The organism is Rheinheimera riviphila (genome assembly GCF_004005945.1).
Lineage (GTDB): Bacteria > Pseudomonadota > Gammaproteobacteria > Enterobacterales > Alteromonadaceae > Pararheinheimera > Pararheinheimera riviphila.
This window is the reverse complement of the sequence record NZ_SACS01000011.1, coordinates 1-161,979: the sequence shown is the minus strand read 5'-3', so window position 1 is coordinate 161,979 and position 161,979 is coordinate 1. Positions and strand designations below refer to the sequence as shown.

146 protein-coding genes, 1 pseudogene and 1 riboswitch are annotated in these 161,979 nt (G+C 48.7%); of the genes and pseudogenes, 68 read left to right on the top strand and 79 right to left on the bottom strand.

Annotated features, from left to right (window positions below):
- Positions 1-291: 291 nt before the first annotated feature.
- The 5 genes from EOE67_RS11805 to EOE67_RS11785 form a co-directional block, all read right to left on the bottom strand.
- Positions 292-1,128 (bottom strand): THxN family PEP-CTERM protein, encoded by an 837-nt coding sequence (locus EOE67_RS11805; RefSeq protein ID WP_127699276.1) that lies wholly within the window; start codon positions 1,126-1,128, stop codon positions 292-294.
- A gap of 368 nt (positions 1,129-1,496) precedes the next feature.
- Positions 1,497-2,318: a THxN family PEP-CTERM protein gene (locus EOE67_RS11800; protein WP_127699275.1), complete on the bottom strand. Its 822-nt coding sequence runs from the start codon at positions 2,316-2,318 to the stop codon at positions 1,497-1,499.
- A gap of 151 nt (positions 2,319-2,469) precedes the next feature.
- A complete protein-coding gene (locus tag EOE67_RS11795) occupies positions 2,470-4,128 on the bottom strand; it encodes an FAD-binding oxidoreductase (protein WP_127699274.1) in 1,659 nt (552 codons plus the stop codon).
- A 52-nt stretch (positions 4,129-4,180) separates the two neighbouring features.
- A complete protein-coding gene (locus EOE67_RS11790; RefSeq protein ID WP_127699273.1) occupies positions 4,181-5,059 on the bottom strand; it encodes a PEP-CTERM/exosortase system-associated acyltransferase in 879 nt (292 codons plus the stop codon).
- A gap of 256 nt (positions 5,060-5,315) precedes the next feature.
- The gene (locus EOE67_RS11785; RefSeq protein ID WP_127699272.1) at positions 5,316-6,215 is read right to left on the bottom strand and encodes a patatin-like phospholipase family protein; all 900 of its coding nucleotides are present in this window, start codon (positions 6,213-6,215) and stop codon (positions 5,316-5,318) included.
- 142 nt (positions 6,216-6,357) lie between these two features.
- Here EOE67_RS11785 and EOE67_RS11780 point away from each other — a divergent pair, with 142 nt between their 5' ends.
- Genes EOE67_RS11780 through prsR form a run of 3 tightly spaced genes read left to right on the top strand, consistent with a single transcriptional unit; the run spans position 6,358 to position 10,563 of the window.
- Positions 6,358-7,101, top strand: coding sequence for a S1 family peptidase (locus EOE67_RS11780; RefSeq protein WP_127699271.1), 744 nt, complete (start codon positions 6,358-6,360; stop codon positions 7,099-7,101).
- Between the two features lie 14 nt (positions 7,102-7,115).
- Complete coding sequence (gene prsK, locus EOE67_RS11775; protein WP_127699270.1) at positions 7,116-9,143, top strand: XrtA/PEP-CTERM system histidine kinase PrsK; 2,028 nt, start codon at positions 7,116-7,118, stop codon at positions 9,141-9,143.
- 25 nt (positions 9,144-9,168) lie between these two features.
- Positions 9,169-10,563, top strand: a complete 1,395-nt coding sequence (prsR, locus tag EOE67_RS11770) for a PEP-CTERM-box response regulator transcription factor (RefSeq protein ID WP_127699269.1) — start codon at positions 9,169-9,171, stop codon at positions 10,561-10,563.
- Between the two features lie 203 nt (positions 10,564-10,766).
- On the opposite strand, the gene EOE67_RS11765 is transcribed toward prsR, so the two are convergent.
- From EOE67_RS11765 to tkt, 10 genes are all read right to left on the bottom strand, one after another.
- Entirely contained in the window at positions 10,767-11,810 is a 1,044-nt protein-coding gene (locus tag EOE67_RS11765; RefSeq protein WP_240652796.1) for a tetratricopeptide repeat protein, read from the bottom strand.
- A gap of 215 nt (positions 11,811-12,025) precedes the next feature.
- Positions 12,026-12,649: an energy transducer TonB gene (locus EOE67_RS11760; RefSeq protein WP_127699267.1), complete on the bottom strand. Its 624-nt coding sequence runs from the start codon at positions 12,647-12,649 to the stop codon at positions 12,026-12,028.
- A gap of 1 nt (position 12,650) precedes the next feature.
- The gene (locus tag EOE67_RS11755; protein ID WP_127699266.1) at positions 12,651-13,052 is read right to left on the bottom strand and encodes an ExbD/TolR family protein; all 402 of its coding nucleotides are present in this window, start codon (positions 13,050-13,052) and stop codon (positions 12,651-12,653) included.
- A 13-nt stretch (positions 13,053-13,065) separates the two neighbouring features.
- Complete coding sequence (locus EOE67_RS11750; protein ID WP_127699265.1) at positions 13,066-13,590, bottom strand: MotA/TolQ/ExbB proton channel family protein; 525 nt, start codon at positions 13,588-13,590, stop codon at positions 13,066-13,068.
- Positions 13,590-14,954 carry a MotA/TolQ/ExbB proton channel family protein gene (locus EOE67_RS11745; protein WP_127699264.1) on the bottom strand — a complete coding sequence of 455 codons (1,365 nt, stop codon included), beginning with the start codon at positions 14,952-14,954 and terminating at the stop codon, positions 13,590-13,592. Before EOE67_RS11745 ends, EOE67_RS11750 begins: the two co-directional genes overlap by 1 nt.
- 6 nt (positions 14,955-14,960) lie before the next feature.
- On the bottom strand, positions 14,961-15,734 hold the full coding sequence (locus EOE67_RS11740) for a DUF3450 domain-containing protein (protein WP_127699263.1): 774 nt from the start codon (positions 15,732-15,734) through the stop codon (positions 14,961-14,963).
- A 240-nt stretch (positions 15,735-15,974) separates the two neighbouring features.
- Positions 15,975-17,039, bottom strand: a complete 1,065-nt coding sequence (gene fba / locus EOE67_RS11735) for a class II fructose-bisphosphate aldolase (RefSeq protein ID WP_127699262.1) — start codon at positions 17,037-17,039, stop codon at positions 15,975-15,977.
- Positions 17,040-17,183: 144 nt separating this feature from the next.
- Entirely contained in the window at positions 17,184-18,365 is a 1,182-nt protein-coding gene (locus EOE67_RS11730; protein WP_127699261.1) for a phosphoglycerate kinase, read from the bottom strand.
- Positions 18,352-19,404 carry an erythrose-4-phosphate dehydrogenase gene (epd, locus tag EOE67_RS11725; protein WP_127699260.1) on the bottom strand — a complete coding sequence of 351 codons (1,053 nt, stop codon included), beginning with the start codon at positions 19,402-19,404 and terminating at the stop codon, positions 18,352-18,354. The genes EOE67_RS11730 and epd overlap by 14 nt, the downstream gene beginning before the upstream one ends.
- A gap of 89 nt (positions 19,405-19,493) precedes the next feature.
- Positions 19,494-21,491 (bottom strand): transketolase, encoded by a 1,998-nt coding sequence (gene tkt / locus EOE67_RS11720; RefSeq protein WP_127699259.1) that lies wholly within the window; start codon positions 21,489-21,491, stop codon positions 19,494-19,496.
- 515 nt (positions 21,492-22,006) lie between these two features.
- Here tkt and metK point away from each other — a divergent pair.
- Positions 22,007-23,158 carry a methionine adenosyltransferase gene (metK, locus tag EOE67_RS11715; RefSeq protein WP_127699258.1) on the top strand — a complete coding sequence of 384 codons (1,152 nt, stop codon included), beginning with the start codon at positions 22,007-22,009 and terminating at the stop codon, positions 23,156-23,158.
- A 162-nt stretch (positions 23,159-23,320) separates the two neighbouring features.
- Positions 23,321-24,901 carry an AbgT family transporter gene (locus tag EOE67_RS11710; protein ID WP_127699257.1) on the top strand — a complete coding sequence of 527 codons (1,581 nt, stop codon included), beginning with the start codon at positions 23,321-23,323 and terminating at the stop codon, positions 24,899-24,901.
- A 58-nt stretch (positions 24,902-24,959) separates the two neighbouring features.
- On the opposite strand, the gene EOE67_RS11705 is transcribed toward EOE67_RS11710, so the two are convergent.
- Together EOE67_RS11705 and EOE67_RS11700 are read right to left on the bottom strand one after the other, a co-directional pair.
- Positions 24,960-25,979 carry an ABC transporter permease gene (locus EOE67_RS11705; protein WP_127699256.1) on the bottom strand — a complete coding sequence of 340 codons (1,020 nt, stop codon included), beginning with the start codon at positions 25,977-25,979 and terminating at the stop codon, positions 24,960-24,962.
- Between the two features lie 12 nt (positions 25,980-25,991).
- Positions 25,992-26,873, bottom strand: a complete 882-nt coding sequence (locus tag EOE67_RS11700; protein WP_127699255.1) for an ABC transporter ATP-binding protein — start codon at positions 26,871-26,873, stop codon at positions 25,992-25,994.
- Between the two features lie 100 nt (positions 26,874-26,973).
- Here EOE67_RS11700 and rsmE point away from each other — a divergent pair, with 100 nt between their 5' ends.
- The 5 genes from rsmE to EOE67_RS11675 are packed head-to-tail and all read left to right on the top strand — an operon-like array spanning position 26,974 to position 29,952.
- A complete protein-coding gene (gene rsmE / locus EOE67_RS11695) occupies positions 26,974-27,702 on the top strand; it encodes a 16S rRNA (uracil(1498)-N(3))-methyltransferase (RefSeq protein ID WP_127699254.1) in 729 nt (242 codons plus the stop codon).
- A 20-nt stretch (positions 27,703-27,722) separates the two neighbouring features.
- Entirely contained in the window at positions 27,723-28,679 is a 957-nt protein-coding gene (gshB, locus tag EOE67_RS11690; protein WP_127699253.1) for a glutathione synthase, read from the top strand.
- Between the two features lie 13 nt (positions 28,680-28,692).
- A complete protein-coding gene (locus tag EOE67_RS11685) occupies positions 28,693-29,265 on the top strand; it encodes a YqgE/AlgH family protein (RefSeq protein WP_206099573.1) in 573 nt (190 codons plus the stop codon).
- Positions 29,265-29,690, top strand: coding sequence for a Holliday junction resolvase RuvX (gene ruvX, locus EOE67_RS11680; protein WP_068066011.1), 426 nt, complete (start codon positions 29,265-29,267; stop codon positions 29,688-29,690). Before EOE67_RS11685 ends, ruvX begins: the two co-directional genes overlap by 1 nt.
- Complete coding sequence (locus EOE67_RS11675; RefSeq protein WP_240652795.1) at positions 29,671-29,952, top strand: DUF1653 domain-containing protein; 282 nt, start codon at positions 29,671-29,673, stop codon at positions 29,950-29,952. Before ruvX ends, EOE67_RS11675 begins: the two co-directional genes overlap by 20 nt.
- An 83-nt stretch (positions 29,953-30,035) precedes the next feature.
- Here the strand turns inward: EOE67_RS11675 and EOE67_RS11670 are convergent, their stop codons facing one another.
- Positions 30,036-31,163 carry a PilT/PilU family type 4a pilus ATPase gene (locus EOE67_RS11670; RefSeq protein WP_127699252.1) on the bottom strand — a complete coding sequence of 376 codons (1,128 nt, stop codon included), beginning with the start codon at positions 31,161-31,163 and terminating at the stop codon, positions 30,036-30,038.
- A gap of 10 nt (positions 31,164-31,173) precedes the next feature.
- Positions 31,174-32,226: a type IV pilus twitching motility protein PilT gene (locus EOE67_RS11665; protein ID WP_068066017.1), complete on the bottom strand. Its 1,053-nt coding sequence runs from the start codon at positions 32,224-32,226 to the stop codon at positions 31,174-31,176.
- Positions 32,227-32,286: 60 nt separating this feature from the next.
- Between EOE67_RS11665 and EOE67_RS11660 the strand changes: the two genes are divergently transcribed.
- The 10 genes from EOE67_RS11660 (at position 32,287) to EOE67_RS11615 (ending at position 41,809) form a co-directional block, all read left to right on the top strand.
- On the top strand, positions 32,287-32,988 hold the full coding sequence (locus EOE67_RS11660) for a YggS family pyridoxal phosphate-dependent enzyme (RefSeq protein ID WP_127699251.1): 702 nt from the start codon (positions 32,287-32,289) through the stop codon (positions 32,986-32,988).
- On the top strand, positions 32,981-33,796 hold the full coding sequence (proC, locus tag EOE67_RS11655; protein WP_127699250.1) for a pyrroline-5-carboxylate reductase: 816 nt from the start codon (positions 32,981-32,983) through the stop codon (positions 33,794-33,796). Before EOE67_RS11660 ends, proC begins: the two co-directional genes overlap by 8 nt.
- A 56-nt stretch (positions 33,797-33,852) precedes the next feature.
- Entirely contained in the window at positions 33,853-34,398 is a 546-nt protein-coding gene (locus EOE67_RS11650; RefSeq protein WP_127699249.1) for a YggT family protein, read from the top strand.
- 20 nt (positions 34,399-34,418) lie between these two features.
- The gene (locus EOE67_RS11645; RefSeq protein ID WP_127699248.1) at positions 34,419-34,730 is read left to right on the top strand and encodes a DUF167 family protein; all 312 of its coding nucleotides are present in this window, start codon (positions 34,419-34,421) and stop codon (positions 34,728-34,730) included.
- The gene (locus tag EOE67_RS11640) at positions 34,727-35,218 is read left to right on the top strand and encodes a DUF4426 domain-containing protein (RefSeq protein WP_240652794.1); all 492 of its coding nucleotides are present in this window, start codon (positions 34,727-34,729) and stop codon (positions 35,216-35,218) included. Before EOE67_RS11645 ends, EOE67_RS11640 begins: the two co-directional genes overlap by 4 nt.
- 46 nt (positions 35,219-35,264) lie before the next feature.
- Positions 35,265-35,891, top strand: a complete 627-nt coding sequence (gene rdgB / locus EOE67_RS11635; RefSeq protein ID WP_127699247.1) for an RdgB/HAM1 family non-canonical purine NTP pyrophosphatase — start codon at positions 35,265-35,267, stop codon at positions 35,889-35,891.
- Positions 35,892-37,046, top strand: coding sequence for a radical SAM family heme chaperone HemW (gene hemW / locus EOE67_RS11630; RefSeq protein WP_164852305.1), 1,155 nt, complete (start codon positions 35,892-35,894; stop codon positions 37,044-37,046). It begins immediately after the preceding gene.
- A gap of 121 nt (positions 37,047-37,167) precedes the next feature.
- Entirely contained in the window at positions 37,168-39,018 is a 1,851-nt protein-coding gene (locus EOE67_RS11625) for a DUF885 domain-containing protein (RefSeq protein WP_127699246.1), read from the top strand.
- A gap of 494 nt (positions 39,019-39,512) precedes the next feature.
- On the top strand, positions 39,513-40,484 hold the full coding sequence (locus EOE67_RS11620) for a reverse transcriptase domain-containing protein (RefSeq protein ID WP_127699245.1): 972 nt from the start codon (positions 39,513-39,515) through the stop codon (positions 40,482-40,484).
- The gene (locus EOE67_RS11615; protein WP_127699244.1) at positions 40,481-41,809 is read left to right on the top strand and encodes an AAA family ATPase; all 1,329 of its coding nucleotides are present in this window, start codon (positions 40,481-40,483) and stop codon (positions 41,807-41,809) included. Before EOE67_RS11620 ends, EOE67_RS11615 begins: the two co-directional genes overlap by 4 nt.
- Before the next feature lie 16 nt (positions 41,810-41,825).
- Here EOE67_RS11615 and EOE67_RS21155 read toward each other — a convergent pair whose 3' ends face one another.
- Positions 41,826-42,104, bottom strand: coding sequence for a hypothetical protein (locus tag EOE67_RS21155; protein ID WP_240652793.1), 279 nt, complete (start codon positions 42,102-42,104; stop codon positions 41,826-41,828).
- Positions 42,105-42,202: 98 nt separating this feature from the next.
- On the opposite strand from EOE67_RS21155, the gene EOE67_RS11605 reads away from it, so the two are divergent.
- The 5 genes from EOE67_RS11605 to EOE67_RS11585 all read left to right on the top strand — a co-directional run bounded on the left by EOE67_RS11605 (position 42,203) and on the right by EOE67_RS11585 (position 47,485).
- On the top strand, positions 42,203-42,757 hold the full coding sequence (locus EOE67_RS11605; protein WP_127699243.1) for a hypothetical protein: 555 nt from the start codon (positions 42,203-42,205) through the stop codon (positions 42,755-42,757).
- 71 nt (positions 42,758-42,828) lie between these two features.
- Positions 42,829-43,794 (top strand): magnesium transporter CorA family protein, encoded by a 966-nt coding sequence (locus EOE67_RS11600; protein ID WP_127699242.1) that lies wholly within the window; start codon positions 42,829-42,831, stop codon positions 43,792-43,794.
- Between the two features lie 206 nt (positions 43,795-44,000).
- Positions 44,001-45,350 carry a magnesium transporter gene (gene mgtE, locus EOE67_RS11595; RefSeq protein ID WP_127699241.1) on the top strand — a complete coding sequence of 450 codons (1,350 nt, stop codon included), beginning with the start codon at positions 44,001-44,003 and terminating at the stop codon, positions 45,348-45,350.
- 126 nt (positions 45,351-45,476) lie between these two features.
- Entirely contained in the window at positions 45,477-46,382 is a 906-nt protein-coding gene (gene rimK / locus EOE67_RS11590; RefSeq protein ID WP_127699240.1) for a 30S ribosomal protein S6--L-glutamate ligase, read from the top strand.
- Positions 46,382-47,485: a succinylglutamate desuccinylase/aspartoacylase family protein gene (locus tag EOE67_RS11585; RefSeq protein WP_127699239.1), complete on the top strand. Its 1,104-nt coding sequence runs from the start codon at positions 46,382-46,384 to the stop codon at positions 47,483-47,485. The genes rimK and EOE67_RS11585 overlap by 1 nt, the downstream gene beginning before the upstream one ends.
- A gap of 32 nt (positions 47,486-47,517) precedes the next feature.
- On the opposite strand, the gene EOE67_RS11580 is transcribed toward EOE67_RS11585, so the two are convergent.
- The 5 genes from EOE67_RS11580 to EOE67_RS20525 all read right to left on the bottom strand — a co-directional run bounded on the left by EOE67_RS11580 (position 47,518) and on the right by EOE67_RS20525 (position 51,697).
- Entirely contained in the window at positions 47,518-48,276 is a 759-nt protein-coding gene (locus EOE67_RS11580) for a DUF2884 family protein (RefSeq protein WP_240652792.1), read from the bottom strand.
- Between the two features lie 140 nt (positions 48,277-48,416).
- Positions 48,417-50,078 carry a DUF342 domain-containing protein gene (locus EOE67_RS11575; protein ID WP_127699238.1) on the bottom strand — a complete coding sequence of 554 codons (1,662 nt, stop codon included), beginning with the start codon at positions 50,076-50,078 and terminating at the stop codon, positions 48,417-48,419.
- Positions 50,079-50,396: 318 nt separating this feature from the next.
- Entirely contained in the window at positions 50,397-50,732 is a 336-nt protein-coding gene (locus tag EOE67_RS11570) for a hypothetical protein (protein ID WP_127699237.1), read from the bottom strand.
- 106 nt (positions 50,733-50,838) lie between these two features.
- A complete protein-coding gene (locus EOE67_RS11565) occupies positions 50,839-51,528 on the bottom strand; it encodes a DUF2982 domain-containing protein (RefSeq protein WP_127699236.1) in 690 nt (229 codons plus the stop codon).
- A gap of 4 nt (positions 51,529-51,532) precedes the next feature.
- The gene (locus EOE67_RS20525) at positions 51,533-51,697 is read right to left on the bottom strand and encodes a hypothetical protein (RefSeq protein WP_164852304.1); all 165 of its coding nucleotides are present in this window, start codon (positions 51,695-51,697) and stop codon (positions 51,533-51,535) included.
- A 58-nt stretch (positions 51,698-51,755) separates the two neighbouring features.
- On the opposite strand from EOE67_RS20525, the gene EOE67_RS11560 reads away from it, so the two are divergent.
- The 8 genes from EOE67_RS11560 (at position 51,756) to EOE67_RS11525 (ending at position 61,284) form a co-directional block, all read left to right on the top strand.
- A complete protein-coding gene (locus tag EOE67_RS11560) occupies positions 51,756-52,811 on the top strand; it encodes an efflux RND transporter periplasmic adaptor subunit (RefSeq protein ID WP_127699235.1) in 1,056 nt (351 codons plus the stop codon).
- Positions 52,812-52,813: 2 nt separating this feature from the next.
- A complete protein-coding gene (locus EOE67_RS11555; RefSeq protein WP_127699234.1) occupies positions 52,814-55,921 on the top strand; it encodes an efflux RND transporter permease subunit in 3,108 nt (1,035 codons plus the stop codon).
- Positions 55,922-56,074: 153 nt separating this feature from the next.
- On the top strand, positions 56,075-57,106 hold the full coding sequence (locus EOE67_RS11550; protein ID WP_164852303.1) for a nitrate- and nitrite sensing domain-containing protein: 1,032 nt from the start codon (positions 56,075-56,077) through the stop codon (positions 57,104-57,106).
- A 94-nt stretch (positions 57,107-57,200) separates the two neighbouring features.
- Positions 57,201-58,025 (top strand): ABC transporter ATP-binding protein, encoded by an 825-nt coding sequence (locus EOE67_RS11545; protein ID WP_164852302.1) that lies wholly within the window; start codon positions 57,201-57,203, stop codon positions 58,023-58,025.
- 6 nt (positions 58,026-58,031) lie between these two features.
- A complete protein-coding gene (locus EOE67_RS11540) occupies positions 58,032-59,030 on the top strand; it encodes a FecCD family ABC transporter permease (protein WP_127699231.1) in 999 nt (332 codons plus the stop codon).
- A 23-nt stretch (positions 59,031-59,053) separates the two neighbouring features.
- Positions 59,054-59,692: a cob(I)yrinic acid a,c-diamide adenosyltransferase gene (gene cobO, locus EOE67_RS11535; protein ID WP_127699230.1), complete on the top strand. Its 639-nt coding sequence runs from the start codon at positions 59,054-59,056 to the stop codon at positions 59,690-59,692.
- A gap of 50 nt (positions 59,693-59,742) precedes the next feature.
- Positions 59,743-60,627 carry a cobalamin-binding protein gene (locus EOE67_RS11530; RefSeq protein WP_127699229.1) on the top strand — a complete coding sequence of 295 codons (885 nt, stop codon included), beginning with the start codon at positions 59,743-59,745 and terminating at the stop codon, positions 60,625-60,627.
- A 42-nt stretch (positions 60,628-60,669) separates the two neighbouring features.
- On the top strand, positions 60,670-61,284 hold the full coding sequence (locus EOE67_RS11525) for a DUF5610 domain-containing protein (protein WP_127699228.1): 615 nt from the start codon (positions 60,670-60,672) through the stop codon (positions 61,282-61,284).
- 65 nt (positions 61,285-61,349) lie between these two features.
- Here EOE67_RS11525 and EOE67_RS11520 read toward each other — a convergent pair whose 3' ends face one another.
- The 3 genes from EOE67_RS11520 to EOE67_RS11510 form a co-directional block, all read right to left on the bottom strand.
- Positions 61,350-61,727, bottom strand: a complete 378-nt coding sequence (locus EOE67_RS11520; RefSeq protein ID WP_127699227.1) for a PH domain-containing protein — start codon at positions 61,725-61,727, stop codon at positions 61,350-61,352.
- A gap of 117 nt (positions 61,728-61,844) precedes the next feature.
- Entirely contained in the window at positions 61,845-62,564 is a 720-nt protein-coding gene (locus EOE67_RS11515; RefSeq protein WP_127699226.1) for an SDR family NAD(P)-dependent oxidoreductase, read from the bottom strand.
- Positions 62,561-63,604, bottom strand: coding sequence for an NAD(P)/FAD-dependent oxidoreductase (locus EOE67_RS11510; RefSeq protein ID WP_127699225.1), 1,044 nt, complete (start codon positions 63,602-63,604; stop codon positions 62,561-62,563). The genes EOE67_RS11515 and EOE67_RS11510 overlap by 4 nt, the downstream gene beginning before the upstream one ends.
- Positions 63,605-63,785: 181 nt before the next feature.
- Between EOE67_RS11510 and msrA the strand changes: the two genes are divergently transcribed.
- Positions 63,786-64,319 carry a peptide-methionine (S)-S-oxide reductase MsrA gene (gene msrA, locus EOE67_RS11505; RefSeq protein WP_127699224.1) on the top strand — a complete coding sequence of 178 codons (534 nt, stop codon included), beginning with the start codon at positions 63,786-63,788 and terminating at the stop codon, positions 64,317-64,319.
- Between the two features lie 527 nt (positions 64,320-64,846).
- Here the strand turns inward: msrA and EOE67_RS11500 are convergent.
- Positions 64,847-66,667, bottom strand: a complete 1,821-nt coding sequence (locus tag EOE67_RS11500) for a TonB-dependent receptor domain-containing protein (protein ID WP_127699223.1) — start codon at positions 66,665-66,667, stop codon at positions 64,847-64,849.
- A 36-nt stretch (positions 66,668-66,703) separates the two neighbouring features.
- Positions 66,704-66,949: riboswitch (cobalamin riboswitch) on the bottom strand.
- A gap of 267 nt (positions 66,950-67,216) precedes the next feature.
- On the opposite strand from EOE67_RS11500, the gene EOE67_RS11495 reads away from it, so the two are divergent.
- The 3 genes from EOE67_RS11495 (at position 67,217) to EOE67_RS11485 (ending at position 69,308) form a co-directional block, all read left to right on the top strand.
- Positions 67,217-67,699, top strand: a complete 483-nt coding sequence (locus EOE67_RS11495; protein ID WP_127699222.1) for a YajQ family cyclic di-GMP-binding protein — start codon at positions 67,217-67,219, stop codon at positions 67,697-67,699.
- A 304-nt stretch (positions 67,700-68,003) separates the two neighbouring features.
- Positions 68,004-68,360, top strand: coding sequence for a VanZ family protein (locus tag EOE67_RS11490; protein ID WP_127699221.1), 357 nt, complete (start codon positions 68,004-68,006; stop codon positions 68,358-68,360).
- A gap of 15 nt (positions 68,361-68,375) precedes the next feature.
- Positions 68,376-69,308, top strand: coding sequence for a ketopantoate reductase family protein (locus tag EOE67_RS11485; protein ID WP_127699220.1), 933 nt, complete (start codon positions 68,376-68,378; stop codon positions 69,306-69,308).
- 31 nt (positions 69,309-69,339) lie between these two features.
- Here the strand turns inward: EOE67_RS11485 and thiI are convergent, their stop codons facing one another.
- The 3 genes from thiI to pomA all read right to left on the bottom strand — a co-directional run bounded on the left by thiI (position 69,340) and on the right by pomA (position 72,708).
- Positions 69,340-70,803, bottom strand: a complete 1,464-nt coding sequence (thiI, locus tag EOE67_RS11480; RefSeq protein ID WP_127699219.1) for a tRNA uracil 4-sulfurtransferase ThiI — start codon at positions 70,801-70,803, stop codon at positions 69,340-69,342.
- A 184-nt stretch (positions 70,804-70,987) separates the two neighbouring features.
- A complete protein-coding gene (locus tag EOE67_RS11475) occupies positions 70,988-71,929 on the bottom strand; it encodes a flagellar motor protein MotB (protein ID WP_127699218.1) in 942 nt (313 codons plus the stop codon).
- A gap of 8 nt (positions 71,930-71,937) precedes the next feature.
- Positions 71,938-72,708: a flagellar motor protein PomA gene (gene pomA, locus EOE67_RS11470; protein ID WP_127699217.1), complete on the bottom strand. Its 771-nt coding sequence runs from the start codon at positions 72,706-72,708 to the stop codon at positions 71,938-71,940.
- 190 nt (positions 72,709-72,898) lie between these two features.
- Between pomA and xseB the strand changes: the two genes are divergently transcribed.
- From xseB to dxs, 3 genes are read left to right on the top strand one after another with little or no spacing between them, the layout of a single operon-like run.
- A complete protein-coding gene (gene xseB, locus EOE67_RS11465; protein ID WP_127699216.1) occupies positions 72,899-73,144 on the top strand; it encodes an exodeoxyribonuclease VII small subunit in 246 nt (81 codons plus the stop codon).
- A complete protein-coding gene (gene ispA / locus EOE67_RS11460) occupies positions 73,098-74,033 on the top strand; it encodes a (2E,6E)-farnesyl diphosphate synthase (RefSeq protein ID WP_127699215.1) in 936 nt (311 codons plus the stop codon). Before xseB ends, ispA begins: the two co-directional genes overlap by 47 nt.
- Positions 74,034-74,047: 14 nt before the next feature.
- The gene (dxs, locus tag EOE67_RS11455) at positions 74,048-75,913 is read left to right on the top strand and encodes a 1-deoxy-D-xylulose-5-phosphate synthase (RefSeq protein ID WP_127699214.1); all 1,866 of its coding nucleotides are present in this window, start codon (positions 74,048-74,050) and stop codon (positions 75,911-75,913) included.
- 58 nt (positions 75,914-75,971) lie between these two features.
- Here the strand turns inward: dxs and EOE67_RS11450 are convergent, their stop codons facing one another.
- From EOE67_RS11450 to glyA, 10 genes are all read right to left on the bottom strand, one after another.
- Positions 75,972-79,016 carry a ligand-binding sensor domain-containing protein gene (locus EOE67_RS11450; protein ID WP_127699213.1) on the bottom strand — a complete coding sequence of 1,015 codons (3,045 nt, stop codon included), beginning with the start codon at positions 79,014-79,016 and terminating at the stop codon, positions 75,972-75,974.
- A 24-nt stretch (positions 79,017-79,040) separates the two neighbouring features.
- On the bottom strand, positions 79,041-79,517 hold the full coding sequence (locus EOE67_RS11445; protein ID WP_127699212.1) for a phosphatidylglycerophosphatase A family protein: 477 nt from the start codon (positions 79,515-79,517) through the stop codon (positions 79,041-79,043).
- Positions 79,517-80,476 (bottom strand): thiamine-phosphate kinase, encoded by a 960-nt coding sequence (thiL, locus tag EOE67_RS11440; RefSeq protein WP_127699211.1) that lies wholly within the window; start codon positions 80,474-80,476, stop codon positions 79,517-79,519. Before thiL ends, EOE67_RS11445 begins: the two co-directional genes overlap by 1 nt.
- A 28-nt stretch (positions 80,477-80,504) precedes the next feature.
- Complete coding sequence (gene nusB, locus EOE67_RS11435) at positions 80,505-80,918, bottom strand: transcription antitermination factor NusB (RefSeq protein WP_127699210.1); 414 nt, start codon at positions 80,916-80,918, stop codon at positions 80,505-80,507.
- 9 nt (positions 80,919-80,927) lie between these two features.
- Positions 80,928-81,392 carry a 6,7-dimethyl-8-ribityllumazine synthase gene (gene ribH / locus EOE67_RS11430; protein WP_127699209.1) on the bottom strand — a complete coding sequence of 155 codons (465 nt, stop codon included), beginning with the start codon at positions 81,390-81,392 and terminating at the stop codon, positions 80,928-80,930.
- A gap of 271 nt (positions 81,393-81,663) precedes the next feature.
- Complete coding sequence (gene ribBA, locus EOE67_RS11425; protein ID WP_127699208.1) at positions 81,664-82,773, bottom strand: bifunctional 3,4-dihydroxy-2-butanone-4-phosphate synthase/GTP cyclohydrolase II; 1,110 nt, start codon at positions 82,771-82,773, stop codon at positions 81,664-81,666.
- Positions 82,774-82,805: 32 nt separating this feature from the next.
- The gene (locus EOE67_RS11420; RefSeq protein ID WP_127699207.1) at positions 82,806-83,456 is read right to left on the bottom strand and encodes a riboflavin synthase; all 651 of its coding nucleotides are present in this window, start codon (positions 83,454-83,456) and stop codon (positions 82,806-82,808) included.
- Between the two features lie 3 nt (positions 83,457-83,459).
- Positions 83,460-84,581 (bottom strand): bifunctional diaminohydroxyphosphoribosylaminopyrimidine deaminase/5-amino-6-(5-phosphoribosylamino)uracil reductase RibD, encoded by a 1,122-nt coding sequence (ribD, locus tag EOE67_RS11415; protein WP_240652790.1) that lies wholly within the window; start codon positions 84,579-84,581, stop codon positions 83,460-83,462.
- On the bottom strand, positions 84,582-85,034 hold the full coding sequence (gene nrdR, locus EOE67_RS11410; protein ID WP_068066845.1) for a transcriptional regulator NrdR: 453 nt from the start codon (positions 85,032-85,034) through the stop codon (positions 84,582-84,584).
- A gap of 58 nt (positions 85,035-85,092) precedes the next feature.
- Positions 85,093-86,346, bottom strand: coding sequence for a serine hydroxymethyltransferase (gene glyA, locus EOE67_RS11405; protein WP_127699206.1), 1,254 nt, complete (start codon positions 86,344-86,346; stop codon positions 85,093-85,095).
- A gap of 279 nt (positions 86,347-86,625) precedes the next feature.
- Here glyA and dinB point away from each other — a divergent pair, with 279 nt between their 5' ends.
- On the top strand, positions 86,626-87,681 hold the full coding sequence (dinB, locus tag EOE67_RS11400) for a DNA polymerase IV (protein WP_127699205.1): 1,056 nt from the start codon (positions 86,626-86,628) through the stop codon (positions 87,679-87,681).
- A 410-nt stretch (positions 87,682-88,091) separates the two neighbouring features.
- Here the strand turns inward: dinB and EOE67_RS11395 are convergent, their stop codons facing one another.
- Together EOE67_RS11395 and EOE67_RS11390 are read right to left on the bottom strand one after the other, a co-directional pair.
- A complete protein-coding gene (locus EOE67_RS11395) occupies positions 88,092-88,304 on the bottom strand; it encodes a cold-shock protein (RefSeq protein ID WP_031565533.1) in 213 nt (70 codons plus the stop codon).
- 280 nt (positions 88,305-88,584) lie between these two features.
- The gene (locus tag EOE67_RS11390) at positions 88,585-89,913 is read right to left on the bottom strand and encodes a DEAD/DEAH box helicase (RefSeq protein ID WP_127699204.1); all 1,329 of its coding nucleotides are present in this window, start codon (positions 89,911-89,913) and stop codon (positions 88,585-88,587) included.
- Between the two features lie 167 nt (positions 89,914-90,080).
- On the opposite strand from EOE67_RS11390, the gene EOE67_RS11385 reads away from it, so the two are divergent.
- The 4 genes from EOE67_RS11385 (at position 90,081) to EOE67_RS11370 (ending at position 91,981) form a co-directional block, all read left to right on the top strand.
- Positions 90,081-90,614, top strand: coding sequence for a DUF2058 domain-containing protein (locus EOE67_RS11385; protein ID WP_127699203.1), 534 nt, complete (start codon positions 90,081-90,083; stop codon positions 90,612-90,614).
- A gap of 69 nt (positions 90,615-90,683) precedes the next feature.
- On the top strand, positions 90,684-90,965 hold the full coding sequence (locus tag EOE67_RS11380) for a hypothetical protein (protein ID WP_127699202.1): 282 nt from the start codon (positions 90,684-90,686) through the stop codon (positions 90,963-90,965).
- Positions 90,966-90,969: 4 nt separating this feature from the next.
- Complete coding sequence (locus EOE67_RS11375) at positions 90,970-91,545, top strand: GNAT family N-acetyltransferase (protein ID WP_127699201.1); 576 nt, start codon at positions 90,970-90,972, stop codon at positions 91,543-91,545.
- Positions 91,529-91,981 carry a YaiI/YqxD family protein gene (locus EOE67_RS11370; RefSeq protein ID WP_127699200.1) on the top strand — a complete coding sequence of 151 codons (453 nt, stop codon included), beginning with the start codon at positions 91,529-91,531 and terminating at the stop codon, positions 91,979-91,981. The genes EOE67_RS11375 and EOE67_RS11370 overlap by 17 nt, the downstream gene beginning before the upstream one ends.
- Positions 91,982-92,030: 49 nt before the next feature.
- Here EOE67_RS11370 and EOE67_RS11365 read toward each other — a convergent pair whose 3' ends face one another.
- Complete coding sequence (locus EOE67_RS11365; RefSeq protein WP_127699199.1) at positions 92,031-92,765, bottom strand: class I SAM-dependent methyltransferase; 735 nt, start codon at positions 92,763-92,765, stop codon at positions 92,031-92,033.
- A 122-nt stretch (positions 92,766-92,887) separates the two neighbouring features.
- Between EOE67_RS11365 and gloB the strand changes: the two genes are divergently transcribed.
- Positions 92,888-93,664 (top strand): hydroxyacylglutathione hydrolase, encoded by a 777-nt coding sequence (gene gloB / locus EOE67_RS11360; RefSeq protein ID WP_127699198.1) that lies wholly within the window; start codon positions 92,888-92,890, stop codon positions 93,662-93,664.
- 92 nt (positions 93,665-93,756) lie between these two features.
- On the top strand, positions 93,757-95,283 hold the full coding sequence (locus EOE67_RS11355) for a LysM peptidoglycan-binding domain-containing protein (protein WP_127699197.1): 1,527 nt from the start codon (positions 93,757-93,759) through the stop codon (positions 95,281-95,283).
- A 69-nt stretch (positions 95,284-95,352) separates the two neighbouring features.
- Here EOE67_RS11355 and EOE67_RS11350 read toward each other — a convergent pair whose 3' ends face one another.
- Genes EOE67_RS11350 through EOE67_RS11340 form a run of 3 tightly spaced genes read right to left on the bottom strand, consistent with a single transcriptional unit; the run spans position 95,353 to position 98,759 of the window.
- Positions 95,353-95,595 (bottom strand): hypothetical protein, encoded by a 243-nt coding sequence (locus EOE67_RS11350; RefSeq protein ID WP_127699196.1) that lies wholly within the window; start codon positions 95,593-95,595, stop codon positions 95,353-95,355.
- A complete protein-coding gene (locus tag EOE67_RS11345; RefSeq protein WP_164852301.1) occupies positions 95,588-96,766 on the bottom strand; it encodes an HDOD domain-containing protein in 1,179 nt (392 codons plus the stop codon). Before EOE67_RS11345 ends, EOE67_RS11350 begins: the two co-directional genes overlap by 8 nt.
- The gene (locus tag EOE67_RS11340; protein ID WP_164852300.1) at positions 96,759-98,759 is read right to left on the bottom strand and encodes a putative bifunctional diguanylate cyclase/phosphodiesterase; all 2,001 of its coding nucleotides are present in this window, start codon (positions 98,757-98,759) and stop codon (positions 96,759-96,761) included. The genes EOE67_RS11345 and EOE67_RS11340 overlap by 8 nt, the downstream gene beginning before the upstream one ends.
- Positions 98,760-99,065: 306 nt before the next feature.
- On the opposite strand from EOE67_RS11340, the gene EOE67_RS11335 reads away from it, so the two are divergent.
- Positions 99,066-99,905: a sensor histidine kinase gene (locus tag EOE67_RS11335; protein ID WP_127699193.1), complete on the top strand. Its 840-nt coding sequence runs from the start codon at positions 99,066-99,068 to the stop codon at positions 99,903-99,905.
- 6 nt (positions 99,906-99,911) lie between these two features.
- Here EOE67_RS11335 and maiA read toward each other — a convergent pair whose 3' ends face one another.
- The 13 genes from maiA to pspA form a co-directional block, all read right to left on the bottom strand.
- The gene (gene maiA / locus EOE67_RS11330; RefSeq protein ID WP_127699192.1) at positions 99,912-100,550 is read right to left on the bottom strand and encodes a maleylacetoacetate isomerase; all 639 of its coding nucleotides are present in this window, start codon (positions 100,548-100,550) and stop codon (positions 99,912-99,914) included.
- Between the two features lie 163 nt (positions 100,551-100,713).
- Positions 100,714-101,733, bottom strand: a complete 1,020-nt coding sequence (locus tag EOE67_RS11325; protein WP_127699191.1) for a fumarylacetoacetate hydrolase family protein — start codon at positions 101,731-101,733, stop codon at positions 100,714-100,716.
- Between the two features lie 60 nt (positions 101,734-101,793).
- Positions 101,794-102,939 (bottom strand): homogentisate 1,2-dioxygenase, encoded by a 1,146-nt coding sequence (locus EOE67_RS11320; RefSeq protein WP_127699190.1) that lies wholly within the window; start codon positions 102,937-102,939, stop codon positions 101,794-101,796.
- Entirely contained in the window at positions 102,932-104,005 is a 1,074-nt protein-coding gene (gene hppD, locus EOE67_RS11315; RefSeq protein WP_127699189.1) for a 4-hydroxyphenylpyruvate dioxygenase, read from the bottom strand. The genes EOE67_RS11320 and hppD overlap by 8 nt, the downstream gene beginning before the upstream one ends.
- Positions 104,006-104,223: 218 nt before the next feature.
- Positions 104,224-105,786, bottom strand: a complete 1,563-nt coding sequence (tyrR, locus tag EOE67_RS11310; protein WP_127699188.1) for a transcriptional regulator TyrR — start codon at positions 105,784-105,786, stop codon at positions 104,224-104,226.
- A 256-nt stretch (positions 105,787-106,042) separates the two neighbouring features.
- On the bottom strand, positions 106,043-106,384 hold the full coding sequence (locus EOE67_RS11305) for a 4a-hydroxytetrahydrobiopterin dehydratase (protein ID WP_127699187.1): 342 nt from the start codon (positions 106,382-106,384) through the stop codon (positions 106,043-106,045).
- A gap of 93 nt (positions 106,385-106,477) precedes the next feature.
- Positions 106,478-107,269 (bottom strand): phenylalanine 4-monooxygenase, encoded by a 792-nt coding sequence (gene phhA / locus EOE67_RS11300; RefSeq protein ID WP_127699186.1) that lies wholly within the window; start codon positions 107,267-107,269, stop codon positions 106,478-106,480.
- A 147-nt stretch (positions 107,270-107,416) separates the two neighbouring features.
- The gene (gene megL, locus EOE67_RS11295) at positions 107,417-108,670 is read right to left on the bottom strand and encodes a methionine gamma-lyase (protein WP_127699185.1); all 1,254 of its coding nucleotides are present in this window, start codon (positions 108,668-108,670) and stop codon (positions 107,417-107,419) included.
- Positions 108,671-108,800: 130 nt separating this feature from the next.
- On the bottom strand, positions 108,801-109,829 hold the full coding sequence (locus tag EOE67_RS11290; protein ID WP_127699184.1) for a TIGR01620 family protein: 1,029 nt from the start codon (positions 109,827-109,829) through the stop codon (positions 108,801-108,803).
- Positions 109,826-111,217 carry a YcjX family protein gene (locus tag EOE67_RS11285; RefSeq protein ID WP_127699183.1) on the bottom strand — a complete coding sequence of 464 codons (1,392 nt, stop codon included), beginning with the start codon at positions 111,215-111,217 and terminating at the stop codon, positions 109,826-109,828. Before EOE67_RS11285 ends, EOE67_RS11290 begins: the two co-directional genes overlap by 4 nt.
- Before the next feature lie 33 nt (positions 111,218-111,250).
- A complete protein-coding gene (gene pspC / locus EOE67_RS11280) occupies positions 111,251-111,661 on the bottom strand; it encodes an envelope stress response membrane protein PspC (protein WP_068066224.1) in 411 nt (136 codons plus the stop codon).
- Complete coding sequence (gene pspB / locus EOE67_RS11275; RefSeq protein ID WP_127699182.1) at positions 111,648-111,890, bottom strand: envelope stress response membrane protein PspB; 243 nt, start codon at positions 111,888-111,890, stop codon at positions 111,648-111,650. The genes pspC and pspB overlap by 14 nt, the downstream gene beginning before the upstream one ends.
- 24 nt (positions 111,891-111,914) lie before the next feature.
- Entirely contained in the window at positions 111,915-112,583 is a 669-nt protein-coding gene (pspA, locus tag EOE67_RS11270; protein ID WP_127699181.1) for a phage shock protein PspA, read from the bottom strand.
- Positions 112,584-112,767: 184 nt separating this feature from the next.
- Between pspA and pspF the strand changes: the two genes are divergently transcribed.
- Genes pspF through EOE67_RS11240 form a run of 6 tightly spaced genes read left to right on the top strand, consistent with a single transcriptional unit; the run spans position 112,768 to position 119,156 of the window.
- Complete coding sequence (pspF, locus tag EOE67_RS11265) at positions 112,768-113,883, top strand: phage shock protein operon transcriptional activator (RefSeq protein ID WP_127699180.1); 1,116 nt, start codon at positions 112,768-112,770, stop codon at positions 113,881-113,883.
- The gene (locus EOE67_RS11260; protein WP_127699179.1) at positions 113,880-115,490 is read left to right on the top strand and encodes an ABC transporter substrate-binding protein; all 1,611 of its coding nucleotides are present in this window, start codon (positions 113,880-113,882) and stop codon (positions 115,488-115,490) included. Before pspF ends, EOE67_RS11260 begins: the two co-directional genes overlap by 4 nt.
- A complete protein-coding gene (locus EOE67_RS11255; protein WP_240652789.1) occupies positions 115,487-116,506 on the top strand; it encodes an ABC transporter permease in 1,020 nt (339 codons plus the stop codon). Before EOE67_RS11260 ends, EOE67_RS11255 begins: the two co-directional genes overlap by 4 nt.
- A gap of 1 nt (position 116,507) precedes the next feature.
- Entirely contained in the window at positions 116,508-117,401 is an 894-nt protein-coding gene (locus tag EOE67_RS11250; protein WP_127699178.1) for an ABC transporter permease subunit, read from the top strand.
- Positions 117,401-118,396 carry a peptide ABC transporter ATP-binding protein gene (locus tag EOE67_RS11245; protein WP_127699177.1) on the top strand — a complete coding sequence of 332 codons (996 nt, stop codon included), beginning with the start codon at positions 117,401-117,403 and terminating at the stop codon, positions 118,394-118,396. Before EOE67_RS11250 ends, EOE67_RS11245 begins: the two co-directional genes overlap by 1 nt.
- Positions 118,389-119,156 (top strand): ATP-binding cassette domain-containing protein, encoded by a 768-nt coding sequence (locus tag EOE67_RS11240; RefSeq protein ID WP_127699176.1) that lies wholly within the window; start codon positions 118,389-118,391, stop codon positions 119,154-119,156. Before EOE67_RS11245 ends, EOE67_RS11240 begins: the two co-directional genes overlap by 8 nt.
- Positions 119,157-119,273: 117 nt before the next feature.
- Here EOE67_RS11240 and EOE67_RS11235 read toward each other — a convergent pair whose 3' ends face one another.
- The 7 genes and pseudogenes from EOE67_RS11235 to EOE67_RS11205 all read right to left on the bottom strand — a co-directional run bounded on the left by EOE67_RS11235 (position 119,274) and on the right by EOE67_RS11205 (position 128,800).
- A complete protein-coding gene (locus EOE67_RS11235) occupies positions 119,274-121,190 on the bottom strand; it encodes a SurA N-terminal domain-containing protein (protein WP_127699175.1) in 1,917 nt (638 codons plus the stop codon).
- A 205-nt stretch (positions 121,191-121,395) separates the two neighbouring features.
- Entirely contained in the window at positions 121,396-121,668 is a 273-nt protein-coding gene (gene hupB / locus EOE67_RS11230; RefSeq protein WP_031565609.1) for a nucleoid-associated protein HU-beta, read from the bottom strand.
- A gap of 282 nt (positions 121,669-121,950) precedes the next feature.
- A pseudogene (lon, locus tag EOE67_RS11225) lies at positions 121,951-124,276 on the bottom strand (endopeptidase La); the annotation flags it as partial.
- A gap of 261 nt (positions 124,277-124,537) precedes the next feature.
- Positions 124,538-125,818: an ATP-dependent protease ATP-binding subunit ClpX gene (gene clpX / locus EOE67_RS11220; RefSeq protein WP_068066250.1), complete on the bottom strand. Its 1,281-nt coding sequence runs from the start codon at positions 125,816-125,818 to the stop codon at positions 124,538-124,540.
- A 247-nt stretch (positions 125,819-126,065) separates the two neighbouring features.
- Positions 126,066-126,689 carry an ATP-dependent Clp endopeptidase proteolytic subunit ClpP gene (gene clpP / locus EOE67_RS11215; protein WP_206099572.1) on the bottom strand — a complete coding sequence of 208 codons (624 nt, stop codon included), beginning with the start codon at positions 126,687-126,689 and terminating at the stop codon, positions 126,066-126,068.
- Between the two features lie 94 nt (positions 126,690-126,783).
- Positions 126,784-128,094 carry a trigger factor gene (tig, locus tag EOE67_RS11210; RefSeq protein ID WP_127699173.1) on the bottom strand — a complete coding sequence of 437 codons (1,311 nt, stop codon included), beginning with the start codon at positions 128,092-128,094 and terminating at the stop codon, positions 126,784-126,786.
- Positions 128,095-128,296: 202 nt separating this feature from the next.
- Complete coding sequence (locus tag EOE67_RS11205) at positions 128,297-128,800, bottom strand: GNAT family N-acetyltransferase (protein WP_206099571.1); 504 nt, start codon at positions 128,798-128,800, stop codon at positions 128,297-128,299.
- A gap of 217 nt (positions 128,801-129,017) precedes the next feature.
- On the opposite strand from EOE67_RS11205, the gene pxpA reads away from it, so the two are divergent.
- From pxpA to pcp, 4 genes are read left to right on the top strand one after another with little or no spacing between them, the layout of a single operon-like run.
- A complete protein-coding gene (gene pxpA, locus EOE67_RS11200; RefSeq protein ID WP_164852299.1) occupies positions 129,018-129,782 on the top strand; it encodes a 5-oxoprolinase subunit PxpA in 765 nt (254 codons plus the stop codon).
- A complete protein-coding gene (locus EOE67_RS11195; protein WP_127699171.1) occupies positions 129,770-130,519 on the top strand; it encodes a DUF969 domain-containing protein in 750 nt (249 codons plus the stop codon). Before pxpA ends, EOE67_RS11195 begins: the two co-directional genes overlap by 13 nt.
- The gene (locus EOE67_RS11190) at positions 130,516-131,466 is read left to right on the top strand and encodes a DUF979 domain-containing protein (RefSeq protein ID WP_127699170.1); all 951 of its coding nucleotides are present in this window, start codon (positions 130,516-130,518) and stop codon (positions 131,464-131,466) included. Before EOE67_RS11195 ends, EOE67_RS11190 begins: the two co-directional genes overlap by 4 nt.
- Positions 131,467-131,520: 54 nt before the next feature.
- Positions 131,521-132,165, top strand: a complete 645-nt coding sequence (gene pcp, locus EOE67_RS11185) for a pyroglutamyl-peptidase I (protein ID WP_127699169.1) — start codon at positions 131,521-131,523, stop codon at positions 132,163-132,165.
- On the opposite strand, the gene EOE67_RS11180 is transcribed toward pcp, so the two are convergent.
- Together EOE67_RS11180 and EOE67_RS11175 are read right to left on the bottom strand one after the other, a co-directional pair.
- The gene (locus EOE67_RS11180) at positions 132,113-132,892 is read right to left on the bottom strand and encodes a polysaccharide deacetylase family protein (RefSeq protein ID WP_206099570.1); all 780 of its coding nucleotides are present in this window, start codon (positions 132,890-132,892) and stop codon (positions 132,113-132,115) included. The genes pcp and EOE67_RS11180 overlap by 53 nt on opposite strands.
- Positions 132,893-133,248: 356 nt before the next feature.
- Positions 133,249-134,544 (bottom strand): NAD(P)/FAD-dependent oxidoreductase, encoded by a 1,296-nt coding sequence (locus EOE67_RS11175; RefSeq protein WP_127699168.1) that lies wholly within the window; start codon positions 134,542-134,544, stop codon positions 133,249-133,251.
- A gap of 144 nt (positions 134,545-134,688) precedes the next feature.
- Here EOE67_RS11175 and EOE67_RS11170 point away from each other — a divergent pair, with 144 nt between their 5' ends.
- The 7 genes from EOE67_RS11170 (at position 134,689) to EOE67_RS11140 (ending at position 143,071) form a co-directional block, all read left to right on the top strand.
- Positions 134,689-135,600: a dihydrodipicolinate synthase family protein gene (locus tag EOE67_RS11170; protein WP_127699167.1), complete on the top strand. Its 912-nt coding sequence runs from the start codon at positions 134,689-134,691 to the stop codon at positions 135,598-135,600.
- A 105-nt stretch (positions 135,601-135,705) separates the two neighbouring features.
- A complete protein-coding gene (locus tag EOE67_RS11165) occupies positions 135,706-136,707 on the top strand; it encodes a 4-hydroxyproline epimerase (RefSeq protein ID WP_127699166.1) in 1,002 nt (333 codons plus the stop codon).
- Position 136,708: 1 nt separating this feature from the next.
- Positions 136,709-138,277 (top strand): aldehyde dehydrogenase (NADP(+)), encoded by a 1,569-nt coding sequence (locus tag EOE67_RS11160; protein ID WP_127699165.1) that lies wholly within the window; start codon positions 136,709-136,711, stop codon positions 138,275-138,277.
- Between the two features lie 125 nt (positions 138,278-138,402).
- Positions 138,403-139,062, top strand: coding sequence for a GntR family transcriptional regulator (locus tag EOE67_RS11155; protein WP_127699164.1), 660 nt, complete (start codon positions 138,403-138,405; stop codon positions 139,060-139,062).
- A gap of 502 nt (positions 139,063-139,564) precedes the next feature.
- Positions 139,565-141,049 (top strand): TrkH family potassium uptake protein, encoded by a 1,485-nt coding sequence (locus EOE67_RS11150; RefSeq protein WP_127699163.1) that lies wholly within the window; start codon positions 139,565-139,567, stop codon positions 141,047-141,049.
- A 1-nt stretch (position 141,050) separates the two neighbouring features.
- Positions 141,051-142,400 carry a sensor histidine kinase gene (locus EOE67_RS11145; protein WP_127699162.1) on the top strand — a complete coding sequence of 450 codons (1,350 nt, stop codon included), beginning with the start codon at positions 141,051-141,053 and terminating at the stop codon, positions 142,398-142,400.
- Complete coding sequence (locus tag EOE67_RS11140; RefSeq protein WP_127699161.1) at positions 142,397-143,071, top strand: response regulator; 675 nt, start codon at positions 142,397-142,399, stop codon at positions 143,069-143,071. Before EOE67_RS11145 ends, EOE67_RS11140 begins: the two co-directional genes overlap by 4 nt.
- A gap of 10 nt (positions 143,072-143,081) precedes the next feature.
- Here the strand turns inward: EOE67_RS11140 and EOE67_RS11135 are convergent, their stop codons facing one another.
- On the bottom strand, positions 143,082-144,626 hold the full coding sequence (locus tag EOE67_RS11135; RefSeq protein WP_127699160.1) for a cation:proton antiporter domain-containing protein: 1,545 nt from the start codon (positions 144,624-144,626) through the stop codon (positions 143,082-143,084).
- A gap of 51 nt (positions 144,627-144,677) precedes the next feature.
- Positions 144,678-144,932, bottom strand: a complete 255-nt coding sequence (locus EOE67_RS11130; RefSeq protein WP_127699159.1) for a DUF1289 domain-containing protein — start codon at positions 144,930-144,932, stop codon at positions 144,678-144,680.
- 240 nt (positions 144,933-145,172) lie between these two features.
- Here EOE67_RS11130 and EOE67_RS11125 point away from each other — a divergent pair, with 240 nt between their 5' ends.
- Positions 145,173-148,367 (top strand): amidohydrolase family protein, encoded by a 3,195-nt coding sequence (locus EOE67_RS11125; RefSeq protein WP_127699158.1) that lies wholly within the window; start codon positions 145,173-145,175, stop codon positions 148,365-148,367.
- Between the two features lie 271 nt (positions 148,368-148,638).
- Positions 148,639-149,610: a transposase gene (locus tag EOE67_RS11120; RefSeq protein WP_127699157.1), complete on the top strand. Its 972-nt coding sequence runs from the start codon at positions 148,639-148,641 to the stop codon at positions 149,608-149,610.
- Between the two features lie 378 nt (positions 149,611-149,988).
- Here the strand turns inward: EOE67_RS11120 and EOE67_RS11110 are convergent, their stop codons facing one another.
- The 3 genes from EOE67_RS11110 to EOE67_RS11100 all read right to left on the bottom strand — a co-directional run bounded on the left by EOE67_RS11110 (position 149,989) and on the right by EOE67_RS11100 (position 154,905).
- The gene (locus EOE67_RS11110; protein WP_127699156.1) at positions 149,989-150,180 is read right to left on the bottom strand and encodes a hypothetical protein; all 192 of its coding nucleotides are present in this window, start codon (positions 150,178-150,180) and stop codon (positions 149,989-149,991) included.
- 510 nt (positions 150,181-150,690) lie between these two features.
- Positions 150,691-151,794 carry a hypothetical protein gene (locus EOE67_RS11105; RefSeq protein WP_127699155.1) on the bottom strand — a complete coding sequence of 368 codons (1,104 nt, stop codon included), beginning with the start codon at positions 151,792-151,794 and terminating at the stop codon, positions 150,691-150,693.
- A gap of 3 nt (positions 151,795-151,797) precedes the next feature.
- Positions 151,798-154,905, bottom strand: a complete 3,108-nt coding sequence (locus EOE67_RS11100) for a LysM peptidoglycan-binding domain-containing protein (RefSeq protein WP_127699154.1) — start codon at positions 154,903-154,905, stop codon at positions 151,798-151,800.
- 383 nt (positions 154,906-155,288) lie between these two features.
- On the opposite strand from EOE67_RS11100, the gene EOE67_RS11095 reads away from it, so the two are divergent.
- The gene (locus EOE67_RS11095; RefSeq protein ID WP_127699153.1) at positions 155,289-156,320 is read left to right on the top strand and encodes an IS110 family RNA-guided transposase; all 1,032 of its coding nucleotides are present in this window, start codon (positions 155,289-155,291) and stop codon (positions 156,318-156,320) included.
- Between the two features lie 404 nt (positions 156,321-156,724).
- On the opposite strand, the gene EOE67_RS11090 is transcribed toward EOE67_RS11095, so the two are convergent.
- The 4 genes from EOE67_RS11090 to EOE67_RS11075 form a co-directional block, all read right to left on the bottom strand.
- Positions 156,725-157,093, bottom strand: a complete 369-nt coding sequence (locus EOE67_RS11090; RefSeq protein WP_127699152.1) for a hypothetical protein — start codon at positions 157,091-157,093, stop codon at positions 156,725-156,727.
- A complete protein-coding gene (locus EOE67_RS11085) occupies positions 157,094-157,945 on the bottom strand; it encodes a hypothetical protein (RefSeq protein ID WP_127699151.1) in 852 nt (283 codons plus the stop codon).
- Positions 157,946-158,030: 85 nt separating this feature from the next.
- Positions 158,031-158,849 carry a hypothetical protein gene (locus tag EOE67_RS11080; protein ID WP_127699150.1) on the bottom strand — a complete coding sequence of 273 codons (819 nt, stop codon included), beginning with the start codon at positions 158,847-158,849 and terminating at the stop codon, positions 158,031-158,033.
- Between the two features lie 41 nt (positions 158,850-158,890).
- On the bottom strand, positions 158,891-161,842 hold the full coding sequence (locus tag EOE67_RS11075) for a LysM peptidoglycan-binding domain-containing protein (protein WP_127699149.1): 2,952 nt from the start codon (positions 161,840-161,842) through the stop codon (positions 158,891-158,893).
- Between the last annotated feature and the right edge of the window lie 137 nt (positions 161,843-161,979).

Sequence of the window (161,979 nt, the reverse complement as noted above, 5' to 3'; positions counted from 1 at the left end):
ATTGCGAAGAAGTGGACAATGCCACTTAGGGACTGGAAACCGGCGATGAATCAGTTCATTATCATGTACGGTGACCGTGTATCGCTATGATAAACAGCCACTTACACAGAAAATTTTACATACTCGATTTTTTATACAACGGGTTCCCATACGCGACACTTTTGCCGATAGCACAGGAAAGAATGAATGCTGAATGATAACCGAATTGAGCACCAGAATAGAAAAAGCCAGACTTTGGATCTGGCTTTTTTGTATTGATTTTTAATTCAAATGTTTACAGTCAAATCAACATTATTTACGTGCTAAGCGGCGACGGCCATACATCACTAAACCCATCAGGCTTAAACCAAACACCGCCAAACCTGCTGGCTCCGGAACTTCTGGGATTAATTTTGCATCAATCAACAAACCAAATTGAGCTGAAGTAGCCGCTTTTTCTTTAGTCTGGAAACCCAGACAACCTGCAGCAGCATCAGCAGCGGCACAAGCGTCATCCGACAGTGCAGTCAGTGATAAGGTTGTTTCAACGATATTAGTGGTATAGGTGTAACCATCATAATCAAACGAATCTGACAGATTACCAATTGAGATTACAAAAATGTCATCACAAGCTGATGCACTGTCAAAACCACAATCATTGTCATTTGGTGTTTCGGTAAAGTTAATGGTGAAATTTAATACTTTTGGTGGGAAAAAATCATCTGCTTCAACCGGTAAAAATGGTTTCAGTTTCAAAGTGGTTTTTAACTGCGCGCCAACTAGCGTACTAAAAGATCCTTGAAGGGTGTTGTTCCAGTGCGTGATGATATTGGTCAAAGCAGGAATAATACTGCCTGTAACCAAATCAGTACCAGAAGAAAAGCTGTCAGTCAGAATTAACGCACTGCGAGCAGTACCAATACCAGCGGATTGGTTGGTATAAGCGGCAGTACCGCCCCAGCTGATTTCAGTTGCATCCTGAATTTGAGTACCTACACCTGCATCAAAAGATGCGCCGGTCCATTCTGAAAAAACTTCATACTCCCAGTCTGTTACTAAAGCAGCTTGCGCGATTTGCGGGAGTATTAATGCACAAGCAACAATTGTACTTTTTAATAGTGTTTTCATAACGTTCTCCATTAGATCCATAAGTTATTCAACCGCGACATAGGAGTACTGCGTTAATGTCTTACTTTAATAAAGCATAATATAGGCCAAACTTAATTTGCCTATATTTTCATCAACTTACTTAGAGAACTTAAAGGCTGGTGTAAACAAATTTGACGTTGCTGCGGAGGCCTGTTGCTGCGGAAATTGCAGACAAACACTAAAAAATGTATTTCAATCGATAGTCAAAGGCGATGATTTTTGCAACGAGGGACAGGATTAAGGCGCGACGAGACATGTCAAGTTAGGTCTCAATATCAGTATCGCAGATGGGCATTCATATTATAAATCAGAGTTTTAAAACAAAAATCCCCGGATTAATCCAGGGATTTTTTATACATCAGTAATGGTTAAACTGCTGCTTTTTTATTGCGACGCAGCGATAACATTACTAAAGACAAACCAAGGATGCCTACTGTTGCTGGTTCTGGAATCGTTTCCAGACGAGCTAAGAATTCGATTTGGTTGTTTGAAGATTCAGCAGTAACCAGAGTTACAGTACCATCAGGGTTGGTGATTGAAGTCACACCGCTTAATGGGTTCAGCTTGAAGCTGATTTGGTACATCTGACCTTCTAAATCTTTAAATTTGATTGACGGCAGTTGCAGGTTTACTGAGAACGTATCATCACAACCAACAGTTGATAACTGTGGAGTTGGGCATTTAGTTGGATCAGTGTTGTTTGGTGTTTCTTTGAACTGAATACCAACTTTAGCTGGAATTACGAACAGTGCTGGATTCACGATTGCGAACAGAGTAGCTAACTCTAAAGAAGCCAGAGAAGCGCTGCCTGCTGGGATAGTCTGGTTACGGTGAGTTACCAGGCCTGTCTGAACCCAGTCACCATTAGTAACTAAGGTGCCGCTTTTTGAAAGAATGTCTAAACCGCTTTTCGCTGAAGATGAACCCCAGTTTACAGTGCTGTATGCACCAGCGATTGCGCCAACTGCACTGCTGAAAGTCAAACCACAACCATTTGCTGCGTTGTTGATGCCTGCGGCACAATCCAGATTTGTTGCTGTTGAGTTGATACGAGTACCAGAGTTTAAGCCATCAGCTAACCAACCACTTTGGGTTTCGAAATCTACTGACATCAGAACTGCAGATGCTTGAGTGCTTACTAAAGTTGCTAACGTCAGCGCGCCAGCTGTAACAATTGATTTTAACTTCATTTTACTACCACCATTTAATTTAAACTGCGCCTGACTTTCGTACGGCTACGTTAGGACTAACAGAATAATGCACATGGCGTGCCAACTTTATTTTTCCATTAAAATCAACACGTTACACAAATTTACATGTTCCTATTTTTTGCTTCGTAAATTATTCTGACAGTTCTTGCATAGGATCTGCAATATAACGTCCCGGTGCCAGAATACCTGCAGGATCAAGACAACCTTTTAATCGTTGCAATAACTGACGGTAAGAGACATCGCCGGTGGTATTGAGGAGTTTCATCATATCGACGTCTACCCGATACGGGTAAAAACCGTGCTGGAACATCTGTTGATATAGCTCTAAGCGGCAGGCAAGAGCTTTGTCGTCCCAGCTTTGACCGTCAGGTGCAATTGCTTGTCGGTCAAACAGCAAACTAATCACCGCATCCAGACAACGCTCGTTCAGTAGGGTAAAAGTCACACCGGGCTCAAAACCATGACGCGTTAGTACATCACTGATAATATTCATCAGTTCACGCGCTGTTGCAGATGTTGCAGGCCCCACAAAGGCACACCAGATCAATCCGACCCCATCCCGATCCAAATCAACATCAGCGGACGCTTTTTGCTGCTTACGCCAATAAGCACTGCTTAAAAACTGACTGCTAGGTAACCCTTTCATCATATTATGAACAGGACGCAACACTTTGAGCATGCCGGGAATATCCATCCTCGTGATCAAAGCAATCAACTTCTGATAACGTTCGATAAAACACAAAAGCTCGTCGCTGATAAAATTGAGCCTGGCGGCCGGCACCTTCGATAAAGCCCGTCGTACTTGGCGTTTGGCATTCGCAACTTGCTCTTTCGTGCCGTACAAGGCGCCGGAAACATTCCAGTTACCGACCTGCCATTTTTGCTGCAATTCAGTTTTTAACACCGCAGGTAAAGGAAAACCCGTCTGCTTTAATTCTTGCGCCCGTTGCCACGGATATTGCTGCATGCCGCCCAACACTCTGAATTCATTAGCAATGTGTGGTAAGCTGGTAATGATTCCTTGCTGTTTTAATGGCGTGAGTGCTGCAACAATTGCTTCCAATGCGGCATCGGTTTTTGCCGACAAATAAAACGCGATAAATTTCTCTGGTTTTGGCATCAGCCACAAGGTCATACTTAACACGATGCCAAGGTTGGATTGCAGAAACAATTGATCCAGACCTGGCCCTAATCCCCACTTATACAAGCCAGCGGCCTTGGCGTTGTCAAAACGATGAAACCCGGTGTGAATAATGCTGCCGTCGGCGAGCATCACTTCAAGTCCAGCAATAAAGTTTGCATGTTCACCGTAAGGTGTATGCCCAAAACCACGCTCGACGGTGTTGCCGACAATACTGCAATCCGGATGAGACCCGGTGCAATCCATCCAGTCCATGCCGCCTTGTTGCTGCAGATATTCCGCCAGTTCTTGTTGGGTTACTCCGGCTTCGACCCGGACCACATGTTGTTGTGGCTGATAGTCACTGATTTGCTTCAAGCGGATTAAATCAATTAATACGGCCTGCCGGCAGCTCGGAACTCGTGAGCCATAACCCCAGTTTTTGCCGGAGCTTACCGGATACACGGCAATATTAAATTCCGTAGCGATCCGAAGGCAGGCTGCGAGTTGTGTTTTATCCGGCCGTAAAATGGCCAGCACTTGTGAAGTCGTCAGGAAAGTTGCGGTGGCTGCTAAGTGGGTTTGCTCAGTGTGCGTGATCACCTGATCAGCGCCAAGAAGTTGCTGCCATTGCGCAACGGCAGCGGCAAAAGTGTCTGAATGAAGCATGCGAAATCCTTGCAAATCAGCAGCAAACACCTTTGTTGCTTGCTGCAAATCGTTACCGGGTCAGAATTCCGGACTCTAAAGGTTGAAAACCAGCACCGGAAGGCGGTGTGCCGTTTGAGCCAGACTGCACCGTGTTGGCAAGTGATTTTTCAATTTCGAACAGTAACTTTTTAAAACCTGGCGACAGACCATCAAACAACATTGGTTTGTTAATATAAAAAGGTGCGCGACGCCCATGATAATCAATCACCGGTCCAATCTGATGAAACTTAATCCCGACAAACGCCAGACTTCTGGCAAGCCGCGGTTCCATCATCACAAACGCATGTTCTTTTTTGGCATGAAATGCGGTTGAAGCGGCGGAGAAATAGAGGCAAAGGGCGATATATGGAAAACAACGTAGCTCAGTGCCTGAATAGGTATCAACGTTAATAGCACCAGTTGCGGCGCCTTTAAACTTATCTTGTTCCCGGCGACGGAAATGTTCCAGCACAGCCAGCCTGGAGATTTCGCAGATTTTTTCCCGCGGAAACGCTTGTGGCGAAAACTCATGATCAGTAATTGAATGCAAACAGTATTTTTCAATCGGCAATTGCTCTTCATTACAGCTTGATGTAATCAGCCGAACTGTACCCGCCATGTTGCCGCTGGTCATGTGTTTGACATAGCAGTGGATTGAATGTGCGTCAAAATCGTCCAGTTCAAGCTGATTGGGCTTTTCATCTTCGAATTTGAGCTCCTCGCAATATACCTTGTGGCGTAAGCGGAAGACCTGTTCTTTTAATTCTTCGGTATTGGCGATATGCGGCTGTAAAAATTGCGAAAAATGTTTAGAAATATTGTTCGCATTATTACTGGCCAACATGCCAATGATTTTCCGGACCAATCCGCCGATCAGCGGTATTTTCTGCAATTTGTTTAAATGTTTCATACCCGACCTGATCAATTTAGAGGTGAAATGCTTTGCCTTGCAGTTCAACAGCAACCTACCGCAAAAGTACCATTCATTTTTCAGAACCTGAAAGGTCAACCGCCCCTGGTTATTACAACAAACTTTTGTTTTGATTAAATTTCCTTCTAAGTCCTTGCTACGGACTCAGCACATCAACTCTCTACGGACAAAACTATCTCAAAACTATCTCAAAACTATAGCAATATTCATTTCCAGTATAGAGACATGCACTAACTTAAAGCAATTCAAACTGTTTCTCACGTTGATGAACGACCAGATCGCGCTTTAACCAGTTTAATTTTTGCGGAATAACCGTCATCGCAGTGTCATATCCCTGGCGTAGCAAAATTAGTTTTTTCTCGATGGGTAACGCAAAATCAACCGATGAAACAGAGCCGGTATTAATAAGTACTGTATTGTGCCAGTACTGTGCATGGACATATTCTCGGGACATTGCCGTCATAAAAGTTTGAATAAGCATCAGAATATACGACACCAATGGGAAATAACGGTGTTTTATAATCGGCCGGTCTTCGTTATCACTTTTCAACCTAAAACATACCACCGGCACCGCCCGCCCCGACCAATCCTGATGTAACGCATCCTCCGCCAAAATGACACCATCAGCCATCACATGATTTTCAAAGGTTTTAAACGAAAACAGTAATGGGATTGACATCGAAAATCGCACCGCCTGCGACACTTTCATATCCGGCGTCCGCTCTTTGTTAAAAATAACCGGCCCGCCACCGTTGATATCAGTGGCTAACACATGTAAATCGACTTTCAGATCGCGAAACAACACGCCATCCAACTCTTTATCCATCCAGTTTTCAAAGGTATCGCCGCTGGACAACCCGCCGGTGCGGATCAGATTCAGCAAAGAAAACCCTTTAAATTGTTTAAAATCAGTATGTAAAGCTAATTTCTGCATTTCGTCGATCGACTTTCCGGCAGCCAGCATCGCCGCGACAATACTGCCGCCAGAGACACCAACCACATGCGAGTAAGATAATTCCAAATCCTCCAGCGCCATCAGGATGCCGACATAGCAAGGCAATCTGGTGCCGCCGCCGGAAAAAATTGGCACAATTTCCTGAATTTTCTGAGGTTTTTGCTCTGGCACAGCCGTCATAACCGCTCCGGGAATGCAACCTGGTTGCATTAGTAACTTTCAGTATGTACCAATTTGCTAAAGATGCTAATTCAGTTTCGCCCAAGCCACCGACTGGTTTACACTAAATCTCGGTTTACTTAGCACAAGGATGAAGTCAGTGATGAAACTGTTTTGGATTACTTGCCTCGGAATTTTCAGTGTTGCCGCCGCAGCCAATAATTTGCCGCAACTGATCCCCAAAATGAAGCCATCCGTTGTTGCCATCGCGTTGTACAATCCAACCGGCTCGCCCAGATTAAAGCTCATCGGCAGTGGTTTTGTGGTCGCGCCAGGCAATCAAATCGTCACCAATCACCATGTGGTATCAAAACTACCGGACGAAAGCAAAAACGAGCGTTATGTGGTGTTATCCGGCCACGGACAGGATCCGGTGGTCCACCCTATTCTTTCCAGAAAAAATGATCCAATGCACGACTTAGCCGTGTTAAAAATTGCCGCAACCCTACCGGCAATGAAGCTGGCCGATAAAGAATATACGCCGGAAGGAACAGCGCTGGCGTTTACCGGCTATCCGATCACCGGCGTGCTAGGCTTGTACCCCGCGACGCATCAGGCGACGTTAAGCGCGGTAACGCCGATTGCGATCCCACAAGACAATTCTAAGGCGTTGAATCCAAAAACACTGCGGCAATTGCAGCAACCCTTTATGGTCTATCAGCTGGACGGCACGGCCTATCCTGGTAATAGCGGCAGCGCTTTATATCGTCAGGAAGATGGTGTCGTGGTGGCGGTCATTAATATGGTGTTGGTCAAAGGCAGCCGTGAAGCAGTGCTCAGCGACCCGAGCGGAATTGCCTATGCCATTCCGGTGGTTCATCTACATCAACTGCTTGCTCAACCTTAAGGTTAGACTTATCCATGTTTGAAAACTTCCAGCCTGGCCATTTTGGTTTTGCACTTGCTGCTTTAGGGTATGCATTGTTCTGGACTTTACAGCTAACGGTAAAAACCCAAACGGCGCATAAACATTTATTGAGCACCTATACCATTCTCAGTGTGTTATGGGCCTTTGATAATTTTCGTGGTAACGAACTGCCATTTGTCGAACTCAACTCGTTCCTGATTGAAAGTACCCATAAAATGCTGCTGGCACTTTTTTTGCTGGCGGCGCTGAATCGTACCGACGTGACTATCCGCCAACTTTTTGCCACCACAAAAATTAAAATTGTCTGTCTGATATTTGCCAGCTGGCTGGTGTTTGGCGGCTGGATATACGCCGATCTCGGCGCACGGCTGATGGGGACTTTGCTGCTGACCGTGGTGATGTTGGCATTGATTGAAGCAATTTATCGGCAGTCTGGTAGTCAGAAATGGCAATTCAAGCCAATGATTATCGCGTTAGGGATCTGTCTATTATTAGATTTTTATCTGTTAGCTGAAGCGGCCCTGCTCGGCAAAGTCAATCAGCAAACCTGGCAGGCCCGTGGTTTTGTGCATGTGATGATGTTGCCGTTTTTGGTGGTTGCGGTAAAACGGATTAAATCCTGGGGCATCAACGTTTATGTCTCCCGCGATATCGTGTTGCAAAGCTCGTTGGTACTCGCCGCCGGCGTATATTTGTGTTTATTGGCGATTGTCGGTTATTACCTGAGCTACATCGGTGGTAACTGGACCACATTACTGCAAGTGGTGTTTGTGGTCGTCGGCACCGCATTATTTTGCACATTGGTCTTTTCTGACGCCATTCGCCGTAAATATAAAGTCTTCATCGAAAAGCATTTTTTCGCCAACACTTTCGATTATCGGGAAAAATGGGTCGAATTAACCCGCGAGCTGAAAAAAGTTGAAATTGCCAACCAGAATGCACCTGCGGTCTGCCTGACAGCCTGGTGCAAAGCCATAGGTTACAGTGATGGCGCTTTAGTGAAACTAACGATGACAGAGGCGCCAGAGGTACTGGCGACGACGCCAAACTATCAACTAAGTACTGTTGATTTACAAATCGCTGCCATATATCAGCAAAAATTCGGTAATAAAAATTGGTTGTTGGACTTCAGTGATTTGAACGACCACGATGTCAAAGCCATTCATCAAGAACTGAACGGTTTGACCGAAACTTTTGCCTTATTGGTGCCCTTCTATCAAAACAACCAATTGTGGGGTTGCTGCCTGTTAAAGCCCTTGGCGACCGAACATCTAAAACTGAACTGGGAGTTACGTGATTATCTGAATGCCGTATCAGAACAAATTTCCAGTTATCTGTTTATGAGCGAAGCCAGTAAAGAACTTTCGGAAAATGCCCAGTTCATGGCGTTTAGCCGCATGTCCGCCTTTGTCGTTCACGACTTAAAAAATGTCAAAGCACAAATTGATATGTTGCTAAAAAATGCCAAACGTCATCGGCATAACCCAGAATTTGTTGATGACGCTTTTGAAACTATCGAGGCAATGCAGAGCCGACTGCAAAATATGCTGTCGCAGCTGACACAAAAACAAACGGGTAGCGAGCATAAAAAAACGGTGGTGATGGCGCGGTTGTTACAGCAACTGATTACTGAACGTTGCGCCGAGCATGAGCCATTGCCGCAACTGCAGGTTATTCAGGACTGTGAGTTGTATATCGACCATGAACGGCTGTGTAATATCCTGTTCCATCTGATTGATAACGCCCAACAAGCGACAGCCGCCGACGGTTCAGTAACGGTGGAATTAGCGGTTCAGAATGAAACCATGATCCTGAAAATTATCGATACCGGCTGTGGTATGAGCGCCGAATTTATTAAAGAGCGTTTGTTTAAACCTTTTGACACCACCAAAGGTAATGCCGGTATGGGTATTGGTGCTTATGACGCACAAAATTTTATTCAACAAAATCAGGGGCAACTTTCGGTATTCAGTGAAGTGAATATTGGATCTACCTTTACTATTCAGCTTCCTTTACACTAATAGAAACTTTTACACGGAACGTGATATGAAAACTTTACTCGCAATTGACGACGATTTAGGGATCCAGAAACAGTTAAAATGGAGTTTAACGGATTACGAAGTCGTGTTCGCGGAAGACCGTAATTCAGCATTACAACAAGTGCGCCGCTACGAGCCTGCGGTTGTCACACTTGACCTTGGTTTACCACCAGATCCAACCAATGCCTCAGAAGGCATGGCCTGTCTGACTGAAATTCTGCAGCACAACCCGGACACCAAAGTGATTGTCATTACCGGCAGTACCGACACCGAGCATGCGCTGCAAGCTGTGGCGCTTGGCGCTTATGACTATTACCAGAAGCCAATTGATGTTGATGTGCTGAATGTGATTGTCGCCAGAGCCTTTAAACTCAGTGAACTGGAAGCAGAAAACCGGGTACTGAAATCGGCGAACTACAAAAGCCAGGACATTATCGGAAACAGCGAATCGATTTTAAAAGCCTGCCGCATGGTGGAGAAAATCGCGCCAACTGAAATTACCACTTTATTGCTCGGGGAAAGTGGTACCGGTAAAGAAGTGTTCGCCCGCTCTATTCACAAACAAAGCCCACGAGCCACCAAACCTTTTGTCGCGATCAACTGCGCATCTATTCCGGATAATTTACTGGAAAGTGAGTTATTTGGTTATGAAAAAGGCGCATTTACCGGCGCGCACAAAACCACCTTAGGAAAAATCGAAACCGCCAATGGCGGTACGCTAATGCTGGATGAAATTGGCGATATGCCATTGGCATTGCAGGCAAAAATGCTGCGGTTTTTACAAGAACGGGTGATTGAGCGGGTTGGCGGTCGCAGCGAAATTGAAGTGGACGTCCGGGTCGTCTGTGCCACCCACCGCAACCTGGCGGAGATGGTCGCTGAGCAATCATTCCGCGAAGATTTGTTTTATCGAGTCAGCGAAATCACCTTAAATATTCCACCACTGCGCAATCGCGGTCAGGATATTGTTGTCATCGCAAAATCGCTGCTTCAGAAATTCAATCAAGAATTTAATACGAATATTCAAGGGTTTACTGAAGATGCTATCAATGCCATGCTCGGGCATCGATGGCCAGGCAACATCCGTGAACTGCAAAACAAATTAAAATCTGCGGTCATTATGGCGGATAACAAATTTATCAGTGCCGAAGATTTGGGTTTAATCGTCGATCACAATGCCAGTTCACCGCTGCTTACTTTACGAAAAGTGCGGGAACAAGCCGAAACTCAGGCCATCAGGCATGCGTATAACCTATCAAACGGCAATCTGTCGAAAACAGCCGATGTGCTTGGTGTGACACGACCAACGCTGTATGCACTGATCGACAAGTATAAAATGCTCGATCTGCGGGCTCCGGATCCTGACAATCAAAATCAGGTTTCACCAGATCAACTCGCCTGATTAACTCCTGAATAAGCTGGTGTCTTGGTAACTCGCTCCAATGGCACTAGCGATTCAATATAAGCCTGTACTTTTTCATACCTGCGCCCAACCTCAATCGCGACACCTACTCTGAACAAGCATGGTGATTGTACAAAAGTTAATCTCTAATTGTTGTAGATATAAAAAAACCCGCCGAAGCGGGTTTTTTAACAACAGCTGACTTACAAAGAAATGCCTTTTTTCTCGGCGCGTTCTTTGATGTAACCAGCCCAGCTGCTTGCGGCTTTGGCTTGGCCATTGTCGCGTGCTAACTGGTTCTGACGATACGCATCTTTCAGTTTAGCCTGATAGAAATAAGCTTCCATCATTGCCAAATGAACACGACCCTTGTCTTTCACACCAACTTCCAGCGCTTTTTGCAGAGCTGGCACAGCGGCAGATTCTTTGCCCGCCATCAGCAATGCCGTGCCTTGACGACGATAGGCTTCCCCATCGTTTTCCAGCTTCGCTAATTCACCGAAGTAAACAGCTGCTTTGTCAAATTCACGCGCCGCGTTGTAAGAACTGGCAATGCTTGAAAGAGTACTTCTGTCCTTTTTCAGCAAACCAGACTTCATGTGTTTTTCAAGTACAGCTGCAGCGCGGAACGGAATGCTATTATTGTTGTACAAATTTGCCAACGTTTTAATTTCATTCTCGGTCTTTAAATAGCCTTGCTTGTAAGCAAGTTCTATCGCGGCCAAAGCTTTGTCGTATTGCTCATCCAGGCTATAAAATGAACCTAACTGAACCCACCATTGTTTATCTTCCGGGAAGATCACAACGACGGTTTCAAGTACTTCAATCGCCTTTTTGATTTGTTTGGCTTCATAATAAGCACCAAGCTTCATCAAATACGGTTCTTTCTTCGGCGTTTTCAGTCCGGCAATTGCCAGATCCGCCGGAGCAATAACTTTGCTGTACTGCTTCATTTCGTAGTAACAGTTCGCCATCCGCAAATATACATCAGGGTTGGTTTCACCAGTGAAATCCATCCATTTTGCATAATAATCAAGCGCTTGCTGAAACTTCTTGTCACCTAAACTTAAATCGGCAATATTTTTAAGCAAACCGGCTTGGTCAGTAAAACTCAAGACATCGAGTTTAACCGCATCAACCAGATACTTTTGTGCCTTCGCCGGGTCTTTCTCTATATAGAGCTTACCCAAAAAGCTGTATAAATAAGCTTTATCGAACGGCGCTGTAGGCTCGACGCCCGACAACACGGCAATAGCTTCGCTGATCTTGTCCTGGCCATATAATTCATAAGCCTTGACAATCGATTTACCGACTTTTTCACCAACGGCCTGTGATTTTTTCGCTTTGCGTTCGGCAATTTTAGCGGCGTCAGGCGCTGCATATGCAGTGCTGATTGGCAACGCCATTACACCAACGGCGGCGAAAACTACAAGAGCTGACGTGAAATTATTCAACTTCATAGTTAACCTCCGGCTGTATCAAGATTGAAGTCCAGCTGAACTTTTTGGCCTGTTTGCTTTAAAGCCTTGCCATTTTCAATCTTCGGTGAGTATTTCCAGCGTTTTAACGCACGGATCGCTTCACGGTCAAATACGCGTTTTGGATCAGCATTGATGACTTCAACTTCGTCTACACTACCGTCTTCCATAATAGAAAACCGCAACTGCACCCAGCCATTGATACCATCTCGCGCCGCCTGAACCGGATATTTTGGTTCAATCCGAACGATTGGCGTAGCATCACCATCGCGCATTAATGCGCTTGACGGATCACCGAGACCTGTCGAGGTTGCACCACCTAAATCAACAGTCGGCGCGTTAAAACCAATCACTGATGCATCATCATTGCTGGTCTCAGTCACAACCTGCTGCTTTGGCGGCTCTGGTGGTGGTGGTGGTGGTGGTGGTGGCACCCGAGTCCGCGTCTGAGCTTTAGACTCAGGCGGCGTCGAGTTAATTTCAATAACGATCGAATCCCTTTTCGTATTGGTGAAAGCATCATCAGTATCAACCAAAAATGCCATCATTACGTATAGGAAAAACGTTATTACCGCACCAACAATGAGTGAAAGTAATAACCTGATCATATTACTTGTTCTCCGCTGCAATCGAAATCTTCTCGATGCCCGCAAGTTTGATCTGGTCCATTACTGATACCACAACACCGTGTTTTGCTTCTTTATCAGCTTGCACGATAACCGTGTCTGTTGGCGATTCAGCTAACAATTTCTCAATTGTCGCGCCGACACGTTCAACATCTACTGCACGTTTGTCCAACCAAATTTCACCGTTTGCACGGATTGCAACGAAAATAGTTGCAGAAGGCTTAGATTGTGCTTTAGCCGCTTTTGGACGGTTAACGTCAATACCCGCTTCTTTCACGAACGAGGTTGTTACGATGAAGAAGATCAGCATGATGAATACAACGTCCAGCATTGGCGTTAAGTCAATTGCAGCTTCTTCGGCCTCACGTCTAGTTCTACGTGCCATAAATTACTCTCTATCAATGATGCGGCAAACTGTCAGACAATTCATGAATTGCTGATTTAACTTTGCCTTCCAATTTGGACGTTACAAACACACCAGATAAACATGCAACCATACCGGCCATCGTCGGGATTGTTGCCATTGAAATACCTGACGCCATCAACCTTGGGTTACCAGTACCTTGCAGCGCCATAATTTCAAACACTGCAATCATCCCGGTAACTGTACCTAACAAACCAACCATTGGGCACACAGCAACCAGCGTCTTGATAACATTTATCCGCTCATTCAATTTGGTAGATGCTTCTGACACCCACGCATCACGGATTTTATGCGCATACCAGGAGGTTGTATCAGTTCTGGCGTTCCAGTCTGCGATGATTTTATTTCGCATAACCGGAAACTCACGACTGACAAACCAGAAGCGCTCAATCAGCAAAGTCCACATTGCGAAGAGCACGAAGGCGACTATATAAAGTACATCGCCGCCGGTAGCGATAAAATCCCTGACAGATTCCCAAAGCTCTATCAGGCTATGCATTACGCTTTCTCCTTCTCCGCATGAGCAGCAATGATACCAGTGCTTTGCTCATCCAGGACGTGCAGAATTGAGTTTGATTTAGATTGTAACAACGCATGGATAAACAGCATTGGCAGAGCACATAACAGACCTTGTACAGTAGTTACAAGTGCCATTGCAATTTGGTCAGCCATGATTTTCGGGTCGCCGGTACCGTGCAGAGTAATCATCTGGAACGCACCGATCATACCAACTACTGTACCTAACAGACCCAGTAACGGACCTACTGCAGCAATCAGTTTCAGCATGCCGATACCTTTCTCTACAGAAGGAGTCTCACGCATAATCGCTTCATCCAGTTTCAGTTCCAGGTTTTCCACGTCAGCAGTTTTGTTGTCATGGTAAACTTTCAGGATCCGACCCAGAGCGTTTTTCTCAGAAGGGTTAGACAGGTTTTTCAGCTGTGAATTGATACCAGATTGCGCGCTGGTCAGAGACACGTAACGCACTGCGCCGATAATCAGACCGATAAACAATAAGATGGTGATTACATAACCAACTTCAGCACCTTGGTGGAACTGTTGTTCCAAAGACGCTTCCTGAGTTTTCAGACGCAGGATGTTACCGCTGGTAGGGTCGATGTAAACTGGCAGGATTTCACCAGCAGCACCGGCTTTAAAGTTAGTCGCATCAGCAACAACATGATCTTCTGGTTGACGAACCAGAGGTTGCATCTCTTTGGTATCAGCGTTATATACCAGATAACCGTAGTCGGTGATCAAGTTGAAAGCGCCAACACGGGTAACAGAAGCATTACCTGAAGTACCATCCAGGTTAACTACGTTACCTTCAAATTTTGAAACTTTGCCTGATTCAGTCATTTCAGTTTGCAGAGCAATCCACAGGTCTTCCAGTTCACCAATAGTTGGTAACTCTTTTGCTGTAGACAGCTTTTTCAGCAGGTCTTCACGACCTTTAAACTGAGCGCTGATCGTTGAAGTTGCGATAGCACCAATGGTTTCAGTTGCTGAACCACGAACGATACCGAACATTTCACCTAAAGTACCCTGAGCAGTTTGCAGCTCAGCTTCTTTGGCAGCTAATGCACCTTCGTTGTCGGCAAATTGTTTTGTCAACGATTTACCACGAGCTTCTTCCGCGTTAAAAGCAGCTTGTGCTTTGTTCAGCAGAGCTTGTTTGTCAGCACGGTCAGACAGGAACTCTTGTTCACGCGCCTGATCAATTTTACCTTCAGAAATCCGGTCTTTTTTGACCTGTTCCAGCAGTTGATCCAGTTTGGCGGTGTCGGCAGCAGCGCTTAAGCAAACGCCAGCAGACATTGTCATAGCAGCTGCAATCACTAAACCTTTAAACACTTTCTTCATTTATTCTTACTCCGCTGCTAACACTGGAAGTTTTAATAATTCTGGGGCAGCTTGTTTACCCGCAACACGAATGGCTAACTTGGTTGATTCCAGATATTCTGGTCCCAGTTCCTGCCATTGATTAGAAGACTTGTTCCACATCCAGGCGCGCTTGTCATCCAGTGTTTGTGCTAACAGAGCTACACGGCCAACGTATACGTAGTTTACAGAGATTTCGCCACCGTCAACGGCCAGCTTATCGGTGTAAGTAACCAGTGCGTTGCCTAAATCTTTTTCGATTTGGTAGGCTTCAAGCACCACACGATACATTTCAGAAGTGTTTACTGCAGAGTTGCCTAAAATAGCGCGCAGACGTTCAATACGCTCTAAACGCTTTTTCTGGTCGATTGGCATGTCAGCTTTGATGAAGGCTTCCAGTGTATCAACCATTTTATACATTAATGGTACGATACCCTGTTTAGTGCCTTCGATGGTGCCGATTTGCTTGTCTAATGAAGTAAGGCCAGCATTTTGGTCACTTACGAGAGCGGCAACATGGTCGTTGTACACTTTCAGGTTTTCAGTTTGTTCAACTAATGAACGGTACTCAGCCAATAATTCCTGAGACTGATCGTAGATATTGTTGATTTTTTCTTGCGACTGAATTGAAGCTCGGGTTGTTTGACCCGCAGCTTTTTGCAGTTCTGACAACGTAGTTGCTGAAGCAACTCCACTTACTAAGGTGAAAGCACCAACGAATGCTGATGCGATCAGGCTTTTACGAATGTTATTGTTAGACATAGTTCCCAACCAATAATTGCTGATTAACGTAACCTGTATAGTGTAAGCCAAACTTTGTAAAAAAGTATGACCTGGTTAGAGGGTAAACCGACCGCATCATTGCAGTAAATTTGCAGGTTGTCAATAAGCCAGAGACAGCCTGCAGCCTTGTATCTACCGCAATATTTGCTTGCAATTTAACCCTTTTGGCGACATTCAAAATTCAGTTTTGAAATTTTAATGTACCATTCATTTTTTTGCTTATTTAATGTTCGGCGTTAGTTTCCCCGACTCATAAAGCTTCACCATTTTTTCTAACGAAATGGCTTTTATTTTTGATCCCTGACCAGCAGCGCCAAACGCCTGGTAGCGATCTTTACAGATATCCATCATCGCAATGACGGATGCCTGTAAATACTTGCGTGGATCAAATTCAGCCGGATGCTGCGCCATAAAACGACGGATAGCACCGGTTGAAGCTAAGCGTAAATCGGTGTCGATATTGATTTTACGCACACCATGTTTGATCCCTTCCTGAATTTGTTCCACTGGTACGCCATAAGTTTCAGCAATAGCGCCACCGTACTCGTTAATAATTTGTAGCCAGTCTTGTGGTACCGAACTTGAACCGTGCATCACTAAATGGGTATCCGGGATCCGGGCGTGAATGGCTTTAATCCGGTCGATCGCCAGAATATCACCGGTTGGTGGACGACTGAACTTGTATGCGCCATGCGAAGTACCAACGGCAATCGCTAAAGCGTCAACTTGGGTCGCTTTCACAAACTGGGCAGCTTCTTCCGGGTCGGTCAGCATCTGGTCATGGCTCAGAATACCCTCAGCACCAATCCCATCTTCTTCACCGGCGGCGCCTGTTTCCAGGCTCCCCAAACAACCTAATTCGCCTTCAACTGATACACCACCAGCGTGCGCCATGTCGACAACCTGGCGGGTGACCTGAACATTGTAGTCGTAGTCCATGGGCGTCTTGCCGTCGGTACCGAGCGAGCCGTCCATCATCACTGACGAAAAGCCTAACTGGATGGCCTGCAAACAAATAGCTGGTGAGGTGCCATGATCCTGATGCATCACCACCGGAATATGTGGAAACTCTTCCACCGCCGCCAGAATTAAATGGCGTAAAAACGGTGCGCCGGCATATTTACGGGCACCGGCAGATGCTTGCACGATCACCGGGCTATCGGTGGCATCAGCTGCCAACATAATGGCGCGCATCTGTTCTAGGTTGTTGACGTTAAATGCCGGAACGGCATAACCAAATTCGGCTGCATGGTCCAGCATCTGACGTAACGAAATTAAAGCCATAAGTTTCTCTCTTTCCTGTAGGGTCTCAGATCTAAAAGTGCGGGCCGCGCCTTGCTGTTATTCAGTGTTATTCAGCAGTTTTGCCAGATGTTCTGGTCATATTGGTCGCTACACGCACCTACAATAAACAAATTCAAAAACTGTTCAGTTGCCTAGCGCACGTTGTTCCAGAATTTCTACGGCCGGTAAAGTTTTACCTTCCAGAAATTCCAGGAATGCACCACCGCCAGTTGAGATATAAGAAATCTGGTCAGCAACCCCATATTTGTCAATGGCTGCTAGCGTATCGCCGCCACCGGCAATAGAAAACGCGTTGCTCTGAGCAATTGCTTCGGCAATGGCTTTGGTACCGGCCGAGAATTGCTCAAATTCAAACACGCCAACCGGACCATTCCAGACAATGGTACCGGCATTTTTCAGAATACTAACCAATTCAGCGGTACTGGCTGGTCCAATATCAAAAACCATATCATCAGTGGAAATATCAGCGACTTGTTTTAATTCCGCCACTGTATCTTCGCTAAAGGCTTTCCCTGTGACAACGTCGGTTGGTACCGGAATGTTGCCACCATTGGCTTTCGCTGCTGCGATTAACCGCTGTGCTTCAGGAATTAAATCGACTTCACACAAGGATTTACCAACACCATGACCGGTTGCAGCAATGAAGGTATTGGCGATGCCACCACCGACAACAAGCTGATCAACAATTGACGACAACGATTCTAATACCGTCAGCTTGGTTGAAACTTTGGATCCGCCAACAATGGCCACCAACGGCCGTTTTGGATTTTTAAGCGCGGCAGCTAAAGCTTCTAATTCAGCCGCCAGTAACGGCCCGGCACAGGCAATTGGTGCGAATTTCGCAACACCGTGGGTGGTCGCCTGAGCGCGATGTGCCGTACCAAAAGCATCCATCACAAATACATCACAAAGTGCAGCTAACTGACGCGATAAAGCTTCGTCGTTTTTACCTTCACCTTTGTTAAAGCGGACGTTTTCAAACACCACGACTTCGCCCTGCGCCACATCAACACCGTTTAGGTATGCTTTCGCCAGACGGACCGGTGCTTTTAGCGCCGTAGTTAAGTAGTCAACCACCGGCTGCATTGAAAACTCTTCGGCATAAACGCCCTCTTCCGGCCGGCCTAAGTGTGAACACACCATCACCTTCGCGCCTTTGGCAAGCGCCAGTTCAATGGTCGGTAACGCGGCACGTAACCGGGCGTCTGAAGTGACTTTACCGTTTTTAATTGGCACGTTTAAATCTTCGCGGATAAGCACCCGTTTTCCGGCCAAATCCAAATCAGCCATTTTAATTACCGACATGACAAACTCCTTCTGAGAATAAAGATGGATCTGATTGCATCATGGCACGGGCGGTATCGATCATCCGATTGGCAAAACCCCACTCGTTGTCACACCAAACCAGACACTTTACCAGCCGTTTATGACTAACGCGTGTCTGCGAACCGTCCACGATGCAAGAATGTGGATCATGATTAAAATCGACCGACACTAAAGGCTCTTCAGTGTAATCGAGAATTTGTGGCAATAACTGTTGGCCGGCCTGTTTCAGCGCAGCATTAATGGCGGCAACAGTGACGTCCTGATGCAAAGTGACACTTAAATCCATCGCCGTCACATTTAAGGTGGGCACCCGCACGGCAATCGCTTCAAAGCGCCCGGCCAAATGCGGCATGATCCGCTCAATACCAAGTGCCAGTTTGGTATCCACCGGAATAATCGAATGACTGGCGGCGCGGGTACGGCGTAAATCCGGGTGATAAGCGTCTATCACTTGCTGATCGTTCATCGAGGCATGAATAGTGGTAATAGTGCCACTTTCGACGCCAAAGTTTTGGTCGAGCACACTCAGCACCGGAATAATACAGTTCGTGGTGCAGGAACCGGCTGAAACCACCCGCATGGTTGGCGTCAACTGTTGATGATTGATGCCGTAAATAACGGTGGCATCAATATCCTGCCCCGCCGGATGCGAGAACAACACTTTTTGTGCGCCGGCTTGCAGATGCAACATGGCATCAGCGCGGGTGCTATACACACCGGTGCACTCCATCACAATATCAACTTGCAGTTGTTGCCAGGGTAAAGTGGCAGCATCTTCCTGGTGAAATAAGGCAATAGGTTGTCCGGCGACCGTTAGCTGTTCGCCGTCTAATTCAACATCAAAACCAAAGCGGCCGTGGGAACTGTCGTATTTAAGCAGATGCGCCATACCCTGGGCGTCAGCCAGTTCATTAATCGCCACCACCTGGATCTGCTGTTGTAGCTGATTTTCAAAGATAGCCCGCAGAATATTGCGGCCGATCCGGCCAAAACCGTTAATAGCAACTCGAATGGTCATACGGGTTTAAAGTTATCCATTTGTCAGGAAATACGATTTAAATCTAACTAAGCAAAAGGGGCACTAAGCCCCTTTTCCTGATCCCGCTATTAGCCTAGCAATTCTTCGGCAGCTGCCAGTACCTTGGCGGTGGTAATGCCAAAGTACTCAAACAGCTGTTCAGCCGGAGCCGATTCACCAAAGCTGGTCATGCCGATAATTTTGCCAGTCAGGCCAACATATTTATACCAGCAATCGACAATACCGGCTTCTACCGCAACACGTTTGGTCACTGCTGCTGGTAATACTGCTTCGCGATAGGCGGCGTCTTGTGCTTCAAACACATCCGTTGATGGGATTGACACCACCCGAACGTTTTTACCTTTGGCTGTTAGTTGTGCTGCAGCCTGTACCGCCAACTCTACTTCTGAACCGGTGGCGATAAAAATCAATTCCGGTGTACCGGCACAATCAACCAGCACATAACCACCACGGCGGATGTTGGCGACTTGCTCGGCAGTACGAGGTTGTTGCACCAGGTTCTGACGGGTGAAGATTAAGGTAGTTGGACCGTCTGTGCGCTCAATCGCCGCTTGCCATGACACCGCTGATTCCACCTGGTCGCAAGGACGCCAGTTCATCAGATTTGGCGTTACCCGCAATGACGCAAGCTGTTCCACCGGTTGGTGCGTTGGGCCGTCTTCGCCCAGTCCGATGGAATCGTGGGTATAAACAAAAATCACCCGTTGCTTCATCAGCGCAGCCATCCGCACCGCGTTACGGGCATATTCCATAAACATCAGGAAAGTGGCGCCGTACGGGATAAAACCACCGTGCAGAGCGATACCATTCATAATGGCTGACATGCCGAATTCACGGACGCCGTAGTATAAATAGTTGCCAGCTGCGTCTTCATTGCTGACGCCTTTGCTGCCCGACCAAATGGTCAGGTTGGAGCCGGCCAAATCGGCAGAGCCGCCTAAAAATTCCGGTAATAATGGACCAAAAGCGTTTAAGGCATTTTGTGACGCTTTGCGACTGGCAATAGTAGCTGGAGTCGCTTGTAACTGCGCAATATAAGCATCAGATTTTTCGCGCCAGTCAGCCGGTAAGTCACCTGCCACACGGCGGGCTAATTCATTGGCCAATTCCGGGTAAGCTGCGGCATAAGCAGCAAACTGTTGTTGCCAGGCTTGTTGAGCCTTAGCGCCTTTGGATTTGCCATCCCACTCCTGATAAATATCCGCCGGAATTTCAAAAGGAGCAGATCCCCATTGTAAAAATTCGCGGGTAGCGGCGATTTCAGCGTCACCCAAAGGCGCGCCATGGCAGTCGTGACTGCCGGATTTGTTCGGAGAGCCATAACCGATAATGGTTTTACAGCAAATCAACGTTGGTTTGTCGGTGACAGAACGCGCTTCGTCAATCGCAGCCCGCACTGCTTCGGCGTCATGACCATCGACATTCGCGACCACGTGCCAGCCATAAGATTCAAAACGCATTGGCGTATTGTCGGTAAACCAGCCTTCAACATGACCGTCAATCGAAATGCCGTTGTCATCCCAGAAGGCGATAAGTTTGCCCAGGCCCAAGGTACCGGCCAATGAACAAGCTTCGTGAGAAATACCCTCCATCAGGCAACCATCACCTAAAAAGGTATAAGTGTGGTGATCAACAATGGCATGGCCAGGACGGTTGAACTGAGCTGCTAAAGCTTTTTCAGCAATCGCCATCCCCACTGCGTTGGTAATACCCTGACCTAAAGGGCCAGTGGTGGTTTCAACGCCCGGCGCATAACCATACTCAGGGTGGCCTGGTGTTCTGGAATGCAGTTGGCGGAATTGTTTTAAATCATCGATGGATAAGTCGTAACCCGTTAAATGCAACAGGGAGTACAGCAGCATCGAGCCATGGCCGTTGGAGAGAATAAACCGGTCGCGATTTGGCCAGGACGGGTCTTGTGGGTTGTGCTGCAGATAATCCCGCCACAGTACTTCGGCGATATCCGCCATGCCCATAGGTGCACCAGGGTGACCGGATTTGGCTTTTTGTACTGCATCCATGCTCAGGGCACGGACGGCGTTGGCGAGTTGTTTACGAGATGGCATTATCACTCCTGCTACTGTCAGATCTTTATCCAAAGATTTTGTTGTCCCGTCATCCTTGAAAATGCGGGGTTGTTGGCCGCCTTCACTCACCCCAGTCACATAGGACTACTATGCTCCTGGGGATTCGTTCAGTTGCCGCCTACCCGCATCTTCAATGATTTTGGGAAGAAAACGCGGTGCAGCTCTGACGGCTCATTGACGCGTCTGAATTTTTTTACATGGTGGCATTAGTTCGCGGGCATTTTCCCAGAGCGTTGGCACAATGGCAAATTATAATATTCAAAAGCGACTCACCTTTTTTTAGCAGTTGCCGTTTTTTCTGCTAAAAAAGACACCGTGCCGTTGTTGAATAAAGTCAAAGTTTTGATCCAATGTGCCGATAGCGCGTATAGTGACGGAATGAAAGACGTCCGGGCGGCAGAAAAAACTAGCCAAGGCAAAACGCTTTCAATAGAATACGCAGCCCAAAATTCCAGCGCCTGGCGCATCAACAACCAACTTGTGGAACTCGTTACATGGCCCAACACATTTTTACCTCTGAATCTGTTTCTGAAGGACATCCGGATAAAATCGCTGACCAAATCTCTGATGCGGTATTGGATGCCATTTTGGAACAAGATCCAAAAGCCCGTGTCGCCTGCGAAACTTTCGTCAAAACCGGTATGGTGCTGGTCGGCGGTGAAATCACCACGTCTGCCTGGGTCGACATTGAAGAATTAACCCGTGCCACCGTCCGTGAAATTGGTTATGTTCATTCTGATATGGGCTTTGATGCCAATTCCTGTGCAATTTTAAACGCCATCGGTAAACAATCTCCTGATATTAATCAAGGTGTTGATAAAAAAGATCCACGTGACCAAGGCGCCGGTGACCAAGGTTTAATGTTTGGTTACGCCAGCAATGAAACTGACGTATTAATGCCAGCCCCTATTACTTATTCGCACCGTCTGGTGCAACAACAAGCGAAAGTCCGCAAAGACGGCACCTTGCCGTGGTTACGCCCGGACGCGAAATCGCAGTTGTCCTTTATTTATGTTGATGGCAAGCCAGTCGGCATCGATGCCGTAGTGTTATCAACCCAGCACTGCGACACCATTTCAACGCCAGACCTGCGCGAAGCCGTGATGGAACACATCATCAAGCCCGTGCTGCCAGCCGAATGGTTAACCAGCAACACCAAGTTTTTTATTAACCCGACCGGTCGTTTTGTGATTGGTGGCCCAATGGGCGACTGTGGTCTGACTGGCCGTAAAATTATCGTCGATAGCTACGGCGGCATGGCACGTCACGGTGGTGGTGCTTTCTCTGGTAAAGATCCATCAAAAGTTGACCGTTCAGCCGCTTACGCTGCCCGGTATGTCGCGAAAAACATCGTCGCTGCTGGCCTGGCTGCGCGCTGCGAAATTCAGGTGTCTTACGCCATCGGTGTAGCCGAGCCTACTTCTATCAGCGTTGAAACTTTCGGCACCAGCAAACTGACTGAAGATCAATTAATTGCCTTAATCCGCCGTCATTTTGACCTGCGCCCATACGGCCTGATTGAAATGCTGGATCTGGAACGTCCAATCTACCGCGCGACTGCCGCTTACGGTCACTTCGGCCGCAACGAGTTCCCGTGGGAACAAACCAATAAAGCTGACATTCTGCGCGCTGACGCTGGTTTGTAAGTTTTTTCGCATTGAATGATGGAGAGCTGCGGCTCTCCTTTTTCTTGCCTGCTAATAAATACAATCTATTTACAATTGGTAGTTTTTTATTGCTATCCGCCGCAGATGTTTTTATAACTAGTTCCAATACCTCCAATGCAGCAACGCTAACAAGGAAAAAATATGACTGCAGCAACTCCAACTTCAGGCGTGCCTGTGAAACAAGGCTGGCTTAATCGCAGCCTGAACGCGATTGAACGGGTCGGGAATAAACTGCCTGATCCTGCGGTATTATTCGCACTCTTTATGGTCGCTGTCTGGGTGATTTCCTGGGCTTTGTCGGATATGGTTTTTACCGAAATTGACCCACGTTCCGGCCAGCCAATTCAAATTGTCAACTTACTTGACGGCAGTTCCTTTGCCGCATTTATGGCCAAGATGGTCAATACCTTTGTGACTTTCCCGCCACTAGGTGTGGTGCTGGTTGCCATGCTGGGCCTTGGTGTTGCCGAATACACTGGTTTTATCAATGCCGGTTTACGTTCAATTTTGTCGGTCACCCCAAAAGTTCTGCTGACGCCGGTGTTGATTGCCGTCGGTATTTTAAGCCATGTCGCGGTTGATGCCGGTTATGTGCTGGTGATCCCGCTGGGTGCCGTTATTTTCTATGCTGCTGGTCGTCATCCACTGGCCGGTATCGCGGCTGCATTTGCCGGTGTTTCGGGTGGTTTTTCCTGCTCATTGTTTATTCCAAGCAGTCTGGATCCAATGCTGGCCGGTTTAACCCAGGCTTCAGCGCGGTTATCTTCGCACCCTGCTGCCGCTGAAATGTTAATTAACCCGTTGAATAACTTCTATTTTACCTCTGCCTCGGCGTTTGTGATCATTCTGGTTGGCTGGTTTTTAACCGACAAAGTGATTGAGCCGCGCTTAAAACAAACCCAGGTTGATGGCGACCCGGCAACCTTGCCAACCATGGATGCACTGAAGCCTGAAGAGCGTCGTGGTTTACGTTTTGCCATGTTATCCATTTTAATCAGCGTTGCTGCGCTGGCGGCAACCGCTTATCCGGAAACCTCAGCCTGGCGCGGCACCGACGGCAGTCTGACCCACAGCACCGCCAATCTGATGCAGTCGATTGTTGGGCTGATTTTTATCCTGTTCCTGATCCCAGGTGTGGTGTATGGCTATGCCGCCGGTACCGTGAAAACGCATCGTGATGTGGTGCAAGGCATGAGTAAAGCGATGAGTGGCATGGGTTATTACATCGTGATGGCGTTTTTCTGCGCGCAGTTTATTTATGCCTTTGGCCAATCGAACTTAGGCGCTTTGTTTGCGATTAAAGGCGCCGGTGCCTTAAAAGAAATGGCATTGCCGATGGGCGTGACGCTGATTGGCATTATATTGCTCACTGCCACAGTGAATTTATTGGTCGGTTCCGCCTCCGCCAAATGGGCGTTGATTGGCGCAGTGATGGTGCCGATGCTGATGGAACTCGGTGTATCCCCGGATTTCACGCAGGCGGCTTATCGGGTTGGTGATTCATCGACCAATATCATCACCCCTTTGATGCCGTACTTTCCGCTGATTGTGGTGTTCTGCCAGAAGTATGTGAAATCAACTGGCATCGGCAGCCTGATTGCACTGATGTTGCCGTTTTCAGTGTCCTTTATTGTGGTCTGGACCTGTTTCCTTTTATTGTATTGGTCACTGGGTTTACCACTGGGGATTGGTTCGAGCTATACCTTCCCAGCCTTGCCATAACAGGGTTTGTCTGCTGAAGAAGGCGCCAAACGGCGCCTTCTTCATTTCAAATAAGAAGCTACCGCCCATCACCCTGCCAGCGGAACAACATCGCCGCCACTGACAAAAACACCACAATCATTCCTACCATCACCGACAGCGGATAAGTCAGCTGCGACAAAGTCGCACCATCGGTCATAATGGCTCTCGCGGCAGCCACCAAATGGGTCAATGGCAAAATATCGGCAAACCATTGCACCGCTTTGGGCGCGCCCTCTAAGCTAAACCAGACGCCGGATAAAATCATCATCGGCCAGCTCGCCATATTCAGCAATCCTCCGGTCAGCTCTTCTGAGCGCGAGCGGCTGGCGATGAGTAAACCGAGTGAAATCATCGCCATGGCGCCAAGAATGGTCACCAGCAATAAATCGACGTAACTGCCGAGCATCACAAAATCGAACAGTAAATCGCAGCCCAGATAAATACTGCCAGCGATAAACAGTACAATGCCAAGGCGGGATAACACCTGAGCACTGATAAATTCCAGCGCGGTTAAAGGCGTCGCTTGCAGCCGTTTTAGCACCGAGTTTTTCCGATAACGCACCAATACATAGCCAACGCCGAACAAACAGGAGAACATCATGTTCATGCCCAGAATGCCCGGCAGTGCCCAATCGACATAACGGATTTGCCGTCCTGTCACCGTGGCTTTTACCGCTGTAGGTTCTAATTGCAAAAACAGCTTTTCCGCCAGATAACCTTTGGCCGAACTGTCATTAAGCCAATATTGCTTCGCCTTCAAATCAACCAGCAAATCCAGTTGATGGTGTTGCAGCTTTTTTAGGGCAACATCGTTTTGGGCGTAAGGCACAAATTCCAGGTAGCGGGTTTGCAAAAACGGATGTGTTGTTACATCAATGGTTGCAGCCTCTTGCAGCACGCCGATTTTAAATTCAGCTTTATTGCCATTGCCAAACACCACCGCAAACCCGGCCACCAGCAACACCGGAAAGATAAAATTCCAGGCCAAGGAGGATTTGTCGCGCCAGAACTCTAAATTGCGCGCCTTAAACACTGCTAGAAAACGTTTTAAATTCATTCGATTATTTCCTTACGCCGACAGGCTGTGACCGGTCAGTTTTAAAAACAAATCATCCAGATTGGCCGATTTAATAAACAAACCTTCCAGCGAAAATTGTTGCGCCTGCAACAAGCGGATGGTTTGTTCGATATCACGGCTATTAATTTGCAAATAACCACCCGCCCGACTCCAGCTGGCATCATCAGGCAATTCTGGATCTTGCCCCTGATCCGGCAACCGCAATAACGCACCGCAAAAATGCTGCGCCAGCAACGCTTCCGGCGAATCGAGTGCAATAATGTTGCCCTTGTCCATAATCAGAATTTGATCACACAGCTGTTCGGCTTCATCCATATAATGCGTCGTCAGAATGACAGTGCGGCCTTGCGCTTTGACCTGTTCAATCAAGGCCCAAAAATTGCGCCGCGCATGCGGATCGAGGCCCGTAGTGGGTTCATCGAGGAAAATAATTTGTGGCTCATTCACCAACGCCAACGCCAGTAACAACCGCTGACGCTGGCCGCCGGATAATTTACGGTGGTCGCGGTCGAGGATTTCGGTGAGGTCGCAAAGTTGAATCAGCTCTGCCAAATCAGCTGGTTTTGGGTAAAAGGCCGCGAACAGTTTCAGTGTTTCATGCACGGTTAAATAATCCTGCAACGCGGTTTGCTGAAATTGCACCCCAAGTTGCTGAAAATCAGCACGACTGGCTGGCTTGCCGTGGTAAAAAATCTCGCCCGCATCCGGTTGCACCAACCCTTCCAGCATTTCAATAGTGGTGGTTTTACCGGCACCATTCGGCCCTAACAAACCAAAACAACTGCCCTGTTTGACACTAAAACTAATGCCGTTCACCGCGACTAACTCAGCATATTTTTTCGTCAGACCCCGCACATCCAGTACCGTACTCATCCAGACTCCTACCTTAACCCGCGAATTCAATGCGCTATGTTATACCTTTGTCCGGGAACGCCTGCTACCATAGCGCTTTTATTTTTCGGAAAACTTGTTGATGCGGATCCCGAGAATTTATCAACCTGGTGCTTTAGCGCCACAGCAATCCATTGCACTCGCTGACGAGCCTGCCAATCATGTGGGCCGGGTCCTGCGGATGCAGTCCGGCGATGCGTTAATCTTGTTTAATGGCGACGGTTTTGATTATCCGGCCCTCATCACCGAGACCGGTAAAAAATCCGTGCAGGTGCAAATTAACGCTAAACTTGAAAATCCGGTCGAATCACCGTTAAAAATTCATCTGGGACAAGGTATTTCCAGAGGCGATCGGATGGATTTTGCCATTCAAAAAGCCGTTGAGCTGGGTGTGACCGAAATCACGCCGCTATTTACCGAACGTTGTGGCGTGAAGCTCGACGCCGAGCGCTTACAAAAGCGCACCGAACAATGGCAAAAAATCGCCATCAGCGCTTGTGAACAAAGTGGCCGCAGCGTGGTGCCGACCGTGCATCCGGCACTTCAACTCGACAAATGGCTGGGCCAGCCGACCGAAGAATTAAAACTGACCTTGGATCCGTGGGCCAAAGACACCATTAAGACCTTAACGCCGGTAACCGCTGTACGGCTGGTGATTGGTCCTGAAGGTGGCTTCAGCGACCGTGAAGTACAACTTACCACCAGTGCCGGCTTTGTCGCAGTACAGCTTGGGCCACGGGTCCTTCGCACCGAAACCGCCGCGCTGACCGCGATCAGCGCCTTGCAATTACAGATGGGTGATTTGGCATAAGCCAGTCCGGGAGCAGAAATTTGATTAAGTTAGGCATTGTGATGGACCCGATTTCGTCCATTAATATCAAAAAAGATTCCAGTTTTGCCATGTTGCTGCAAGCGCAAAAACGTGGTTATCAGCTGCATTATATGGAAATGGCCGATCTGTATTTACTGGAAGGCCAGGCGCGCGCCAGTACTAAATTGCTGCAAGTCGAGCAAAATCCGGCCAAATGGTACGAGTTTAATGGCCAGCAAGATATCGCGCTGAGCGACCTTGACGTGATTTTGATGCGCAAAGATCCGCCGTTTGATACCGAATTTGTCTACGCGACTTACATTCTGGAGCGGGCGGAAGATGAAGGCACTTTAATCGTCAACAAACCACAAAGTTTGCGTGACGCCAACGAAAAACTTTATACCAGCTGGTTTAGTCAGCATACGCCAAAAACCTTGGTGACCCGCGACGCTGCCAGGCTGAAAGCTTTTTATCAGGCCGAGAAAGACGTTATTCTGAAGCCGTTGGATGGCATGGGCGGCGCCTCCATTTTCCGTTTAAAACCGGAAGACGCCAACGTCAGCGTGATTATTGAAACCCTGACCGAACACGGCAGCCGTTATGCGATGGCGCAAAAATTCATCCCGGAAATTAAAGACGGCGATAAACGGGTGCTGGTGATCAACGGCGAACCGGTGCCGTATTGCCTGGCGCGTATTCCGGCAAGCGGCGAAACCCGCGGTAATCTGGCGGCTGGTGGCCGGGGTGAAGCCCGTGCGTTAACTGAATCGGATTGGGCTATTGCCCGGGCTGTTGGGCCAGCGTTAAAAGCCAAAGGGTTGATTTTTGTCGGTCTGGATATCATTGGCGATAAGCTAACTGAAATTAACGTCACCAGCCCGACTTGTATCCGTGAAATTGAAGCGGCCTTTCCAATCAGCATTACCGGACTATTATTTGATCAAATTGAGCTGCTTCTTCAACAGCAGTCAAACTGAACTGGAGACATCGATGACAGATAGCACCATGGCCAGTTTGCAAAACCATTTACTGATCGCGATGCCTGCGCTGGAAGACCCATTGTTCGGGCGCAGCGTGACTTATATTTGCGAACACAATACCGATGGTGCCATGGGCATTGTCATTAACCACCCGCTGTCGATTAATGTCTCAGACTTATTACGGCAGCTGGAAATTGACCATAACGCAGACTGTGCTGCCGCTAAAGCGCGAGTTTGTGCCGGTGGTCCGGTGCAAAATGAACGTGGTTTTGTACTGCATACGCCCAAAGAAGGTTTTATCAGTAGCTTAAGACTGACCGATGATTTGATGGTCACCACCTCGAAAGACATTCTGGAACAGCTAACTTCTGCTAATGCACCGGAAAAATTCATTTTGGCGCTGGGTTATGCCGGCTGGAGCGCCGGGCAACTGGAGCAGGAAATTGCCGATAATTCGTGGTTGGTGATCCCGGCTGATAACCAGATTATTTTTGATTTAAGCCATGCTGAAAAATGGCAAGGCGCCACCAAACGCCTTGGTATTCAGTCGTGGCAATTAAGCCCTGATGCAGGACATGCCTGATGAGTGAAAAACCAAATATTCTGGCCTTTGACTATGGCCTGAAAAGTATCGGCGTGGCGGTTGGTCAACAGCTCACCGGCAGCGCCAGTACCTTAAAAGCACTCAAAGCAGTGGACGGCACGCCCGACTGGACCCAGATTGAAAAGCTAATCAGCGAATGGCAACCAGGTTTAGTGGTGGTTGGTTTGCCGCTGAATATGGACGGCACTGAGCAGCCATTTACCGCCCGCGTGCATAAATTCGTCAATCGGCTGCATGGTCGTTTTGGCCTCAAAGTCGTGACGCAGGACGAACGTTTAACCACAGTCGATGCCCGCGCTGATTTATTTGCCCAAGGTGGGTTTAAAAAACTCAGTAAAGACGCCGTCGATTGTTGGTCGGCCAAATTAATCCTGGAGAGCTGGTTTGACAATCATTCTGCCTGATAACGGTATCTCGGCTTTGCTTGATCACGGTGACGGCTCGGTGCCGCTGGGTTATTACCAGCATTACAAAGGCCCCTGCTACCAATTGCTAGCGATTGCCATGCATAGCGAAGATGAACTACCTTATGCGGTGTATCGGGCATTGTATGGTGATTACGGCTTGTGGGTGCGCCCGTTGTCGATGTTCACAGAAACCGTGACCATTCAGGGTGAAGAAGTCCCCAGATTTCAGTTTGTGGGCACTGAGCGGCCAGCGAGTTAACTTTTGCGAATTCCTTTCTTACTGCTAGATCGGGTTTTATTGTCTGAATGGGGTCCGCAAATGTTGCGAACCCCCCAGTCTAGTTAGTTCTTCTCTGGTTTTTCCAAACCATCAACCGTAACATTCGCCAGGAAACCTGCCCCTGAAGTTTCATTGTTACGCAGTTTAATCATCAGTCGTAAGTCGTTCGGTGAATCAGCGTGGTGCAGTGCATCGGCGTAGCTGATTTGGCTGCGCTGATATAAATCGTACAAGGCCTGATCGAAGGTCTGCATGCCAAGCTCGCGTGATTTACTCATCACCGCTTTCACTTCATCAATTTCGCCCCGTTTGATTAAATCTGCGACCAATGGCGAATTCAGCAGCACTTCAATCGCCGCGATGCGCCGTGAACCGTCCGGCGTGGGGATCAGTTGCTGCGCGACAATAGCCCGCAGGTTTAATGACAAATCAAACAGTAACTTGCCGTGTTTCTCTTTCGGCACTAAGTGCATGATCCGGTCAATTGCCTGGTTGGCATTGTTGGCGTGCAATGTCGCAATACACAAGTGGCCGGTTTCCGCGAATGACAACGCATATTCCATGGTGTCCTGGCTACGGATTTCACCGATTAGAATGACGTCCGGCGCCTGACGTAACGAGCTTTTTAGCGCGGACTCAAACGAATCGGTGTCGATACCCACTTCACGTTGGGTGATCAGGCTTTTTTGGTGATCGTGCACAAATTCAATTGGATCTTCGATGGTCAGAATATGGCCACGGGAGGTCTTATTGCGAAAGCCAATGAGCGCCGCCAACGAGGTTGATTTACCAGTGCCGGTACCACCCACAAAGAGCACCAGCCCGCGTTTGGACATGATGATTTCTTTTAAAATCGGCGGCAGACCTAAATCATCAGCATTCGGAATGGTAGTAACAATCCGCCGCACCACCATCCCGGCCTGATCCCGCTGAAAAAACGCCGACACCCGAAAGCGCCCCGCTTCATTGGCGACCGCAAAGTTACATTCTTTGACTTTCAAAAATTCATTTTTTTGCTTTTCATTCATCGCTGCCAATACAATCGCCAGCGAGTCTTCCGCTGTCAGCGGTGTATCGTCGATCGGCAGCAATTCCCCGTTGATCTTCGCTGCCACCGGCATGCCGGCGGTGACAAACATATCGGAAGCCTTGGCATCGACCATTTTTTGCAATAACTGGACTAATTCCACCTGAAAGCTCCTAAATCCGGCCCATAGCGCCAAAAGCATTTTTGTCTTGTGCTTTGGCGAGCGCGTCTTGTTTGGTGATCAAACCACGGTTGACCAGATTTAATAAACATTGATCCATGGTTTGCATGCCGTGCGCCGCACCGGTCTGAATGACCGAATACATCTGGGCAATTTTGTCTTCACGGATCAGATTTCGGATTGCCGGTAAGCCGACCATAATTTCGTGTGCCGCCACCCGGCCACCACCAACTTTTTTCAGCAGCGTTTGTGAAATAACTGCGCGTAGCGATTCGGATAACATCGAACGCACCATGGCTTTTTCTTCGCCAGGGAATACGTCGATGATCCGGTCAATGGTTTTTGGCGCTGACGTGGTGTGCAAAGTGCCGAACACCAAATGGCCGGTTTCAGCGGCGGTCATTGCCAGACGAATAGTTTCTAAATCGCGTAATTCACCGACCAGAATAATGTCCGGATCTTCCCGCAGCGCAGAGCGCAGGGCGTTACTAAAACTTAAGGTATCGCGATGCACTTCCCGCTGGTTCACCAGGCAAAGTTTGTTGTGATGCACAAATTCGATTGGATCTTCAATGGTCAGAATGTGCTCATGCCGGGTGGTATTGATGTAATCGACCATGGCCGCGAGCGTGGTCGATTTACCCGAACCGGTTGGCCCGGTCACGAGCACTAAACCACGTGGGTTTTCGGCGATGGTGCGAAATACATCTGGCGCCGCTAAATCATCCAGGCTCAGTACTTCACTAGGGATGGTACGGAAAACCGCTGCAGCACCGCGGTTTTGCACAAAGGCATTGACCCGGAACCGCGCCAGACCAGGCACTTCAAACGAAAAATCCGACTCCAGTCGTTCTTCGTATTCTTTACGCTGCTTATCCGTCATAATGTCGTACACCAAAGCGTGCACGTCTTTATGCGTCAATGGCGGAATATTTAAGCGACGCACATCGCCATCGACCCGGATCAGCGGCGGCACACCGGCCGATAAGTGTAAATCCGACGACTTATGCTGCACGCTAAAGGCTAATAATTCGGTAATATCCATGACAAAATGTACTCCTGTTTGCCAGAAACTAAAAAAATAATCACGAAAAGTCAGGTCCCAATGGATAACAACATAGCAGAACGACTGAATTCAGCCTACCGGCAGCTTGCAGAAATTAAGCAGAAAAACCCCAGCGTGCGTGCAGATGCGCAATTAATCGCCGTCAGTAAAACCAAACCCATCTCATTGATTACAGAAGCATATCTGGCCGGGCAACGTCAGTTTGGTGAAAACTATGTGCAAGAGCTGGTCGATAAAGCGAGCGAGTTAGCAGAACTAACTGATTTAGAATGGCATTTTATTGGCCCTATTCAATCGAATAAAACCCGTGATATCGCCAAATTTGCTGGCTGGGTGCACAGCATCGACCGGCTGAAAATCGCCGAGCGGTTATCGGCACAGCGCCCTGCAGGCATGAGCGCGCTGAAAGTGCTTATTCAGGTCAATATCAGTGACGAAGCCAGTAAAGCGGGTATTGCAGCCGCTGAGGTTCTGCCTTTCGCTGCAAAGGTCGCGGCACTGCCAAACCTCGAACTCGCTGGCTTAATGGCGATTCCTGCCCCAGCCGTCGATAACGACAACAGCCAGGCTTTTGCCGCGATGCAAGCCTTGTCCGTCCAACTTCAGCAACTATTTCCACAGGCCAGGGCGCTGTCGATGGGCATGTCAGATGACTGGCAACAAGCCCTGACTTTCGGTGCAACTATGATAAGATTAGGCACAGCCATTTTCGGCGCGCGGGAACCGCAACCTCATGAATGAAAACACAGTAGCTTTTATTGGCGCCGGTAATATGGCGCGTTGTCTGATAGCCGCCCTGGTGAAACAGGGTTATCCTGCTGAAAATATTATCGCCAGTAATCGCAATGCGGCAAAACTGGCCACCCTTGCCAAAGATTTTGGTATTCAAGTCACCGAAGATAACGTCCATGCGGCGCAAGTCGCTGATGTCATTGTGTTGGCGGTCAAGCCACAGCTGATGGCCGAAGTTTGTCAGGCGATGTTAGCTGGCGCGCCGGAAATCCACGAAAAATTATTTGTCACGGTCGCCGCAGGTTTACCAGTGAGCCGTTATCGCGAATGGCTCGGTGATATCCGAATTGTGCGCGCGATGCCGAATACGCCGGCACAGATAGGCCTTGGCGTCACCGGACTATATCCAAGTCAATGTTCCAATTACGAAAAATCTTTTGTTGATCAGTTATTCAGTGGCTGTGGCCGCAATGTCTGGCTGGACGACGAAGCGCAAATTAATCACATTATTGCCGTCAGCGGCAGTGCGCCGGCCTACTTCTTTTATTTTATGCAGGCGATGCAACAGCAGGCAGAAACCCTTGGCTTTAGCAGCGAAGACGCCAAAGCCATGGTGGCGCAAACTGCTCTCGGCGCAGCAACGTTGGCGGCGCAGTCTGATTTGTCCTTTGCCGATTTACGGGCAGAAGTGACCAGCAAAGGCGGCACCACTCACGAAGCGATTGAAACGTTTCGCGCGCGTGAGCTGGAGCAGACCGTCGCTGCAGCGATGCAAGCGGCGATTGCCAGAGCCGAGGCAATGGCCAGCACTTTATAGGTAGCAGTGAGTGTCACACTCACTGGTGTTTTCTTTTGATTCAGGATCCTGAAGTTATGAACGAAGCGTTGTTCTTTTTAATTGATACCGTGTTCACCCTGGTTTTAATGGTGGTGATGCTGCGATTATGGCTGCAGCTGGTGCGGGCTGATTTCTACAATCCGCTGAGCCAGTTTGTGGTCAAAGCCACCAACCCACTGATTATCCCGATGCGCCGGTTTATTCCGAGCATGGGTCCGGTTGATACGGCGTCGTTGGTTTTGGCGTTGTTAATTGCGGCAGCAAAAGTGGTGACCATTCAGCTGTTGCTGGCTGGACAAATGAATCTGGGTACCACCGCGCTTGGCGCTGTGGTCGTTTTAGTCAAAGAAGCATTTAGCCTGTTGTTTTGGGTGATTGTGATCCGCGCCATTATGAGCTGGTTCAGTCAGGGCAGAAACCCGATGGAGCACCTGCTGCATCAACTGACAGAGCCGTTGCTGCGGCCTATCCGTAAGATCATTCCACCGATGGGCGGACTGGATTTATCGGTACTGGTGTTATTGGTTGGCCTGCAGTTTTTACAAATTCTGGTGCAAAGCCTGGTTTCAAGGCTGTTTTGAGCCGTTGATGTGACTCTTTGATGAGCAGTGTAGCGAAGTATCTGGGCGCTGATTTGCTGTTAGCGCTGTACATTCAACCCAAAGCCAGTCGGGATCAGGTGATGGGTTTACACGGCGCTGAAATCAAACTGGCGATTACCGCGCCGCCCGTGGATGGCAAAGCCAATGCTCATGTCCGTAAATTATTAGCTAAACTGTTTCAGGTCAGTCAAAGCCAAGTCAGTTTACACAAAGGTGAATTAAGCCGGCATAAGCAGGTGCTGATTAAAGCCCCTTTTGTGATCCCGGCAGAATTCTCTGAATTTGTGCAGAAAAAGGAAAGTGAATCATGAAACCAAGCACTCTTTTACTCGATACCTGGATCGGACAATGGTTCGGGCAATTGCTCGGATCACAGATCCGGTTCACCCTGCTGTTAATGTCAGTTGGGTTGTTCAGTGCAGGCCAGGTCAGCGCCGAGCAGAAAAAGCAGTTAGGCCCCTGGGATGTCCATTATATTGCGATGCCATCGACGTTGATTGACCCCGTCATTGCCAAAGCCTATCAGCTGGAACGCACCAAATTTCAGGGTTTAGTCAATATTTCGGTGCTGAACAGCGGCGATCAGGCAGCGCAGCAAGTCAGTATCGAAGGCGTTGCCAAAAACCTTCTGGGCCAACAAAAAGAACTGGTATTCCGGGAAGTGGTCGAAGGCAAAGCGATTTATTACCTGGCGCAGCTGCCCTATCGCAATGAAGAACGTTTTACCTTCACGCTGCAAATCAAGCAAGGTGACGTCAGCCAGCAACTGCAATTTACCCATACCTTTTACGTCGATTAATCCTGTAGAGCCAGCGCGACTGGCTCCATTCTGTGAGCCTCTGTTGATGTCATCATTGATCCAAAATCAAAATAGCGCACAAAAAATTGTGCTTGCCACCGGCAATCCGGGAAAAGTTTCTGAACTGGCGGCCATGTTGGCACCCTGGGGCTGTGAGATTATTCCGCAAACCAGTCTTGGTGTCCCTGATGCCGACGAAACCGGCCTGACTTTTATTGAAAATGCGATTCTGAAAGCGCGTCATGCTGCAGCCATTACTGGTTTACCTGCCATTGCTGACGACTCGGGGCTGGCGGTAGACGCCTTGGGTGGCGCGCCGGGTATTTACTCCGCACGATTTGCCGGCCTGCAGGCGACTGATGCCGACAATGTAGCCCTACTGCTGGAGAAAATGGCGGATGTCCCGGCTGGTCAACGTCAGGCGCAATTTCATTGTGTGCTGGTGTATCTACGCCATGCCAACGACCCTACGCCGCTCATCAGCCACGGCATCTGGACCGGTGAAATAGCCTTCGAAGTCAAAGGCCAGCATGGTTTCGGTTATGATCCGATATTCTGGTTACCAGACTTGGGTGTGATGTCAGCGGAGCTGGAAAAAGCGCAAAAGGCGCTGATCAGTCATCGTGGTAAAGCGTTGTCGTTGTTACAACAACAATGGCAGCAGAAGGCTTAAATGATGCTCCAGCTGCCGCCGTTATCGTTATATATCCACATTCCCTGGTGCATCCAAAAATGTCCGTATTGCGATTTTAACTCGCATGCGGTGAAACAAGGTATTCCGGAGCAGGAATATATCGCCCATTTGCTGGCCGATTTAGACCTCGATCTTGAGTACGTGCAAGGCCGGACACTACACAGTATTTTTATCGGCGGCGGTACGCCAAGCGTGTTTAGCGCTGAAGGCATTGCCGCTATTTTAGACGGTGTACAAAGCAGAATAGCTTTTGCGGCTGATATCGAAATCACTATGGAAGCCAACCCTGGCACCGTTGAAGCCGAGCGTTTTGCCGGTTATGTCAAAGCCGGAGTTAGCCGTTTCTCCATTGGGGTGCAAAGTTTCCAAAACGATAAACTCACGCGGCTTGGTCGTATTCATCAAGGCGCTGAAGCCAGCAACGCCGCACAACTAGCGACGGCATTACTCACCAACAGCCCTTTAAAAAGTTTTAACCTCGATTTAATGCACGGCCTGCCGGAGCAAAGTATCGACGATGCGCTCAGCGATTTACAGCAAGCCATTGCGCTGCAACCGCCGCATTTATCCTGGTATCAACTGACCATTGAACCTAATACTGCTTTTGCTTCGAAGCCGCCGGTATTACCGGAAGATGATATTTTGTGGGACATTCAGGAACAAGGCCATGCCTTATTAACCGCCGCTGGTTATCAGCAATATGAAACTTCGGCTTATGCCAAAGTGGGTTTTCAGTGTCGACATAATCTGAATTACTGGCGCTTTGGTGATTATTTAGGCATTGGCTGTGGTGCACACGGCAAAATTACCCTGCCTGAGCACGGCCACATTGTCCGCACGGTGAAAGTGAAACATCCCAAAGGTTATATGGATTTGAGCAAGGCATATCTGGACAGCGCCACACCAGTGCCAAGCGACGAATTACCCTTCGAGTATTTTATGAATCGCTTCCGGCTGCTGGAGACTTGTAGCATTGCTGAATTTACCGCATATACCGGTTTACCTGCCGCAACAGTCGAGCCGATCCTTGTCAAAGCCATGCAATTAGGATTAGTTAACCAGCAAGATCAGCACTATCAAATCACGCCCCATGGCGTGCGATATCTGAATGATTTGCTGCAGATGTTTTTATAAGCTTGGCAGCACAAGCAGCAACATGATAAACAAGATCAGTGAGTTTTTCTGAATGTCACTCAACCGCGCAGCAACAAGCTAGATCAAAACAAAGCGCACCCACGCAATTACAGAGGTAACAATGAAATTAACCAAATCGACGCTGGCCCTGGCCGTCACTTTAGCCTTGCTCGGTGCCTGTTCACCGGCCGAAAAAGCCAGCACTGCCAGCACCGAAGCTGCAACACCAGCAGCGACTGCCATGGTTCAGAACGAAAACGAAAAAATCAGCGCTTTTTTTGAAAAAGCCTTTATGGATCAAGTTGAATTAAGCCCAACGTCGCTCACCTATTTAGGCATTAAAAAAGACTACGACAAATGGGAGCCAATGACCGACGAACAAGCGGCAAAAACGCTGGAGCTGACCAAACAACAATTAGAGCAACTGAAAAGCTTTAATGTCGAAGCCTTAGACGAGCAGTCCAAACTCAGTTACCAACTGTTTAAACAACAAGCCGAACAACAAATCGCTGATGACAAATGGCGGTTGTACAACTACCCGGTCAATCAGATGTATGGCACCCACTCGATGGTGGCGTCTTTACTAATTAACCAACACCAGATTGCCGACGAATCCGATGCCAAAGCTTATATCGCGCGGCTCAACGGCGTGCAGACGCTGTTTCAACAATTGATGACGCAGCTGGATAAACGGGCAGAACTTGGCATCATTCCACCAAAATTTGTGTTCCCCCATGTGATTGGTGCCAGTCAGAATTTGATTAAAGGTGCGCCGTTTACTGAAGGCGCTGACAGCACGTTGCTCGAAGATTTCCGCGGTAAAGTCAATAAGTTAACCATTGACGATGCCGCCAAACAAATGTTGATCAAAGAAGCCGAAGTGGCATTGGTGAGCAGCGTCAAGCCAGCTTATGAGCAGTTGATCAGCTACCTGACCACGCTGGAAACCAAAGCTGGTACCGAGGATGGCGTATGGCGCTTTAAAGATGGCGCTGAGTTCTACAACAACGCGTTAGCGCGTACCACCACGACCACCATGACCGCCGATCAAATTCACGATTTGGGTCTGTCTGAAGTAGCGCGTATCCATCAGGAAATGCAGGCCATCATGCAAAAGGTTGGTTTTAAAGGCGATTTACAAGCCTTTTTCAGCTTTATGCGCGACGACGCCCAGTTCTATTACCCGGACACTGCCGAAGGCAAAGCGGCTTATTTAACCGAAGCCACCCGCGTCATCGACGAGATGAAAGGCAAACTGGATTCGTTGTTTCTGGTCAAACCTAAAGCTGACATGATTGTGAAAGCAGTTGAACCCTTCCGTGAACAATCGGCTGGCAAAGCTTTCTACGAGCAACCATCAATGGACGGCAAACGCCCTGGCGTGTATTACGCCAACCTGTTCCGGATGAAAGGCATGCCAAAATACGAGCTGGAAGCGCTGGCGTTCCATGAAGGTATTCCGGGCCACCATATGCAAATCGCCATCGCCCAGGAACTGGAAAATGTGCCGAAGTTCCGTAAATTTGGTGGTTACACCGCTTATGTTGAAGGTTGGGGTTTGTACACTGAAATGCTGCCAAAAGAAATCGGCATGTATCAAGACCCCTACTCCGATTTTGGCCGCTTAGCGATGGAACTATGGCGCGCCTGCCGTTTGGTGGTCGACACCGGTATTCACGCGAAAAAGTGGACCCGTGAAGAAGCCATTACCTATTTAGCAACCAATACACCTAATGCTAAATCTGAAGTTGATAACGCGATTGAACGTTATATCGTGATGCCATCACAAGCAACGGCTTACAAAATCGGTATGATCAAAATTGTCGAACTGCGCGAAAAAGCCAAAACAGCGCTTGGCGACAAATTTGATATCCGCGCATTCCACGATGTCGTGCTGAAAAATGGCGCCGTGCCGTTGGACGTATTGGAAACGCTGGTTGATCAGTATATTGCGAGCAATAAAGCGGCTTAATACTGGTAATTGGTAAATGGTTTTGATGGAAACGCCGCTTTTATGCGGCGTTTTTTTTGGCCGATGCCAACCTGGCTAAGGTGCAGTCTGGCGGATTTATGACTGCGTGGTTAATTGCAATTAATTTACCGCAACAGTGCAACCGTTCCTTACCAGGTGTTGCCAATTAACTGAAATTCCCACTTCGTCTGATCGTGGCATTGTGCCAAAAGCTGACATTGTATCAATCTAAGCATATTGATCGACTGAAAGGTCAGCCACGTGAATCAACGGGCTTGATAAAGGACACGAAAGTGCCCATAATAATCTCATGCTTCTGACCTTGGAGCATCTCCGGTCAATCAGGAAGCCTCTATAGGCAGTATAAGTCTCGTAAATTACTAAGGCTCCCGTTAAGCAATTATCGGGGGCCTTAATAATTTACGGCACATGTAAAGGCTCTTCAGTCAACTCTTTCTGATTACGACATCAGATCAAGCATAGGTAAAAGATGAATGAAGGATAACAGTCTGGAGAGCGTTTTTAATGCCTACTTCAATAACAAAAAAAACTTCTCTGATTTCTATACTCTTAGAACTGAAGATGAAGCCAGTCTTATTCCCTTGAGTAAAAGTAAGCTTGAGCTTTACAAGTGTTCCGACAAGCTTAAAGTTATTCATACTTTTCTTTCCCTGTTTGTGTTCAACGAAATGCCTGTGAGAAAAGATATAGTTTTTTCTTACCGGAAAGACGTGAATATTACTGACGCCGTCCGGCCACACTGCAACAGTGAATTTATTTTTAAAACAGACATATCGAAATTTTTCAACTCAATCAGAGCTAAAGGCGTGTATCACTCGCTTTCTAAATACTGTGAACATATAAGAACGGTGGACTCTGGAGAGGTCAGAGAGAATATCGAGAGGATCGTTTATCTGTGCACCATCGATAACCATCTACCAGTGGGATTCTCATGCTCGCCCTCAATCAGTAACTTCTGTTTTTATGATTATGACAACATCATTGATGCCTACTGCAAAGAGAACGACTATATCTACAGTCGTTACGCGGATGATCTTATTATTTCGTCGCGGAATGAAATGAATAAAGACAAGATCACAGACGACCTTACAGCCATACTCTCATCAGACGCATTCCTGAAACTATCCATCAATCATAAAAAAACAAAACTGATTACGAAAAAGTTTGAAAGACAAATTCTGGGAATAAGTATACTGAATGACGGAAAAATGACAGTCAGTAAAGCAACCAAAACCGATATTGAAGTGAAGCTGCACCTGTTGAAAACTAACAGAGAAAAATTGGTGAATTATACCGGCATGGAAGAGATGGCGTCGATTCTGTCAATCGCAGGCGTTCTGAGCCAAATACACAATATCGACAGTGACTACCTTTTTCATCTACGTAAAAAATACGGGAACGCCATTATCAGTAAGCTGCTCAAAGGCAAGGAACTGTTGAAATGATCGTCAGTATAGATATCAGAGCTTTGCAACATCTGGCCGAAATTAGCGTCATCTTCGACTTTTCACGCGACCCACTTATTTGTATGACAAGCAAGAATGGCGTGGGCAAAACGTCAATCATTAAAGCACTTGCCCTACTGAAGGACACTGCCATCATTAGTAAAACGTCGTCGGCGTTTAGTATCAATGAAAATACGCAGATAGACGTTAAAATTAACGAAGACGTCTACATGTTCAGGTTCAAAGATGGTGATCTTGATACGAACAACGTTCTCCGGGACGAAGCGTTTCTAAACGTCGAACTGCCGATTCCTTATGGTAAACGTTTCTCTGATTTTCCTTCCTTGGGAAGCATCGATATGACGCTTAGGGAAAAGTACTTAAGAGGAGATTATGAAGACGCACACGAACTCATAGCTTTCCTCAATTCCGTTTACAAGGATGTTCACAAGTTTCAGAATCTGAAACTTGTGAACATTAAGGGCGTAAACTACTATTTTCTGCCGCTTGAGAATAACCGATATATACGTGAAGACTATTTCAGTTCAGGGGAGTTCTTTGTTATCAGTATTTTCAAGATGATAACCTCTTCAAGTCGGCTTATCATCATAGATGAAATAGACGTATCCCTTGATTCCTCAGCACAGGTTTCACTGATGAATGCGATCAGCAATATCTGCATAGAAAGGAACATCAAAATACTCTTTACCACGCACTCTCTCGCCATAATAAAAACCATCTATGAATACGGCACGCCAATCATCTATCTGAAAAGTGAAAACGGGGCGGTCAGCCATAATCTGGTCTCTTACAGCTTTATTCAATTGGAAATGTTTGGGTTCCAAGGGTATGACAAGTTTATATTAACCGAAGACGTGACACTTGAGAGCTATATCAACCTTAAGCTCTCAACTATGGCAACGAATAATCGAGTGAAGGTCATTTATATTGGTGGCTGTGGCAACGTGATTGATTTGATGAAGCGTAATGCAGCGACCGGTTTCATCTGCTCATCCAAAGACGCTATTGCCGTTCTGGACGGTGATGCACAAGCCAAATATGGTCGCCGTGCGGACGTCATTATCAGCCCTTACGATGATATTGAAGACGAAATATTCCGGAAGTACAAAGAAGAAAATGCTTTGTATAATCTCCCGGATGTCGCGCCAGAAAATGCCAAATCTAAAGCCTATTGGAAAAAGTTACAGGAAAATCGTAAAGCACATAATCTCACCCGTAAGGACATTTTTACTATTCTAGAACACGGTTTTGAAGCAAAAGTGTCGGCTTTTTATCAGGCGATCCATTCATTTATCAATCGTTAAGTGGGAATGCTGAGGGTCAGGTCTTGCTTTTTGCCTTTTCAATTCGGGCTCGCGGGTGGCAAAAAGCAAGACCTGACCCTGCATCTTCTGCATCTTTTCCACTGCATCTTTTCCGCTTGGCGACAAATTTGATATCCGTGCATTCCACGATGTCGTGCTGAAAAATGGCGCCGTGCCGTTGGACGTACTGGAAACGCTGGTTGATCAGTATATCGCGAGCAATAGAGCGGCTTAATACCGTCTGACCAATCTGAATAACAACGCCGCTCTCATCAGCGGCGTTTTTTATTGTCATTGCATTAGTTTGACGTTTCGCATTTTAAGCGACTAAATTCTACGGTATCTGATTCAGACATGTAGCGGCAGGCGGCAACGCGCCTAGGAAATTGGTTTATGGCAAATTATCCGTCCCATCGCTGGCGCCTGATACTACCTCTGCTGCTCAGCGCTTGCAGCGCAGTGCAGCCCACGACTGACACCTCCGGCATCTGCATTGGCAACGTGCTTCCCGCTCCTGCTGGACTGATAGCCGCTTCAGATCCGTTGTTGTTGCAAAACGCACTGGGCGCGCCCGGTACTGGCAAACTTTGTCTCGGACAAGTGTTGATTGTAACGGAACATATATTGGTGTATCGGGTATGGGATCAAACAAGACCTGAATCGCTTTATGGTTCATGGTGGAGTTTCAACAAGCCCGGCAACAATCTTGAGCAATACCGGATCGACAATGCCATTTGCCCAGAGTGGAGCGCGCTGGATGTGGTCAGCGTCTGCCAAGTCAAAATTGGCAGCAAGCTGGTCACAGGACCTGGACAAAGTGCGACATGCAGTGACAAGCTGACTTACCCGCCATCACCGGTAAACCAGATCTATCTGCCAAATAACCTGCAGCAGAACTTACTACAAGTCGAAAACTGCAGTGCTGGCGCACCCTGGCCAAAACATTAGCCAGTTGATGTTGCTTGCCAGCCTGTGAAACAATTGCGTATGCTCGGCAAAACAACGTATTGGAAAATATGATGATTGTGCTTCATCTGTACAACCCGGAAACCGAAACCTGGCAAAACGGCGATATCAAGCTGTTGTCATTACCCTTACATGGCGACCAGCGGCTGTGGCTGAATTTATCCAATGCCAGCGCGGACGAACAACAACAGTTACTGGCGAAATTTAATATTCATCCGGAAATTGCCGAAGACTTTCTACGCGAACGACACCCGCCAAAGCTGGAAAGCTCCAATGGTTTCACCCTGATGATCCTGCGCGCTTATGCCGGCAAAGATTTTAAGGATTATCCCGGTCACGCTCAGCTCAGTCTGTTATTTTCCAATCAGGTACTGCTGTACAAATGCCAGTTGCCGGAGCAGGATTATGCCTACGCCCTACCAACTTTTGATTTGCAGCAGCCAGCAATGCCGATTAAAGACTGGGTAAAACATTATATTCACGCCGTTTCTGCCAGCTATCTGGAAAAACTGATTAATTTTGAAGATGAACTGTCCGAATTTGAAGATGCCATGCTCAATCATGGTGACGACCAGAAAATGGCGCAAATTATGCGTTATCGGTCGGTGTTTCGAAAGTTGGACCGTAACCTGGCTTATCAAAAAGAAATGTTTGCCGATTTGTTGGATCTGGAAAGCGAACACCTGCTGAAAAGCCTGTTTCAACCGGTTGAACTGCGTGACTTTTACGAAAAATTCGAACGTCTGCTCAGCATGACGCAAATGTACTACGACCAGCTCGGCGATTTGGTGAGCGGTTATATGTCGACATCTTCGCACCAAATTAACGAACGGATGAAACTGCTGACCATGGTGTCGACCGTGTTTATTCCACTGACCTTTATTGTCGGTATGTACGGGATGAATTTTGACAATATGCCGGAGCTGCATCTGGAAACTGGTTATTACTGGACACTTGCCGGTATGGCCATTCTGGCGCTGGCGATGCTGCTGGGCTTTAAAATCAAACGTTGGTGGTGACAATCGGGCCGATGTCACCAGCTGACCTTTCACCAGTCGATCCAGCAAAACAGCGAAAAAAACTTGGAAATGTCTTTGAATTGACTATAAAACTGACGCACAGCTGCGGTATTATCGCCAACTTTTAAAATAACCAGTTTCACCAGCGGCAATCTGCCAAACTGGTGGCAATGACTTGTGGTTAGTACTGGTGTAAGGACGCAGCGATGGCTGAAACTCAACTACTTGATATCAAAGAAATTGTTCGCGACAGCTTCGATGAGCAGGAAGTTGAACAGCTTGGCGTTAAACTCAGCCAGCTGGAACCAGAAGAAATTGCTGTTGCGCTCGAAGCGATGCCGCTGGAGCAGCGGATCAGCACCTGGCAAAGCCTGCATCCCGATGAGCAAATTCATGCTCTGTCTTATATGCGCGACGATGCGCGTGAAAACATCTTTAAACAATTAGAAGCACCTGAACTGTCCGTGTTGGTCGAGCGGATGGACGTTGACGATCTGATTGAAATGCTTGATGAATTGCCGGCGGCGGTTTATCAGGAAGCCTGCTCTAAGCTCGACGCCACCGACAAAGAATGGCTAGCCACGGCACTGGCCTACACCGACGAGCAATGTGGTCGTTACGCCGACCACGATGTACTCACCATTCGCAATAACGCCAAAATCCGCGATGCCATTCGGTTGTTTAAAAAACTCAACGAAGACGCCGAATATCATGACGCGCTGATGGTGGTCGACCGCACCGGTCGTTATGTCGGCATGTTGCTCAGCATCAGCTTATTGGGTCAGCCCAGCCATTTGCCGATTGTCGAATTTATCGATGACGAAGCGCCGATTGTCGACGGTGAAATGGACCTGGACCAAGGCTCCGACATCGTGGCGCGCTCCGGTTATACCGCCTTGGCAGTCATTGACGAAGAAGGCAAGTTACTCGGCCGGTTATCGATTGGTGAAGCGTTGGAAAACGTCCGGCGCAGCCTGGAAAGCCAGTTTATGCATACCGCCGGTTTAGATGAAACCGAAGACTTATTCGCCCCGGTCATGAATAGCGCCAAGCGCCGTGCCGTCTGGCTGGGTATCAATTTGCTGACCGCCTTTCTGGCCTCCTGGACCATCGGCTTGTTTGAAGCCACCTTGCAGCAGGTCGTCGCGCTTGCAGTGCTGATGCCGATTGTCGCCAGCATGGGCGGCATCGCCGGTAGCCAAACCTTAACCCTGATTATCCGCGGTTTAGCGCTGGGGCAAATCACCCCCCAAACCTACTGGACTTTGCTGCGAAAGGAGCTGGGGGTGGGTCTTATCAACGGGGTGCTATGGGCAGCCGTGATTGCGGTAGTCACCTACTTCTGGTTTAACGATTTGATCATCGGCACTGTCATTGGCCTGGCGATTGTGATCAATATTCTGGTGGCGGCAGCTTCCGGCGTGGTGATCCCGGTGCTGCTGGAAAAAGTCAAAATTGACCCGGCGTTATCCGGTTCGGTTATTCTCACCACCATCACAGATGTGATTGGTTTTTTTGTGTTTCTGGGTCTAGGCTCCTTGTTACTGTTGCCTTAAATGTTCCAAAGTTTGATGCTGACAATAGATTTTTAAAACAAAGCCAAATCACCAAGTCGTAACTATTTAAACTCATTATTATTTTTTGCAGTGTGGACCATCACCACAGCTGTAGCCGGAGTCTGCATGAAAATAGCTTTGTTATCCCGAAACGCCGAATTGTACTCGACCAAAAGGCTGGTCGAAGCCGCCGAAGCCCGCGGCCATCAGATTGAAGTGATTGACCCGATTTTGTGTTACATGAACATCAATCACAATGCGTTGTCCATCCACTATAAAGGCGAAGAACTGTCGGCTTTTGATGCGATTATTCCGCGCATTGGCGCCTCTATTACCTTTTACGGTAGCGCCGTGTTACGCCAATTCGAAATGATGAACGTGTATTGCCTGAATAACGCCGCCGCTATTGGCCGGGCGCGCGATAAACTCAATTCACTGCAACTGCTGGCCCGCGATGGTATTGGCTTGCCGATCACCGGTTTTGCTGACAAGCCCGGTGATATTCCCGATCTCATCGAAATGGTCGGTGGCGCGCCGCTGGTGATTAAACTGCTCGAAGGCACCCAGGGTATCGGCGTCGTGCTGGCCGAAACCCGCACCGCTGCCGAAAGCGTGATTGAGGCGTTTATGGGCCTGAACGCCAATATTCTGGTGCAGGAATATATCCGCGAAGCCAAAGGCGCCGATATCCGCTGTTTTGTGGTGGGCAATAAAGTGGTGGCAGCGATGAAACGGCAAGCCAAAGAAGGTGAATTTCGCTCTAATCTGCATCGCGGCGGCACCGCCAGCAAAGTTCGATTGAGTAAAGAAGAGCGCCAAACCGCGTTAAAAGCCGCGCGCTGCATGGGTTTAAATGTGGCAGGTGTGGATATTCTGCGCTCAAATCAGGGGCCGGTGGTGATGGAAGTCAATAGCTCGCCGGGTCTCGAAGGCATTGAAGCCGCAAGCGAAATTGATGTTGCTGACACAATAGTGCAGTATCTGGAACAACAAGTAAGCCGCCACCAAAGCAAACAACGGAGAACGTCCTGATGAGTGAAGTGCCGGAACCGGATAACGCCCCAGCCGTCAGTAGCCGTCCGCCGCCCGCTGTCGCCGAAGATTTTGAGTTTGGCAACAGCACCATCACTCCGGGCAGCCGCGTGGTGGTGGATATTCCCTTTGGCAAACTTTATACCCACACTGAGCTGAATATCGGCGCCCATGTGCTACATGGCAAAAGACCTGGCCCGGTATTGCTTATCACCGCCGCTTTGCATGGTGATGAAATTAACGGCGTGGAAATCTGCCGTCGTTTGCTGAAACTTCCAAAAATCAATAGCTTACGCGGCACTTTAATCGTGGTACCGATCGTCAATACCTATGGTTTTGTACAGCAATCCCGTTATTTACCGGACCGCCGCGATTTAAACCGCAGTTTCCCCGGTAGTGAAAAAGGTTCATTAGGCAGTCGGATGGCCTGGCAGTTTACCGACCGCATTCTAAAAAAATGCACCCATGTGATTGACTTACATACCGGTGCGATTCACCGCAGTAACCTGCCGCAAGTGCGCGCCACTTCCCGCGATAAAGTGTCGCTGAAAATGGCCGAAAGTTTTAACGCACCGATTATTATCAAAGCGGCGAGTCGCGACGGCACCATGCGCGGCACCGCCAATAATCTGGGTATTCCAATTATTTTGTATGAAGCCGGTGAAGCGTTGCGATTTGATGAGCAGTCGATCAAAATTGGTGTGCGCGGTATCGTCAATGTGATGCACAGTCTCGGCATGTTGCGGTCGGTGCGAAAAGTCGAAAAAACCCAGTCGTTATTCTCGAAAAAAAGTAGCTGGGTCCGTGCCGAACATGATGGTATCGCCCGTTATTACTACGGCTTAGGTCAAAAAGTAGAAGTGGGTGATGTGCTGGCGCATATCTACTCGCCCTACTCTGATTTTGAAGTGGCAGTGGTGGCAACCTTCAGCGGTATTATCATTGGCCGCAATAACTTACCACTGATTAATGAAGGCGAAGCGCTGTTCCATATTGCTGAAGTCAGTGAACTGGATGAAGCCGAAAAAACCATTGATGCGATTAGCGACGAAGTCGACAGCGCCATGCCGGCGGTATTAGGCGGAGAATTTGGCTTGGTGTAGCGCTTAATAAAGTGTTGAAAATCAAAGTCGAATTATTTGGCGATCACCACATCATACTGCAACAACTGCGGCACCCGTTGTTGCAACTGACTTTCGATATGATCAAGTTCAAGTAAGCGGGTACAAAATAACGCCGATTTAGCTTCCAGCTCGTCGGCTTTTGCGTCCAGCCCCAGATTAATTTTATCAATCAGCTGCTCAACACTTTGCCAATCCTGGCTTTCACTGCGTTCGAAATTGTCATCGGTCTGGCGCAGCGCATCACGTAGCGCGCCCCACACGGCACCAACGGTATTTTTAGCCAGTTGCGTCAGGTTTTCTTTGAGCTCACCGTGCAGAAATGCATCCATTTCATTCAGGCTTTGCGGCGCCAGATAAAAATGCTCACCGCTACGGACAAATCGCGACATCAGCTGATAAGTGGTTTCCTGCACCAGGGCTTTCCACTCTTCCTGTTGCGTCGGATTGCCCACACCAATCAGCATGCTTTCGATCGCCGACAAACCTAGTTCAACGCTATCGACGGCGATGCCAACCACTTGTGGCACAAATTTGCGCATGCCCTGACTGTATTGGGCCACAACTTCCGTATCGGCTTCGGACAGCGTGATCCACTGCCCCTGAATAAATAACTGCCGGTCAAAGTTAATCTGAAATTGGGTGCGATCAGCAGTCAGCACACGAATTTGATCCGGCGAAATCAGAATGCCGTGCCGAAATGCCATCTGACATTCATCGGCAAATAGCGGGCTACTTAGCAGGCTTAACCACAACCATAAAACTCGCAACATGTTCTCCTGACAATTTGCCGGTCATTTGCCCTGACAGCAAACGATGTAAAGTTGCAGCATAACTGATTTAGGTCATCCGGACAGCGGACGTTGTCGCAGCTAGCAGACTTTTTATCGGAAAACCTGAAAGCAACTTTGAGTTAGTGAATGAGCGGGTCAATTTTCAACGCGGCGTCAATTATTTTAACCTGGCTTGGCCCGTATTCCCGTTTCACCGGCAGCTTTTCAGTGCCAATATGCACTTCAACACCGGCGAATAGATGCTGTTTTGCGATGACCGCAATGTCCGCCATCACCCCTAGCCGTTGTACTTCCAGCCGTTTAATATCTTCAATCAAGGCCAGAGCGACGGTTTTTTGCGCCTCAAACTCTTCGACAAAAGCATGCATATGCTCGGTGGTCGCGTCCGATTTCTCCAGTTTTTTCATCTGCTCAATACTGGATTTAATTTGTTCCATCTCCACTTTGACCGCAGCCACATTGTGCCGCAGTGCCTGTTGTTTTTCGGCAATGGGGTCAACGCGGCGGTTGATATTCAGTAGCAACGAGCTTTCAGAAGGCGAGCCAAGCACACCACATTTAAGTCCTAAATCAAGGTAAAAGTGACCGCCAACCACTTTACCGGTCAGCTTGTCTTCCGGCCCGGCCACCACCATCCTCGCGGCGACATCACAATGGTTTATTTGCTTCACCGCGTGAAAATCGCCTTCACATTCGATTTTGACGTATTGCGCCAGCGTACAGCGAATATCGCCCTTCGCTTTAACCATGGTGCTGTAATGTTCATCAGCGGTGCCAACACTCAGCTGATGCCCAATGATGGAGCCGCCAATTGAGATATCACCACCGGATTCAACTAAATCGCCTTCAACCGTCCCCTTAATAAAAACATTACCACCGGCAATCACTTTCATGCCCTGGGTCACATCACCGTTGACAATCACCGAGCCGCGGAACTGGATATGCCCGGTCGATAAGTCAACGGTTTTAACTGCATACACTTCGTCTACCGTCGCACCCGCTTCCATAATTCGTGGCATCCCTTCCCTTGCGGCAATCAATAAATCCGGATCGGTTGGGCTGATTGCAACCCCTTCACCATTTTGCCATTCGGTATGGGTGCCAGGCGGTGCCATAGTCACTTCACTACGCACATTAATGCCATCAACGCCTTTGGTTGGCGGCAAACGACGAACAACGCCCTGACCGAGCTGTACCGCTGGGATCACACCAAAATCACGTAAATCAGTACGGCTGTTACTGCTCATCACCGGTTTGTTCACCCGCACCGTCATGCCTGCCACCAAAGCTTCAAATCTGCCATTTAAGCCCACTTGCATTACGCGCCCAACCGCAATCACTTCGGTCGTGACCATGCCAGGCTCGGCGCGGCTGGCAGTTGCAACCAGGTGGACAATCTGTTCTTTTTGAAAACCAAAGCTGATGCCATATTCTTGTGCCGCTTTGACTAAATCATTCGCCGACACGGGCGTGCCACCCCAGGCAGCAACGATAGTGGCACTGGCGGTCATTGCATCCGGAGCAATTTCAAATTTCAGTTCCGCATTTTTTCGCACAGCAATTTTGCGCTGCGCTCGATAACCATCGGGGATTTTTTTCAGCTTTAATTCGGATTGCAGTGCCTGATAGTCGGCCAATAGATTGGTGAGTTGGTCATTCACAATAAAACAGCGGCCAAAACCTGCTTCGGCCATCCCTTCGCGCACCAGCGCTGCGGTTAACGGCAACAGCGTCACCATCACGTCGATGATGATCGTGTCCTGATTACGACTAAATTGCATTGAAATAGAGTTCACAGCGTGATCACAACTATTACCGGAATTAACGGCTACTGAAGCAAATTTCTACTGTAAACGCAAGCGATTGCCAAAAATCAGTAACTTTTATGCAAATAATGCCGGAGCAAATCATGTCGCTGCAACTAACAAATAACATCAACCGTCTGATGTTTGAATCGCCAATTGCCAATCGCCACAATCGCTGCCGGTGACTACGAACGACCAAACATCAGCACCACGCGCCCATAAAAAAAATCGCCGCAGCGATTTTTTTAACAAGCGCAAAGTCTGTGCTTGTGAGTGCGTCAGCAGATGACGAAATCAGATATAGTTTTCCTGATGAACCCGGATAAACAATTCAGTGCCAATTTTGGTGTAATCGATTTTATATTCTTTGTTGTTTAATGCTTGTACAAATAGCAGGGTTTTGGTTTCACCAAACACATCACTGCTGCCGATATCGACGATATCCATGTACCGTTCTTTGGCTTCCACGCGGTTGGCGGGTACTTCTTCAGTGAAAATTTTCACACCGGTGCGGGATACGATGACCACCGGATCCGATTCATTATTGATGATGATCAGGTCGAGCTTTTTTTGCTTGTGAATGACGGTGTTGCGTCCGCTTACCAGAAAAGGTCTTTCGTAAGTACTCATAATTGTTGTCACCATTGTTTGGCTTGTGTATCACTGCATTATGATACAGGCAGAAAAATGTGTCCAGAGCTTGAAACGGCTGTTTAGCAACGGTTTTCCGGCATTGTTAAGGCGTCAGATCGGTCGACGGCACATCACAGCTACTGACATAGTTCAGGCGGCTCTGATTGACCATCCGGCAAAACTCCGCCGGAGTGATGGCCAGACTATTGGCCGGTATAAACAATTCTGCGCCGAGTAACCCGGATAAATGCCGCATCCGGTGCGCAAACATCGCCAGCACACCATGGTACCGAATATTGTCGATATGAAGGTCGCTACTTTCCAGCAACATCTCACTGGGGCAAGTGCCATCCGGACAATTCCGGCGCAGCGCCACAATCAATAAATGTCGTTGTTCTGTCAACAATTTCACGGCGAGCCGCAGTGGTAAATGCTGTAGAAATCCGGGGTAATTGGTCACTTTAAAACTGACATAATCCAGCTCGTCACCGCCCGCCAGCTGCGGCACGCTGGCATAAGAAAAGGCCTGCCACGGTAACAACCAACTGCCACGCCGATGGTGGTAACAAATACCCTGCGGATTGAGCTCAACGGCATAATAAGGCTCGGTTATTTTGCTGTAACCGACAAAAATCGCTAGCAGCAGTAACAAAAACAGCAGCACCCAACCTTGCATCGAAGTCAGATCGGGGCTGATGGCCAGCAATAAAACTAGCAAGATCAGCACGATAGCCGACGACAGCATCAACGCACCGCCGCCTTGAGCACTGCGGCTTCGGTATAAATAACGCATCGTTTTACCCCGGACTCTCAAGATAATAAAAGGTGAAAACGGTCATGATGATGGTCCAGACCACATAAAACCGAATCATCCGGCAACGTTCACATGGTTTTTCTGCCATGATTTCCTCCAACGATACGACCAACGCCGCCAGCGATGCGATAACTTCAACATCCACCATGGCCGCTTTTCCATACAATACCGTACTTTATTTTTATCTGATATGCACCGGAGCCGAAGTGTCTCAGCAACCAACCCGTTTAATTTTCATTATTCTAGCTGCCTTGCTCGGCTTTATCGCTTACATCTGGTTCTCTGCCGACAACAACAAAGCCCAAATGAACGGCGGCAACAATCAAACCACAGTCAAAACCGCCAAAATTACCACAGCGGAATTATCCCGTCAGGTGAAAACGCTCGGCACAGCGTTGGCTTACGACTCAGCCAAAATTGTTGCGGCCACCAGTGATTACCTGACGTTGCTTGATATTAACGAAGGCCAGCAGGTTAAAAAAGGCCAATTATTGGCACAGCTGAATGACACCGAAGAAAAAGCCCGGGTTAATGAGCTAAAAGCCTTGCTGAACGAGCAAAAACGCCAGCTGGCGCGGCTCAATAACCTGACCCGCACTCAAGCCAGTGCCATCTCGCTGCAAGATGAACAGCAAGCGAAAGTTAACGCCACTCAAGCCCAACTGGATGCGGTGATGGCTCGCCTGAGCGAAATGCAAATTAAAGCGCCATTTGATGGCCTGCTTGGTTTACGTCAGGTCAGCGAAGGTGCTTATATTTCAACCGGCACCGTGCTAACCACACTGGATGACATTTCGGTCATTCGGGTTGAATTTAATGTGTCTGAACGGTACATCGCAGATTTAACACTGGACATGCCACTGGCGATCACCAATGTTGCGTACGGTGAAACCAAGTTCGTTGGCAAGATTAAGGCGATGGATCCAAGACTCGATCCTGTCACCCGCTCGATCAAAGTGCATGGCACTATCGAAAACAGCGATTTGAAACTCAGACCTGGCATGCTGTTAAATGTCACAGTGGAACTTGCCAATAACAAAGTACTGCAGGTGCCGGAAAAAGCCATAGTACCACTGCAAAACCGTCATTATGTGTTTGTGGTAGCAGCTGATGACAGCGTTAAACAAGTGGAAATCACTCTGGGGCAACGCGTTCCCGGCAGTATTGAAGTGCTGTCTGGCCTGGCCGAGGGCGATGAAGTGGTCGTTGAAGGCACCCAAAAATTACGCAATGGCGTGGTTGTTACCCGAGTGGGGCAATAACCATGTGGTTGTCTGATGTTTCCGTCAAACGGCCGGTGTTTGCCACCGTTGTAAACTTGGTGCTGATGATTTTCGGCATCGTCTGTTTCACCATGTTACCGCTGCGCGAATTTCCGGATATTGATTCGCCGGTGGTCTCGATCAGTACCGATTACCCCGGCGCTTCGGCCGAAATTGTCGAATCAAAAATTACCCAGCCGATTGAAGATATGATCAGCGGCGTCGAAGGGATTAAAAACGTCAGCTCTAATAGCCGGGTTGGTCGCTCCAACGTCACCATTGAATTTAATATCAATCGCGACATTGATGCGGCGGCGAATGACGTGCGCGAGCGGGTATCGCGGGTGATGGACAACCTGCCGGATCAAGCGCGGGCCCCGGAAGTGTTTAAAGCCAACAGTGATGATGACACCATCGCCTGGTTTTTACTGTCCAGCGAAAACATGACCAACCTTGAACTCACCGACTACGCCGACCGCTTTATTACCGAACGGTTTTCGGTGGTCGATGGCGTTGCCCGCCTGCAAATTGGCGGTGAACGTAAATACGCAATGCGGATGTGGCTGGACAAAGACGCCATGGCCTCGCGTGGCGTGACAGTGCAGGATATCGAAAACGTACTGCGCAACGAAAACGTCGAATTGCCGGCCGGTAACGTGAAATCGACTGATCGCGATTTTATCGTCCGCGTGGTCCGTACCTACAAAACCCAGGATGATTTTCGCCGCCTGGTGATCAAAAAAGGCGACAACAATTATCTGGTACGGTTAGGTGAAGTCGCCGAAGTGGTGCTCGCTTCAGAAGATGAAGAAAGCGAGTTTCGCAGTGACGGCAAAAGTGTGTTGGGCATTGGCATCATCAAGCAATCCAAGGCCAATACTCTCGATGTCGTGAAAAACGCCCGCGCTGAAGCCGAACGCATCAAAGCGACCTTGCCAGCCGGCACCACCATTGTCAGCGGTTACGATTCCTCGGTGTTTATTGCCGAATCCATTCACGAAGTTTACAACACCCTTGGCATCGCGCTGGTGTTGGTGGTGGTGGTGATTTTTGCCTTTTTGGGCAATCTGCGGGCAACCTTTATTCCGGCCGTCACGGTGCCGGTGGCGTTAATCAGCGCTATTACCGTGCTGTATGCGCTGGATTTTTCGATTAACTTATTGACGTTACTGGCGATGGTGCTGGCGATTGGTCTGGTGGTCGATGACTCGATTGTGGTGCTGGAGAATATTTACCGGCGCATCGAAAACGGCGAACATCCGCTGCTGGCGTCCTACCACGGCAGTCGTGAAGTGGGTTTCGCGGTCGTCGCGACCACGCTGGTACTGATTTCGGTATTTGTGCCGCTGGTATTTATGCAAGGCGATCTCGGCAAACTCTTTACCGAATTCGCACTCGCCGTGGCTGCCGCTGTTGCGTTTTCCGCAGTCGCGGCACTCACACTCACGCCAATGTTGTGTAGCAAAATGCTGAGCCGGCAAAAACGTGAAAGCACATTTAGTGCGTTTTTGCACCGTCGTTTTGCCGCCATTGAAGCAGGTTATCTGGCACAGTTAAAACATGTGACCACCCACAAGTGGCCGACCTTTGCTGTATTGGCGCTGTGTTTTATCGCCAGCGCCATGCTGGTAAAAATCATTCCGTCCGAACTCGCACCACAAGAAGATCGCGGCACCTTTTTTGTGATGATGAGCCCGGTTGAAGGCGCCAGCTACAGTAGCAACAGCCGCAATATGAAGCTGATTGAAGATATCCTGCTACCCTACTACGAAAAAGGTGAATTAAACCGCTTGCTGATCCGGGTGCCTGGTTTTGGCAACACCGGTGGCATGGCGATTGTGGGTAGTGAAAACTGGACCAACGGCGAGCGGCGCACCGCAGAATTGATCCCGGAAATCAGTGGCAAAATTAACGAACTGGCCGATGTGCGTGCCTTTATCAACCAACGCAGCGGTTTAAGCGGCGGCCGCGGTGGTGGTGGCCGGCCAGTGCAGTTTGTGATGCAGGGTAATACCTATGAAGAACTGGCCAAATGGCGTGATATCGTGCTGGCCAAAGCGCAGCAAAACCCGAACTTGCTGATGCTCGATCATGACTACAAAGAAACGGTGCCACAAATTCTGGTCGAAATTAATAGCGAACGGGCTGCCGATTTAGGGATTTCAGTCGGCGTGGTCGGCCGGGCTTTGGAAGCCATGCTGGGTGGACGGCGGGTCACCACTTTCCTTGATCGCGGTAAAGAATATGACGTGATCCTCGAAGGCGCGAACGACGATTTCAGCAAACCGGACAATATTTCGAACGTCTATGTCAGATCGGCGGCGACCAATCAGCTGATCCCGCTGGATAACCTGGTGACGCTGCGCGAAGAAGCCACGTCATCCACGCTGAACCGCTACAACCGGATGCGCGCTATTACCATTTCCGCCAACCTGGCGCCTGGCTATAGCCTGGGCGAGGCGCTGGAATTTTTAGAAGAAACTGTTCGCACTGAAATCACCGATAACGTTGGCATTGAGTACAAAGGCGAATCGCTGATGTACAAAGACAGCGGTGAATCGACGGTGATTATTTTCGCGCTGGCGCTGATCATCACTTATCTGGTGCTGGCGGCGCAGTTTGAGAGTTTTGTCCATCCGCTGATCATCATGCTGACGGTGCCGCTTGGCCTTGCCGGTGCACTGGGCGGTTTGTATCTGGCTGATATGACACTGAATATTTATAGCCAGATAGGTCTGGTGATGATTATCGGGCTGGTGGCCAAAAACGGCATCTTAATTGTCGAATTTGCCAACCAGCTGCGTGATGCCGGGGTGGAGTTTGGTCAAGCCATTCATCAGGCATCGGTACAACGGTTACGTCCTATTGCGATGACGGCATTCACCACGGTGATGAGCAGCATTCCGCTGATTATCACTTCAGGGCCAGGTTCAGAAAGCCGGATGGTGATTGGGATGGTGATTTGCGCCGGTGTCGGTTTTGCCACTTTGCTGACCTTATACGTGGTGCCAGTGGCTTATATGGCGCTGGCGCGGCACACTCGCTCGCCGGAATCGATTGCCAAAGAGCTGGACGCGTTGCAACAAGCAAAGGATCAAAATACGCTTTAAAGAACGGTAGGCCTGCTGGCTACCCGCTGCCAGGCCTTGTTCGAATGGTCAGAGGTAAATTTGGCTGTTTGAAATTTGTCAGCGCTAAGCTTGGCATTGTTTCAGAAACAGCCTAAGCTTTTATTCGGGTATATGTGACAAGGAATGACACAGATGATTGATGCACAGCGCAGCAGCCAAAGATGGATTTTCTGGTTACTTTTAATCATCGCAGCCATTTATCTGGCGTTAACCCTGAACTGGGTTTTAAACAATCAACAACAACGGCACAAACTGCAAACCACGCTGCACGCACTGCCATTGCTGCTGCCGGTGCAGCAACTGACGCAACAACTGCAAACCGAACGCGGGATGTTAGCCGGCTTCTCCACCCAACAATTGCCTAGCCGCCCGCCGATAGAATTACAACAATTACAGACCGATGCCGCCTGGCGCGATTTGGAATTAATTCTGGCTGACCATCAGACCATCAGCGAAACCGCCCAGGATTATCTGACGACCTTGCCAAAAAAAACACAGCTGCTGTTGCTGCGTCAGCAAATTTCTGATCAGCAGCTCAACAATAGCGAAGTCAAACGGGGTTATTCCGAGCTATTAAGACCACTGCTTGATCTCGCGGACTATTTACAGCAAAAAAATGAGCTGACCGGATTAACCACGCCACTCGCGGCGATCGTAGCCCTGACCGAAGCGCTGGAACGAGCCGGACAAGAGCGTGCCACCTTGCATGTTGCTTTCGCCGAACAACAAATGTCTGCTAGCCGCTACCAGAGTTATGTCATTCTGGTGAACGAGCAAATGGATTATTTGCAGCAGTTTGCCGCGCTGAGTTCGCCTGTGCTGCAACAACAATGGCGGCAGGTGCAATCGCAGTTTGAGAATGGATCTTTTATTGAACTGCGCGAGCAAGCGCTGGCGCAAGACTTTGATGGCGATGCTACATTGTGGTTTACCCTGGCAAGCACCAGAATGGACAAAATTTATCAATTGCGCTTTGAGTTGTGTCAGCAGTTGCTGCAACAGGCGCATCAGATGGATCAACAACTGGAACAGGTGTTTCAGCAACTGCTGGTACAACTGCAATGGTTGTTATTGATTTTCCTACTACTGATCTGGCGTATCTATCGGCTGCATTATGCTGTTCGCCCGTTGTTAAAGCAGATCCGGCACTCGCCGCAGTTTTAACTGCCAGAACTAGTGCCGCCCGCTGCTATTATTTGTTAGACTGCCAGCCTTCCGGCGTTGTTGCACCAAAGATGCTAAAGTCTGCTGCAACGCTTTGAATTTATTTCATTTGTCGGGGCTGAATTTCCAGGTGTCCATCCAACCACTGTTATCCTGCCACAACCTGAGTTTTCGCTGGCACCCGCATGCCGGATTACAGCAGGTTGATTTGACGCTGCATGCCCAGGATCGGCTCGGCATTATTGGCCCGAATGGCGCCGGCAAATCAACGTTACTCAAATTACTGGCGGGTTTGTTACGCCCGGCCAGCGGTGAAATTTTGTTGTGTGGCCAGCTACTGTCGCACTATTCTCTGGCAGAAAAAGCCCGCAGCCTGGCCTTATTGGCACAAGACACCGAACAAGCCACCGCCAGCACGGTGTTTGAACTGGTTGAGCTTGGTTTATTGCCACACAAACAATTATGGCAACGCACCGATCAGCACGACCAAATTCGAATTTCTCAAGTGTTGACGCAGGTTGGGCTGACCGACAAAGCAACAGCCAGCGTCAGCAGTTTATCGGGTGGCGAACTGCAACGCGCGCAGTTTGCCCGGGTTTTACTGCAAGGCGCCAAGCTGCTGCTACTGGACGAACCCACTAACCATCTCGACGTGCAATACCAGCATCAATTGCTGCAAAGCATTGTCAGCACTGAATTGACGCTGATTGCCAGTTTTCACGATCTGAATCTTGCCGCGAGTTACTGCAATCAGCTGCTGTTACTGCAACAAGGCAAAGTAGTGGCTGTGGGCAGTCCGGAGCAGGTGTTACAACCCAAGCTTATCAGCGAAGTATTCGGCCGACGCTGCCTGGTTGATAGCAACCCATTTGATGGTAAACCCAGGGTGACATTCGCGCCGGGAGCCTGCAATGATTAAGTTTTTATGATGAAGTTGCTACGCCCCTTTCGCTGGCTATTGCTGATCATCCTATTGCTACTCAGCTGCCTGTGGTGCCTGAATACCGGCGCAGTTGCACTGGACTGGCAGCTGTTATGGCCTTGTTTATTTGATCAATGTGATGCTTCTGCCCAGCAACAAATTTTGCTGGAACTGCGTTTACCGCGGCTATTGCTCGGTTTGGTGGCTGGCGCGGGTTTGGCGTTGTCCGGAGCTTTATTGCAGAATTTAAGTCGCAACATGCTGGCTGACCCTTATTTGTTTGGCATTATTTCCGGCGCAGGCCTTGGTGCAACTTTAGCGACTTTGTTGCTGCCACAATACGCCGTCGCGTTGCCGCTGGCGGCTTTTTTTGGTGCATTGCTGGCGATGGTACTGGTGCTTGGCTTCGCCGCTTTAGGCGGCTGGCAGCGACTGGATACGGTGATCCTTGCCGGCGTGGCCGTTAGTTTTTTATTAAGTGCCGTCACCTCATTGTTGTTGTACCAAAGTGAAGCCTTTGCCGCTAATCGGGTAATTTTCTGGCTGATGGGGAGTCTGGCACGCGCTGATTACCAGGCGCTTGCGGTCATCACTCCTTGTCTGTTGGTGTGTTTTGCCTTGGGTTGTTTATATCGGCGCCAGCTGGACGCCCTGCAATGGTCGGATCAAACTGCGCAGAGTCTGGGTGTGGCGGTGCTGCCGATACGCTTGTTGTTCCTGTTGCTGACTGCCGCCCTCACCGCCTGTATCGTCGCTTATTGTGGCGGCATTGGTTTTGTCGGATTGATGATCCCGCATCTGGTGCGCCTGTTATTTGGCGGCCAGACGTTGGTGCTGCTGTGCGGCAGTATGCTGTGCGGCAGTATGTTTTTGATCTGGGTCGATGCTGGCGCCCGTACTTTGTTACCTGAGCAGGAATTGCCGCTTGGCGTGATCACCGCAGGGCTAGGCAGTTTGTTTTTTTTATTATTGTTAAGCCGAAAAGGCCAGCGTCCGCTGTAATTTACAATTCAAAAAGGTTTTTTATGACCGATCACAAATCAGACACTCTACCCGTCAAAACGACCGCCAACACGACCGCCAGCCGGCATCAACAGCGCCAGCAGAAACTAAAAGAACAAGTCGACCAACGTATTGCAGCTGCAACGCAGGATAAAGGTTTGTTACTGGTGATCACGGGCAACGGCAAAGGCAAATCCACCGCCGGTTTTGGCATGGTGGCGCGCAGCGTTGGTCATGGCAAAACGGCCGCCGTGGCACAATTTATTAAAGGCAGCTGGGAATGCGGCGAGCGTAATTTATTGCAAAGCCATGGTGTACCTTTTGCGGTGATGGCGACCGGTTTTACCTGGGAAACCCAAAACCGCGAAGTTGACCAAGCCGCGGCAGAAGCGGTTTGGCAACAAGCCGAGCTTTATCTGCAAGACCCGGCCGTGAGCCTGGTGTTGCTCGATGAACTCACCTATATGATCACCTACGACTATATTGCGCTGGACCGGGTGTTAGCGGCGCTTATAAACAGGCCGGCAATGCAACATGTGGTGATTACCGGCCGCGCTTGTCATCGCGCCTTGATTGACATCGCCGACACCGTTAGCGAAGTTCAATCCATCAAACACGCTTTTGATGCGGGCATACGGGTACAACAGGGAGTTGACTGGTGAAAGATACTATTACGGCGAACGATGCCAGGAGATCTGGCAAAACAATAACAATGGCGATAGCAATATTGTTGGTTGCCGGTTTGCTGACCGCAGAACCACTGGCTGCTGAGCCGGTAACGCCTGCCGCAGCTGAAACAGCAGCGCCGAAACGACTGGTGGTATTGGCGCCGAATCTGGTGGAACTCATTTTCAGCCTTGGCGGTGGCGCGCAAATCATTGCCACCACCGATCATGCTGATTATCCGGCAGCAGCCCGCAGCATTCCGCGTGTTGGCAATTACGCCGCTATTCAGCTGGAAAAAGTCGTCGCGCTGCAACCTGACTTGGTGTTGGTATGGGACACCGGCACACCGGCCGCCGATATTAAAAAAATGCAGCAGTTGGGGCTGAAAGTTCTGCATTTTCAGACCAGCAAACTGGAAGACATTGCCAACCAGTTACAGCAACTTGGCGATTTGGTGCAACAACCCGCCAAAGCACAACAACTGTCAGCGGCCTTTTTACAGCAGCTAAACGTCTTAAAGAGTCAATATCAGACGCAAGCACCAGTCCGTGTCTTTTACGAATTATGGGACAATCCATTGTCGACCATTAGCCGTGATGCCTGGCCGCAGCAGCATTTAAATGTCTGCGGCGCGACCAATATTTTTGAAAAAGCCAGTGCCGCTTATCCACAAGTTGGTTTGGAACAGGTCATTGCCGCCAATCCGGCATTAATTATTCAACCTATTTCTGAAAATGAGCCAAGAACTTTGGTGTCGTGGCAACGCTGGCCGGAATTACAAGCGACTAAATATAAGCAAATAATTCAACCGGATAGCGACTTATTGCACCGCGCAACCTTACGTACGTTGGATGGAGTGGCAACTCTTTGCCGCGAAATTGCAAAAAGCCGGCAATTTTATGCTCAAGTTCCGGCAGCATCCGGCCGATAAGCAGGCTATTGTGTGCATAATCCAGCGACAGGCGGAACCAAAATGAACATTCAACCAGCAGCCAATACCAACACAACCAGTACCTCGAACACCGACAAAAACAGCAGCGCCAGCACCGAAGCAGCCAAAGACAAACCATCCGCCTCTGAATTATCCCAGGCCAACCGGCAGGAACTAAACCAGACCATCCTGCAAAATCAACTTGAAATCAGCTTAAAATCTGACAACAAATCGATGAGCCTGTTGTATAAAACCATCACCGCTTCCATTGAAAAACGCTTAGCCGACGATGACAGCGTTAGCGCGCCGGAAAAACCCACCGCCAGCAATCCTTATAGCCAGGCTCAGGACACGTCACCACAAGCCACTGCCGATCGCATCGTGGGATTTGCCACCAACTTTTACGCAAACTATCGCGAACGCAATCAGGATCTATCCGAAGAAGCGGCGATGGACGATTTTATGGCGAAAATTGGCGGTGGTATTGATCAGGGTTTTGCAGATGCTAAAGATATTCTAAAAGGATTACAGCAGCTTGAAGGTAAAGTGGCTTCTGACATTGATGAAACTTATGAGCTTATCCAGCAAGGTTTGCAAAGTTTCCGCGAAAAGACGTTAGCGGATAAAGCCGCTGCTGCGCCGGCAGTTGCGAGCTAAGCCAGCTGATACATGACCCGCAGCGCTGATGTTGCAGCGGGTCGGCGTACCTATACTGGCGACAATTAACGGCAAACATAAGTCGCCAGTGCTTTTTGCACTGACATAATATTGCCGTCTTTACTAAAGGTTTTGCTGATCGGCTGCTCGGAGCCGCTCAACCAGATTTTTAAATCGGAATCCAAATCAAAATGGCCTTTAGTTTCGGCCGCAAATCGCACAATCGACCGGTAAGGAATAGACATATATTCCTTTTTCGAACCGGTTAAGCCTTGTTTATCAATCAAAATCAATCGCCGATTGGTAAACACAATCATATCGCGGATCAGCTTAAACACCTGCTCTGGTTTTTCGCCATCGGCCATAATACTGGCTAACTCTTGCTCAACTTCAGCCACATCGACTTCACCAGCATTCCCTAATAAACCACTGAATAATCCCATATTGAACTCCTTGTCTGAATGAAGCGCTCAGCTTAGCCTGCTACACACTTCAGCATCAAGGGTTAAACACAAGAGATTGGCATTGCTGACGATTCAAGAAACTGCCGTAATAACCAGCTAGTAAGGCAGCCTACGACCATCCCAATTGAGCAGTGCCCCATGATCTTTAGCTGTCAAATTTTCAGCGACTTGCCACAACCGTAATGCTGTCGCTGCCGGGGTTTGCAGTTGGCCAGCAGCCAGATTTTTGGTAAATGGCGCCGCCAGCGCAGTGTCGGTGGTACCGGGATGAACCGTGACTAACAATGTGTTTTTTTGTTGGCGTTGCAGCTCAATGGCCGCCGTTTTCACCGCCATATTCAGCGCCGCTTTGGCTGCACGATAGCTATACCAACCGCCCAGTTGATTGTCGGTAATGCTGCCGACTTTCGCACTTAACACCAGAACTTTGCAGGGTTGCTGTAGTAAATACGGCCACATGGCTTTGAGGTGCAGCAGCGGCACCAGATAATTGACCCACCAGCTTTGGCCCGCGGCAGCCACATCCAGTTGCCGGATAGTTTTTTCTGCTTTGACAGCAGCGAGTTGCAGTAAGCCATGGCAAATAAATAGCAGTTGTGGCTGGTACTGTTGGCAAATTCCAGCAAGGGCTTGCTCCAGCGATTGCAGATCATCCTGTTGATACTGCAGCTGCTGCCAGACAATGTCAGCGGCTAGGGTTGCCGGTCGCGCCTGACGGCTGACGCCAACTGCCTGCCAGCCTTGCTCAACCGCCAATTGCAGCAATGCCTGACCAATGCCACTGCCCGCTCCCAACACCAATAAACAACGGCTCAACGTTGCTGCCCGCTTTTATGCCGGGCGCTGAGCAATTGCTCAGCAGCCGTCACTCCGGATAACCAGGCGTTTTCGACTCTGCCGCCTAAGGTCCAGTCGCCCGCTAATGCCAGTTGCATTTTCGCATCATAAAGCACACCACAAGGCGCGATGGCCGGATTGTAGCTGGCGTATAACCAACGATGACATAAAGCAGCAGCCACCTCGACGGTGCGCTCTAACACCCGGACCAGCTCGGCTGCGGCAAGTTCGGTGATCCGTTCAGCACTGGCTTCGAGCTCGGCGGCACTGAAATCAGCGGTGAAATGCAACAGCCACTGCTCCGGCGCTTCTGACACATCACGCAAACGGGCACTTTGCCGACCGGGTTTGGAGGATTGACGCGCCACCCAGCTCGCAGCGCCGTCTTTGACAAAAATCGCATCCATGCTGACATGGGTAGGTGCTGCAAGCTCCAGTAACACCGCCCAACAAGGCACCAAACTTTGCCGCGGAATTTGTGCGCAAACCGGCGCTCCAATAAGTAGCTGGTAGCTTTGCTCCGGCGGGCAAGTCAGCAGCACTGCATCAAAACCACCGTAACATTCGCCTTGCTCGGAACATAATTGCCACTGCCCCTGTGAATGACTGCTGACGTTGCTGGTGATAAAACTTAACTCATTGATTTTAGACTGGTAATGGATGTCAACACCACTAAAGGCGGGGATCAGCATTTGATGCATGGTGCTGGTACCGACATAACGGATTTGTTGATCGTCAGAGCGCGACAATACACCGTGTTCAGACACCCAAGGTTGCATCGACCAGATTTGTACCAGTCCCTGACTGCGCCACTGTTCAACCTGGGCGATAAAACCGGCATCGCGGGCAGTAAAATACTGCGCGCCTAAATCCAGGCTACCGGCCAGCGCTCTTTTGCTGCTCATCCGCCCGCCCGGTCCGCGCGATTTCTCAAACACACTGATCTGACAGCCGTGCTGTTTCAGCACCCCAACCGCAGCAGCGGCACTGACGCCTGCTCCAATAATGGCAATATTCACCTGAACTCCTGTTATGTTGACCGCGGCCGCTGTTGTTTGTGCGACTAAAATGTGAGACTGCAATTGTGGAACGGAAAATAGATCGGCCGACACCAACCACACTAAATTTGATCCTGCTATTGGTTTAGACTACGTTGCCCCCATGTCGACAGATCAAATGCAAAAATAACCGGAGAATTCAATGAACACACAAGTTGCCACTTTCGCCGGCGGCTGTTTCTGGTGTATCGAAGCGGCCTTTAACCAATTAACAGGCGTGCTCAGCGCCACCAGTGGTTATATGGGCGGTCACACCACCAACCCGAGCTATCGCGATATTTGCACCGGCCAGACCGGACATGCCGAAGTAGTACAGTTACAGTTTGACGCCTCCATCATCAGCTACCGGCAATTACTGGAAATTTTGTTTTTCCTGCATGACCCAACCACGTTAAATCGTCAGGGCAATGACGTGGGTACACAATACCGCTCAGCAGTGTTTGTACATGACGAACAACAGCAGGCTGAAGTGCAACAGTTGATCGCAGAACTGACGCAGCAGCAAGTTTACCCGGCTGCTATTGTGACGAGCATTGAAGCGGTTGCGACTTTTTATCCGGCGGAACAATATCATCAGGGTTACGCCGCGCAAAACCCCAATCAACCTTATTGCCAGTTTTTAGTGCTGCCGAAACTTGCCAAGTTTCGGCAGCAGTTTGCGGCAATCTTGAAATAATGAGAAAAAAATCCGGACCGCGGATCACGTCATCGCCATACAGTGGTATCACAAAGGATCGCTTGGATAAACCTTGTGAAAAAAAAGCGGGGGCGTGTAGCAGAGACTTCCTGTTCCACGCCCAATCATTGTCATCGTTATAAAGAATGAATATAGTGCCGACGAGCAACACACTTCGCCAACCCAATTCATTGATTTATCAACGCTGACACAATCCACAGGCGCCGCTCGCTGGACTATTGAATTATTAAATTTATATCAACATTATTTCAGTGGGAGCGGGATTTCCCCGGATAAGCAGTCGCCTGACACGACGAAAGGTCGCATTGTAAGTTCAATTCTACCGCAAATATGGACTATTCGATTATATACCCGTCATCCTTGAAGTTGCGGGGTTGTTGGCCGCCTTCATTGAAAATTCGGGTAGGTGCCGCGAGAGCAATAGGTACTTTAGAATGCAAATAAAAAAGCCGGCAGATAATAAATCGCCGGCTTTTATCAACAGTATTGAAAGGTAAGTTACCGGATCAGAGCCACAGCGACTGCAGTGACAGACTAAATTCACGGCCAGGTTGATGATACCCAACGGTCGTGTTGTAGTCTCGATCAAACAAGTTGTCGAGGTTCAGCCGAACCTGAAAACGATCATTAATTCGATAATGTACGCCCGCTCCCGCCAACACAACCGATTTAAGTTGCGGTACACCAGTAAAGCGATTTCGCACTTCGTCACGATACATTAATGAACCACTCACCTGCCAATCACCAAGCTCAACACTGGCCAGATAATTGTATTTTTGTTTTGGAATGTCCGGTAAACCACCGGTGACGGAGTGCACATACTCACCTGCGGTATAGGTCACAGCGAGTTGATGCTGCACCAAACCAGTACGGGCGGCCATGCTGTATTCTAAGCCATGTATCTTCGCTTCTACTAAGTTTTCTGGTTTTGGGCTGGGCTTGGATTTGCTGTTCCAGATGATCATATTGACCATATCACGCTGGAAATGCACCAAATCGAACTGCCACTGATAACTACCTGCGGGCGTAAATCTTAAGCCTGCCTCTCTGGACAACGATTGTTCCGGCAACAAATCAGGGTTACTGGAAAACGGATAATACAGGTCATTAAATGTTGGAACCTTAAATGCCGAGCCCTGGTTAAACCTTAGCTGAAGTGGCGCTACCACCTGATAGCTCATCCCCCACTGATAGGTATTGCTGCTACCATAGGAACTGGTATGGTCTCGGCGGACTGTTGCTTCAAGATTCAAATGACCGATCTGTTGCCCGGCTCCAACAAACACACTGTTTGTACGACGGGACTCATCAACACTTTGAAATTCAACTTGTTCGTTGCGGCTCACTACACCAGAAATCAACGTCAACGATTCATTCAGTGCGGCATTCAGTTGGTACTCAAACTCCTGCCGTTCGGTATGAAACAACGAAGACGCCACCTCATTCCCATAGTTCAGGCTATCGTCTTTATTTAAAGCAAAATGCGCCTGATGTGCCAATTGCACTGAATTCAACTGTTGGTTAAATTCAGCTTTAAGCTGATGCAGGTCTTGTTTTACCTTGGCTTGATCATGATAGCGACCATAACTGCTTGGGTAATCATCGTATTCATTAAAGCCGCGCACCAGCTGTGTAGTATATTGCAACGAACCATCATTGAACTGCTGTCTGGCACCTGCGCGGACAAATCGATTGGTAAAACCATCCCGGTCCGGATCTGCTCCCGGAATTGCCATAACGTTGATGCCATCGGCTTTGCTATAACCTGTCGAAGCAAAAATTTCACTTTTATCAAACTGATAGCGACCGTGGATTGCAGTTTGCCCTAAACCATGACTACCGGTACGAAGGACAACCTGAGTAGACGGTGTTTGTCGGGTGGTTATAGCGATCACACCGCCAACAGCATCTGACCCATACAAGGCCGCTCTTGGCCCACGGATCAACTCAACTTTCTCAATCAATTCAACCGGAATTTGCGATATATCCTGGTATCCGGCACTGGAGGAACCTGTTCTGACACCATCAATCAGGATCAGTGTATGTTTAGTGTTTGCACCTCGTACAAAGACGCTCACCAATTGCCCCTGACTTCCTTGTCTGGCGATATGGATCCCAGGCAAAGTTTGCAACAACGCCGGCAAATCTTTTGGCTGCAATAAATCAATATCTGAGCGTTCAACCACTGTGACGCTTGCATTGACCTGATGCACTGGTTTAGCCGAACGATTGGCATAAATAGAAATGTGTTCAAGATCGGTTGTAGCAGAATTAGCACAAACGGCGGTACTGAACACAGCAGTGCCCAGCATTGAGAACTTCAACATAATAACTCCGTGGTACACGCCCACCGCGTGTCGTTGAGTGAATGAACTTCTCAGGCCGGTCTCCGGGCTACACTGCCAGACATTAAAAATCTGACCAAGATCTCACCTTCCCATCCAAAGACAGTGGCTACGCGATCTTCATCGTGAATTTTTTAACTATTCACGAACAGTGTTACCGTTGCGGGGGCAGCTCTGGCGTTGAACCAGATTCCCGTTTCACTGTTTGTCGCAATTGGCAGTATTACCAACAGCTAAAACAGCACCTGAAAAAATGCGGCCTTAGTGTAGCGGCCGCGGCTTGAATGTCAATAGAAATCCAGATGGCTAATAAGGCATCGCGCCGGAATTTGATTTACTCGCGGAAATTTTGATACTGATTTTAGAAAAAGCTGTTGAATTAGAACTTTCCCGAACTGCGCAGAACCGTTTCCAGCTTATTTACCCCCTATAGCCTGTAAAGTGTCAATTTATTGGATACAGAAGAGGTTCGCTCGTTGCAGACTTTAGCTTATAATAGGCAACTAAGTTTTAATCGAAAAAGAGAAAGCCATGCCTTCATTTGATATTGTTTCAGAAATTGATATGAATCAAGCAAATAACGCGGTTGAGAACGCGAAACGCGAGCTTGAAACCCGTTACGATTTTCGTGGCGTTGACGCCAAAATTGAGTTTAAAAAAGACCACATTGAGTTGACCGCAGAAGCCGATCAGCAAGTGATGCAGCTGTTTGATATTTTTGCCACCAAAGCGAGTAAGCTGCAGATGGATGTCAGTAGTTTCAAACTTGAAAAAGAAGATCGTCATGGCAAATACATTACGCGCCATATAGTTATCAAGCAGGGCATTGACAAAGAACTCGCGAAAAAAATCGTTAAAATCGTCAAAGAAAGTAGTATTAAGGTGCAAGTAGCAATTCAAGGCGAAGAGTTACGGGTCACTGGTAAAAATCGTGACGACCTGCAAGCCGCAATCCAGTTGGTTCGGGGAAGTGACCTCGGCCAGCCTTTCCAATTTAAGAACTTTAGAGACTAGTACGTTCTTTATCAACCTGTCATTCAGAGCTACTACACACGACTACACACAATCAAAGACCATAGGTTTGCGATAAATAGGCAAACTTATGCAATCGCGGTTGGGGGTGAGTAGCTCTGAACCAGGGTAAAGACCGACACTCGCATACAAGCGGCAACATATACCCAAAATCATTGAAGATTCGGGTAGGCGACAAGTGAGTGAGACCCCAGGAGCATAGCTGTTCTATGTGACTGGGGCGAACGAACGAAGGCAACAACCCCGAATCTTTAAGGATGACGGGTATATAAAAATGAACATACCTATGACACTGAGCCCACATGTTTTCCGTATTCTACTGGTCCTGGCGCTGATGATTTGCAGCTATGGTTTTTTAAAAGATGTCAGTGGCTTACCGTCAAACTGGATGCCAAACGATAAAGTGATGCATTTGTTAGTGTTTGTGGTTTTGACATTGTTGTGGCAACTCAGTTTTGCGGGTCGAACCTTGGCAGGGTTGGTGCTAATGAGTATGTATGGCGGACTGGTGGAACTGGCACAACATTATCTGACAGTTCGTCAGGGTGACTGGTGGGACTGGTTGGCCGATATCTGCGGTATTTTATTGGCGCTGCTGCTTTGGACATGGCGGCCTGCCCGCTTTAAAACCGTCAGTACTTAAACCCAAGGTCATCGCATGGAACAACATCGATCAGAGGTTTCAACCGGAATTTCGCAAAAACCCTGGCTGGTGGTCGGACGCGGCGCCATTGGTTTACTGGCTGCCAGTCGCTGGGCCTTAGCGCAGCAACCGGTGCAACTGTGGCTGCGGCAGGCACAAAGTTTGAATTATCGTTTTAGTGTCGGCAGTCGCGATTTTCCGATGCAACTTGCAGGGGCAACTCATGGCCCTTTTGACAAAGTGCTGATCCCGGTCAAAGCCTTTGATACCGTCGCCGCGGTGCAGCAGTTATTGCCGCATTTAAGTGAGCACGCGCACATCGTGTTATGTCACAACGGCATGGGCACCCTCGAGCAAGTTCAGGCATTGCTGCTGCCCAGTCAGGGTTTATGGTTCGCCAGCACCACTCAGGGCGCTTACAAGCCATCGCCGCTGCAAGTGCGGCATACCGGTTTTGGCGAAACCATGCTCGGCGCTTGTAACGCTGCCGCCAGAAGTTCTGTCACAACCATCGCCAGTGATCTCAACATCGCATTAGGGCCGTTACAGCAAGTGGCTGATATCACACCTTACTTGTGGAAAAAATTGGCCATTAACTGTGTGATTAATCCACTGACGGCGTTGCTGCAGGTTCGCAATGGCGAATTATTAAAAGCAGAATATCAGGTGCAAATCAGCCAACTGCTGACTGAGTTTGTATTGGTGGCGAAGGCCTGTGGCCAACAATTTAGCCTGGATGAGTTGCAGCAACTGATCGAAAAAGTCCAACAAACCACGGCGCAAAATCTCTCATCCATGCAACAGGATGTCGCCAACCAGCGTCGCACTGAACTCAATGCCATCACCGGCTTTTTATTACAACAGGCGGCGGCTCATCAAATCCAACTTCCGGCACATCTGGCGCTTTATCAGCAGCTAACTGCCAGATTACAACCCTGGCAGTATTAATTTTTGCAACAATAGCCTGCTGCGCTATGTCCTACTCTGGCTTTTTATAAACCGCCACATTCTGATAGCCCTGCTCTTTTAGTAGCAAAGCTTGCAGTTTACTCATCACGCCGCGATCACAATATAAATAATACTGCTGCGTCTGATCCAAAGCGGCGAAGCCATTGGCGATTTTGTAAAACGGTAATTCAACTACGGCATGCTCGGTTAATTGCAATGGAAAACGCTCGGTTTCATCCGGCGCCCGTACGTCCAGCACAATAGCGCCGGCCGGCAACACGGTTTCCAGCGAGACGGTCGCCACCTGCTGCTCTGCCTGATATTCAATGGTTCGAATATCCATCACTTTGGCGTTGTTACTGACTTGTTCGAGGATGCTGAAATCGAAATGCTGCTCAGCGGCATTGACTTCAGAAAGCACCGCATTGACCGTTGGGCTTTTTGAAATCACGCCACAATATTCAGGCATGGTTTTGGCCAAATCTTCTACGCCAATTGCCCGCGCAATATCAATAATCTCTTGTTTATCCTGATAAATAAGCGGTCTTAAAATTAGCATTTCAGTGACCCGGTCAATCACATTCAGATTGACGATGGTCTGACTGGCCACTTGGCCAACACTTTCACCGGTGATCACCGCTTTGATATTCAGGCTTTCTGCCACTGTGGCTGCGGCGCGCATCATCATGCGTTTGAGCACAACGCCCATCAGGCCGTTGTCGATTTTTTCCAGAATTTCCGTGACCACAGGCGCAAAATCGACCGACACAAATTTGACCTTGTGCGACAGACTATATTTTTGCCACAAGTAAAAAGACATCTGCCTTACACCGGTTTCATGCGCCGCGCCACCGAGATTAAAAAACAGAAAATGGGTGCGCAGGCCTTTGCGGATCATCAGATAACTGGCCACCGCCGAGTCAAAACCACCGGAAATTAACGACAATACATCGCCTTGGGATGGCAGTGGAAAACCGCCCATGCCGTGATACATCTGGCGCACAATCATCAGTTTGTCGCGTTTAATTTCAACATGAACTGTCAGATCCGGATTTTTCAACCGCACTTGCGCCGAGGCAATATGTTGATTTAAACCGCCGCCAATATAACGCTCAGCTTCGATGGAAGAAAAAGGATGGTCGCCGGTGCGTTTGACCCGCACGCAAAAACTTTTGTGCTCCAGCTGCGCGCGATACAGCTCCAGCACTTGCTCAAATATATGATGCAACGACTCGAAACTACCGGACTGCATTTCGGCAAACTGCACGATGCCCGGAATACATTGCAGATGTTCCAGCAATTGTCGCCGCAGCTTGTCACAGTCTTGCTGAGCCGTGACGGTCAGATGATCATAAAAATTGCGAACTTCGATGGTGGGGTCAAGCTGCAGCAAAATCGTTTTGATATTTTGCTCCAGTAACATGGTCTGGCGTTTGCGGACCGACTTACTTTTGATGGAAATTTCCGGATGTAACTTGATAATAAATTCGATCATAAGCCGCTGCCGCCACAAAAAAACTGGCGCGCATTATAACGCCATAAATGGCTTATGTGCGGCAAAATGTGCGGCAAAATATACGGCAAAATGCGCAGCTAAAAGAAGGTCAGCAACTGATAACATCAATCAGCGCTTTAAACTACCCGTCAAAACAACCAATGCCAAGCAACCCCAAACGCCGCTAGCCGCCTGGCCCAGGCGTTGGATTTAACTGAATAGGCGCCGACAATTTTGCTTTGCCCTGCACAATTGATATTTCAACCCGCCGATTACGACGTTGATTTTGCACGGTATCGTTTGGCACCAGCGGTCTGGTATCCGCATGCCCTACGACCACCAGACGGTCTTTATCGAGGCCAGTATCTTGCAGCAATTCTACCGCCACGGATACGGCCCGTTTTGCCGAAAGCTCCCAGTTATTACTGTTCAGCTCGTCCGCCACATGATCGCTGTCGGTATGGCCTGATACGGTAATTTCCCCGGGAATATCTTTTAAAATGGCGCCAATTTGCTGAATAATAGGTTTAAATCTTGGCTGCAAAAAAGTAGAACCGGATGGAAAGGAACCATTTTCACGAATACGGATGATGATTTGCTGGCCTAATGATTCAAGTTCAATAGCGCCATCCTGAATTTGCTGTTCCATTTGCTCCGCAATCTTTTTCACCATTTCATTGACTTGTTCCTGCATTTCCGCAGTTTCAGTTTCAGTAGGTGCCTGAGATTGCTCATCGGTACTGTCACTGGCACCACCGGTTTTATCCTCACGCTGTTCCTGTCGCCCGCCGGCAGAATCGTCTTCGCCTGCCTGAAACTCCATGGTTTGCTGCGTCATATCAACGGTTTGCTGCTGAATGGTGTCGATAGGCGTTGGATCAGGACGACCGGGGCGGAATTCCAACGCAATCACGCTGGTGCCTTTAGGAATATCTTTGACTTCAATTTTATTCTGCACGCCAAAGGCGAATGCCATCGACCCCGCCAGTTGTTTAAATTTCTGTACGTCCATTTCAGAAAACGACAATAACAGCACAAAAAAGCACATTAACAAGGACATTAAATCCGCGAAGGTTCCCATATACGCCGGTAAACCGGGTGGCGGGCACTTTGGACATTCAGCCATGGAGCCTCCTATTCGCTGTCAACTTTGACTTCGCGTTTTTTCGACATCAGGTAATTACGCAGGATCCCTTCGATCACTTTCGGGTTTTGCCCATCCTGAATTCCCATCACTGCATCGAGAATTAACTGGTTATTGGTTTTTTCTTCTTCATTACGAATAGACATTTTGTCAGCAAGTGGCATACAGAGACAGTTGGCCTGTACCGCGCCATACAAGGTGGTCAGTAGCGCGACCGCCATTGCAGGCCCGATAGCTTTTGGGTCGGACATATTGGCTAACATCGCGACCAGACCGATCAGGGTACCAATCATCCCCATTGCAGGACCAAGATCACCTAACTGCTTAAAAACTGCGATATACACGCCATGGCGGTTGTAAGTCTGATCGATATCTTTTTCTAAAGTGCCGCGTACCACATCAGCGTCGTGGCCATCAACCAGCATATTGATACCTTTTTGCATAAAAGCATTCGGGATCTCGGCTTCTTCCAGCGCTAAAAAACCGCCTTTTCGGGCGGAGTCGGCCAGTTGAACGGCCTTTTCAATCAGTTCTTCCGCCGATTCCATTTTGAACATAAAGGCTTTGCCAGCCGCTTTAAAACTGCCGGCCAGTTGCGACAGGGTGAATTTCATAAAAACAACAGTGATACTGCCGCCAAACACGATCACAATAGATATAAAATCGTAGAACATCATGAGATCGCCGGCGGCACTCAGATACATTGCCCAGACCATCATCCCAATCGTGGCGACCAAACCTAAAATGGTTGCTAAATCCACAAAACTCTCCCGTTTAAAACGATGCTGAACAACGAATTTATCTTAGCTTATCGTGAGTTATCGACTAATAACATTTTTAGCTTAAATTAATTTCAACGGCACCGAGAATTTAGTTGCTACGTCAGCCATTCTGATTGACCATCACAGTCGGCTAAGGTAACTTTGCGCACTCTTATCAAAAGGTCGGGTTATGAGTAAAAAACAAGCAAATCCGCAGCAGTTTGAGCAAATGATCGCCGAACTTGAAACTATAGTGCAGCAGCTAGAACAAGGTGACTTATCCCTTGACGATGCTTTGGCACAATTTGAGCGCGGTATCGCCTTAACACGTGCCAGCCAGCAACAATTGCAGGCGGCGGAGCAAAAAGTACAAATTTTGTTGCAACCCAATGCACAAGAACAACTTACCCCCTTTGCCAGCCCTGCCGGAGAATAAGACGGTGGAAAGCTCATTAGCGCTTTATCAACAACGGGTTGAGCAAGTGATGGCGAAAGCATTAGCCGCGCAGCCGCTCACCGATCCAGAATTGCTGGCCGCAATGCAATATAGTTTGTTGTCTGGTGGTAAAAGAATTCGGCCGTTTTTAGTCTATGCCGTCGGCCAGATGCTTGGCGCAGAGCCACTGGATCTTGACGCTCCAGCGGCGGCCATCGAATGTCTACACACCTATTCGCTCATTCACGACGATTTACCGGCGATGGACGATGATGATTTACGTCGCGGCCGCCCAACCTGCCACAAAGCGTTTAATGAAGCGACCGCAATTCTGGCGGGCGATGCCTTGCAAGCGCTGGCATTTGAGCTGTTGAGTAACCATCCTTATCAACAGGTCGCTTACCCAAAACGCCTGCAAATGGTACAACAGCTGGCAAAACAATCAGGCTACAGCGGCATGTGCGGCGGTCAGGCGATCGATTTAGCCCATACCAACAAACAAATGACGGTCGAAGCCTTAGAAGCGATGCACCAGTTAAAAACCGGTGCTTTAATTGAATGCGCCGTGCAGATGGCCTGGCTGGCAAGTCCGGCGACAGCGTCAGCAGAGCTTGCTGCTCTGGTGCGTTACGCCCGCGCTTTAGGCCTGGCCTTTCAGGTACAAGACGATATTCTCGACATTGAAGGCGACACAGCTACACTCGGTAAACCGCAGGGGTCAGATCAACAAGCAAACAAAGCGACCTACCCATCCCTGCTTGGTCTGCCAGCAGCCAAAGCCAAGGCGCAGCAACTGTTTGCAGAAGCCAACGACGCTTTATCTGTGTTACCTTATGACACCCAACCACTCAGCGCATTTGCTCATTACGTAATTGCACGCAGCTTTTGACCAAGGTTCAGTATATGGCTCCCGACATTTTTGATTACCCACTTTTAGCCAAAGCCAATCTGCCATCCGACCTGCGTCAGATCCCGCAAGAGCAATTACCGAAACTCAGCCATGAGCTGCGTGATTATTTGCTGAAAACGGTGAGCCAAAGCAGCGGTCATTTTGCCTCAGGTCTTGGTACTATCGAACTGACAGTCGCGCTGCATTACGTCTACAACACTCCGTTTGACCGGCTGATTTGGGATGTCGGCCACCAGGCCTACCCACATAAAATTCTGACCGGCCGCCGTGAGCGGATGCCAACTATCCGCCAGCTCGATGGTTTGCATCCATTTCCATGTCGCGAAGAAAGCGAATACGATACTTTAACCGTTGGCCATTCCAGCACCTCCATTAGCGCCGCCCTTGGTATGGCCATCGCCGCCAAAGCCGAGCAAAAGCACCGTAAAGTGGTGGCCGTGATTGGTGATGGCGCTATTACCGCCGGGATGGCGTTTGAAGCGCTGAATCATGCCGGAGAAGTGAAACCGGATATGTTGGTTATTTTGAACGACAATGAAATGTCGATTTCAGAAAACGTCGGCGCATTAAACCGGTATTTTGCCCGCATTTTATCCGGAAACTTCTACACCAGCCTGCGTGAAGGTGGCAAAAAGATTTTAAGTGGTGTACCGCCGTTGCATGAACTGGCAAGCCGCGCCGAAGAACATTTTAAAGGCATGGTCACCCCAGGTACCTTTTTTGAAGAATTGGGTTTTAACTATATCGGCCCGATTGATGGCCATGATGTGGAAACGCTGGTCGATACCATCCGCAATATGCGGATGCTTAAAGGCCCGCAGTTACTCCACGTTGTCACCAAAAAAGGCAAAGGTTACGCACCGGCCGAACAGGATCCAATTGGTTATCATGCAGTCAGTAAATTCGACCCCAGCAGTACTTCGCAGCCGGCGAAAAAAGCTGGTAAACCAAGTTTTTCCAATATTTTTGGCAACTGGATTTGCGATATGGCGGCGCAGGATAACAAACTGCAAGCCATTACCCCGGCGATGCGCGAAGGCTCTGATTTAGTCCGGTTTTCGAAAACCTACCCCGATCGTTATTTTGACGTGGCCATTGCCGAACAACATGCCGTGACTTTGGCTGCAGGTATGGCGATTGATGGCTTAAAACCGGTGGTGGCGATTTATTCGAGTTTCCTGCAACGTGGTTATGATCAATTTATTCATGACGTTGCACTGCAAAACCTGAACGTGCTGTTTGCTGTTGATCGCGCCGGTATCGTTGGCGCTGATGGTGCTACTCACCAAGGCGCTTTTGATTTAAGTTACCTGCGTTGTATTCCGAATATTGTCATTATGGCGCCGTCCGATGAAAACGAATGCCGCCAAATGTTGTACACCGGCTATCAACATCAAGGTCCGGCAGCGGTGCGTTATCCGCGGGGTTCGGCCACTGGTATCGCACCTGCTGAGACCATGACGTTACTGCCAATTGGCCAAAGCCGGACTATTCGTCAGGGCGAAGGCATTGCCTTGTTGGTATTCGGAACTTTACTGCACAGCGCTGCCGAAGTGGCAGAGCAGCTGAATGCCACGTTGGTCGACATGCGCTTTGTGAAGCCGCTCGATTTGCCTTTGTTACAGAAGTTAGCAGCCAACCACCAAACACTGGTGACGATTGAAGACAATGCCATTGCCGGTGGCGCGGGTTCGGCTGTCAACGAAGCTGTGGCGGCATTGCGCTTGTCATTTTCGCTGTTAAATCTGGGATTACCGGATCAGTTTATCCGGCACGGCTCGCAAGAGCAGTTGTACGCAGAGCTGGGGCTGGATAGCGCTGGGATGTTGCAGCGGATCAAAGATTTTATCGCGCACTAACTAAATCAAAAGCCCAACTTGATGCAAAAGCCAGTCGCGACGAGCGACTGGCTTTTTATTAGCTTCTGGAAATTTTACAAAGCGTTAAATCAAACCAGGCCACACTGTCTGCCAGTAACTTCTCAATCTGCGCTTCGATGTGATTACTGTCTTCAAATTCAAACGCATCCACTTGATTATCAAACAAGATAGTTGCGACACCATTGCGGCCGGAATGCTTAACATGGAACAACGCCAGCTCGGCCAGTTGCAGTGACACTTCCCAGCCAATCAACTGCCCGCCTAATAATTCCAGTGGATACAGCGCATAGCCAATGGAACAATTCATCGGCACCGCCCGACCATCTGGCAATTGAAACGGCTCCAACGCCACCAGCTCGTTTAAGCGCAGGGCAAATTCTTTCACCAGATCTTGCGGTACATCGCGTAGTACCAGCATAAATTCTTCACCGGCGTACCGCACCACGTAGTCAGAGCCGCGGGTTTCTTTAATTAATAAACCGCTGATTTGTTGCAGTAAACTATCGCCTGCGCTGTTACCGTATTTGTCGTTGACCAGTTTAAAACCATCAATATCCAGATGAATAAGCGCAATACACTTGTTCTGCGCCAGCATCGAATCGCGGTTGCGCTGGTAATGTTCAATATCTTTGGGCAATTGTTCAAACATAAAGCGACGATTACGAAGTCCGGTCAGCGGATCTTTATGTGTTAATTGCGACAACTGCTCATTGAGTTCATTTAAGCGGAAATTGCTGTTTTCAAGCTCCTGCGTGCGCTGTTTCACCAGCTTGGTCAGTGAGTTCTCCCTAAGTTGGTTGTTACGCCGACCAAGCCAGAATAACCCGTATAAAATGATTAATGCCAATAACAGCCATAAACCGCGATAAATAGCGGTTTCATCAAACCGGCGCGGGATCACCAGCGTTAATTCAGTTTGTTGCGCCAAATCCCAGCTTTGGTTGTTTTGGCGGCTTTGTAATCTGAACTGATAACTGCCGGGTGGCAGATTGGTATAAATCGCCTCGCGGCGAGCGCCGACATGCTGCCAACCGGCGTCAAATCCGCTGAGCTGGTAACGGAACTCCAGCGCCGCCGTCGTTAAAAAATCGATGGCGGTGTAGCGTAAGGTCAAGTTTCGCTCGTCAATCGCCATCACCAACTTGTCTTGTTGTGGCTGCAGCAAATAATTCTGCGTTGACTGCACCTGCAACATCATCGGTTCGCTGTAGGTATTTAAGCCGGCTTTAAACGACAGTGGCACCGCCACCAATCCTTTTAACGTCGGATACCACAACTGCTGATCACGTCGCGCGACTTTGCTGTGGCCAACACCATTACAACAGCGTCCCGGCGCAGTACCAAGCTGGCGGTCATAAGGTGTCAACACTTGTTCAAACACTGCTTTATTTTGATCATGCCGGGCTAAATCGGCCGGGTGAAAGCGAAAAATTCCTTTGAGCGTGCTAGCCCAGACATAACCAGTTTGTTCATCGTCGTACAGACTAATCACCGGCTCAAAAGGTAAACCATTGGCCGTGTCAAATTGCAGCCACTTGCCGTCAAATTGCCGTACAAACAAACCATCATCGATGGTCGCCGCCAGCACCGAGCCATCTTTTAACCACAATAAACTACTGATGTAAGCGTGATACAACGGACTGCCAAGACCAATCCGTAGTAGTTTTTGTTGCTGGTACTGATAGCCGCCGCGGGTAGTCCCGATCAGCAATTTATCCTGCTGCTCTTCAATATAAGTAATGACTGTCGATTCAAGTTCGTTGTTAAAGGCAAAAGGAGTAAGTCTACCTTGCTCATACACAAACAAGCCGATCGCGGTCCCGATCCAATAACCGCCAGCGGCTCTGGGTTTCACCACCCGGCTTTTGACGCCGCGCAACAAAATATCAATCAGTTCCACCGCACCTGTTTGTGGCTGCCAGCGATAAACGCCACTGTCGGTGGCAAGCAACCAATGATCATTGTCCAGCTGCAGATCCTGCACTGTATTTAAATTACCGGCAAAATTTAGCTTTGCCGGGCGATACACATTGTCTTTGGATAAAAATCCCAAACCTTGTTGTAACGCCAGCAACAATTCGCCGTCAGGCGCTTCGACCACGCTTCTGACCACATCGTCCGGTTGCTCACGACCGACCACTCGTTTTATTTTGCCACGTGACGCCCGGTAGATGCCGTCGCCAAAACTACCAAGCCAGACGTTTTGTTGACGGTCCTGATAAATATCGGTAAACAAAGTAGAGCTGCCAAGTTCGTCACGGCTGATCACTTGCCAGTCCTGTCCCTGATGGCGATGAAATAATTCGCTGTAACCAGAGACCCAATCGCCGTTATGTTGGTCGCGGAACAATTTGTATACCGGGCTGGATTCTTGCCGCGGCAGTTTGCAGCGGACAATAGCGTCGTCTTCATCGACATGGAAATAACCTTGTTCGCTGGCCAGATGCATTTTGTTGTTGTGCCATAACAAGTCGTACACCGGATGTTGTGATAAATCGGCTGGCAAACTCAGCTTCTCCAGCTGGCCATTTTTGGCGATTTTATACAAATACTTACTGCTACTGACCCATATATGGTGTGGCGTGACTTCCAGTTGGTTGACCGGTTCTTTCACTTCCTCTACCCGACTGATCTGTCCTTCTTTAATTCGGAACAAATTATCCGCCGCGACCCAGATTTCATCCGGCGCCACTTCCACAATTGACGTCACTTCGCCAAGGATCGGATAACGGTCGAATTTTAAGGTGCTGGAGGTCACGCCGGATAAACCGGAGCGGGTGCCGATCCAGATATAGCCGCTGCTGTCGGTCAACAGACGGGTAATCACATTACTGATTAAATGGCGGCTGGTTTGTGACGTGAATACATCAAATTGATGACCATCAAACCGGTTCAGGCCGGTTAAAGTGCCAATCCAGAGGAAACCTTGTTGATCCTGCGTCAGCGCCCGGACTGAGTTGTTAGACAAGCCATCGGCGGCAGTCCATTGTTTGATATCATAATCATAAATTGATTGTGGCTGCGCTGAAGCATTGAGCGTAAGAAATGCGAAGCAAAACAAGCAGAAACGAGCAAAATGCATAGAAGCCTGCAACGGGTTCGGCGATTAAATCTGAAGTGGTAACCATACACTATGTAACAGGGCGCAGGCCAGTATTCCAGCGACAATATCATCCAACATCACACCAAAACCACCGTGCACATTGCGATCAAACCAGCGGATCGGCCAGGGTTTGGCGATATCCAGCAGTCGGAATAGCAGAAAAGCGACCAGCAAATTGGTCAGCGACAGCGGCACTGCAAACATGGTGATAGCAAAACCAATCACTTCATCCCAGACGATACTGCCATGATCGGCAGTGCCAATATCGCGGCTGACCACGTCGCAAAGATAAACACCGAGCAAAGTGCCCAGCACCACAAAAGCCGCAGCCCACCAAATGCCAAACGGCCACACCAGATACAGCAGCGGAATTGCAGCCAAAGTCCCGAAAGTGCCGGGCGCTTTTGGTGCAAGGCCGCTGCCAAAACCCAGCGCCAGCCAATGTTGCCATTTGGTGAGGTTAAACGGGTGTTGTTTCATCAGAAGTGCTGATAACCACTATGTTGATAAGTAAACGGCTGATCGCCCTGCTTTAATTCAAGCTTACCTGCAAGGCCAGTGATGCGGCCGATGCAGCTGATTGGCACACCATAAGGTGATAACAGCACTTCCAGAGAGCCGCGTTTATTTTCCGGCACCGTAAACACCAGTTCGTAATCTTCACCACCCGACAACGCGCATTGCAACGCGCTTTGCCAGTCACAGCTGTCTTTCAACGCTTGCGACATGGGGATTTTACTGACATCGACAATAGCACCTACTTTCGAGCGGTTGAGGATATGCGGCAAATCACCACACAGACCGTCGGAAATATCCATCGCACTGCTGGCGATAGTGCGAAGCGCTTGCCCTAATGCCACGCGGGCGGTCGGATAATGAAAGCGCTGCAAAATATGCGCGCGATGTTTTTTACTGACTTCAACCTGATTTTGCACCAGTTTTAAACCAAGGGCGGCATCGCCTAAAGTGCCGGTGACGTAAATATAGTCGCCGACTTTGGCGCCAGCACGGGTAATGGCTTTACCACGTGGCACAAAACCTTTGGCTATCACGGTCAGCGTCAAGGGGCCACGTGTCGTATCGCCGCCAATCAGCTGACAGTTGTAATAGTCAGCTGTTTCGCTTAAACCTTCAGCGAAAGCCTGCAACCAGGCATCTTCAACTTTTGGTAGCGTAATCGCCAGCGACAACCAGGCCGGTTCAGCGCCCATCGCGGCTAAATCGCTGACATTGACTGCGACCAGTTTGTGTCCGAGCGCTCTTGGGTCGACATCAGGGAAAAAATGTACCCCTTCCACCATGGTATCGGTGGTGACCACCAAATCAAAGCCGTCCCGCACCTGTACTACAGCACCGTCGTCGCCAACACCAATAACTACATCGGTCCGGCTGCGACCAGCCTGACTGAAACATTGTGCAATGAGTTCGAATTCGCCCATAAAAAAGCCGACTTTCGCCGGCTCTCCATCAATTTGGTCTGAGTAGCTTGACCGCTTTATCGAGGATGCCGTTGACGAACTTGTGACTGTCGTCGGCGGCGAAGGCCTTGGCCAATTCAATGGCTTCATTGATGACCACTTTGTAAGGGACATCAAGGCGGAATTTCAGCTCGTAAGCAGAAACCCGTAAAATAGCTTTCTCGACTAAATCAATTTCTTCAAACGGGCGATCAATAAAAGGTTTCACTGCTTCGTCCAGCACGGCGAAATTCACTGCAACACCACGCAGGATGTCCTGAAAGTAGCCGACATCCAGATGCTTGGTATTTTGTTCCAATAACAACTGTTGCTCTATATCACCAATTGGGTTCTTGCTGACTTGCCAGCTATAAACCCCTTGGACTGCCAGCGAACGAGACTGACGACGTGCATTTGGTTTCATCTAAAAATCCTACAGTTGTGCTAACACGTTAACCATTTCCAGAGCCGACATGGCAGCTTCACCGCCTTTGTTGCCCATTTTGGTGCCAGCACGTTCAATAGCTTGTTCAATGCTTTCAACAGTTAACACGCCAAAAGCCACTGGTACGCTATATTGCATCGACACTTGGGCGATACCTTTCACACACTCACCGGCGACGTATTCAAAATGCGGAGTACCACCGCGGATCACTGCGCCTAATGCAATGATGCCATCGTATTTGCCGCTGGCTGCTACTTTTTGCACTGCAAGTGGCAGTTCAAAAGCGCCAGGGATGCGAACGACTGTAATATCGTTTTCGGCGACATCACCAACCCGTTTCAGAGTATCAAGTGCGCCATCTAATAAACTTTCCACAATAAAGCTATTAAAACGTGCCACCACAATGGCAAACTTTTTACCCTTGGCGGCTAAACCTGCTTCAATTACTTGCATGAGTTATCCTCGATATGGTGGGAAGTTATACCCTTCATCCTTGAAGATTCGGGATATAGAAAAACTGTCGCTAAAAAGGCCGCATATGATAGCACAACAATAGCCGCATCCGACTAGTGTTTATACCCAAAATCATTGAAGATTCGGGTAGGCGGCAACTGAACAAATCCCCAGGAGCATAGTAGTCCTATGTGACTGGGGTTTGTGAAGGCGGCCAACAACCCCGAATCTTCAAGGATGACGGGTATATTCACAATTGCGGCCGTGCCGGTTATTCAGAGACGTAATCAACCACTTCAAGGCCAAAACCTGACAGAGCGTGATACCGCTTTGGCTGACTGAGCAAACGCATCTTACGCACGCCAAGACTTGCCAGAATTTGCGAACCCACACCGACGTTGCGAGACGTGCCTTTCCATGGTGCGGTGACTGGTTTTTCGCCTTTATCTTCAGCTTCGAAGTTCTGTACCGTCGTCATCAAATCTTCGGTGCTCTCGTGTTTACCAAGCAGCACCAGCACCCCGCCTTCTTCATTAATACGTTTCATCGCACTATGCAGTGAAAAGCTACGGTTCGCCGCACGATCGGCTAACAATAAATCGCTGAAGGTATTGTGCAAATGCACTCTGACCAGCGTTGGTTGTTCGGCGCTGATTTCGCCTTTGACCAGTGCAAAATGGATTTGATTGTCAATGGTGTCGCGGAAGGTGACTAAATCGAACTCGCCTACTTCGGTCGGTAATTTACAGGTCGCGACTTTTTCAATGGTGGTTTCGTGCAAGTTACGGTATTCGATGAGATCGGCGATGGTGCCAATTTTAACACCATGTTTGGCGGCAAATTTTTCCAGATCTGGCCGCCGGGCCATAGTGCCATCGTCATTCAGAATTTCCACAATCACCGACGCCGGTTCTAAACCAGCCAGCCGGGCTAAATCACAACCCGCTTCAGTGTGACCCGCGCGCACCAGCACACCGCCATCTTGCGCCATCAGTGGGAAAATATGGCCAGGCTGCACGATATCAGAAGCCTTTGCATCGCGCGCCACTGCAGCCTTCACGGTACGGGCACGATCGGCGGCCGAAATACCGGTGGTCACACCTTCTGCAGCTTCAATCGAGGCAGTAAAAGCCGTGGCGAACTGCGACTTATTCTTGTCGACCATCAGCTGTAAATTCAGTTGTTTACAGCGATCGCGGGTTAAAGTTAAACAAATCAGACCGCGGCCATAAGTCGCCATAAAGTTAATCGCATCAGGCGTCACATAATCGGCCGCCATCACCAGATCACCTTCGTTTTCACGGTCTTCGTCATCCATCAGAATGACCATTTTGCCGTTACGAATATCGTCGATAATTTCTGCCGGGGTATTTAATTGCATAACTCACCTTGGGTTATAAAGACGTTGCAGGCTCAGAGGAAGCCACGTTGTTGTAATAATTCCAGACTGACACCTTGTGTTGCCGGTGTCTGATGGCCTGTTAATAATCGTTCTAAATAGCGCGCTAACAAATCAACTTCCAGATGCACCTGACGGCCAGGTTGCAATGTCTGTAAGGTGGTGTGCTGCGCCGTATGCGGCACTATGGTCAGCCGGAATTCGTCACCGGTCAGTTCATTGACCGTCAGACTGACACCATCAATGGTAATCGAGCCTTTTTCGGCGATATATTTACTGAGGCTGGCCGGCATTTTGATGAAAATCTGCCAGGCACGGCCAGTTTTTTCGATGCGGCTGACAGTCGCCACGCCATCAACATGACCACTGACCAAATGTCCGCCGAGCCGGGTTGTTGGTAATAAGGCTTTTTCTAGGTTGATCAACTGACCAGTTTTGTAATGGCCGAATAAAGTTTTGGCCAGGGTTTCATTGGATAAATCGGCCTGAAACCAATCATTGCCAAAGGCAGTTACGGTCAGGCAAACACCATTACTGGCAATGCTATCGCCCAGTTTCACATCGGAAAAATCCAATGTACTGCTTTGAATTCGTAAAGAAAGATCGGTCGCGTGTGGCGAGAGTTGCACCAACACGCCGGTCGCTTCAATAATACCGGTAAACATCAGTTATTGTCCTTTAAGACGAGCTATCAAACGTAAGTCATCACCAATTTTGCTGACATCCTGCCATTGCCAGCGCGGGGCATCGCTGATGCTGCAAAAAACCGGTAACGGCAACATCGGCTGCGCATTTCGTCCGAGCAACATCGGCGCCTGATAAAGCACCAGTTCGTCGATCAATCCTTGGCTCCAGAACTGGCTCGCCAAATCACCACCCGCTTCCACCCACAACAGGTTAATGGCCTTGGAAGCTAACAAATCAAGTAATGCTTCTAAATCAAATCGTTGCTCGAGGTTTACTGGCAACTCAATACGTTGGACTTTCACAACGGCGCTGTCGATTTCTGGCAATTGTAGCCCAGTCTGATGAATTAAAAGAATATCGCCGCCGGTTGCAAACATCGGCTCTTTGCCGGTTAAACGCCCACGGCGGTCTAGAATAACCCGCAGCGGTTGACGGATTTGGCCATTTTCAAGTGGCGTTACTGCGACCGATCGCACATTGAGTAGCGCATCGTCCGCCAGTACGGTTTGCGCTGTTGATAAAATAGCGCAGCTTTGGGCACGCAGTAGCTGCACATCTTCGCGGGCTGCTGCGCCGGTCAGCCATTTACTTTCACCGTTTGAAAGCGCGATAGCGCCATCAACGCTGGCAGCCAGTTTTAACCGGACAAAGGGCCGCTGTGATTGCATTTTATGCAAAAAACCCGGATTCAAAGCGATGGCTTCGTCTTGCAACAATCCGCTTTCTACTTCAATTCCGGCATCCTGAAGCAATTTTACGCCGCTGCCAGCGACCAGCGGGTTCGGATCTAACATCGCAACGACAACACGCTTCACACCAGCGGCAATCAGCGCCAGCGCACAAGGTGGCGTTCGGCCATAATGACTGCACGGCTCTAGCGTGACGTAACAGGTTGCACCTGTTGCAAGCTCACCGGCCTGACGCAGGGCAAACACTTCAGCATGCGGCCCGCCTGCTTGCCGGTGATATCCTTCGCCGACAACCTTGCCATCTTTGACGATCACAGCTCCAACATTTGGATTGGGTGATGTCGTGAAACGGCCAAGGGCTGCCGATTCGATAGCACGATGCATATACTCTTGATCTAATTGAGTAAAACTCACTTACTCGTCCCCTAACCTGGCAATTTCTTCACCAAATTCACGGATATCTTTAAAGGAGCGATAGACGGATGCAAAACGAACATAAGCGACTTTATCCAGCTTAACCAGACCGTCCATGATGAGATGGCCTAGTAACTCACTTTGCACTTCCCGTTCGCCGGTCGCCCGTAATTGTGATTCAACCTGGCTGATCAGCAATTCGACCTGCTCCGTCGGCACCGGACGTTTTTCCAGGGAGCGCTGTAAACCACTTCTGAGCTTGTCTTCATTATAGGGTTCACGTGAACCATCGCGTTTGATAATGCGTGGCATCACCAGTTCGGCAGTTTCAAATGTGGTGAAGCGTTCATGGCAAGCGCCACACTCACGCCGCCGACGCACCTGATGGCCTTCGGCAACTAAACGGGAATCGATGACTTTAGTATCGTCGGCACGACAAAACGGACAAAACAAGGCGTTGTTCCTTAAAAAAATGGCCGCAATTGCGGCCATCATATCATTTAACGCTCAATCAACCATAGACCGGGAAACGGCCGCAAAGCTCAGTGACCTGACCTTTCACCCGTTCAACCACACCTTCATCGCCGAGGTTATCCAACACATCACAGATGTAATTGGCAACAATCCGGCTTTCAATTTCGCCAAAACCACGACGGGTAATGGCCGGTGTACCAATCCGCAGACCAGAAGTCACAAATGGCGAACGTGGGTCGTTTGGCACTGAATTTTTGTTCACGGTAATGTGAGCACGACCAAGTGCTGCATCAGCATCTTTACCGGTGATGTTTTTATCAATTAAATCTAATAAAAACAGATGGTTTTGCGTGCCACCAGAAACCACTTTATAGCCGCGGGCCTGGAATTCGTCACACATAGCCACAGCGTTTTTCAACACTTGTTGCTGATATACTTTAAATTCAGGCTGTAATGCTTCTTTAAATGCGACTGCTTTTGCCGCAATTACGTGCATTAATGGACCACCCTGACCGCCTGGAAACACCGCAGAATTGAGTTTTTTCTCAATTTCTTCGTTTTTACGCGCCAGAATTAAACCGCCGCGTGGGCCAGCTAATGTTTTATGCGTTGTGGTGGTCACAACGTCAGCAATAGAAATTGGGTTTGGATATAAGCCAGCAGCAACTAAACCTGCCACGTGCGCCATATCAACCATCAGATAGGCGCCAACTTTATCAGCGATATCACGGAACCGTTGCCAGTCAACAATACCTGAATAAGCTGAGAAACCCGCGATCACCAATTTAGGTTTGTGTTCCAGGGCTAAAGCTTCGGCTTGATCATAGTCAATCACGCCAGTTTCAGGGTGCAGACCATATTGAACCGCTTTGTACAATTTGCCAGATGAGCTGACATGAGCACCGTGCGTCAGGTGACCACCGTGCGCCAGGCTCATGCCTAGAATGGTGTCACCGGCATTTAATAACGCCAGGAACACAGCAGCGTTGGCTTGTGAGCCTGAATGTGGCTGGACGTTGGCATAATCAGCTCCAAACAACTCTTTGGCGCGGGAAACTGCTAAATCTTCTGCAACATCAACAAATTCACAACCGCCGTAATAACGTTTATGCGGGTAACCTTCCGCATATTTATTGGTCAGTTGTGAGCCTTGCGCTTCCAGCACCCGTGGGCTGCAGTAGTTTTCAGAGGCGATTAATTCAATATGTTGTTCCTGACGTACCGTTTCGTTCTGAATAGCCTGGGCTAATTCCGGATCAAAACCGGCGATGGTCATATCACGCTTTAACATGCTTACTCCTGCGGCGGCACAATGGCTGAATGTTGCGAATAAAGTAGCTAAAAAACTGGGCGCTATGATACATCGAAAAGTCGAAGGTTGCACTGATAAAATAGCCATCCATACATCTACTCCGAGTTGTATTTGTTCGCTATGAACTGGCAAGAGCAGTTGGTTATGTAAAGAATTTCATTCAGATCATTTACTTATCATTACGGCCTTGACAGGATTGAATGCAGCGGCAAATATACTGTATTAATATACAGCTACAAAGCCAAATGTGGTGGACGGATGCGTAAAATAATTCACATCGACATGGACTGTTTTTTTGCGGCCGTTGAGATGCGCGATAACCCTGCTTATCGTGATGTCCCGATTGCTATCGGCGGTAGCCGCAGCGAACGTGGTGTGATCAGTACCTGTAATTATCCGGCAAGAGCCTTCGGCGTGCGCTCGGCAATGCCTACCGGTCAAGCGTTAAAATTATGCCCGCAACTGGTGTTAATCGCCGGACAAATGGAAAAATACAAAGCAGCAAGTACCGAAATTCAGGCCATTTTTCATCGTTATACCGCTTTGGTTGAGCCATTATCATTAGACGAAGCCTATTTAGATGTTTCTGATTGTTCGATGTTTTCGGGGTCTGCAACCCTTATTGCTGAAGATATTCGCCGGACGATTTATGCCGAAACTGGCCTTACCGCTTCAGCAGGTGTTGCCCCAAATAAATTTCTGGCGAAAATTGCCAGTGATGAAAATAAACCAAATGGTCTGTTTGTGTTACCACCACAAAAAGTCGCCGCATTTGTCGAAAAATTACCGCTGCGAAAAATTCCGGGAGTTGGTCAAAAAACTTCCGAAAAATTAGCAAAATTGGGATTACATCTGTGCCGCGATATTCAGCATGCGGATTTACAGTTGTTGATCCGCGAATTTGGCAGTTATGCCGAAGTGCTTATCGAACGTAGCCAAGGCATCGATAACCGCCCTGTTGAAACTGAACGCGAGCGAAAATCCATCGCGGTGGAACATACCTTCAGTACCGATTTGAAGCTATTATCACAAGGCCAGCAATGGTTACAAGAGCTCTATACCAAGCTGCATCATCGGGTACAACGCTGCCAGGCGACTGATCAAATTCAGAAAATTGGTATCAAGCTCAAATTTCAGGACTTCCACCAGACCACCATCGAACGCCAGCATCATGAACTTAATTTTCCAATGCTGGAACAGCTACTGGATCAAGCCTGGCAACGCGGTGAAGGTAAAGCCGTGCGGTTGGTTGGTATTCATGTCGGCTTAAAAAATCCACAACAACAAGCGCAATTAGGTTTTAGCTGGGACTAAATATTCGCTAAGCGCACATTTCTCTTGTCGCACATCCGCGGACAATGATTGAACACCGATATAGTTTTGATTAGCTAGAGCGTGTTGACCTTTGGTGGATAGTTTTGCAGCAGTTTGGCTGGTTTTTTATGCAAGGCATCGCCCGCGATGTGCGCGGCACCCGGTGTGTTATTCTACATGAGCGGGCGATAACGCCGCAGAAAGGCCAGCCAAGCGCTGCCCGTAGGGTTCAATCGGGAGCCGCGTAGTTAGCTACTTTATTGGTGAGCAGGCGGCTCCCGATTGAACAAAACTCATACACCAAACGTCAACACGCTCTAAAACCAAGACAACAAATGACTTATTACAGGCAACAAAAAGCCGACTCGATGAGTCGGCTCTTTACAGAAACTTTGACTATATGCTGCTAATTAAGCAACTACAGTTACGTTCTCAGCCTGAGGACCTTTTTGGCCTTCAGTTACTTCGAAAGTCACTTTCTGACCTTCAACCAGAGTACGACGACCAGTGCCGTTGATTGCGCGGAAGTGAACGAAAACGTCTTTGCCGCCTTCACGCTCGATGAAACCAAAACCTTTATCTTCGTTGAACCACTTAACGGTACCGGAAATTAATTGTGACATAACATTCTCTTACTTTAACTAGATTTGCCATAAACTGGCGACTTAAATATTACCGGCCACGTTCGAGCTAGTACATATTACAACCCCATTATCAGTGAACCTAATAATCGGGTCAATAGGTATTGCTATCCCAACAGAAAATAAATTCCCTGCATACTGACCGCACCCACTGCTTGAAAGACTATCCTTTACAAACAATATGTTGCCATCACACTCGCTTAGTTTTTGAGCGGGCAACTTTTCGAGTGTAGCACCATTTAACGAATATAAAACAAGCAAATCAGATTATTTTTTGCTTTTTCTTAATTGGTGCAGAACCATCATCACCACCCAGAAAAAACTTCGGAGTTTTCTTAATTGTTACAGCTGTTTCTGAATTTGCACCGTCAGCTTTGACTGGTTTTGGCTTAGGTTTGGCTTTTGGCAACTTTTTAGTGACAGTTTCGGCCACTACTTTCACGCCATTAAACTTCGCTTTTAGTCCTTCGACTTCTGCCATTTCCAGCGGTCGGCGTAAAAACTGCTCAATCCGCACAAAACTGTCCCAGTCTTTTGGTCCAACCAATGAATAAGCCTGACCTTGCTGGCCAGCGCGACCGGTTCGGCCAATTCGGTGCACATATTCTTCCGGATGTTTTGGCATGTCAAAATTAATGACATGCGACACTTGGAGTAAATCAAGGCCGCGGGATGCGACATCCGTGGTGACTAAAACCTGATGTTTATTGGTGGCAAAAGCCTGCATCACCGCATTGCGCTGCGCCTGAGTCAACTTACCGTTTAAACCTACCGCAGCCAAACCAGCTTGTTGTACCACTAACGCCAGTCGGTCAGTGTCTTCGCGGGTCGCAGTGAAGATAATAAGCTGCTTAATATGTTCTGCTTTGAGGAAATGCTGCAGTAAATTTTCTTTGTGCTTTAAATTATCAGCGAAATAACAGCGCTGGCTGATATCTTTATGCGGATCGTAACCTGCACCAATGGCCACGCGGTACGGATCTTTTAATAATGACAAAGCCAGTTCATTGACATCGGCATGGTCAAGCGTGGCCGAAAACATTAGCGTCTGCCGCAACCGATGGTTGGCCGCTTTATGGATCGTATTCAGTTGTGGCATAAAACCTAAATCCAGCATTCGGTCCGCTTCATCCAGGATCAGCATTTCCAGACCTTGCAGGAAAAAACTCTTATGTTCCAGATGGTCAACCAAACGCCCCGGCGTGGCGACGATAATCTGCGGTTTACGCTTTAACAATTTTTCCTGATCGTTAAAATTTTCACCACCGACTATAAATGCGCAGGTCAGCCGGGTGTTGGCAACAAACAGTCGCAACTGGGCATAAATTTGCGAAGCTAATTCGCGGGTCGGTGCCAGAATAACGGCACGCGGGTCTTGTTGTGACAAAGGACGGCTTTTTAACATCCGCTGCATCATCGGCAGCAGATAAGCCAAAGTTTTACCAGATCCGGTTTTCGACGATACGATTAAATCTTTGCCCACCATCACTGCAGGAACGGCTTCCTGTTGGATCGGTGTTGGCTGGGTAAAGCCCAGATGCTCTATCGAACGGATCAGTCTGGGATCAAGTCTTAAATCACGAAATGGCAATGTCGGCACTCTTTATGTTGGATGTTATGTTGGATGTTGATTGAAAAACCCTGATAGCATAACCGAAAATCGCTCTGCTCGTCAGCTTTTCCAAGTGCTGGCGCTACTTTGCAAGCTGGGCAGAACATGAAACAATACCGCTATCGGGATCATCTAAAGAGCAGATCATGAGTAAGTCACTGCAGGAACAACTGTTAAAAGCCGGTCTTGGCAACGCCAAAAAATTAACGGCGATTAAAAAGGAAAAACACAAAGAGCGGGTACAAGCCGGTAAAAAAGGCGTGGTGGTGAATGAAGCGAGCGTGCTGGCCGAGCAAAACCGACAAGCGCAAATTTTGCGGGATCAGGAACTAAACCGTCAAAAAACTGAAGCCCTCGCCAAAAAAGCACTGGCGGCGCAGGTGAAACAAATCGTTGAACTGAACTCGCAGCAATATAAAGGCGACATCGCCTTTAACTTTACAGATGGCAATCTGGTGAAAAGGATCCATGTCACCTCGAAAATTCAGCAGCAGTTGGTGAAAGGTTTGATTGCGATTGCCAAATTAGGCGAGCACTATCATCTGATCCCAATTCAAATCGCTGAAAAAGTACAACAACGGTTGCCTGAAGCCATTATTGTTTTAAATCAGCAAGATGAATCAATGCCAGAAGATGATCCTTATGCAGACTTTAAAATTCCAGACGATTTGATGTGGTAAACAGCAGAGTGTAGTAAAAGTCTGGATCAGCCGAACTCAGCCTAAATCAAGTTAAATAAGGAACAAAGAGTGCAGCTAAGCCGCAGTAAAACCACCGTGGTGTCGTATCTGGTGCTGGCACTCTTTGGCGCCGTGGCCAGCTGGCTCAGTTGGTTTAACCAGGATTTTCGACTTGAATATGCAGTACCGGCAATTTTTGCGACGCTGATGCTGTCCTGGATCCGCAATAACCACAGTTTTTATGCCCAGCCGTTTTACCGTAACGCCTGGCGTTTTAATACCGTGTTGTTATGGCTCACGGCAATTCCCGGCCTTATGTTGATGCTGCCAAAACTGGTTGAAGGTTTCTGATCCTGTGACGACATCCGCAGCCTGCCAGCTGTTCGAAGCAACCATTGATGATTGCCTCGAAATCAGCCGCTGTTTTACCGACTTATCAACTGTCACCGAATGGGGTGGTGAAGGCTTTGTATTTCCGATGCAACAGCAACAATTTTTACTGCAGCTGCACCGCCCCAACACCAGCAGCTACATCTTGAAACAACAGGCTGCCACTGTCGGTTTTGGGCAGATTTGTCAGCGTTTTGGCAAACATCACCTAGCCCGTTTACTGGTGTTACCGGAAGCGCGTGGCAAAAACCTCAGTTACGCTTTGCTGTTATCGCTGATGTGCCGGGCATTACAACAAAACCGTAAACTGGATTTTTCGCTGTTTGTCTTTCGCCATAACCAAGTGGCGGTGCATTGTTATCAGCAACTTGGCTTTAAAATGACCGCGCAGCCAGGCCCTGAACACCCGGGTTTATATTTTATGCAGTTGAGTTGTGATGATGCACGACAACTGCTCACCAGCAAAGGCTGGCACTTGCAGCTAAATTCCACTGTGGTCAGCTGCCAACCTCAGGAAACCACAAATGCCAATCTGGATTGACGCCGACGCCTGCCCTAAAGTTGTCCGCGATATGTTGTGCCGCGCCGCTGAGCGCACTGGCATCATGCTTACATTTGTCTCGAACCACCCTATTCCACTGCCTGCCAGTCGCCATATTAAAGTGATCCGGGTTCAGGCTGGTTTTGACCGCGCGGATCAGCGCATTGCTGAAGAAATTGTCGCTGGAGAATTGCTGATCACGCAGGATATTCCGCTGGCCGCAGAGGTCGTCGGGCTTGGCGCTACCGTCATTACGCCCCGAGGTGATGAACTCAACCGCGACAATATCACCGAACGTCTGACCTTACGTAACATGCAGGAAGAACTCAGAGGCAGCGGTGTGTCGTTGGGTGGCCCGGCGCCACTCGATAACAAAGACAAACAGAAGTTTGGCAACGCGCTGGACCGCTGGCTACAGCAACAACCGAAGCCGTAACCTCTTGTTTTACATTATTTTAGTGCCCGAAATAAACAACCAAAATCAATCATCCCTGATGCCTGGCACTGATGCCTTTGACCGCCGGATTAAAATTGTTGGTCAGTTGCCATTTCGGTTTAATCGGTGTAAGCGGCAAGGTCCGTTTGCGGGCGACCATCACGTAAGCGGCGCCAAAATAGTGAAGATGTTGGTCCGCCCACTGCCGCAGTGCGGACTGACTATGTTTATCCGCCAGCATACTGGTGCAAAATAATCGTTGTTCATACAGGATTTCAAAGCCGAGCAAATGCAGCCAGTCCGTCACCCGCGCCATACTAAAAAACCGGCCGCTCCAGGGTAAACGGCCTTGCAATCCCGGCCAGAGTTTGAGCAGCCCACAGGCACTGATTGGGTTAAACCCACTGATCAACAGATAACCATCGGGCATCAGTACCCGGTGCGCTTCCCGGATCACATGATGCGGATCCTGCGCATATTCCAGGCAATGCGCCAGCAGCACAGCGTCGACGGCATGTTCAATCAAGGGTAAATCGTCCGGATCGGCAATTAACGTCGCCAATTCCGGCGCTGTTGCCAGCCTGATTTGGTGCTTGATACTGCAGGCACTGGTGTCCAGCGCACTACTCAAATTGCCCACTTTTAATAAGTGATAACCAAATATTCGCGGCCACCACAGGTTAAACTGCGCTTCCAGTTGTTGCGCTAAAGCTTTGCCTTGCGCAAACTGTTGCCAACTTGCCGGTATCGTCGCTGGGGTATGCCGGCTTAATGCAGGTTTCATCCGAAGCCGCCTTTGACTGTTGCAACCCGTTGGCTGCAAATAAGTTTTAGTGAATCAAACTCAGTATACACATCCGTTTTGTGAAATGCCGATTTAACAGATTTAACGACAGAGAGTTCAACATGCACCAAATTACCGCGTTACCGGCGTTTAACGACAATTACATCTGGTGCATTCACGCAGCCGGTAAAGCAATAGTGGTCGACCCCGGCGATGCGGACGTTGTCCAACATTACTTAAAGGCCAATAACCTGCAGTTGGTGGCAATACTCATCACTCACCATCATTGGGATCATGTGGATGGCTTGCCACAATTACAACAGCAATGGCCGCAGGTTTCGCTGTACTTACCGGCGGCCGAACAACTCAAAATTAAACACATCGCCGACCATAGTCATTATCTGCATGCCGACGACCAGCTAGAGATCCCGGAACTTGGCCTCGGATTTCGGATCATCAGCACACCCGGCCACACCCTTGGTCATCTCTGTTACGTCACTGAGCAGACAGAGCAAAGCTGGTTATTTTGTGGCGATACGCTGTTTAGCGGCGGTTGTGGTCGGTTGTTTGAAGGCAGCGCCGCGCAAATGCACCAGTCATTGACCCTGCTGAATGAGTTACCGGCAGACACTTTGGTGTTTTGCACCCACGAATATACAATTTCCAACCTGAAATTTGCACTTGAAGTTGAACCAGACAATCAGGCGATAGTCGAACACCTCGGCTTTTGCCAGAATTTACGGCAACAAGGCGGCATCACCTTACCGACCACCTTGCAACTTGAGCGATTAATCAATCCGTTTTTGCGCTGCGAGCAGCCTCAATTACAACAACAATGGCAACAGACTGATGCACAAAACTTGTTCAAATTTCTGCGTGAATGGAAAAACCGTTTTTGATCCAAACTTGCAATCAGTGTCGCAAAAGGTAACATACCCATTTTTTGCTACCGGCTTGGTGTCGGGTTGTCTCCAAAAAGGTACGTTTTGACATGAAAAAACTGCTGCTTATATTGCTGCTGGTCTGGCTAAATGGCTGTGTAAATCAGCCCAAAACCGACACAGCGTCAACGTCGCCGGTCGAGCCTCAACAGCAGGCTGGTACCACAGTTGCGATATCTGCTGATCGTCAGTCAGTTCCTTTAGCTATTGATGCGTCCGAGCAATCCTTGTCTGAACTGCCGGATGTCTGGTTGCGGATCCAACAACAAATTCAGATTGAAGTTCCTAATACGCTTGATGTATCGCAACAACGCGACTTTTATCGCCGCCATCAAAGCCTGTTAAACCAAGTTTCAGTGCGGGCTGAGCCCTTTTTGTATCACATTGTGGTAGAACTTGAGCGCCGGAAGATGCCGGTCGAGCTGGCTTTGTTACCGATTGTCGAAAGTTCTTTTAATCCGGTGGCCCAAGCGGGTGCGCCGGCAGGTCTGTGGCAAATGGTGCCACAAACGGCCCGAAACTTTGGCTTGCAACGCAACGACTGGTACGATGGGCGTAAAGATCCGATCGCTTCAACCAATGCCGCCCTCGATTATCTGCAGTACCTTTACAACAATCTTGGACAAGACTGGCTTAATGCCGTGGCCGGTTTTAATTCGGGTGAAGGCCGAGTGCAAAAAGCGATTGCTGCTAACCAAGCCAAAGGAAAAGCTATTGATTTTTGGTCACTGAACCTGCCCAAACAATCCACTATCTATTTGCCAAAATGGCTGGCGTTGATTGACCTGTTGCAACACGCTGAAAAATACCAGATGAAATGGCCAGCAATCGCCAACCAACCCGCCATTGGTTTTACCAGTATCAAAGGCCCGGTTGATTTAAATCAGGTGGCGCAGCTGACACAGTTGTCACTGTCCGACATCAAAACTTTGAATCCGGGGTTTAGACGCAGTTACACGGCGCACGGCGAGCACACGTTAGTATTACCGCTGTCAAAAATGGCGTTATTTGCCCAAAACCGCCCACAACTGCGCGCCGTCCGGCTGACTGAGACAAGGCAATACCGGGTAAAATCCGGCGACAGCCTCGGGTTAATCGCCAGCAAAAATGGCACCACAGTGGCTAAACTCAAGCAGCTGAATCAACTCAAATCCGATCAATTAAAAGTTGGTCAGCAACTGTTCCTGAGCCTGGCAGCAACCGCGCCGTCAACTGTACCGTCAAAAGTGCGCAAATCAGCAGCTAGCAAGCAAGCTGCCAGCTATAAAGTGAAATCCGGTGATAATTTATGGCTGATCGCCAAACAGTTCAAAGTCGACGGCGCAGCGCTGGCTAAATACAACAAATTGTCTGCCAACAGTCGGTTAAAACCTGGTCAAACCCTGAAAATTCCTGCTGCCAAAGAGAAAGTAGCAACGGTAGCTGCAAACAAAAACCGCGTCTATGTGGTGAAGTCCGGTGATTCGCTGGATAAAATTGCCAAAAAGCAAAAAGTGAAGTTGGCGGATTTACTGAAGTGGAACACCTTAACCACGGAAAGTATGCTGCAACCGGGACAAAAATTACAGTTAAAATAGGTTGTGGCAGCGCCGGATTTGGGCAGTCACCGCTGGCGATTGCCCAGGTCAATGCTAACGACCCAGATGCTACACTTCAAAAGTCGAGTGGCGTTTTCCAGCTTGGCGCTCGGTTTGCAATTGCAGTGACGGTAAAATACCCCACAGAATGCAGATAAAAGGCGCCGGCCAGGTCCACCAAAATTCGGTGATCAATCCTAAACCAACCCACCAACAGTAGATCTGAGCAGTCAACTGAAACACCACGCCAAAACATCCCAGGTAAAACAACGAGGCATTCAGCCATCGTTTGGGAGCCACTAATTTATTCATTGAGCACACCAGGTCCAGATTGCTGTAAGTGACTAAAAGTATCGGTCAGCTGAAACTGTTGTAACGCTGTCCAGCACGGTACCGGCAATTCTTCGTCCTGACGCCGGCGGCGGAAAACTATCACATAACTGCTCAGATGCATAATGGTCTGTAACAAGGTCGGCTGCGGCACTTCATTCAGACTCAGCCGATACATCACCGCATCACAAACGTCGGTTTCAAAACCCCACAACAACATTAAATAGGCACTGATCAGACAATGGTCCGGGATCCCTTCCTGAAACATATCTTCTTCAGTCAGTTGTTGATTGTGGTGCGGCATGGCCGACAATAACACCAGCGGTCCCAGCACCTGCATCAAACCAGCCATAAAGGCCTGCTCTGCCAGATGTGCCCCACTTTGCTGGGTTTTCGCCAGTTGACTGGCCATCGTCGCCAGCTCGAACGAATCGTCTAACAACCGTTGATGTAAATCAGGGCGAATTTTGCCGTCATATTGGCTATGCAACTGCACTGCAAAGGCGACAGCTTTAATCATCGACCGACCGAGCCTGGTGACAACTTCAGCCAAATCCAGCGTTTGCCGGCTAAAACCAAGATAAGCCGAGTTGGCGATCTGTAAAAGTTTCGCCGCCAGTGGTGCTTCGCGCGCCAATGACGATGCCACTGCGACCGTGGAACTCTCTTCATCAGACAGCAACTTCATTAACGTCTGATAATTGCTGCGCTGAATAGGCAGGGTATTAATTTGTCCAAGTTGATAACGGCTGTGCGCGGTAAAAGGCCCGTTGCAGAGTAATTCTACCCGCTGAAAGACTTCGGTAACTTGCTGTTCGGTAAAGGGTTTGCCAAGCACCAAATGCGCGCAGTGCGTGGTAGCCAGCAACATGGCATCGGAATTATCGGCGCTCATCAGCACCCGAATGGTCACCGGGCTGTGCTGACAGGCAAATTCGAGTAGGGTTTCACCGCTATCGGACGGCCCCAGACGCTCAGTCAGCAACAAATCGATGGGCTCGTTGTGTAACAACTCCCTGGCGGCTGCCGCATCTGACAGATAATGACAGTGCCAGTGGGGCACGACCCGTTGCAATAACCGACGAATAGCAGCCTGGTACGCCGGATCTTGCTCGACGATAATTGCCCGCAACGGTTTTTGTTGTTCAGTCATTCGCGAACTGCTCCCATTGGGTTTGCCCGGTGTTGGACGATACATAAACCACAAAATCGGCCTCGGTTAAGGCACTACTAAACACATAGCCCTGAATTAAATCACATTGCATATCGCGTAAAATTGCAACTTGCCCTTTTGATTCAATCCCTTCTGCAACAACCACCATACCAAGCTCATGTGCCATGCGGATCATATGCCGCACCATGCTGGCGCTTTGCGGTGAGTCTTCCAGATCAATTAACAAACTTCGATCCAGTTTTAACACATCTACCGGTAATTTTGCCAGATAGGCCAATGAAGAATAACCGGTGCCAAAATCATCCATCGCTAAATGCAACCCGAGCTGTTTCAGTTGCAGCAACAGCAGCCGACTTTGTTCGATGTCGGCCATTAAAAATGTTTCGGTAATTTCCAGCTCAATCACGTCCGGATCCAACTGATATTTTTGGAGCAGTTGTTGGACCTGAGTTGGCAAATTCGGATCCTGTAACTGTCGGCCGGATAAATTAATTGCCAGTCGTTGTAACCCCAGATTTTGCTGTTGCCATTGTTTGAGCTGGGCAAAGCACTGCTCCAGCACCCACTGGCCAAGCAGTTGAATTTGGCCGTCACGCTCGGCAATTGGGATAAACAACGCCGGTGAAATCCAGCCCATTTTTGGATGATGCCAGCGCAGCAAAGCTTCCGCACTTTGACAACGGCCATGCAGCAGTGAAATTTTGGGTTGATAATGCAGCTGCAGTTGCTGCTCTTCCACGGCGGCGTACAAAGAATTGCTGATCTCAAACTGCTGCCGCTTCAGCTCAACAATAGCTCGGTCATAGCGCAGGTAAAATGCTTTTGGATTGACTTCATTGTGGTGACAGGCGGTCACAGCGTTGTGCAGCAACTGCTTAGCACTATCGCCATCTTGCGGCGATAAAGCATACCCAACAGTAAAGCTCAGCTGCACTTTTTCAGTGGCTATCGACAACTGCTGGGCAAAAGGGTGTAGCAGCTGGCCAATGAATTGCTGTACCGCACTTTCGTGTTTAATCGCTGGAAACACCACCACAAAACGGTCACTGGCGACATAAGCCAACAATGCTTTTGCGCTTAATTGCCGGTTTAATGTCTGGCCAATGTTCAGCAACAGCGCTTCCAGCACCGATTCCGGCAGGGTGTCGACAAAGTTCTGAAAATTAGCAATGGTTAACACCACCACCGCGAAGGGCCCGCTTCGCACCGAAATCAAATCTTCCATCCGCCCGAGTAAGGTATTTTGATCCAATAAGTCGGTTAGACCGTCAAATACATCGCTGCTCAGGGCATCCACCAAGGTCAGCTTTAACAGATAATGATAAATATCAGAAATTCGGTGACTGATGCTAATGGCATCGCCGTGCTGGCTTTGCAGGCAAATATCATGATCTTTCTTGTGGAAAAACGTCGCCAGCTCGATGGGATTGATGTCGGTAAAAATATCGGACAACGCCTTTGCCCGAAGCTCCGACGGTGGCATCGACAGCACCACAGCGGCCGCATGATTAAAGCGGGTCACCACACCACTGGCCGATAGTTCCAGCAAGGCTTCATCGCTGGACAACAGTAAATTGGTACGTTGAATTTCCGCCTGACGGCGTTCTTTTTCTGCTAGCGCAGCCTCAACGTCTTTGAGCAGCTGCGCATCATCCCAGGGTTTTTCCAGGAATTTCCAGGCCGCGCCACTGTTGAGGCTGGCCAGTAAGGCTTCGCGGTCGGCATAAGCGCTTAAAATCACTCCAAGCGTCTGTGGGTATAGCGCTTTGACTTGCGCCAAAAAGTCACTGCCTTTCATGCCGGGCATCCGAAAATCGGAAATGACCAGCGACACCGATTGTTGTGCCAGTAAATCCAGCCCCGCAGCAGCAGATTCACAAATAAACACCCGGTAACCAGCACGGGTCAATACCCGCTGTAACGCGCGCAATATTGCAACTTCATCGTCGACCAGCAGTATTGCTTTTGACATGGCAAGCCTCCGCTTTAATGGACACCACCGGCCGCAGTGCGAGAAGTGAGCGACAAGTGAACGGCAAGGGTTTAACAAGATTAAAGCACAGTTGTTGGTTGCACGCGTCTTTGACATTCGCCACTATACCCGTCATCCTTGAAGATGCGGGGTTGTTGCCTTCGCTCGCTCGCCCCAGTCACATAGGACAACTATGCTCCTGGGGTCTCGCTCCTCGTCGCCTACCCGAATCTTCAATGATTTTGGGTATATACTCAAAACACCGACTGATTTATCACCACATTTTAGGTATTGGCGGAGTTTTGGATGACCACTTCCGAACAGCAAAAGCAGCTTCTGTTGCAGACCGACCGCATGGCGTCTTTAGGCCAATTGGCGGCCGGTATCGCGCACGAGCTTAACAATCCGATCGGGTACATTCTGAGCAATCTTGGCAGTTTTCAGATCTATTTAGCGATTTTTCAACAGCTGATCCGGTTGTATCAGACTCAGGCGCAATGTCTGCCCGGAACGGCAGAGTTTCTGCAATTGCAGCGGCAAATCAATGAATTACAGCAACAGGAAAATATCGATTTTTTATTGAAGGACTGTGAGGACTTGTTGGCCGATTCAGTGGCGGGCGCCATCCGCATGAAAGATTTAGTGCTGGATTTGCGCCGTTTTTCTCATCCTGATCATGCCGATATGCAGCCTGTGGCATTAATTCCGTTGTTGGAAAGTACCATCCGGCTGGCGCGCAATGAGTTTAAAGCGCATATCCAGATTGAACGGGATTTTTGTGAAAACGGGCCTGAAGTGATCGCGCAAGCCGCAGCTTTATCACAAGTATTTGTCAATATTCTGCTCAACGCAGCCCAAGCAATTGGCCCGGTGCAAGGCAACATCCGGATCACGGTCAGGCAAGATGATGCGCGGGTGCAGATCGCAATTGCCGACAGTGGCCCGGGCATTGCTCAGCAACACTTACAGCAGATTTTTGAGCCGTTTTTTACCACCAAGGATGTTGGTAAAGGCACTGGCCTTGGGTTGTCAATTTGTCACACCATTGTGCAGCAGCATGGTGGCGAGCTCAGCGTGCAACCAACATCGGCGCTCGGTGGCGCCGAATTTTTGCTGAGTTTACCGCAGGCGCCGACAGACCGTTGACGGACTTTATTGCGCATCCGGTTGTTGCTCTGGCGCTGCTGCGATAAATGCCGGTAACGTCTGACAATATTGATAAACCCGCCATAACGTTGGATACGGCGACATATCCAGACCAAAACGCAGCGCGTTGTAAATTTGCGGGATCAAGCATAAATCTGCCCAGGTCACCATATCACCAAAACAGCAATTGCCCGCTTGATGCGATAAACGCAGCTCCAGTGCCTGAAAACCTTGTTGTAACCAGTGTTGGATCCAATGCAGTTTTTGCTGCTCCGACAATTGCAGTGGACCGGTTAAATACTGTAGCACCCGTAAATTATTCAGCGGATGAATATCACAAGCGATATCCAGCGTGACAGCACGTACTTTTAGCGCTAACTGCAAATCAGCAGGTAATAAGGCGGGTTGTGGCTGTTTGATTTCAAGATATTCTAAAATGGCCAACGACTGATTCAGCGTCAGATCGCCATCCACTAAAGTCGGTACTAACTGTGACGGATTCAGCGATTTATATGCAGAAAGCCGTTGCTGCCCACCATCTTTTAACAGATGCACATACTGCATATCGGCAGCCATGCCTTTGAATGCTAAAGCAATGCGTACCCGATAGGCGGCGGAAGATCGCCAGTAACTATAAAATTCCATGCACAAGCTCCTTAAACACCCGTTAGTACATCCGGTTTTTTGAGTACATACGGCTTTTTTGAATAGTGTGGCACAAGGAAACGAATGCTTGCGCCTGATAGCAAAAGGCCGCCAAATGCTGGCAGCCTTTTGTCATGTAACTTACTAACCTAAACGCGGCGCATTATGGTGCCTGATACGCAACCACTTGCTGATCAATAGCACCAAAAATACTTTTGCCTTCAGCATCCAGCATTTCCAGCCGGATCCGATCGCCAAACTTCATAAAACCAGTTGCTGGCTTGCCATCACGAATAGTTTCAATCATCCGCACTTCAGCGATACAGCTATAACCCAAGCCACCTTCGTCGATTGAGGTGCCGTATTCAGTACCTTGTTTATTTGACACAGTACCAGAGCCAATCACCGCACCAGCGCCTAAATTACGGGTCTTCGCAGCATGCGCCACCAACTGACCAAAATCAAAGGTCATATCAACACCGGCGTTCGGTTTACCAAATAACTTGCCATTTAAATGCGAAATCAGCGGTAAATGCAGCTTCGCGTCCTGCCAGTTTGACCCTAGCTCTTCCGGCGTCACAGCGACCGGACTGAAAGCCGAGGCTGGTTTTGACTGGAAAAAACCAAAACCTTTAGCCAGTTCATTTGGGATCAAACCACGCAGCGACACGTCATTGACCAGCATCACCAGCCGGATTTGGCTGCGTGCCTGTTCTGGCGTTGAAGCCATTGCTACGTCACCGGTGATCACAGCCACTTCGCCTTCAAAATCGATGCCGTATTCTTCGCTCACCACTTCGACGTTATCCCGTGGACCGATAAAGTCATCGGAGCCGCCTTGGTACATCAGTGGATCGGTCCAGAAGCTTGGTGGCATTTCGGAATTACGGGCGCGCCGTACCAGCTCAACATGGTTGACATAAGCACTGCCGTCGGCCCATTGATAAGCGCGTGGCAATGGTGATTCGCATTCTTGTTCGTTAAAAACAAACTCATCCTGCACCGTACCGTGGTTCAGCCCCTGATACACTTCGGCAAGCGCCGGTGCCAGGCTAGACCAATGATCCAGCACATATTGCATGGTTGCGGCGATGTGCGGTACTGCCACTGCTTTTTTCAGATCGCGACTGACGACCACCAACTTGCCATCACGGCTGCCGTTTTTCAGACTGGCTAATTTCATTACTACTGATCCTTTTACAAGGGCTGCAGCTGCACGTACATCGTCAGCTGCACCGCCAAATTAAACTGCTGTTGCCGGCTTGATTTTCCAGCTGTTGACATAATCCGGATTTTCGGTGGTTTCGGCCGCAGCGCCGACTTCCAGCGAGTCACGGGTATCGATCATGACCGCCACTTCGTCAGTAAATTTCTTGCGATACTCCCGCCCGGACTGGAAGGCCTTTGGATGCGGACCATGGGTGAAACCGGCCGGATGGAACGTCACCATGCCACGTTCGATATTGTCGCGACTGAAAAAGTCGCCGGCATGGTAAAACAGCACTTCATCATAATCGTCATTGTTATGATAAAACGGCACTTTTAACGCACCAGGGTCGCTTTCAATGGGCCGTGGCACAAAGGTACAGACCACAAAACGTTGCGCAACAAAAGTGGTATGCGCCGAAGGTGGTAAATGATACCGATGGCTCATCAAAGGCCGGATATCACGCCAGTTGATGCGAACCACGCTTAAATCACCATGCCAGCCAATTGCATCCAGCGGATTAAACGGGAAAGTCACAGTCGACACTTTATTGTGGCGCTTGATTTGAACTTTAGTCTCGTTTTCGCTGTACTGCGCTTTAAAGGCGTCATCAATTTTCGGCGTATCCAGCATTGCGGCGTCAAAAATCGCGTGATTGCCAACCAAGCCTTTTTCTGGCAACTGATACGAATCGTTGGTCGCTTCAATCATCAGCACAAATAATGGCTCGTTCGGCACTAACCGCCACATGGTCGAACGTGGGATCACCACGTAATCACCATCGCGCAGGGTTAAATGGCCATAATCGCAATAAAGCTCAGCACTGCCTTCGTGGATAAACAACAGATCGTCGCCGTCAGCGTTACGCACCAGATAATCCATCGGTGCGGTCAAACGCCAGGTGCGCATTTTACAATGCGCATTGTGCAGTAAATCCGGCACTGCCCAAGGTGAATTGGCCTGATCTTCGCCGATATTGTTGAAGTTAAACAAGCGCGGGCGCAGCGGTCCTTGCCAGTCACTCCAGCCGGTTGGCGCATGGGTATGATGTAAGTGGGTCGCCGGGCCAAAAAAGCCACTGCGCCCGACTTCACGTTCATAAATGGCCTGCTCCGGAAAATCTGCGTGCGCCTGACGTGACACATCACCTTCTTTTAACGGAAATGACACCCATTTACGCATCGGCTAATACTCCACGACGGATTTGATCTTCTTCAATCGATTCAAACAGCGCTTTAAAATTACCTTCGCCAAAGCCTTCGTTGCCTTTACGCTGAATAATTTCAAAGAACACCGGACCGATCACGGTTTTGGTGAAAATTTGCAGCAAAATGCCGTCTTTTTCCGGCGCGCCGTCAATCAGAATACGTAATTCACGCAGCATATCGGTATCTTCAGTATGACCAACCACCCGGCTATTCACCTTGTTGTAATAGGTGTCCGGCGTTGGCATAAAGTCCATACCGCGGGCACGCAAGGTGCGCACCGTCTCATAAATGTTTTCAGAAGTTAAAGCGATATGCTGAATGCCTTCGCCTTTGTATTCACGAATAAATTCTTCAATTTGTGATTTATCGTCAGAAGATTCGTTGATTGGGATGCGGATTTTGCCGCAAGGTGCGGTCATCGCGCGTGACACCAGACCGGTCAGTTTGCCTTCGATATCAAAATAACGGATTTCGCGGAAGTTACCGATTTTCTCGTAAAAACCCGACCAGACATTCATATTGCCGCGGCGGACGTTGTGCGTTAAATGGTCCAGCACTTCCAGGCCAACGCCGTGCGAAGCCATCTGGGTTTGCCAGTTTTCGTAGAATTTAAAATCGACGTCATAGACCGAGCTTTGACCGTAACGGTCAACGAAGTACAGCAGGCTACTGCCAATGCCGTAAACCGCCGGGATATTCAGCTCCATCGGGCCGATTTGATTTTTGTATTCTTTCGCGCCGTTCTCAAGCGCATGTTTTAAAGCTGCGGCGGCATCTTTAACCCGAAACGCCATCGCGCAAACGCTTGGACCGTGGGTACGGGCAAATTCTTCGGCCTGAGAATTGGGTTCGCCGTTGACGATAAAATTAACGTCGCCTTGCTTATATAACCAGGCTTGTTTGGAGCGGTGCTGGGCAACTTCGGTAAAACCAAGAGAGACAAACAACTGTTTTAAATTGTTGATGCCCTCAGCGTCAGCAGCAGTGTATTCAACAAACTCAAAACCATCGGTTCCTAACGGATTAATAGGATCAAACATCAGCTAACTCCAAACATAAATAGTTGTTTTGTGACTGATATCTTGAGCTGTTTGGCTAAAAAAGGAAGGGTCGTAGCTAACATGATGCTAACAGTTCGAAACTGCCGTTTTGTACAATTAACGATACGAAAATGACTATTTACTTAAAAGCTGCTGAAAAAGCCCCGGATCGGCAGATCCAAGGGGCTATTTAGTACAACTAACCGCACAAAGCGTAGTTAAATTTTTACACTCTTACGATTAATGCCATATTCTCGCAATTTGTTGGCGACGGCGGTGTGACTAAGCCCAAGCTTTTTCGCCAATTGGCGTGAACTTGGATAAGCCGGAAACAGTTTGCGCAGCAGATTTGCTTCAAATCTTTTGACGGCTTCATCTAGAGTGCCATCAAAGTCTTTTTCCAGATATCCGAAGTCGTTGGTGTAGCTCGGCAGCTGTAATTGCTCTTTGTCGAGTTCATAGCCTTCCAGCAAGGTCACAGCACGGTATAACGCATTTTCCAGCTGCCGGACGTTGCCTGGCCACGGATATTGCTGGACAAACTGGGCGCAGGTTTCGGTCATCCTGGGTGCTTTTCGACCGAGCCTCGCTGAAAACCGGCTGATAAAATATTCACTGAGCGGCACGATATCCTGCTTTCGTTCACGCAGCGGTGGCAATGCCAGCGTCAACACATTCAGCCGGTAGTACAAATCTTCGCGAAACTTGCCTTCCTGCACCAAGCCAGGTAAATCTTTTTGGGTGGTACAAATCACCCGAACATCGACCCGCACTTCATTTTCATCGGCAATACGCCGAAAACTGCCATCCTGTAAAAACCGCAGCAATTTGGTTTGCAGCTCACGGGACATCTCGCCCACTTCGTCCAGAAAAACCGTGCCTTTGTTGGCCTGCTCGAAAATACCTTTTTTGCCTTCGGCGGTCCCTGGAAAAGCGTTTGGGCCGTAGCCAAAGAGTTCAGACTCAGCGACGTTGTCAGGCATCGCTGCAATGTTCACCGCTAAAAATGGTTTGCCAGCCCGGCCACTGCCGCCATGACAAGCCCGTGCCAGTAATTCCTTGCCGGTGCCGGTTTCACCCATAATCAAAATAGGCGCATCCAGCTGTGCCATTTTTTTGGCTTCGCGCACCACTTTTCGCATCACATTGCTATTGGCGTGCAAACTGTTAAAACTTTCCTGATCGCCTTTTTTGAACACCACCATTTGCTCGCCGAGCCGGCTTTCAGATTTTAGGTTGATCACGGCGCCCGCCAGAGTTTCATGGCCAGAATCGTCCGGCACCATCACCGGCAGCACGTCAGCAATAAATCTTTTGCCATGAATTTCAAAACGACGGGTTTGCGCCAGCACGTCATCACTTTCCAGCCAACGCAGAAAATTAAACCCTTTGACCATATTCGCCAACGACTGGCCAAGAATGTCTTCCGATGCTACCGATAAAGCCTGCAAAGCGGCATCGTTAATAATGGTGACATTGGCTTTGGTATCGATGGCAATTACACCATCCGGCAGCGTTTTCAGCAGCGTTGACAGCTCGTTGTGTTCGCGCTCTGACGGTAAAAAAGAGGTGGTCTTGACATCGTCAACCCCAGGAATACGGCGGATCTTCGCCATCAGCTCCTGAAATTTTTCAAAATCAATGCCCGGAAATGCCACATACATCCGACCAAGCAGCGGGTCGACTTCAATGCCACGTAAATCAATCTGGTAGTGCACCAGAATATTCAGAACTTCTTGAGCTATACCAACCCTGTCCTGACAATGGATCTCTAAACGCATCGCCTCGCACACCTTTTCCTGATGGGTTTGAGGCATAATACGGCACTTTTAACCAAAGAGACCAGTGCTTTTTGTAAACTTTTGTGAACAAGTTACCGCTTTGCAATTGAAGCGCTTACAAAATCAGTCATCAGCACAATGCAGATTGTCCGACCTCTTAACGAAATTGGCAAACTTGGCGTCGCTGCGATCGTGCAAAAAGCAAAAAGGCCGCCGCAGCAGCCCTTTCTATTTTGAAGACATCCTAGTGCCCGCCTTACTCAGCCAGCAAGGTGTCGGTTTTAGCCGCACAAATAAAATCGTTTTTGTGCAGACCTTTAATCGAATGTGACCACCAGGTCACGGTCAGTTTGCCCCATTCCAGCAGTAATGCCGGATGATGACCTTCTGCTTCAGCCAGCTCTGCTACTTTATGGTGAAACGCCCAGGCCAATTTAAAATTTTTGAATTTGTAGCTGCGCTCCAGCTGCAAAATACCGTCCCGCACCACCGGCGTCCAATCCGGGATCTGACGCATCAGTTCTGGCAACTCATCGTCAGAAACACGAGGTGCGTCGGCACGGCAGGCTTCACATTTCATTACGGCTAATTCAGTCATCGTTGTTCTCAGTTTTCACAGTTCAATAAAATCAGGATTTAACAAATACACACTTCGGAAAATTCGGGCATATTTCGAGCTTTCCTGCCCAGTTCAGCTGGCCTTTTTCTGTTTCGGCGGAAACTTCGGCGCATGTAAACCCAAGCCTTTTGCGGTCTGCACCAGCGCCATCAAATCCTGATGGGCGATTTCAAACAAGTCGTGAATTTTTTCAATTTTAAAATACACCGGTTGCATAATATCGATGCGATACGGGGTACGCAGTACCTCAACCACCTCCAGCATATGGCGCTCCGGAATATCCGAATGCATCGCATATTGCGTTTCACCCGGTGAAGATAAAATGCCACCGCCGTAAATTCTCAGACCATCAGGCGTTTGCATCAGGCCAAATTCAATGGTGAACCAGTATAATCTCGCCAGATATATCCGATCTTCTTTGCTCGCCGCCAAACCTAATTTACCGTAAATATGGGTGAATTCGGCAAAATCCGGGTTGGTGAGCATGGCGCAATGGCCGAAGATTTCGTGGAAAATATCCGGCTCCTGCAAATAATCAAATTCTTCTTTGCTGCGGATAAAGGTCGCCACCGGAAATTTTTTATTGGCCAGCAATTCAAAAAAACGGTCGAAGCTGATGAGTGCAGGAACTTCGGCACATTCCCAACCTGTGGTCGCGCGCAGCACTTTGCTGACTTCTTCCAGTTGTGGGATGCGGTCTAAGGGTAATTTTAACTTGTCTAAACCGGCCATATATTCATCACAGGCTTTGCCGGAAATACAGGACAACTGACGGGCGATTAACTCACTCCAAATGGCATTTTCTTCATCGCTCCATGCGATAAAACCATGCTCGTCGGACTGCTTCGAGACATAATTACTCATAACGACAACCTGTTGAAATTTGGTTAGCCTGCAGCTCTGACGGCTGGGCTTTGATGGCCGGATCCTAGATGATTGAGATCCGGCTGTTAATCACCTGCGCCAAATTGGTCTTGGTAAAAATGTAACTATTTTTGTACGGCAAATCACTTACAAGTTGCAAGTCAATGTTTCACTTGGCCTTTTTTGCTGTCCTTGCATCTTTACCAATGCCTGTGACAGGTCGTTGATGATGTCTACCACATGTTCCAGACCCACTGAAATTCGGATCAGGCCATCGCTGATGCCGGCCATTTTCCGCTCTTCTGCCGTGTACGGACTATGCGTCATCGACGCCGGATGTTGAATAAGTGATTCGGCATCGCCCAAACTCACGGCGAGACTTAATAGCTCACACTGATTAATAAAATAACGACCGTCGTCCAGGCTGCCATTGAGCTCAAACGCTAAGACGCCCCCTGCTGCTGCCATTTGTTTACCAATAAATTTGTGCCCGGGATGATCTGGCAAACCAGGGTAAAACACCTTGGCAATGGCCGGATGCTCTGCCAAATATTCCGCAACTTTTTGCGCGTTGCTGCAATGACGTTCCATCCGTACCGATAAGGTTTTCAGGCCACGAATAATCAGCCAGGCATCGTGTGGACTGATGGTTGCGCCCATGTCTTTGAGTGTGGTGAGTTTGATGGTCTGAATTTTGTCAGCGTCCGACACAATAATTCCGGCGACCACATCACCATGGCCATTGAGGTATTTAGTGGCGCTGTGAATGACGATATCAATGCCAAAACGAGCCGGTTGCTGCAGTAATGGCGTCAAAAAGGTATTGTCGATCACTGACAGTATTTGGTGTTTTTTACAGAAATTACCCAGAAATTCTAAATCTAGCACCACCAAATTCGGATTAATCGGTGTTTCGGCAAACAACATTTTGGTGTTTGGTTGCAGTGCAGCCGCAACCGCCTGATGGTCGGTCATATCGACAAAGCTTACCTCGATACCGTAGCGGGCAAACTGATGATTAAACAGCGCAAAACTACAGCCGTAAATGGCTTTGCTGGCGATCAAATGGTCACCTTGTTGCAAAAACGCCATGGTTGAAGCAGCAACTGCGCCCATGCCAGTGGCTGTTGCTGCGGCATCAGCCATCCCTTCTAAAGCTGCTACTTTCAGCTCCAGCTCACGGGTGGTCGGATTACCTAGCCGGGTATAAATATATCCTGGCTGTTCGCCAGCAAAACGAGCAGCGCCTTGTTCGGCGCTGTCAAACACAAAAGTCGAGGTTTGGTATAAAGGTGTTGCCAGTGCGCCATATTGGGCATCTTTGACTTTACCGGCATGAATACATTGAGTTTCAGGATGTTGTGGTGGTTGGAATGGGTACTGATTACTGCTACTGCTCATACAACTGTTTGCCTTAGATGATTTTTCAATTACTAAAACAAATTAGTTATATTAAGCACAAGGCATGCAGACATCTGTCAGTCTAAGTGCAAAACTCAGCTGCAACGTTGACCAGTCGAAAATGTAACATTTAGTTTGCAGTTGAGCCCGGAGCCAACCGTTTAACCAAATCTGTCAGCACTTGCTTCACCAGCGATTTATCGCTGATTGCCGCAGGTAACGGCCTTAATTGTTGCTGGGCAAACCGCCCTAGCCTTGCCACCATCACACCGGCTAACACCCCTTGCCCTAACCGCGCCGATAACCGCCCGGACAACTCTGCACCTATTAAATCAGCGCCGACATCAACCGCGATTTCGGCAGCTCCGGTAAAAAATACCGTTTTTACAAACTGCTTCATCATTGCGAGGCTGCGTAACCGGCCAACCGGTGCGCCGTACAATACCGATAATTCACGTAGCATCAGCGCACCACGCCATAACACCAGCAGCATATCGGCCAGGGCAAATGGACTGAGCGCAACTGCCACGCCGGTCTGCATTGCTGCCTGACGGATTTGCAATTCAGCCGCTTGGTCGATATTGGTGAGTACGGTTAACTCAAAGAGTTGTAATAGCTCAGCGTCGGTAAATTCAGCTTTTCGCTGCTGCTCAAATTGCAGCCAGTCACGGTTATTGGTTTTATCCATCGCCTGCATCATCTGCTGACACATGGGGTAAGCTTCGCCAAATTGCATTGATTGTTGCAATCTGCTGCTTTCTTCACGCCATTGTTGGCGCATTTTCAGTTGCCGCCGCAAGCGCCATTCCCGATAACCAAATCTTGTCAGCAACAAGCCTGACAGCACCGTCAAGCCGGTGACAGCAGTTCCCTGCAACAGACCACTTTGCCAACTGTCAGCCATAAACTGCCACCACTGGACACCCGCAACGGCGGTCAGACTCAACAGCGCGCCGCCCCATAACCAGATGCCACTGTTGCTTTGTTTGGGTAAAACCACCGGAGCTTCTTCGACTTCAACATTGAATTCTGCAGGGTTAAATTGTTTTGCTTGCTGCAATTTTTCTTCGTTCGCAGAAACTTCAGTTGGCGAAAGCTTTGGCTGCAACGACACAAAATCAGCTTCAGCAAAGGCGGTACTCTTTTTTAGTTCGGTCATTGCAGTTTATCTCCGAGCAAAAACTCCAGCGCCTGATCCAGTCGGAGCTGCGGCAGCATCTGTTGTGGCGCCAGCGGTTTTGGTAAAAAATCCGGAAAAGCAAAAGCATGATGTTCAAATAACAATGGTGATGGCATCGACATCGGCACTTCACCCGGAAAGACGGTCTGCAGCTCACCGTTTCTGGCTGAAATCCCTTGCAAACAGGGCACTATGCCCTCGGCAGTCCGCACCTGACCGACTTCGGTGGTGACAACAGCAGCCAGCGCTATGGCTTCGGACTGGCAATATTGAAAACGACTGTCCTGCAACGGTTGTTGCAACAGTTGCTGTAACAACAAGGTCAGATTTTTATGCTGCTCGGGGGTTAATTGATCGGCTTTACTGGCGGCAAACAGTACTTTACTGATTTTCGGACTAAATAACCGTTGCAACCAGCCCGTCGGGCCATAATGAAAACTTTGCAGAATGAGCATCAACGCTTGCTGTAGTTCCTGCAGCACATGATAACCAGCATTAAGCGCCGACAAACAATCTACCAGCACCACCTGGCGGTCCAGACTGGCAAAATATTGCTGATAAAATGGCGTGACCACCAATTGTTGATAACTTTGATAATGCCGCTGTAACCGCAGCAATAACTTCGACGGAGTAGCAAGTTGTGATGGTAACAATGGGAATAGTTGCAACAGGGGGGTGCCGGCTAAATCACCTGGTAATAACAACCTGCCTGGCTGTAACAAACAGGCTTTTGCTTCGACTCTGAATTGTTGTAACAAAGCAGAATAACGATCAGTAAGGCTTTGAATATGCAGCTCAGAATCATCGTCTAAATCGGTTGTAGCCAACAACTCCTGAAAAGCCTGCGCAATGGCGACGCGATGCGGTTTAGCAAACAACTGCCAGCTAAATTCACACCATTGCTGATAGTCCTGTTGCAACATCGGCAAATCCAGCAACCATTCGCCGGGATAGTCGACGATATCCAGCTGCAACTCTCGAAAATCGGTGAATTTGGCCGCCAGCCCCGACACGGGTTTATAACGCAGAGTCAAAGATAACTGGCTCCAACTAGTAGTGGAGACCGGCCATTTGCCAAGCTGTAATTGCTGTAAATTCTGTTCAAACGCAAATCGGGGTGTTTGCATCGCTTGCTGCGCTTGCAGTCTGCCGCCCAGATATCTTTGTTGGCGTAATGGAGAAAAAAACGGTAGCTGAACTTCAGTGACGGGTCCGGTTAATTGTTGCACCAGACTGGTGATAAAAGCGGTTTTCCCAGCGCCACTCAGACCGGTAATACCGAGTCTGAGATGGCGGTCGAGCAGACGCTGGCTAAATTGCTGACTCTGCTGCGACCATTGTTCGTGAAACTTTGTCCATCCCTTCATGCACACTCCAGTGGCGGAGGCACCTTAGGGTGACTACAGCCGGTTAAATTCACGATGTAACTGGTATTTACTCGACGTGACGTAAGTTTCAATTTTACGTAGTCTTTGTTCAATACTATCAAACTGTTGTTGAATATGACCCAGCGCTTGTTTTGGCGCTTCACCGCGTTGCCAAATTCTGGTTTTTACTTCCACCGGTTTTTCAATGGAAGGGACAAACGACGTCCCTTTGCGGGCTTCAGCAACGGATTTTTTCTCCAGTACTATCCAGCCAACGATATAAAGTACCGGTAAAAAGCCGCCAAAACCAAGTAACAATGAAGCCAGGGCAACTACGCGAACTAACCACAGCTCCCAGCCGAAGTAGTCTGCAATGCCGGCGCAGACGCCGGCTATCTTGCCGTTGCGGTCATCCCGCAACAATTCTTTTTTAAACTTTGTCATGATCCCGTCTCCAGTTTGGCGACTCTGCATCCAGAATGGCTTCCAGGGTTTTGATCCGGTCAGCCATTTTTTCGGCGCGGTTTGACAAATCATTCAGTTGGTTTAATTCAGTTTCTGACAAACCTTCAGTGATTTTGCGTTTACTGCGATAATGCATGATGACCCAAATCGGCGCCACGAAGACCATAAACATCATCAGTGGCACAGCAAAAGCTTCTTGAATTTCCATTATTTACTCCCAAACGCCTGGCGATCAGGCGTTATTGTCGTTATTCAGCTTTGCTTTTAATGCAGCCAGTTCAGAATCAATTTTGTCCTGTGCCGCCAGTTCAGCAAACTCGTCACGAAGCGTTTTCTTGCCTAAATCATAGGATTCAACCTGTGCTTCCAGCGAATCAATTTTTTGCTCGTAACGCTCAAACTTATACATTGCATCGTTTAAGCGGTTGCTGTCTAACGATTTTTTCACTTCTAAGCGTGAAGCTACTGTTTTTTGACGCATCAGCATCGATTTCTGACGAGCCTTGGCATCGGCCAGTTTTTCCTGCAATTGTGCCACTTCGTCTTGTAACTTGCTGACATGTGCATCTAAATTGGCGATATCTGCGGCGACTGATGCGGCCTGATCGGCAGATTTTTGTTTTTCGATTAACGCTGAACGCGCTAAATCATCGCGATTTTTCGCCAGTGCCAGTTCGGCTTTAGCTTGCCAGTCCACCACTTCTTCTTCCAGACGGCTGATGACACGTTGCAGTTCTTTTTTCTCAGCGATGGTTTTAGCTGAGGTTGAACGAACTTCAACCAGTGTGTCTTCCATTTCCTGAATAATTAACCGCACCATTTTTTCCGGATCTTCCGCTTTATCTAATAAAGCGTTGATGTTTGAATTCACGATGTCTGAAAAGCGAGAGAAAATACCCATGATGATTACCTCATTAATTGTCTGATTGACTCGAGATACCTTATTCAGTTTCCTTGCCAACTTTCGAAACAATCTTAATTCATTGTTTTATATAAATTTTATTTATTTTCAGCAACTACTTCTGAAATCATGCCGTTTGAAATAGACTACTTATTAGTAAAATTCACTAATTTGTAGCAGCGACATGGCACGAGCATTCCAGCAAGACAATCTGATTGGCCAATCGAATAGTTTTTTAAACGTCCTTGACCAGGTTTCACAAATTGCCCCATTAAATAAACCGGTGCTGATCATTGGCGAACGGGGTACCGGTAAAGAATTAATTGCCGCCCGTTTGCACTATCTGTCGCAGCGTTGGGACCAAGCCTATTTAACCTTAAACTGCGCGTCATTAAACGAAAACTTGCTGGAAAGTGAATTGTTTGGCCATGAAGCCGGTGCTTTTACCGGCGCCAGTAAACGCCATGAAGGCCGCTTTGAACGGGCCAATTTTGGTACCTTGTTCTTAGACGAACTGGCCAATACGCCAGGTCTGGTGCAAGAAAAGCTGTTACGGGTGATTGAATACGGTGAATTCGAACGGGTTGGCGGTAGTCGTGCTATTAAAGTGGATGTGCGGCTGATTTGTGCCACCAATGAAGATTTACCGGGGATGGCCGATCGCGGCGAGTTCAGGGCCGACTTATTAGACCGGCTGGCGTTTGACGTCATTACCCTACCGCCAATGCGCGAACGACGGGAAGATATTCTGGTATTGGCTGAACACTTCGCCATCAACATGGCGCGTGAACTTAATTTTGAGCTGTTCAGCGGTTTTTCTGAAAAAGCCAAACGGTTGCTGCTTGACTATGAATGGCCGGGCAATGTGCGGGAATTAAAAAACGTGGTCGAACGCAGCGTCTACCGCACCAATAATCCTTATGTGCCGGTGCACGATATTTTGCTTGATCCTTTTGCCTCGCCATACCGGCCGCAGACCAGAGTCAGAACCCAGGATCGGATTAGCAGTGTTGCCAGTGTACAACCACCGATAGCTAAAGCGCTGAATTCAGGTGATAATGCGCCGCCACCTGTGGCGCAGGCTGAAATGACGATGCCACAACATCTACCGCAACAGCCGGACTTTAATCAGCTGCAGGATTTTAAAGTGTTGTCAGAGCATTACGAAGTTACACTGATTAAGCAAGCACTCGCAGCCTGTCAGTACAATCAGAAAAAAACGGCGGAAGCACTCAACCTGACCTATCATCAGCTTCGTGGTTATATGAAAAAATACAAACTGTTAGACAGCCAACAATGAAATCATCTGGTCCTTTTACTGCCGTTGTACTGTTGAGTATTCTCAGCAGCGCCTGTCAGCCAGTATTGCCAACAACACGGGTCCATGGTCTGGTTTATTGCGCTGAAGGCTCACCTGAGAGCTTTAATCCGCAATTGGTCACTTCGGGCACCACCATTGATGCGATTAGTCAGCATTTGTATGACCGGTTGCTGGACATCAATCCCGATAGCGGAGAGCTGATCCCAGGCCTCGCACAGAGCTGGCAAATCAGCGACGATGGTTTAACCTACCGCTTTCAGTTGCGCCAGGACGTCGAATTTCACCAAACCAGCTATTTCTCGCCGACTCGCACGATGAATGCCGACGATGTTCAGTTTACTTTTGGCCGATTGTTATCGGTACAGCATCCATTTCATCAGACCGCAACCGAATATCCTTATTTCGACAGCGTTGAATGGCAGCAGTTGGTCGCAAAACTAACGGTGATCGGGCCTTATGAGATTGAGTTCACCCTCAGTAAACCCGACAGTTCATTTTTATCTACTTTGGCCACCGATTTTGCCGCCATTTTATCCGCGGAATATGGCGCACAATTAATCAGCCACAATACGCTGGCTGATCTGGACCAATTGCCGGTCGGCACCGGCCCCTTTTTGTACCGGCACTATCAAAAAGATGTATTAATCCGCTATTACCGCCACCCCAAATATTGGCGCCAGTTGCCAGCCATGGAACAATTGGTGATTGATATAGTGCCGGATAACACTAAACGAATAGCCAAACTGCTGACACACGAGTGTGATGTCGCGCCAATTCCGCGGCTGGCAGAACTGTCATTATTATCAAAACGCGACGATTTTGTGATCGATGCCCAGACCAGTATGAACGTCGGATATTGGGCATTTAACACCAGAACCCCACCCTTTGATCAGGTGAAAGTGCGTCAGGCGCTGTCCTATGCCATTAATAAATCAAACATTTTACAAGCAGTGTATTTTGGCCAGGCCGAACCTGCCAATTCATTGTTGCCGCCGACATCCTGGGCTTACGACAAAAACCTGAATATTCAACGTTACGATCCGTTACTGGCGAAAAAGTTACTCGCCGAAGCCGGTTATCCAGAAGGGTTTCAAATGGATATCTGGGCCATGCCAGTACAACGTTTGTATAATCCGAATGCACTCAAAATGGCCGAACTTATTCAGGCGGATTTAGCCCAAATTGGCGTACGGGCGAAAATTGTCTCTTATGAATGGAATACCTTTCGGCGTAAGTTGCGTTTAGGAGAACATGATTCAGTACTGATTGGCTGGTCTGCCGACAATGCCGATCCCGACAACTTCCTGCGGCCGTTGTTGAGCTGCGCCGCGGCAATTTCCGGTAGCAACAGAGCCAACTGGTGTGACGAAAACTATGATCAATTGATCGCAAAAGCGGTGCATACGCCAGTGCTGGAAGAACGACGGGCATTTTACCAACAGGCGCAACAATATCAGGCAGAGCAGATGCCGTTGGTGCCGATTGCCCATTCCAAACGTTTTCAGGTTCGTAGCCGCAACATCTCGGGTGTCCGGATCAATCCATACGGCGGCATTAATTTTACCGCGGCAGGTAAGTCCTTATGATGTTTCATTATTTATTGCGCCGGTTGTTTTTGCTTGGCTTTGTGTTTGTGGCGCTGACGATATTTGCGTTTAGCCTGGGTTATTTATTTCCGGGCGATGTGCTGGGTAATTTCACCGGCCTTCGCAATATCAGTCCGGCCGAAGAAATTGTGCTGCGGCAACAGCTTGGTCTGGATCAAAGCTATTGGCAGCAATATATCTATTTTAATCAGCGCATTCTCGACGGGAACTGGGCGTTGTCGTTTTCCAGTCAACAAAATGTACTGGACGAAATTATCAACGTGATGCCCGCGACCCTGGAACTGGCGTCTTACGCGCTGTTGTTATCGCTGATTGTTGGTATTCCACTGGGGATTATTGCGGCGGTGCGCAAAGACAAATGGCTGGACAAGTTGATTTCCGGTTTAGCGCTGGTCGGTTATTCCATCCCGATCTTTTGGTGGGCGTTGTTGTTGATCATGGTGTTTTCACTAACATTGGGCTGGCTGCCGACATCAGGGCGTTTAAGTGTGCTGTACGAGATCCCAACAATGTCCGGTTTTATGCTGCCGGATATATTGCTGTCACAGGTGCCGTACCGCGAAGAAGCGTTGGTTGATGCCATTCGTCATTTGTTGCTGCCAGCTGTGGTCCTTGCGACTTACCCCACCACGGTGATGATCCGTTTTACCCGTGAATCGATGCTGGACGTGCTGGAGCAAAATTATATCAAAACGGCCCGAGCCAAAGGCCTGACCCGGCTGCAGGTCCTGTACACCCACGGTCTACGCAATGCTTTACTGCCCGTGACCCGGCAAGTTGGTTTGCAATTTAGTACGCTAATCACCTTAGCGATGATTACTGAAGTGATTTTTTCCTGGCCAGGCATCGGCAGCTGGCTGATTGACGGTATTTATCAGCGTAATTTTCCGGCAATTCAGGGCGGGTTATTAGTGGTGTCATCGTTGGTGATTGCGGTGAATATGTTTACCGAAATTCTGCACACCATGCTCAATCCACTGGCCAGGAAGTTCTGAGATGAAAAAACTCCGGCTCTATTACGAAGAATACAATAAAGGCCCGTTTGCCCTGCTATGGAAACATTTCACGCAGCAGCATTTTGCTTTTTTTGGTTTTATCACCTTGTTATTACTGCTGTTATTGGCGTTATTAACACCATTTCTGACACCACACGACCCATATTTACAGAATTCTCAGCTGTTGCTGGTGCCACCGTCCTGGCAGAATTCTGGGTTGGTATCCTATCCATTGGGCACCGACGATTTAGGGCGTGATTTGATGTCACGTTTAATGCTCGGAACCAGCTACACCTTTGGTCTGGCGATTTTGGCTGTGTTAGGTTCATTGATTGTCGGCGTGATTCTGGGCGCACTTTCTGGGATGAGTAAAGGCGTAAAATCCAGCGTATTTAATCACTTACTGGATTTGGCGTTAACTATCCCCTCCTTGTTGCTGGCGATTGTGATCGTGGCAGTGCTGGGTCCAGGGTTGCTGAATACCATCTGGGCCATCATGCTGGCCCTATTGCCGCAGTTTGTGCATGGTGTGCGCAACGCCATTCAGCAACAGCTGAAACAAGATTACGTCACGGCCTATCGCCTCGACGGTGCCAGCCAACGGCAATTGCTGTTGTTTGTGATTTTTCCGAATATCTGGGAGCAACTGGTGCTGATGTTTACCATGGCATTATCGACCGCGGTACTGGATGTTGCAGCGCTTGGTTTTTTGAGCATTGGCGCCCAGTCACCGACGGCGGAATGGGGCAGCATGATTGCCGATTCACTCGATTCAATTTATCTGGCGCCCTGGACTGTCGCCCTGCCTGGCTTGATGATTTTTATCACAGTGCTGGCGGTGAATCTGGTTGGTGACGGCATTCGGGTTGCGATGAAAAAACGGCGGGAAAACTGATGCAGTTATTGGATATTCGCAATCTTACACTGGAGTTAAGCACCCCTGACGGCATGATCCGCGCTGTAGACCGGGTGAATCTGAGCCTGAAAGAAGGCGAAGTACGTGGTCTGGTTGGCGAATCAGGCTCTGGTAAAAGCTTAATCGCCAAAGCCATTATGGGCGTATTACACGAACGCTGGAAAGTGTCGGCCGACCGCTTTAACTGGTGTGGTCAGGATTTACTGCGCCTGCCCTATCATGAGCAACGGCGGATCATCAGCCGCGACATCGCGATGATTTATCAGGAACCGAGTCGCAGCATGGATCCAACGTCGCCGATTGGTGAACAACTTGCCGAAGCAATCCCAGACCATCTATTGGAAGGGTCCTGGTGGCAACGCGGTTATTATCGGAAAAAACGCGCCATTGCGCTGTTACACAAAGTCGGGATCCGTGATCATGCGGCCGTCCTGAACAGCTATCCCTATCAGCTGTCAGAAGGCGTTTGCCAGAAAATCATGATTGCGATGGCCATTGCCAAAAGCCCGAAGTTGCTGATTGCCGACGAACCGACCACAGCGCTGGAAAGTACCACCCAAGCACAACTATTCCGCTTGCTGGCCAGCTTTAATCAGCTAAAAGGCACCTCTATCTTATTGATTAGCCATGAATTGGAGACCGTAGCCCGCAACACTGACACTTTAAGTGTATTGTATTGTGGTCAGCTGGTCGAAGCGGGCGATACCGCAACCTTGTTAAAACACCCCCTACATCCGTACACCCATGCGCTGATTAAAAGCGTACCGGAATTTCAGCCTGATCTTGGTTTTAAACAGCAACTGTATGCTCTGCATGGCAGTATTCCGACCCTGCAACATTTACCCATTGGTTGCCGGCTTGGGCCACGTTGCCCCAACGCCCGCAAAGAATGTGTTAAAACGCCACTGTTCGAGCGTCAGCAAAACCATTACTTCAGCTGCCATTTTCCATTGTCGGGGAAAACCAATGAGTAATCTGATTGAAGTCAGAGGCCTGAGCAAAAGCTATCAAAAAGCCCGTGGCATGTTTAGTCGTCATACTGTGCTGGCGTTGTCCAATGTCAGCTTCAGCCTGGCAGCGGGTCAGACGCTCGCCATCGTTGGCGAAACCGGCTCGGGTAAAAGCACGCTGGCGAAATTACTGGTGGGCATCGAACAGCCAGACAGTGGCGAGATTTTATTGGCCGGGCAACAGCTGAACTGCGCTGATTATCAAAAAACCAATCATCTGATCCGCTATATCTTTCAGGATGCGGCACGCTCGCTCGACCCCAACCAAAAAATTGCCAACATTCTGCACGATGTGTTGCGTTACAGCACGGTATTGAGTTTCGAGCAACGGGAACGAAAAATTGCTGACACACTGAAGCTACTGGGTTTACTCAACGAACACGGTAATTATTATCCGCATATGTTTTCTGGCGGTCAGTTACAACGGGTAGCGTTGGCCCGGGCGTTAATTCTGGATCCGAAAATTCTCATTTTGGATGAAGCGTTAACGGCACTTGACCCATCGTTACGGGCGCAAATCGTCAATTTGCTGCTGGAGCTGCAACAAAAAACCGGCCTGGCCTATTTACTGATCACCAATCAATTGCGACTGGTGCGCCATATTGCCGACCAAACCTTGGTGTTACACAAAGGTATTAGTCTCGACTATGGCGACACCAGCGCTGTTTTCGAGAACCCACAGCATGAATACAGCCGGAAGCTGATGAAAAGTATTGAGTATTAAACTACGACGCCACAGCGGCAGCGAGATCATTCAGTTGCTTTTGCAGCTACTATAAAAACAAAACCCCGCAACTTGGCGGGGTTTTTTATGCAGTTTATTGCTTATCAAAATTCAGAATTAAAGATCCTGACTGGTCATTGCCGGTAAATTCCGAACAATTTCAGCCTGTTGCTTTAATGCTTCTTGCACGGCAGCAAAGTGTTGCTGACCCATTTGCTGCGCGAACTGCGCTAATTCAGCGGCAGCTGGCTCAGCAGTAGAAGGCACTTCGGTCACTTTAGTCACTAACACCAGGGAAACGTCACCAGACGCCAGTACCGCAGTGCCGGCAGAGATTGGTTTGGTTGGTACTGGTTTTGCGAGTTCAAAGGCCTTGGTTCTGATTTCAGCATCCAGCGTTCCACCAAAGCGTGGTGTCGCAGCTGCTGTTTGCAACGTCAGTTTTTCAGCGACAACTAACTCGCGGATATCTTTCCCTTCATTAAATTGCGCTAACAAGGCTTCTACTTTTGCCGTCGCCAGTGCATTACTCTCTTTGGCCACCACGGCAGCCTGCACCTGAGCTTTCACTTCTTCCAGAGTTTTCACTTTTTCTGGTAAATGCTCAACTAACCGGGCAACAACCACATGTTGTGGTGCCAGCTCGATCAAGTCGCTGTTGGTACCTGCACTGATAAATTCCGGGCTGAACACCGTATCAAGGAACTTTGGCAGCGCAAATGGTGCAGCGGCAGATTCGCGAGAAAACAGTGGCAGTTCTTTTACGGTGCCGTTGACTGCAGTCGCAGCTTCTTCCAGGTTGTCAGCGATTTCAAAGCTTACTTCTGCCAGCTTCTGCTGCAGATCTGCAAACTGCTCAGCTGCCTTTTCCTGCTGTACTTCAGCGGTGATAGCTGCACGCACTTCAGCCAGCGGCTTCACAGTGCCGGCTTCAATTTCGGTCAGTTTAATCAGATGATAACCAAAAGAGGTTTTCACCACCGCAGATAAGTCACCCGCTTTTGCCAGCGCATAAACCGCTTTTTCAAATTCCGGTTCCATCACATCTTTAGTGATGAAATCTAAATCACCACCATTTTCTGCAGAAACAGTATCCGCTGAATGTTGTTTGGCCAGTGCTGCAAAATCGGCGCCTTGCTGTAACTGCTTTAACAGTTCTTCAGCTTTGGCCGCCACAGCTTTATCTTCTTCTGCTGACTCCAACAGGATGTGTGATACACGGCGACGCTCTTCAGTAGAATAACGGGCAGATTGCGCTTGATAATAAGCTTCAACATCGGCATCAGTAACTTTAATCGAGTTGGCTAAGTCAGTTCCTTTCAGCTCAACATACTGCAATGACACCTGTTCTGGCGTGGCATAGCTGTTTTGGTTTAACTGATAATGCTCTGCCAGTTTCGCGTCAGTGACTTCAACGGTGCCTGCAAAATCGGCCGCTTTTAACACTGCATATTCGATATCGCGGTTTTGTTGTTGTAGCGACATTAAATTGCGCATTTCACCCGGCAGGGCGAATTCTGAACCGCCAACCCCGACGACAAACTGGTTGCGGACAAACTGCTCACGCAGCAGGTCGCGGAATTGATTCGGGGTCAGATTGTTTTGACGCAACAACGCCAGGTAACGGTCGTTATTAAAAGTACCGTCTAACTGGAATTCCTGCATTTGGGTAATTGTTTTGAGCAGCAATTCATCGCTGATTTGCAGACCCAGTGCTTCGCTTTGTTGTTTAATCAGCTTCTCACCGATTAAACGCTCCAGCACTGAATTGCGGAAGTTGTTCATATATTGAGGATCAGCGGCCAGAGTGGCAAACATCTCGCCAAACTGTTGTTCCATCCGGGCTCGTTCGGTCTGAAGATCTTCTTCAAACTTGGTCCGGCTGATTTCTTCACCATTGACCACGGCAACCGCTTGTTCGCTGTTGTTGCCAAAGTAACTGCTAACGCCTGATACGGCGAATGTCAGGATCACCAGGCCCAGAATGACCTGAGCGACTATCCCTTTTGTACCTTCTCTGATCTTTTCTAACATGCTTGCTTCATCTCTTGTAACGGCAAAATGCTGGCTTAAAAAAAAAGCGCATCTTAACAGATGCGCCTTTCTTATAGAAGCTGTAACGGAACTCTTGCTACCCGCTGCTCAGTAGAACTGTGGCAACGGTGTTGATTGACAGAGGCCAATCAGAATTCTTTTTAAGCTTTGCGACTGCACCAGCGCGCCGGCACAGTTTGCAAGTTTAGTTTACGCTGTCTTTTAACGCTTTACCTGGCTTGAACGAAGGGATCTTCGCAGAAGCGATTTGGATAGTTTCACCAGTTTGTGGGTTACGGCCAGTACGGGCTGCGCGCTCACGTACTGCGAAAGTGCCAAAACCAACCAGTGCAACTGAATCACCTTCTTTTAAAGCTTCAGTAACGGCTTCGATGAACGCGTCAAGAGAACGACCCGCTGCCGCTTTAGAAATGTCTGCACCAGCAGCAATTTTGTCGATAAGTTGAGACTTGTTCACAATATCATCCCCTTCAATTGTTATTATTTTCTACAACCAAATTGTAAGTACATTTTTGTAATGTCGGCATTGTTATATCAAGCATCCGAAACGCTTGCAAGCACAAATACAATGGACTTTGAAATTTCCTTGCGTCTCGCTAGCCCTTGTCGCACAAGGGCTGCAACGAAACTGCCCCTAAATTAGCACAGCCTGCGCAATTGAAAAGCCCCTAAACCACATTTTTTTGGGTTTTTTTCGCTTTTACGCTGCTTTTTTCCACATTTACCACAGACATACCAGTCGGCGGCTCTTGCAGCGCGAATTCAAGCACTTGATCTATCCACTGCACCGGACAAATTTCGATGTCCCCTTTGACGTTATCCGGAATGTCTTTTAAATCACGGACGTTATCATGCGGGATTAACACCCGTTTGATGCCACCACGATGAGCTGCCAGTAATTTTTCTTTCAGGCCACCGATGGGTAATACTTCACCACGTAAGGTGATTTCGCCGGTCATCGCCACGTCAGCGCGCACCGGATTGCCGGTTAAAGCAGACACTAAGGCCGTGACCATCGCAATACCTGCGCTTGGGCCGTCTTTTGGCGTCGCGCCTTCCGGTACGTGAATGTGGATATCACGTTTTTCGTAGAAATCTTCATTGATGCGTAGCGTTTCAGCACGGCTTCGAACCACGGTCATTGCGGCCTGAATCGACTCTTTCATCACGTCACCGAGCGAACCGGTATGCGTCAACTTACCTTTACCAACCACAGCAGCGGCTTCAATCGTCAGTAAATCACCGCCAACTGAAGTCCAGGCCAAGCCAGTCACCTGACCGATGCGATTGCTGTCTTCCGCTTTGCCGTAGTCAAAACGTTGCACGCCCAGGAATTCTTCCAGATTCGTCTGGTTAATCAACACCGTTTTTAATTTGGTATCGAGTAGAATTTTCTTCACGGCTTTACGGCAAAGTTTGGAAATTTCACGCTCTAAACTGCGCACCCCGGCTTCCCGGGTGTAGTAGCGGATAATGCCAACGATGGCGCTGTCTTCGATACTAATTTCGCCTTTTTTCAAACCATTACGTTCAATTTGTTTATTGATCAAATGTTGTTTGGCGATATTAAGTTTTTCATCTTCGGTGTAACCAGCAAGCCGAATCACTTCCATCCGGTCTAACAATGCATCCGGAATATTCAGACTGTTACTGGTGGCGAAAAACATCACGTCCGATAAGTCGTAATCAACTTCCAGATAATGATCGCTAAAAGCTGAATTCTGCTCCGGATCCAGTACTTCTAACAAAGCTGCTGCCGGATCGCCGCGAAAATCCGAGGCCATCTTGTCGATTTCATCAAGTAAAAACAGCGGGTTACGCACGCCAACTTTAGCCATTTTCTGGATGATTTTACCCGGCATCGAACCGATGTAGGTCCGGCGATGACCACGAATTTCCGCTTCATCGCGCACGCCACCTAACGCCATCCGCACATATTTACGGCCGGTCGCTTTGGCAACCGATTGCCCTAACGATGTTTTACCAACACCAGGAGGTCCCACTAAACACAAAATCGGGCCTTTGAGTTTATTGACGCGCTGTTGCACCGCAAGATACTCAAGGATCCGCTCTTTGACTTTATCGAGGCCATAATGGTCGCTATTCAGGATTTCCTCAGCCAGCGCTAGGTTTTTCTTCACCTTGGAGCGTTGTTTCCAGGGCACCTGGGTCAGCCAGTCGATGTAAGAGCGCACCACAGTCGCTTCTGCGGACATTGGTGACATCATTTTCAATTTGCTCAGCTCAGCCGAAGCTTTGGTTTTGGCTTCTTCCGGCATTTGGGCAGCTTCAATTTTGCGATTGATGGCTTCAAATTCGTCCGGCGCGTCGTCCAATTCACCCAGCTCGCGCTGAATGGCTTTCATCTGCTCATTGAGATAATACTCACGCTGGCTTTTTTCCATCTGCTTTTTGACACGACCACGAATACGACGCTCAACCTGCAGGATGTCGATTTCGCTTTCCATCATTGCCATCAGGAATTCAAGGCGCTCGGTGACATCGATGATTTCCAGCACTTTTTGCTTGTCATCAATTTTCAGCGGCATGTGCGCAGCCATGGTATCGGCCAGACGCGCAGCATCATCGATACCAGAAAGTGCTGTCAGAACTTCCGGCGGAATTTTTTTGTTAAGCTTGATGTAACCTTCAAACTGACCGACCGCCGAGCGCAGGAACACTTCCTGCTCGCGACTGTCCATCTCTGGCGAAGTCACCACTTCGACATTGGCCATAAACAGCTCGTCAGTTTCAGTAAAGTTGACCAGCTTGGCGCGACGACCACCTTCTACCAGCACTTTTACGGTGCCGTCAGGCAGCTTCAGCAACTGCAGAATAGTGGCGACAGTACCGACCCGGTACAAATCGGCTTCGGCCGGATCGTCCAGCGTGGCGTCTTTTTGCGCGACTAAGAAAATTTGTTTCTCGTTGTCCATCGCGGCATCAAGGCATTTAATAGATTTCGCCCGCCCGACAAACAATGGGATTACCATGTGGGGATAGACGACAACATCGCGTAATGCCAGAACCGGCATATGCAAACGTTCGACTGTTGCTTCTGTCATTCAATTTCTCTCGAATTAGTTACTGCAGGCGTGATTATCTGAGTATATGGGGTCAGGATCTGTCACTTCAATGCACCTGCTGAAAAAATGCTGGCAAAACATTGGGCTCTGTTAACCACTTAGGCATTTCTATTTGGAATGTCACTTTGCGGCACAGTTTTTCGTGCTGAAACCACTTCCACCAGGGGATACGGCATCTCGGCTGTTTTTGTTCATTAGCAAGACGATCAAAAAAGGAGCCGTAGCTCCTTTTTATTGGGTTTAGTGCGATTCGGCCACCGCTTTTTCCGGATTTTCATAAATCAGGATGGGCTGTGATTCACCGCGAATAACAGTTTCATCAATCACCACTTTGCTGACATCCTGCATCGATGGTAGCTCGTACATGGTATCAAGCAACACGCCTTCTAGGATCGAACGTAAACCACGGGCACCGGTTTTGCGTTCCATCGCTTTTTGGGCGATGGCTTTGAGTGCATCTTCGCGGAACTCCAGCTCGACATCTTCCATCTGGAACAAAGCCGCAAACTGTTTCACCAGCGCATTTTTCGGCTGACTTAAAATTTGCATCAAAGCAGCTAAATCCAGCTCGGTCAAAGTGGCCAGCACCGGTAACCGACCGATAAATTCCGGAATTAAACCGAACTTCACCAAATCTTCCGGTTCAACATCGCGGAAACTTTCCGTCAACGAACGATTTGATTCTTTGCTTTTCACTTCAGCACCAAAACCGATGCTGGAGCCTTTTGCACTGCGCTGCTCGATAATTTTATCCAGGCCAGCAAAAGCGCCACCACAGATAAACAGAATTTTCGAGGTATCCACTTGCAGGAATTCCTGCTGCGGATGTTTCCGGCCACCTTGCGGCGGAACAGACGCAATAGTGCCTTCAATCAGTTTGAGCAGCGCTTGCTGCACACCTTCACCTGACACGTCACGGGTGATCGATGGGTTTTCTGATTTACGGGAAATTTTGTCAATTTCATCGATGTAGACAATACCACGTTGGGCTTTTTCGACATCGTAGTCGCACTTTTGCAGTAGCTTCTGAATGATGTTTTCAACGTCTTCACCAACATAACCAGCTTCGGTTAACGTCGTCGCATCAGCCATAGTGAATGGCACATCCAGTAAACGGGCTAAAGTTTCTGCGAGCAGCGTTTTACCACTACCGGTAGGACCAATCAGCAAAATATTACTTTTACCCAGTTCAACATCTTGTTTGTGCGTGCTGGTGCGTAACCGTTTGTAATGGTTGTACACGGCCACGGCCAATACTTTTTTCGCATGTTCCTGGCCAATGACATAGTCATCCAGGTGGGTGCGGATTTCGCGCGGCGTTGGTAATTTATTACCATCACGCTTTGGCGAAATGTCTTTAATTTCTTCACGGATAATATCGTTGCACAGGTCAACGCATTCATCACAAATATACACCTGTGGACCTGCGATCAACTTACGCACTTCGTGCTGTGATTTGCCACAAAACGAGCAATACAACAGTTTGCTGCTTTTGTCGCCGTCAGTGCGGTGATCAGACATGGAACTACCTCTTTCACGTTGCAAGGGTCGTTTCCTTCCGACCGTCGCCAATTCAAATTTAAGCGCTTATCCCCGTCATCCTTGAAGCTGCAGGGTTGTTGGCTGCCTTCGTTCACTCCAATCGCATAGACAGCTATGCTCATGGAGATTCTCTCAGTTGCCGCCTACCTGCAACTTCAATGCTATAGGGTATAACAGGTTACCCAACGCGCTTTTTAAACACTTACCGAATAACACCGGTCAAAAGTTACTTTGCTTCGCTTTTAACAAAGATGGTGTCGACCAGACCATATTCCAAGGCCTGTTGTGCACTTAAAAAATTATCGCGCTCGGTGCCTTTGACAATCTCTTCGTAAGTTTTGCCGGTGTGCTCAGCCATCAAACGGTTTAATTTCTCTTTGATGGTCAGAATTTCCCGGGCATGGATTTCAAAATCAGTGGCCTGGCCCTGGAAACCACCTAACGGCTGGTGGATCATGACCCGGGCGTTAGGCAGACAATAACGTTTGCCTTTGGTACCACCCGATAACAGGAAAGCGCCCATGCTGGCTGCTTGTCCGACACAAACAGTTGCGATATCACATTTGATATAGCGCATTGTGTCGTAAATGGCGAGGCCGGCGGTGACAGAACCACCTGGCGAGTTGATATAGATGTAGATGTCTTTTTCCGGATTTTCAGATTCCAGGAACAGTAACTGCGCGACGATTAAGTTGGCCATGTGATCTTCGACCTGACCGGTCAGGAAAATCACCCGCTCTTTTAGTAAACGCGAGTAAATATCAAAAGAGCGTTCACCTTTAGCCGTCTGCTCGATCACGATCGGTACTAATGCATTCACTAATTCATTCATATTTTGGTTTAACACCATCAGCTGGATCCCCTGGAAAAATGCGGCAGAAAATAAAATGGCCCGAACACTGCTGCCCGAGCCATTAAAACCGTCTAACTAAGCAAAGTCAATGTTAGTTGGCAGCTTGTGGATTCATAATTTCGTCAAACTTCGCAGCTTGCTCAGTCACTTTCGCCTGAGCCAGTACCAGGTCAATCGCCTGTTCTTCTAAAGCCACGTTGCGCATACCCTGTAACAGCTCTTTGTTGCTGTTGTAGTACTGCACCACTTCTTGTGGATCTTCGTAAGCTGAAGCGATAGTGGCGATTAAAGCCTGCACGCGGCTGTCGTCAACTTGCAGGTTGTTGGTTTTGATCACTTCACCTAACAACAGACCTACTTTCACCCGGTCACGTGCCTGATCAGCGAATAATGCCGCTGGCAGTTCTGGCAGGTTTTTCGCGTCAACGTTGTTACCAAAACGCTGCAGCGCCTGGCGACGTAATACGTCAACTTCGCTTTCGATCAGTGCTTGTGGTACGTCCAGCTCGTGATTAGCCAGTAAGCCTTTGATCACTTGCTCTTTTACCTTACCTTTGATGGCTTGGTTCAGTTCGCGTTCCATATTTTTACGTACTTCTGCGTGCAGTGCTTCAACTGTTGTTTCAGCTAAGCCAAACAGTTTTACGAATTCTTCGTTCACTTCTGGCAGCACTTGCGTCTCAACAGACTGCAGCGTGATAGCGAACTGTGCCGCTTTGCCTTTTAAGTTTTCAGCGTGGTATTCAGCAGGGAAAGTCACGTCGATGGTGAATTGCTCGCCGGCTTTTTTGCCGATGATACCATCTTCAAAACCTGGGATCATCCGGCCTTGACCTAAGTCCAGGCTGAAACCTTCAGCTTTGCCGCCTTCGAATTCTTCGCCGTCGATTGAACCAACAAAGTCCATCTTGACGCGGTCGCCTGCTGCAGACGCTTTATCAGAAGCAGCCCAAGTGGCGTGTTGCTTACGCAGCGTTTCAATCATTTTGGCCATGTCGTCCGCTGAAATTTCAACGGTTGGCTTGTTGACTTCAACTTTGCTTAAACCGTTCAGTGCAACTTCTGGATACACTTCGAAAGTGGCAGAGAATTCCAGATCTTTGCCTTCAGCCAGTTGGCCTGGAGCAAAAGTCGGAGCGCCAGCTGGCGTCAGTTTGTTGGCAATGATTGCCTGGTAAAAATGATTTTGCATCTGACGTGATGCGACGTCTTGCAGCACCGACAGACCAAACATTTTTTTGATCATGCCAACAGGTGCTTTGCCTGGACGGAAACCGTCGATACGACGATTTTTTGCAATTTGGCGGAGTTCTTTATCTACTTCAGTGCTGATTGCAGCGGCTGGAACCGTGATATTAATACGGCGCTCTAAACCCTGGGTGGTTTCAACAGAAACTTGCATCTTGTTACCTCAAAATCAAAAACGGGCGTGGGGTTTACGCCATCATGCTTAAATCTGGCATGTTTCGCTTACTCAGCACTAGCCAACCAGATCCATTGTTTAATAGGACGCGGCATTATAGCGAGGGTTTTCGATGACGTCGAGCATTTGTTTAAATCCAGCAATGGCGCGGCTTAGCGCCCTGTTTTCATGGAATTTTGTATCAGAATTTGCTCACGATATCAGACGAAAGATGCTTCACCAGCAACCAGCGTGGTTCGCCTTTGCCGTAGTAATCTTCCGTATAATTTTGCTCAATGAATCCCGATTTTTTATACAGATGTAATGCTGGCAGATTATCCGGGGCGACGGTCAGCCATAATTGTCTGGTGGCTGGTGGGCAATGTCGGATTAAATACTGCAGCAGTGCTTGGCCCACGCCAAGGCCACGACTTTGTTCCGACACCGCCAGCGACAAAATCCCCAGACTGGCAACACCCTGTTGACCGGGCGCCGCCAGTAAATAACCAAGCAGCGTTGTTCCCTGCCATGCCAATAGCAGAAAATCCGGCCATAAATCATGCGCCTGACGGAAAAAGAAATCGGGATAAACTGCGGTTTCAAACACTTGCTGTTCCAGAGCTGCAACGCCGGTAAGGTCTGCTAATGTTGCGGGCCTTATGTCGATAGTGTTCGCTGTTTTTGCTGCCGATAAGTGATGGTGCATGTTGCTTCTTCGCCCTTGCTGGTAAAGCGCCAGTGTACCGAATCTTGTGGATTGGCCGCAAATTACCGCACTGCCACAGCGGTCAAACCAGCTTTGCAGGCTGCTTTCAAGCTGATATGGTGCAAGCAACTTTTTGCTACAGAGTGGCCAAAAATTGGCCACAGATTGATCAAAGTGAAGCTGCTGCATGCTAAATCTAAATATTGTGCAACCTAAGATGCAAATCGATTTAAATGCCGATATCGGCGAAGGTTTTGACGACGGTGCTATTGTGCCCTGGTTGTCGTCGGCCAATATCAGCTGTGGCGCGCATGCCGGTTCTGAAACTGAAATACGGCAGGCACTGCGGCTGTGTAAAAAACATCACGTTGCGGTCGGAGCCCACCCTTCTTATCCGGATCGACAAAATTTTGGCCGACTGGCGTTAGAAATGCCGTTACCGGAATTGCGCACCAGCCTGCTGCAACAACTCGATTATTTCCTCCAGCTTGCCACCGAAGAAGGTGTGACAGTGCATCATCTGAAAGCCCATGGCGCCTTGTACAACACTGCAGCGCAGCACCCGCAGATCGGCAATTTATTGTTGCAACTTAGTCGCCACTATCAGTTGCCATTGATGACACTGGCGCAAAGCCCGTTGCATTTAACTGCCGTGCAGCAACAACTGCCGGTGATTGCCGAAGCTTTCGCCGACCGCGGTTATCAAGCCAATGGCCAGCTAGTTTCGCGTGCGAAGCCCGGTGCCTTGCTAAATACCGATGCCGCCATTTCGCAAAGCTTGTTATTGGTGCAACAACACCGGTTACAGGCGATTAATGGCGACTTACTTACCTTACAAGCCGACAGTTTATGTTTGCATGGCGACAGTCCTGAAGCTGTGACTTTAGCGCGAGAGCTGCATCAAGCACTGGTACAACAGAACATTGTCATCAAAGCAAAAACCATCCATTCATTTTCCTCAGAGGCTCCATGGACGTTGTAAATTTATGGCCATTGCTTGGCATCGGCGTGGTGATGTTGGGCTTTTTACTCAAGTTCAACCCGGTGTTAGTAGTATTGGTCGCCGGCATTATCACCGGGCTTGCTGCCTTAATGCCCATTCGCGAAATTTTGGCGCAGCTGGGTGAAGGTTTCTTAAAAACCCGCACCTTGCCGGTGATTTTGTTATTGCCGTTGGCGGTGATTGGCCTCGCCGAACGCCACGGTTTAAAACAACAAGCGCAGAATTTTATTAAAAACCTTAAAGGTGCAACCGTTGGCCGCTTGCTGACGGTTTATTTGGCAGCGCGGGAAAGTACCGCAGCTTTGGGACTAACCAGTTTGGGCGGTCATCCGCAAATGGTCCGGCCGCTGCTGGCGCCAATGGCGGAAGCTTTAGCTGAGCAGCGCTGGCCGGGCATTCCAGAGCGCATTCGGGAGAAAGTCAAAGCGATGGCGGCCGCTACCGACAATATCGGCTTGTTTTTTGGCGAAGATATTTTTGTCGCTTTTGGCGCCATTGTGCTGATGCACACCTTTTTGCGTGAATCGGGTATTGAAACCGATCCGCTGCATATCGCGTTGTGGGGCATTCCAACGGCATTATGTGCTTTTGCCATTCATGCCTACCGAATGCGGCAAATGGATCAGATGTTAGGCAGGTTGCAGGCACAAGCTACGGTAATGTCAGAGCAATCGCCAACCCCAGTTGCCAGCACAACGTCGGGAGATCAAGCATGATTTCCTTATCTTTTTTATACATCTTAGTCGGACTGATTTTACTCTGGACGGCGGTTTTAACACTGCTGAATAAAGAACAACCGAGACGTTTTGCCTCAGCTTCATTCTGGGGCTGTTATGCCTTAGTATTTCTAATCGGCGATTACCTGCCGCATGAAGTGGTGGGACTGATGGTGGTATTACTGGCGCTTCTTGCCGGTTTTGGTGCGCTCAGTAGCGCCGTGCCCAAAATGTTGGCGCCGGAGCAACTACAACTATCGCTGACGCGCATTGGTAAAAAAATCTTTCTGCCCGCTTTGCTGATCCCTTTCATCACTGTCTTTAGCGTACTGGTGTTGGGGCTGATTGGTAACGACAGTTGGCGCTTACTGGATCCAAAAAATCTGACTTTGGTCAGCCTGGGGCTTGCCTGTGTGGTGGCTTTTATCGCCGCTTGCTGGCTGACCCGCGAAAGCCCGTTGCAAGGCGGTATCGAAGCTAAACGTTTACTTGAAGCCATGGGCTGGGCAGTCTTGTTGCCACAACTATTGGCAACGCTTGGCCTGTTATTTAACAACGCTGGTGTCGGCCAGGCAGTGGCCGTGCTGACCGAAACTTATCTGGCGGTGGATCACAAACTCATCGCTGTCGCCACTTACGCGATTGCGATGGCATTATTTACGATGATTATGGGCAATGCCTTTGCTGCTTTTCCGGTGATCACCGCCGGTATTGGTATTCCGGTGTTGATCATGCAGCATGGCGCCAACCCGGCGGTGATGGCAGCAATCGGCATGTTTTGCGGTTATTGCGGTACCTTGATGACGCCAATGGCGGCGAATTTTAATATGGTGCCGGCGGCATTATTGGAACTGAAAGATCAACATGCGGTGATTAAAGCGCAAACGCCAACCGCAGTGATGCTGTTGATGTGTAATATTTTCCTGCTGTATTTTTTGGCGTTTTAGTCGTTGCACTGTTAACTGTGCGCTGCCGCGGACAACATCAATAGAGGTATTTTAATGCGAACAATCCTTGTCACCGGTTTTGAGCCTTTTGGCGGTGAAGCCACGAATCCATCCTGGGACGCAGTACAGCAACTGGATGGCTGGCAGCCGGACGACGAAACCCTGGTGCATGCGCGTCAGCTACCTTGTGTGTTTGAGCAAAGCTTAGCGGTGTTAACTGCTGAATTAACCGCGCTGGATCCGGTGCTGGTTCTGGCTATTGGTCAGGCGGGTGGCAGAACTTGTTTTAGTCTGGAAAAAGTGGCGATTAATTACAACGACGCGCGGATTGCGGATAATCAGGGCCAACAACCACTGGCAACCGCCACTGCCGATGACGGCCCCGCAGCCTATTTCAGCAGTTTGCCGCTGAAACACCTGGTGCAGCAATTACGACAGCACGGCATTCCGGCTGAAGTTTCTTTTAGCGCTGGTACTTTTGTTTGTAATCATGTGTTTTACGGGCTGATGCATGCCCTGAAAGCAAAACCACAGGTACGGGCTGGTTTTATTCATATTCCCTACAGCCCGGCACAGGCGGCTCGCTTGCAAAGTGCCAGTATGAGCACCGAGCTTGTAGTGGCGGCTCTTAAAATCTGCATTGAAATCAGTCTGCTGCAACAGCCGGATATTCTGCTGGCGACCGGTCAGTTGGATTAATCATTCGCGCGACGTCATTGGTGGGATGTCGACTGAGCAGCTCAGTAACGGTCACAAACCGAAAGCCTTTGGCTTTGAGGCCACGAATAATATGTGGCACCGCCTGCAGGGTGGCAGCGCGGCTGTCGTACATCACATGCAATAAAATGATCGAGCCTGCTTTTGCCTGCGCGATGGTGTAGTCAGCCAGCAATTTGGGATCCTGGGTCAGCTGCGGGAAATTCTCCGGCGCCACGTCCCAGGTTACGGCGACACGCTGATGCTTCGCCAGATACCGCGGTAGTAGAAACAGTTTTTTACCATAAGGCGGCCGAAAATAATAAGGTTCAGGCGCACCACCGGCTTTGAGCAACGCATCGGTTGTTTCAATTTCGCGGGCGATAAACCCTGGCGTTTTAAACAACATCCGTTGATGGCTGTAACTGTGATTACCGACCTGATGGCCGGCGGCGAGAATTTGGGTCAGTAGATGTGGGTGTGCTTCAAGTTCGGAGCCGGTCAGAAAAAACGTGGCTGGAATATTTTCCGCGGCCAGAATTTGTAAAATTTGTTCGGTTTTGCCCGGTGTCGGGCCGTCATCAAAAGTGAGCGCGATTAACGGCTCGGTGGTCTCCACCCGATGCACCAGAGTTCCGAACATTTGAAAATCAGTCAGACTGGAAATGCGCCACAGCGCGGCTGAGCTGAATAACATCAATACCAGTAGCAACATCGCTTTGATTTGCATAGTGTTCCGACTTTGTCCTTGGTCGTCATCGGGTTGCTGGCGAAGGCTTCAAGCAAGCAGCAACAGCCGATGGTATAGGATGGGTCAACGCTCTGCAGCTAGAGGCATGACAACGCTGACAAAAGTCTGAACGTTAAGCAAAATCAATGCCTTAATTTGCCTAAAGCACAGATCCAAGCCACGAAGCTGATCTAGCGCGGCGTGGAGATAAACGGTACACTACAACTCTGCTGATGGCGCTAAATCACTGTAAACTATTCTGACACTTTCAAAACTTTTGCTGCCGCCGCCCGATCAGAAAACCAATACAGCGCAGCAGCGGTGCTCACCGCAATTCAGCCAGCAATTCAAGCCATTTATTCAAACCGACTCACCCGATAAGGCTGCGCCTTCTCGACTGCAGTAGCATCCCCTTGCATCATTTGGATTAACAACTCAGTACTGACCGCCGCCAGTGTTAACCCCAAATGCTGATGGCCAAAATGTAGCCACAGCCCAGGCAAATGACTTTGACTGATCACCGGCAATGAATCTGCCAGCGTTGGCCGAAGCCCCGACCAACAAGCTTCAGGACCGACCTGACTGATAGAACCGGCCAGTTCCGGCCACAAAGCTTCGCCATGATGACGCAGCAATTTTGCTCGTTGCCAGTTGTCGCTTGCATTTAATCCGGCAAATTCCACCGTCCCCGCGAGGCGCAAGCCATGCTGCATCGGCGTCATAATCATTTTTCGATCAAAAGAAGCAACCGGAATGGCGGGCATAGACGGTGGGCTGGTCATCAGATGATAACCACGCTCTGCTTCCAGTGGCAGCCGGTAACCCAATGGCTTTAACAGCTCTTTGCTATAAGCACCGGTGCACAGCACCACGGTGTTGGCGGTGATTTTTTTTGTTGTTAAGCGCAATTGCAGCGCTGACGCCTCCGAAGATTCAATTGCCAGCACTTTTTGTTGTTCAAACCGCCCACCCATCGCTAAAAACCACTGCAATAGCCGCTGATTTATCAGTGATGGCGACAGCGTATGGCCGACTTCGGTAAACAAAATGGCATATTGGATAGCGCCAGAAAGCCCGGGATATTGTTGTTGCAGCTGCTTTTGCGTCAGAATTTCTAAAGCCACCCCCTTCGCGCGATAACTTTGTGCGACCTGCTCCACTTGTGCCACCTGATCCTGTTGCGACAAGGTGCTTTGTTCAAACACCAATAAACTGCCTTGATAACGCAGTAAATCGCCGCAATTAGCGTCTTTAGCCAGCCGTTGCCAGGCCGGAATTGCATCCTGTAATAACACCTTTAACGCTGCAGTATTCCTCTCCCGCGGTGCTTTAAACATTTGCCGCAGAAACCGGTAAAAAAACGGTAACGCGCGCCAAAAATAACGCGGGCGAATAGCTAAAGGGCCAAGTGGATCAAGCAAAAAGCCCGGTAATTTTGGTAATAATGCCGCGTCCGCCAGCGGAAATACTTGCTCGGTGGCTAAATGACCGGCATTGCCAAAGGAGCAACCTGCGCCCACGCCATTGGCGTCGAGCAACAACACCTGCTGACCTTGTTGTTGTAATCGGCACGCCGTCACCAACCCTATCACCCCAGCACCAATCACTACAGTTGCTGCTTTGTTGGCACTCGTGGTGCGGTCTGGGTCCATCTGCGTACTGCTCTGTCCAGTCACGTTTTTACGATTATTCTGCATATTTCACCAAATTGGATATTGTATACAATCTTCAATTGACTTAGCATGCCACCAAGTAGCTTTGATCACAACGCATAATCGCAATCTAAGGAGTAATTAATGAAGGTCAATTGGCAAGGTGTATATCCGGCGGTCAGTACGCAGTTTCATTCAGATCAATCACTGGATTTAGACGCCAGTCAGCAGATGTTAGATCGGCTGATCAATGAAGGTGTGCACGGCATTATTGTCTGCGGCACCGTTGGCGAAAACTGCTCGTTATCCGCCGCTGAGAAACGCCAGGTGCTGAGCGCTGCGAAAGAAGTGGTCAAAGGCCGGGTGCCGTTAATTTCCGGTGTCGCCGAAACCACCACAGCCCTTGCTGCCAGTTATGCCAAAGATGCTGAACACATCGGCATCGACGGCCTGATGGTGTTACCTGGTATGGTATATAAATCGCAGCCGCATGAAGCCATTCATCACCTGCTGCAAGTGGCGAAAAACACCGCATTACCGGTGATGGTCTATAACAACCCGGTGTCCTATAGCGTCGATATTTCGCTCGATAGCATGGCGATTTTGGCAGAGCAGCCGAATATCGTCGCGGTGAAAGAATCTACCGAAGACACCCGTCGTATCAGCGAACTCTACAACCGTTTTGGTGACCGCTTTACCGTATTTAGCGGCGTTGATGACATTGCGCTGGAAAGCCTGATGCTCGGCGCCACCGGCTGGATTTCCGGTTTAACCAACGTGTTCCCACAAGAATCAGTGGCGATTTATAACCTGGCGAAACAAGGCCGGTACGCGGAAGCATTGGCAATCTGGCGTTGGTTTTTACCGCTGCTGCGCCTCGATACCATTCCGACGTTGGTGCAGTGTATCAAGCTGGCTGAGCAACTGGCCGGTCGTGGTTCAGAGACAGTGCGCGCACCACGTCTACCTTTAAGTGGGCTGGAGCGGCAACGGGTAGAAACTCTGTTTGCTGAAGCCATGGCGACGCGGCCGGATCTTCGCAAATTCAGTCAGTAAGTTTTCACATAAAAACAATAATAGACGCCCGCATAGTGATCGCGGGCGTCCTTGCCAAATCGACAATTTGGCTGCTAACCAAGGTTAAACATGAGGAGCAGTGGTATGAAACAAGGCACGTTTTTTTGTATCGACGCCCACACCTGTGGCAATCCGGTGCGGCTGGTGACGTCAGGTCATCCGGTGCTTCGCGGCAGCACCATGGGTGAAAAACGATTGGATTTTATTGAACGGTTTGACTGGATCCGTCAGGCTCTGATGTTCGAACCGCGTGGTCACGACATGATGTCGGGATCGTTTTTATATCCACCCTGCTCCGTCAATGCTGATTTTTCGATTTTATTTATTGAAACTTCCGGCTGCCTGCCGATGTGTGGCCATGGCACTATCGGTACTGTCACCGCCGCGCTGGAAGCGGGTTTGGTGAAACCAAAAACCGCAGGCAAGCTGATTATCGATGTGCCTGCCGGGCAGTTGCAGGTGGAATATCAGCAGCAAGGCGATAAAGTTACGGCAGTGAAAATTTTTAATATCCCGTCATTTTTATATGCCAAAGATGTTGAGTTTGAAGCACCGGAACTTGGCTGGCTGAAAATGGATATCGCTTATGGCGGTAATTTCTACGGCATTATCGAGCCACAAGGCAAGTTTAAAGGTGTTGACCAGCACAGCGCGGCCGAACTGTTGTGCTGGAGCCCACAAGTAAGAGACGCCGCGCGCAGAGTCATCGATTGTGTGCATCCGCTCGACCACAAAGTACGTGGCTTGTCGCATTTATTGTGGACAGGCACGCCGAAACACAGCACCTCCAGCGCTGCCAATGCAGTGTTTTATGGTGACAAAGCCATTGACCGATCGCCCTGCGGCACTGGCACGTCAGCGCGAATGGCGCAGCTATCTGCCAAAGGTCTATTAGCGCTTGGCGACAAGTTCGTGCACGAAAGTTTTATTGGCAGTCAATTTACCGGCACCATCGAAGGTGTGACCGAAGTTGCCGGTATTCCGGCGATATTACCCGGCATCGAAGGCTGGGCGCGGGTGTTTGGCGCCAATCAAATCACCGTCGATGACAACGACCCTTATGCTTATGGCTTTCAGGTAATTTAATATGCAACCGACTAAAACTTTGTTTCCTCAGAGCACTTTATTTCCTCAGAACACTTTATTTCCTCAGAGCACTTTGTTTCAGGCGCATACCGGCCAGCACTATCTGGCCGGTGAATGGCAAGCTGCAGTACCGGATTTTTTCCCTGCCATCAATGCCACCACTTTTGAACCAATGCAATGGCGCTTTGCTGATTGCCAGATCGACGAGCTACAGCAAGCCTGTCAGGCAGCAGCTACGGCATTTATCGAATATCGCGCCCGTAGCGCCAAAGATCGTGCTGAGTTTTTGCGGCACATCAGCGCGCAGTTACGGGAAAACAGCGCAGAACTTTTGCAAATCACCGCGCTGGAAACTGCGTTGCCGGCAGCACGACTACAAGGCGAACTGAACCGTACTTGTCTGCAGCTGGAGATGTTTGCCAACAACCTGGAAACAACGCTGCAAGCTGCGGTTTGTCAGCAAAGCGCAGACTCACAAACTCTGCCACCAAAAGCTGGCTTAACGCTGACCCAATTGCCGCTTGGGCCGGTGGCGGTATTCGCTGCCAGTAATTTCCCGTTGGCCTTTAGCGTCGCTGGTGGTGATACCGCCTCGGCGCTGGCGGCCGGTTGCCCGGTAATTGTGAAAGCGCACAGCGCACATCCGGCAACCAGCGAATTTGTGATGCGGGCGATTGAAACCGCTATCCGCATTTGCAAGATGCCGGCGGCGGTGGTGAGTTTGCTACAGGCAAAATCTTACGGCGTCAGCCATCAATTAGTGCAGCAGCCTGAAATCAAGGCTGCGGCTTTTACCGGCTCGATGCGGGTGGGGATGGCGCTGCGTCAATCGATTCATCAACGACCGGATCCAATTCCGTTTTATGCCGAGCTCGGTAGTTTAAACCCGCAGCTGGTGTTACCGGAATTGGCACCTGCTGCGGCGGATACTCTGGCGCAGCAATTGGTGGCTTCTACCACCGGCTCGGGCGGCCAGTTGTGCACCAAACCGGGTTTATGGTTGGTGCCGCAAACTACTGCTGGCGATCAGTTAGTTACCAGCGCAGTTGCAGCCATCAGCCAAATACCGGCACAAAGTTTATTGCACCCGGGGATTTTCCAGAGTTATCAGACCAACGCTGAACATCGCGCCGAACACGCCACTCTGATTGCAACAGGTGCCAGCGCTGAACGGCAGGCGCAAGCCAAGCTTTTTAGCTGCACTCTGACAGAATTTAAGCAGAACCCGCAACTGCAGGAAGAGATTTTCGGGCCTTGCGCCTTGGTGATCCGTTATCAAACGCTGGCCGAACTTGATGAATTTGTCGCGACGCTACCAGGGCAGCTTTGTGCTTCTTTGCATGCGTTTGATATCGCCAATTCGCAGCACCAACAACTGCGACAGAGTTTGGCTTACCAGGTTGGACGCTTGATTGTCGGTCAAATGCCAACCGGTGTCGAAGTATGCCCGGCGATGCAACATGGCGGCCCTTTTCCGGCATCGACTGACCTTCGCACGACCTCGGTTGGCCTCGCTGCACTGCAAAGATTTTTGCGGCCTTTGTGCCAGCAAAATTATCCGGATCAGTAAGATAACGCTGTCAATGTCGATAATTTGTGCAATCGCTGGCGAATTTTTAACAAAAGGCTGGCAGTGGCTAGCCTTTTTTTTGGTAGTCAGTACACTGGTTACATTTACTGGCTACCAAGAACGTTATGGCACTCGAATTTAAAACCCGAACCCAGGTCGTCGTCGAAGCAATTCGCTCGCAAATTTTATCCGGTCAAATCAAAGCCGGCGAACCACTGCGTCAGGCCGCCCTGGCTGAACAGCTGAATGTCAGCCGTATTCCGATCCGCGAAGCATTATTGCAACTTGAAGCCGAAGGTTTGGTGAAGTTCGAACCGCATAAAGGCGCTACGGCGACCGAAATTAGTCCCGAGCTGATTGACGAATTGTTTGAACTGCGGGCGTTATTAGAAGCCGATTTGCTGGCGCGTTCGATTCCGCTTTTAACCGAAAACGATTTAAATCAAGCCGAACAAACCTTGGCGCGGTTGGATGCAGCATTGCAAAGCCCGGATCACGCTGATTTGTGGCCAACGCTTAATACCGAATTTCATAGCTGTTTGTATAAAGCCACCCGGCCGCAAAGCTATGAAATTGTGGGTAATCTGAATAAAAATGCCGACCGTTATATCCGGATGCACTTGCAACTGGCCGGTGGCATTCAAAAAGCCAGCTCCGAACACCAGCGGTTATTAGATTTGTGCCGCAAGCGCGATATCAAAGGCGCCTGCGCTGAACTGACCAGCCATATTCTGCATGCCAAAGACGAAATTAAACAATTTCTGATGCGCCAGGCCAATAATTAGGCTGTTGATTCGCTACAAGTCACCATTCGGCGTACTGTCGATGACGCGGTGAGCGCCATTCGGCGTACTACCGCTGACGCGGTGAGCGCCATTCGGCGTACTACCGCTGACGCGGCGAGCGCCATTCGGCGTACTACCGCTGACGCGGCGATCGCCATTCGGCGTACTACCGCTGACGCGGTGAGTACGCCCTACGCAAGCCTCTGATTTTAATTGAAAATATAGAATTGTAGGGCGCCACTCACCGCGTTAGCGGTAGTGCGCCGCATATCAGCAACTTTGATGAAGCTTAGTCGAATCAATTCACCATCCGGCGTACTGCCGCTAACGCGGCGAGTAGCGCCCTACTGCATATTTATCTCTTAATAACAATACGTTAAACACATCTTATAAATGGGCGAATTCACCACCATCCCCATCCAAAATCTTAATACAATCTTGATAACCCTCCGCCCCGGCAAACAGTACCATTCACCCATCTACTGCTGCCGTAACGTCCCTCATGAGTACCACTTTTTATCCTGAAATTACCAAAGCCACCCATAGCCGATTTTTAATTTACCGGGTGCTGGGTTATTTATTGCTGATGCTGGCTGGGATCAAAATGATCGCAGTATTGGTTGCGGTCTTTTACCACGAAAGTATTTTTTGGGTGTTTTTAAGCAGTGCCGTTTTCACGGCCATTTTGGGTTATGCGCTGGTCTACAAAGGCCGGTTTGCCAGTGACATGAAAAGTCGGCAGTTGTTTTTATTGACCACGTTAAGTTGGCTTAGTCTGTGTTTGTTCGCGGCGATCCCATTTTGGTTGATTGTACCGGACTGCAGCTTCACCGACGCCTGGTTTGAAACCGTCTCCGCCGTCACTACCACCGGTTCTACAGTATTTGTGGGTTTAGACCATATGCCAAAAGGGGTATTGTTCTGGCGTGCTGTTTTAAACTGGATTGGCGGCATCGGTATTATTGTAATGGCGATAGCGGTATTACCCGCATTAAAAATCGGTGGCATGCGGCTGTTTAAAACCGAAAACTCCGACACCTCGGATAAAATTCTGCCACGCAGTTCCAGCTTATCAACGGCCATCGCGCTGGTGTATCTGGTGCTGAGTGTCTGCACCATGCTCAGTTATTATGTGGCAGGGATGACCGGCTTTGACGCCATCACCCACGGCATGAGCACTGTCGCCACCGGCGGTTTTGCCAATTACGATGCGTCATTTGGCCAATATAAGTCACAACCGCATATTTATTGGATCGGCAGCTTTTTTATGCTGGCCGCCGCCCTGCCATTTGTGCTGTTTGTCAGTATGGTCAAAGGCCACCGCCAGGCTTTGTGGCGGGATCCACAAGTACGGGCTTTTCTGAGTATTGTGCTGATCGCCACCTTACTGCTGACGGTTTATCAAATTAGCCAGAACGATCGAAACTGGTTTGATGCACTGACCCATAGCCTGTTTAATGTGGTGTCGATTATTACCACTTGTGGTTATGCCTCCGAGGACTATACGCTGTGGGGCAACCTGGCCATTATGCTGTTTTTTTACCTGACCTTTGCCGGTGCTTGCTCGGGCTCAACCTCCGGTGGCTTAAAAATCTTCCGTATTCAGCTGGCGGCATTGCTGCTGGTCAAACAAATGAAGTTACTGATCCACCCCAAAGCAGTCTGGGTGCAGAAATATGGCCATAAAACCGTGGATGATCAGTTACTTGGCACGGTATTGGCGTTTTGTTTTGTTTATTTTGCCACTATCGCCTTTTTGGCAATGGCGTTATCCTTTTATGATCTGGATTTAGTGACTGCAGTCACCGGTGCTGCCACGGCGGTTGCGAATGTCGGGCCAGGTCTTGGCAGTATTATTGGCCCGGCCGGTAATTTTTCTAGCTTGCCGGATGGTGCTAAATGGTGGTTAAGTTTGGGGATGTTGATGGGACGCCTGGAAATTCTGACTTTGCTGATCCTGTTTACTCCTTCTTATTGGCGTTATTAACATGAGTTTGTTTACCGCTGGGGAACTCGGCAAAACAACGGCACTGGCAGGCACTGTGATCATTCCGGTGTTGATCACGGTGCTGCTGTTGCCACTGCGCGACTTTATTAGCCCGACTGATGTCGCCATGCTGCAATTAGTGTGGATTGCCTGGATGGCGCAGCAATTTGGCAAAAGCTGGGCGATTGCGACGACTGTGCTTTGTGTTGGCTTACTGAACTGGTGTTTTGTGGCGCCCTACTACACCTTGCATGTCGACGACTCCAGTAACCTGATTAGTTTCATGGTGATGTTAAGCTTAGGTATTTTTATCAGCTATTTGTCAGATCAAAGTCAGCGCCGACTGCACAAAACCCGCCTTGCCATGTCACAAATGCGCGCCATGTATATGCTGGCCAAAGGGGTGAATTCCTGCAGTGACTGGACGGCGCAGTGCCAATACGCGGCAAGGCTGCTGACCCGTCGTTTAAAAGCGTCCGTGGTGCTAGAACCCAGTGCCACACCGCCGCAGCCAGTTGAGGGCCAGGTTGTAAGCCAGATAGTGTTGCCACTGGGCCAACCCAAAGTTGCTGGCTGGATGCTGCTGGACGAAGCTGTTTATCGGCGACAACAACCGCTTATTCATGCCGCGCAGTCCCTGCTTAGTCAAAGCGCCAGGAGTGTGCAGCTGCAACAACAAGCGCAGCAACAGCAGTTGCAAATGGAACTGGAACAACACCGCGCCATGTTACTGCGATCACTATCCCACGATTTACGCACCCCACTTGCCACCATTATGGGCGCGTCCAGTATGCTGGCCGACACTGATTTACCGCTAACGCTGGCACAGCGGCAGCAGCAAGCCGCCAATATTTATCAGCAAAGCAAATTGCTGGACTTACATTTTGAAAAAGTGCTGGAGCTGAGTAAAGCGCAGCTTTGTGGCGACAGCCTGCAGTTATCAAGTTTTAGCTCTGATGAACTGATTGCCGGGGCGCTCGCCAGAAGACCCGATTTAACCACCGTCGTTCGGGCGGATTTTCAGCTTGGGGCGCCGCTGCAGCTTTGCGGCAACCTTGATTTACTGGAAATTGCGCTGGCCAATATGCTCGAGAACGCGGTGAAATATGGCCAGGCGCCTTTTGCATTGCAATTGAGCGCACACACCCAGTCATCGCCTGGCCAATACAGCTTGTTGCTCAGCCATCCGCTGGCGGCGCAAAATAAGGCGATACCAGATCGCAGCCATGGTTTGGGGACATTAATTTGCCAGACGGTGGCGGCGTTACATCAGGGACAGTTCCGGCTACAACTGCCCGATCCGGCACAAGTTTCAGCGCGGGTCAGCGCAACACTGGAGTGGCAAGCATGACGTTACAGGCGCTGATTATCGAAGACGATTTAGCGGTGCAAAGTTTTTTGCAGACCTTATTACAAAGCCAAAATTTTAATGTGCAAAGTAGTGGCAGCGGTCAGACCGGCTTACAGATCCTGAGCAGCCAGACTTTTGATTTGGTATTGCTGGATTTAGGCCTTGCCGATCTGGACGGGCAACAAGTGCTACAACAACTGCGGCAGTGGACCGCGGTACCGGTGATTGTGATTTCGGCGCGTGGCAAAGAGCAAGACAAAATTCAGGCACTGGACGCTGGCGCCAACGACTACATCACCAAGCCCTTTAGCGCCGGTGAGTTATTGGCGCGCATTCGTGCGGCCTTGCGCCAACATCAGGGCACGGTGCAAACCCTGCAGTTTGGTAAGGTGCTGATTGACCCGGTACAACGGCAGATCAGCAAAGCCGGCGCCCCGCTGCACCTGACTAAAACCGAATATGATATTTTGCTGTTGTTATTGCGCCACGCCGGCAACGTGCTGACGCATAACCAAATTTTGCGCCAGGTCTGGGGCGAAATGTATCAGGGACGGCCAGAATATGTGCGGGTGCATGTGGCGACACTGCGGCAGAAAATTGAAGATAATCCGGCGACACCACAGTTCATAAAAACCGAGGCTGGTGTCGGCTATCGTTTTTGTAGTACGTAAATCACCAACTTTACAACGCAATATGTTGCCTTACCCGCTCAGCTAAACCCAAGCCTGCTTCTGACATCGTCAGATAAGTATGGTCGGCACCGGCGGCAATAATGGCGCCGGCTTCGTCCGAATGCATACTGTGCGACACGATTAAGCCTAAAAATCCGGCATCACGCAGTTTTCGCGCCGCAATTAGTTTTGCTTCGAGATCGCTCATACACAGCAGTACTGCTTTGAGATTACCTAACTGCAAACCATGCCAGAACACCTGATCTTCAGCGTCCGCAAAAAACACATTGTGACCAAGCGCCTGATGCTTAATGACCCGCGCCGGATCCGAATCAAGCGCCGCCAAATGGGTTTTATGCTGTAAATATTGATAAGCGGCGGTACCAGTGCGGCCCATCCCCATAATCAACACTTCGGCATCACCCAGGGAAACCGGCTGTTCATCCGGGTGATGAATATTACGCTCAAACGGGATCAATCGATTCGCCCAGCGCTCATACAAAGGGTGGGCATACCGATTCAGCGGCGCTGACACCACAAAGGACAATGCGACTGTTAATGCCAGTGGGATCAAAAACTGCGGCATCGCCACGCTGGCAACTATTAACGCAAATTCGCTGTAGTTGGTGAGCGTCAAGCCGGTTAAAAATGCACTGCGGGCACGTAGTTTAAACAGAATTAATAAGCCAAAAAACAACGCGCCTTTGACCGGCAACAACAACGTCATCAACGCCGCGAATAACCAGGCTTGTTGATCCGGCAACCCACCGAGGCCGATATTTAAGAAAAAACCGACCAGGAAAAACTCTTTTAAACCCCACAAGGTTTTGGAAAGTTCACCTGCCCTGGAATGGCTGGATAACAGCGCCCCAAATACCAGCGCCCCAAGCTCGGAGCTTAAGCCCACTAAATGGAAACCACCGCCACCCAGCACCACCGCCAGCAATACGCCGAACAAAATCTGTAAATCATCATGCCCGGTTAAGTCCATCAGCTTAAACAACAGCGGTTTTAACAACGGGATAGCAAACACCAATAACGCCCAAGGCGATGGCGCGACACCTTGCGAAAAGCTCATCAGCCCCATCGCAAATAAATCCTGCATGATGAGAATACCCACCGCCACCCGGCCGTGGAAAGCGCGGATTTCCCGTTTGCCTTCCAGCACTTTGGCTGCCAGCACGGTGCTGGAAAAGGCAAGCGCCGCGCCCAGCATCAGTGCATGAAACCAGTCGGGTTCGAAAGATAAATAAATAATCGGCGCGTATAAAATAGCGGAAACCACAAAATGCAGCACGCTGCCGCCCAACACTTCGGGCTTAGCAAGGCTTCTGATATTGAGTTTTAAGCCAACGGTAAAGAGCAGCAGCAACACGCCAAGATGGGCGACATGGTCGATAATACTTTTGCCAGCAGGCGGCAATTGCAGTTCAGCGGCGTTTAGGGTAATCACAAAACCGGCGGCGAGATAACCAATCAACGGTGGTAAGCCAATCAACCGCACCAACATGCCCAGACTAAAGGCGAAACCAATCCAGACTGCTTCTAATAACATAAGGCTCCTTGTTGATTCTGAAGGCGTGGTCCTGCTTGTCTCAGGTCGACGTCACTCAAGCCGCATTTTTCGCGCTAACGCCAGCCGGGCTTTCGCTGCCTGCCATTCACTCTGGGTGATGGCACTGGTCGGCAAATGCGCCTGCGCATCGACTAAAGCTTTACGTTCGGCGAGCTGGTTGATGATCTGCAGTTGCTCGGCATCGGTTCTTTTATTCCAGTCGACAATTTCTTCAATCAAACGATAACAACCAATACAAATTTTGTCGCTGTTAAGCTTACAACTGGCGATACAAGGTGAATCCATTTCGCGTCACAACCTTTTTATAGTTTTGGACTTTGTTGCCGTATCCGGCAAATATACCGCAAAGCCGCGCCATCGACAGTAGTTTGTCGGTTTTGCCGGGTGAGTCAGCGCAGGCGGCGGCAAAAGCTCTGCCCAAACCCGGCTATCTGTGGCAAGTTAAGCGGTGATTCAAACCTAACACCAAGTCGCCGACTACAGGCGATCTAAATTCAAATCAGCATCTCCATCTGAGGAACATCGATGAAATCATGGCAATTCAGCCTGCTGGCCCTGGCCGTCAGCAGCAGCTTTACCCTGCAAGCCGCCGACGCGAACGCAGCCACCGACAGCAAAAAACCAGAGTGGAACGTCAATAAGCCACAAGGTCAGTTTAAAACCATCCATATTAAAACCGAAACCGGCACCTGGATGAACCTGGATATCAGCCCGGATGGCAAAACTGTGGTGTTTGATTTGCTCGGTGATTTGTATTCGATGTCCGTCAATGGCGGTACGCCAAAACAGCTGACTAACGATATCGGCTGGCAGATGCAACCAAAATTCAGCCCGGACGGCAAACATATCGCCTATACCAGCGACGAAGGTGGTGGCGATAATATCTGGGTGATGAATGCCGATGGCAGCAACGCCAAAGCTGTGACCAACGAAACCTTCCGCCTGCTCAACAGCCCGGACTGGAGCCCGGATGGCGAATTTATCGTGGCCCGTAAACACTTTACCAATAGCCGCAGCCTCGGTGCCGGTGAAATCTGGCAATACCATAAAACCGGTGGTTCGGGCGTCATGTTGACCGAAAAAGCTAACGATCAAAAAGATTTAGGCGAGCCCGCCTTTTCGCCAGATGGCAAGTACGTGTATTTCTCACAGGACAATACCCCTGGCAACACTTTTCACTACAGCAAAGACTCCGAGCAAGGCATTTATGTCATTAAACGCTTTGAGCGCGAAACCGGTAAAATTGAAGTATTGTTGGAAGGCGCTGGCGGCGCTGTGCGGCCTACGCCATCACCGGATGGTAAAAAACTGGCTTATATCCGCCGCGTTGATTTTAAAACCACGTTATTTGTCTATGACTTAGACTCAGGCGAACAGACCGAGCTGTATAGCGAACTTGATCGCGACATGCAGGAAACCTGGGCCATTCACGGCGTGTACCCAACGTTAAGCTTTACCCCTGATAACAAAAACATCGTGTTCTGGGCTGGTGGCAAAATTAAGTCTTTAGATTTGGCCGATAAATCGGTCAAGGACATCGCCTTTCATATCAACACCGAAAAGCAAATTCAGACCGCAGTGCGGGTAAAGCAAGAGCTTGACCAGGATAAAATTGACGTGAAAATGCTGCGTTTTGTGCAAGCCTCGCCGGATGGCAAAACCATTGTCTATTCGGCACTTGGCCACTTGTACCAAGTGGACGCCAAAGGTGGTACGCCACAACGCCTGACCAAACAAAACGACGAATTTGAGCTGTATCCGCAGTTTTCGCGCGACGGCAAAAAGCTGGTTTATGTCAGCTGGCATGATCAAAACCAGGGCAAAGTAAAAGTACTGGATTTACGCAGCGGCAAAGTGACGGACATCGTCAAAGCGCCGGGCAAATACGTGGAACCGACGTTTAGCCCGGATGGCAGCACTATTGTGTTCCGTAAAGGCGGCGCCGGTAGTTTGCTGGATAAAAAGTGGTCGTTGAATACCGGTTTGTATGCTGTAAAAGTCGCAGGCGGCGAACCAACACTGATTAGCCGCAATGGTTATGCAGCGCATTTTTCTGATCGCAACGACCGCGTCTTCGCCCAGGATTTTGGCGCATCCCCTACTTTGCTCAGCATCGATTTAGTCAAACAAACCCAGCGTACTTTATACAGCGCCAAATACGGCACCGAATTTAAAGTATCGCCGGATGGCAAATTTGTCGCATTCGCTGACCGCTTTAAAATCTATGTGACACCGTTTGCCGAGCGTGGCGCGGTGATTGACATCGGCGGCTCCGACACCCAGTTCCCGGTGAAACAATTGTCGGTGCGGGCTGGTGAGAACATTAGTTGGAGTGGCAACAGCCAGCAGCTGTACTGGAGCTTAGGGCCTGAGCTCTATCATGCCGATATTAACCAAGTGTTTGCGATTGAAGGCAAAAAAGACTTCGCCGCTAAAAACGGCCTGAATATTGGCTTTAAAGCTGACGCATATAAACCTGAAGGTGTGGTGGCGTTCACCGGCGGCCAGGTGATTACCATGAATGGTGATACCGTCATTCAGGATGGCGTGGTGGTTGTCGAAAATAACCTGATCAAAGCCGTGGGCAGCAAAGCCGAAGTGCAAATTCCGTCAGGCGCCAAAGTGATTGATATCACAGGTAAAACCATTATGCCGGGCTTGTTTGATGCCCATGCGCATGGTGGTCAGGGTGTGAATCAGCTTATTCCACAGCAAAACTATGCCAACTACGCCAGTTTAGCGCTGGGTGTTACCGCTATTCATGACCCGTCGAACGACACTCAGGAAATTTTCACTGCCAGTGAACTACAAAAAACCGGTGCTATTGTTGGCCCACGGATTTTCTCCACCGGCACTATTTTGTACGGCGCTTATGGCCCGGGTTACACCTCGCATGTTGATAGTCTGGACGATGCTAAGTTTCATTTAGAGCGGCTGAAAAAAGTCGGTGCGTTCTCGGTAAAAAGCTACAACCAGCCACGACGGAATCAACGTCAGCAAGTCATTCAGGCGGCGCGTGAACTGGACATGATGGTAGTACCGGAAGGGGGTTCACTGCTGCAGCATAACCTCAGCATGGTGGTCGACGGCCATACCACGCTGGAGCATTCGCTACCGGCGGCGAAGTTGTATGACGATGTAAAACAACTGTGGCAACAAAGCGGCACTGCTTACACGCCAACCTTAGTGGTGGCCTATGGCGGCATTTGGGGCGAAAACTATTGGTACGACAAAACTGAAGTGTGGAAACACCCACGCTTAAGCAAATTTGTACCGATGGACGAATTACGCCCACGCAGCATGCGCCGCCCAACTGCGCCTTTGCATCACTACAACCACTTCAGTATCGCGAAATCAGCGAAGGAATTGAGTGACTTAGGCGTCATCACCAATATCGGTGCCCACGGTCAACGTGAAAGTTTAGGCGCTCACTGGGAGATCTGGATGTTCGCCCAAGGTGGCATGACACCGCTCGAAGCGCTGAAAACCGCGACCATTAACCCGGCAAAAACCTTCGGCATGGACCATCAATTAGGGTCGCTGGAAGCCGGAAAATTGGCGGATTTAATTGTCATTGACGGCAACCCGCTCGCCAACATTCAGGACAGCGACAAAGTAGCGATGACCATGGTCAACGGCCGCTTGTTTGACGCCGCCAGCATGAATGAACTCAATGGCAAAGAAACCAAACGCCTGCCGTTTTATTTTGAAGCGCGTTAGGTGTTGGTTTGAGTGATAGAACATTGAAGCTGAAGGCTAAATCTTAAAGACGCAGATCAGCTGCAATATACCAAGGGTTCAGTGATATGAACCCTTTTTTTCGGATCAGGACAGCCACAACCTCTTCTTCCGGATCAGGACAGCCACATTTCGGATCAGAAGCCAAGAAGCCGAAGAAGCCGGACACCCATTGAATTCGCCTAAAACTTGAAATTAACTTTTTTGCAACTAAGTTTAAAGCTATCGGATATTCAACTGTCAGGATGACATCATGCCAAAACCTCGCCACCAGCAAATCAGCGTTGCCGACACACCTTACTACCACTTAGTCAGCCGATGCGTAAGACGCGCATTTTTATGTGGCATTACAGAAACTTACAACTTCGAACATCGCCGTGAGTGGATTCTGGAGCGCCTGACATTACTTACCCAGATGTTTGCCATCGATATCGCCGCATTCGCTCTGATGTCAAATCATTACCATCTGGTGGTTCGGGTCGATGCGGCAAAAGCGGCAAATTGGGATGCAAAAGAGATCACTGACCGCTGGCAGTTGTTGTTCCGCTTACCTGTGTTGGTTGAACGTTATCTGAGTGGAGGCTCAAGTGGTGAGGCGGAAAATCAGGTCACTGAAACTATGATCGAAAACTGGCGTGCCAGACTCTGTGACATCAGCTGGTTTATGCGCTGTCTGAATGAACATATTGCCAGACGTGCAAACTTTGAAGACCGCTGCACCGGTCGATTTTGGGAAGGGCGGTTCAAATCGCAGGCGCTGCTGGACGACAAAGCCCTGCTTACCGGTATGGTTTATGTTGATTTAAACCCCATTCGCGCACAAATGGCTCTAACGCCCGAATCTTCTGACTACACCAGCATCCAGCAACGGCTTGGCAAAGCCATACACTGCGCCTTTCATGGTGAGCTGCTGCCTTTTGCCGGAAGCTGCCACCAAGATAACGATCAGCACCATATCCCATACCATTTCATTGATTATATTGAACTTGTAGACTGGACCGGTCGCCAAATCCGTGAGGATAAACGAGGTGCCATCGACACTTCACTGCCACCCATCCTGGCTCGACTGGGGATTTCCTTTGATTGCTGGCTGCAAAATTGCCAACAACTTGAAACCATCTTTCATCAAGTGATTGGCCCTATCAGCTCGCTCAAACAATTCTGTCAGAAGCTTGGTCAGCGTTGGTTTCATGGCCAAACCGCCTGCCAGCGAAGTTTTGGATAACCATTTCATTTTAATCAAACCACTTCATTGTCAGACCATTGCTCTTCCGAACTCCATGCTCGGCGGACACGGCTAAGCGCATTTCGGTTTTACCCTGCCAGAGCTCAGTTTCGCTACCATATCAGACCGTGCCCCCGTACGAATTCATCACCAGATTGAACAATCTTTATCATCAAAATCACATTTTAGAAACGGATTTTTATGGCTAGCTTAGAAAGTGGGTGGCCTGTTTTTCCCGGTAATTTTCTTTATGGCTAGCTTAGAAAGAGTGGGTGGCCTGTTTTTCCCAATATCCCATACCATTTCATTGATTATATTGAACTTGTAGACTGGACCGGTCGCCAAATCCGTGAGGATAAACGAGGTGCCATCGACACTTCACTGCCACCCATCCTGGCTCGACTGGGGATTTCCTTTGATTGCTGGCTGCAAAATTGCCAACAACTTGAAACCATCTTTCATCAAGTGATTGGCCCTATCAGCTCGCTCAAACAATTCTGTCAGAAGCTTGGTCAGCGTTGGTTTCATGGCCAAACCGCCTGCCAGCGAAGTTTTGGATAACCATTTCATTTTAATCAAACCACTTCATTGTCAGACCATTGCTCTTCCGAACTCCATGCTCGGCGTACACGGCTAAGCGCATTTCGGTTTTACCCTGCCAGAGCTCAGTTTCGCTACCATATAAGACGGTGTCCCCCGTACGAATTCATCACCAGATTGAACAATCTTTATAATCAAAATCACATTTTAGAAACGGATTTTTATGGCTAGCTTAGAAAGTGGGTGGCCTGTTTTTCTGAAAGTGGGTGGCCTGTTTTTATTATGCCTGGTACCTCAGGGGCAGGTCTTGCCTTGTGCCATCCAACCAGACAAGGCAAAAGGCAAGACCTGACCCTATGAGTTCTAAACAAAAATCAGTCAGTTTAACCCCAGACCATTGTGTGAACGGTTGGAACGGGACACCTGAAGAGAAACTAGTGGCTAAAACCGTGCTGGAGAGTCTAATTTTAAAGCATGATGCCAAACGGTTTTCGACTGCGGGGTAAAGCGGCTAAGGGTAATTAGCCGCTAATATGAGTTTTAAATAAGAGCAATTTCAGTTATTGAAACCGCCGTCCAATTAACATGATTATTACTATTTATTTGCCATACTCGCCTTTTAATAGGGCTGATAATCTCCTCTATTAACCCTATATAGCTTCCGTTTACGAGCTTTCTTACATTAAACCTTGATATTTCTGCTGATTCAGGGATACCTGCGATCTTAATCGCCTTCTTCACTAACGAACCTTTCAAGTTATCGATTATCACTATAGATAAATCACTGATCTTCATATTACAACCGCTTTCTCTACTCGACAGATAAATAGCTAACGAATCATCATCAGAGATCAATGATAAATACTCCTTACCTGCTAAGTAATACAATGGTTGGATTTCATCATCTTCTAAATAAAAAAGTGATACACCTACGAAGTCATTTTTCCCGGGCATTGAACCTAAAAAAACTAGGTCATCATCAGTATGTAAATCTGCAATTCCTCCGATTAAAACATGACCGTTTTTGAATGAAGCACCGCCGAGCCAGCTCTCTAATCTCACTCGAAGTGAGCTAAGTTCTGCATCAACAGAACTAGCTGCAGCCTCTTGAAATCGAAGTCCAAATGAATCAAATACGTAAGCCTCTCTTGCCATACTTAGCTTAGCCAAGATTGCCTTACCCCTTTTTGTACACTCACCCTCAGCATTTACTGTTCTATGCTTCATTCCCGCTAGCAACAATTCATCACCAATAACCGATGCATACAGTACATGCATCGGCACTTCATATTTTTTGACTTGCTCTATTACAACAAGCACCGTGGCATGCGTTTTACCATTCACAATGAAGATATTCCCATCAGGAACTTTTAACTGATATGAGCTGGGATAATCCCCATTGATTCGCAAATAAGACGAATCAATGTCAATGTCACCATTGGTGGGTGACACCACTTTCTTATTGGTAATAAATGCTAATATATCCATATCCCCCCCAGTCATTAAGAACTTCTGGTTTTCTGGAGGCAACTTTTTAATCAAGTTTTCAGAATCATCAGATTCATATCCTTGGCCAACAGAATCAACAAGTAAGCATTTAGTATTCATGATGCTACTATTTAACACTTTACTAACTGCTCTCATTTGTTAATTCCACCAGTTGTATATTGAGGTACCAATTTCACCACCCTTAACATATCCATAAATACCTCCAGCAACGCCACCAACCAAAGCTCCCGCCGTTGTTCCGACTACAGGAATGAACGAGCCAAAACCAGCACCTACTGCAGCTCCCGCTTTTGCCCCTACCCAAGCCCCGGTCCACGCGCCACCAATTCTTGCTGACTCCTGATATGTATTACCCCAGTTACCTGTCTCAAGACTTGTATTGATTTCCGTTCCCAAGCTATAAGAGTCAAGAGCAACCCCGGTAACTAAACTCGCCTTACCTACTTTATCTAAAGCTACAACTGTTCTAGCTGAATTTGTTACAAGCGGATTAGAGCGACCTGAAGACTCAGTTATAGCCCTTAAATGCTGCTCATATGTAAAGTTCGTTCTTGCCGGATTATTTAGACTCTTCTCCAGTAATGCTTCAAAGCTAAGCCCTTGTTTCTTCAATGACTCCGAATATTTAAGCCCGTCAGGAGATAATTGACTTCTTGAAGAGTCAAGAAGTCCGTTTCTAGCATTGATAGCGGATCGAGCATTGTGCTCAAGAGCTTCGACAGAGGCGCCATTTGGTAAACGATATTTATCTGGAATTGCCGGGATTTCGTTCAAGTATGTATTAACACGAACTTTAGAGTCATGAACGGCATCGCCATATGAAAATCCTTTGATACCTGTCTGTACACGGATTCCTTTGGTTATTCCTGCCCTTATACCAAGAGCAGCGCCCCCAGATAAGCCATCTAAATCAACATTATATGTTCTACTGCTAGTTCTCAGTGTGCTAGCGATTCCACGATATTCTCCCTCTGCAAACGCCTGCTGACCAAGTTTCTGGATGTTGTCATGGCTATAAACTGCAGCTCGTTTATCGAGCGAGCGCATGGCCAAATTCAGAGCATCGTTATTACCCCACAATCCTTCATCACTGATCCAACTGACGACTTCCCGATGAGACGTGCCAGCATTCGCATTGGTCAGGGTCAGCCCACCTTTTGATTTATCACCACGCAGGTAACTAACACCCAATACATCATCGCTTTCACTGAGGTTGATCTGTGACCGTGTACCTGAAGGAAGAGTCGCCAATACTTCCCTTGTTGCAATAAGTTCAGCCTCTCTCGGGGATTTACCTTGTGCTCGCGCGCGTTCATACGCCGCATCACCACGATCGTTAGCTTGTTTTTCATTTTGAGCGGTTGATTTCGAACCTAACTTCGCAACAATCGAGTTCCCAACCGCATTGCCAAAGGCATCAATCGCTACATTCCTAAAATTCCAGCTGCCTTCGTTATACAGCACTTTGCTTACACCGTAACCTATTGCTGCACCGGCTACGCCTTCCATAAAGCCGCTGATAAGTCCTGCGCCTTCATTAAAGTTTTCGAATACTGATTTGGTGTTGCTGATGCCGGCTTTGTCCATCAAACCTGCACTTACCGCTCCAATCACCACATTACGCCATTGGAAACTCGCCTGATTATTACCGACCAGCTTGTTGGCTGCAACGCTTAAACCAACTGTGCTGGCGGCCATCGCCATTTTGCCGTAAATGTTCAGTGTTGCGTGTGTCGCATCTTTGGCAAATGAAACGAATGAAGACACTGCGGCTTTCGCACCATTGACGGTCGTTGCCGCCGTCCCAACCCCCATCATGCTGCCCATCCCCGCCGTTGCCCCCGCCGTTAAACCACTGGCCAGAGCATTTTTCAGCGAGAAGCTATCCACTATACCCATCGCTTTACCGGCAAGCTGGCCTGCTACTGAGCCGACAAAACCACCTGCAGCAGCTGCTGCAATACCAGCCCCTCCTGCAACTCCACCGGTTAATGCCGAAGCTCCCAAAGCCATAGTAAACGCCTGGCCACCCATCGCCGCCGCAGCAGCCCCAGCAGTAGCAATGGTCGCAATCACCGTTATCGCTATCATCACCACCATCGCCATCGCATTACAACCGACCGGTGGTGGCGGCGGTAAATACGGCACATTTGGCGTGGTGTCGCCGATGATTTGTTGTAAATCCATCGGCTTAAAGCTGTTATGGGCGTTAAAGCTATTGGCGCGCTGTGGGATATCCAGCGTGGTGCCTTCGATGAGTTGGCTATCCGGGCCGCCTTGCGCAGAGCTCTGACTGATACCGTTTGCCGTGGCAATTAAATACCAGTAGTCGACATTGCCATAGTACAACTGCGCCAGACTTTGCAGAGTATCGCCGGAGCGTACCGTGTGCTTTTGGGTGTCGGTGCGTTCAATGCCGCTGTTAAAGTGCTGGTCTTTGATGCTGGTGCGGTATAACCAATGCTCCTCGGGTAACGTTTCACCCCGGTCTACCGTGACATCCCCCACATAAGCACCATTGCTGCTGATTTGGATAGATTCCTGCTGCACCCGACCTGCCACCGCCTGGCCGCTACGCACCTGGTTCAGATGGTTTTTGACCTGCGTCAGGGCATCAGCTTCCCCGGATTTGGCAACCTCGCTATGTTGCAGACGCAATAAACTGCCGTCCGCCGCATACAACATCTGCCGCACTTTAAATTTACTGTCCTGCAGCTCGTTGCCTTCAACCACCAACACCTTATTGCCATGTGCATCGTACTGGCTGTAGCTGGTTGCATCCTTAAACTGACCGCCTTTACTGCCACTTTGCGCCGTACCGCTGACTTTACTCTCCAGTAAACTATCCCGCTTCTCGTAGCTGCGGCTCCAGCTCAGTTCATCAACCGTGGTGCGGCCAGGGTTTCGGTCATCCGGCTTGGTGACTCTGGTCACCGTGCGCTCTGCAAGCCCCGCGGCATTAAAGTTCTGATATTCAGTCACACTGCCGGTCGTGGTTAAATCCGTCGCACTGACCCCCAGCAAACCCTGCCCATTAAGCACAGTGCCATCGTTTACCATCAAGCCACTGGCTGTAATTTTCTGCTGCACCAGATTAAATAACTTCGCATCAGCCATATCCACCAATAACTGATGAGTCGTGACTTTTTGCACCTGACCATCGGCATTGTAAGCCGTCTGCTGCATCGACATCAGCGTGCCGCGCATATCAAACTGTACCGTAAAGTCGACATCTTCATTTGCCAAATCGATTTTACGGGTGGCGACGGTATTGCTGTAGGAATAGGTGGTTTGCAGCTTTGTTGATTTATGTCCTGTTTTTCAACCACAGCGTTCGGAGCAAACGCCGGGTTCTATTGCCTAAAACCTGCAAAAACTGTTTTTTAAAGAACATCAGGCAGCAAAAACATTCTCAATGTATTGTTTTTAACTGCCTGTTTATTTCAGACTGACTGATTTTTAAACAAAAATCAGTCAGTCTAACCTCAGACCATTGTGTGAACGGTTGGAACGGGACAAATAGTTTTTTGAACTAGCCTAAAAAGTGGATGATGAGATGGACGCTCCCGATCCGGCGTCAATGCGCCAAACTGATGTTGAACACATTCAGTTACACAGGAGCGTCCGATATGAAAATTAGCACCATCTCTATCGATCTGGCAAAAAGTGTTTTTCAATTGATGATGTTTGATGAACAACACAAAGTTCAGCAGGAAAGAAGGCTTAGTCGTGCAGCTTTTCATCAATTTATTAAAAACCACCCACCTTGCAAAGTTGTCATGGAGGCTTGTTACTCCGCCCATTATTGGGGTCGTGAATTGCAGCAGCTGGGTTATCACGTTCAACTGATCCCGGCGCAGCATGTCACGCCATTTGTGCGTGGCAATAAAAATGACCGCAATGATTCTCTGGCTATTTTTGAGGCCAGTCAGCGACCTTTTATTCGCCCGGTGCCGGTTAAAACTGAGTACCAGCAAGAAACTCTGATGTTGCACAGCATCCGTGAACGCCTCACCAAGCAGCGCATCGAACTGAGTAATCAAACTCGCGGTTTATTAACGGATTTTGGTTTGGTGTTCAATAAAGGCCATAAAGCATTTTTTGAAGGTCTCACTTTGCTACTGGATACCGAACTCAGTGCCACCAAGCGTTTTGTTATTCAACAATCTTTAGATGATTACAAACACTTACGTGAGCAGCAAGCACAGATTGAAACGCAGCTGAAGCACTTTATTAGCGAAAGCTCAGCAGCGCAGATTTTACTAAGTCTACCTGGCGTTGGCCCTATTATCGCTTCAGCCGTTGCTGCGTCGGTTGATAAAGCACAAGCCTTTAAAAGCGCAAAGGACTTCGCTGTCTGGTTAGGATTAACGCCTAAGCAATCGGCTTCTGGTAACCGGTCGATGATGGGGGGGATCAGCAAACGCGGGGATAGCTATCTGCGTAAACAAATCATTCACGGGGCGCGGACGTTGCTGCGGCGCGCCGAGCACAAACCGGATGCACTGAATCAGTGGATCACGAATTTACGTTGTCGCAAGCATGTGAATTGCGTGGTAGTGGCGATTGCCCATCGGCTCGCCCGGCTGATGTGGGTGTTATTAAGCCGTAATAGTTTATATCAAGCGCAGCCAGCTCAGGCTGTATGCACCAAGTGTTGACCGGCATGCCAGCCTGGTTAGGACAAGGGCCCTGAGCCCGAGTGGATGTTTAGGCGGCATGCCATTTTAACCAATCTGTTGAAAATGATGAGGCAAGAGGCAACTCACCAAAACCAAGCCAGCTAAGGACAAGGGTATAAACCCGAGTGGATGATTTTTAACGGCGTTTTGGTCCAGAGCTCATGCGGGGCATCGGTAAAAAGATAGCCCGAATATATGTCAGGACAGAACTTTATCTGTAAAGCCTGCAGCGTCAGCAAAACAGTTTGGGAGTATATAAAAGAAAACCGGCAAACAAACGCTTGCTGGCAGGTTGGTTTACTTGACAAGCATGGGAGCGTCCATATATGTCCTTTTTTCCTTTTCACTAAAGGGCTTAGCTAATTTACAGCTGACCTGAATTACTATTCTACTTTGATCATAACTCTCGACCAATCATAAGTATCAGGATCTTGTGGTTTTTTATCTTGGATTATTAACTGATAAGCACCATCAACCTCATAAACCTTAATATATACAATCCGACTTTTGTTGGCAGATAACGTTACATTTGAATCATTCAGAGACCATCGACCTGCATCAACAACTGAGTCAGTTTTTATAGAGTAAGTTCTATCTGGATTTATAATCAATACCTCTCTTGAGTTATGATATTCGCCAAAAAACTTATCTAGCTCTATAACAGGATTTTCCTCTACGTTTTTAATACAGCCCGATAATGTGGTAAATAGCAGGCAGGAAATCAGTGGCTTCACAATAAAATTTACACTCATTTATTTCTTCCCTTTCGAATTTAAAATCCAATCTGGGTAAGGTCTAACCTCAATAAATGTTTGATTTATTGTGCCGTAAGGCGTTAGCACTCCAAGATTATTAGGTACTCTACTGTACGAATCAATTCTTTTTTCCGCACTGAAAAAATTCCTTGTATAAGAGGATATACTAGTTTCATTAAAAATCTTTATTGTTGCAGTTCCATTTCCATTATCTGCAATATTTACATCGTAACTACCAACAAAATGCCGTATTGGGTCAGGGTCTAAATAATGATTTGGATACGTGGCATCATAAATAGCTGCCCTTCCATTATTATTATGCATACCCCAAGCGCCATCACCATCCCAAACATCAACAACGCCTCCAGATCTAATTTGCTCAGCTCTTTCTGAAAGGAAACCTTGCCAATTTCGCTCTGTACTAGCTGTCGACATCAGACTTCGAGTTAATGGAGAATTACCATCATAAAATGTCGCACTTGGTCCCTCACCTGTTACAAAATTATGCATTAATTTGGCAACTTCTCTACCAACAGGTGAATCTGACAATCTATTTAGCCATTCATCAGATATGCCGCCTAATTTTTTGTACTCTTCAGGGACTGTAGAAACTAATTTGTTAACTCGATTCTGAATCTCTTGTTTCTCTTGCTTCTCGATTTCGGCATCAAAAACCGCTCCTAGATGAAGTTCTCTATACTCGAAAAGCCTACCACCAATATCCCAACCTGACTTCTCTTCAAAAACAGCAGGTCTGTCCAACGCATAAGTGATTACTGATGGCTCTCCGTTTGTATCAACATCAGCCACATAACCTTTCTGACCATCAGTGGTGATTTCATCACCCACTTGGTAGCCTTTAGGCTGGCTGAGTTTGGAGACGATGCTGTTACCAATTGCATTGCCAAAAGCGTCAGGTAAAACAATAGCTTGTTTAGTTTTCTAAATTGCCGCCGGCTTGTTCTTCAGGAAGTTTGCGCGTGGCCGGAAATTTCACATCACCAACGACAAAGCTTACGTTGTAGCGCTTTTCAATTTTGCGCACAAAAAAATAACTAGTGATACCCTGCAGAGATAAACCGATACCTCCAAAGGTGATCAAACAACTTGCGAGATACACTAGAAAAATCTTTCCCCACCCAGGAAAAAGTAAAGAAATAATTCCATAACTTAAGAACCCAGCCATGGGCATAGCAACCAACCAGTGCCTGTTATTAGCATACTCGTCAATAAATGTGCCATTAAAGCCTAATGGATTTAGTTTTTCTGTAACAATGTCATAAGCATGATGCTTATCATTATTCAGTGCATAAACCGTCCGACGGTACCACTTGGATTTAAAAAACAGCAGCACACTTACAATTAATTGAAACGAAATGGAAAAAAGTAAGTATATATTCACTTGTGAATGTGTAATGAAAAGTAATTCCTCTTCATTGCTAAGCCCCCATAATACGATTCCAGTTAACCACAAAAATAAAATTGGAATGCCAATTGATTGAGCAACAAAAAACAGCGCCGCCCCTCTACATTTAAAATAGAGGATAGACAGAATCGAATTGAGAATTAATAGAGCTGCACACATAAAAAAAATTGAGGTGACCATTACTAAATCATGAGAACTTTTATGCTTCATCCCATCTGAAAAATAGTAGAGAAGAAAAGAAATAAATGTAACAACAGCGTTTACTATAAGTACCTCTTTAACTTTTCGATCAATCTGTTGCACTGTACTTATTTTTTTCTTTTTCATTGTACTACTGGCCAGCCGCTAGAACGACTGGCCACACTCCCTTAGTTACCAATTTTTTTGTAAACGTCTGATATATTGCCTCTAAAGTCATATTTAGTAGCTATATAGTCATACCCATACCCTAGTCCAACTCCAACGCCGAAAAGGATGGCTCCTGTCGCTAGAATCGGCATAGTTACTAATCCAAAACCTGCCATCACCGCACCAAAAGCAACTGTACCTGCGGCAAATGTATAGGAGTCGCCGTGCCCCATTTTGTAGTCTGCATATTCAAGGGCCGCATCCAGACCGAGCCCGGCAGCACCTAATCGACCACCAACAGTGTTTAGATTTACAGACTCAAGATAAGTGCCAGCTTTAGCTACATCGCCTAAACCTTCAGCCCCCCATACAGCTTTATTTAGGGCACTGTTATTTACCGTTGTACGTCTTACACCTTTGTTCAAGCCAAGAGCTTCATTCGCTGCATGGCTTCCCTCAATATGGGCGTATGTCTTACCTTTGCTGTTCTCAACCTTGCTCACTTTAAAGCCTTCAGAATGTGCTGCAACCCTTGATCTTAATTGACCGTATGGGGAAACCCAGTTTGTGGCTAGTTGTGAGAAATTCGGCGTATTCTCGCGGGTAGAAAGTGTAACGGTGTAAGTTACATTTCCGTTGTTTTTCCTATCATTTTGCGCAACCTCACTCTCCCGTTGCTGGCGAGCTATGGCTTCTGCTCGTCTATCCAGCAACCCTGTAGCTAGCTTCAATACATCATTATTACCCCATAAACCTTCATCGCTGATCCAACTGGTTAACCCACCAATTGCCGTTAATGAGTTGGTGTTCGTGAGTGTGATACCACCTTTCGACTTATCTCCACGCAAGTAACTGACACTTAACGCATCATCCGTTTCATTGATATCTACTTGCGGTCGTTTGCCTGGTGACACTGAAGCCAGCACTTCTTTTGCGGCCAACAGTTTTGCCTGAGTATCTGGGATGCCTGCAGCAATAGCTTGCTCATAGGCCTGCTGTCCGCGTTGGTTTGCGGCTTTTTCATTTTGAGCATTTGATTTCGAACTTAAACCGGCAACAATGCTATTCCCCAACGCATTGCCAAAAGCATCAATCGCTACATTCCTAAAATTCCAGCTGCCTTCGTTATACAGCACTTTGCTTACACCGTAACCTATTGCTGCACCGGCCACGCCTTCCATAAAGCCGCTGACAAGTCCTGCGCCTTCATTAAATTTTTCGAATACTGATTTGGTGTTGCTGATGCCGGCTTTGTCCATCAAACCTGCACTTACCGCACCAATCACCACATTACGCCATTGGAAACTCGCCTGATTATTACCGACCAGCTTGTTGGCTGCAACGCTTAAACCAACTGTGCTGGCGGCCATCGCCATTTTGCCGGCAGTGTTGAGACTTGCCAACACAGCAGGATTATTCCCAACCGCAGCCTTCGCGCCACCAACGAAAGTGCCATTGACACTACCGCCAACGCCCATCATCGACCCCACACCCGCCGTTGCCCCCGCCGTTAAACCACTGGCTAAAGCATTTTTCAGCGAAAAGCTATCCACTATACCCATCGCTTTACCGGCAAGCTGGCCTGCGACTGAACCTGCAAAACCACCGACTGCAGATGCAGCGGCTGCAGTTGCGGCTATCATACCTGCTGACATCGCCGCTGTTGCAGCTGTTGCAGCGCCCAACGTTACGCCTGCAACGGTCGCTCCACCGGTTAATGCCGAAGCCCCCAAAGCCATACTAAATGCCTGAGGCCCCATATATGCCGCAGCAGCCCCAGCCGTCGCAATCGTCGCAATCACCACCACCGCGATAATCACTACCATCGCCATCGCATTACAACCGACCGGTGGTGGCGGCGGTAAATACGGCACATTCGGCGTGGTGTCGCCGATGATTTGTTGTAAATCCATCGGCTTAAAGCTGTTATGGGCGTTAAAGCTATTGGCGCGCTGTGGGATATCCAGCGTGGTGCCTTCGATGAGTTGGCTATCCGGACCACTTTGCGCAGAGCTCTGACTGATGCCATTGGCTGTCGCAATTAAATACCAGTAGTCGGCATTGCCATAATACAACTGCGCCAGACTTTGCAGAGTATCGCCTGCGCGTACCGTGTGCTTTTGGGTGTCGGTGCGTTCAATGCCGCTGTTAAAGTGCTGGTCTTTGATGCTGGTGCGGTAGAGCCAATGCTCCTCGGGTAACGTTTCACCCCGGTCTACCGTGACATCTCCCACATAAGCACCATTGCTGCTGATTTGGATAGATTCCTGTTGTACCCGCCCTGCCACCGCCTGGCCGCTACGCACCTGGCTCAGATGGTTTTTGACCTGCGTCAGGGCATCAGCTTCCCCGGATTTGGCAACCTCGCTGTGTTGCAGCCGCAATAAGCTGCCGTCCGCCGCATACAGCATCTGCCGCACTTTAAATTTACTGTCCTGCAGCTCGTTGCCTTCAACCACCAACACCTTATTGCCATGTGCATCGTATTGGCTGTAGCTGCTGGCATCCTTAAACTGACCGCCTTTACTGCCACTTTGCGCCGTACCGCTGACTTTACTCTCCAGTAAACTATCCCGCTTCTCGTAGCTGCGGCTCCAGCTCAGTTCATCAACCGTGGTGCGGCCAGGGTTGCGGTCATCCGGCTTGGTGACTCTGGTCACCGTGCGCTCTGCAAGCCCCGCGGCATTAAAGTTCTGATATTCAGTCACACTGCCGGTGGTGGTTAAATCCGCAGCACTGACCCCCAGCAAACCCTGCCCATTGAGCACCGTGCCATCGTTTACCATCAACCCACTGGCTGTAATTTTCTGCTGCACCAGATTAAATAACTTCGCATCAGCCATATCCACCAATAACTGATGAGTCGTGACTTTTTGCACCTGACCATCGGCATTGTAATCCGTCTGCTGCATCGACATCAGCGTGCCGCGCATATCAAACTGTACCGTAAAGTCGACATCTTCATTCGCCAAATCGATTTTACGGGTGGCGACGGTATTGCTGTAGGAATAGGTGGTTTGCAGCTTTGTTGATTTATGTCCTGTTTTTCTTAGGAAACTGCTGCACTAATAATCTCAGTAAGCGCTAAACATATTGGCCATTTTGTGGA

Excerpts from the sequence above, each read along its gene's own strand:
- EOE67_RS11805 (WP_127699276.1), bottom strand. The coding sequence starts at position 1,128 with ATGGATCTAATGGAGAACGTTATGAAAACACTATTAAAAAGTACAATT.
- EOE67_RS11800 (WP_127699275.1), bottom strand. The coding sequence starts at position 2,318 with ATGAAGTTAAAATCAATTGTTACAGCTGGCGCGCTGACGTTAGCAACT.
- EOE67_RS11795 (WP_127699274.1), bottom strand. The coding sequence starts at position 4,128 with ATGCTTCATTCAGACACTTTTGCCGCTGCCGTTGCGCAATGGCAGCAA.
- EOE67_RS11790 (WP_127699273.1), bottom strand. The coding sequence starts at position 5,059 with ATGAAACATTTAAACAAATTGCAGAAAATACCGCTGATCGGCGGATTG.
- EOE67_RS11785 (WP_127699272.1), bottom strand. The coding sequence starts at position 6,215 with ATGACGGCTGTGCCAGAGCAAAAACCTCAGAAAATTCAGGAAATTGTG.
- EOE67_RS11780 (WP_127699271.1), top strand. The coding sequence starts at position 6,358 with ATGAAACTGTTTTGGATTACTTGCCTCGGAATTTTCAGTGTTGCCGCC.
- prsK (WP_127699270.1), top strand. The coding sequence starts at position 7,116 with ATGTTTGAAAACTTCCAGCCTGGCCATTTTGGTTTTGCACTTGCTGCT.
- prsR (WP_127699269.1), top strand. The coding sequence starts at position 9,169 with ATGAAAACTTTACTCGCAATTGACGACGATTTAGGGATCCAGAAACAG.
- EOE67_RS11760 (WP_127699267.1), bottom strand. The coding sequence starts at position 12,649 with ATGATCAGGTTATTACTTTCACTCATTGTTGGTGCGGTAATAACGTTT.
- EOE67_RS11755 (WP_127699266.1), bottom strand. The coding sequence starts at position 13,052 with ATGGCACGTAGAACTAGACGTGAGGCCGAAGAAGCTGCAATTGACTTA.
- EOE67_RS11750 (WP_127699265.1), bottom strand. The coding sequence starts at position 13,590 with ATGCATAGCCTGATAGAGCTTTGGGAATCTGTCAGGGATTTTATCGCT.
- EOE67_RS11745 (WP_127699264.1), bottom strand. The coding sequence starts at position 14,954 with ATGAAGAAAGTGTTTAAAGGTTTAGTGATTGCAGCTGCTATGACAATG.
- EOE67_RS11740 (WP_127699263.1), bottom strand. The coding sequence starts at position 15,734 with ATGTCTAACAATAACATTCGTAAAAGCCTGATCGCATCAGCATTCGTT.
- fba (WP_127699262.1), bottom strand. The coding sequence starts at position 17,039 with ATGGCTTTAATTTCGTTACGTCAGATGCTGGACCATGCAGCCGAATTT.
- EOE67_RS11730 (WP_127699261.1), bottom strand. The coding sequence starts at position 18,365 with ATGTCGGTAATTAAAATGGCTGATTTGGATTTGGCCGGAAAACGGGTG.
- epd (WP_127699260.1), bottom strand. The coding sequence starts at position 19,404 with ATGACCATTCGAGTTGCTATTAACGGTTTTGGCCGGATCGGCCGCAAT.
- tkt (WP_127699259.1), bottom strand. The coding sequence starts at position 21,491 with ATGCCATCTCGTAAACAACTCGCCAACGCCGTCCGTGCCCTGAGCATG.
- metK (WP_127699258.1), top strand. The coding sequence starts at position 22,007 with ATGGCCCAACACATTTTTACCTCTGAATCTGTTTCTGAAGGACATCCG.
- EOE67_RS11710 (WP_127699257.1), top strand. The coding sequence starts at position 23,321 with ATGACTGCAGCAACTCCAACTTCAGGCGTGCCTGTGAAACAAGGCTGG.
- EOE67_RS11705 (WP_127699256.1), bottom strand. The coding sequence starts at position 25,979 with ATGAATTTAAAACGTTTTCTAGCAGTGTTTAAGGCGCGCAATTTAGAG.
- EOE67_RS11700 (WP_127699255.1), bottom strand. The coding sequence starts at position 26,873 with ATGAGTACGGTACTGGATGTGCGGGGTCTGACGAAAAAATATGCTGAG.
- rsmE (WP_127699254.1), top strand. The coding sequence starts at position 26,974 with ATGCGGATCCCGAGAATTTATCAACCTGGTGCTTTAGCGCCACAGCAA.
- EOE67_RS11685 (WP_206099573.1), top strand. The coding sequence starts at position 28,693 with ATGACAGATAGCACCATGGCCAGTTTGCAAAACCATTTACTGATCGCG.
- ruvX (WP_068066011.1), top strand. The coding sequence starts at position 29,265 with ATGAGTGAAAAACCAAATATTCTGGCCTTTGACTATGGCCTGAAAAGT.
- EOE67_RS11665 (WP_068066017.1), bottom strand. The coding sequence starts at position 32,226 with ATGGATATTACCGAATTATTAGCCTTTAGCGTGCAGCATAAGTCGTCG.
- EOE67_RS11660 (WP_127699251.1), top strand. The coding sequence starts at position 32,287 with ATGGATAACAACATAGCAGAACGACTGAATTCAGCCTACCGGCAGCTT.
- proC (WP_127699250.1), top strand. The coding sequence starts at position 32,981 with ATGAATGAAAACACAGTAGCTTTTATTGGCGCCGGTAATATGGCGCGT.
- EOE67_RS11650 (WP_127699249.1), top strand. The coding sequence starts at position 33,853 with ATGAACGAAGCGTTGTTCTTTTTAATTGATACCGTGTTCACCCTGGTT.
- EOE67_RS11645 (WP_127699248.1), top strand. The coding sequence starts at position 34,419 with ATGAGCAGTGTAGCGAAGTATCTGGGCGCTGATTTGCTGTTAGCGCTG.
- EOE67_RS11640 (WP_240652794.1), top strand. The coding sequence starts at position 34,727 with ATGAAACCAAGCACTCTTTTACTCGATACCTGGATCGGACAATGGTTC.
- rdgB (WP_127699247.1), top strand. The coding sequence starts at position 35,265 with ATGTCATCATTGATCCAAAATCAAAATAGCGCACAAAAAATTGTGCTT.
- hemW (WP_164852305.1), top strand. The coding sequence starts at position 35,892 with ATGATGCTCCAGCTGCCGCCGTTATCGTTATATATCCACATTCCCTGG.
- EOE67_RS11625 (WP_127699246.1), top strand. The coding sequence starts at position 37,168 with ATGAAATTAACCAAATCGACGCTGGCCCTGGCCGTCACTTTAGCCTTG.
- EOE67_RS11620 (WP_127699245.1), top strand. The coding sequence starts at position 39,513 with ATGAAGGATAACAGTCTGGAGAGCGTTTTTAATGCCTACTTCAATAAC.
- EOE67_RS11615 (WP_127699244.1), top strand. The coding sequence starts at position 40,481 with ATGATCGTCAGTATAGATATCAGAGCTTTGCAACATCTGGCCGAAATT.
- EOE67_RS21155 (WP_240652793.1), bottom strand. The coding sequence starts at position 42,104 with ATGACAATAAAAAACGCCGCTGATGAGAGCGGCGTTGTTATTCAGATT.
- EOE67_RS11605 (WP_127699243.1), top strand. The coding sequence starts at position 42,203 with ATGGCAAATTATCCGTCCCATCGCTGGCGCCTGATACTACCTCTGCTG.
- EOE67_RS11600 (WP_127699242.1), top strand. The coding sequence starts at position 42,829 with ATGATTGTGCTTCATCTGTACAACCCGGAAACCGAAACCTGGCAAAAC.
- mgtE (WP_127699241.1), top strand. The coding sequence starts at position 44,001 with ATGGCTGAAACTCAACTACTTGATATCAAAGAAATTGTTCGCGACAGC.
- rimK (WP_127699240.1), top strand. The coding sequence starts at position 45,477 with ATGAAAATAGCTTTGTTATCCCGAAACGCCGAATTGTACTCGACCAAA.
- EOE67_RS11585 (WP_127699239.1), top strand. The coding sequence starts at position 46,382 with ATGAGTGAAGTGCCGGAACCGGATAACGCCCCAGCCGTCAGTAGCCGT.
- EOE67_RS11580 (WP_240652792.1), bottom strand. The coding sequence starts at position 48,276 with ATGTTGCGAGTTTTATGGTTGTGGTTAAGCCTGCTAAGTAGCCCGCTA.
- EOE67_RS11575 (WP_127699238.1), bottom strand. The coding sequence starts at position 50,078 with ATGCAATTTAGTCGTAATCAGGACACGATCATCATCGACGTGATGGTG.
- EOE67_RS11570 (WP_127699237.1), bottom strand. The coding sequence starts at position 50,732 with ATGAGTACTTACGAAAGACCTTTTCTGGTAAGCGGACGCAACACCGTC.
- EOE67_RS11565 (WP_127699236.1), bottom strand. The coding sequence starts at position 51,528 with ATGCGTTATTTATACCGAAGCCGCAGTGCTCAAGGCGGCGGTGCGTTG.
- EOE67_RS20525 (WP_164852304.1), bottom strand. The coding sequence starts at position 51,697 with ATGGTGGATGTTGAAGTTATCGCATCGCTGGCGGCGTTGGTCGTATCG.
- EOE67_RS11555 (WP_127699234.1), top strand. The coding sequence starts at position 52,814 with ATGTGGTTGTCTGATGTTTCCGTCAAACGGCCGGTGTTTGCCACCGTT.
- EOE67_RS11550 (WP_164852303.1), top strand. The coding sequence starts at position 56,075 with ATGATTGATGCACAGCGCAGCAGCCAAAGATGGATTTTCTGGTTACTT.
- EOE67_RS11540 (WP_127699231.1), top strand. The coding sequence starts at position 58,032 with ATGATGAAGTTGCTACGCCCCTTTCGCTGGCTATTGCTGATCATCCTA.
- cobO (WP_127699230.1), top strand. The coding sequence starts at position 59,054 with ATGACCGATCACAAATCAGACACTCTACCCGTCAAAACGACCGCCAAC.
- EOE67_RS11530 (WP_127699229.1), top strand. The coding sequence starts at position 59,743 with ATGGCGATAGCAATATTGTTGGTTGCCGGTTTGCTGACCGCAGAACCA.
- EOE67_RS11525 (WP_127699228.1), top strand. The coding sequence starts at position 60,670 with ATGAACATTCAACCAGCAGCCAATACCAACACAACCAGTACCTCGAAC.
- EOE67_RS11520 (WP_127699227.1), bottom strand. The coding sequence starts at position 61,727 with ATGGGATTATTCAGTGGTTTATTAGGGAATGCTGGTGAAGTCGATGTG.
- msrA (WP_127699224.1), top strand. The coding sequence starts at position 63,786 with ATGAACACACAAGTTGCCACTTTCGCCGGCGGCTGTTTCTGGTGTATC.
- EOE67_RS11500 (WP_127699223.1), bottom strand. The coding sequence starts at position 66,667 with ATGTTGAAGTTCTCAATGCTGGGCACTGCTGTGTTCAGTACCGCCGTT.
- EOE67_RS11495 (WP_127699222.1), top strand. The coding sequence starts at position 67,217 with ATGCCTTCATTTGATATTGTTTCAGAAATTGATATGAATCAAGCAAAT.
- EOE67_RS11490 (WP_127699221.1), top strand. The coding sequence starts at position 68,004 with ATGACACTGAGCCCACATGTTTTCCGTATTCTACTGGTCCTGGCGCTG.
- EOE67_RS11485 (WP_127699220.1), top strand. The coding sequence starts at position 68,376 with ATGGAACAACATCGATCAGAGGTTTCAACCGGAATTTCGCAAAAACCC.
- thiI (WP_127699219.1), bottom strand. The coding sequence starts at position 70,803 with ATGATCGAATTTATTATCAAGTTACATCCGGAAATTTCCATCAAAAGT.
- EOE67_RS11475 (WP_127699218.1), bottom strand. The coding sequence starts at position 71,929 with ATGGCTGAATGTCCAAAGTGCCCGCCACCCGGTTTACCGGCGTATATG.
- xseB (WP_127699216.1), top strand. The coding sequence starts at position 72,899 with ATGAGTAAAAAACAAGCAAATCCGCAGCAGTTTGAGCAAATGATCGCC.
- ispA (WP_127699215.1), top strand. The coding sequence starts at position 73,098 with ATGCACAAGAACAACTTACCCCCTTTGCCAGCCCTGCCGGAGAATAAG.
- dxs (WP_127699214.1), top strand. The coding sequence starts at position 74,048 with ATGGCTCCCGACATTTTTGATTACCCACTTTTAGCCAAAGCCAATCTG.
- EOE67_RS11450 (WP_127699213.1), bottom strand. The coding sequence starts at position 79,016 with ATGCATTTTGCTCGTTTCTGCTTGTTTTGCTTCGCATTTCTTACGCTC.
- EOE67_RS11445 (WP_127699212.1), bottom strand. The coding sequence starts at position 79,517 with ATGAAACAACACCCGTTTAACCTCACCAAATGGCAACATTGGCTGGCG.
- thiL (WP_127699211.1), bottom strand. The coding sequence starts at position 80,476 with ATGGGCGAATTCGAACTCATTGCACAATGTTTCAGTCAGGCTGGTCGC.
- nusB (WP_127699210.1), bottom strand. The coding sequence starts at position 80,918 with ATGAAACCAAATGCACGTCGTCAGTCTCGTTCGCTGGCAGTCCAAGGG.
- ribH (WP_127699209.1), bottom strand. The coding sequence starts at position 81,392 with ATGCAAGTAATTGAAGCAGGTTTAGCCGCCAAGGGTAAAAAGTTTGCC.
- ribBA (WP_127699208.1), bottom strand. The coding sequence starts at position 82,773 with ATGCAATTAAATACCCCGGCAGAAATTATCGACGATATTCGTAACGGC.
- EOE67_RS11420 (WP_127699207.1), bottom strand. The coding sequence starts at position 83,456 with ATGTTTACCGGTATTATTGAAGCGACCGGCGTGTTGGTGCAACTCTCG.
- glyA (WP_127699206.1), bottom strand. The coding sequence starts at position 86,346 with ATGTTAAAGCGTGATATGACCATCGCCGGTTTTGATCCGGAATTAGCC.
- dinB (WP_127699205.1), top strand. The coding sequence starts at position 86,626 with ATGCGTAAAATAATTCACATCGACATGGACTGTTTTTTTGCGGCCGTT.
- EOE67_RS11395 (WP_031565533.1), bottom strand. The coding sequence starts at position 88,304 with ATGTCACAATTAATTTCCGGTACCGTTAAGTGGTTCAACGAAGATAAA.
- EOE67_RS11385 (WP_127699203.1), top strand. The coding sequence starts at position 90,081 with ATGAGTAAGTCACTGCAGGAACAACTGTTAAAAGCCGGTCTTGGCAAC.
- EOE67_RS11370 (WP_127699200.1), top strand. The coding sequence starts at position 91,529 with ATGCCAATCTGGATTGACGCCGACGCCTGCCCTAAAGTTGTCCGCGAT.
- EOE67_RS11365 (WP_127699199.1), bottom strand. The coding sequence starts at position 92,765 with ATGAAACCTGCATTAAGCCGGCATACCCCAGCGACGATACCGGCAAGT.
- gloB (WP_127699198.1), top strand. The coding sequence starts at position 92,888 with ATGCACCAAATTACCGCGTTACCGGCGTTTAACGACAATTACATCTGG.
- EOE67_RS11355 (WP_127699197.1), top strand. The coding sequence starts at position 93,757 with ATGAAAAAACTGCTGCTTATATTGCTGCTGGTCTGGCTAAATGGCTGT.
- EOE67_RS11350 (WP_127699196.1), bottom strand. The coding sequence starts at position 95,595 with ATGAATAAATTAGTGGCTCCCAAACGATGGCTGAATGCCTCGTTGTTT.
- EOE67_RS11345 (WP_164852301.1), bottom strand. The coding sequence starts at position 96,766 with ATGACTGAACAACAAAAACCGTTGCGGGCAATTATCGTCGAGCAAGAT.
- EOE67_RS11340 (WP_164852300.1), bottom strand. The coding sequence starts at position 98,759 with ATGTCAAAAGCAATACTGCTGGTCGACGATGAAGTTGCAATATTGCGC.
- EOE67_RS11335 (WP_127699193.1), top strand. The coding sequence starts at position 99,066 with ATGACCACTTCCGAACAGCAAAAGCAGCTTCTGTTGCAGACCGACCGC.
- maiA (WP_127699192.1), bottom strand. The coding sequence starts at position 100,550 with ATGGAATTTTATAGTTACTGGCGATCTTCCGCCGCCTATCGGGTACGC.
- EOE67_RS11325 (WP_127699191.1), bottom strand. The coding sequence starts at position 101,733 with ATGAAATTAGCCAGTCTGAAAAACGGCAGCCGTGATGGCAAGTTGGTG.
- EOE67_RS11320 (WP_127699190.1), bottom strand. The coding sequence starts at position 102,939 with ATGCGTAAATGGGTGTCATTTCCGTTAAAAGAAGGTGATGTGTCACGT.
- hppD (WP_127699189.1), bottom strand. The coding sequence starts at position 104,005 with ATGTTTGATCCTATTAATCCGTTAGGAACCGATGGTTTTGAGTTTGTT.
- tyrR (WP_127699188.1), bottom strand. The coding sequence starts at position 105,786 with ATGCGTTTAGAGATCCATTGTCAGGACAGGGTTGGTATAGCTCAAGAA.
- EOE67_RS11305 (WP_127699187.1), bottom strand. The coding sequence starts at position 106,384 with ATGACTGAATTAGCCGTAATGAAATGTGAAGCCTGCCGTGCCGACGCA.
- phhA (WP_127699186.1), bottom strand. The coding sequence starts at position 107,269 with ATGAGTAATTATGTCTCGAAGCAGTCCGACGAGCATGGTTTTATCGCA.
- megL (WP_127699185.1), bottom strand. The coding sequence starts at position 108,670 with ATGAGCAGTAGCAGTAATCAGTACCCATTCCAACCACCACAACATCCT.
- EOE67_RS11290 (WP_127699184.1), bottom strand. The coding sequence starts at position 109,829 with ATGACCGAACTAAAAAAGAGTACCGCCTTTGCTGAAGCTGATTTTGTG.
- EOE67_RS11285 (WP_127699183.1), bottom strand. The coding sequence starts at position 111,217 with ATGAAGGGATGGACAAAGTTTCACGAACAATGGTCGCAGCAGAGTCAG.
- pspC (WP_068066224.1), bottom strand. The coding sequence starts at position 111,661 with ATGACAAAGTTTAAAAAAGAATTGTTGCGGGATGACCGCAACGGCAAG.
- pspB (WP_127699182.1), bottom strand. The coding sequence starts at position 111,890 with ATGGAAATTCAAGAAGCTTTTGCTGTGCCACTGATGATGTTTATGGTC.
- pspA (WP_127699181.1), bottom strand. The coding sequence starts at position 112,583 with ATGGGTATTTTCTCTCGCTTTTCAGACATCGTGAATTCAAACATCAAC.
- pspF (WP_127699180.1), top strand. The coding sequence starts at position 112,768 with ATGGCACGAGCATTCCAGCAAGACAATCTGATTGGCCAATCGAATAGT.
- EOE67_RS11260 (WP_127699179.1), top strand. The coding sequence starts at position 113,880 with ATGAAATCATCTGGTCCTTTTACTGCCGTTGTACTGTTGAGTATTCTC.
- EOE67_RS11255 (WP_240652789.1), top strand. The coding sequence starts at position 115,487 with ATGATGTTTCATTATTTATTGCGCCGGTTGTTTTTGCTTGGCTTTGTG.
- EOE67_RS11250 (WP_127699178.1), top strand. The coding sequence starts at position 116,508 with ATGAAAAAACTCCGGCTCTATTACGAAGAATACAATAAAGGCCCGTTT.
- EOE67_RS11245 (WP_127699177.1), top strand. The coding sequence starts at position 117,401 with ATGCAGTTATTGGATATTCGCAATCTTACACTGGAGTTAAGCACCCCT.
- EOE67_RS11240 (WP_127699176.1), top strand. The coding sequence starts at position 118,389 with ATGAGTAATCTGATTGAAGTCAGAGGCCTGAGCAAAAGCTATCAAAAA.
- EOE67_RS11235 (WP_127699175.1), bottom strand. The coding sequence starts at position 121,190 with ATGTTAGAAAAGATCAGAGAAGGTACAAAAGGGATAGTCGCTCAGGTC.
- clpX (WP_068066250.1), bottom strand. The coding sequence starts at position 125,818 with ATGTCTGATCACCGCACTGACGGCGACAAAAGCAGCAAACTGTTGTAT.
- clpP (WP_206099572.1), bottom strand. The coding sequence starts at position 126,689 with ATGGTGTTAAACCAAAATATGAATGAATTAGTGAATGCATTAGTACCG.
- tig (WP_127699173.1), bottom strand. The coding sequence starts at position 128,094 with ATGCAAGTTTCTGTTGAAACCACCCAGGGTTTAGAGCGCCGTATTAAT.
- EOE67_RS11205 (WP_206099571.1), bottom strand. The coding sequence starts at position 128,800 with ATGCACCATCACTTATCGGCAGCAAAAACAGCGAACACTATCGACATA.
- pxpA (WP_164852299.1), top strand. The coding sequence starts at position 129,018 with ATGCAAATCGATTTAAATGCCGATATCGGCGAAGGTTTTGACGACGGT.
- EOE67_RS11195 (WP_127699171.1), top strand. The coding sequence starts at position 129,770 with ATGGACGTTGTAAATTTATGGCCATTGCTTGGCATCGGCGTGGTGATG.
- EOE67_RS11190 (WP_127699170.1), top strand. The coding sequence starts at position 130,516 with ATGATTTCCTTATCTTTTTTATACATCTTAGTCGGACTGATTTTACTC.
- pcp (WP_127699169.1), top strand. The coding sequence starts at position 131,521 with ATGCGAACAATCCTTGTCACCGGTTTTGAGCCTTTTGGCGGTGAAGCC.
- EOE67_RS11180 (WP_206099570.1), bottom strand. The coding sequence starts at position 132,892 with ATGCAAATCAAAGCGATGTTGCTACTGGTATTGATGTTATTCAGCTCA.
- EOE67_RS11175 (WP_127699168.1), bottom strand. The coding sequence starts at position 134,544 with ATGGACCCAGACCGCACCACGAGTGCCAACAAAGCAGCAACTGTAGTG.
- EOE67_RS11170 (WP_127699167.1), top strand. The coding sequence starts at position 134,689 with ATGAAGGTCAATTGGCAAGGTGTATATCCGGCGGTCAGTACGCAGTTT.
- EOE67_RS11165 (WP_127699166.1), top strand. The coding sequence starts at position 135,706 with ATGAAACAAGGCACGTTTTTTTGTATCGACGCCCACACCTGTGGCAAT.
- EOE67_RS11160 (WP_127699165.1), top strand. The coding sequence starts at position 136,709 with ATGCAACCGACTAAAACTTTGTTTCCTCAGAGCACTTTATTTCCTCAG.
- EOE67_RS11155 (WP_127699164.1), top strand. The coding sequence starts at position 138,403 with ATGGCACTCGAATTTAAAACCCGAACCCAGGTCGTCGTCGAAGCAATT.
- EOE67_RS11150 (WP_127699163.1), top strand. The coding sequence starts at position 139,565 with ATGAGTACCACTTTTTATCCTGAAATTACCAAAGCCACCCATAGCCGA.
- EOE67_RS11145 (WP_127699162.1), top strand. The coding sequence starts at position 141,051 with ATGAGTTTGTTTACCGCTGGGGAACTCGGCAAAACAACGGCACTGGCA.
- EOE67_RS11140 (WP_127699161.1), top strand. The coding sequence starts at position 142,397 with ATGACGTTACAGGCGCTGATTATCGAAGACGATTTAGCGGTGCAAAGT.
- EOE67_RS11135 (WP_127699160.1), bottom strand. The coding sequence starts at position 144,626 with ATGTTATTAGAAGCAGTCTGGATTGGTTTCGCCTTTAGTCTGGGCATG.
- EOE67_RS11130 (WP_127699159.1), bottom strand. The coding sequence starts at position 144,932 with ATGGATTCACCTTGTATCGCCAGTTGTAAGCTTAACAGCGACAAAATT.
- EOE67_RS11125 (WP_127699158.1), top strand. The coding sequence starts at position 145,173 with ATGAAATCATGGCAATTCAGCCTGCTGGCCCTGGCCGTCAGCAGCAGC.
- EOE67_RS11120 (WP_127699157.1), top strand. The coding sequence starts at position 148,639 with ATGCCAAAACCTCGCCACCAGCAAATCAGCGTTGCCGACACACCTTAC.
- EOE67_RS11110 (WP_127699156.1), bottom strand. The coding sequence starts at position 150,180 with ATGAAATGGTTATCCAAAACTTCGCTGGCAGGCGGTTTGGCCATGAAA.
- EOE67_RS11105 (WP_127699155.1), bottom strand. The coding sequence starts at position 151,794 with ATGAGAGCAGTTAGTAAAGTGTTAAATAGTAGCATCATGAATACTAAA.
- EOE67_RS11095 (WP_127699153.1), top strand. The coding sequence starts at position 155,289 with ATGAAAATTAGCACCATCTCTATCGATCTGGCAAAAAGTGTTTTTCAA.
- EOE67_RS11090 (WP_127699152.1), bottom strand. The coding sequence starts at position 157,093 with ATGAGTGTAAATTTTATTGTGAAGCCACTGATTTCCTGCCTGCTATTT.
- EOE67_RS11080 (WP_127699150.1), bottom strand. The coding sequence starts at position 158,849 with ATGAAAAAGAAAAAAATAAGTACAGTGCAACAGATTGATCGAAAAGTT.